Genomic DNA, 230,686 nt, shown 5'->3' on the forward strand with positions numbered 1-230,686 from the left:
TGCTAGCTAACCGTGCAGACATTTATAACCTTGGCGACATGCTGTCTGATCAGAAGCAAGCCTTTGAGTTGAGTTTCATTGAAAACTCACTCACGTCGAACTCTGTGCTTGCACCGCTGGCAACCCGTGACCTGAACGACTTATATCGCTTCGTGCGAATGGCAGACGGTGAAAGTATTGCACTCAGTGAGATGAGCCACGCGTATTCTGCGACGGAATCGAACGAAATTATCTCAACTCTTCAGAAGTTAATGGCCGCTCAGCAAACCGTGCTGAAGGTTAACCAACAGTACATCAAGTCTGCTGCTACGGCTGATCAGTACCGCGTTGAGCCGCCATTCAAGCTGCAAGGATCTTACCGGAACATGAACAAACTGGCGGAGAAGATTTCGTCGGTAATGACGGACGATGAGTTGTACACCATGTTGCAGGATCACTATCAAGGTGAAGCGCAGACGCTCGCAGCAGGAACGGAAGAAAACTTGCTTAAGTTGGCTGAACTGCGCGGTGATATGACGCCTGAACAGAAAGCACGTTGGCAAGAAATCACCGACGGTTATCAGCGTCAGCAAATGATGGGCGATTCAGAAGATCGTGCAGGCCAGGTTGTACAGCAACTCGCCATGTTGAACCAACACGTTGCGCGCTTTGGTAGCGACTCCCAAGGAGGGGAATAAGTGAACCGACAAAAATGGTCGGCGTGGCTTGAAGCCTCGCTGGAAGATTATCGCCTCGACGACAGCGAGCGCAGAACCTTACAAGCTGAGTTAGCAGAGTCTGTGCTCAGTGATGAAGACAGATCTTACTTACGCAATCTGAGCTTCAAGCTGGTTCAGAAAGAACTTGCTAATCAGGGAGATGCGGCAGCATTGGTACGTTGGTTAGAACGCGTTATCAAGGTGCTGGATAATGTAATTAATGCGAATTCAGCACAAACCGCGACAAGCTGGTTTTCACCGGGACGAACCTGTGCGTCAGGCATCATCGAACAGTTGAAGTTAGCGAGAAAGACCATTGATATCTGCGTATTCACCATTGCGGACAACGACTTAACGAAACATATCCTTGAGGCGCACAAGCGTGGGGTGGACGTACGCATAGTCACTGACAACGACAAAATGAACGACAAAGGCAGCGATGTGGAGTATCTCGCAGAGCAGGGCGTTGCCGTCAAAATTGATACGACTCAGTACCATATGCACCATAAGTTTGCGATATTTGATGGGTGCCGTTTGATCAACGGCAGTTTCAACTGGACGCGAAGTGCCTCAAAATACAATCAGGAAGATATAACACTTACGGATGATCGCAGATTTGTCGCCGCGTTCATTCGACAGTTTGAACAGCTGTGGCAGAAATTCCCCAGCCACACGCCGTCATAAAAGATAGGGAGATCCAATGACTGAATTGACCAATTCCCAAAATCAGCCAGTTGTAATCGAAGTAACACCAGAGGTAATTGAAATTGCCGACCGCTTCGACCCGTTTGATACGGTTGCCACCATCACATTTGGTAAAGATGCTTTAGAGAAAATCACAGCGTTTTCCGATGAAGTTCTGGATCAGGTTCGTGTTCGTGATAGCGGAGAGGCGGGTGACATCCTTCATGCCATGGTGTCTTCCATGGACAGTGCCGAGTTCGATAGCCTTGGGAAAGGCAGTTTCCTATCAAAGCTTCCGCTCATTGGTGAAATGTTTGATTCGTTTAAGAAGTTTTCCGCTAGCTTTGATTCAGTGAAAAGCCAATTAGAGCAACTCTCTGATCGTCTTGAAGCGCAGGAAGTTAAGTTGGCGCACGATATCACCCAACTTGATACCTTGTACGACCATAACCTTGATCTCCTGAAAGGGCTAGAGCAATACATTGCTGCTGGACGCTACAAGCTCAACGAGTTGAATGAAAAGGTATTGCCTGAACTGCTACAACAATCAGAGCAGAGCGGAGATGCGCTCGATGCACAGAAATACCGTGATGCATCACAAGCCGTTGCTCGTTTAGAAAAGCGTGTGCACAACTTGGAACTAACGCGCCTAGCAGCCATTCAAACTGCACCTCAAATCCGCCTTTCGCAGGAAGGCAATAAAATGCTGATGGAAGATATCCAAGATATCGTTCATAACACTTTCCCACTTTGGAAGCGCCAGTTCCTTATTGCTATTTCAAACTATGAGAAAGAGAAGGCGCTTAAAGTTACACGTGCCGTCAAGGACTACACCAACAAGCAATATGTTCAGAACGCGGAAAAGTTGAAAGTGTTGGAAGAGCAAATCGCAGAAAACTATCAACGCGGTATTCTGGATTTGGATTCACTCGAAACGGTGAACAAGCTGACAATCGAAACCCTGAACAATACTCTTTCGCGAGTGAAAGAGGGTAGAGCGCAGCGTGAGCAGGCTCAACAGGTGATTGAGAACGCCGAACTGGAATTGAAAAAAGCGCTGGAACAGACCTTAGAAAGCTAAACTCCGTTCATCAATTACAGTCCAACAGCTGACAGTTCTGCTCCCCAAGTGGTTTTGCCTCTTGGGGATTTTTTAGCATGCCCCTAAAAGCTCAGGCCATTATCTTGCAAGGTCACGACCTGATTCAGCTTTATAGCCTCTTGCGCTGCAAGCCCGATTACCACGGCTTTCAAGCCATCTTCCAATGACACTTCTACATCTTGCTCACCTAACACGGCACGTTGGAATTTCTGATGTTGATAGAAAGTGGAGCCGTTATGGTCACCAGCTTCGAGAAGCGTAGGATCTACAGGCACTTCCATTTGTTTTGGTCCCTTTGGATCGCGGGGGCTGGAAATGACTTGGGCGACGGGGGGTTCGCCAAGGGTGTCTGTCGGCCAGAAGCGGCCGGGGCCGGGAACCAGACATTCCACCTTGCCTTTGTCGCCGACAACACTGATCTCTTCTTGGTAGCGCGAGCCCTCAGCGAACATGCAAAGCTCCAAGCTGGCGCGGGTGCCGTTGTCGAATTCTACGGTGACATAAGCATTGTCGAGGATGTCCGGTGCTTCGCCGTTATAAGATTCGTCTTTATGGTTGACGGCTTGACTGCCGGAAGCAAAGACTCGAATAGGGTTAGCGTTGGCCATCAGTCTCATCAAATCAAAGAAGTGGCAACATTTCTCTACCAGTGTACCGCCGGTTTTGTGGTTGAAACGGTTCCAATCATCCACTTTATGCAGGAAAGGAAAGCGGTGCTCGCGAATTGAAAACAGATGGCGCTGGCCAATCTCGCCTTGTGCCAGCAAATCGAGTAATAAGGTGATAGGGGGCATGTAGCGATATTCCATCGCAACCCAAATCGGTGCCGGGTGGGATTTGGCGGCTTCAACCAAACGCGCCACATCATCAATCTGCGTACAAATGGGTTTCTCAATCAAGATCGGCAGTGAGCAGCGGCTCACGATGCCTAGCAATTGCTCGGCATGCTGGAAGTTAGGGGTCGCAATAACGAGGGCATCGATATCGTTTGCTTCAAGTAATTCATCCAGACCTTCAACCGTGCGGGCGGTTGGCACCAACGCTTGTGTTTTTTCGCGCATTCCTGCGTTAGGTTCGGCAAGCACGGTGATTTCTACATTCTCTAAAAGTTGAATGTTCCGAATGTGCTCTTGTCCCATCATGCCGCAGCCTAGGATGCCGTAGCGAATTACTTGATCTGTCATTCAGTCCGTCCCTTACGTTTGTTTGGTAGCCTGAGAGGCTATCGTTTTCGTTATGTCCATCGCGCTGCATAGCGCACGTTTACCGGGTCATACCAAGTGAAAGAAACCTCTTCGATACGATCCCGGTTTGACCAGCTCAAGCGCTCGATATAGCCACATGCAGAGCCAATCTCGGGTTTAAAGTCTTGGTGCTTCCAGTCCGGCACGTGATCGACTGTGATGCTGTCCTGCACCTTTGAAATCCAAAAGCCAAGTTTTTCGCGGTAATACACATACAGTGATTCCACGAGATCGTCTGGGGCGATATCGTCTTTGTGCTCTCCGCTGATCCAAATCTCTTCCATTGCAGCAGGTTGTTGGTCGAGTTTTCTCAAGCGGCGGAAACGCCATAGTTGCGCGTTTGATTCCAGCCCCAACAAAGAAGCTACATAAGTATTGGTGTGTTGCTCCACGCTCAGAAAGTCGGCGTTTGGCAAGCCGCCACCGGATTTCAGTTCTAGGCGGAAAAAGTGATACACCGCGGAATTATCCGGCGTGTTTTTCACGTAAGTGCCGGAGCCCTGAATCCTTTCCAGCAATCCATTCTGTTCAAGCTCGTTTAATGCTTTGCGCAGCGTACCGACAGCAACACCCAGCTTTTTTGCCAGTTCCGCTTCAGTAGGCAGCCTCTCTCCCGGCAACCAATAACCTGCCGAGATTTCTCTGCGCAACAACTCACTTATCTGGATGAACAAGGGTAATCGTGTTGATTCACTCATTTTCTAAAAATCTCAAAAGTAATAACCGTCGATATATTAGAAGGTTATTGAACTTATTTCTGTTTCCTCGCTCAGAGAGTGAATAAATTCATTCATCATTGATTTACTTTATTCGTAAATCTTATAGCATTTATTAACAATTCATTCACTAATCATTTTCATTTCGATAGGAATGAAAAGCAACAAGAACAATAACGTTGGTTGGCTTTTTACAATAAGAACAGGAGAGTTCAGATGAGTGTCGTGCCTATCACGAGTGAGGGGTTAGATGCCGCCGAGGTATCTTGGTTTGCGCCGCTATGTAGCGATGATTATCGCTATTTGGGTGTGCCTGATGGTGCGTTGCGAAGCAGTTGGGAAAATACACGCGACATCGTTTTGACTGCTGAGAAGCAGGGTTTTCGCAACATTCTTTGCCCGTCCTCGTACCAGGTGGGGCAAGACACCCTCACGTTTGCTTCAGCAATGGGCCCGCTTACCGAGCGTATCAATTTGCTGGCAGCGATTCGTTGTGGAGAAGTACATCCGGCGATGTTAGCCCGTGCGGTCGCGACGCTTGATCACATCATGAAAGGGCGTTTGACGTTGAATGTTATCTCCTCTGATTTCCCAGGTGAGAAAGCCGATAGTGCATACCGCTACCGCCGCTCAAAAGAAGTGGTCGATATTCTTCGCCAAGCCTGGACGCAAGATGAAATCCGCTACGACGGAGAAATCTACAAACTCGACACCTTATCTGCCGATCCTGTTCGTCCCTATCAGCAAAACGGTGGCCCACTTCTTTACTTCGGTGGCTATTCTCCGGATGCCCTTGAATTGTGTGGTTCAGACTGTGACGTATACCTGATGTGGCCAGAAACCGAAGACATGTTGGAATCACGCATGAAAGCGGTGAATGAAGTGGCACAACGTCATGGCCGCACTCTCGACTATGGTCTTCGTGTCCACATGATTGTTCGAGATACTGAGGCAGAAGCCCGTGAATATGCTGAGTCTCTGGTATCGAAACTCGACGACGATTTTGGCCAATCGATTCGTGAGCGCGCGTTGGATTCGAAAAGTCTTGGTGTTGCTTTCCAGTCTAAACAGCGTGAACAGGCAGACCAGTTTGGTTTTACTGAACCGAATCTTTGGACTGGTGTTGGCCGCGCCCGCTCTGGTTGCGGCGCAGCATTGGTAGGCAGTGTCGACCAGGTGCTGACCAAGATTGAACGCTACAAGAAAATGGGTATCCGCTCCTTTATCTTCTCTGGCTACCCGCACAAATCTGAATGTGAAATTGTCGGCCAGAAAATTCTGCCCGAGCTAAAAACCTGCTCAATGCCTGAAGAATACGGACGTGTTCCGGCGACCACCCCTTTGACTCCACTTGGCGCAGGAGAGCGCAAATAATGAAATACACAGAACTGCATCCATCACTGTCAGCATTCAGCCGCTTAGTTTATGGCGTTTGGCGTTTGTCCGATGATGAGAACACCTCTGAGGCGCATGTTCGTGCGAAAGTCGATGCGTGTCTGGAGCAAGGGATCACCACCTTTGATCATGCTGACATCTATGGTGACTACTCCTGTGAAGAGGTGTTTGGTCAGGTGCTCGAAGCGACCCCTTCACTTCGTGACCAGATTCAGTTGGTGTCGAAATGCGACATCATGCTGCTGTCAGAAAAATACCCGAACCGCCGTGTTAAATACTACGACACCTCAGAAGCGCATATCCGTCAGTCAGTTACCAACTCTTTGCAGAACCTGAAAACTGACCACCTTGACTTACTGCTGATACACCGCCCGGATCCGTTTATGGATCATAGTGAAACAGGGAATGCGCTGGATTCACTGATAGATGAAGGCTTGGTCAAAGCTGTTGGCGTGTCCAATTTCAAATCGTGGGATTGGGAATTGCTGCAATCTGGTATGCGTCATCCATTAGTGACTAACCAGATTGAAATGAGCCTGATGACCCGGGATTCCTTTACCGACGGCACAGTAGCATTCATGCAAAAAGGCGGCATAAAGCCTATGGCATGGTCGCCACTGGCCGGTGGCGAGCTGTTTGGTAACAGCGAGGCGGCTCAGCGCGTGAAACCTTTGTTGCATCGTGAGGCAGAGAAGTTCGATGTTGGTATTGATGCTGTCGCGATTGCTTGGCTACTCGCACACCCTGCGGGCATTTTGCCTGTGTTGGGGACCAACAATCTTGAACGTATCCGCGGCATAAGCGACGCTCTGAAAGTCTCGATAGATAGAGAAACCTGGTTTGAACTTTGGATGGCAGCAGCAGGGGAGGAAGTAGCATGAGCCGCGAACTGAGAAACGCACTTTCCTGCTTTGCCACTGGAGTCACAGTGATTACAGCGCGCCATCAAGGGCAGGATTATGGATTGACGTGCTCGTCTTTCAACTCTGTTTCTTTGGAACCAGCGATTGTGCTTTGGAGCATCAACCGCACATCGTCAACCAAACAACCGATTCTGGAGTCTGGTGGTTACACCGTGAGCGTGCTGGCGGTGGAACATTCCGAGCTTGCGATGAAGTTCTGTCGTGACAGCCATGAAGAGCGCTTTCGTGGTGTGGAGATCCAACGTGCACCGAGTGGCCGTGCCATCATTGAAGGTGCTGTAGCCTGGTTTGACTGCGACTTAAACGGCGTCGTCAGTGCAGGTGACCACGATATTCTGCTTGGCAAAGTGACCGACTTTCACTCGCAGCAGGGCGATGGATTGGTGTTTGAACGCAGCCGCTTCGGAAAGGTAGGAGAAGTCGCTTAATGGCAGTGGTGAAGTCAGTCATTTCGGTGCTGGAAACCGTCAATAACACATTGGATCGCATTGGCGCATCCGTAGCTTGGGTGCTGGTGGCCTTGATGGTGTCCGGCATTCTGCTGCAGGTGGTGTGTCGCTACGTGTTCAATGCTGCATTGCCTTGGCCGGAAGAAGTCGCCCGGGCATTGATGATTTGGATGATGGCACTGGTTGCGGGGCAGGCGTATCGAAAGGGCATGTTTGTCTCTATCGATATGATTTTCAATTATCTGTCGCCAAAGGTGGCGCAGGTGATTCGCCTTCTGCTGCTGGTGATTGCCTTTGCTGTACTGATCCAACTGTTCGTCATCGCACTGGAATTCTTTGACCGCGGCTTTCGAACCCGTGCAGCATCTTTTCCGCTGAAGCGGGCTTGGATCTATCTCGCGATGCCGGTGTGTTTCGGCACCATGTTGCTCGCGAATTTAGAAATGTTCCTGAAAGCGCTTACTCACAAAGAAGAGGATGCCATCGCTGCGCAAGCTGGAGAAAGCTGAGTAGTCAGGCGTTGGTAATCATAAGGATGTGGCTGTAAATGTTGATCTTCTTTCTACCTCTGTTTTTGGTTTTTCTTCTCGTCGGCATGCCGGTGTTTTTCGCGCTGCTCGCCGCTCCGGGCTTCATGCTCTATGCCGAAGGCATGGACAGGGATATTCCCTTACTATTTCGCAATATCTACAACGGAATTGATTCTTTCCCGCTGATGGCCATTCCCTTCTTCATGCTCGCGGGTGAGGTGATGAACCGAAGTGGGATCACCCTGAGTCTGGTGAATTTCTCGCAATCACTTATTGGTCATGTTCGCGGTGGTCTGGCTCACGTCAACGTGATGTCGAGCATGCTGTTTGCGGGGCTTTCCGGTTCTGCCGTGGCGGATACCTCTGCCATCGGCTCGATGATGATCCCAGCGATGGAGAAGAACGGGTATTCACGTAAGTTCGCGGCCGCCATTACCGCGGCTTCCTCGGTGATTGGTCCAATTATTCCGCCTTCCGGCATCATGATTATTTACGCCTACACCATGGAAATTTCCGTGGCAGCACTGTTTGCGGCGGGAGTGGTTCCCGGTGTGATGATTGGTGGTGGCTTGATGCTGTTGATCGCGCTGCTGGCAAAAAGCCAGAACCTGCCGATTGCCAGTGAAAAAGCAACATGGCGCGAACGCGGAACAGCCACCAGAAAGGCCTTCTGGCCGCTGCTAACCCCCGTGATCATTCTGGGCGGTATATTGGGTGGCATCTTTACACCGACGGAAGCTTCTGCCGTTGCGGTGCTGTATACCTTGGTCGTCGGCATGTTTGTGCTTCGTACTGTGAAGCTGAAAGATATCCCGGACATTTTTACCGCAAGTGCCAAGTCGTCTGCTGTGATTCTGCTTTTGGTTGGCGCGGCACTCGCGTTCAAAACCGTGGTATCGCTCTCTCATGCAGCAGAATCCATGGCGCATTGGACGTTAAGTATCAGTGAGAATCCGCTGATCTTACTGTTCCTTATCAACATCCTGCTTTTTATTGTTGGCATGTTCCTCGATGCAGGGCCGGCCATCATTATTCTGGGGCCAATTCTGGCGCCGGTTTTTGTCAGTCTGGGCATAGACCCAGTGCATTTCGCCATCATCATGAGTGTGAACCTCACGGTGGGCTTGGCGACGCCTCCAATGGGACTGGTGCTGTTTGTGGCATCAAGCGTATCCGGCGAAAAAGTCGAAACGTTGTCCCGCGCGATTCTGCCGTTCCTGGCAGTGGAAGTGGTAGTGATCTTCCTGATTACGTTTTTCCCGTCTCTTTCTATGACCATTCCGCAATGGCTGGGTCTGGCATGAGTCGATTTAATACCCAAACAACCTGGAGATGCTCGCATTTAGAGGTCATCAAAGCGTTTAATTCAAGGCAAATTTCGCGAGGAGTAGTGATTCTACTTCCGTGGAATTTAACGAAGAAGTGGGCGCATTGAAGGCCTCCCTTCGGGCGAGTTGACTGACACTGTGCTCTTTGTTGTTCCTTTTTGATGGGGGTGACTGCACCTACAAAGGAACGCCGCGATCACAATGCCAGTCAATCTCGCTGAATCCAGCATCTTCAGGCTGTTTGGGTATATACAAGCAACCGAGAACGTAAGTTCTCACCTTATGTGGAACAGCCTTCGGGCTGGCAATCACGGAAGTGAAAAGGTGAAGTATGAAAATAACGGTAAATAAAATGCGTACAGCATTGAAGGGAAGTGCACTGGCGTTGTTGGCTGGATTAATGACCACCACAGCATTGTCAGTGCCTGCCATGGCGGCGGACTTCAACCTTCGCGCAGTGGCTAACTCCAACGAAAATGACGAAGACTATGATGGTCTGATCGTCTTTAAAGACTTCGTTGAATCTCACTCGAACGGCAAAATCAAAGTCGATCTCTATATCGGTACCCAGCTTTGCGGTAACGGTACCGAGTGTATTCAAGCGGTAGAAGATGGTTCAGTCGATATCTACATTTCTACCTCTGGCGGTGCGGCGAACATGTTCCCGTACATTCAGGTTCTCGACCTTCCGTATGTTCTGCCGGATGACCGCACCGCAGAAGCTGTTCTACAGGGCGATTTCGTACGTGAACTGCGTAAATCCATTCTTGCGGATACTGACGACAAACTGCGTTTGATGGCTATCGGTAATACTGGCGGCTGGCGTAACTTTGCCAACACCAAGCGCACGGTGAAACAGCCAAGTGATTTGGAAGGCCTGAAAATCCGCACCGTGGTTGCTGACTTGCCACAGGTATTGGTGAAAGCGCTGGGTGCAAGCCCTACGCCAATCCCATGGCCTGAGCTCTATACTTCATTCCAGACGGGGGTGGTTGAAGGCTCGAAAAATGGTATCACCGATATCATGGGCATGAAGTTCCCAGAAGCAGGCTTGAAATACGTGACTTTGGACGGTCATGCCTACATGTCAGCGCTTTGGTATATGAACAACGAAGCCTTCCTTGATATGCCACCAGAGCTACGTAAAGTGATTGTCGATGGCTTCCGTGCACTACAACAGGCAACGTTTGCTTCTCCGAAGCGTAAATCGATTGCTGCTTACGATGCCTTCAAGAAAGCCGGCGGTAAGCTTTACGTGCCAACTCCTGAAGAAAAAGCCAAGTTCCAGGAATCCGCAGCGCCGGTTTATATCTGGTTCCAAGAGAACGTGAAAGACGGTAAGAAGTGGTTTGATTTGCTCAAATCAGAATCCGAAAAAGCGCAACAACAGATTGCCGCAGCGGATAAAGCAGACCTCTCTTAAAGGTTTGGATGGGAATAAAAATCAGCCTCTCGGGGCTGATTTCTCTTTTTACGCAGTTTGGCTATTTCAACAAAGGATCAATCGTTGCCTGCCAGTCATCCAAGCTAGAGTTGTGATCGACCGGAACCAAACCCGCATTGTTAATAAACACTGTGGGTGTTGCCCAGACTGATCGTGTTGCCGCATAACGAATCGGTGTTCTGCCTTGCACGTAAACATCGCTGCTGTCCATTCGCTCAATGAAAGCTTCACGGTCAACGTTGCCATGCTCCACGGCGTAATCAGCAACCAAATTTCTCAGATCTTCGTGGGTCTTATGGAGAAACTGGCCGTTGTAAAACGTATCCTGCCGCTCATATAAGAAGGTGGCGAAGCGATAAAACTTCTCGGCATCACCCTCTGCCAAAGCAAATAACCCCAAACTCATGTCCCACGCCTGACGGTGGTTGCTTAGCGTAATGAGGTGAGTTTTCAGGCTCACGGACTGACCTTTGTAATGCGCCATTACCGCCATCAGGTTTGGCCAGATAGCGCGTGAATGTGGGCATTGAATGTCGACGAAAACATCAATGGTGACGGATGCGGCTGGGTCACCAAGTAGAAAGCCGCTCGGGCGGTGGGGAATGGGTATGCTCATAACGTCCTTGTCCTTAGCTAGTTGTTATTGTGTTGAGCCAAGTGTAGCTAACGTATTCGGGTCGTCTCTAGACCCTAACTGAGTCACTCGTGCGACTTTGAATCAGTACGTTATGCAATAAAAGTTTGTCTGAAACGGGTGATACCTTTAGGCGTAAATTCGATAACTCTTGAGTCCGGTAATTGCTGCGCCCAACCCTGGCTAAGTAAGTATTCCAATATCCACTTTCCAAGGCTCCCCGCTATGTGTGTTCGCCTTTCACTCCAATCCAGACAGGCTTTGCAAACAGGACGCTTTTGTCTTTCAAACTCCTCGATGTCAGCACCCAAGCTAATAAAAAAGGCTTTCCCTTTTTCCGTTAGCTTCGCTTCAATTAACGCATCTTCAATCAAACCTTGCGCCACCAGAGAATCATAGAGTTGAACGGCAACTTCACCGGCCAGGTGGTCATAACATATACGCGAATGACGAAGTGATATATCGCTAGGGCCAGTGTGAATAGGGTTGATAGAAGCGGTTACGTTCATCAGTTGTTCGAGCAGTTCTGCGATTTCATAACCAGCAAGTTGGAAGTATCGATGGCGACCTTGTTTTCGCACTACCAGCAAACCACCCTCGACCAACTTTGCTAAGTGGCTACTGGCGGTTTGCGCGGAAATATCGGCTTCCAACGCCAGTTCAGTTGCGGTCAACGCTTTACCGCCAAGCAGTGCAATGAGCATTTTAGATCGGGCGCTATCGGCAACAAGCGCGGCGGTTTGAGTGATGTCCGGTTCCATTTCAAAAACTCGATGATTTGACTGCGATAAGGTTAGCAGTCGTTACTATGGAATACTTCGACTGCGGTCGAAGCATAGGGTGATTTCAACGCTTAAGCTGTTATCCAACGCTCAACATGGATAAGGACGTGGCGCCATGATCACCTGTTTTATTGAATACCGTATCGACCCGTTCAAACATAGTCAGTTTGAAAAATATGCCAAGAACTGGGGAAAGATCATTCCTGAGTGTGGAGGCGATTTACTGGGCTATTTCATGCCCCATGAAGGCACTAACGATGTAGCCTATGGCCTGATTTCGTTTCCAGATTTAGCATCGTATGAAACCTACCGCGAGCGGCTTAGAACGGATGAGCCGGGGAAGCGGAATTTTCTGTTCGCCAACAAAGAGCAGTTTATTGCAGCTGAAAAACGCTCATTCCTAAGAGTGGTGGATGCAACCTACAAGCAAGGAGCGAGGGTAGCAAAATGATCGCCGTTATCTTTGAAGTGGAACCCCATACGGAGCACAAAAGCACGTATCTTGATATAGCTGCCGTACTCCGTGAGGAACTGATGGAGGTGGAAGGGTTTATCTCAGTAGAGCGCTTTCAGAGTTTGACTAATGAGGAGCGTATGTTGTCGCTGTCTTTCTGGGAAAGTGAAGAGGCGATCGCTCATTGGCGGAATAACCTTCGTCATCAACTGGCGCAGCAAAAAGGAAAAGAAAGCTTGTTTAAAAACTATCGTATTCGCGTTGCAAACGTGGTGAGAGATTACGGGTTGGATGCCCAGCAAGGAGAAGAACGATGAGAGTGGTTGCGATTTTTACTGATACCCCAGAAATGCTCGAACACCGTAAACAGCACAGTCAGGCACACTTTGATTTTTTGCGTGCTAACCAATCAGAGATTCTAGTTGGGGGCGGGCTAAGAGATGAAGACGGGGGCGCGTATGTGGGTGGTCTCTGGGTTATGGAAGTGGAAAATATGACTCGCGCAAAGGCGATTATCGAACAAGACCCTTATTACGTACCTGAGTTTCGTAGCTACCAATTAAAAGTTTGGGGTAAAGCGTTTGATGAAGACGTAATTATATGAAATGTAGAAACTATTCTATTTAAAGGTCAAAAGTCTGATTTGAGATAACTGTCTAAATACACAGTATTTCAGTGTGGTAAGGTTCGTGCAGATTTTCGATTCAAAGCCCAAGGAAGACCATGAGAGACGTTGTTTTAAAGAACCTGCGCGAACGTTTTCAATCATTGAATGAGATTGTTGATACCTTAAATCCAGAGCTGTTTACCACCCATTTGAATGTACCGAAGAATAAGTCTGTTGGTGAACATATGTGGTGTATTGTCGGTGCACGGGAGAGCTATACGAAATCGTTGCTGAAAGGCGAGTGGGCAGGCTTTGAATGTTCACTGGCATCGACCGAACGTCGTGGCGATGTGATCGACAAACTGAAATCTTCCGAAGTCGCGTTCGACGAAGTGGTAAATACCATTAGCAACTGGACGCCAGAGCGTGACGAGTTATTGGTTTATTTGCTTGAACACGAAGCAACCCATGAAGCGCAATTGATTCGCCATATCTTCGCTCTTGAGCAAACGTTGCCTGAATCGGTGAAGTGGGCTTAAACAATCCGCGAATGCAAGAGAAAGGGAGAGCCGAAGCTCTCCCTTTCTCTTATCTTTCCCCTATTATGGATGACTCAGCTAGACTGAATCGTCTTCTGTGGCGGTCTCCACTTTAATCTTGAAATAGTGTTTACGGTCAGTGGTTTCTGAAAAACTGATGGCATCGTCATCGGTATTCAGTAGCGGAATTTCCACGTAAAACTTCTTCGCGCCTGCTGCATTTTTCCACAAACGGATTCTGGCAGGCATGATTAATAGGGACGTTGGCAGTTTCGGTGCTGGCGTTCCTGCTGTCTTGTTGATTTCGTCGACCAGATAGTTCGCCGAAACTGACAACAGGTTCATGTCGATATCATCAAAATCTTCGCTCAGAAACGGTATGTCGGTAGAGATAGTGAAGACTTTCCCGGGTTCGATAGAAACGCCTTTGAAGTTCTGCACATGAGTGCCGAAGTACAAGGTATCGAGCTTATGTTGGCCTGCAATACCAATTGAATCAGCGGAAAGGGAAACATCTTTCCCTGCGCCGGGGAGTTTCTTGTCTTTGGCGGAAAACACTACCTTCCAGCCATGAGGAAGGTGGTTCTTCGGTGGTGAAATTTCATAGATCCAAGGTCTGAACAGCACGGTTCTGGTCGCGGAGAACAGCCCCTGTAATTCCACTGCGCCGCCTTTCTCCGCTTGCAGGTCACCAGCCGCCCGCTCATGTTCGTCATAAGGGGTGATATGTAGGTGAGCGATAGAGGGTGGACGAACATTGACTAAAGAACCCAAATCATCCGGTCTTGGATGTGTGTAATGGTTACCACTAAGACCACTGTAGACATTGCTGTCTGGGTAGCTTGACCTTGGCGTTTCCCAAAATAAACGCGCTTTACAATAAGTCACCCGGCGTGAGTCAGTCGGTGTACTGGTGATCACCAGTTCATTCTGTCTAGCGTCAGCAGTGAACACGATAAGGCTGGTCCAACGCAGAGGGTTACGATCTGCACGGTCACCATACTGGGTCGTATTGAAGGGATCGTAATTGTTGCTGTCGAAATGGTGTTCGGCGCTGCCGGTTTGCATCGAGTTGGAAGAAGCGCCCATATATAGCGCGCCGCCTTTGTTACCGTAGCAGTCAAAGTTACCGAGATCGTTCGAAGAGGCAATGTAGGTCCATTTGCGGTGAACCTCCAGTTGACCATCCGGGGTTGGCCAGCGGTTTTCATCAGTCGGGTTTCTGCTGCCAAGCGTAGGGTCTGACATATAGATGCCCCAACCGTCATTGTTGACCGCGGCACAGCCGATGAAACTGTTGTGCATGTAGTCTTCATAACCGCCGGGGAAATACCAGCCGTCGAGCCCGTTTTCACGCGCCATCAGGTTGACATGGGTGTTGTATGCGCCATCAATGCCAACAAATCCATTCCAAGGCATAGCATCAACGACGATGTTCATAAACTCGTTGTAAGAAGCGCGGGCAGTGGTGGAATAGTTGCCGGGTAGATACGGAGTCATCTGAGAAAGCAGTGTGTAGTGGGGTTCCAAATTGTAGAATGAGACTTCAACGGTTTTGGTGTTAGAGGGCAGCCCACCCGGCACCACCACGGTGGTGGTTGTATCCAGACGTTTGATTGGCTTGTGATACACCCGCGTTTCGCCTTCTTCGCGCGGTTTGCTGGTGGTTTGTTTGTCAGAGGCTTTGATCCCAACATATTTGCCATCGAGCTTTTTACCGATGTTCGCAATGCGGACAATCTCTTTGCCGTTCACATCATAAGCGCGTACCCATCGAACGAGGGGAACATCAATGGTGTCGTCCAGCAGTACTTCCTTTGAATCCGTGTAGGTGCCGCGTGCAGGAACAATGATTTCGGTATCTCCTTCGCCGTTATTCAGCGTGAAATCGGTGATTCCTTCCCATACCAGAGGCAATCCAAAGCGTTTTTGTGGCATGCGGTTAGGTTGACCCGCCCAATATTTGGGGGAATTGGGTTGAGAGCTGGCAGCGACACTCGGTTGGGGGGGCGTATGTCCAATCATAATGCCATTGCCGCCATCGCCGGGGTCTTTCAGGCAGCCACTTACGGCAAAGTCAAAGATACGGCTGGAGCCGCACTGGGTGTAGATCCCATCGTTATTTGACCCGCCAATAGGACACAGCGCCGTGGGGTGGGTAGTGACATCCCGTAATGCACCGGATAGCGCTTTTCGCCTGACATAACTGCCTTGCCCGCGAAAGGTGCCGGAGCCTGTGGGGATTAGGAGGTTACCGACGATGGGGAAGTAGCCTTTTCCCATTACCACATGAAAATCGTAGCGTTCATCCGATGGCGGCACAGGATCGCCGTTCAGATCACGAAGTCTTAACGCTTGCTCAAGCTTGACCTGATTTCGTTGTGCCATGGCGATAACGCCTTCGCGGTCTCTTTGCCAACGGGCTTTGGCAGCTTGGGGAGTGAGACCGACGGATTCTAGGTCAATCGTCAGTTCGCCTGTTTCAAGAAGGCTGATGAGCCAGTTATAGAGGAACTGCAACAGGCGGTTGAAGGCATCTGCGGTGATACGGAATGGGGAGGTGACGAAGCTCCATGTCCGTGGATAGCGTTGGCGTAAATTACACATTTTTCTGCACTCATTTCCGTGAATTTCTTCACTGACTCTACGCGAATCGTCAATGAATTAATGTCCAAGTATCAGGACATATACGGTGTGTGATGACTTACTTTCTTTTATCGGGCTGGGTTGGTTAGGTTGGTGCATTTCAATCGCTGCCAGTGGGTTCTGTAGTGACAATATTTGCGGTTTTGAGTCCTGATTTAGGTATTTTCTTCAAGCAACTTTGTTGGCTTTCAGCGGCCTGATTTATTGTTGAAGCTCTGGTGGCTAGCCTTTTGTGCAAAAAAAAGCGCCGTCAATGACGGCGCAAAACGCTTGTGCGTTAATGGATTAGTTGAGATCAAAACGGTCGTTATTCATCACTTTTGTCCATGCTTGAACAAAGTCATCAATAAACTTTTGCTGAGCATCATTCGAGGCATAAACCTCGGCAATTGAGCGCAGCTCCGCGTTAGATCCGAAGATGAGGTCGACTGGCGTAGCGGTCCATTTTTGGTCTCCACTCGCTCGGTCGTAACCGACATAAATACCTTCTTGCTTCTCTGAAGGTGCCCATGCGTTAGACATATCCAGCAGGTTTACAAAGAATGCATTGTTTAACGTGCCCGGCTTGTCGGTAAATACGCCGTTAGTTGAACCATCACTGTTTGCGTTCATGGCGCGCATACCACCGATGAGTGCCGTCATTTCTGGTACTGTCAGGGTGAGAAGATCAGCACGCTCTACCAGCATTTCTGCAGGAGAACGATAGTTGCTTGAGGCGTCGTAGTAGTTACGGAAACCGTCAGCCGTCGGCTCAAGAACAGCAAACGATTCAACGTCTGTCATGGCTTGAGTGGCATCAGTGCGGCCAGGGTTAAATGGCACAGTAATATCCACACCTCCCGCTTTGGCTGCTTTTTCAATCGCTGCATCACCACCAAGCACAATCACGTCAGCCAGAGAAACCTGAGTATCGCCAGCGTCTTTGTTGAAAGCCCTTTGAACCTTGGTGAGTTCCTTCAGTACTTTTTTAAGTTCCTTCGGATTGTTCACAGCCCAGTCAACTTGAGGTTGCAAAGCAACACGTGCGCCGTTAGCACCACCTCGCATGTCGGTTCCGCGGTAGCTGGCGGCTGATGCCCATGCGGTTCTTACCAGCTCAGGTACTGACAGATCTGTTTCCAGAATGGCAGCTTTGATTTTCTGCGCCTGCATGTCGTTGATCAGAGGGTGGTCAACCTCTGGTACCGGGTCCTGCCATACCAGAATTTCCTCGGGAATTTCAGCGCCGATATAGCGGGCGCGAGGGCCAAGGTCGCGGTGGTTCAGTTTAAACCAGGCTTTCGCGAAGGCCAGTTCGAAATCCTCCGGATTTTGACGGAAACGCTCGGCAATCGCACGGAATTGAGGGTCTTCTTTAAGTGCCAAGTCAGTGGTGAACATGATTGGCGCATGCCGTTTGGTTGGATCGTGTGCATCAGGCACCAGAAGTTTTGCACTTTCGCTGTCAGGAACCCATTGCTTCGCGCCTGCAGGACTTTCTGTTAGCACCCAGTTGAAGGTAAACAGATTATCAAGGAAGTTGGTGGTCCATTGTGTTGGGGTAACAGTCCATGCGCCTTCCAGCCCGCTGGTAATAGTGTCTTTGCCGTTACCATCTCCACACTTGTTTTTCCAACCAAAGCCTTGGTCTTCGACAGGCGCGGCAGCGGGTGCATCGCCCAGACACTCTTCCGGTTTGTGCGCGCCGTGCGCTTTACCGAAGGTGTGGCCACCTGCGATCAGAGCAACGATTTCTTCATCGTTCATCGCCATACGACCAAATGAGTGACGAATGTCTTTGGCAGCAGCAAGTGGATCCGGGTTACCGCCTGGGCCTTCAGGGTTAACGTAAATCAGACCCATTTGAACGGCTGCCAGACCTTCTTTCAGCTTGCCGTTTTCATCACGACGCTCATCAGCGAGCATTTCTTCTTCCGGACCCCAGTAAACCAGATCCGGTTCCCAATCGTCTTCACGTCCACCGGCGAATCCAAAGGTTTTGAACCCCATAGACTCGAGTGCTACGTTACCTGTCAGTGCCATAAGGTCAGCCCACGAAAGCGCTGCGCCATATTTTTGTTTCACAGGCCAGAGCAGGCGGCGAGCTTTGTCGAGGTTACCGTTGTCCGGCCAACTGTTAAGCGGATCAAAACGCTGTTGGCCTCCGCCAGCACCGCCGCGTCCATCATGCACACGATAAGTCCCTGCTGCGTGCCACGCCATTCGAATAAAGAATGGCCCGTAGTGGCCATAGTCCGCTGGCCACCAAGGTTGGGAGGTGGTGAGCACATCGGAGATATCTTTCTTCACTTGATTGAGATCGAGTTGTTCAAATGCAGATGCGTAGTCAAAGCTTTCGCCGAAAGGATTGGATTCCTGACCATGGTCACGGAGTGGAGCAAGGTTGAGTTGATCAGGCCACCAGAATTGATTTGATTTTGGTTCCCCCTGAGCCATAGCGGGCGCTGAAATTAGCGTTCCGGTTAGGGCGATGGAGAGTAGGGTACGTTTAAACATAATTGCCTCCTTTTGGTCGTGCCAACTGTTTTTTTCTTTTCGTGAGTTGTTTATTAAATTCGAAAGGTTAATTGTATTTTTCGTTTCCAATCTTCATCAGAAAATTCGAATCGATTGGATTTTTCGAATAAGATTAATTTTCTTTTTTCGATCGTTTTGAAACGTGTTTCCTAATTATAAGTTTTTACTATTTCTAATATTAAATTGAGTTTGTATTAATTTATAAGCATAGAGTGACCGCAGCGGTTTAGGCTGTGTATGCAAGGTGATGATTAGCTAACATGTTGTGTTAGAGATATTTGTTTTGCTCATCAATAGAGGGGGCTATCATTTCATCTAATGTATTGCCCAATAATTCGTCATGTTTAGATTATAGGAATGAAAACCACAGTCGATAAAAGGGAATATTTCGATGGCTATGATTGGTAAAAGCGAAAATGCAGTCACTTTGACTTTTGCATGAATCATTAAGTGACTAATATAAAATGAAATATTTCACTTGCGATGAAAGCTTGTTCGGTTAAATTTTTAATTTATCTAATGACAAATTAATTCTTTTCTAATCGATTGTTATAGTGCTTTATTTACTTATATGCATTTAATTGCTTTTGTTCTGAAATTAAGATTACTGAAATATTTTTAATTTTCAGTTGGCTTAGGGAATTCATTTGTTTTCATAACAAAGAGATGGGATAGCCGCATTTGAAAATCAGTCATCTGGATCACTTGGTTCTGACAGTGTCGTCACCAAAGGTCAATAGCCCCTTACTTTGATGCGAAAGGTGAACAAGTCCAATGTTTTAGGCGTGCGGAAAGATATGATAGTGAAAACAAAGTATTGTATTCACTATCCAGGCGCACCTATGCCGATGGTAGCGTCAAAGAAGCGGACATTGACTTTAAATACCGTTCAATAGAAACCATTGAACGATGTCTTACCGAGGCAGGCTTTATTGTCGACAAGCGATATGCTGACTGGCGAAGATCTGAATGGTCAGAGAACTCGAATTCGCTGATCTGTGTTGCTAAGAAGGTCAACAGACCCTAAGAGGAGGTAAATACCTATGTTTACGCGTCAAATCACTGATGACCTCTCTATAGCGTTAGTTCAGCCCTCTTTTGCTAAAAACTTCTACGAAATCGTATGCCGTGAGCGAGAGTATTTGTCGCAATGGTTGGCCTGGCCTCCTCACGCCAATGGAGAGGCATTCTTTGAAAGCTTCGCAGAACGCTCGCTTCATGACTACGCAGAAGGTAAATCTCTGACCTGCGCCATGGTCTATTGCGGTGAGGTTGTGGGCAATGTCAGTTTCAACTCTATTAACCATGAGCTAAAGAACGTCGAGATCGGTTATTGGCTGAGTGAAGCTTTTCAGGGAAAAGGCATTGCTTCTCGCTGTGTTCAGGCGTTAATAGATATCGCTTTCCAAGAGTTGGAAATGGAAAAAGTCCAAATCGCGGCGGCAACGGAGAATCTGCCAAGTCGAAAGTTGGCTGAACGCCTTGGCTTTGTGCTTGAAGGAATTATCACCCGAAATGAAAATCTTAACGGTCGCGTGGTAGACCATGCGATCTATGGACTTAGTATCAACAGGCCCTAGAAGAAAAGGAGACTAATCTTGGCGATCATCTACTTCATTCTTGCCGTTCTTGGGGCACTGTTTCCCTATGCCGCTTTTGGAGTTTGGCTGGTAGAGAATGGCCTAAATGTTTCTCAGCTTCTTACTGATGCGATGGCAAACCCCATCAGCATGATGGCGTGGCTGGATGTCATCATCGCGGGCGTGGCGCTTATCGTTTTCATCGTGGTTGATGGCAAGGATAACAATGTAAGGCTCCGTGGTTGGGCGATTGCAGGTACATTAACGATCGGCGTGGCATTTGGGCTGCCTTTCTATCTATTCCTCAAGGAAAGCGATCAAAAATGATTCATACCAATCACAGTAAGTAGCTGATCAGAAATAGCGCAGGAAGAATGCTCGAAAACAAGGCGGAAAATTTCGATAAGTAGTTATTCTACAGTCAAATTTTCCAACGCAGTTATCGAGCATTTTAACAAGCTAGGATGAGCAGATATTTACTACGATTGGTATCAAAACAGTCAGTAGCACTTGAAAATCCCTTGGCGAGACACAAGGTTGTCTATACCCGAACTCTCAGAATGCTCTTGCTTCGGGTTGTCTTGATAGAGACACCAACGCTTAGGGATGACCGCTGATATGGATTACCTGATTGCTGTAACACTTTTCGCTATTTCTGCCTCTGCCACACCTGGCCCAAACAATCTTCTCTTGATGTCTTCTGGCGCTAACTTCGGCGTGAAGAAAAGCTTGCCGCTGATGTGTGGGATCTGCTTTGGTTTCGCGCTGATGCTCTTTCTGGTAGGCGTTGGATTTGGGCAAATCTTCCAGCAGTTTCCTGAACTTCACTTCATTATCAAATGTATTGGTACAGCTTATCTTCTCTATCTGGCTTTTTTGATTGCCCGCTCTGGCGATATAGCGGAAAGCGGCACTGAAGCTAAACCTCTGACTTTCATGAAAGGCGCACTTTTCCAATGGGTGAACGCCAAAGCATGGGTGGTCGCAACAGGGGCAATTGCAGCGTTCACCACCTTAGGTGCTGGTTATTACAGCCAAAATTTGACTATTGCCGCGACATTCTTTGTGGTGTCATTTCCCAGTGTGGGAATTTGGTTACTGTTCGGGTCGGCATTGAAACGGGTTTTGTCATCTACAGCCCGTCGTAAAGCGTTCAACTACTTTATGGCGGCGTTACTGGTATTGTCTGTCGTCCCCGTGATTTTGGAAATTTTCAAAGCGATATGAAGGTAATAACGCACCGCTTGGCAACCATCGAAGACTATGAGTTTCTGCTTGAAGTGAAAAAGCAGGCGGAAGGGAAAGTGGTGGAAGCGGTATTTGGTTGGGACGACGATGTGCAACGGCGTATTCATCAAGAAGAATGGGAAGATGCGATACCACAAGTGATTGAGCTTGATGGTAAGCGCATCGGTAGCTTCTTACTTCAGAAGTACGATGACCATTATTACTTTCGCCGTTTTTTCGTCTGGCCTGAATGTCAAGGCAAAGGTATTGGCTCCTCTATCCTGCACGCATGTTTGGATAAAGCCGACAGCGAAGGCTTGCCCGTCAAACTCAGTTATCTGCAAGGAAATCGGGTTTCTTTGCTGTATCAACGTTTTGGCTTTAAGTACGTGAATGAAGATGAGCACTTTGTTTACATGGAAAGAAGGGCCAAATCATAAGGAATCATGGATGAAAAGCTTGGAAGAATGGTTTGAGGAGTACGGCGAAAGCCACCAAAACCCAACCAATCAGAAAATTCACAAAGTGGCGGTGCCGGGCATTTTCTTTTCTGTCGAGGGGCTGCTTTGGCTGAGCCCCTCTTTTTCCGTTTTTGGAGCGGCGATTGCCCCATACTTTATTGTGTTGGCGCTGGTATTGCTCTTCTACCTTATGCTTTCTTTCAAAGCCTTTGTGGTGATGGCGGTATTCTCCGCGTTTTGCACCATGGTGCTGGTGGAGTTGGACAGTGCTGGATTTGATATCTTCCTGATTTCTATTGTGATGTTTGTGGTGCTATGGATTTTGCAGTTCGTTGGGCACCATATCGAAGGTAAAAAGCCCTCTTTCTTTAAAGATGTGCAGTTTCTATTGATTGGACCTGCGTGGGTATTTCACTTCTTTTTACCACTGACGCCTTCCAGTGAAACATAAAAAAAGCCAACCGAAAGGTTGGCTTTTTTATTAGATTCATAGGCTTAGTTAGGCAGGAACATCGGCGTGTAACAGGTATCGGTTTCCGCCGTTACTCGCGTCATCGCATCAATGCGCATTGGTACCAAACCAGCGTGTGATTGGCCGCCAAAGTTTTGGTCATTCGTGGTCGGATCCAGAACCCAAAGATTGGTACTGTTCTGATGACCCGTCACGTTGTTGTTCATAGCCGCAACTAAGATTTCACCGTTCTGATCAAGCGTAGCCGCTGTGATTTCATCAACATAGTGGAAGAACTTCACGGTTGCTGAAGCATCTTCAGTGCTCACGTTAAAGACGCGCGTATTGGTAACAAACAGTAGCTCGCCGTCTTTAAAGATCAAATCACCCCAGTTCGCATAGCCACCAAGACGAATATTCAAATCCAAATTCCCGATCAAAGTTTGCTCGCCAGTCGAAGGGTCGATGGTGAACAGTCTACGGATATCGGAACCGTAAAGCGTTCCAGTCTCTGGGTCGAAGGTCATTCGCCAAACTTGATACGTGGTTGAACCAACAACGTGGTGAGTTTGCGAGTCGACATCAAAATAGGCTAATTGATACGGTTTATGGGTTTTGTGCAGGAATGGGAGATCAGGAATCTCCTGTTCAGTAAATTCACCGTCCTCAACACCATCGATGTAGTACTCATCCGGTGTTGGTGTGCTGGCGTAATAAATGCGGTTGTTTGCAGCATTGTAAGCCATCGCGGAAGCACTGAATAGCGCGCGAGAATTAATCTCAGCGAGATTAACGGCTTCCGAGTGGAATTGTTGTCGCGTAATGCTGCGAGCAAGACCTTCGTGAACGTTAACAAGCACACCTATATCGCCGCGGCCTGCGTTCATGGTGTAGAGGTTACCATCACACTCTGCTGATGCAGCTGACATGCTAAAAGTGCTGGCTGCTAGTACGAGTGATGATAGCAGTGTCTTTTTCATTTCCCGGCTCCTATGTCCTATAGATTTTTACACTTAGTTTTTTTATTCCTGGAACAGGCTGACATGTGACAACTGCGGTCAAAACTTCTGGATAGCAAGTTGTAAAAATGTCTAGGAACGCACCCTAACACCGACGAATATCATTTACTTTGATAAATAAATGAATAGCTTTCCCCTTCGCTGCACTGAAACGTGATTCTTATTTTAAGAACGTAATGTTGTGAAATTAAACACTAATTTATTTACAGCTAATGTTTAATCGCGATACATCATTCTCCAAAAAGAGGGGGTTACGCCGAGGGATTCCTTGAAATGATGGCGACGGATAATGGCGTTATTACAGCCGGATTCAAAGGCGACATTTTCGATGTCTAATGAGATAGATTTCAATAGGTACTGACAATTCGCCAGTCTTGCGGAAAGCAGCCAGTGCTCAAATGAACGGCCAGTGATGGTTTGAAATTTACCGTGAAGATTCGCATGCTCATCATGCTTTTGCACCTTATCGCATTGCATGCCATGTCTACACGCAGGACGCTGACCCCAAGTGACACACTGATTTAAATTAACGCGCCAGAAAAGAAAAACGGCTCCATATCAGGAGCCGTTTTCAATTAGATGAGCCAGGTTCTGATTAAGCGCCGATCACGCCGCCGTCTTTGCGGGTAATACGCATCACAGTTGAACGTGGCACAGAATCACCGCCGTCAGGGAAGTGAGAAGGTGCCAGATCTTCACCAGGGTGCTGGATGCCGACAAACATGGTTTTGTAGTCAGGCGAGAACGCTAGACCTGTGATTTCACACGCTATAGGACCCGTCAAGAAGCGACGGATTTCGCCAGTTTTGGTGTCTGCACACAGCATCTGGTTGTTACCCATGCCAGCGAAATTGCCTTCGTTTGAGTACTTACCGTCAGTCTGTATCCACAGACGACCAGCGCCATCAAAACCAATACCGTCTGGGCTGTTGAACATGTTGTCTTTGTTGATGTTTGGCGAACCTGCCATCAGGCCTTCCTGAACTTCAGGGTTACCTGCCATCACAAAAATGTCCCATTTGAAATCAGACGCTGTATGGTCACCGCCTTGTGGTTCCCAGCGAACGATGTGGCCATACGGGTTTTTCTCTCGAGGGTTAGCCACGTTCAGAGGTTGGTTCTCTCGAACACCACGGTATTTGTTGTTAGTTAGGGTGCAGAACACATGTTTATTGTCTGGATGAACCGCAACCCACTCAGGACGGTCCATGGTGGTCGCACCAACTTGTGTTGCTGCTTCACGGGCAAAGATCATGATTTCTGCCTGGCTCTTAAAACCATTTTCTGGTGTCAGGCCATTCTTACCAAAGGTCAGCTCAACCCATTCGCCTTTACCGTCCAGTTCGCCCTCTTTACCATCGAACTTCGCCACGTAAAGTGTGCCTTCTTCCAGCAGATCACGGTTTGAAGCGTGAGTACCTGGCTTGTATTTGTTCTTTGAAACGAACTTGTAGAGGTGTTCGCCACGCTCGTCATCGCCAAGATAAACCACAACGTGACCATCTTTATTGACAGTCAGTGCTGCGTTTTCGTGTTTGAAACGGCCCAGTGCAGAGCGTTTCTTTGGCTTAGAGTTTGGATCCATTGGGTCGATTTCGACTACCCAACCGAAACGGTGTGGTTCGTTTGGCGTTTTTGCCACGTCGAAACGCTCGTCGTGTTTCCACCAGTCGTAACCCCAGTCTTTATCCTTCACACCATAGCGCTTATAGGTTGGACCCAGATCCACTTCTTCAGATGCTGCGAAGTAACCGTTGAAGTTCTCTTCACAGGCAAGATAAGTGCCCCAAGGCGTTTGGCCGTTTGCACAGTTGTTGTAAGTACCCAGAATGGTCTCACCACCTTCAGGGTCCGCTGCGGTTTTCAATAAATCATTACCGCGCGCAGGGCCTGTCATTTCCATTGGAGTATATGCGGTTACCTTACGGTTCAAGCGACCGTCAACATTTGGCATCCACTTACCGTCTTTCTTCACCAGCTCGATGATAGAAACACCATGTGCTGCCTGAGATTTACGCACATCATCGGCAGAGATATTTTTGCCCTGATGAGTGTATAGGTATTCGTTGTTGGTGTATTCGTTGTTCGCAACCAGAACCGCACGATCGTCCGATAGTGGGAAGAAGGTCATGCCGTCGGTGTTATCACCATACTGCATTTCCTGTGCTTTGGAATCGTTAGACTGGCTGAACTTTGGAGAATTAGGGAACAGAGCATCACCCCATGAGATCATTGTTTCAGCGACATAGCCGTCTGGAACTACAACAGTATCAGCAGTAGAAGCAGGAATCGCTTCAAAACCCATCAGCTTGCTCTTGTCCATAGAACCGGCAACCGCTTTTGCAACCGGACTTGCCGCGAAGAAAGCCACAGAACCCGCTGCCCCCGCAGCACGCAAGAAATTACGACGATTCATCGCCGCATCGATAAAACGGTTGAATTCTGGCTCGTTGTCCAGTTGGCGTTGGTCAATATGTTTGCTCACAATGACTTCCTTTCCAGATGATTTTAATAATTAATCGTATGATTTTCCCAAACGCAGGTTTTCTGTGCGTTTGGCTATCTACCGGAACCGAATTCTGGGATTCGATTGTTAAAAGTTCGTGAACTCTCAATGAAATGTAAATGTCAGTATCGAGAACCATGCACTGATAGCTAAGATTTGGATATAATGATATGAGCCTGATTTCACTTAGTTTTAGTGTGAGTGTGAATTCTTGCGCAAATCACAGTCGGCGATAAAGCAGAATTGAGCCGACACAAGGTCCCCTTGTTAGAAGTTCGGCATCTTCGGGCTATTTGGATATAGCATGATGAACAGAAGAGGAAAAAACGATGCTGAGAACCTTCGGAGCCCTGGTGGCGGCAATGTTATCAACCTATGTGATGGCGATAGAAGTAGGGGGCGATCCTGTTTGTAGGAAAGCAAAAAGCTCATACCTGCCAATTTTGCCATGGTGAAACAGGCTTTACACCAAAGAAAGACTATCCATACATCAACGGACAGAATGCGTTTTATCTATACGATATGATGAAGTCATATCAGGCAGGGAAGCGCTCTGGGCGCAATGGGTAATATGATAAGACAGCAAATGTCGATTCTGAGCGATCAAGATATAAAAGATATTGCCGTTTTTTATGCCAGCCAGAAACAAGGAAAGTCAGAGTAAACCATTGCTAGAGGTGGGACTCACTGATAATGTTTCGCAAAATTGAAGACAGGAAAAAGACATGCCGATAATCTGGGTTGATGCCGACGCTTGCCCGGCCGTGATCAAAGAGGTGCTGTTTCGCGCCGCAGATCGCACGCAAACCGAATGTGTGCTGGTGGCCAATCAATCTTTGAGAACCCCTCCATCTCGCTTTATCCGCAGCCTTCAGGTCGAAAAAGGATTCGATGTGGCGGATAACGAAATCGTCAAACGTGTTGAGAAAGGCGATTTGGTCATCACGGCAGACATTCCTTTGGCATCTGAAGTTATTGAGAAATCGGCCGTTGCGTTGAATCCCCGTGGCGAGTTGTATACGCCGGAGAATATCCGCCAGCGACTGAACATGCGTGACTTTATGGATACACTGCGTTCAAGCGGAATTCAAACCGGAGGCCCTGCAACCATGAGCCAGCAGGAAAGACAGAAATTTGCCAATGAATTGGATAAGTTTTTGCAGCGTGCCAAGCGGTAACTTACCTAAATGACACAAAAAAAGGAGCGATAAATCGCTCCTTTTTTTCTTTTTACGTTTTGATTAGTTGTAGATGCGTGACCAACAACCATTTGAACAATCTACGTTTTTGTTCGCATGCAGCTGTGCACGGTGACCAGTGCGGATGTTGTAGTAGCGGCCGTTTGAACCTTTCAGGCGTGCCCAGGCGATATCACCATGATGGTAGTAGCGCTCGTGGTTTGAGTGTTGCTCATAGTACTTACCGCCACCATTGATAGTGATGCTTCTCAGGTGCGATCCAGTTTGGTAGAACTCAAGCGTTGTACCCGCTGGGATAGTACCGTTGATGTTAGCGTGTACACCACGAATCCACTGGTCTTTAGTGCCCCAGTTGCCACCACGGCTACCATGCCATGCAACACCACTGTTGTTAGCTGCGTTTGTCAGCAGAGTATGCACGTCTGGATCGTTGTCGATGATGGTGACGTCAGCAGAATCTGCATCGCTCTTATCGTCTTTTACCCAGGCTTGCAGCGTGAAGTACTCATTGCTTTCATGAGTAGAATCATTGATGGTCGGCACACCGATGCGCACTGAAGTTACACCTTCAGGCAGTGCAATTTCAGTCAGTGTCGAAGAAATAGTTGCTGAACCTGTTGAGCCGTCAGAGAACATCAGGGCGACTGTGTTGCGATAGTCGCTGTTCAGAACTGCCGTACCATTTTTCAGCGCGACGCGGAGTTTGGTATTTGCATCTCCGGTGGCTTTATCGAAGTTCACAGTGAAATAAGCGGTAGAGCCTTCGCTGACTGAAGAAGAAGCAAGCGTGATGCCTTGTACTTCCGGCTGTAGATCACTTGGAAAAATGGTTTTTGGATAACAGGTATGATCTTCTGAAGTTACCGTGCCCATGGCGCTTATGCGGCTTGGGAACAGACCCACTTTAACTTTTTCACCCGTAGAAGGCTTGATGCGGTAAAGAGTATTGCTGTTCACATTACCTGAAACGTTCTGGTTTTTCGCTGCAATCAGCATTTGTCCGTTTTGGTCGAGCGTTGCCGCTGCGACGAAATCAATAAAGTGGAACGCCTTCAGCGTTTGTGCACCTGTGGTGGTGTCGATAGCAAAAGTACGACCATTGGTCACGAACAGAAGTTCACCCTCATAAAACACGAATGACCCCCAACTGGAATAACCACCAAATCGCAGGCTACTGTCAAAAGTACCGATATCGGAGGTTTCACCAGTTGTCGGATTTACCTTAAAAATTCTGGTAGCGTCAGATGCATACAGCACACCGGTATCGGGGTGGAACGCCATGCGCATGATTTGTCGGTTTACTGTTGGACCTTCAACATGGTTACCTGTCGCTGGATCCATGTAAGCCAGTTGATAAGGCTTTATTCTCTTGGCGTGAATATCCAGTGCAGCATATTCCTCAGCCGTAAAGTCACTTGTTGGGATATCAACGTAAAACTCGGTTGGCTGTGGCGCGTTTGCGTAATAAAGCCGATCTGTCTGGCGATCGTATGACATTGCAGGGCCGCTAAACAGAGCGCGAGAATGGTAAGTTGTATGACTGCCAGCGTCATTCGCATAGGTACCAGTCATTTTTTCCAATTCCTGGACATCCAAAAGAACGCCAACGTGGTTACGCCCGGCATTCATTGAATATACGTTGCCTGCACAATTTGCTGCTGCTTGTGCTGATGTTAAAGCGCCGGCCAAAACAGCCAGTGAAATTAGAGTCTTTTTCATGGTGAAAGATACCTATCGTCCATTTCATTTTAATTGGCGTACCCAAACCACTTACGACGCACGTGTTACGGTGCTTAGTACTCGCATCAGATTGGATATGTTGATTGATTTGGGTTCTATCCTGGTCAAACAAGCACTTTCCGTCTGACCGTGAACAGAGCCTAAGCGTTTAACTGAGCCATTTCTTTCTCATAAATGAGATGTAATTTGTTTTGATGGTTTTTAAGGAGAACCCTATAAGTCGTGTGGCTTTTAAGTCGTGGAAATGTATGGTGACTTGTTGAGAAAACGTTGTAGGAATAGAAAGGCAAAGACTGATTAAAGTCTGATGTGTTTAACAGGTCGACACATCTTTTCTATGTCTTCTCACTGTTTGATAGGATAAGAGTGATTCAAAGTTCTCATAAAAAAAATTTCACGACGAGAGTGAGAATCACGAGTCGTTCTCTAATTAAGAAAAACTAATGCTTATCAAAATAGTCTTTGCGCCGTATATATTTGTCCATAAAGTGATAGGCGATAGGGCGGAGAAGCCAGCTGGTTAATACCCTGACAATGCGTATCAAAGAGGGCATATTGTGGTAAATCTTGTCATTGTGGAGCCACAATAATTCCCCGACATGCCAGAACATGAGCGGGAGTCCTGGCAAGAAAGTGACAATGTCGACGTCGCAGCAAATTCGGTAGGTCCGGTTTTTCAAACTGTATCGTTGTTTAAAACTCCAGAACCCTGTCGCGGGTTGTCCAAAGGTGACGATGCGTTTAATCGAACCTGGGTATTTTTGCTCTAGGATCTCACCAGCAATGATGGCCATGCTGCCGCCAGAAGAATGGCCAGTGAGTGATAGCCTTTTACCCTGAGCTACCAGACTAGCTGCGCAGGATTCCAGTTTTTCCATCACGCTGTGGCCTTCAAGACGGTTAATATCTTCAGAGTGTTTGAATTCGGCTTGTTGGCTGGGCGAGAGCCTTGAGTAGTCTTTGTGGAACACGAAGCGTGCTGAAATGCTGGGTTGGCGCAGCAGGAACTGGAAGCCCCAGTGGACATGCCCTGCATTCTCCGGAGCGTCGACTTTACTTGGCAACACAATCAGGTTGAGCAGCCAGTCCCAAATGCTTTGGGAGCCTTTAAATACAATGACAGCATCACCATCTTCACGCCACAAAACACGAATAATGGTCTTGCCCCAACGGTTGTGAATATCCCTGCGACCATCTTTTGAAAAGCCATAGTGGACGTGGTCAAAGTGCTTGGGATAAGCATCTCGACATAGGATAGCATAGCGCTCGTATTGATAGCGTTTAAGTCTTTTCACCCGTTAAATCAATATAAACAGTAAAACGGGTAAGTGTAGTCATGAAAAATGACGAATCAGCGACAGGAGAAAGACAGGTACAAAAAAAGCTGCATCATGCAGCTTTTCTTATCAATCGTAGTGTTGCAGAAAAGGAGAGATGTGGGTGTTGTAGGTGAGTGCTTTAATAGCGCTGTGGTTACTGATAAGCCATTCCGCCTTGCTTATGTTACCAACACCTATAATGGCCTGTACCAGCAGTTTAAAGTCGCGAAGCCAGCGGGCTTTCTGATCTTCACTCCAATCGTTGCGGTAAATCTCGTGATAGTGCTCAACCCACCAGTAAGCGCCACGAATAAAGGAGGCAACAATGTTGGTCGCGGGTTCGATTTGTTCATCTTTCCCATCGATGGCGTACTCATCGGCCAGTGGCTGTCCCTGTGAAAAAGCGGCGTAGTTTTTACAGTATTTGTACAACGCTAATTGCAGTGCAGACGCAGAGTCGCAATGCTCTAGAGACAGCGTGGTGACGGGTAAGTGCTTCTTATTATTTCTGAAGAGTTCTACAGAGCGCTTGCCCGGCAAGAGTTTTTCGATAACAAAAAACAAATCGATACTGATGAGTTTATTGCTCAAAGCGGTTTCCTTGTAACTGTCCAAGCCTCGAACTCTCAGCCCACCTCTGGTGGATGAGAATGAGGATGCTTGGTAATAATGAGCTGACATTCAACAAACTAGCGGCAGCATAACCCCTCAATGCCTAAAACGGAATTCCTTTACGCTGAATACGCCTCACACCTTGATTCTCATTGCCGAAAAACTGTGCGCGGTAATGCAAGTTTATGTAGACCAAAGGTCCAGTTTTATCGCCAATAAACGAGAGGCTCGCAAACTTTGTAACCTAACTGTTATGAACACCCCGTTCGGTACGAATACGTCAGTTTTGAATACCCACTTCGACTGATAATTAGCCACTTATGCCTGAGCCAACAGAGAGTTGAGTAGCTTTGGTATTGTGAACGTGCCTAACAAGGAGATGGTATGAAAAAGATCTTAGCAGGTGCAGCGCTTGGTGCCTGTTTGGCGACTCCAGCGCTTGCGGAAAATCACGTTGTAGGTGGCTACTTTGCAGATTGGCAATATGCCAACGCTGATAACCCTTACACAGTGAAAGACATTCCTGCCGACCAGTTAACTCATGTGATTTACGCATTCCTCAGCATGTGTGGTCCTCATACCGGTGCATCTGAGCTTGTTCAGCAGCAAGTCTCTAAAGCCTGTGAAGGCTTGGCTCCTTACTCTGCCATCGTGGTCGATCAGGAAGCCGCGATGGAGGTGGACTTTGGTGACGTTTCTGTCGATGTTCCTTACAAAGGGCATTTTGCACAGCTTGCTGAGCTCAAGAAAACACACCCTGATCTAAAAATCCTCCCTTCATTCGGTGGCTGGACCATGTCTGAGCCTTTCCATGCAATGGCAAAGGATGATGCAGCTATAAAACAATTCGCGGAATCTGCCGTTGCGCTGATTGCTGAGTATGACTTCTTTGATGGTATTGATCTCGATTGGGAATACCCAGGTGGTGGTGGTTTAACCACATCCCCGTGGAACCCTGAAACCAAGCTTTCTGACGACGTAAAAGCACTGGAGCGCGAAGCCTTTACCACATTGGTGACACTACTTCGTGACGAACTGGATGCATTGTCTGCTGAAACTGGCCGCGAATATGAACTTTCAACCGCGGTAGGTGTAAGCCAAAAAGCCGCGCAGATTGATTGGAAAGCCGCAGCGCCTAAGCTGACTAATATGTTTGCGATGACTTATGACTTTCTTGGTGGTTGGGGCACGCAAACTGGTCACCTTACAAATTTGCATGCAACGGATCGCAGCTGGTGGGGAATGGGTGCAGATGTTTTCATTAACCAGATGATCGATTTGGGCATTCCAAAAGAGAAACTGGTACTGGGTGCAGCATTCTATGGTCGCGGCTGGGAAGGCTCTCAATTTGATGGCAACCTGCCAACCTCTGACTTGGCGTCTGAAAAAGGTGCGAGCTTCGGTACCGGTGAGCCAGGTTATTTCATGTATTGGGATTTGAAGCAAAATTATACCCAATCTGAAGGTTATCAGTATGGCTATGATGAGGCTTCTCAAGCGCCATATCTGTGGAATCCAGAGAAGAAAGTCTTTATCTCGTTTGAAGATGCGCGTTCGGTGAAAGCGAAAGCGGAATGGGCGAAGCAACAAGGCTTGGCGGGTGTTTTTACTTGGGAGCTTTCCGGCGACCCTGACAATGAGCTGACCACTGTGATGCACGAAGTGCTTCACAGTAAAACGGCAAAGAAATAACAATCTCTAGATAAACAAACCCGGCCATGTGCCGGGTTTTCTTTTAGGTATATCACTGCGGAGGGCCAAGTATCTCTTCAGCTTCCTGCACCCTATGCTGGGTTTTCAGCTTGCTAATGAGTCCCTTTTGCATTGAGAGGAATAGATTGAACTGTATAACAACATCAGGGTGCTTGATACTGGACAGGTGTCGGGTGCCACTTAGATAAGGGAGATTTGTGTTCAATGACATCGAAGGTGAGCTCTGCTCTGATTCTCTCAACTTCACGTTGAGCGCTGCCACGTTGGTATAAATACCATCAATTCTTTTCGAAGCCAGTAAGCGGATTAGTGATTCCATCTCTTTTACTTCGAACAGACTTATCTCTTTACTTTTTACTTTGTCCATAAATGGCCAAGGCGTGAACCCTGAGATTAGGCCAAGTCGCTTCAAAGAATCTTCGGAGACTATCTGGGTATCGTCCAATGTTACGACGCCATCAACAAATGACACCACTGAATCACTGTAGAGGATGTTGTGCCCTTCTTTTCTCGAGGCGCTCCAGTTAGGATTATCTGGATATTTTAGATCCACCTCGCCACGCAGAAACGCGGAATACAGTCTTTTCAGAGGCAGGGCCTGATATTCAAAGCTGTAGTTATTCTCGTGGGCAAAAGCATCTAAAAGATCCCGGTTAAAACCCTGATAGCTTTGGTTTTGATAGCGAGAGTAGGGGGAGTAGTCTTCAAATGCCTGAACGCCGATGATGAAATGATTGTCGCCTGAAATTCGCGCATATGCTGAAGAGACCAGCAAGGTGAAGGCAGCGAGTAATACTGTCGTCAGTGTTTTGCGCATATCTGACTCTCAATGACTCTTATCTAATTATTGAGATAAGTATATATGCTGTGAAGAAAGTCGTTTGAAATCGATGACATAACGCGAGCTAGGAACATAAGAACGTCAAAAAGACAAAACCCCGCAGAGCGGGGTTTTGTCTTTTTCAGCAAGCAAAGATATCTTTGTTTTTGTTTGTATGGGCTGAATATAATCTGAGCGATCACTCTGTGTCCAACGCTTCTGCAAGCTTTGTTAAATGATGGGCAGTGCATCACTTTTACAATGAAATGAAATGAGTTGCATAAATTTCTTGGAGATTCTTTTCCAAAAATAATCTTATTTCTCAGCAGAAAATCAAATCCATGCTTGTAAATAATACTTTACAATCAACCCATTAATTATTGAAATTAAAGAATAATCATGTCAATTTTTTGGCGTCATTTTTAAGATTTCACCGTTGGACGAGTCTGTTAACAAATAGATATCACCACTTGGAGATTCCACCACATCCCTGATACGCCCGTAATTGCCATCGAGTAGTCTCTCTTCGCTTAGCACTTGACCGTTTTCCATATCCAGACGAACCAGTAGTCCAAATTTGAGAGAACCAAGAAGAATATCTCCATTCCACTGAGTGAACTTGGTGCCTGATACCATCTCCATCCCTGAAGGAGCGATCGAAGGGACCCAGTAATGGATGGGTTGCTCCATGCCCACTTTCTCAGTCCCAGTACCAATTTGACTGCCGGTGCCGTAATTAACGCCATACGTGATAGTTGGCCAACCGTAGTTCGCTCCCTTGTACACAGGGTTAAGCTCGTCGCCTCCTTGGGGGCCATGTTCATGCGTCCAAAGTGTTTTCCCATCGTTATCCAGTGTCATGCCCTGGATGTTGCGGTGGCCGTAAGAATAGATTTCTGGCAAGCTTTCGGCATTGCTTACAAATGGATTATCTGACGGCACCGAGCCATCTAGGTTTAATCGAACCAGCGTGCCGACGTGGGAATCATTTTGCTGGGCTTTATCGCGGTTACCGCGGTCACCTAATGCGATATAAAGATGTTCATCTGTTGCCAGAAGCCTGCCCCCATAGTGTCTGCCGCCGGCTAATTTAGGACTTTGTGAAAATAGCGGTGTGAAGTTTGAAAGCGTATTACCGTTGAGGATGGCAGAAGAAACTGCCGTACCGGATTTTCGAAACTCTCCGTTTTCCGCATAAGCAATATAAACCCGCTTGGAGGTTTCAAAATCAGGGGCAAGGGCAAGCCCCAGCAACCCACCTTGTCCGCGATAAACTAAGCTTTCAGGGACACCTTGAATGTCTGTGATGTTTCCTTCAGGGCTGACACGCTTAATGCCACCATTTCGCTCCGTGATCAACATATCGCTATTGGGTAGAAAGACCAAGGACCATGGGTGATTTAGCCCCTGAGCAAGCTTATCGATAGTGAAAGTGTGTCTTTCTGAAGTAATGGTGTCGGCGTTTACCACCAGAGGAAGGCAGGTTGAGAGCAGGGCAGTGGTGATAAGTGTTGTCGCTTTCATAAGGGGTTCCGTTCCATTGTTATCCAATTTATCCGTCACCCCTCAATCTTACCTCATGTTGAAAGGGTCACGAGAAATGCTGAGCAAAGCGGAATTTTAGTCGGCGCATGCCTCTACCCAGTCTGGAAAATTTATCCGCCAAAGATGCAGCAGTTTCCGCTGTTTGCTCTGCGTTGCTATCTGTATTGTTTTGACCACTACTTTCCACACGGTTCCGTCCATTTTGCTTGGCGCGGTAAAGAAGCTTGTCCACGTCACTGTATATGTCAGACAGTGACTGACTAGCGTCTACTGCTGTCACACCAAAGCTGGCAGTGACGTTAAACTCGTCACCTTGCTCCGTCGTGAAAGAGAGTTCACTGATACGTGTTCGTAAATCTTCTGCGATCAACTGAGCTTGTTCGAGTTGGCTGTTAGGGAGCAAAAGCATGAACTCTTCACCGCCAACACGTGAACACACATCATTCCGGCGCAGATCGTTCTTGAACAATTCCGCAATGCCAGTCAGCACCTTATCGCCAACTGGATGCCCATAGGTATCGTTCACTTTTTTGAAGTGATCGACATCAAGCAGCAAGCAGCTAACTGGGCTGCCGTCGCTCTCCATCTCAGTCTTCAACTTATCAAGTTGGGTGCTGAGATAGCGGCGATTGTAGAGGCCAGTCAAGCTGTCAGTATTCGCGATCTTGCCCCAACGGACGCGACGGCGGTTAATCCAAAGGGCAGCCATCGTTGCGATGACAGTGGCGACAACACCTGCCACAACCAGCACGTTAAGGTATTCCACTTTGTCTTCGTTGGTTTTCAGTTCAAGCGTTTGCAGCACATTGTTCCAGCTCAGGTGTTGGTTTTCTGCTTTGAGCTTTTCCAGATTGAACAGCATCTGTTGGCGTTCCAGATTGTCTACCTGCTCGTCTGCGCTGAAATTGTTAAATCGGTTTTGGTAATCCAACAGAGTCAGATATGCGTTCTTGTAATCTTCAAGTCCAAAGTGTGCTTTGGAAGCAACCAGGTACAACTCAATTTCTGTGCGGTAAAGGCGCGAAAGGTCAGCTTGTCCAGTAATGAGAGGCGTGACCAAATCAATGGCAGCTTGGTAATTCTCATTCAACAAGCTTTTGTTGGCTTTCAGGTAATTGTACTTACTGATGTAGTAGCGAATGGTTTCACGTTCACGCAAAGCATCAGTTTGTTTGAGATAGCGCGCCATGCTTTTTGTGTCACCGGATTGCAGCAGGAGATCAGCAATCTGAAGGTTAATGCGGAAACGGTGAGAACCATCACCTAGCACTTGAGCAATCTGTAACGCTTGTTTGTATTCGAGCAGGGCTTGCTTTTTATCGCCTTGCTTTTTAGCCAGCTCGGCCATGTCGAGTTTAACCAGCAGTTGGTTAAACGACATCTTACGTTCACGGAAGAACTGATAAGACTGGTCTAGTAATAGCGATGCTTTATCGAAACCATTCAACTGAACCAAAATACCACCCAGACTGGAAGCAATACGTTCAACTAAAAGGGCGTCTTGTGTGGTCTTTGCTGCTTCTAATGAGCTCATTAGAGCCGCCATAGAAACGTCGTAATCGTTCTGCGCTTTGTACGCCTCACCTTTCACAAGCAGGATTTCTGCGGTGACTGAAGGATCGTTGAGGGTTTTCGATTCCGCCAGCAGTTTATCCAACTGGTCAAGCACCAGTGCTTCTTCTCCCTTAAGAATTCGAGCTTGTCCCAATCGAAGTTGCATCAGGTACAGATCCGCTTTTAAAAGCGGGTCATTTTTCGCCAGTTCGATACCGGTGTTTGCTGCTGTGACAGCGCTTTCAGGATCGTTCAGTAAAAGATCAACGGTGGATTTCTGCAGATAGTACCGAACTAAAAGAGGTAAAGGCTGGTTCTGTTTCAGTTCTACTTTTTCCAATTCGCTGAGCAAGGCCCGGGCTTTAATTGGAACAGAATAAAGAATGGATTGGACGCCATTAAGAGTTTTCTCGAATGACTGCGTTTTTTCAACGGAAGCATGTGCTGCTCCGGCGAAAATGACGAGAAATAAAAAGAGGTTTTTAAGCGTTTTTTGCATTGATGAAGCTTCCATGATCGACTTAGCTAAACGTCAACTCGTTGTTGTTTTTTTGTTCCGACCCAAGACGCACTCATAGAAGGGAAAACAACATCTTGGGAACACTTTGCGGACATAGACTACCCAACGCACAGTAAGGACTTTGTATTAAATTTGAGCCGAATGTATGAAATTCCTTATCGGATCCCAGATAAGCTTAGGCAGTGATAAAAGGTTTTGCCTGGGAGTGAAGGAATTATGGAGGAGAGTAGCACTGCCACAGAGTGCGGCAGCGCTTTGATGCTATGACGCAAACCCCGCTACTGGCGGTTTAAACAGTGTTGGGTAAGTACCCTATTCGCCATAATGGTGGGTTAGAGCGCTGTTTCTATTTGCTGATTTGCTCGTAGATTTCATCCTTGAGCTGCATGCGGCGTACCTTCATGTTGCGGAAGTTCTCATCATCAGTGGGAATTTTTGCCATCTCCAAGCCACGTATTCTGTGGTCAAGATGATGATATTCGTCGACAAGACTGCAAAAGGCTTTGTCAGCCATTTTCATATCATGAATTTTTTCTTTGTATTCAGGGAACTCGAACATTAGCGCGTGATTTTCTCCTTGCATATAACCTCCTGTAGCCGGCGCCTTCGAAAATCTTGATCGCAGTGGATCATCGGGAAAGTCCTCAAGGGACTTGTCGGTAATGGTGTCGCAGAAAGTGTTAAAAGTGCCTTTCTCTACTCTTTAAGAATAGGAATTCGCCAAACCAGATTCTAGTGATAGGGCACAACTTGTAGGGGAGTCTTAACAACTTAACAGGAAGGGTAAAAATTCCTTCACAGAAACGATAAAGGCGCCGAAGGCGCCTTTTTGACTGGGATTGCAAAGTATTCAGCGCTTGTCTTTGATGGACTCTGCTTCTTTTTTCAACAGGACAATTTTTCCAAATCCCAGTTTGCTGAAGTAGCTGTCTCTGTGATTTTTCACTGCTTTACTATCAGCCACCATTTCCAGCTGAAGCTCCATTTTCAAGAATGCAGTCAGGTCGATACCTTCTGCTTCTGCAGCGGCTTCATGAGGTGAGCGATGCTTCTGGTAAGAAAAGGTGATCACTTTGGTTTCGCCTTTATAGACATATTGAAGTTGGCGTGACATATCAACAGACCCTAAAGAAATTGAGGGCGGAGTATTCCTTACAGACTGCCCCAAGTCAATCATGCTAAAGCCTGCACCTCTATGAGGTTGAGGTACAACGACTCAACTGTTAGCGTGAAATGTCAGCGCTGACAAACTCTTCTTCTTTATCTGTTTGTTCACATGGATGAAACGCGACACGCTCTCCCTTGCCCGTCAACAGGCCAATGTATTTTGGTGCACCATCATGGTTGAGTTTCACAATACCCACCGCGCTTTGGTTGACGAGTAATCCGGGACTACCATTATCCGGTCTGCGGCGTTCAATGCGCATTCGCTTTCTTCTTGTGAATACGTTAAGGGGTGACTCTGGCCAGAAGAGCTTTCTATCCAGCCATTCAAATATCGACAGAAACGGCTCTGGGAATTGGTTCCTGAAACCACTGCAGGTAATTTGCCAGATACGGGGACTGCTTTTTCGAAAACGCATGCGAATGTCATAGGCAAAAGAGTAGTGAACGTCACCAGATAGGATTACAAAGTTCTTTGGCGTTTTCGGGTGTTTAAAAATATTTAGCAGCGCGTTTGCTGAGCCTGGGTGCGCCATCCAGTTTTCAGAGTCGGTGGCGAGTGGGTGTCCCATAAAGGTCACAATGCGCTGGATAGTTTCAATGAACTTAACCCCGAACATGGGAGCAGGGGAGACTACGACTACCGAATCATTGTTGAAAACATCTTGCTGGAAATCCATCAGAGATTCCCAATCCATAAGACCTGATGGTTTGTTGTAACTTGATTCAGAACGCCAACGGCGTGTGCGAGTGTCAATTACTACCACCTTTGGTGTGGTAGGAATGGTGTAATGCCATTGCTCAAAGTGGTGTATGACCTGCGTCATCGCATACAGATTCACGGGATCTGGCGAATCAAGAAATGCCTGTAATGGCGTCCAGAAATCCTGTGTAAAAGCTTTTGGCTGGTTTCCCCACCCCTGACAGAGGAAGTAGCCAATCATAGCGTTGGTAATCATTCCCTGAGCGAAGGGCGAATTATTAACCGCTCGTTCCCAGCCGACAGTCAGGTTGTAATCGTCAGTGACATCATGATCGTCGAAAATCATGTAAGTCGGGATATGGGCAAACAATCTGCGCAGATGAACCAACCCATTTCGGAAGCGAGCCAACTCTGCCAGTTCAATATCCCATCGTTTTTGAAGCTCTGTCGAGAGAGTGGGAACTGATTGCTCCAGCTCTACGTGTTGCCACAACGCCGGAGACCATACCAGCGCATACATAGCAATAAACTCATTGAGACTAATCAGGTGATTTTCAGTGGTACGGGAGCTAAAAACCGGTTCTGGTTTGGCCTTACAAAGTCGCTTTATCAAACCGTGGTTAATATCGCTGAATGGAAGTAGTTCGGTACGACTATAATATGGCGTTTTGTCTGGAGACAGCTCGCTGCAAAATCGGATATCAGCACCCTCGAGCTCCTGATCTTTCATCCCGAGCAAGGTGATGGTTTGACGGATGGCAGACATCAAAGGCCCGCAAACATCATCTGCATAAATTTGATCGCCACTCATGATCAGCAAATCAGCTCGCTTTTCTATAGGTGTCTCTTCATAGCTTTTGTCGAGAGCGGCTAGGGCATCTTCACAGTGGTGGTGTGGATGTCGGCAAGAGCCATGTGCTATGTGCTCAGCCTTTGAAGGAATGACAAATGTCGGGCGGGATTCATCTTCATAGAGAAATGCATCCAGTGAAGACAACAGTGAGTGACCGTCGTGGATAATGTCGTACTGTAACGGTATATCGAGATCGAAGTGAGTATCTGCGTTAAATTGCGCCATAACAACAAAGCAATGATCACCAAGTTGAACCTGCTTTTGCCCAGCAAAGTTCGCCTGATAAAACGCTTCATTCTGATCGCATTGATACAGAAGGAAATCCGCTGTGAGAGGCCCAGAAGTGATTGCCCAAATACAGACTTCATCCTGGGTTGTTCGCCTTAATATCGGGCCGGCTAAAAAAACAGGTAACGCCACGAGGTAACTCAACTTTATTGTTTGTTACCCTCACTTTACGCGCTCTTGCTCATGATTTGTAGGAGCGTAACTGTAAAGTCTTGCAAATATACTCATTCAGTCGAGCTGGCGTCTTTCAGAGAGGATGTTTGCGCCATTGTCCTGCGCTTTAGCGAGCCACTGGGCTGCAACCTCACTTTCACCAATATCCAGTAATGCTGTTGAAAGGGCGAGTTGCGCCTGTATGTGGTTCTGTCGGGCGGCAAGACTCAGAAAGTAGATGCCTTTCTCTACGTCTTTATCAGTAATAAAACCATTAAACAGCATCTGTCCCAACGCATATTGTTCGACAGGGCTATTACACAGAGCGAGATCCAGCACCCATTTGAATTCGTCGTAATCAACGCCGGTTGCGAGTCGCTCGCTTTGGTAAATGCTGCTTTTTGTCAGAGCATCTTGCTGCGGTGACTCGTTACAGAAATCGAGGTAAAGTGTAGATAGCTCAAAGACAGCGCTGTCATTTACCCCACTTAAGAAGTAGGGGGAAGCATCACGGCAATTTTCAGTAGGGTATTGGCCATTCTGGAGGTGTTGCCAACCTAGGTAGAAATCGCTTTCCAAAAAAGCTTCAGAATAATTTTCAAGCGTTGGGCAACTCGTGTTGGCGAATTCCGTTTCGTCAGAGCAAGCTGCAACAGTGACCAGCAGCGCGGGAAGTAACCACTTCATACTTCATTCCTTTTACAGCAATGGAATGAGTGTAAAAGGAGTAGCATATGGCTCGCTTTCCTATCATTGAGAAAAGGGCGATGAATTTGACCGAACATCGTGCGGCAAAATAGAGAGTCGGGTATCAGTGTTTACAGATAATACTGGGGTTCGTGTTGTGCGCAGACTCGTCTTTCACGGGTTTCATGGCAAACGCATAACGAAGAGAAGCGTAAAAGATGGTGACATATGCCATCAGTTCTGTGCCTTCTTCCGCGATATTTTTTGCCGCACGGACATAACCTTCATCCAGCACTTCTCGCCAAAGTGAGCCCATGCCAAAAAGTCTCGAGAAAACTAGGAGCAATACCAGCCCTAAACATAGCAAAGCAAAGTGGCGATGTTTCACAAACGCTGCAAACTGTTCGGCGGATTCTGCTCTATTTGTCTGCGAATATAGGATGGCACTGGCAGCGACGATAGAAGCGGGATAAACCCAGAAGCCATGGAAAACCAACTGGTCAAAAAACATATCCAATTCGCGAATCAGCAAACACAAGAAAAAGCCCATCACCAAAACACCAAAGCGCCTGAACGATGTATTGTGTTTCGCTATATGTGCATAACAAAGAATGGTCAAACACAGAAGGAATTGTTCCATGTATTCGACCAGAGTGCCTTCCGAAGCGCCTGTTTTCAGCGTGTCGATATCTAACCTAATAACCAAAACCGGCAAGGAGACCAAGAAAGCGAGAAATAAAAAGTGTCCTAAGGCGTTAAAGATGGCGGCTGTATTCTTAATGCGATGTGGCATCAGTGTCCTCTCAAACTGTGTTAATACATTTCTCACCCTATAATGACGGGGTGTGCGTGATATTTGTCACAACAAATTGTCGGCCTGTGTTAAGAGTTCCATTTTTATGAGAGGTGGATTCGGATATGGGAGCGTACGTCATTGAATTCTCATGATTTGTCTTATTTGTGAAATTGGTAACGCAAATTTTATTCCTGTGCTAACGAAAAGCTTGCCCGCCTTCTGTCTCATTCTTATTGGTTCGGGTAACTGACTGAACCGTGTATCTTTAATGGATAGATATTGAGGTTGTTTGGGTGCAAAACATAGAGGTAAAGCAATGGGCAAAAAAACCGTCCGCTGGGGAATGATTGGTTGCGGCAACGTGACTGAGCGAAAAAGCGGTCCTGCTTTCTGGGAGGTTGATGGGTCATCATTGGAAGTGGTGATGGCTAGACGTGAAGAGCAGGCCAGAGATTATTCTGCGCGGCACAACATTTCGCGATATACCGCAGACGCTAATGCACTGATCAACGATGCTGATGTTGATGCCGTTTATGTTGCCACGCCGCCCGATAGCCACCTTGAATATGCATTAATGGCGGCGAAGGCGGGTAAGCCGTGTGTTGTTGAAAAGCCCATGGCACTGACCACGGATGAATGCGACCAGATGTTGTCAGCATTTGAGAAAGCGCAAGTGCCTATTTTCGTAGCGTATTACCGCCGCTCTTTGCCGAGATTTGACGTAGTAAGAAATTGGATTGATCAGGGCATGATTGGCGATGTTAGACACATCCATTGGACGTATCACCGTGCACCAAGTCAAGATGACATATCAGGCAAAGACAACTGGCGCGTAAACCCTGCTCTAGCTGGAGGAGGTTACTTTGTGGATCTAGCCAGCCATGGTTTGAACTTGTTCCAACAATGGTTTGGAGACATTGTGGTTGCCAAAGGCATCAAAACCAATCAACAAGGCTATTACGAAGCCGAAGATGCGGTAGCCGCAAGTCTGGCTTTTGAAAATGGTGTGCTGGGTTCAGGATATTGGAATTTTGGTGCAGCAAACCGCGAAGATCGTGTGGAGATTATTGGCAGTGAAGGGCGGATTGTTTGCTCAGTATTTGGTGAAGACGACTTTGAGCTTGATGGAAAAGAAAAAGCGACGGTAAATATCGAGAACCCTGATCCGGTGCAGTATTTCCATGTTGAGGACCTGGTTGCGCATTTGAATGGAGATAAAGAACATCCAAGCTCAGGAATCGCTGGCAGAAATACAACATGGGCGATGGAACAAATTCTCAACGGCTAGGGTATGTTGACCTTTGGGATGTGGTGAGGAATCTGCTGATTTGAAAGGCGAATAGCTCATGATTTAGTCACTTGAGACTAAATTCGACCTGAAACACAAATTAGTGCTTGCAAGGTTTGGGCGGTTTCCATAATATTCATCTCGTTCTCAGGAACACAGACTATTCCCCCTTAGTTCAGTCGGTAGAACGGCGGACTGTTAATCCGTATGTCGCTGGTTCAAGTCCAGCAGGGGGAGCCAAATTTAAAGCCTCGTCGGAAGACGGGGCTTTTTTCGTTTGCCTCTTTGGGAATGCGTGAAACTGTCGAAACAGTCGCTTCGCGATATGTCGCTGACCTAGGCGGCCCCGCCTGCGCGGCCCGGTTCAAGTCCAGCAGGGGAGCCAAACCTGCGCGGCCCGATTTAAAGCCTCATCGGAAGACGGGGCTTTTTTCGTTTACCTCCTTGATAAACAAAATCTTGTCGTTCTGGTAATTCCATAACCGCCAACTCTCAACAGCTCCGTTTCAAGAACCTACATTCGTTAAATTTCAGCAGATTATTTCAATAAATCCGTTCAAATTGGTGAGAACGTAATGTTATATTATAACATTGTTGCTCAAGGCTCTTGATGGATCATGTTGTTACCCTTCCGCAAATTGCTCCCTTTACTGTTAGCTGTACTTCTCGGCTGGCAGGGTTTTGCGGTTGCGCACCATAAGGGCGAACATCACCACGAGCACAAAGTCGAGCATGAATGCACGCTTTGTATTCTCGGTATGCCAGTCATTGAAGTCGATATTATTGACTCCCCCTTAAACAACATACTGACTTTCACAGAACCTACCCTTTGGCTTTCGTCTCTGTCGACAGCACATATTGCCCAAAATGCGCGTTCCCCGCCAAAGTTAAACTTTTCAATCATCTACATTTTAAAAACTAATTCTTGGAGAAATTATGCGTACTAAACATTTGTTTGCACTGAGTGCTATTGCTTTGGGTGTGACGTCGGCAGCGTCTGCAGAAAATCATGAATTCCGTCAGCATGACGCTCACCAACATGGTGTTGTTGAGTGGCATATCGCGCAAGATGGCGACGAGCTTCTTGCAGAAATCACTGCACCTGGTAGCGATGTAGTGGGCTTCGAGCACGCGCCAGAAAATGCAGAGCAGAAAGCTGCGATTGAAAAAGCGGTCGCTGCACTGGCTAAACCGGGCGCTTTGTTTGCAATCAATGCAGAAGCTGGCTGTGAACTGGAAGCCCAGCAGGTAAGTCATACGCTAGGTGAAGATGACCACGATGACCATGGTCATGGAGACCACGACGGCCACGACCACGATAAGCATGATGATCACCATGGTCATGACCACGATGATCACGCCGGCCACGACCATGACAAGCATGACGATCACCATGATGAACACAAAGGCCATGACCATCACAATGATCATGACCACCATGACGAGCACAAAGGGCACGATCATCACGAAGACCATGATCACGGACATGACCACAAGAAAGCGCAACATGGCGAGTTCTCAGCGCAATATACCTTCCACTGTAAAGAGCCAGCGAAGATTCAATCTATTAAAACGTATTGGTTCACGGCATTTGGTAACACTGAGAAAATCAGTGTTCAGGCTGTGACTGATAAAGGTGTAGCGGCCGCAGAACTGCTGCCATCGTCTACCACTTTCCGTTTCTAAATTTTCAGGCCCCTTCGGGGGCCTTTTGGTTGTAATTCTATGTTATTGATTAAAGACCTCCGTTTCAGGTGGCCAGGCCAAGAACAATGGCAGATTGATATTCCAGATTTTTCTCTCGAAGCTAAAGAGCGCGTTTTTCTTAAAGGCGCCAGTGGGTGTGGTAAGTCCACCTTACTGGGTCTGATTGCAGGTATTAATACTGCTGATCAAGGTTCGTTGCATATTCAGGGGAGGGATTTAACGGCTCTGAAAGGCGCTAAACGCGATGCTTTTCGTGCAGATCATCTTGGCTATATTTTCCAGCAATTCAATTTGCTTCCCTACCTCTCTGTGATTGATAACGTGACTCTGCCTTGTCGTTTTTCCAAAGCGCGTAAAGAAAGGGCTGGAGACAACTTGCAGCAAGAAGCGGAGCGATTACTCCGCGCGCTGGCGTTGCCAGAAAATTGCCTCGATAAACCGGTAACCGAGCTCAGTATTGGTCAACAACAACGTGTGGCTGCGGCGCGGGCATTGATTGGTAAGCCTGCATTGCTTTTAGCTGATGAACCGACTTCTGCTCTGGATGCGGATACGCGTAATGCCTTTATCTCTCTTTTAATGAATGAGTGCGAGAACGCAGGCTCTAGCCTGTTGTTTGTTTCTCACGACAGTTCACTCGAGTCGCATTTTGATCGTTCAATCTCCCTGCCGGAACTAAACCGCGCGGCAACACCAATGGAGGTGCTCTAAATGGCTATCCTTCGTTTGGCGCTGCAAAGCCTTCGTAACCGCAAAGCGACGGCGCTTCTGACCATTTTTACCGTGGCAGTTTCAGTGGCCTTATTGATTGGTGTTGAGCGCGTGAGAACACAAGCAAAAGAGAGTTTTGCCAACACCATTTCAGGTACCGACCTAATTGTTGGTGCGCGTTCTGGGCAAGTGAATCTGCTGCTTTATTCTGTATTCCGCATCGGCAACGCGACGAATAACATCGATTGGAAAAGCGTTGAAGATGTTAAAAATCATCCCTCTGTAGCCTGGTCTATCCCGATTTCTTTGGGTGACTCGCATCGAGGATTCCGCGTTGTTGGCACAACAGACGACTACTTCAAGTACTATCGTTACGGCCAAAAACAGCCTTTGTCCTTTAAAGAAGGTAAGCCGTTTGATGGATTGTTCGATACGGTCATTGGTTCAGAAGTGGCCAAGAAGCTTGGCTATCAACTGGGTGATGAAATCGTCATTGCTCACGGCCTGGCAGATAAAAGTTTTGCCCGACACGATAACCTTCCATTCAAGGTCACCGGTATCCTAGCGCCAACTGGTACACCGGTGGATCGCAGCGTGCATGTGTCGCTACCCGCTATCGAAGCCATACACATTGGTTGGGAAAGCGGCGCTCGAATGGGGCCGGGGGTAAAACCTGAAGATATCGATCCAGACTCGCTGCAGCCAGGGCAAATTACTGCGGTGTTGCTCGGTCTGAAAAGCCGCATTCAGACATTTGCTTTGCAACGAACCATTAATGAATATAAACAAGAACCGCTGACGGCAATTATGCCGGGCATCGCACTGCACGAACTGTGGGGTATGATGTCGGTAGCTGAACAAGCTTTGATGGTAGTATCCGGATTTGTGGTGGTTGCAGGCTTGATGGGGATGCTCTCAAGCCTTTTGACCAGCTTGAATGAGCGTCGTCGTGAAATGGCAATACTGCGGGGAATGGGCGCAAGACCCGCGCATATCTTCTTCCTGCTTATCAGCGAAGCTCTGTTTCTCACTCTGCTGGGAATCATTGCTGGGGTGACAGTGCTGCTAATTATGATTAATCTGGCTGCTCCTTTTGTGTTGAGCCAATATGGATTGCAACTTTCCGCGGCATTTTTGAGTCAACATGAATGGATGCTGCTTGGCATTGTTCTGGTGGCAGGTTTTCTGGTTGGTGTGTTGCCTGCGCTTCGAGCGTATCGCCAATCTTTGTCAGACGGCATGACGATACGGATATAGATAATGAGAAAATGGTTATTAGTTTTAACCGCTTGCCTGCCAATGATTGCGCAGGCTGATGAGGCGCTGAAACTGGATTGGTTAGATTTGATCCCTGAGTCCGAGCGTAATCAGTTCAACAATCGCGGTATGCCGATGATTGACCACTCCAATGAAGCGCCATTGCAAAACTTGGTCGGCAATGTGCGTCCTGAGCTCAACAATAGCCAAGTGAAAATTCCGGGTTTTGTTATTCCACTTGAAGGTGACGCCAATAAAGTGACCGAGTTTTTGTTGGTTCCTTTCTTTGGTGCTTGTATCCACGTGCCGCCACCGCCACCAAATCAAATCGTCTATGTGAAGTTTGAAGAAGGTGCACCGGTACAGGAACTTTGGGATGTGGTGTACGTGGTTGGCCAACTGAAAACACAGACAGTTAGCCACGATATTGCCCAAGCAGGTTACCTGCTCGAGGGTTCAGCGATTGAACCGTATGACGATGAATAACAACTGAGATAGCATGTTAATTAAGAAGCCCGCACAAATCGCGGGCTTTTTTGCGTTTAGTGGTTCTGGAATAAATCGCCCAGAGTGGTATCAATCCATATCATCACTTTGTCCCATCCTCTGGCTTTACGTTTTATGGCACTAAGAGTGAGCAAAGGCGGGCTTGATAATTCTGCGGTTGAAAGTTCTTTCACAGAGCCCTCCATCCACTCATGGGTGACGATGTGTTCAGGAACAAAGGCCCAGCCGAGATTTCGCGTGATCAGGTTTGAAATGTAGTAATAGCTGTCAACGTGCCAATAGCGGGGAGAAAGTGGTTCTTCTTGCGAATAGCCGAGTCGATCCCGAATCGCGAGTTGGCGATATTTTACCAAGTCATCCTCATGGGGATGCTCAATAAGCGCAAGTGGGTGGTCATGACCTGTGATCAGACACTGCTTCACGGTTTCAATGTCGTACCAATCTAAAGATTCCGAGAGCGGCTTTACGCGGAATATAAAACCAATATCAGCCCGACCTTCATTGACCCAAGTGGCAATGTCGTCTTGGGAACCATTAAGAATGGTGAGTTTGAGCTCGGGAAATGCTTCAGCAAGCCGTTCAAATAGGATTTCAAACGTCTGGATGGGCACAGCTTCATCCATAGCGACATTGAACGCAACTGGCTCACCACCGGTTACCGCCATAGCGCGCGAATTCATTCGGTGGCATTGTTGCAAAATTGCTTTGGCATCGATCAGCATTTCTTTTCCCGCTTCTGTCAGCACGGGTAGTTTGGCGCTGCGATCAAAAAGCTCAAATCCAAGATCAATTTCGAGATTAGCGATTGCTGTGCTGACGCGGGATTGCGCCTTCCCGAGCTTTCTCGCTGCCGCTGAAAATGAGCCGTTTTCTGCCGCTTCTACAAACGCTTTTAGTTGTTCCAATGTCCATTGCATGAGCAGTTCTCGTTTTGACCTATCCGTTTTTCGGATTAATTGTAACTTTAATCTATAGCTATACAACGGGAAAATACCCGCCGACTAATTCTTAACTTTTTAGATTCGCTTTTTATGCACGTCACAGAACTCAAACAAGGTGACTCGATCACCAAAACTTTCTGGCGATTCACCATTCCTGCCATAGCAGCGATGATCGTCAACGGTCTCTACCAATTGGTGGATGGCATTTTTGTTGGTCACTACATCGGTGCGGAAGGCCTTGAAGCCATTAACATTGCTTGGCCTGTGATTGCTGTGGTAGGTGGCCTTGGCTTAATGATTGGCATGGGTGCAGGCAGTCTGGTTTCCATTTACCGGGGAGAGGAAAACCTGGGTAAAGCCCGCAGTGCGATGGCAACCGGCTTAGCGTTAACCATTGTGCTGGGTGCTCTGGCATCTCTGTATTTGATCTTGTTCGGCAATACCTTGGTCAATTTGCAAGGCGCAACGGGTCTGGCTTACGGCTATGCCAACAACTATTTGGACGTGTTCAAGTATGGCGCAGTGGCAACCGTCGCTGCAGGGGCCTTGCCGTTCTTGATCCGAAATGATGATAGCCCTTTCGTTGCCACATCCATGATGGTGGTGGGGGCGTTGACCAATATCGTGTTGGACTACGTCTTCATTGGTCTGCTGGGCTGGGGGCTGAAAGGTGCGGCTGTCGCGACTGTGTTAGCACAATTAGTGAGTGTGGCGATGGGACTGATTTATCTCTGCTCATCACGCTCATTTCTGGCGATCTTTCGTCATCCACTCATGCTGAGCCTCTCTGATGCGGGGCAAAGTCTGGTGCTTGGCTGCTCGTCGTTAGTGATGTTCATGTATTACGGCGTGGTGGTGGGTTTCCATAACCGTCTGTTTGCTGAATACGGCACTCCGGTGAGTGTGGCAGCGTTTGCAGTCGTGGGGTATTTGATGACGCTTTACTATGTGGTTGCTGAAGGTATCGCAGAAGGTATGCAGCCGCAGGTGAGCTTCTATCACGGCGCGCAGTCTTACTCGAAGATAGTGAAGGTCGCGAAACTAGCCACTATGGCGTCACTGGCTGCAGGTTTTATTTGGCTGGCTGTACTGAACCTGTTCCCAGACTTTGTCATTGGCATGTTTAACAGCGGTAACGAGGCTTTGCTGAAGGAAGCAGCTTTGGGGATCAGGCTGCATCTATCGGCAATGTATCTGGATGGTTTGATCATTCTGGCGTCCATGTACTTTTTGTCTGTCGGCAAAGGTGGAAAGTCTTTGAGCATCTCTGTCGCCAACATGCTGGTGCAGTTCCCATTCCTCTATACTTTACCGAAGTTTTACGGCGTGGAAGGTGTTTGGTTGGCAATGCCTATCTCAAATGTGGTACTGGCTTCAGTGGTGATTCCAGTGATGTGGCATGACATTCTGAAGCAAAAAAGTCAGCAGCCGACATTGCGTCCTGCCATCGCTTGAGGCCAATAGACGGGCGAACAAAAAAGAAGGGGAGCATTTGCTCCCCTAAATGTTGCTTAAAACTCGTCCCATTCTATTCCGTCGTCATCGTCGGTTTTTGGTTTGGGCTTCGCTTTTGTTTTTTTAGGTAAGACGGCTTTCTTGCGCGTCTTGTTGAACTTGGGTGTTTTTACGGGCTCCTTGTTTTCTTCAATAGTGAAGAATTCCATCATGGTGCTCATGTCCTGAGCTTGTGAGAGCATGCTCTCACCAGCCGTTGCAGCCTGTTCAACCAAAGCCGCATTTTGCTGAGTCATGGTGTCCATGCGTGAAATGGCGACGTTAACCTGCTCGATCCCTGAACTCTGGTTTTGGGCGGCATCGCTGATTTCAGACATCTTACTTCCCACTTCTTCTACCATGCTGAGAATCTCTTGCAGGGTATCACCGGACTCGCTCACCAAGATTGCGCCATCTTCAACCTTCTTGTTGGTATCACGGATCAAGTCTTTAATCTCTTTTGCTGCGCCTGCGGAGCGTTGAGCCAAGCTTCTCACTTCACCTGCCACCACAGCAAAACCACGTCCTTGCTCTCCGGCACGCGCGGCTTCCACCGCAGCATTCAAAGCAAGAAGATTTGTCTGGAAGGCGATTTCATCGATGACGCCAATAATGTCGGAAATCTTGTTACTCGCACCGCTGATCTGATCCATCGCGGTGATGGTACGCATGATAACATGGCCACCTTCCCGGGCTTTGTCCACTGCTTCATCACTGAGCTTATTTGCAGACATGGCATTTTCAGCACTCTGTTTGACCGTATCTGTCATGGTGTCCATGCTGGCCGCAGTTTCCTGCAACGAGGTTGCTTGATCTTCCGTGCGTTGGCTGAGGTCCCGGTTGCCAGAAGCAATCTCGTTCGACGAGTTAGAGATCGTTGAGGCGGCATGTCGGATATTACCGATGACCTGTGTCAGTCGTTCAATCGTTGAGTTGGCGTCAATCTTGAGTTGCGCAAAACGGCCGTGGTAATCCTTGTCGATACGCTCTGTTAGGTCACCGCGCGCCATTGAGCCAAGAATACGTTGCATGTCGGCTAACGCCGCGTCTGTGTTAGTGGTTAAGCCGTTTAACCCTTTCACGAGATTTTTATGGAATCCATGTTTGCCGTCGAGCGACAGCTGAATGGAGAAGTCGCCGCGAGAGGCGGCATCAACCATTTGGTCAATTTCACGCTCAATCGCAACTTCTGCTGTTCTGTCTTTCCATTCGATAACGGTACCAATTCGTTCTCCGTTTTCATCAAGTATAGGGTTGGCAGAAATGGCCATTGTGCGGTCGCCAACCATGAGCTCTGCTTTATAAACATCTTCAAGGTGATCGAGAATACGACGTTGATGCGAAGGGTTTTTATGGAAGAAATCAATGTTATGACCCATCACATTCTCTGGGTTGAACTGTGGTATGACAGTGGCGAAATCTTCGCGGGCATCGGTGAGCATTTTCGTTGCGGCGCTATTGATGTAGATAATATTGTAATCGCGGTCAGCAATCATAGTGTTGGTGGAAACGTTATCTAGTGCTTGGCGTACGCGGGCATTCTCTTCGGCTTTTTCCTGAGCTTCGCATTCAAGTTTCGCTTTGGCACGCTCTGAATATTCAACGTTTTCCAGTGAAGTATTAGTCGCCTGCTTGATAACCAGAAGGTCACCCTTGAGGTCTGACTCAATGCGATTACTGAAGTCACCTTCAGCCAATCCTTCCATCACTTTCTTAATGTCTTCAACCGCATTTTGAGTACTGTCCATCAAGGTATTAAAGGCCACAGCCGACTGACCAATTTCGTCGCGGCTAGTGACATCGACGCGGGTAGAAAAATCTCCAGTGACAGCGACATTTTCGAGGCTGTGAGTGAGTTTTAGAATCGGCTGAGTGAGCGAGCGCGTCACTAACATGGCTATCGTGGTGATAACAGCAACGCCTGCCAGCAGAATAAAGCCAATGAGCCACTTCAGCGCGTCTACTTCGCTAAACGCCTCAGCGCGGTCAATTTCTGCAACCAGTGCCCAGGTGGTATCTCCAAACTTGATGGGGGAGTATGCTGTAAGTACTGGCACACCTCGGTAATCGAGAGCGACTTCGTAATTGGTTTCGCCCGCCAGCGTCTTTTCAGTGATGTCCGTTTTTACGCTGCCATTTGCCGGGTCAGCAAAGGAAGCGACAACAGAGTGGCTTTGATCCGCAAGGTAAGAATCTGAACGCATCAGGAAGTCAGGGCCAACGAGGAAAGTCTCGCCAGTTTCGCCCATCCCGGTACGTTGCAGCATAATTTGGTTGATCTCATCAATCGACAACTGAAGTACAGCGACTGCAAGCGTATTACCGCCTAAGTCGGTAATGGGGCTACCAATAAACGCCGCAGGTTGATTGTTTTTTACTTCGTAGCGTTCATAGTCCTGGACGGCCATTGCGTTGGTGCTTATAACCTGACGATATAAGGTCGCAAGCGGACTATCCCGGTATTCACCAGAGGCCAAATTTGCGCCAAGATCTTTGTCCCTTCGAGCGGAGAAGATCACATGGCCCGTATCCGCTTGAATGATGTACACATCTGAGTAGCCGTAAACATTGACAAAGTCGCTGAGGGTTTTGCCGCTGGCTTGCCAGATTTCCTCGTATTCGTAGGTGTCGGTCAGAAACTCTTCGTCCGCTTCAATTTCTTCATCGACAGCGTAGAAAGAGAGCTGCTTCTGGATTTGTTTGGTGTCTTCACTACCAGCAAGGATACGGATATCCTTCATCGCCCGGTCAAGGTAGGACTCGATTTGGGTTTTCTTGACTTCCCGCATACTGACAAGCTGAGCAAAGGCCTGTTTATGCAGCGCATCGCTGGATTTTACCAGCGCTAGATAGCCCACCACCAGAATAGGCAAAACGCCAATAAAGAGGAAGATAAGCAAGAGTTTGATCTTTAGCTTTCCGAACATCTGACACCCTTTTATTGTCGAACGGGAAGTTTCTATGAAGAAGCTTCCCTATTACTGCGAATATACAACTGGCGGATTACGCGTTAACGAACCGACCAGTGAGACGGCGAAACCTCAATTTCCCAAAGAGGCATGTTGGCCATCCGGTAAGGGGTGTATGTCACTTCCTTGTTCACCGCTAACACCTTGTTAGGTGTAGGTACAAACAGCATGTATCCGCTGTTATAAACATGATTCATGATTTTCTCTGTCACCTGATCAAAAGCAGGTGTGCCGACAGATTCCCTGAACATTTCTTCGATGTATCCGTCCAGCTTGCTGTCAGGAAAGATGGTGCTCCAGTAATTGTGCGTACGGTAGACGAGAAACGCAGACCAAGGGTGGTTGTAGTACCAATCGTCATCACCCCACACCAGTAAATCCCATTCTTTGGTGTTTTTTCTGGCATTGGTTGCGAGCAGTTGACCAAACACGTCCTTTTCACTGGATGTAATATCGAAATTCAGCTTCACACCGACTTTACGAAGATCGCGGTCTATTCCTTTCCAGATATACATAAAGCGATCTTGGGTATAGACATTGAGTTCCAAGCCACTGAGCTTAGCTTTAAGGTCATCACGAATCGCTTTCGGATCCTGCACTTCGGAATAAGCTTTCAGATTTCTGACGACTTTATCGACGCCGGGGTAGAGCGGGGCTGCCAGTGTTGGCTTGATTTGACCTTCGCCTTGGTAGTATTTGTTCAGTAGCCTGCGTTGGTCGATAGCTTTGTTCAGAGCGACGCGGACTTCTTCATCCATCAAGCGCTTGTTACCATTTCGAAGGTTCATGTGGATGGCAATGTTATCTGTTGATGGAGCGGTCACCAGCTTCGAATACCGCGAACTGATAATGCGGTCTTTCTCTGATACCGGGATGGGCATGATGTCTAACTGACCTTCTTTATCAGCTGCCATCTCTAAGGCCACTTTGCTGTCGAGCTCGGTAAAAACGGTCACGGTTTCAATTTTTGGGTATTCGGGATTCCAGTAATTTGGGTTAGCAACCAATACCGCTTTGGGTGTTTGGCGATCCCCTTCGATATAACCTTCTCTCAGAATGTAAGGCCCCAAGCCGTATGGTCCGGGCTCAGCCAGATTGGGGCAGGTTGGTTTGCCGTTCCAACCGTATTTTTCTAGGTAAGGCTGGGTGTAGAACTGGATCCAAATGGCGTCATTCAAGAACTGGCCATATTTCTCAGTCAGGTGGAAACGGACCGTGTAATCATCAACTTTCTCTGCACGGTCAAAAACGCTGTCGATTTTCGTAAACAGGAATGGTTCTTTTTTGAAATATTCCATGTTCATAATGACGGCATCCGCATTAAACGGGCTACCATCCTGAAATTTCACACCTTGGCGAAGATCGAACTCGTAGGTTTTATCATCGATTTTGCGGTGCGCTACCGCCATATCGTATTCCCAGCCTTTGTCGTTATTTGCTGGACGAAGCAAGGCGGCATTAATAGAGTGGGAAATATAGATATAAGGAAGGCTCGGAATAAAAACCTTGAGGTGAGAGTTAGGGACTGGCTTGGCCCAAACGGCCACTGGAGCGAAAAGAGCAAAAATTAAAACACCTTTTAACAACGTTTTGACTGTCTTCATTTCAACTACCTTGGTGTTCAAAAATTAACAAATGGGCCGAGTAGACCTGCAGCTAATAATTAATTTGATAATCAAAAGTGTAGTTAAGCTTTGACTTAGTTTAGAAGCGCATGTCTCAATAATTATCGTCATAATAAATAACCTTATGAAAATCATGAGTTAATGATGATTTTTAACTTTACACATAGGCATTGACTTTATTTGCTGAGACTTAGAGAGTAGAAGCATCAGAAATGACTAAATTAGTCAGGGTTTATTAGAACAAGGAGAAGGTTATGAAAGTGCTTGCTTTCGCAGCGTCAAACAGCAAAACGTCGATCAACAAACAACTCGTGACTTATGCAGTGAGCTTGCTGGCAGATGCTGAAACCGAAGTGTTGGATCTGAATGATTATGAAATGCCACTTTTCAGCGTGGATGTTGAACAAGAACTTGGAAGTCCTGAAAAAGCGCAACAATTCTTTGCCAAAATCGGTGAAGTGGATGCGGTAGTCGTGTCTTTCGCAGAACATAATGGCTCGTATTCTGCGGCTTACAAAAACCTGTTTGATTGGGCTTCACGCATTAATCAGAAAGTGTTCCAAGGCAAGAAGATGGTGCTGCTTTCAACTTCTCCAGGCCCAGGCGGCGCGAAGAATGTGTTGGCGTCTGCAACCTCCTCAATTCCTCATTTCAATGGCGATGTTAAAGCCACGCTTTCTGTGCCGTCGTTCTACGATAATTTCGATGCAGAAGCGGGCAAAATCAGCGATGAGTCTCTGGATGCCCAACTGGTAGAGGCAATGGCAGCACTGCGATAAAAACGCTCTTTAGTGGAAGGCCAGCAATTGTTAAGTTGCTGGCCTTTTTTTGTTTCTTTTCTGTTGTTTCCCATCTCTAAATCTTTGCCATGAGTTGATGTTTACTGGGCTCGTACAGGTTCCTGTAAGCAACCACTGGCATAATCAAAACGGCATGGCCGCTGTACGGCAAAAAGTGGCGAATTTATGGGCAGTTATTTCTCACTGCCCCCAATCTTTCCACGAAAAACAATCAAGTTCCATCGAGCTATGCCAGCCCGGTGCTTTTGCATCATACCCATTATTTTTGCTCGGCTTATTTAGGGTCTGTTGACCTTTGGTTGAGGGAAGGAGAAAAAAATGATTAAACGGAAGTTGTTACTTCCTGCGCTAATTGGCGCGACGCTTCTGGCCGGTTGTGGTGGTCAGGACGCGCAACAGAAGAATGCGTTCACGCCACTGGTTGCTGTTGAATCAGCGGAGTTCATTGATTACCAGCCTCAGAAAAGCTTTGTCGGTCGTACGGAAGCGTTGGAAGACGTCGGCATTGTTCCTCAGGTTTCCGGTTACCTGAAGTCCCGTTATTTTAACGAAGGCGAAATGGTGAATACCGGCCAACTTCTTTATCAAATCGACCCTTCCCTCTACGAAGCAAAAGTCGCGAGTGCAAAAGCCTCAGTAGCACAGGCTAAAGCAGGCGTAACCAATGCCAACCTCGACCACGATCGAGGAAAGGACCTTTTGCCCCGTGGCGGTATTAGCCAATCTGAATTCGACCGACTGACCGCTGTAAAACTGCAGGCAGAAGCGGCGCTGAAATCAGCAGAGGCACAGCTTCAAGCGGCGGAAACTGACCTTTCCCATACCACGATTCGTGCGCCGTTTACTGGCCGCATCAGTGAAAGCCGTGCAAGTATCGGTGATCTGGTATCACCTTCAACGGGCGTGCTGACCACTATCGTCAGCCTTGACCCAATGCAAGCTTCATTCTCGATGAGTGAAAAAGATCGCCTGCAATCCGGTGCTGACCGAATGTCAGGTCTTGGCAAAGGTCGCAGCGGTGATGTGGAAGTCTGGCTGAAACTCGGTAAAGGCTTCGACTATGAGCACTCTGGCCAACTTGATTACCTTGGCAACCGTATCGACACCCAAACCGGTACCATTGCGCTTCGTGCCAAATTCCCTAACCCTGAGCACCGCCTGCTGCCAGGTCAGTACGTGGAAGTGATTGTGAAAGACAAGAACACCACGCCGACACTGGTTATCCCACGTTTGTCAGTACAAACCGACCTTGAAGGCGATTTTGTAATGGTGCTCAAAGAAGGCAACATTGTTGAGCGTCGCAACATCGAGTTGGGCCCTCAAACCGATCAGGGTGTGATTATCCGCGAAGGTCTGAGTAATGGTGAGCAAGTGCTGACCAAAGGTCTGCAACGCGTGCGTAATGGCATGACTGTTCGCCTTGAAGGGCAAGGGGCGTAACCGAATATGTTGAGTCGCTTTTTTATCCAGCGTCCTAAGTTTGCGCTGGTGATATCTATTATTCTGACGCTCGCAGGTGCCATCGCATTGCTTAACCTGCCGGTGGCGGAATATCCGCGCATCAGCCCGCCTTCGGTGAGCGTGACAGCGGTATATTCCGGTGCGAGTGCAGAGGTGGTTGAACAGGCCATCGCCGACCCGATAGAGACCTCGGTCAACGGTGTGGAAAACATGATCTACATGTCTTCCAAGAGTGCGAACGATGGCTCCTATAACCTGAACGTGACGTTCGATATCGGCACTGACCCTGACATGGCGCAAGTGAACGTGCAAAACCGTGTGGCGCAGATTGAATCTAAGCTGCCGCCGGAAGTGCGTCAGGTCGGTGTGACGGTGAAAAAACGTTCTCCTGACCTTCTGATGGTTCTGAACTTTTACTCGCCGGAAGGAAAGTACGATGACCAGTTCCTGGTGAACTACATCAATCTGAACATCAAAGACCAGATCGCGCGTGTGAAAGGCATCAGTGAAGTGAGCGTCCTAGGTGGCGGCGAATACGCGATGCGTATTTGGATGAACCCAGAGAAGATGGCGAACCTCGGTATCACCACCTCTGATGTGCGTTCGGTACTTTCTGAGCAAAACGTACAGGTTGCTGCCGGTGACATCGGTGCACCACCGTTCAACAACGCACAGGAAATGACCTTCAAACTGGTGACCAAAGGACGTTTAGGCTCGGTGGAAGAGTTTGAAGAAGTGGTTGTCCGAGCGAACCCAGACGGTTCTATGGTGTACCTGAAAGACATCGCAGAAGTCTCGTTGGGCAAGAAGTTCTACACAGGTAATGGTCAGTTCCGCGACCAACCGGCTTCTATCGTTATCCTGAACCTGCAATCTGACGCCAACGCGCTGGAAAGTGGTGGTTTGGTGATGGATCGTCTGGCGCAGCTTTCGCATGACTTCCCGGAAGGTATGACCTACGAAACCAGTTATGACACCACACTGTTTGTCGCTGAGTCCATCAAGGGCGTAGTGAAAACGCTGGTGGAAGCGGTGCTTCTTGTCATCGCGGTTACTTACCTGTTCCTTGGTAGTTTCCGTTCAACGCTGATTCCAGTTGTTGCGATTCCGGTTTCCCTGATTGGTACCTTTGCGGTCATGTTGGCAGCGGGCTTTACCATCAACACCGTGACCCTGTTTGGTCTGATCCTCGCTATCGGTATCGTGGTGGACGACGCTATTCTGGTTATCGAAAACGTTGATACCAACATGGCGAAAGACCCATCCCTTACTCCGCGTCAGGCAACTCTGCTGGCGATGAAAGAGGTAACGGGTCCAATCATCACCTCGACACTGGTACTTCTGGCGGTGTTCCTGCCGGTTGCTATGCTGCCGGGAATCACGGGCATCATGTACCGACAGTTCGCACTGACCATCTGTATATCGGTACTGATATCGTCCATCAACGCACTGACATTGTCTCCGGCAATATGTTCGTTGGTATTGCGTCAAGGTGGCGACAACCACGCGCGCTGGTTCAAGGCATTCAACAATGGCCTTGAGAAAGTAACGAACAAATACGGTGTAGCCGCAGGCTTCCTGGTGCGTAAAACCGCGGTGCTGGGTGTGTTGTTTGTGGTGGCGGTCAGTGCCGCTGGCTACTTCGCAAAAACCACTTCAACCGGTTTCGTTCCTCAGGAAGACAAGGGCGTAATGCTGATTAACGTTCAGCTGCCAGATGCCGCTTCTCTGTCCCGTACCGAAGAAGTGACCCGTAAGCTGGGTGAAATCGTGACGTCTGAGCCGGGCGTAGATGGCGCGACCGTCGCGAACGGTTACGCGTTCCTGACCGGTGCGGCGGCATCTAACGGTGCGTCGATGTTCGTGAAGCTGAAAGACTGGGAAACCCGTCAGGCTTTGGATGGCGATCATTCTTCGTTCGACATCATTAACCGCATTAACGTGAAAGCGGCAATGCAGTTGCCAGAGGCGATCATCTTTGCGATGGGGCCGCCTGCAGTGCCGGGTATGGGTCCTGCTTCAGGCTTCGAATTCGTGCTGGAAGACACCCTAGGCCGTAGCCGTGGCGATCTGGCGATGGTAATGCAGCAGTTGATGGAAAAAGCGAATGAGCAGCCGGAAATTGCGCGTACCTTCAGCACCTTCCGTGCGAACGTACCGCACTTCTACATCGACATTGACCGCGAAAAAGCAAAACAGCTGGGCATTCCGCTTTCAGAAATCTTCACCACACTACAGGGCAACCTAGCTGGTATGTATGTGAACGATTTCAGTCTGTTCGGTAAGAACTACCGTGTGACGATTCAGGCGGACGGTGATTACCGAAACGATCTGGATTCCATGGGCCGCTTCCACGTGCGTTCAACGTCGGGCCAGATGATCCCACTCAGCACCCTGATTGATGTTGAGCAGGTGTTTGAGCCTGATGTGGCGTGGCGTTACAACATGTACCGTTCAGCAGTGATTCAGGGCTCGCCGGCACCGGGTTACTCATCCGGTGATGCGATTGCAGCGATGGAGCGTGTTGCTGCAGAAATGCTGCCACAAGGCTACCAGTACGAGTGGACAGGCATGGCTTACCAAGAGAAACAAGCAGGTAATCTGGCTATCTACGCGTTTGCACTGGCATTGATCTTTATCTACCTGTTCATGGTGGCACAGTATGAAAGCTGGAGCATTCCGCTGGCGATCATTCTGGTGGTTCCAGTGGCAACGCTTGGCTCCTTCCTGGCGTTGGCAATGACAGGCACACCACTCAACCTGTATGCACAGATTGGTCTGGTTCTGTTGATTGCACTGGCAGCGAAGAACGCGATCCTGATTGTGGAATTCGGTAAGAACGAGCGTGAACAGAATGAACTGCCGATTGAGCAGGCCGCTGTGAAGGGCGGTAAGCTGCGTTTCCGCGCGGTGAACATGACCTCCTGGTCATTCATTCTAGGTATTCTGCCGCTGATCTTTGCAAGCGGTGCGGGCCATATCAGCCAGAACTCACTGGGTATCTCGCTGACGGGCGGCCTGCTCTGTGTGCTGCTGGCCGGTACCTTCCTGATTCCTGGCTTCTTCTCACTGATCCAGAAAGGTCGAGAGAAACACCACGGCGGTTCAACCAAACTGGTGGAGCTGGAAGACTGATTCTCCCTACGAATAAGAAAGGCACCTTTGGGTGCCTTTTCCTTTTGTGTGAGTTCAGGTGCTCTGATTATGAACCAAGTTGCTAATATAAAAGATAGGAGTCTGGTAACCAAGAGTAAGCACTGCGATGGAAAAAGACGAAGAACAAGAAGAGCAGCACCGCAATTTCTTTAGGCTGAGATATAACGAGCCTGAGATGCCTTCTTTCTTGTGGGATGGAGAAACCTTTGCTGTGAGTGAGATTTCAGAGCAGGGGATTCGCATTGAGGTCAAAAAAGATACTCAGATTGTTGATGGAGAGGTGATTGCGGGCATCATTCAATTTGAGGATGGTGGAGAGATAGAGATTCAGGGGAAACCACTGAGAAGGGAGGAGGATGAATTGGTCATCAAACTCCATCATGGGGTCGAACTTAAAATCATGAACAAAGAACAGATTCGAATAAGAAAAAAATATAGCCGCGACTGAACCTGATCTGGGTTCAGCTCTCGAATTTCCTCCGCTTTATCATTTGAAACCATATGCCTTTCCTTCTTAAAAAAGGGAGAAAGGCAATGGAATGCTTGCCTTAAACTACGACAGTAAAGCGTTGTATAAATCAACTCGACATAAGTTTGTTCTTAAAGGGTTTGGTATGGCTGATATGGCAAGAAATGCAAAATGCGCCTTGGTGTCTTGTTCTCTGTTTTTGACCAGTTTTGCGCCTTCATCACTCGCGCTGGAATTGACTCAGGCACAAAAAGAAGAATTCGTGAACAGCACAGTGATGATGCTCGAAGCAGGCGGAATTCTGGGTTCTATTGCTAAATGCTCGGGTAAATCTGAGGGTGAACTAAAACAAGGGTACGAAGAAGTACTGTTCCAGTGCTACGACGAGATTAAGAGCTTTGACGACATCTCTGTCTGCCTGACGGAAAAAGTACCCAAGATGACGGGACTCACCGCGGAGCAACTGGATAAGTGCGTGCCGGACGATATGTGATTTGATCAAAAAGGGGGCATGACGCCCCCTTAACTTTTTCTAAGGCAAAGCTTTACTAGAAAGCCAATCTGCCCAAGGCCAACAGCCCCTAGTGTTGCGGCAAATCCGGTTTGGGTTTCACCTTCACCAGACTTTCGATAATGCTGACCGCCAAGCCCAGCCAAATCAGACCAAAGCTCACCGTTTTCACGCTATCAAACGTCTCCCCAAATACTGCGACAGCCAGAACAAACTGCAATGAAGGCTCAATGTACTGCATAAAGCCAATCATCGACATTTGTACATACTTCACCGCTTCTGAGAAGAAGAACAGCGGCAACAAAGTCACTGGCGCCGCGCCAAGGTAAAGCAGCAGAGTAGAGATATCACCGGATATAGCCACGCTGGTGCCTGAGCCCATCTTGTACGCCATATAGGTTGCCGCAATCGGCAGAAGCACAATGGTTTCCACCAACAGGCTTGAAATCGCATCGTACTTCACATGACGCTTGCACCAGCCATACAACGCAAAACCCACCGCCATCAGCAAAGCAGCAACAGGCAGTTCACCGTATTGCCTGATTTGATAGCTCAAGCCCAAGGTGCCGAAAACCACAGCGGCTTTCTGCCCCAAAGAGAGCTTTTCATTAAACGCCACCACACCCAGTGCAATCACCAGAAGCGGGTTAATGAAATAGCCAAGGCTCGCATCCAACACGCGATCGTTGGTCATCGCCCATGTAAAGGCACTCCAAGAGACACACATCATCACAGAGGCGATACCCGCAAAGAGAAACGAGCGCTTGTCGGCAATCAGCGCTGCCCAGTTTGGCGACTTGGTTTTGCGCAGTTGAAGTACCAGAAGCAAAAACGGCAACGACGCGAGAATACGAAGTGCCAACAGCTCATCCATGGCTGCGCTGGGTAAAAATTGGTAATAGAGCGGCATTGCGCCCCACAACAGGAAGGCAACAGCCGCCATCACGTTACCAAAACGTGTTGGACTCATAGATAAACACCTGGATGAAAAGTGGTCAGAGGATGCGCGATTGTATAGCGAGATCGGGATTTGTAAAGTGACTAAGGTGAAAGAATGATACGCTAGGCTGTGGATTTATCTGGACGTATAGAAATGGTGAATTTTTGGATGTTTTCGATGGTTGAAAGGTTAGGTTTCTATGGGGATTTTTCGAAATATTTTAACATTCAAAGTTTAGTGTTTTTCTCGGATATTTTGGCTATTTGAAGCGCTTAGTCGGTAGCTTCTAATTGCTTGATGGCCGTTGAGCTAGATTCCGTAGTCAATCCTGCTCTTGAACCCTTCCCCTTTTCAAGGGGAAGGTTAGGATAGGGGGCTACTGATATGAAGGGTGATGCGCAGTCATGGCAAAATCCAAAGTTGGAACTGATCAATATCCGATATTACTTTTCGAAGACCGTTACGTTATGGCTTTGCAACGACTCTTTTGTGTTTTAAGAGCCAGGTGCTAAAGAATATATCAAAAACAAGGATAAATGCTGATATCACAACTGCATATATATGTATTGGTCTAAGAGTAAGAATATCAAGGTTAATGATATATTTAGATGCTAAAAATCCCAGACATAAAGTCACTGCCATTAATATGGAAAGAGCTATATAGTCAGGGAAGGCCTTGAAATTAAAGTATATTCTCTCTTTACACCCAGAGCAGGATATCTTATTGGGGAGACCAGCTTTTAAAATGTCAATCATGGTGATTTTTTGATTGCAATTAAAGCAAATTCTATCACCACAATTGTCATCTTCACTTTTAGGTTGGTATAGATTATTTTGAAACTTTGATCTTAAATTATGTATGTTGGTATTCCAATCATTTGTTAACGGTGTAATAACGTCAGAGGCTTCGAAAAAATAGAGATCGTTCTTTTCGCAGTATGTCAAAGCAAGTAAAAGTGCTTCATAAGCATCATCACCCATCTCCTGCTTCATCGCAGGCTCTTGGCTGATGAGCCATTGTTTAGCCTTGCTCACATTTTTGATAACACCACTGGCGCTGTAATTGTCTATGAACATTTGACAATTTTCCGTGTCAAATTTTGCTAGTGGAGAGCCTTCTAAAGATGAAAAACATTCAAAAAATGATTCGGTTTGTTTTTTTAATCCATCTTCTTGGATGAGAGAGAAACAAGCATTTCTTGAATAAAAATATAGATTTAGATGTCCAGAGATACAAGCTATTACATAGGAGAAAGAAGAATTAAAGTTCTCTGATGTGATCTTATGACCTTCTGATATTTCACCGTTTTTATACCAAGGGATAATTGTGGATTTAAAAGTTTCCTTGATGATTTCTCTTTCTTCAAGGTCTGAGGTGAGTTCATTTACACGACTATTGATTAATGTTTCATCATTAAGTAAATCGAAAAAGTAGTAATTCAATTGATATTTAGAAATACTATGGAATGTAACATCATATGACATTGATACTCTCCTAAGAAATAAATATATTGGTGAATTTACTTTTTGAAGAATATTTATCAACGGAGAGTTTTTGTATTGACGAGTGAAGTCACGGAATCTTTATGATAATTAATATACCCATGATCATTGAAGGTGTTTGACATTCAGCAGTATGAGGTTTCAACTTGCTGATAATGCAGAAGCTATCGCTGTTGCAATACAATGGGGCCAAACCGTTTGTTGTTGATGAGACCACAGTTGTTATACACGACAGTTGGGCGAGTTCTATCGGCTACTTTGGGTTTGGGCTCGCTAAATAGCTGCTCCTAATAGTGCTACATCTTTGTTAGTCGTATGAAATACAAGGCCTTACGGCAATGTGGTTCAAAGCAAGTTGTAGCGTCATCTGTCAGCTAAAAGCGACGCTATCTCTGCAAAGTGACTATCAGAAGCAGAGATCTATAATTAGGAATAGTTATTTAGAACCCACATTCTGCCTCAAACGTTATTCGCTCATGTGTATACGGATGATCAAACGACAACTGCTCAGCATGCAGGTGGAGGCGTGTATCCGGTTCTCCATAAAGTACATCGCCGACCATAGGCATATATAGTCCCTTCGAATGGGCGCAATGGACGCGGAGTTGGTGGGTGCGGCCGGTTTTGGGGTGCATGTAGAGTTTGCTGCGGCCGTTTTTCACTTCAATCAACTGCCAATAAGTGGTCGCGGGTTTGCCGTGTTCAAAGCACACCAACTGGCGAGGCCTGTCGTCTGGGTCGCCGCGCATGGGTAAGTTGATTTCACCTTGTTCTTGCTCAATCACACCTTCCACCATGGCGATATAGCGCTTTTCCACGCCTCGGGTGATGAACTGTTTTTGCAGGCTTTTGTTCGCGCGACGGGTGAGGGCGAATACCAACAACCCAGACGTCGCCTGATCCAGTCGATGAAGCACAAAAGGCCCTTCTAAATCAGGGAACATTTCAATCACGCGGGTGTAGGCAGAATCTTTAATTGTTTTACCCGGTACTGAGAGCATGCCAGAAGGTTTGTTGACCACAACAATGGCTTCGTCCTGATAAACCACTTCCAGCGTTTTATCTTCTGCCCAGTTTTGTTCAAGTGGGTTTGGGTCAACCGTTAAGCCTTCGAGCATATGACCAAGAATGGGATGACACTTTCCGTGGCAAGACGGGTAGAACTTTTTGTGCTGACGCACTTCGGATTTTGGTGACACGCCCCACCAAAATTCTGTCATTGCCAACGGTGTGTAACCGTGCTTGTAGGCGAAGTGCAAGAGTTTCGGCGCAGCACATTCACCCGCGCCGGCTGGTGGTGTTGGGTTGGCAGTGGGCGCAAAGATCGATTTGAGGGACTTCTCTTCACCAAGCGCATTGAGGAAACGGTATTGCTCAAACAGCTTGTTCTGAAGGGCATTCGAGAGCGTTTTACGTTGCTGTTTCGCGTGCTCGATATCTGTGTTTAATGCACTGAGCTGTGATTCGATAGCATGGATCTTTTCGTCCCACGCTATTTTCAGGTATTTAAGCGTGTTCTTCTCTGCCACACTTTGCTTTGCCAGATCGTCCAAGGCAGCTTCCAAGGCTTCACCCGTTAAGGTTTCTTCCGCCAGTTTTCGTTCTTGTTTTCGGGTGGCGCGAGCTTCAATCATGCGCTGGCGTTGTTGCTGTTCTTCTGCCTCGTATTCGGTCTGCATTTGCGCAAGTTGAGTACCCAACTGGTCTAACAAAGGATTGGCAGAAAGTGTGGAGACTTGAGTGTTTAGAGCAGTGATCGCTTCCAGCTCTGTTCTGAAGAAACACTCCTCCGCCAGCATATCGAACACAGGTGGAACGAAGTGAGGCAGTATGTTCTGGTCAGCAATTTTTCCTGAGAAGGCACTGAAGTAGCCAAGTTCGCCCTGTGGTGATCGTACTAGTAGTACACCAAACATTTTACCTGTGCCTTCGGTAGACTCATCAAGTCTTGGAGCCAGAGCCTCGTCTAAACCGAAATCATGTTGCCAATTTGTCTGACTTGCGAGGTGTTGTTGCAGTTCATCTGCCGCCAGTACACAAAGCGGATGTGGCTGATAGTAAAAGGGAAAGGTAAATGCACCTGGCAGATCGAACTGTTCGGTATCGCCTTGAAAGCGGGTGAACAATTCTTCAGGGGCAAACAGCATTTCTCGGTGCATGGTTATCGTCTATCAGCATCTCAGTTTGGGGCGGTGATTCTACCTGTTTAGGTGAGAAAAACCACTTTACTGAATTTAAGCTATTCACGGGTGTGACAGTGTAACTAGAGGCGATGCATTGAATTGATACCGGAACACGCAAAGTCTGCGATCAAAGAAAAAATTGGGCGTACTGAACCACCTACGTCAGAGCAACTTGTCGGGCTTTATGTTGAATTGCGGTTATCTACTACTCCAGGCAATAGATCTTCCCTACCAATTAACGCATGAAAAAAGTATGGGTAATTGGTAACACCATGAGTAGAGATGAGTGACTTTTGGTTGCATTGTTAATTATGTCGTATTGAAAATTATGGTGGTTTTTTGATGGCCGAAATTATTAAAAAACCAATAATAACAATATGATAATAACGAAAAGTTGTTGAGGAATTGAAATGTAAAGCATTTGTTTGGTCAATATCTAAATAAATATCGATAGGAAAATTCTATTGAATCGATGGAAAAAAGGTATTTTTCTCTGGGTCAACCTGCGGGCTATGGTTTTTGTGAAACATAAGGTCTACTCACAAACCGTAGGAACATTTCTGGAAGGATACAATTATGAGCAAGAAATTGACTACCATCGCTGGCTGCCCTGTCGCCCATAACCAAAATGTGATGACTGCAGGTCCCAGAGGTCCCCAACTGTTGCAAGACGTTTGGTTTCTGGAAAAATTGGCGCACTTTGATCGCGAAGTGATTCCAGAGCGACGTATGCATGCAAAAGGCTCTGGCGCATATGGCACCTTTACGGTGACACATGACATCACCAAATATACCCGTGCAAAGATTTTTTCCGACATAGGAAAGAAAACGGATTTGTTTGCTCGCTTCACCACGGTCGCAGGTGAGCGTGGAGCGGCGGATGCTGAGCGCGATATTCGAGGGTTTGCCCTAAAGTTTTACACGGAGGAAGGTAACTGGGATCTAGTGGGTAACAACACACCGGTATTCTTCTTACGAGATCCTTTGAAATTTCCTGATCTCAACCACGCAGTGAAGCGAGACCCTCGCACAAATATGCGCAGCTCTGCAAATAACTGGGACTTCTGGACATCGCTGCCTGAAGCTTTTCACCAAGTAACGATTGTGATGAGTGACCGTGGTATTCCCGCTTCTTACCGCCATATGCACGGTTTTGGTAGTCATACGTTTAGCTTCATTAATACGGATAATGAGCGTTACTGGGTGAAGTTCCATTTTAAAACACAACAAGGGATCAAAAATCTTACTGATGAGGAAGCAGAGCAGTTAATAGGTAAAGATCGTGAGAGCCACCAGCGTGATCTCTACGAGGCAATCGAGCGTCAAGATTTTCCCAAATGGACAATGTACGTTCAAATCATGCCTGAGCTTGAGGCAGATGAGGTTAACTTTAACCCATTTGATCTTACGAAAACCTGGTCTCAAAAAGACTATCCATTGATCGAAGTTGGCGAGTTTGAGCTGAACCGAAACCCTGAGAATTTTCATGCAGAAGTTGAGCAGTCTGCTTTCAACCCTGCGGCTGTTGTTCCTGGAATTGGTTTTTCGCCGGATAAAATGCTGCAAGGACGTCTCTTTTCTTATGGCGATGCTCAGCGTTACCGTCTTGGGGTGAACCACCACCAAATCCCAGTTAATGCGCCGCGCTGCCCAGTTCATAGTTACCACCGTGATGGTGCAATGCGCGTTGATGGAAACTTTGGGTCAGCAATCGGTTATGAGCCAAATCATCAGCAGGAATGGGCTGAGCAGCCTGATTACTCAGAGCCGCCGCTTCGTATTAGCGGAGACGCACACCATTACGACCATCGAGTAGATGAAGATTACTTTAGCCAAGCAGGTGATCTGTTCCGTCTTATGACTACAGAGCAACGTCAAGTGCTCATTGACAATACCGTTAGAGCTTTAGATGGTGTACCTGACTTCATTATCGACCGTCATATTAAGCACGCTTATAAGGCTGATGAGGCTTATGGCAGGGGCCTTGAAGTTGCGTTGGGACGTAAATCGTAAATAAAAAAGAGGTACCTCTGGTACCTCCTAATTTTCTAATAAATGGTGTATCGGATGTATTGAAACGGGAAGTGGTTTCAGCCTTTGTTTAGCTTGGTAAGTTGCCTATCTGCTCGCCCATGTCCATCAGCCTGCTTAATATCCTTTCACCGTCAGCGCGTAGCCCATTGTGCTCATATTCATTGGTGATCCAAGCGCGGCTGTTTGGAATGCCTTTCAGGGTTTCGCGTGAGTAATCCATTTCGACATACATGTCATCTGCATAAACAGCGCAGGTGACAGGTACCGTGTTTTCAGCGAGTTTTTCGACATCGTAAAGTGCAGGCCAGTCTGATTTTTTCGCCAGTGCTTCTGCCGCCTGTTTGAGCGGTAACAAGTTTTGCATTTGGTCGAACATCCATGGATAAACCATTTCTCCGGTAAACAGGAAAGGTTTACCCGGTTCGTAATTAAACTCTGCGTATTCCGTATTGCGAACGCGGTGTGCAGACCAAACTGATGCTTCGCCCTGATTGTAAATCGGCTCATGCAAGAAAGCGTAAATCGGATTGGTCTGGTAGCCTTGTTCCGTCAGCATGGCCTGCAGGAAACTGACACTCAGCGCTTTGCCTTGCACGGTTTCAGTAAAGGCTTCTTCCAAGAGGTAGTACATCGGCAGATTGGCACCGCTTCGGCCTAAATTGATGCCAATTTGTTGGAACTGTTCAACGGTAAAGGTTTGGCCGTTTGGCAGCTTCACATCGCGAGTTCGCAAGAACTCAGCAATTTCTGCGCAACGTCTTTGTGCAGATGGAAACTGGTCAAAGAAGGCTTTATTTTTGTCTAACACACGTTGATACGTGGCTCGGTAAACATCATCAGCATGACGGGTAAGAGAAGGCACACCGCCTGTAATGTAAACGCGATGTAGACTTTGCGGATAAAAAGAAAGGTAAGTCAGCGAGCAGAAACCACCAAAGCTTTGACCCAGAATTGACCATTTCTCCGCCCCCAAGGCTTCACGAATGGCTTCAGCATCACGAACGATGTTGTCTGCGCGGAACTGGCTGATGTATTCCACTTGTTTCGCGTCGTCCATATGACTCAACGTCTGGTGAGTCAAGGGTGAACTCATGCCTGTGCCGCGCTGGTCCAGCAGTAACACACGGTGATCTTGCAGGGCACGTTTCAGCCAGCCACTTTTTGAATCAGGACGTGGAGACGGAAATCCTGGACCGCCCTGAAAGTAAACCAGCCAAGGCAGATTGGCGTCTGCTTTGGATAATTCCACCACCTCACGGGCAAACACGGTGATGCGAGTGCCATCTTTCTCGCTGTAGTTGAGCGGCAGGTCGAATTGGTGTTGACGAAAAAGCACGCCACTGTCGGTAAAGGATTCTTGCATAACCTGTTTTCCTTGTCGTGAAGGGGAGAAGCAGCTGTCAGGAGACAGTTGAGACAGCGCTGGTGGAGTTATCAGCACTCAATTCGGACGCCAGAATGAGTTTAGCTAAGGTATCGCGAGATTTGCTTTTACTTGCGTCACTAAATTTAATGCCGAGTTGAATACCCTCGCCATTGCTGGTGACGTTCATGACTGTTCCTTCAAATTCCATGGGGTGATCAAACAGCGCATTGATGACAAATCCAATGGTTTCACCTTCATCAATGAACTGGTTGCTGGACATGCGAATGGCACAACCGCTCAGCGAAAAGTCAGACAGCTTAGCCAAGGCTTTACGTCCATCAATAATGAGATGAACAATACGCGAAACAGCATATCTGGCGTCAGAACGCATGCGATGGATACTGACTTGAGGAGGCAGTGCTATCGCGATCATTTTCTCTGGGCGGTGCAATACGCTGAGAATATGGGATTTGAGCGCAAATATCTCGCCGTAACGTGATGAGGTTAACCCCCGGACAACCGCTTGCATGCCTGATGTGTCAGTCAGCAGCTTCGCGAGCTCAGGATCAGTAGGCGTTTCAAGTAGGATGTATCTTTTTTCGCGATATCCGATAAGGCGTGAAGCGCCACCAAACGCTTTGATCTTGTCTTTGTACCTAAGCTCGAAAGTCAAAGGCGTTCCAACAGGCAGCGTTGGCAGGAATTCTGAAGGTGTAAGAATATCAGTGGTGTTCATGTTTCAAATCGGGCAGTTGATGCGTGTCGCTTATTTGGATGTACCTAAGCCATCTTCTTCTTGATGTTGCGACACATATTGTACTGCCACGATGGTGAGGGGTAATGACTGTTTAGTCAATAGATTGAAGGGCGCCACAAAAATTCAATTTATTTGATGACAATCATTACGTTAGATTGATTTTTGGTTGCGTAATGAGAGTGCTTCTTGGTCACCTTTCATCGTCTGATGGTTTTGTGTCTGCAATTGCGCATACACCATTCTGGCAAGGCTCACATTTTGAACGGCCAGTGAAGAGGAAAGAGATTTTGTAGCGGTTTCTGGCAAAGAAAAGATAGGCTTTATCTGCAAACCAGCGAATAACTGGCAATCGGAGTAAACCAATCCAGCGCTTTTTCCCAACGAGAGACCAGGCTTTGTGAGTGACATCTAGCCCTAGCAGCAAAGTACCATCGCTCAATTTTCCATGCAGAATGTTGCTGGCTTCTGTTGGGTCGATATCGGGAAAGAGGGCTTTGAAATCCGGTGCGAGTATATCCTCAAACTTCAGATTTTCCGCGTGGTTAAGCGCCCGCAACTGGTTCATTTCAGCCACGCAAAGTGGGCAGCTACCGTCGTAAAAAAGGGTGAAGGTCATCGGAGTACTCTTATTTGTCTAATGTACTTTACAGTACGGCCTTGATTTCAAATCGGATCGCCATAATATCATCGTAAGAAGGGTAGAAAAAAAGAGCAAAAGAACAAAGGAGAAAAGGAATGGAGTTCTATCAAGCGTTTTTAACGTTAACTTTGGTGCACTTGTTAGGTGCTGCCTCACCAGGCCCAGATTTTGTGATGGTATCGCAGCAGTCTCTCGTCCACGGCCGTCGTGCCGGCCTCCTTGTTAGTCTTGGTATTGCTCTGGGTCTTGCTGTTCACATTATTTATTCCTCCATTGGCCTTGCGACCGTGATCAGTGAATCTTCAATGGTGCTGACGGTGATGAAATATCTGGCCGCAGCGTATTTGATTTATCTTGGCTGGAAAGGCATTCGTAGCAAAGCCGCAGTGGGTGATGACGACCAAAGCGTGAATGTGAAGCCACGCTCTGCATCCAAGCTGATTTCGATGGGATTTGTGTGTAACGCGTTGAACCCGAAAGCACCGCTTTATTTCCTTTCAGTGTTCACTCTGGTGCTGTCGCCAAAAATGCCAGTGATTGAATTATTCCTGTTGGGTGTATGGATGATGTTCATCCAACTGGTATGGTTTGGTTCAGTGGCGTTGGTGCTTTCCAAGCCGTCCGTGCAAGCAAAGTTCAAGCGCATCGGCCACTGGGTTGATCGTGTACTTGGCTCAGTGATGTTGGCATTTGGTCTAAAGTTGTTGTTTACCAGCACAAAGTAATCGTTACAAAGCAAAATGAAAAACGCCCTGCATTAAGCAGGGCGTTTACTTTTCTAACTGAGGAACTGCAATCAGTAAGGCGCTGTACCACGGATTGGGTAGTTGTTATCTGGGTTACGAATCCATGCCAGACCATTCACCAGCGTTTCTAAATCAGGGCGAACGAATGGGTTATTGGAAATATCGACGACTTGCACTGTGCCTTGCTCGTTAATGACAAACAGTCCTGGCTCTGCGAAGTTGTGGTCAGTTTCCTGTTCTGAACGCGGAAGAGAAACCCAAAGACCCAGCTCTTTCATTTGCGCTTCAGACAAGCCGTATGCAAGCGGGAAGGACACTTCTAAGCGCGTCATGTGCTCTTCAAGTTGAGCGCTGCTGTCGCCAGATGCAGCAACGATATCGATGCCAATATCCGCCAGTTTCTCTTTGTAATCTTCAAGATGGTTCAGGTAGCGCGTACACATCGGACAGTGACGACCACGGTAAATCACCACCATCTGCCAGGTTGCTCCCTCGCGCGGTTTGCCAAGTGTCTGCTCGCCGCCTTCAAGATCCTTCAACGTTATTGATGGGAATTCACTTCCCGCTGCCAGTTTGTTTGTGTATGCCATTTTCTAGCCTCCCAGTTGTGATTCCAAATGCGCTTTGAAGCGGATCTTGTCGTTTTCTGTGTTCGGATTTTTCATCACGTCAAAACATGCGAAAGTGTCCAACGCTTCCATGCCGAAGAAGCGGAAATTAAGGTGTATTGGCAGAAACATGTCATCAATCCCTTTGCCCCGCAGCAGCCATTGACTCTCATCATCAAACGCTTCTTTGGGGGCGTTGTAAGTGAGAGAAAGCATGTACTTTTTCCCTCTGAGGGTTCCGCCAGTGCCGTATTGATCGTCGGTATCGCGATGGCGGCCGTCGCCAGCGCAGAGTTCACCGCCCATACCCGCAGTGTAGACTTCGTCCATGTACTTTTTCATTTTCCATGACACGCCCATCCAATTGACCGGGGATTGGAGGATAACAACGTCAGCCCACTGGTGGTTTTCGATTTCTTCGTTCACCTCATAGTCTTCGCATGAAGACAATCTTACGCTGTAACCTTGTGCTGTTAGTGTCTTAGAAGCCACATCTACCATGGCTTTGTTCAAGTTACCTTCAGAGAACGGATAGTAGTGGTGACCGTTGATAACCAGAATGTTCATTACTACTTCTTTCCATATATTTTTGTGTTGGTTTTACATACTTTGCTAACCTAGGTTACCACTGTCAACCAGTATACTTTTAGTAACCATTTAGTGAGAAATTGCTAAATTGAGAAAATATCAGTGAGATTCAGAAGGTAAGATAGGGCTGTAATTTATGAGGTGCGGCTGATCTTTGGTGATGATTATTGCAATAACAACACTTAGCCAAAGGTCAACAGACCCTAACAACTAGACTAGACGCAGTGGGCCACACATTGATCCGCCTTTGCGACTTTTAATGTGTTAACTCAGTCAGTCACTAAGGAAAGCTATGGCAGACAATAAAAACAAGGTTCTGGTGCTGTTTGCGCATCCTTCGCAAAGGCGATCAGAAGTGAACGCTCCGCTCTATAAAGTGGCGCAATCCGTAGAAGGGGTAACCACAGTTGACCTCTATGGTGAATATCCCGATTACCACATCAACATTGATCTGGAACAAAAGCGTCTGCTTGAGCACGATGTGGTGATTTTCCAGTTTCCCCTCTATTGGTATTCAACACCATCCATTTTGAAAGAATGGCAAGATTTGGTGTTGGAATATGGCTTTGCCTATGGGTCGAAAGGTACGGCACTACGCGGAAAGCAGTTCTTGTGTGCCATCACTGCCGGTGGCATGGAAGAAGCCTATAAAGCGGACGGCTTTAACCACTTCAAAATCCGTCAATTACTCGCTCCCATGGAGCAAATGGCTTGTCTGACGGGTATGAATTATCTTGCCCCTTACGCACTGTTTGGTTCCAGAACCGCAGCGGAAGATGGCAAGGTTGGGCGACACACTTCAAGCTATGAACGGCTTCTAAAGGCACTTGTGAATGGGGCCGTTGACCTTGAAAAAGCAGCGATGAGCGAAAAAATCACCGCTACCAATATCGAACATGTGCTCAAGGAAGGTGAGTCATGACAGTGATTTTTCTTCAGGCTTTTATTTACCTGATTGCGGCTGTTGTTGCGGTACCAATTGCTAAAAAGTTGGGTTTGGGCTCTGTACTGGGTTATCTGATCGCCGGTGTGGTGATTGGCCCTGTGATTGGTCTGGTGGGTGATGAAACTACCACCATTCAGCACTTTGCAGAGTTCGGCGTCGTGATGATGTTGTTTTTGGTTGGCCTTGAGCTTGAGCCAAAAATGCTATGGTCAATGCGCAATAAGTTACTCGGACTGGGTGGCTTACAAGTCGGCCTGACAGCAGCCATCGTTATGGGTATTGCGTTGGTATTGAATCAGGTATGGAGCGTCGCGCTGGCGATTGGCCTGATATTCGCACTGTCGTCCACCGCCATTGTACTGCAAACCTTTAATGAAAAACGTCTGACCAAAACTGAAGGCGGGCGAAGCGCATTCTCAGTATTGCTGTTCCAAGATATTGCCGTTATCCCTATGTTGGCGTTTATCCCGCTTCTGGCTTTGCCCGAATTGGTAGAACAGGCGCAATCTGCCGCAGCGGCGGCGGATCACCACGAAGAAATGAGTCTGGTGGCAGGTCTTCCAGGTTGGGCGTTGGGCCTCGTAATCACGGGTGCGATTGCGGGTGTGGTTGTCGGCGGGCATTTCCTTAGTCGTCCACTGTTCCGCTTTGTGGCAAGCTCTGGTCTCCGCGAAATCTTCACCGCGACCGCATTGATGCTGGTGATTGGTATCGCTGCGCTGATGAGTTTGATTGGACTTTCTCCAGCGCTGGGGACTTTCCTTGCGGGTGTGGTTCTGGCGAACAGCGAATTCCGCCACGAGTTGGAATCTAACATTGAGCCGTTTAAAGGCCTGTTACTTGGTTTGTTCTTTATCACAGTCGGCGCGGGCATTAACTTCGGCATTCTGTTTGATGATTTTTTTGTCATCATCGGTTTGACTGCGGGTTTGATGCTATTGAAAGCAGCAATTCTGTTTATTCTGTCGCTGGTTTTCCGTATCAAAGGAACGGCGCGTTGGTTGTTTACGTTGAGTTTGGCGCAAGCGGGTGAGTTTGGTTTTGTGCTACTGAGTTTCTCGATGCAGAACAATGTTCTGCCAATAGACGTTGCCCAGTTGCTGTCTTTGGTGGTCGCGATTTCGATGTTCCTGACACCAGGTCTATTCATTCTTTATGACAAGGTGATTCTGCCGCGCTTTGAGAAAAGTGCGAACGATCGGGAAGCAGACGAAATAGACGAGCGGGGTAGTGTGATCATTGCGGGAGTGGGTCGCTTCGGTCAGATTGTGAACCGACTCCTCACAGCAAATGGCGTGAAAACCGTCGTACTCGATTACGAAGCGGCGCAAATTGAAAATCTTCGTCAAATCAATATTAAGAGCTACTTCGGTGATGCTACACGTCCTGAACATCTTCATACGGCCGGTATCGAAGAAGCAGCGATACTTGTGGTTTCGATGGATAATCAGGAAACCACAACCGAATTGGTTGAGTACGTAAAGAAAACGTACCCTAACGTCAAGGTACTTGCCCGTGCTTTTGACCGTGGTCATGCTTATATGCTGCGCCATGCGGGAGCCGATTACGTGATCAAAGAAACGTTTCTTTCCGCATTGGAGCTGGGTGCGGAAGCACTCCGTTCATTGGGCGAACACCCGTTCGTGGTTGAACAGCACAAGGCCACATTTAGACGCGTCGAGAACGAAAGTTCGCAGAAGCTGTTTGAAACGTGGAAAGGCGGTGATGACAGTAAGAGCTACGATACCCATTACCAGCATCTTTTTATTCAACTTGAAGAAGCCATTCGTGAAGCGATGAACGAAGACAGAATGGACCGTCACAGCATGACAGAGCGTGAGTGGACACCACCGCCAAAAGATTACCTCGACGACTTCAACGATGACGCTGAAGACAAATCCGAGGAAAAGCCAGCCTGATGCTACTGGTCCCGTTTCGCGATGAGAATGCGCCACAGCTTTGCGATTGGATAAGAAGTGGCCGGGATAACTTCCTATGGGGAGGCCCGGCTTTCGAATATCCTTTGCAGGTCGAGAAAGTTCGCGAACACATCGCAAAAAAGGAGGTCACTCCTTATCTGGTGATGCACGATGGCATTGCTGTTGGCTATATCGATATTTACCGGGTTTCGACGTCGGAATTCCGCTTATGTCGGGTGTTGATTGCTGAAACATCGGCACGTGGTCAGGGACTGGGGAAACAATTGGTTTCACTGGCGCTTGATGTGGTGAGCGAAGATCCAAAAATCCGCACTGCGTCGCTGGCCGTCTTCGCGCACAACGAGGCGGCGGTTCGCTGTTACACCTCATTAGGTTTTGAACTGCTTCCCGATGAAACAAAAGTACGTGAGTTTCAGGGAGAGCACTGGACACTCTACCGGATGACCAAGCAGATTGCTTGACAGCGTAGCGTGGTTAGAAAAGCCAGACATCCTGTATAGGATGTCTGGCTTTTTCTTTCTATTACAGCAGGCTATCTCTTTATCCTATCAGGGTAAATAATCGCCTAAATGGCGACTAAATTGTGATCTTGATTCACTAAATGTAACGATGGGCGAATTTTGATGAAGAAAAAGATTGTGCAATATCAATTTCTGAATACGATGCGCGCCATTCCACAGTCAACGGCAAACTGCCTGAAAAGGTAGGACGCAAAGCTTCCGGTCTAAGAGTGATTTGAACGTCACTTACGATAGCGGGGCCGCCATTTTCGACAGCCTGTATTCACGGCAGAAAATGTTCCGATGCGAAAGTTTGTCCGTGCTTGGTTAACCAAACAAAAATAGCCATTAGGAAGCACACAAATGCTCAAACTTAAAACCACTCTTCTGCCAGTCGTAGCAGCACTTTTTAGTGCTAGTGTTATGTCCCACGGTTACATCAGTGCCAAAGACGGTGGCATTGCCGCTGGCCGCGCTGCCCTTTGTAAATACAGCACCCCAACAGGGGAACAAAACTCTGCTTGCGGTCAGGTTCAATGGGAGCCTCAGAGTGTTGAAGGCCCAGAAGGCTTTCCCGAGTTCGGCCCTGAAGATGGCAAAATCGCCAGCGCTGGATTGATTCAATTTTCTCCGCTTGATGAACAAACGGCATCGCGCTGGGTAAAACAGCCAATCAAAGCGGGTATGAACGACTTCGAGTGGACCTTTACGGCTAACCATGTTACTCGCAACTGGAAATACTACATCACTAAAGCAGATTGGAATCCGAACCTGCCGCTGGCGCGCAGCACCTTCGATCTGAATCCTTTCTGTGTAGTGGAAGGCAACATGCAGAAACCACCGAAAACCATGCTGCACAGCTGTGATGTGCCAGAGCGTGAGGGCTATCATGTTGTTCTTGCAGTATGGGATGTGGGTGATACCGCTGCGGCGTTCTACAACGTTATTGACGTACAATTTGATGGTGACACGCCAGTACTCCCAGAATGGACGCAAGGCGGTCAAATCAACCCGGGCATCAATCTGGCGAAAGGTGATGCAGTATTTACCCGCGTGTTTGATTCAGAAGGCGAACGCCCTGAGCTGTCTACCCGTGTTGAAATCGATAGCGAAAAGGCTGGTGAAGCGAATACCTGGTCTTACAATCTGGCAACTAAAATCAACCAGACCAATGAAAACGTCCAAGCAGGTCAGCGCGATGCCAATGGTGCATTTAACCCGGTATTTGGCGCAAACCCAATCTATCTGAAATCAGCCAGCGGTTTGACCCGCGTAGAAGTGGGCTACGAGATTGAATCACCTGAGCCGGAATACACAGTAACCATTGATGGTGTGGCGCAGGAGTATGTGATTCGTGATGGCAAAGTGGCGCTGGATCTGGCTGTAACTGCTTCTGGCGATCTGACCGTTGAAATGACAGTTTATAACCATGCTCAGGAAGCACTGGCTTACGAAAAACTGTCTCTGGCTGATGGCACATCGACCGCTGTTGATATGGTGCTGGAAAACGCTAAAGACGGTCACCATATGCTGGTATCCCGTGCGAAGGATGCGGAAGGCAATCTGGTCGACCAACAAATGTTTGACTTCTTCCTGCTGGAGCAAGGCGAGCAATGTGGCACAGACCCAGAAGCCGTTAATCACCCAGCTTGGTCAAATGCGACGACATATACTGGTGGTGAGAAAGTCAGCTTCAATGGCTTGGTATGGGAAGCGAAATACTGGGTTCAGGGCGCTACACCGGATTCAAGTGATGCGTGGAAACTGATCAGCCAAATGCCAGTGGCATGGACATCAGGTAAAGCATATATAGCGGGTGAGCAAGTGATCTTTGAAGGTCGTCTGTACCAGGCGAACTGGTGGGTCAACAACAGCCCAGCCTCTGCGCCAGAAGCGTGGAGTGACAAAGGCGCTTTCAACTGCGAATAAGCGGCATAACAAAAAGAACATAGAAGCAAAAAGAAGCCCGATGTTGGTAAAAGCATCGGGCTTTTTTGTAACTGTCTGAAAATCAGAAGATTACTGGTGGATTTACCTCAATTTCTCTGGTTAACCACTATAAACGACTCAAATTGAAAAGGTGATTTCAGTCGACGCATGCTTTACGTCACATTCTCAATATTGATAAAAAATGCCTAAATAGTGCCCTTCTATTGATAAGAAAAATATTAGTTAGGCGTTTTATTTCGCTATTGAAGGGTGAGACGGGTGTTATGAAAGGAAGCAATCGGGCAGGAAGCCTGTTACTGACAATGCTTGGATGCATGTTCTCGGGCAGTGTGTTTTCCACCACCATGCCAGCGCCAGTTTGGCACAAAATTGAATTGGCAAATGGCGACCAAATTGAAGTGAAATTAAGAGGTAATGAAGCGTTTCATTGGCATGAGGATAGAGCCGGAAATGCCCTTATCTTAAAGGACGACAGTTGGTATTTCGCTGAAATCACTCTTGAGAACGGACATTCGCAGTTAAGTTCGACGGGTGTACGTAAAACCAGCGAAGAGCATGAATTGGAAGTATCTCAATATCGGCCTGAAGCCGTTTCTGTTCATCCTCTTGCTCGTGCAAACCTTTTTGCGAATAAAACAGCACAGTTTTCTCCCTCTCAAGTTGATGTTTCATCCGCGCCATCAATGCGCCGCGAAGCCTCTTTTGCTTCTAATGCTGTGAACCAACCTCTACTTGTGGTCACGGTCTCTTTTAAAGACGTGGTGATGAGAAATGATTTCCAGCCACTGATCTTCGGTAACGACGGAAAACAGAGTGTCACGGATTACTTCCTGAAAAACTCCATGAATAACTACCGCGTTGTGCCTGCCGTCGAATCTCAAGGGCAAGTCAATGATGGCGTGATTTCGGTTTCTTTGGAGCTGGACCACCCTGACTGTCATCGCGGTTCATACTGCAACTTGAAGCTAAACCAAGTTTTCAAAGATGCCTACAGTGTTGTAGACAACCATCTGGATTTCTCTGCGTACGACACGAACAGTGATGGCACTATATCTCCCACTGAGCTATCGGTCATGTTTGTGTTTGCTGGTAACGACATGTCGTATGGTTCACTCTCAGGTGACCCTGCCATTTGGCCTCACAAGTATTCTCACGACGCTATCTCAGTTGATGGTAAGCAAATCAGCAGTTACTGCCTCTTTGCTGACTTCCAAGGTGACCACCAATCCACCATGGGTGTGATCGCGCATGAGTTAGGTCACCTGATGCTGGATTTGCCGGATCTTTATTCTTATGAACATGATGGGTCTATCGGTAGCTGGGGATTAATGGGAGGTGGCTCTTGGGGAACAAAGCCGGGCGACAGATATCCCGGCGAGACGCCAGTCAATATGACGGCATGGAGCAAACACCAAGCTAACTTCCTCACTCCCCGTGAAATTACACCGAGTGACGACTATGTCGAAATAGGTAATCATGAGGCAGCGATTGTTCACCTTGATCCTTATCTGCGAGAGTATGGTTCAAAGCTGTATCTAGAGAATCGCACATACAGTGGCTATGACGAGGCATTGACGGCAGAAGGTCTACTGATGACCAGTGTGAACGTGAATAATGCGTTCAATTACAAAGGCCCAATGCAGGTACAGGTTCTTCAAGCCGATAACAGGAAAGATCTTGAGATTGGCAGACGTTCAGATTCGGGGGATGTCTTCCCCGGCCTGTATGGAATAACGGAAATTGCAGATAACACTGCGCCGTCTTTGCAATCCATTACTGGTCAGCCGAGCAATGTTCACATATCAGGTATCAATGCCAACGCATCCAAAGCAAGTTTCTTTGTTGAACAACCAGAGCCAGGCAACCGCTTTGGCTTGCTGACAACCTTTGAAAGGTCATATGTCGATCCAAATCAGCGACCAAATATGGCGGCATTTGCACTAGAACTTCCGAACGACGCGAGACTTGATGGTGTTCAGTTCCATGTATCGCCAACATCGATCTTTACTGAACATAGTTACAAAGTTTGGCGTCTTCCTTACAGTGCGCCAGTGTTTGGCAATCTTAGTATAGACACCTCCTATGCAGACCTCATTCACCAGGGACAAACAGAGGACGGGGGACGGATTCTGTTTGATACTCCATGGGTATTGAGTGCCGGAAAACATTTGCTGGTTGTCGAGGTCGAAAGCACAGCGATGTTTGAGGCAAACTATCTGTTTTCTCAGCCTGTCGTGGCAGAAAATCGTCGTGTCGAAAGGGTATGGCTGGGTGACGAGTCGCAAGCATCCACGACGGGTCTCACCATGCGAAACTATTACACGACGCCTTTCGCTGCGCTTTTCGACCCGGATGTGTCTGCAGGCGTTTTCGCATCAGACGATAGCTTAACCGTACAGCAAGACGGCTCTGTATCACTCAATCTACGTAAGAATGATTTTCATAAACTGGGCCAATCATACTCGCTGGAGATTGTAGAAGCGCCTCAACATGGAAAAATTGAAGGTGAACAATATGTTCCAAATACAGGGTTTGTAGGAATGGATAGCTTTTCATACCGTCTCGTTGAAGAAGGTAGCGGATTGCAGTCTAACGTTGCGAACGTCACGGTGGAAATTTCACCATCCAACCATGCACCTGCTGTTTCAATTGTTCCAGACTACAATGCGTTTAAACCAGGGTACGGAGTGACGCTTGTGGCCAACGCAACAGATGCTGATGGCGACTCGCTTTCCTATCAATGGGCGATAGATAGCAAAGTCTCGGTTAGGCAGAGTCTGGACTCTAAATCTATCTGGTTTGTTATTCCTGATTCAGTGGTAGCGGATGATATCTTGGAGTTTTCTGTTGAAGTCACCGATGCTCGTGGTGCAGCCACTGCGCAAGCATTAAGTATGACCGTTGAAAACAGTGAACCTGTCGCAAGGGATGATTTTGCTACCCAAGAATTGGGTACCACAGTGTATTACGATGTTAGGGCGAACGACGAAGACCATGATGGCGACCGTTTCCATATCTCTGCCGCCGATTTTAGTGGGTTCGTGGTGCTGTCTGATGATTTGGTCGAGATAGAAGACGGGCAGATCAAATTTACTGCGCCTAACGTGATGCCAGAATCCAAGGAGCTTTCGATCACTTATCAGATTACAGCCCCTTGGCAGGGACATGTGGATTCCGCAACGCTATACATTTCTCTCACTGGGGAATCAGAGCAGATACCCGACACGGCTCCTGAAAATGGAGACTCAGGGAGCAGTGGTGGTGGAGGCGGTGGTCCGTCGATCTGGTTATTGCTTCTGAGCGCGTTCTATTCAGCGCGTATCATGCAGGGGCGAAAGCTTGGAATTTAAAACGTTATGAATCGAAAAAGCCTGACGTTGTTTATACCGTCAGGCTTTTTTTGTCACCACTCAATATCAATGGGTGTTCCCACTTTCACCAGACTCAAAAACTCATCCATTTCCTCGTTGTCGATGGCAATACAGCCATCCGTCCAGTCCTTGCCCCGTTTGATGCTGGGGTGAGGACCGTTACCATTTTTCTGGCCGTGGATCATGATCTGTCCGCCAGGGCTAAAACCCAGCTTTGCGGCACGTTTGCTGTCAGTTTCGTTGGGGTAGTTAATGCGGATTGAACGGTAGAAGCTGGATTGCTCGTTAATCAGGTCGAGGGAATAGCGGCCTTCCGGAGTGCGCTTGTCTCCTTCGCGCAGTTTGTGGCCTTTCGGGTTTGCTCCGAGAGAAATGCTGTACCAACGGACAATTTTGTTCCCTTGAATCAGGTACATCTTACGAGCAGATTTGTCCACTTTCACCAAATCGATTTTATGCTCGGTTTCCATTCCGTTAGCTGAGAAAACTGCACTGCAAAGCAAAATCAGACTCAGCGTTCTGAACAACGATTTCATGGCATCCCTACAATTTAAGTGTTCCGTTTCATTATTGGTGACAACGCCAGAAAAGTCGCAATAAGAAGCCTGTAGGCCATCAAAAAACAGCATGGCATGTCGAAAATTAGTAAAACAAGGGATGTGAAACAGATGGTGTTTCATAAGTGATATTGAGCCCCATCAGCGGGATGGGGCTCTCAAACTGATGATTACGCTGGGGTCTTATTCGGCGAGGATGTCGATACAGCTATCCCAAGTTTTTTTCGCCACCGCATCGTGGGAAGAAGACCTCTCGTAAACCGCGTCAATTACCTCGTATGGCTTGGTCGCTTTGTGGCTTGCAAATACCATGTAGGCATCAAGCTTGGGCGCGCCAGCTTGTTTGAGATCATAAGCGCCACCGGCGACAAGAGATTTCTGCGCACAAAAGCTGGCGATATTCAATCTTTCCTGTGGAACGTTAGCCACTTTCACGGCGCATTGGTCGAACAGAGCCACTGAGTAATCCCACGCGCTGGTGAAATCTGCAGCGTAAACGTCTTCAACCAGGTTGAGCTTGATTTGCGCGGCAGTGCCGGTAGCAAAGCGATTAATCTGAGACTGCTTGGGTTGTTCTTGTAACTTCTGAGAGGCGGCAAGGTATGCCATGTCTGCAAGTTCAGCACAGTAAGACATTTGAACCGTTTCTTTATTGCTGTAAAGCTGGATGGGTTTAATGGGTTCTGGCTGGTTGGTACAAGCTGAGAGAGTTGAGGTAGTTAAAATCAGAGTTAGCAGAGAACGAGTCGGTGCCATCATACTTCCTTATTGACTGCGTCGATTCGGGACAACAAAACAAGGGGCCAGTATATATAGCTTTATTGGTCCTTTTTGTTTTCAAATTGAGATCTAAACACCGTAATCTCTGGATAAAGCGATATACCCAAACAACCTGAAGATGCTCGCATTCAGAGGTCATCAATGCGTTCAATTCGAGGCAAATTTCGCGAGGAATAGTGGTTCTATTTCCGTGGAATTTAACGAAGAAGTGGGCGCTTTGATGTCCTCCCTTCGGGCGAGTTGACTGACGCCGTGCTCTTTGTTGTTCCTTTTTGATGGAGACGACTACACCTGCAAAGGAACGCCGCGATCACAACGCCAGTCAATCTCGCTGAATCCTGCATCTTCAGGTTATTTGGGTATAATACTAATAGTTGCTTGGTTTTAGAGCGGTTCGTTCATTTTTCGTCCGGTGGCCGTATTTGAAGTGCTCATTGCCTTTGATGCTAGAGAAAAAAGGAGGATAAATAGGCAGACCAAAGTAGGGTTCTTGCATTAGTAGAAGAAAGTTTTCCAACTTTAGTGGTAGAAATGAATGATTGGAGCAATTGAAGTGATTTATTGGTTGTTATAACAAAAAACTCTGATTGGAGGAGAAATTTCGGCTCTCGTATACTCGGGTGGAAGGCGGGTAAAAACCTGCCCACAAACACAATAATAACGCCGTGTAGAGGGCAAACATGATCGATTTCTGGCCATTGATTGGCATTGTAATAATTACGGTGGGGTTGGCACTAAAGCTAAACACCTTGCTTGTTATTTTAGTTGCTGGGGTAGCAACGGGCCTCGTCGCTGACATCGCCTTGATGGATATTCTTTCCACACTCGGCCAGTCCTTCACTCAAAACCGCTATATGTCCCTTTTCATCATTATTCTTCCAATGATCGGCATTCTTGAACGTTATGGTCTTCGCCAGCGAGCCGAACAGCTGATCGGTTCCATGAAAAAAGCGTCTGTCAGCAAAATTCTGATGACTTATCTGCTACTGCGGAAAGTGACAAATGGCATGGGCTTGAGCATCGGTGGTCACCCATCCATGATCCGTCCTCTCATTGCGCCTATGGCGGAAGCGGCAGCAGAGAAAGTTTCACCGAAGCTGCAAGAAGAGAAGCGTCAGGCCATTCGCGCACTCGCCGCTGCCAGTGAAAACTTTGGCAACTTCTTCAGCCAACTGCTGTTTATCGGTACGGGCGGTATCCTGCTGATTAAAGGCGTGATGGCTGACAACAAGTTGGATGTACAGTTAGAAACCATGGCGTTGTGGGCGCTGCCAACGGCTGTTGCTTCTTACATCGTGTTCGTGGTTTTCAGCAAAGTTATGGAAGCCCGTTTGCTGAAAAACTTAGAAAAAGCCGCTGCAACGGCGACTGACGTTAAAAGCGAAGGGTAATTGCCATGCTTGAATATATCTACCAAACCACAGGTTTGCTGTTGCTGGCTTTCTCACTTCAAACCTTTTCGGACAAAGACAATCCCAAACGCGTCGGTACTGGCCTTTTCTGGTTAATTTACGGTGTGACCTTTATCTTCGGTGCGATGATACCGAACTGGGTGACAGGCTTGATGGTACTGGCGTTGACCGCGCTGGCTGCTGGCGAATTTATGGGTGTGGGCAATTACAAAACCACCAACGAAGAAGAGCGTCAGAAAACCGCGTCTGTGCTGAAAAACAAACTCTTTATCCCAGCGGCGATTGTGCCAGTGGGAACCGTTGCTATCAGCCAATTTACCTCGCTGGGCGCGCTGGTGGGCCTGGGTATTGCTTCGATTGCGTCAATCATTGTGGCGCTAGTCATGACGAAGAGTCAGCCGATACACAGTCTGAACGAAGGTCGTCGCCTAATTGACTCTATTGGCTGGGCCGCGATTTTGTCGCAGTTTCTCGCTGCATTGGGTTATCTGTTTAACCAAGCGGGTGTGGGTGATACCGTCGCACAAATCGTAAAAATGATGATCCCGGAAAACATGTTGCTGGTAAATGTGATTGCCTACTGTGCTGGTATGATGATTTTCACTGTGGTGATGGGTAACGCCTTTGCAGCTTTTGCGGTGATCACCACTGGTATCGGTATTCCACTATTGGTGTTGGAAAACGGCGGCAACGCCGCAATTATTGGTGTGCTGGGCATGCTTTCAGGTTATTGCGGTACCCTGATGACACCAATGGCGGCAAACTTCAATATCGTGCCAGCCGCGTTGCTTGAACTGAAAAATAAGCACCACGTTATTCTGATGCAGGTGATCCCAGGGCTGATCATCTTGGCATTCAACATATTTGTTATGTAAAGCTTTGCATTCTGAGGAAAGCGATGAAAAAAGTTCTGATTACGGGTTTTGAGCCGTTTGGCGGCGCATCGATCAACCCTGCGCTGGAAGCGGTGAAAAAACTAGATGGTGTTGAGCTTGAAGGTGGCATGATTGTGACCTGCGAAGTGCCAGTAACGCGGTATGATGCATTGAAAGCGATCAGTGAAGCCATTGAGGCGTATCAACCAAGTTACGTAATAACGGTCGGTCAGGCTGCGGGTCGCAATGCGATCACACCTGAGCGTGTAGCAATTAACATGGACGACTTCCGCATTCCAGATAATGGCGGAAACCAGCCGATTGATGAGCCTATCGACGAAGAGGGGCCAGCAGCTTATTTCTCGACTTTGCCAATCAAAGCGATCACCCGCAAGCTTCAGGAAAACGGTATTCCCTGCCAGGTCTCGAATACTGCAGGTACTTTTGTCTGTAACCACGTGTTTTATGGTATTCAGCACTTTTTGCGTGACACAGATATCGGCCACGGCTTTATTCATATCCCACTGCTACCAGAGCAAGCAGCAGCAACCGATCAGCCGTCCATGTCTCTGGATATTATCGTCGAAGGACTTCGTTTGGCAGCTCAAGCGACTCTCGAGAACACGAAAGACATTTCTGAGGGAGCTGGGCAGATTTGCTAAGCCTGAGCGACTGATAGCCCAATAAGAAAAGAGCCGATAATGTCGGCTCTTTTTTTGTTATATGACCGACACTTTTTTATTTTCTGGTACCCCAGCACTGTCTTCTAACACTGCTCCTTGAAAAGCAAATATTCACATGGCGTCTCAAATAGGTTTTATTCAATTAATTGAATAATGGGCGTATGGATAATTAGTGTTCAATTATCGTTGAAGCGTATTTCTTGCGTTTCTTAGTCCCTCATTCAAAGGTGGGGTTTATTTCATCCTAACTCTTAATTATTAGGTTATTAGCATCGATATAGGATGAGCGTGCACTGTAATTTACCCAAGTTGCAGTGGTGTTATTTAGCCTCGTGCAAAAATGAGTAAGGAGTACCCATTAATGAATAAGCATGCGCTTAAATTTGCGCCAATGACTTTGGCGATGATGTGTGCAAACGCAACTGCCGCTGTGACGCTCTATGACGATGACACTAACTCTGTTACCACTGATCTTCTGGTCAACGTCTTCTACACCAATTCAAGCTCTGACCGTTTGTCGGACTTTAACGATCCAAACAGCAATAAAATGAATCGCGACCAGTCCCGAGTCCGCATCGGCTTCTTGCCAAACTATATTGGCTTTAATTTTAAAACCGAAGTGAATGATCTCAAGATTGGTGCCCGCTCGTCATTTTGGGTCACGCTCAATGACACCGATAATCAGCGTGGTGCGGAAGGTTTAGGAACCCGCTCTGGTATTGATGTACGCCAGTTCTACGCCACTATCGATTCTGATTGGGGACAGGTATTGCTGGGTAAGGACTTCGGTCTGTTCTCCCGCAGCAACATCCTTACCGATGAGTTGCTACTAGGTCACGGCCAAAGCAGTGATTACTACGGCCTTATTGATGGCGGAAACGTTTCTTTCGGTAACATTGGTTCGGGTTACACCTATCCACTCCCGAAAGCTCAAATTACTTATCGCACACCTGATCTGTCTGGTTTCCAAATCGCGGTGGGTGTGATGGATCCGAGCAAGAAGAGCGCAAACGGCTCGGAAGACAGCCCTCGATTTGAAAGTGAAATCACTTACACCGGAGACTTTGATACTGTTGATTTCAAAGCTTACATCAATGGCGTGACTCAAAGTTCGCAAGACAGTAATGGTACTGTTGATTCGGATGGTCTGGGTGGCGGTGTCCGAGTTGGTTTTGGTGGTTTAGCGTTGAATGCTTCTGGTTTCAGCACTACCGGGCTAGGTGATGTCGCTGGCTTGGATACTATCGTGAGTACAGAAAAGACCAAGTCAGATGGCTATTTGCTGCAAGGCTCTTACACCTTTGATAGTGAGCGATTTGTGCTGTCCTACGGCAACACTGAAGTCGATACTGATGGCACCAAAACGCTGGAGTACGCAAACAAAGCGGTTGCTTGGTTCCATACTGTGAATAGCAATCTGACCCTGGTGGCAGAATATAACCGTACCGAAGTGAACGAAGGTAACACCGAGAAAAACAACACCTACGCGTTAGGCGCCGTAGTCACTTTCTAACGGTTGTGAAGAGTACCCTTAAACCACGCCTGGTTTATTAAGCACGATATGTTAGCGCTGAGAGGTCGCTTTCTGTAGTGTGCTAATGGCGTTAAGTTTGGCTTAGAGCTTGACGCCACTTTTTCATTCTAAAAAAAACACCCCAAGAAAAACTATTGCAACTCCCGTTGGTTGGCGTGGGAAAGAGCAAGAACGACTGCCTTGGGGTGTATAGAAGAAACCGCTTTCACAAAGAGTATTCAATACTGTAAAAAACGGATCTGAAATTCGTTTAAAAGAGGGTGAAAATATGAGAGATGAGACGTTGTATCATAAGTGGTTTACTCATGAAAAGTGGGGGAAATGCATGGTAAGTAGCATTATCTAGATGACTAGCCCACTTTGCATACTAATACTGAATATACCCATACAATAAGGACCGCTGTAACAGCAGCCCTTAAAGATAGTTTTAAACGGAATTACTCGCCGGTTTTCAAACGCAGGAAGTAGTTTTCGTACTTCTCGGTCAGGTGACCAACGGCGTCTTGCCATTCACCACGGTCAATGTCTTCTTGCGGTGGGAACAAGGTTGGGTTGTCTTTGTAGGCGGCGTTAGACTTCTCAACCGCAGTCAGGTAACCGGTATCAGCACTGATTTTTGCTGCAATCTCAGGACGGAGAAGGAAGTCGATCATCTTGTGAGCCGCTTCCGTGTTCTTCGCGTTCTTTGGAATTGCCAGACTATCTACCCAGAAGATACCGCCTTCTTTCGGCCATACCAGCTCAATCGGAAGACCTTCACGTTGTGCAGCTGCTGCAGAGCCATTCCACAGCATGCCCAGACCTACTTCACCGGACAGGTAAGGGTTTGCCGGGTTGTCTGAGTTGAATACCAATACGTTTGGCATCAGCTTCTTCAGTTCTTCGTAGGCTTCGTCAATCTGTTTTGGATCGGTAGAGTTACCCGAGTAACCCAGCTTACGCAGTGCGATGTGGAACACTTCTCGGGTGTCATCCATCAGCATGATTTGGCCTTCGAGCTCTGGGTTCCACAGATCTCCCCAGCTGTCGAAATCTTCCGGGTTGTACATGTCTGTGTTTACTGCCAGACCTGTCATCGCAATCACGTGAGGAATGGAGTAGTCGTTGCTTGGATCGAACGGCTTGTCGAGGTAGTTCTTATCCAGCTCGGTGAAGTTGTTCAGCTTTGAATGGTCGATTTTCTGGAGCATACCTTCATCGCGCATTTTTGCTACGAAGTAGGTTGATGGCACCACAAGATCATACCCGTCTGGGTGGGTTTTCATTTTCGCATACAGGGTTTCGTTCGACTCGTACGTTGAGTAGATAACCTTGATGCCAGTTTCGCGGGTAAATTGTTCCAACAGCTCTGTTGAGATGTAAGGACCCCAGTTGGCGAAAATCAGTTGATCATCAGCAGCTTGTGCCGGTGTGGTGAAGATAGCGGCTGCACATGCAGCGCTGGCCAGAATTGAAGACCATTTTTTCATTGTCGGTTTCCACCTCCAAAGGCCCCCTCGATAGGGCGCATTAATACTCCAGGGAGACATCGTCATCCCCGCGTTAACATCTGATTTTACTCAGAGAATCTCGTCGGTTGGGCGGTCAGAAAGACATCCGAGCCCGAAAAAATCGGCGCGATATTACAGCCGAAACCCAGTGCTGGCAACTGATTCAGGCGACCGAAAACCACTATTCGCTTACAGGGAAAGGAACAAGACAATTTCTGTCATGCTGACGTGCAGAAAAGAATCAAAAAAGACAGCACTCCCAATGATGGGAAAGGAGCGGATTTCATTGGGCCTTTTTGGCATTTGCGAGTCATGTTGGGAAGTTACATTTTACGGGTGTCACCTGTCGGTAAGCGATTGTGGCAAGTGATACCTTATGCTGTCCAAAAAGGTCAGGCTTCAGGATAGAAAAGATGGGGATAAAACTCCGAAAAGCAGTGTTATCTGATGCGGAGAACATAGCAAAAATTCATGTCGACTCTTGGGAAGTCGCATTCGAGGGGTTAATGCCAGAGAACTATATCAAAGGCTATACGCTCTCAGCCCGGATTAAAGAGTGGGAGGAAACTATACAAACAAATGCTGAATTTGTTGTTGTTGCGGAGAGCGCCTCCACGGTGGTTGGGTTTATGTCCTATCGAGTCCACCCAGATGCCCCTGAGATCATTGAGTTGAGTAAGTTGTACCTTTGCCCAACCCACTATGGATAGGGCACGGGGAGCCTATTTATGCGCAATTTGGAAAATACAGCTCGAGATAGCGGCGTGGGAACGATCCATTTATACGTGTTGAATAACAACGTAACAGCCATTCAGTTTTACATGAAACATGGTTTTGAAAATGCAGATGGTTTTGTTTCGGAAGAGTTTGAAGGCACCACAATTATTGATGTGCTGATGACGAAGAGGGTGTCATGAAGAAATCAATCGTCCCAGAAGAATTTAAGCATTACTTCGATGATTGGCATTTTTCACCAGTGATCGATGCCGATGGCACTGTGTATCTTTCCGGTGTGACTGCTGCAAGAAAAGGCAAGCGAATCAGTACAGACCCAGAAGAGCAGTTTCACGATGCGTTTTACAAACTGGGTGTATACCTGAATGCGGCAGGGCTCAGCTATTCAGATATCGTTGAAATGACCACATTTCACATCGAACTAAAAAAGCACATCGATGTTTTCTCTAGGGTTAAGGATGAGTACATCAAAGCGCCATATCCTGCTTGGTCTGCCATTGGTGTATCGGAATTTATCCCTGACAATGCGTTGGTAGAGATGAGAATTGTTGCCAAGCGCTAGTATCTCGAGGCAAGTTTTACTTCATAAAAGCTCACAGCTTATCTATTTCAAAATCATGAAAAATAATAGCATTTAGCTAATTTTCACAACGGCTGACATTTTTTTCACACTGCGTTGTTTAAAGTGATTTCATTAATCAGTAAGGATGGCTCATCCCATTCTGCGAGAGGTTTTATGAAATCCAAATACTCAACTTATTTGAAAGTGGCAGCTGTTTTATTGGGAGGAGCATTCCTGACAACAGGCTGTTTGCAGGCACCTGATGAGCCTTTGTATCAAACATCAGAGAAATTGCCTGAGTATGAGCAAACGTCGTTCGACGAATATATTAAAGACACCAAGCTTTGGCTGGAACAAAACCGGGTCTTTTTGACGGACGACAAGCAGACAGAAATTGATGCAAATTTGCCGTTTGAGCTTGCTCCGAAGGACCAAGTCACGCCGACTAAGGGCGTACTTTTTGTGCACGGGCTAGGCGATTCTCCATTCTATTTCAGAGATATTGCCAAGGTTCTCTCTGAGCAGGGCTTTTTGGTTAGAACTGTTTTACTTCCTGGTCATGGCTCGCGTCCCGGCGACCTGATATTGCCAACCTTTGATGATTGGAAGCGGGTGGTTCAGCATCATGCTGAGCTGTTGGCAAATGACGTGGATGAAGTCTGGTTGGGCGGTTTCTCTACGGGTGCAAACCTCGTAACGGCTTATGCTGCTCAACATGATGATATTGATGGTCTGTTGTTGTTCTCTCCGGCCATGGCGCCAAAAGATTCCTTGCATGTGATTGCTCCAGTGGCTAACTACTTCCTGGATTGGCTGGATGTTGATCCGCATGAAGACAACTACACCCGTTACGCCACCTTGGCCACAAACGGTGCAGTTTTATTTTCTGAGTCGGTCAGTGAAGTGAATGATCATCTGTCAGAAACGCCATATCGCAAGCCTGTACTGATGGTCATCAGCGAGAGCGACAGTGTGTTGGATTCTGCTGAAACCATCGACCTGTTTAAGTCGAGCTTTCTTCACCCTCAAAGCCGCTTTGTATGGTACGGGGACGGGAAAATCACAGGAGACACACGCATTATCTCTTTGGCTTCATCCATTCCAGAGCAACGTATCAGTACGTTTTCTCACATGAGTGTGTTGTTCTCTCCATCCAATGACTACTACGGCAAAAACGGTAGCCAATTGGTTTGTGACAACGGCCAGAGTGAGGAAGCAGAAAAAGCGTGTCCTAGTAGTGACGAACTTTGGTATGCCAGTTATGACTATTTGGAAGAAGGTAAAATCCATGCCCGTTTGACGTGGAATCCTTATTTTTCAGAGTTAGCGGAAACCGTTGGAACCGTGACAAAGTAAGTGCGTCTCGTTGCCAATGGCGTGTGTGGCATGGAATAATCCAGCGCATTATTCAAACCACAATAACTGTGAATTTATGACTGACAAAATTGATATCATCAGCACCCTCGAAGATCTGGAAACCTTCCTTATCGCCATTGAAAGCGGTGGTTTGGGACTGACGGGTGTAGCGGGTGTTGCGCTGGCAACCAACAATGCTACCGGTCAGCCTTTTCTTGCTGTGCTGGATGATAAACATCAACTGATACTAGCGCGTGACGTAACGCCAGAGGTGTTTGAGACTGGCAAAGATTTGGTTCGTTACGGGCCGAAAAAGCACTAATTCCTAGTTTGGAAATTTTTCTTTCATTAACAACAAACGCCCTCAATAGAGGGCGTTTGTTGTCCGGAATCTAACTGCTGTTCCGGTATTTCAGCAAGTGAAGGTAGTGCTTTGAGTTATTGGTATTCTATTCTGCCAACCCACCTTGGGTGAGTTGGGTAGGGTCGAGCAAGCGCGTTAACGCTTCTCTGTCTAAATCTGTCTCTTCTTCCGCAACATCAATGATGGCTCGACCTTCTTTGTATGCCTTTTTGGCGATCTCTGCCGCTTTTAGGTATCCAATCACGGGATTGAGCGCTGTCACCAAAATGGGGTTTTTCGCCAGCGCAACATCCAGATTTTCTTTCCTGACCGTGAACGTGAAAATGGCCTTGTCTGCCAGTGCACGCGAACTATTACTGAGCAGTTCAATGCTCTCCAACACATTGTGAGCAATGACTGGAAGCATCACGTTAAGCTGGAAATTGCCAGATTGGCCTGCCACGGTGACGGTGGCGTCGTTGCCAATCACCTGCGCTGCTGCCATGGCTGCGGCTTCAGGAATCACAGGGTTCACTTTGCCAGGCATGATGGAAGATCCTGGTTGTAAGCCTTGAAGCTCAATTTCTCCCAATCCTGCCAACGGGCCGGAGTTCATCCAACGTAGATCATTGGCAATCTTCATGATGGCAACAGCAGCCGTCTTGAGTTGGCCAGACAAAGCTACCATGGCGTCTTGACTGCTGAGATTGAAGAAGAAGTTTTCGCTGGCTTCAAATTGCGCGCCTGTCGCTTGCGAAAGGTTGTGGGCGAATGCGGAAGCAAATCGTGGATCTGCATTAATACCTGTACCAACCGCAGTACCACCTTGAGCGAGTGCTTTAACGGCTCCCAGGCTGCGTTCAATACCTTGTTTGGCATGCTCAACCTGGAACTGCCAGCCGCCGAGTTCTTGATCAAAAGTCACTGGCATTGCATCCATCAAATGGGTGCGCCCTGTTTTGACCACGGCACCGATATCTTCACGCTTGATATGCAGTGTATGGGAGAGGTGCGCCAAAGATGGCAGGAGGTGCTTTTCAATCGTCAAAGCAGCGCTGACTTGAATCGCAGTAGGGATGACGTCATTGCTACTTTGGCCCATATTTACATGGTCATTTGGGCTAACGACATCGCCAAGCTTGGCACTGGCGAGCGTCGCAATCACTTCATTGGCATTCATGTTAGAACTGGTGCCAGAACCGGTTTGGAACACATCGACAGGAAACTGGTCGAGGTGTTCACCATCAATGATCTCTTGGGCAGCATTAGAGATAGACTCAGCAATATCTCCTTGTAGCAAGCCTAGCTGTGCATTAGTGATAGCAGCGGTCTGCTTAATGTATGCCAAGGCCTGAATAAAAGTCGCTGGCATGGTGTGTCTACTGAACTGGAAGTTGTCGACGGCGCGCTGAGTTTGGGCTTGGTAGAGGGCATCCGCAGGAACGCGAATTTCTCCCATGCTGTCTTTCTCTGTTCTGAATTCTTGGGTAGTCATACAGGGTCCTTTTGCCTTTAATCCAGTGGTGCCTGAAGGCGTTGTAATTCGAGTTGTAGTGAGAGGAATCTCTGTTCCCCGCCATGGCGGCGTTTATAAAACCTTTTGAGTGCAATCAGAGGCTCATGAATCATGTTCAGGCACACGTGGCGGAATTGCTGTGATCGATCGGGGTCTCGGATGGCTTCAATCAGTGCGAAGTAAACCTGACGCAGATAAAGCTCAGCGAGCAGCGGGCTTTCATTCTCGGCGCCTAACTCATGGTAGGAAGCGAGCGTGACACCCGACTGAATGAAGTGGTAAACCACATCGGGTTCATAGCCCCAGACAATGTCTGAATGATTAAACCTTTCCAACGACTGAAAATACTCTGTGTATAAAAACGTTCTGTCGATCATCTACCAGCCCCGATTTATTTCTAGATAATGATAATTATTATCATTTAATGTTTTTGATAACAACCCCTTGGTTTTTGTCGTTATTGAAGATTTCGGTTCAATCGAAACAAAAAAGGAGCGCTTTAGCGCCCCTCGATATGGATAGTGAAATGAGTTAGATAGTCTGGGATAACCAGCCGTTGAACTCATTTTGTGGTAGCGCACCGTTGATTTGCTGAGCCATCTTGCCATCCTTGAACAACATAATGGTCGGTATGCTGCGGATTCGATATTTCGCTGCCAACGCTTGCTGCTCTTCAGTGTTTACTTTGACGAAGATAGCGTCCTCTTGCTTACCTTTTGCTGTGGCTTCAAATACTGGCGCGAATCCCTGACATGGGCCACACCAAGGTGCCCAGAAATCAATAACCACAGGCTTACCAGAAGCGAGCAGGGCGTCCATGTTGTCATCAGTACCTTCAATCGGTTTTCCTGTAAGCAGCGAAGACTTACAAATGCCGCAGCTTGGATTCTCATCAACGCGCTCAGCCGGAATGCGATTCAGCTTATTACAATGTGGACAACGCACGGTTAATGTACTCATTTTGAAAACCTTTCCTTTGATTTGCTTGGGTGTAGATTATTCGTATCCCGGCTTTGAGGCCATTTCATTTCATCTATCGTTGAGATTGGTTTCTCCTATCATCAGAAATTCGCGCTTTGCACAGTTCATAAAATTCATAAGCCTGTGGCGAAAAGTAACGATCTTTCAACCGTAAGATACCAATTTGCCTTTCCACATAGGGTGTTGTTAGGGGAAGCCAACAGAGATCCCTCTCATCATCTGGGAAAGCGAGCTTAGGCAGGGTAGTGATGCCTATCCCAAGCTTTAAAACGGAAAATAGGGAAGTGATGTTTTCGACGCTGTAGCGTGCATTGGCAGCAAGTACATTGGCGTGCGTGGGCTCAAGTAAGGTACAAGTGCCATTTTTTACAAAAGGAAGCGCCACCAAATCTTGCCATTCGATGTCTCTTGCCTGCTGTGTTAGAGGGTGGTCTTTCAAACACACCACACCCAAGGGATCGGCCAGTAGCGGTGTGAACTCAATGCGTTCATCCTGAATATGAAGACAGTTCCCCAGCGCTAAATCTACCTCTCCTGCGAGTAACCTTGCTTCTACACCGGCTGCATTGTCATCGACTAAAGCGACATCCACATTGGGATGGTTTTCTGTGTAACTTGCTAAAACGGTGGGGATTAACTTGGCGGCGACCGAAGGGACGCTGGCAATCCGTACCTGACCTAACTGGCCTGCGGCAGCGGCGCATAGGTCAGAGTTCAACTCTTCGTATAGCTTTAGAAATTGGTTGATTTTAGGAAGACAGAATTCGCCAAAAGGGGTCAGCTTTGCTTTGTGTCCATTATCAAACAGGGATTGCCCCAGTATCTTTTCCAGTTCTTTGACTGAGGTAGACAGTGCCGCCTGCGAGCGATTAGCTTTTGAAGCCGCCGCGCGAAAACCACGCAGCTCCGCGACTAAGGAAAAGTGTTTCAACTGCTGCAGCTTAATATCCATCCGCCCTAAATCCCTCTCTGATAAACGATAAATAAAACTGAACAATTGAAAAAAATTAACCGTTCGTTTTATCAAAAATTGTAAGGCAGACTTTAATCAATTGTTAACAGATTGACAAAGAGAGTCTTAATTCAATGTTGCCCCAAGAGAATCGCCACGTAGAGAAATCCGTGATTAAAACTGACCTGTTTGCCTCGAAAGCCCCTCTTGAGTGGGCGGTTGGCCATAACGGTACGCTCTACACCGCTCAAATCCCCATTGATAAACAAGGTCAGCTGGTGAATGGCGGCATTGAAGCGCAGACCCGTCAAACCATGGATAACCTGATGCACACACTTGAAAGCGCAGGTGTGACTAGTTCGGCGGTGCTGCAAGTGCTGATTTATGTGACGGACCGTAGCTACCTTCAAACTGTTAACAAGGTCTACGCCGAATATTTTAATGCGCCATACCCGAACCGAGCGGCGATGGTAGTGGCGGATTTAGCAAGGGAAGGCATGTTAGTGGAGCTGGTGGTGTATGCCGCGCTTCCTCAATAACAAATGAATTTGAAATAAAAAATAGAGATCAAGGAGTCAACGATGAGCCTGAACAGAGAAAACGCACTCTACATTGGTGGGGAGTGGTGTCAGGGAAACCGTACGGTTGCCAACATCAACCCATCTAACATTTCCGAGTCTTTGGGGGACTTTGCGCAAGCCAGCCAAGCTCAGGTTCATCAGGCGATTGCCAGTGCACGTGAAGCGCAGCCAGTTTGGGCGAAAACGCCGCTGGAACAAAAACAGAAAGTGCTGCAAACCATTGGTGATGAGCTGATTGCACGTTGTGATGAGTTGGGCCGTTTGCTTTCCAGCGAAGAGGGCAAACCGTTCGCAGAAGGTCGTGGTGAGGTTTACCGAGCGGGGCAATTCTTCCAATACTATGCGGCGGAAGTGCTGCGTCAAATGGGTGAAATGGCCGAATCTGTGCGCCCCGGCGTTCAGGTCGAAGTCACTCGTGAAGCAGTTGGCGTGGTTGCAATCATTTCGCCATGGAACTTCCCGACGGCCACTGCCTCTTGGAAAATTGCGCCAGCACTGGCATTTGGCAACAGCGTAATTTGGAAGCCTGCCAACCTGACACCCGCAAGTGCCGTGGCATTGGCAGATATCATTCACCGTTCTGGGCTGCCGGCAGGAGCATTTAACCTGGTGCTGGGCTCTGGTTCTGAAGTGGGCGACACCCTGATCCACAGCAGCGAAATCGATGCTGTCAGCTTCACAGGCTCTGTGGATGTGGGCCGAAAAGTGGCAGCAGCGACGGCGCCTAACTTTGTTCGCTGCCAGCTTGAGATGGGCAGTAAGAATGCCCTTGTTATTGCCGAAGACGCTGACATCAACATCGCTGTAGAAGCAACCATAGCCGGCTCATTCTCTGGGACAGGTCAGAAGTGCACCGCGTCCTCCCGCCTTATCGTCCTTGATAGCGTTCATGATGCTTACGTTGAAGCACTTTCTGCGCGTATGCAGCAACTGAAAGTTGGACATGCGTTGGAAGACGGTGTGTTTATGGGGCCAGTCGTCGATGAACGCCAACTTTCTTCAAACCTGAAGTGGGTAGAGAGAGCCCATGAACTGGGTGCGGAGCTGGTCACTGGTGGTGAGCGTTTAACCCTTGAAAACGACGGTTACTACATGGCGCCGACCTTGTTCATCAATACCCAGAATGATTGGGACATCAATCAGGAAGAGCTATTCGCTCCTATGGCCTGCGTTCAGCGCGTCGGCTCTCTGGATGAAGCCATCGCCAAAGTGAATGAAACCCGTTTTGGCCTGACTGCGGGGATTGTGACATCCAGCCTTCGCACCAGCGCCCTCTTTAAGCAACAAGCCCAAACCGGTTGTGTGATGGTAAATCTGCCAACGGCAGGCACTGACTATCACGTACCGTTTGGCGGCCGCAAGGAATCCAGCTTTGGTCCGCGCGAGCAGGGCCAGTATGCACGTGATTTCTACACCATCGTGAAAACGGCTTACCAGCGCGCGTACTAATTGATCAGGGTAGGGACAGCTTATGTATCAGGACGAAATCATCATCGATGGACTGCAGTACTGCCTCTGGGACAGAGCGTACTTTGAATCGCTCAAACAAAGCGGAGTGACTGCGGTTCATGTGACCTTGGTGTACCACGAGACTGCGCGTGAAACACTGACCCGTTTTGCCGAGTGGAACTTACACTTCGAGCGAAACAGCGATTTGATCATGCCTGTTATGTCTATGGATGACGTTTTCAAGGCGAAACGTGAAGGCAAAGTGGGGATCTTCTTTGGCGCCCAGAATTGCTCGCCGATCGACGATGAAATCGGCCTGATTGAGGTGATGCGTAAGCTTGGCCTTTTGATTATGCAGTTGACCTATAACAACCAGAGCTTGCTGGCGACGGGGTGTTACGAGCAGGAAGACAGCGGTGTGACTCGCTTTGGCAAGCAAGCTATCGCAGAGATGAACCGTGTTGGCATGATCGTCGATATGTCTCATAGCTCTGAACGTTCAACGCTAGAAGCGATTGAGCTGTCCTCCCGCCCTATCTGTATAAGCCATGCAAACCCACAGCGTGCTCATCCTGCACTTCGCAATAAGTCGGATGAAGTGATCCGCGCCTTATGCGAAAGAGGTGGTTTGCTTGGCTTCAGTCTTTACCCTTTCCACCTTCCTGGCGGCAGCGATTGCAGCCTGGAAGACTTTTGCCGAATGGTCGCAGATACTGCTGAGATGGTGGGTGTAGAACACCTCGCTATTGGCAGTGACCTTTGTCAAAACCAGCCACAGAGCGTTCTCGAATGGATGCGAAATGGCAGATGGTCAAAAAGCCTCGATTATGGAGAAGGCTCGGCTTCAAACGCTGGCTGGCCCGCGGCTTTGCCGTGGTTCCCGGAGACCAGCGGGTTAAAAAATATTTATCAGGGATTGCGCGAAATTGGATTCAGTGAACAGGAAGTGGCAGGGATACTCGGCCGCAATTGGCTCACTTTTTTGGAAGATGGCTTAAAGCCGGAATAAATCTAAAAACATTTCGCGAGGCGGGATAACCCGCTCACAAGGAGCAAGGTTCTTGGACGCTGGTTCAGGAGCTAACGACAACGTGGAGACAGATGATGTCTGAATTACTCAATGCAGAGAAGACAAGCACTGTAAATAAGGAACAAAGTGTCTGGGTGAAACTGGGTCTTGATAATCCGGTTTTTTGGATGAGCGGCGGTTTTCTCACGCTGTTTGTGGTGACAGCGCTTGTTGATAACAAGCTTCTGTCTTCGCTGGTTAATACTGGCTTCAGTTGGAGTGTGTCCTTCTTTGGCCCTTACTGGCAGTTGCTATTGTTGGCAACGTTTTTAATTGGCCTTGCACTGGCGTTCAGCCCAGGTACCGGCAAAGTGCGCTTAGGTGCGATGGACAAGCCCGAAATGGAAGGCTTCAAATGGCTGGCAATCATTCTTTGTACCCTTTTGGCCGGCGGCGGTGTCTTCTGGGCGGCAGCAGAGCCGATTGCTCACTTCGTTAATCCTCCTCCGCTATATGGCGTGCCAGAAGGCAATATACAGCGTCAGGCATTTAATGCATTGGCACAGTCCTTCATGCACTGGGGTTTCCTTGCCTGGGCCATCCTCGGCACCCTAACCACCATTGTGCTCATGCACCTGCACTATGACAAAGGGCTGCCACTGAAGCCACGTACTCTGCTTTACCCGGTATTTGGTGAGCGTGCCATGACAGGTATGTTTGGTGCCCTGATTGATGCTTGCTGCATCATTGCGGTTGCAGCGGGAACCATTGGACCAATTGGTTTCCTTGGCCTGCAAATCAGCTATGCACTGAACGCATTGTTCGCATTACCTGATGGTTTCACGACCCAATTCATCATCATCCTCTGTGCAATCGCTATCTACACCATTTCAGCATTGAGTGGCGTCAACCGAGGTATCCAGATCCTGAGCCGTTACAACGTGATTCTGGCTGTGGGCCTTATGGCTTATATCCTTTTGGTTGGCCCAACTGATTTTATTATCAATGGTTACCTGCAAGGCGTAGGCACCATGGTCGACAACTTCATTCCTATGGCTACCTTCCGTGGCGATATGGGTTGGCTGAGCTGGTGGACAGTATTCTTCTGGGGTTGGTTCCTTGGCTACGGTCCAATGATGGCCATCTTTATTGCGCGTATCTCACGCGGCAGAACGATTCGCCAACTGGTCACCACGATCAGCATCATTGCACCGCTTATCACCTGCTTCTGGTTCACCATTGTGGGGGGCTCGGGTCTGGCTTTTGAAATGGCAGAACCTGGCTCAGTTAGTCAGGCATTTGAAGGCTTTAACCTGCCAGCATCATTGCTTGCAATCACTCAGCAACTGCCTTTCCCCATGCTGATTTCCATTCTGTTCCTCATCCTCACCACGGTGTTCATTGTTACTACGGGTGACTCCATGACTTACACCATCAGTGTGGTGATCAGCGGTGACCTCAACCCCAATGGTCTGATGCGCACCTTCTGGGGTGTCATGATGGGGGCTACCGCCATCATTCTTATCTCTCTAGGCTCTGGCGGTGTGTCTGCACTTCAATCCTTCATTGTTATCACTGCGGTGCCGGTATCACTCATCCTGCTGCCATCACTGTGGAATGGTCCGAAAATCGCTCTGCAAATGGCGAAAGACCAAGGACTGGATTAATCGTCGTGAATTGATAGTTACGAGGCAAATATGGGACAGCATGAATAACGCTGTCCCCGAATAATCAACAATGCAAAGCGTTTGTAGGTGTGGCGTCATGAATGCAAAAACTGCTATGGAAAGTGTAACTATGCTGCGTGATCCGGCTGTAGTGATGGATCCCTATCGATTGGGTGCGATGCATCAAACCCGTCTTAGTTTCGTGCGTAGTTTGTTGAGAAAAATGGAGTCTGAGCAGTGGAAGATTGAATGCGTTCAGTGGGACATTGCTGCGGAAGGATTTGGAACTGCAGTCTATGAGCTGTTGACACCAAATGGGGTTTATCAACTGGTTGTTTTTTCAACGGCAATTGCTGATGAAGAGCGCAATGACCGTGTTATAGCGGAAAAGTGGGACGTGACCATGGCGCTGGTCAAGGGACGGGTTGATCAGAGTGAACTGGAGCGTTTGCGTCAGAATGTTCCGCTGCAGGAAGCAGGGAGAAATACCACTCAGGTACTTGTGTTATCCCGGGCTAACAAGAGCGTGCGCGTGTTTGAACATCTGATTGATGCGTTGTCGCTTGGGCAACAACCTGACGCTCAGGAAATCGCAAATGTGGGGTACATCCTCCGCACCACTGCTGTTTATGGCAATGGTAAATTTGGGATTGCGGACTTTGAAACGCTGAATGAAAACCCAGATTTCCGTCTCTCATTCAGTGCGCAGATGTGTGCGGTTTATATACTCCGCGAGTTTAGCCTGGACTGGGTTCATTTTCTGGCGAAGCAAAAAGGCGGCGTTCATGCGACTACCTTGTCGCCTGAGTTACAGCGCTATATTGGGGTTGGTAATGCCACCGGTTTGGGTATGGCACCTTACCTTATTCGTCACCCAAGAGTGGTAGACAATTGGTTGACTCACCGAGAAATGGCGTTGGCGGCTGTATCGCAGCAACCTATCTGCGAAGAGAGCGCAGTAAGAGTGTTGCTTTTATTGCGTAAAGCGAGAAAGCACCTGCAAGAAGTCGTCACCATTGACGAGCACCAGAAAGGTTTAAACGCTCAGAGTGTGGATGAACTTCCATCCCTGGAGCACGACATTGTGATGCTTTCCAACACAAGCGCGAGCTGGGCTGACGTCATTTCTGTGGCAGAAAAATACTCTTTCGAAACACAGGAAATTTTGGTCACTTGTTTGCTCGAAACATTCCCTGACGTTGTTGATCCCTTTTGTAATGAAATGAATGCCGATGAGTCTTTATCACTGACACCAGGCATTAAAGTGTCGACCATGATTTCTTTATTGGAAACGCGTTATAAGTGGGCTTTAGACATCGATTTTTCTAAGCCAGATAATCAATATTGGTTCTGGTACCGTTCACAGGATAAAGAAGAACCTCGTATGGCGGTGCGAGGTGAGGAGCCAGGAGAAGAGAGAGAACTGGGGCTCGACGTCGGCAGGCAGGCTTCAAGGTTATACCATGCGCTGAAAAAAGCGGATGCAACAACGTCTCTGGCAGAATTTTTACTGGAAAACTCAGGTTTCAGAATGATTGCCCGCCGTATTTGGACGCTTGGCAATTGTCTTATGGGTGATATTCAAATCAATGCGTTGGCGAAAAATGTGTTACCGATGCATCTGCTTCGATGCAAGCTTTCGATGTTCGGCGCCACCAAGTTCGATCCCCGCTCTGATCGGTGGGTGAGAGTGACGCTTTTCCAGGGCGCACCGACGTTTTCGGAACTGGGTAATGACCCGAATACTGACTCTTGGCTGTTTCCTGTTTTAACCTCATCTTCAGAGCAAGGGGATGGGCTATGATCCAGGTCTCTCACAATGAGTTGGTGGGGCTATGTACCAAGGCTTTCGATGCGTTGAAACACCCCCATGGTGAGTCAGATACTATCGCAGAGACTGTCGTTGATCTGGAAATGGCCGGGTTGAATGGTGTTTCGATGTTTGTAGATGCTTTACCTACCTTAGATGAAGAGCGAGAGGCGCATGCTCCGCAGTGCGACATCAGCGATGGAAGTATCTTAGTTAACCTTCATGGTGGCAGTTTGTTTTGCCACTTGCCCGCTTTGATTGATGTGGCAGTTGAAAGGTTGATTGGCTTCCCGCAGGTGTCTATGTCAGTCAAAGATTGCCGCAACCGCTGGCTGGCATTTGGTGAGCTTCTCAAACTCGCAGGTAAAGGGCTATCAGTGCGTGTTCGCTGGCACAGGAATGACTCGCCGGATGATATCGAGTGCATTCTGAATGCGGGCTCCCGGTATCCTGATATTTACCTTCAAAAGGAGCTGGGTCTCGAGGAAAACAGCATGCAGATAGAGTTAAGTCTGGCCCCTTTTTCTGCCTCCAACAATGCATCGGTACCAACGATTTCTGGTCATGAGCAAAATGAAGCGGCAAACTCCGCATGGGAGCAGGGAATTAGTGTTCGCCTGAGTAATTGGGAGGCGTTAAAACACTACGCATCAAGACTGTTGGTTGAAGACAGTGAACGCTCAATGCGAGGTGCGGGGGAATAAAATTACCCCGATGAAAACATCGGGGTAATTTTAATTAACGCAGAATCCAGGCGTCTTGCCAGTTAGTACCGACACCTGGCTCATAGGCGCTTGGGGTTGCGCCGCACCAAAGATTATAAGGCCAAGGCTTACACTCGTACGTTGACCCGCCATTACTAACAAACTCACCAGCCGAGTATGACGTGCCTGCCACATAGCTGTCTGAGCCAATTGGTGGCTCTGGTGTTACTGGTGGTTCAGGTTCAACCGGTGGTTGTACTGGTGGTTCAACAGGATTGACGGGACCACAGTCAGCAATGCCAACTTCTTCCCATACGCCCCATTGGCCGCTATTGGACGGATGCTCACCTTGTGTCCACCACTTAGCTCTCCAGATCTTACCGTCCCATATGATAGTGTCACCCGGCAGATAAACGGTGCTCTTCTGCCAGTCGTCCGGACATAATCCGATTGAGTCCTTCACATTGGCGGAAACATTGGCTCGATATTCCGTGGTGGTTTTATCTATTTCAAATGTCATTGTGGCTTTTGCTGTGCCGGCTTGTGACGCACCAAATTCTATAGCTACGAGACAGAAGTCTTCACCATTGAGCGTAGTGCTAGAACATCGATCATCAGTGATCACGGGAGCGTTGGCAACACCTGCGCCCGAAACATCTAAGCGTTCAAAAGTGAAAGGCGCAAATCCGGTATTGCGAACGATGAAGGTATGCTGCTTTGTTTCGCCTACAACAAAGTCTTCCAGTACTTCATTTTCTTGAAAGCTCAAGCTTACTTTGTCGTCGATACCGTAAATGGTGTCGTTGATGAACTGGCGGAGTGCTGCCACGTCACTGTAAACGCCGTATTTATTTGGACGGGCACAACCTATCCCCCAACTGACAATACCTAGCTGTGTAGTGACACCACCTCGGTTGACAACAATCGGACCGCCGCTGTCACCTTGACATGAGTCAATGCCACCTTGCGGCACCCCTGCACAGAAGGAGACATCGCCCACTGAGGTATAGTTGCCACCAGATTGACGACAGACTGCATCAGAAACCAAAGGCACGTCTACTTCCTGCAAAACAGAAGGAGAGCTTCCCCCCTCTGAGGTTCGGCCTAATCCAGCTACCGTCAAAAAATCACCATCAGAGACATATTGGTAAAGTGATCCATCGGCAATCTCTACTGGTGTCAGGCCAGCTGGAACATCGGTGAGCTTAAGTAGAGCGATGTCATTCGAAAGGTTGCGGGTATTAAAATTCGGGTGAACATAGATTTGCGACACATTCACGCGAACACCATCGGTTCCGTTGTAGCGATAACCACCGATCTTAACGTCAATATCGTTTGGTGCATCATTGTTGACACAATGCGCAGCAGTGAGCACAAATCCTTTACCGATATAACTGGCACCACAGAAAGAGCGGTTACTGTATGAGTTCACAATCTGTGTGTAGAACTTCCAATCAGCAGGGTTAGCATCTACGCCACCCACGATGCGTGGAGATACTTCAGCAGGGTCCTGATTGATTGTCTCAGCAGCTAATAGGCAAGGTGACATCAGTGTCATGGCAAGCGCCATTGTTATTTTGTTTTTCAATTGTTGCTCCTTGGTTTTCAAAGCGAGCGTCATGCTCCCCTAAAAGGAAGCAACGGCCTTTATTTGCTAACAAGTTGCAAAGTAAGAGTCTTTTTTGTTTGCGAGTGACTCTCAATTTTCACGATCGATTGTTATTGCAAATTTCGTGGTAAGGAGAGGAGGCATCAAATGACAATCAAATTATCAATTGCGAAAGTGGAAGGCTTTTCAGGAGAAATGGGACAGAAATGCGAATAAAAAAGCCCCGGTAGGGGCTTATCGGAAACGCCTATCGAATTATTTGGAATCTACGCGATTCATGAATTTGTGCTCCGCTGTATTAACGCGGATTTTGTCGCCAGGCGCCACGTATTCTGGTACTTGAACAACCAGACCTGTAGCCAGGGTTGCTGGCTTGGTACGTGCACTTGCGGACGCACCTTTGATAGACGGTGAAGTCTCGGTGATGACCAGATCCACAGCAGATGGTAATTCCAGAGCCACAGGTTTACCGCTCACAGCCAGTACCTGAATGCCTTTGGTTTCTTCAGTGATGAACAGCAGTTCTTCTTCGATATCATCCTTGTTGAAGTGGTAAGGCGTGTAGTCTTCGGAATCCATGAACACGTACTCGCTGCCATCAATATAAGAGAAGTCAGCGGGGTGACGGCTGAAATCCGCCAAGGTAATCATGTCGTCTGCTTTAAAGCTTTCGTCAACTTTCGCGCCGGTTGCTACATCGTATAAACGCATACGGAAAAGGCTGTTGCCCGCACGGCCGCTCGGAGTCAGCTTAGCAATGTCTTTAACTGCCAGTACTTTACCGTTGCGTTCAATAACGGCGTTCTTTTTAATTTCACTTGCCTTAGGCATGGTCACTGTTCCAGTAGAATAACTGATGCGAAAATATCACGAATCCTAATTTTGGCAAGTGACAGCATGTATCATCAGTGAAGAATGAGATGCTAGGGGCTGTTGACCTTTGGTGATGATTTTTTGCAGCCGTTTGTGGGGATTTTATGCAAGGCAGAGGCTTCGATGTGTAGCTGGCCTACATGAGAAGCCGATAACGCAGCAGAAATTCCCCACAAAGGCTGCCCGAAGGGTTCAGCTCTAAGCGTTTTATGCTTTGTTGAGGTGTATTTGCTTAGAATGACTAGGCGGCACACACCTCGCCGCGCCTAAAACGCTTATAGCTAGAACAAAATTTAACCACCAAAGGTCAACAGCCCCTATTTAATGGTTCAAGACGGAATAGCAGAACAATGATTAAACAGCTCGGTACTAAAGTGGTTTACCAAAACAAATGGATGACTGTGCGTGAAGACAAAATCCTTCGCCCTAGCGGCGCAGAGGGTATCTATGGTGTGGTAGATAAACCTGATTGCGCCGTGATCATGGCGATTGATAATGGACAGATTCACCTAGTCCAGCAGTTTCGCTATACCGTCCAACAGCGTTGTTGGGAGTTACCGCAAGGCGCGTGGGAATCCCGTCCGGATGCTGATCATCTTGAATTGGCAAAAGGTGAGCTTCGTGAAGAAACGGGAATGGATGCCAAAGAGATGGTTTATGTCGGCGCACATTACATTGCCTATGGGTTTCTAAATCAAACCTGCCACATTTATCTTGCCAGCGGTCTGACTGATGTGGGCAAGTTGTTGGATGCGGAGGAAGAAGACCTGATTTCGCGTCCTTTCCCTGTTCATGAGTTTGAGCGCATGATAGTAGATGGAGAGATAAAGGATAACGTTACGGTTGCTGCTTATGGGTTGGCAAAACTGAAAAAACTAGTTTGAATGATGATTTTATAGAAAAATGTTTTTTTATAATAAATGATTGAAAAATAAAGACCGAAAAATTCATATGACGACGGATAAATGACGCGACTATTGATTTTTGCGTCATTTATCTGACTTGCAAAGAGATATGCCTCTTAGAGCGCTAAAAACCCTACTTTCTGCTTTCCAAATTGCTATTTTATCCCACCTGTCGCACGTATAATGCCAGTAAAAGTACACTGTAATTCAACGAGCGTTCCCACCGCTTTTTGAATCCAAAAAATCACGGATGATTTGTCACCCAACGGATGCAGTTTTATGGCGTTGAGCCGGTAACGATTTTCTGGAATATGCGAAATGCTTAAAGCCCGCCGAGCCGCGATGGCTGCCTGTTTAAGCCTACCTCTTTCATTGCCTTCTTTGGCCGATGTCGATCTTGACGCGCTGTTAGATATGCCGCTCGAGTCTTTGTCGGACACTAAGGTGGTATCTGCAACACGCACTTCACTGAGTCTTGCCGATATTCCGGCGGCGGTTCATGTGATCACTTCAAAAGAGATCAAGCGCTCTGGTGCAAGGTCAGTGGCTGATGTGCTGGTGTTAGCACCGGGTTTACACGTGGCGAAATTCTCAAATTACGACTGGGGTATTGCAGCCCGCACGACCAACGAAGCGTTGAGCAATACCATGTTGGTTATGGTTGATGGACGCAGCGTTTTCAATGGCATGTTCTCAGGAGTTGATTGGGACTTAATCCCGGTAAGCTTGGATAATATCGATCGTATTGAAGTGGTACTTGGCCCTGTTGGCACTATTTGGGGAGGAAACGCCGCAAATGCCGTAGTTAACATCATCACTCTGGATGCAGAAGATGCGCCAAGAAAGCGGGTTTCTGCTTCTGTCGGTAATTACCATTATCAGGAATATCAGGTTCGTCACGGTGGTGAGGTTGCTGATAATTTGTTCCTGAGCGGTTATGCCGAGTTTGTTCAGCATATGCCATGGACGACAGACCAAGAACTTGTCAAAGAGCAGCAGCATTTCCGCGTTTACACAGAACGCTTCGGTATGCGTGGCGACTACCAGAATCTTGACCGTACCATTTCCTTTCAGGTGGGTGGCATTCGCTCGCGCGAGGATTACCAGTGGCTGAATTATCAACCTCACTTCCTGTTTCCAGGTCAGGATGTCGACGACTATGTTGCGTTTGATACTGAAATGCTCGCGGAAGAGTACTTCGCAGGTATCAAATACCTTCAGGATTTGAGTGAAGATACGCACTGGGAACAGCAGTTTTGGCTGACGTACAGCAGTAGCAATGGCAATGATCGTAATGCGTATTTCACCCGGTTCGATTCGGAAACCACTTACACAGATAACAACGTGTTTGGTGGTCACTTTATGGTGGGTTTCAACTATCGTCTGGTTGACGAGTATTTCCGCCCTTATTCTCAGCATGAACAATATACATATCCCTATGTTCGAGTGACGGATGAAGCGGGCTTCACTAACCAAAGTGTTGCCTTGTATCTCAACTACACCTATCCACTAACAGATACCACTCAACTGATGTTGGGTAATCGCTGGCAATACTTCAATCTGGTCGAAGATACCTTTGCTCAGCCACAGGTACGTTTGATGCAGGAGCTAGGCGATAACCAGCGTATTTGGGCTGGGTGGGGTCGCTCTGTTATTACGCCTGCACGGCAGGGGAAAACGACCGATTTTCATCAGAATGCTTATGCGAGCAACGTGACTTTCTGCGAAGCAGGGAATCCAGGTAATTGCTTGCCTTATACCTTTGACTATATGCAGATTATTGAGCGTCAGGGTAGTGAAGATATGCCTGTGCCTAAAGTGGAAACTTTTGAGCTGGGTTACCGTTTTTGGGCGGATAAAACGGTGCAGTTTGATGCCAATCTGTTCCTGAGTGAAGAGACCGACATTCCTGCTTGGTTACTGGAAAGTGCTGATCGTAATTACATCTGGGAAAACTCCTCTCCTGGCACCGTCGGAACAATCGTCGATGTATACAAGTATAAGCAGATAGCTCCTTTGAGCTCACGAACCCACGGGGGTGAGTTGAGTATGAAATGGCAGCCATCGAGCGATTTGCAAATTAACGCCAGCTACTCGTACCGTAAGATTAAAGCTGAGTGCCATGGTGATGTTTGTAGTAGCAGTGAAGGGCCACTTCGCAGCTACGAAAACGAGCCAGTGCATCTAGCCAATGCTCAAATCATGTGGGATATCACGCCGGATTTTTGGGTCAGCAATGTCCTGAATTACGTGGCGGCTTCCAAGCCGGATGAGCTGGTAGGCAGTCAGGAAGATTATGGATGGCCAGAAGTGCTCACATGGGACTTTATAGCAGGCTGGAAACCTGCCAAAAACTTCCCTGAATTCATCTTCTCGGTGGAAAACCTATTCAACGATCAAGTGAATGAATTCCCTGCTAGTTACGGTGGCTTCGACAACGGCACTCAATACTGGCTCGAGATAGATTGGCAGCTTCCATGATGAAACGGTCAATCCACCACTTCTATTACAGTTATAAAGCCAGGGCAATCGCGCTCTGGCTTTCGGCTTTGATTGTCTTTGCAATCAGCACATGCGTTCGTGCACATGATATCCGAGATGATGATTTAAAAGCTGTTTACTTATTCCGTTTTGCCATGCTGGTCGACTGGAAGACTTCGCATGGTATGTCGTCTCAATATCATTTCTGCGTAGATGCGGACAATGGTGTCAGTAAGAAGCTCGAGGAAATCGCGCTAAGCAAGCCTCAAGCTGTGTTTCACCAAATCCGCAATGAACAAATACCGACTCCGGGCTGCCATATCGTTTACACCACCACAAATGAAGCGGATCAAGTCTCTGCACTGAAAGCGTCATTCCCTAATGCGCTTCTGGTAGGGGAAGGTCGTCGGTTCACAAGGGCGGGAGGCATGATGGCGTTTGTCCGCATGAACAACCGCATTAAACCTCTTATCAGTAGAAACAATTTGGCGGGAGCTCCATTTTCCCTTCGTTCTCAATTGCTTTCCATTGCAGTGATAGAAGGGGAGGACAAGGCATGATCCTTCGTTGGCTGAATAACCTCCCTCTCAGAGTCAAACTGGTATTACCAACTTGGTTCTTGATGACCTCTGGCGTTGTCTTGCTTGGCTTTGCCATTGAGAAAATCGCAGAAGACAAGATGGAACAAAGCTTGATTGGCCGCACTGAGATTCTGACCAATGCAGCTACGGTTAACCTGACTGCAGCGCTGGCGTTTGAAGACCAACGCACTGCATTCGAACAATTAGAAGCCCTCCGTGTGGACCCAGATTTGATTGGTGCGCGAGTGCGGAAATCGAATCGTACTGAATTTGCATCAGTGATGGATTTGCCATCCGACTGCCGCCCAACAGATGCGTCGATTGTTTGCAGCGATACCAACTTCGAGCGTGTGAAGAAGCCGATTGTTCTTGGGCAAGAGATACTGGGATTCATCGAGGTGTATGTCTCGCGAGAAGCCATTGAGGAAGAGCGACATTTCCTGGTTGGATACTTAACGGCAGGAACTAGCCTGCTCTCTTTATTGGCACTCGTGTTTGCACAAATGCTACACCGCTTGGTCTCTCACCCACTGGCGTCACTGCATCAGTCCATGTCTTCGATGCTGCGTTTGGGTGTGTTTGGCCGCGCTATTCCGGTCAAACACAAGGATGAGCTGGGACAACTGACAGCCTGTTTTAACAATCTGATTTCAAACCTGTCCGAGCGCGATTACCAGCTCAAGCAGACTCTGAATCAATTGGAGAACAAGAGCCAATATATCGGTGAAGTGCTCGATACGATGGAAGATGGCGTCATGGTTATAGCGCCCGGTGATGTAGTGACCTATTTCAATCCGGCTGCTGAATATCTTCTGCGTCGTGTGAACTGTTCACCACGTAATCTGACCAAATTGTTGAGAACCTTTGAGCCTGTGTCCCGGGTTCATGCTCTTTCTCACGCTATCGATAAACATCAGCCAATGAGGGGAATTGAACTGACTCATACCGCAACAGGTAAAGTGTTTCAGGTCAGTACTCAGCCGATGGCAGCAGCACAACATTCTCTGGTGCAGTTTGATGATGTGACGGATCAACGAGAGGCCGAGCAACGCCGGAAACTCGCTGAACTGATCTTTGATAAAAGTCAGGATGCGACACTTGTGATGTCTCGCGATTTAACGATTAAAACGCAAAATGCGGCGTGTATCCACACCTTCGGTGTCCATCATTCATGGCACACAATGTCGACAGATGCCTCCTACAGATTAAGCTATGCTGAGCTCAAAACCTTGCTCGCGACTGGAAACATGGAGTGGCATCGTATGCTGTCTGGTCATGGCGGTATTGATATACCTTGTCAGGTCGTCGCCCGGACGCTGACCAACCATCGGGGGCGTGTTGAAGGTTTCGTGATTACCATTGTTGATTTGTCGGCGGAAATGGAAATTAAGCGCCTCAACTACATAGCAAACCATGACGCGCTAACGGGATTGGCAAACCGCGCTCATGCTTTGGATAAGTTGACGCAAGACCATGATAAAGAGCGCGATATGCACGTGATGTTTATCGATTTGGATGGCTTTAAGTCGGTGAACGATCAGTTCGGTCATCAGGTCGGCGATGAACTGCTGAAGGTAGTCGCTGAGCGTCTGAAATCATCGGTTTCACGTCGTGATTTTGTTTCCCGTTTATCTGGAGATGAGTTCTTGATTGCGCTTTATGGCAGTGCGCCAGTCAACACGGTTGCCAATCGACTTCTGGAAAAACTCAGCGATGAAATCGTGATAAATAACTGCAAACCAAGAGTAAGTGCGAGTATAGGTGTTCGTTACTGGTCTGCGCAGGACCCGTCATCTCTGACACAAGTTATCGAGCAAGCTGATAAGGCCATGTATGACGCGAAAGCAAACGGTAAGAATAGATATTCTTTATCTGAGAACTTTGCTGTGCGGATGGAAGAAGTTTGAAAACTCAGTCAAAACTCAAACTGAGGGCCATGCTGGCTTTTGTTAGTGTCGATCATACGGTGAAAAGCAGCGTGAGAAAGGATAGATGACTCTGGAAGGAGCGATGACATTCAGCATCGCTATATTCGTCTTTGCAATTACTCCCGGCCCAGGCATTTTCGCGATATTGGCTCGAGCTATGGTGACTGGCTGGCGAGATTGTGTGGCGATTTCTGCTGGCATGGTAGCAAGTGATTTGATTTACCTGACGCTAGCGTGTTTTGGTCTGGCAACAATTGCAGAAAATTATGCAGGGTTGTTTACCGTGATTCGCTATGTAGGGGCTGCTTATCTGATCTATTTGGGCTACAAGATGTTCAAAGCTTTGCCGCAGGTTGCGCAGCTATCTGAAGAAACCGTTAAGAAATCCACCGGTGTAGCAGCTGATTTTGCCCAAGGCTTCTTGATTTCAGCTTCAAATCCTAAGGTTATTCTTTTTTATATTGCGTTCTTGCCAACTTTTATGGATGTGACGCTTCTGAGCATGGGTGACGTGGTATTGGCGAATGTGCTGGCAGGTTTTGCCTTGATGAGTGGTGTCATGATGATCGCTGTGGGCGCAGATCGCGCAGCAAAGCTACTCAAAACGGAAAAAGCGGTTAAGCGAATGAATCGCAGTGCCGGTTCTCTTATGATTGGTGCTGGAGCGTATTTGGTTATCAGTCGTTAGGCTTAAGAATTTGGATGCAAAAAGCAGCCTTAAGGCTGCTTTTTTGTCTCTAGCAATCTCATCAGGCGATTTTGGCTTGCGCTGCCGTGAACTGATGGGAAATGGAAGAAATCATCGACGGCGTGATCATTGGATGTGAATGGGTCGCGGCCACAATCACGATATCAATAGCAGGAAGTGGCGGTAAATTCGCACCCGACAGCACTTTCAGATCTGATGGTATGCTCCCAGAAGCCATGGCGGAAAGCGCCTGTTGGCTTCTCACCAAACCTACCAGTGTTGATGCGCTGGTGGTGAACGCGACCAAATCGACATCAATACCAAACTTGCCGAGTCCATCGAGTGCGGTGGTATGGAACTTACAGCTTTTATCAAATAAGGCTAGTGGCAAGGGGCGGCGTTCCACCAACGTTGGGTCATCACCACATACCCAGACACCTTTATCATGCTTTAGCAGCCAGCCTTCGTCAGAATCGGGGGCTCGGGTGACGATGGCCAAGTCCAAATCACCGCTGTCGAGCCGTTGACGCAAACGCACACTGGAAGCGCAAAGCACATCAAAGGTCACCTTGCCGAGTTGCTGTCTGAAAGCCTCAAGCAGCTCAGGCAGCAGTGATTCTGCATAGTCGTCAGGACATCCAATACGGATAGGTCGGGCGTTGTCTTCACGTTTGAAAGCGTCCAATGCTTCGTCGTGTGAGGCAACCAGTCTCCGGGCGTGGCTGACCAAACGTTGACCAGCAAGGCTGACGGTAAGCGGCCGTTTGTCTCTATCAAACAGCGGATTACCCAGCTCCTCTTCCAGTTTTTTTATCTGCATGCTGATGGCAGATTGTGTGCGGTGAATCTGTGCAGCGGCGCGGGTAAAACTGCCTGTGTCCACGATAGCTAAAAAGCTTCGCAGTGAATCGATATCCATTCCCGATCTGTCCTTGCATCATCGAATCGAATACTAGGTATCAAAACTATGCGTTAGAAACCTGTCCTGCTTGTGAGCATACTCGTTCACATCAACAAAAAGCAAAAGGAAAGGAGAGCCTGATGAAACTGATAATCGCCAACAAGAATTATTCGACATGGTCACTGCGTGGTTGGCTGGTTCTCCGAGGCTTTGATTTTGATTTTGAAGAAGTTGTTCTCGATTTGTTCACGGATGCTTTCTATACAGAAGTGGGAAAACACCCAGGCGCGGGAAAGGTCCCTGTGCTGGTGGATGGTGATGTTGCCGTTTGGGACTCTCTGGCTATCTGTGAGTACGTTAACGAACAATATCTCAACGGAAAAGGTTGGCCTGAAGACGTCGCCCGACGTGCCAAGGCGCGTGCACTCTCTGCTGAAATGCACTCTGGATTCACCGCACTTCGCGAAGAGATGCCGATGAATATTCGAGGACGCCGCAACGTCTCAGCGTCGGAAGCGTGCTTGAAAGACATCGCGCGTATAGATGCCATTTGGACTGAGCAAATGGCACAGTTTGGTGACAAAGGTGGCTGGCTGTTTGGTGACTTCTCGATTGCTGATGTGATGTATGCACCTGTCGCGTTGCGCTTTTTGACTTATGGTGTTTCTGTGTCCGCTAAAGCACAGCGCTACATGGAAAAAGTGTTGGATGATGCCACTATGAATCAGTGGATTGAGGAATCCAAGTTGAATACGGTTGTAGTTCCGCAGGGGGAAGCTGGCGAAGAGATCACGGTTTAGGAGGAAGGAATGCTTGTATACGGAGATATGAAGTCCGGAAATTGCCTGAAAGTGAAACTGATACTTTCGTTTCTGGATATCGAGCACGATTGGCAACATGTTGACATCTTGAAAGGCGAGACGAAAACGGCGGAATTTCTGGTGGTGAATCCTAATGGGAAAATACCTGCCGTCGTTTTGGATGATGGCCGCGTGTTGTCTGAATCAAATGCCATTCTGGGCTATTTTGCAGAAGGTACATCTTATCTGCCGACAGACAACTTCTTAAAAGCCAAAGTCTACGAATGGCTTTTCTTTGAACAATACTCGCATGAGCCATTTATTGCGGTTGCCCGTTTCATTCAGAAATATCAGGGAATGCCTGAAGAGCGGCTTGACGAATACCATTCCCTGCAGGCTGGTGGACACAAAGCATTGAAATTGATGGATCAGCAGCTTGGAAAATCAGCTTTCCTCGTTGGTGATACAATGACTATCGCAGACATCTCGCTATACGCCTACACGCACGTGGCGCACGAGGGTGGGTTCAGCTTGGAAAACTATCCAAACATTCTGCGTTGGATAAATGCTATCGCCGACAGTGAGCGTTACGTCGGAATGCCCGATTGAAGCTCTGACAAATCCAACATTGAAACCGCCGTATAAGCGGCGGTTTCTCATTCAATACACAATATCCATTACTGCGCAGGTTGAATGCTGATCTCTACTTCACCAAAGCCAAGCGCACGCATTTCATCAGTATCCAAATTGGTTTCCAGCTCAATATCACCCTGACGAAGCGTTTCCGTCACACTGCGTTTAGAGCGACGCGACTCAGAGATAGGTTGTGCCTGCCCAATATCGATGGTGCCTGCATACTGGGATTCTGCATAGAAGTCACCGGAAACAACAGCTTCGAACGGACGAAGGCTTTGGCTGGTGACGCTCTGCATGTTCTGTAAACCATTTTCCTGAATGGCCCAGCTCCAATCCCACCATTGTGATGCGCCCGGGATATGACGAATATTCCACTGGTGCCGAATATCGGCAGAAGGCTCACTGGCTCGTCCCATGGTGAAAGTATGTTTGTGGGTAGGGCGGTTGGTTGGGTGGGTATGCCATGCGTTACCACTCCAGCGAAGGAAGCCGTCGAATTCGACATCATAACTCACGTCTGCGCTGAACCGGTAAGGGTAGGAGATACTTGAACGGTACAGTTCCACGCGAATAGGAATTTCAGAATTGGCAGGTACCATAGGGCGAGCCTGAAGTGTAACCGCTTCAGAAGTTGCACCACCATTGGTGTTCGCCCAGCTTTGGTTAGCTTCCAGTTTGATCGTCAATTCTGTTTCGCCGACCAAAGGCCACTGGAACGTGTTTTTGGTTTGCACGGATTGTGAAAAACCATAAGTGTTGGTTTTCGACCAGTTGGTGGATTCATCCACTTTGAGGTCAATGACCACCTGCTGTGCGATGTCGCTGCGGTTTCTAGCCGTTACATACACGGTTTTCACCAACTGCTTGCTGGACTCAGTTACATCACCGTGCCAGAAATCATCACTGTTCAGTGTGTAATTAAAGTTGCTGACTTTGATAGCCGTTTTCTCGTCGCACCGGTACCCGTCACAGGAACCACGGTTGTTGCCTTGAATTACCCATTTGTCACCTTCCTGTCGGACCGACATGTCTCTGCCAACATAAGGGCTACTGTTTCCGCTGACCCAAGCGTATCCGAGGTGGTGGGCTAGACTGCTTAGCGGGTGGATAAACTTGCTTTCATCCGAAACCAGATTGTATTGAATATCGATTTCTTCTCCTTCAGGCAAAGTATGTTTCGCCACGTCAGGAATCCCTGTATTTCCCGTGTTGGTTGGATGGCACCAAGTACTGTAGTTGGGTAAATCCTGTTTTATTCGTCCTTCATGTCCAGTTCCCATGATGACCCAGTCATCTTTCAAACCGGTAATTTGCCACTGACCCATTTTCGACAGCAGATAGTCGCGATGTAATGTGGCTTCACTTCGTGTGATAGGACGATAACCAGAGCGACATACATCTTCTCCCTGGTAGTCGACAACAAGCTGATCAGGAAAAATCTTCGCAAAACTGGGTGTAGAAAACGCTGAAAACAGAGACAGGGTGATCAGCGACAGGGTGACTCTAGGCATGGCTTTTTCTCCATTGTTTTTAGATGTTGTGTTCCTGCGTTATTGGTAACGCAGAGTCAGCATGGCACCGCTCTCGAGAGGTGCTAACTGAAAAACAATGAAAATTAATCACCAATAAAATCATCGTATTACGACTATATTTTCAAACTTACTCTTGCTTTATAAGCGGGTAATTAACTGGGTATGCTCGGAGACTTCATCCTTGATGAGTAAGAATTCTGGATCTTCATAGATGACATCCAGTTTTGCCAGACAGCTTCCCTCTTCGAAAAACAAGTAAGGAGTCGCATGCAAAAAATTGGTGGTCTTGTTTAGGTTATCGACATAGACCAATTCGACTTCACACTGAAGAAGGAAACTGGAATCGAGTGTTGATGCTAAGTGTCCTGTCAGCTTCACCAGACTGGTTTGTTCAGTACTACCATCTTCTATGCTGGAAACATGAATGATGGAACGACCATCAACAGCAGTCTGGCCTTTGGCAATGGTAGTACTGCGATCGGGATGAACTTGCACGAGGAAGTGCTGGTAATGACCCGACATTAATTGTTGTTGCCAAGGCAAGGCCAGTACGCCGATAAACACACTGGTACTAAGAACGAGAAAAGCAATGGTGACTTTCATTTTCGTTGCTCCACAAACTGAGTGATTTGAGCGGCGACGACGGGAAACTGCCCCGAGCGATAAGTGAGGTTGATGGCATCTTGTGCTTGGCGATGGAACCATGAAAGCTCATTTTCACCACCTCCGAGCCCGACAAAAACGACACAATCACACTGGTTTGAAGCGAGTAATCGCCTGAGAGGCAAAGAGAGTTTTACAGACGGTGATTTAATCAGCACCAATTCACCAACATGCTGTTTGGTTAATGCTAAGTGGGGGGCTGGCCAGGGAGTGAAATCCAGTTTGACGGAGAGAATGGCAAGTGTGGTAAATGCCAAGGCGATAGAGAGTACGTTGAGTGCTGCTTTAATATAGCTAGGGCGGATGGGGAGCTGATGATTTTGATGATTGCTCTCCGAAGCTACTTGTTGCTGCTCGGGCAAGGAATCGAGATCCTTCTTTGGATTGGGTAATGCTTCTGAATGGCTGTGCTCGAGGGTACTTTCCAATGGAATCTCAATGCATTGTACTCTGCCCGGTAACGCGCGATATCCCACTCTTGGAGCCGTAACGATTGGGCTCTCTTTGACACCAAGTTTTAAAAAAGCGTGCCTTAAAGTGCTGATGGATTTGGCCAGTGAGGTATCACCCACACAGACGTTTCCCCAGGCGTGGGTAATAATTGTTTGCTTCTCGAGCACATCCGGAGCGCGCTCTAGCAGTAACTCGAGAATCAGTCCTTCCCGGTGGCCAATACCCACACTTCGTGTATCAGTAAATATCCGGTTTTCTACTGGATCAAATTTTATCATTTGCATTCCTGCTTGCATTGTAAATTTGACAGATGCATAAGAAATAGAATCTCCATAAAGGATATCTATATGGGATTTTAGTTGATTTTTAAAGCGAAATTTACAACGTTGAAAATATATTTGTTGTTTGGTGTTTATATTTAAATTTCATTGTTAACTAATATATTAATAAAGTGGTTATGACATGATTCCTCTAAGTGTTTGAAAAATATCCAGGTGAATCATAAATCTATTATATTATATTTATCAGTATGTTGGGTGTAATAGGTTGCATGGTTCGAATGTGGTTTTAACTGAATGCCATTACTTGCTTAAATTCGAGAAAAGGTGTGAAAATAAACTTCTGACACTGTTTTTCTGGATTCTCTTTCTACTGTATTGTCATGGTTTTGTTATTTTTATGTCATTCCTAAAATTTACTTTTCCACCATAAAAAGGGCTCTTTTATCTGCATGTCATTCTAGTCATTAATATTTCTATTTTTAAGAGGGATATTTCGATGGCCTTGATGGACAAAACCGATGTGTAAGGAGCAAGTTGAGGCTTTTGGTAACGACGGACCTGATAACTGGAAGATTTCGGCGGATAGACAACCAAATCGGCCTTTTCTTTGATATAGCCCATCAAAATGTTCTGCTGCTTAGGTTTAAGGTGTTGCCTCATCCCGCAGAAAAGAAGTCGCACTCCGATGACAAAGATTAATCAAGAAAGACTGGTTGAGCATTTTATTGAGCTGGTGAAAATTGACAGCGAGTCTGGCAACGAAAAAGCCATGGCAGAAACGCTGGCAGAACAGCTGGGTCAAATGGGTTTTGAAGTCAGCAAGCTTCCTGTGCCTGAGCATATTACTAACGGTTTCAATATCTATGGCAAACTGGCGGGCTCACTGGAAGGCAGCACTATATTCAGCAGCCACATGGATACCGTTACACCGGGTAATGGCATTGAGCCGGTTATTGAAGACGGCATTATCCGCTCCAAAGGCAACACTATTCTGGGTGGCGATGACAAATCTGGTATTGCTGCTGTTATGGAAGCGGTTCGTACCATTCAGGAAAATGGGGAAGCGCATAAGACCATCGAAGTTGCGTTTACCGTTTATGAAGAGCTGGGCTTGGAAGGTGCTAAGCACTTTGACATGAGTAAGATAGAATCCCAGCAAGCGATCGTGCTGGATTCAGGCGGTCCGATTGGCACCATTATTACGACTGCGCCTGGTCAGCAAAGCCTGAAAATCACCGTCATAGGAAAACCGGCGCACGCTGGCCTTGCGCCTGAAACGGGCATCAATGCACTCATTGTTGCTTCTGACGCGATCAGCCAAATGAATTTGAGCCGTATCGACGAAGAAACTACGGCTAACATTGGTGTTGTTCGCGGCGGTCAAGCGACAAACATTGTCATGCCTGAACTGTATATAGAAGCAGAAGCACGCTCGCTGAATGACGACAAGCTGGCGAAGCAGGTTGAACACATGGTTTCAACCTTCGAAGCCGCGGCGGAAAAACATGGTGCCGGTATTGAGATCGAATCTACCCGCTCTTACAACGCTTACCAGGTTGCAGACAGCGATCCGCATGTTGTGGCGATCAAAGCAGCTTTCGAAGCCAATGGTATCGAGCCGATGACTAAACCAACAGGCGGTGGCTCTGATGCGAATATCTTTAACGAGAAAGGCCTGAAAACCGTTAACCTTTCTACGGGTATGGCGAAAGTGCACACGACAGAAGAGTTTATCGCCATTGCAGACTTGGTTGCTATCAGTGAATTTGTGCGCACCTACGTGACGCGTTAATCGAATGATAAATAAAAACCGCCTTCCGGCGGTTTTTCTTACTTGGTTTTATTGTCCAAACCAAGGGAGATAAACTTGCTGATGGGCGATGTCTAATGCAACGTAGACCAACAGAATCGACATGCTGATATTGAACAACCGGAAATAAACGGGGGTCGCGATGCGCTTACCAAGCAAACTGCCGATGAGCGAATAGGAGGCGGGAGCGCCAAAAGCCAGTATGGTCAAGATCCCAATCCAGAAAAGGCTCTCTATCCCGTGGATGTCAGCAGCAGGAAATTGAATCGTCACAATGGGGAGCGTCGCAATGATGCCCTTGGGGTTAAGCAATTGCAGCACTAATCCATCGCGGAACGTCATCATATTTTCATTACGTGAACTCTCATCGATATCCACTTTCGCCTTTGCCAACTTCCACGCGATGTAAAGAATATAGCCGCAACCAATAACACTGATATAGGGAAGGGACGTCTTGGAAACCAGCGTACCGCCAATCAGTGACATTGCAATGAAGAGGATAAGCATTGCGGTGGCGACACCAGCGAAGAAGCCGAAATCCTCTCGCGTGCGATTTTGGAGTCCGCCATTCAGGCCAAGAAGATTTACAGGACCCGGAGAATACATAATGCCAAAGGCATATGCCCAAAGTTCGAACATAGGAAGTCCTTTTTAGAAATCAGAGAGGGAAGTTAGTCAGAGATTTGAAGCTGGTATTGTTTGGGTGTCATACCATAGACGCGCTTGAACCTTCGATTGAAGTGGCTACTGTCGGCAAAACCGAATTCCTGAGCAACATCGCTTGCAGGCTGGCCGCTTTCCAGCGCTTTGCGAGAACCATTGATACGACAATTGATGACGTATTGGTGAGGTGTAATACCAAATTGCGCCCGAAACTGACGGATAAAATGGAACTTCGACATGTTGGCAGCATCAGCAAGATCATCAATAGCGATATCTTTAGCGAGGTTGTCCTGCACAAAATCTTTGGCGCGTATTAGCAAGGTATCTCTGCGGTTTGTTGGCGTGGCCTCATCTAACATGCCAGCTAATGACACCAGAGTATGTGAGAGGTTAAAGAGTGCAGATTCCTGCTCAATACGATGGCAGGAGGGATCTTTAATTAGGCTGGAAAGGATCAACGCCTGATTGCGGAGTTTAACATCGTTGAGTAAGCAGCCTTTGATTCGCAGCGACGATGGTACTTTCACGCCCAGCGCTTTGACTTGAGCGGCAATACTATCTGGGTGGACATAGAGCATCAAATACTCGAGGTTTTGGTCTCCTCCCGAACTCCCATCATGAACATCTTCCGGATTGAATAGGATAACCCCGCCTTCAGGACTTTTATGGAAAGCGCTTTGACAGAAAAAATCCTGCCTGCCTTTAAGCGTCACACCAATAGAAAACTCTTCGTGGGCGTGTTTGTCGTAAGTGAAGTCGCTCATATTTGCGTCAAGCACAGCGACACCTTCAAGGTGCTCACTGTTTACAAACTGGAAGCGATTGTCTGTGTCCACGTCCGTTCCCTCATTGATCTCTTTAACATCTTTGCAAAATATAGAAGGGAGAGGAAACGAAAACTTGAACAAAATTGCGCGATTTTTCTATTTATCGCGCTATTCGGTGGGTATTACCATTTGGCGAATATGCTGTCGAAGCTCCTTCGCGTTCGACTCTGTCAGTAAGAGATTGGCGAGAGAGACCATCGCGATGGCAAAATAGGCGCCTGACGATAGAAATGATCCCCAGCTAAAGGAAGCAAAGGTCATAAACGAAAAAAGGCCGATCAAACAAAGTTGAGCCAGTTGGTTGTAATTGATGGCAAGGATCCCCGTGGCGGGATCGTTTTCAATATTGACGGGCAAAGTACTCCATCCCCATTTCACACGTACCTTGCCATCTTTTAATACTGCGTTAAATCCATTTTCCCTGAGGTGTTGGCTGAGTTTGTCTAAATCCATTAAATGCCGCCGATGCTATCTGTATGCCCAAATGTGGAGCCACAACAATCGCATTGATGATAGGAACTGCCAAGCATCAGATCCACAGAGTTCGAAAGAACGATCGTTGCGCGTTGAAATAAAGTGGCATCCGGTTCAGCTTTTCGTGGCTCAAGTTGCACCAGTGTGTGGGCAGTCATTTTCCCGCAATCACTGCAGTAAAGTTTGTTCTCTTGTTCTGCCATATGTACCTTCCTTAGTTGTTTTCACTTTGAAGCCCTGTGAAAACACCGTTCACACTGAATATCAGCCTACTTCAGGCTGATTGGTGAAATGAAGGCGGGTAAGTAAAAATGTGAATCTATTCGAAGTATTGAGCCCTAAATGTCTTCTTTTTCGCCAACCTGTCAGATTTTTTAGAGGTAAGGAACGTCTTTGGCTTGGATCCTATTAAATTTGGTTAATAGGCGATCAACTTCTTGCTGATGTTATGTAGTTAAAACTCAAAAATCGTGAGTATCAAAAAAACAAATAACATTCTTTGATGAGAATAAAGAGGAATATCTAAAGAAAATAATGAAATAAATGTTGATATAAGTCTCATTAATAAAATAAATCTAAATTAGATCGCGTTTTTTGTTGCGTGATCCTCAAATTGATAAAAAATATCAAGGTACGGCGAGGAAACAACAAAAAATGAATTCAGCCATTTAGTAATCATCACTGTCTCCAAAAAGAAAAGGGATCATTTCTTGGCGGTGATTTGGATCCTTTTGTCACTTAGTCCATGAAAAGGATCTTAATGTGAATTGAAGTGTATCGTTCAGCGATCAGTGATTAGATCCTTCTGGAAATAATCAATACCCTGAACGAATGACAAATGAAAACGCAGTTGTGCACTGGAAGCGAATTTGTTGGAGATGTGAAATGTTTGGGCAAGGCGATCTGCGAAATAAGCTCGTAAATTACGGTCGTAAACTCTTTTTGCAAGGACATGATGTTGGCGAAAGCGGAAACCTCTCAGCCCAGATGAAAGATGGGACTGTCGTCATTACCACCAATGGATTGAGGATGGGAAAGCTGGAGCGAGAACACTTCTCTTTGGTCTCTCTAAAAGGGGAGCTAATATCCGGTGATTTACCGGAATGGGAATTCCAGCATCATTTAGATATTTATAATGCCAACCCAAAACACAAAGCTATATTCACAATCACACCAAAGCATATCTCTAAATTGATCTCTGAAGAAAACATTAACGTTGAGAATGTATTACCAGCGCTTTCTCCAATCGTGGCAATGAGAACAACGACACTTCCAAAAATCCCATTATTTAGATCTTCTGGATCCCGATTTCTTGTCGAAAAAGCTAAAAATCATCATGCGGTCTTAATTGATACTATCGGCTTGGTGGTAATGGGAGAAGATCTCGAAGACGCATTGTGTAATGTTGAAGAGCTGGAAGAAACAGCAGCGCTAAGGATGCAGGCGTCTAATGATAACTTTCGATATTTGAGTAACGAAGAGATCGCGGAAATTAACGCGGTATTCGCACACTAATATCTCTCAATATCCAAAAGGATCCAAATCAAGAAGCTGGTATCAATGCCAGCTTTTTTTTGTATTTAATAGTGGATCGCGCGAGGAAGATCTTTTGCCTGAGCAACCTAGTCTTCAACTTTGCTTTCACCTGGTAATTGACGAACTAAGTTTTTCTCTTCATTCACCTTAGCCATCTTGGCTGCTAGGTTTGCCGCATTACGTTGTGCTAACTCAGGGACTGCATCGACACCGGCGAATTCCAGAAGATCGGCATATTGCGTACTGATCCCCTTCACTCGGGCCAGATCAGCCAGGTTAATCCACTTCAGCACGAGTTTGCTGCTGATCTCACTCTCATCCGCTATGGATTTACGGCCTGAAGGCTGAGCACCCTTTTCCAGAAGCTGCTCAATGGTTGAAATACCAATCGCTTCGAGTTTTTCAGCGTAGGTTTCACCAATACCTTCGATATCAACAAGCTTAGTCATTTGCTCTTTCTCCTTAATCAATGAGCGAGAGACCTGCATTTCCCGAGTGAAAAGAGAGGAATTGCGGAATAGGAAATACAGGCTAATACCCAAACTCGCTGAACTCTGCATCTTCAGGTTGCTTGGGTATATCTATCGACTCAGACCGCAACAGGAAAAAGTGTTCTGATTTTGAGAGGCTGTTTGAGATGACGAAGTTGCAGGTAGATACCTATCAATGAGCTTAATCATGTTCAGGCGAATTAAAGAAACTAACTGTTAACTAGTTCGCATTGCAGTCTACTTAACATGAAAAATGACATTTCTGTGCTGAAATCAATACATTACCAATTAATTAAGTGTGTATTTCATGACTGTACTTGCGAACGAAAACCCTGATGTCATTCCTGCTGGCACACTAGAGCAATTTAGTTTCGATGCTCCTTCACTAAAAGGTAATGTGGCGGGAGAGAATGCCAGCAGGGAGATCATTGTTTATCTCCCAGTTGGCTATTACGCCGACTTAAATAAAACCTTTCCCGTGATCTATGTGTTACATGGCTACGAAGGGGAGCCGAATTCCTGGTTTGATGAGGGCTTGAATGATGAAGCTGGACTGGATGACATTCTGGATGAAGTGATTAATGAAGGAGATTTGGAGCCTTCTATTGTCGTAGCTGTTGATGGACGAAGTTCACTCAATGGCTCTTGGTACATCAACTCGCCAATTTCAGGAAACTTTCTGGATTACTTAACGATAGATGTTGTTAGGGAAATTGATATCCGTTATCGCACCCTACCAGGAAAAATGGCGATCCTTGGTCATTCAATGGGTGGTTTTGGCGCTATGTTGGCTGCAATGGAAAATCCTACTTTATACCGCACCTGTGTGGGTTTGAGCCCCGCCGGTATGATGATGAAAAGGCATGACTATCAGCAGCATGCGGCGTTCTTCCAAAGTGAGTTGGAAAAGCTTATTAATGGTGGTGAACCTGAATGGTTTATTTATGCTTACCTGACCATCATTCGTGCAATTGCCCCAGACATCAACAACCCGCTTCTTTATATTTCTAAAGATATTGACGATATTGTGACGGAATTGGAGGACTTCCAGCTTTCCGATATTGCAATGAGACAAGTTGACCGGATCCGCGACTTACCCATCTATACCGAGATTGGTGATAACGAAGGTGAATCCGTCGGTGAACCGATATTAGATAACTTCAACACCATGATAACGACGTTTGAGGCGCTGGAGCTCAACGTTACATCCCACGTTTTTATTGGCGGACACACAGATAAAGTGGTTGAGCAGGTATATCGGGGATTGCGATATATTGGCGGTATATTTCAGGAGAGTAAAATATAACATTCGTTTAATCTATCATCTAATTTTAGAAAGGCGCGATTTTTCAGAGTGCGCTTTTTCTTATGCCTATCGTTTTATACACATACTTTCATAAATTAATTGTGAAAATTCGCAAACTTAAAAATTATGACAAGTCAAGACTCATTCATAATCAGCCATATATTCAGGCAGCAAAAAGTAGCTAACCACTTTTCATAGAAGGCTCTTTAGTTTGCTTTGGGTATTACAAGCGAGCTACCAATCAATTTCGCTTGCGCTCAAAAGTAAACGCCGATTTCGGCGTTTTCTTTAACAAGAAGAGGCTTGGCTATGGAAAATCAATCAACTATTACAAAAAAACTCCCTTCTTTTATCGAAACACGTCTCAATTCGTTTTTGCGAGATATGACGGAGCCGTATGAAAACTCGCGGCCGCTACCTGTCAGTAGCCGGCCAGGAGAAGGCTCGGTCGTCATGCAAAGTAACGATTACCTATCACTGAGTCTGAATGATTCAATTCAATCGGCGCATTTGAATGCCATTGCGGCTTCCAAAGAAAATGTCGTGATGTCAGCAGTATTTCTTCAGGATGAAGACCATAAACCTGATTTCGAAAATCGTCTTGCTGATTTTGTCGGTATGGACGGCTGTGTGTTATCTCAATCTGGCTGGGCGGCAAACATAGGTCTGTTGCAAACGATTTGTGAACCTGAAACACGGGTTTATATAGATTTCTTTGCGCATATGTCGTTGTGGGAAGGTGCACGTATTGCAGGCGCGCAGATCATCCCTTTTATGCATAACAGTGTGAATAATCTGAAACGCCAAATTAAAAAGCATGGAGCTGGCATTATCTTGGTGGATTCTGTCTACAGCACCATTGGCACTGTTGCTCCTCTTCCCGCCATCTACGAAGTGGCTGAAGAGTTCGATTGTGCTTTGGTCGTCGACGAGTCTCACTCACTGGGGACGCATGGCCCAAATGGTTCAGGTCTGATCAATGAGATGGGCGTTCGGGACAGGGTAGATTTTGTCTCTACCAGTCTCGCCAAAGCATTTGCTTACCGCGCAGGCGCAGTTTTAGGGCCGGAGAAACTGATCACTGCAATGCCGTTTGTTTCTTTCCCGGCCATATTCAGCTCGACAGTATTGCCACAAGAGATTGCGCGCCTGGATGCGACGCTTGATGTAATACGAAGTTCTGATGAAAAGCGAAGGCGATTATTTGAAATATCAGATTCACTCCGTTCAGGTTTGCGAAATATTGGCTTCAAGATCCGTAGTGATTCGCAAATCATTTCCCTGGAATGTGGCGATGAACAAAACACTGAGCGTGTTCGTGATTTTCTGGAGGCCAATGGGGTATTTGGTGCTGTGTTCTGTGCACCAGCAACACCAAAAAACAAAGCCATCATCCGTTTTTCCCTGAGCGCTAACATGAGTGACTTGGAGATTGATAAAGTGCTGACGGTGTGTCAGGCGGCCTACGATCGGCCTGATCTGAATTTCTACTAACGGACATACTCAAAAAATTAGCAAGAGCCCCAGGCGGGGCTTTGTTATTGCAACCAATTGGTGATTTTGTCCCGTAACTTACGCTGGTCTGAAGGTTTGACAATGAAGTCGGACATACCAGAATTGAGGATCTTATCCAGTGTAGGTTTTGAGTTGTCTCCAGTATGTGCGATGATCGGGATGTTAGAATATTGCTGTTCGGAATCGCGAATTCTGCGGGAGGTTTCCAGCCCATCCATGACAGGCATTTCAATATCCATCAGGATCAAATCTATGCATTGCGCTTCATCATTGAGCGTTTCCAATGCGCTATTTCCGTTTGGACATTGAACGACTTTGAAGCCCTGTTTTTCCAATAGTATCGAGGTGAATTGCCGTAATGTTTCACTGTCATCAACAACCATGATGGTTTGTTGCATTTCGGTCTCATTGCTCGCGACTGGGTGGGCTGTGGTGATTTCCTCTGTGTCAAAGAACAGCTGTTCAATCACAGCGGATGTGTTGATGCGCCATACTAGCGTTTCTATCCAGGTTGGTTGGTATACCGAGTGGGATTGATGATGGTTGGCAGGACCATGGTGTAGATAAACCACCTGTGCTTTAGTAAAAGACAACAGGGGCTCAATATGGCTGAGCACATCACCGTTGGCCTTTACGCTCTCCAGGTCAACGACAATGACATCATACTCGAATTCAAAATCGCGCTTTTGAAGGGTTTGCAGCACATCGAGGGTTTGAAGCTTAAACCCGAGATCTTTGCTGATTTTGACGGCGCGAGCAATCAGGTCGGCTTCATCGGTGACAACCAGCATGGATTTAAGCTTGATGAGCTTGTGCTTGATGTCGTCAACGAGGGGGGACTCAATGTTGGGGAAGGTGAGGGTAAAGGCGGTCCATTCGCCCAGCTTAGACTCACAACTAATTTCTCCCCCAAACGAGCGCATCACTTTACGACAGAAGGGGAGCCCCAAGCCGTAATTTCCTGTTCTTCCGGTGGTATAAAAGTCCTCAAAAATGGCCTCGAGAATTTCTCTTGGAATACCCTGACCGTTATCCCGTACGATAATCCGGTTTTCGTACTGGTCGCTTTCTAAAAGAACATCAATCGTGAAGTTTTCGCTACTTCGGTGATGGAATGCGTTTTTAAACAGGTTGTAGACTACATATTTCAGCAGCGTATCGCTGCCAAGAAACTCAAAATCATTGGTGCTACGAAGCGCAATCGCTGTTTTGTCAGAAACGTTTTTGTAGCCAAAGCTCGCTATCGCGTTGCTTAAGACGGCTTGGGCATTGTGTTTTTTAAATGTTGAACGGGAAACGCGGCTTTCATCAATCGAAGTCAGTAACAGGTCGATGGTTTCATTGCCTGCGCGAATCATGTTCATGGCATCGTTGCTGACTTCCCGAAGCAACTGCACGTCTTCTTCCTGAAGCTGGTAAACCTTGCTGCGGCTGCTAGAAGGGTCTGGGATGGTGGAGCGAATTAAATCTATGGTAGAGCACAGCCCACTCAGTGGATTACGCATTTCATGAGCGATGCCCGCGCCGAAGACTTTTGCGATAGAAACCTTGGTTTCATGTTCTTGCTGGTTTCGGAAAAAGAAAATATTGCCAAATAGATAGATGAAAAGGAATACAGGCATATACGTCCAATCCATCGTGAATTCAAGGTGATACCCCTGTGATGCCCAAGCACAAAGCACTGCCATACTAAGCCCTAATATGGTCTGCGCAAACATCACCCAAGTGATATGAACCAAGAGGATGTGGAGGAAAATCGCGGCCATAAATGACAGTAACCAAACTGTTGACCAGTTGTTCATCAGCAGCATGTAAAAGAAGAAAAACGGAAGGACGATGGTAATGGCCAGTTGATAAAACCAATGCATGTATTCTTTAAGTGGCGACTTTAGACGTTTTCTTGCCAGAACAACAATGAAAAACAGGCAACAGAAAAGCCGCAATGAGAGGTTTTCATATGTTTGGGGGAGAAAGTAGGTCCAGATGAAATAATATAGAGGAAAGCCGATTAGCCCCATCCAGCCCACCAATGTCAGGTTAGGCTCAGCGTACTGGTATACCTTGCGAAATGCCGCTTCCATACTTTTGATAATTGCTGTCCTAGTCCAAACGTTTCGGTACCAGCCTTATTATTTTCTGTGCGGTGAATTTTCCTTTCATATTTTAAATAAATATTGAATAGGAAGTTGGTTAATTCACCTGCTGGTTTCGAATTTTTATCCTCGGTTCTTGAAATATATTAGTCGCTTTCCAAGTCCCTGAGTTATCTTAATTTGTTATTATGCCATCAGTTTCATTTTAATTGATTCTTCTCTAATATAATTAGATGTAGAGGTAGTCCCTGAAAAAACTTTATACAATGGTTTGTAATAAAGATGTCTTATTAATTGTACAAGTTTCGTTTTTTTTGACAGGCAAGGATTTAACGTCAAATTTAGAAAATATTTGAGCGCAGGAGTTAGACATTCTGTGGAATGTAATTGCGCACAGCCAACCTGAAAATGAGCATCATCAGTGTGTTTGAAAATAGCAAAAGCTACTTGCTCAGAAGTGGCTTTAGAGGGTAATGCGCGGAAGAATTTAGATAGAAAACTGGCTGGTATGATTTTCCAGTGCTTTGGCTTGTTTCGTCAGTTCAGTGCTTGCCTCTGTGATTTGGTGCATCGCAGAGGCCGTATTCTGGGACATAGAATTGATGTCGACGGAACCGTTGAAAAGAAAAAGCGAGCCATTTGGCTCGCTTTACTGTCTAGGTGATCATTTAGCGATCAGTCTTCAATGTAGCTTTCAATGCTCGGGCAAGAACAAATCAGGTTACGGTCACCGTAAACATTGTCGACACGGTTAGCTGTTGGCCAGTACTTCGAACCTTTCGATTGTGCGCTTGGGAAGCAAGCCAACTCACGGCTGTATGGGCGTTCCCAATCGGCAGCCATCAGGTCATTCTGCGTGTGTGGTGCGTTAACCAGTGGATTGTTCTCCAGTGGCCATTCACCATCCTGAACTTTAGCGATCTCTTCGCGAATCGCGATCATGGCGTCACAGAAGCGGTCCAGTTCGGCTTTGTCTTCACTTTCTGTTGGCTCAATCATCAATGTGCCAGCAACCGGGAAGGACATGGTTGGCGCATGGAAACCGAAGTCCATCAAACGCTTCGCAATATCTTCCTCCGAGATGCCAGAAGCATCTTTGATAGGACGAATGTCGATAATACATTCGTGCGCGATGCGGCCGTGAGTACCGCGGTACAGAACCGGGTAGTAAGGACGCAGACGCTCCATCACATAGTTTGCACTCAGGATGGCAACCTTAGTCGCTTCCGTCAGGCCTTGCTCGCCCATCATGGCAACGTATGCCCATGAAATTGGCAGGATTGATGCGCTACCGATCTGCGCAGCAGAAACTGCGTATTTAGTACCTTCAACCACATGACCTGGCAGGAAGGGTGCTAGGTGTGATTTCACACCGATAGGACCCATACCTGGACCACCACCACCGTGTGGGATACAGAAAGTCTTGTGCAGGTTCAAGTGAGAAACGTCAGAACCGATGAAACCTGGGCTGGTGAGACCAACCTGAGCATTCATGTTTGCACCATCGAGGTAAACCTGACCGCCCGCTTCATGAACCAGTTCGCACACTTCCTGAACCGCTTCTTCGTAAACACCGTGTGTAGAAGGGTAGGTGATCATGATGCAAGAAAGCTCGTTGCGGTGTTTCTCGATTTTCGCTTTCAGATCGTCAACATCGATGTTGCCGTTGTCATCACAACCTACAACCACGACTTTCATGGAAACCATGGCAGCAGATGCTGGGTTGGTGCCGTGCGCAGAGCTTGGGATCAGACAAACATTACGGTGAGCTTCACCACGGCTTTCGTGGTAACGCTGAATCGCAATCAGACCTGCATACTCACCCTGTGCGCCTGAGTTAGGCTGCAGCGACATGGCATCGTAGCCAGTGATTTCACACAGCATCTTGTTCAGTGATTCCGCCAACTCGCCATAACCCAGTGCTTGGTCAGCAGGAACAAATGGGTGCAGGGCACCGAATTCAGGCCAAGTGACCGGGATCATCTCTGCGGCGGCATTCAGTTTCATGGTACAGCTACCGAGGGGGATCATGCCGTGAGTCAGAGAGAAGTCTTTGTTTTCCAGCTTCTTCATGTAACGCATCAACTGGGTTTCACTCTGGTGAGTGTTGAACACAGGGTGCGTCAGGTAATCGCTGGTGCGTCGGCATGATTCCGGAATTGCCGCATACTCGTCCGCTTCTACAGAAGAGGCATATTGCGCCACGTCTGTTTCGTCCGTCAGTGCAGCTACCAGTGCGGTGACTTCTTCCAGTGTGGTGGTTTCATCGAAACTCACGCCCAACTGTCCATCCAGCTTGCGAAGGTTGAAACCAGCATCCTGCGCTTTTTGGAAAAGCGCGTCGGTTTGATCACCGGTGTTCAGCGTGATGGTGTCAAAGAAATCATGGAATGCCAGCGCGATGCCTGCGTGGTTAAACGCTGCTGCTGCCAATGCCGTCAGGTGATGTACGCGACGACCGATTTTCTTCAGACCTTCTGGGCCGTGGTATACCGCATAGAAGGCAGCCATATTTGCCAGCAGTGCCTGTGCAGTACAGATGTTCGAGGTCGCTTTCTCGCGGCGAATATGCTGCTCACGGGTCTGCATCGCCATGCGAAGTGCTTGGTTACCTTTCGAGTCGATAGACACACCAATCACACGGCCAGGCATAGTACGCTTCAGTTTGTCACGTGTTGCCATGAATGCAGCGTGTGGACCACCGAAGCCCATAGGCACGCCAAAGCGTTGTGCAGAACCAATAACGACATCTGCACCCATTTCACCCGGTGCTTTCAGCAAGGTGAGGGACAGCAGATCAGCAGCTACCGTTACCAGCGTTTTGTTGGCTTGTGCTGCGGCAATAAGGTCTGTCAGATCGCGAACCTGACCGGTTGTGCCAGGGTATTGGAGCAGTGCGCCGAACACATCGTGCTGCGGCAGGTTATCCGCTGCATCCACCACTACGTCAAAGCCCATAAAGCCTGCACGTGTGTTGATCACGTCCAGTGTTTGCGGGTGAACGTCGTCTGCCACAAAGAAAGTGTTGCTCTTACTCTTACCACCGCGCTTACATAGCGTCATGGCTTCGGCGGCAGCCGTTGCTTCGTCAAGCAGGGAAGCGTTAGCCAGCTCCATGCCAGTCAGGTCCATTACCATTTGCTGGAAGTTCAGCAGCGATTCAAGGCGACCCTGTGAAATCTCTGGCTGGTATGGCGTGTACGCCGTGTACCAACCTGGGTTTTCCAACACGTTACGGAGAATTGGATTTGGTGTGTAGGTGCCGTAGTAACCCTGACCGATAAAGCTGCGCTTGATGACGTTTTTGCTCGCAATAGCCTTTAGCTTGCTTAGCATAGCCACTTCACTCAGTGGCGCATCAAGATCCAAAGGTTGTGGCAGGCGAATGGCTGCTGGCACAGTTTCTTCAATGAGATGCTCAAGGCTGGTGGCATTCACTGTGTTCAGCATCGCTTGCTGGTCGGATTCGCGCGGGCCGTTATGACGGGTGACAAACTCGTTGTCAGCCTGCAGTTGATCAAGTAAGCGTGATTCTGTCATGACCTTCGTCCTGAATTAGTCTTCGATAGTTGCCTGATAAGCTTCAGCGTTCATCAGATGATCAAGGTTGCTGTCGTCAGCCAGCTTGATTTTCGCAATCCATCCGCCTTCAAATGGTGCTTCGTTAACCAGTTCTGGGCTGTCTTCCAGATCTTCGTTAACTTCAACCACTTCACCGTTTACCGGGCCGTAAATGTCTGATGCTGCTTTTACAGATTCTACGAGTGAAAAGCCTTCGCCGACTTCAACTTCGGTGCCAATTTCTGGCAGGTCAACGAATACCACGTCACCCAACAGTTGTTGTGCGTGATCAGAGATACCTACTGTCACAGTACCGTCGCCATTATCTTTTACCCACTCGTGGCTCTCAGCAAATTTCAGGGTTGCATCCATTTTTACTTCTCCGTGTGAAACGAGTTAAATCGTCGCTGCTGCTTGCAGCATAAAAATTTTACAGGCCGGGGGCTGCTCCGAACCCGTCTAGTATTCCTGTCTGGCAAGTACGCTATTAACAGGCAACAACGTTGATGGCGATTGCGTTGGTTGCCAGTCCGCCTTGGGACGTTTCCTTGTACTTGCTCATCATGTCGAGTCCTGTTTCGTGCATGGTTTTAATCACGCTATCGAGCGAAACGTGGTGCTCTCCATCGCCATTAAGTGCGAGTCTGGTGGCATTAATTGCCTTCACTGCACCCATGGTATTTCTTTCTATGCAGGGAACCTGAACGAGACCGTTAATGGGGTCGCATGTCAGTCCCAGGTTGTGTTCCATTCCGATTTCTGCCGCATTTTCTATTTGTGCTGAGGTCGCGCCCATGGCGGCGGCTAATCCGCCTGCTGCCATTGAACAGGCAACACCTATCTCACCCTGACAACCCACCTCTGCAGCGGAAATAGATGCATTGGTTTTATAGAGAGAACCAATCGCTGCTGCGGCTGCAAGAAAGGTTCTTATGCCTTCCACATTGTTGGGTGACACAAATTTGTTGTAGTAAGCCAGCACAGCAGGAATCACGCCTGCTGCTCCGTTTGTCGGCGCTGTTACTACGCGGCCACCCGCTGCATTTTCTTCGTTGACGGCCATGGCGAACATATTGACCCAATCATTGGTGTCCAGGGGCAGGCCGTCCAAGTCTTTCTTGATAATGCACTCGTGTAGCTTTTTTGCCCGGCGCTTCAGAGCGAGCCCTCCGGGCAGTACGCCATCTTGCTCGATGCCACGCTCAATACAGGCGTTCATCACGTGCCATATAGCATCAATCTGTTCATTGACCGTTTTCATGGATGCCTTTTTGTCCTGCGCTTTGGCACGGGCAAGCTCGTTGGCAAACATGATGTCGGCGATGCTCTTTTCTTGCTTTTCACAATGTTCGAGCAGTTCCACCGCGCTATTAAATGGAAACGGTGGCGTAAAATCTGATGCAAGGGCATCAGTTTCACCTTTTTCTACAACGAAACCGCCTCCAACTGAGAAGTAGGTGCAACAAAGCAATACTTCTTCGTTGTCTCCCTTCGCTGTCAGTGTCATTCCGTTTGGATGCTCTGGCAGTACCTTGTCGAAGTGGAAGACCAGATCAGTGTCCCAGTCAAAAGGAACAAAGCGGTGTCCATCTAATGGCAGTTCTTTGCTGCCTTTCACCATGTTGGTCATGGTTGGGATATCGTCTGGATTAACGCTATCAGGCCATTCGCCCATCAAGCCCATCACACATGCCACATCCGTGGCGTGACCTTTCCCAGTCAGTGCCAGAGAGCCATATAGCTCGACTGTCACGGTTTCCACATTGTGGAGTATTTCTTTATCGCGCAATTCTGCAGCAAATCTTGCGCTGGCGACCATGGGCCCCACTGTGTGGGAGCTGGATGGCCCAACGCCAATTTTAAACAGGTCAAACATGCTATGACTCATTGCACGTCTCCTTGCCTTTTGTAGGTTACGCACCACCGTTCTGGCTTGGGTGCCGGTTGATGACTATCCCGTCATCGCTTGCCCAGTTGTCACGTTGAAGTGCTTATTACTTTGGGTATAGCAAGCGTGGCGTTTTATTGTTATTTGAACTTCAACATTTGCGTAACATACAAAACGTGTTTGCGCCCTGCAAAACAAAATTTCCTATAGGAAACTCTTGATGTGATCCCGCGAACAGTTCTGACAATTTGCTCAATATCAGACTTTCTTAAAATACTCACCTTGCGCAAACGTTTGCTTTTTTACTCTTTTACACGCAAGATTGCAAACTCTAAATCCCTATTCAATCACTAATTGACTGTTTATCAATGATTTATATTTAATTGGGTTTCAGGGTGCATTTTTGTGAAAAAGTCAGCACTTGGACGGGTGGAAAGAAATCCATCTATCATACGTCTTGCCAAGTGGTGAAGATTTGCTCAAGTTTCCAATAGGAAACTTTTTGTTAAAAGTGTTAACTTGTTCGTGTTGGTCGCAGCATTGTCTGTGTCAGAATGGCGAGTTATAGGGCCTGTTGACCTTTGGTGATGATTTTTGCAGCAGTTTGTGGGGATTTTATGCAAGGCAGAGGCTTCGATGTGTAGCTGGCCTACATGAGAAGCTGATAACGCAGCAGAAATGCCCCACAAACGCTGCCTGAAGGGTTCTGCTCTAAGCGTTTTATGCTTTGTTGAGGTGTATTTGCTTAGAGTGACTAGGCGGCACACACCTCGCCGCGCCTAAAACGCTTATAGCGAGAACAAAATTTAATCACCAAAGGTCAACAGGCCCTCGGGAATGAACCCAGTAATTGCAAGGTGAGAATCGAACTATGTCAGAGTCAGATGCACAGGACGTGTATCCGTCAGTAACCGTTGAACGAGCCAGTGTGCAGGCTGATACGCCTATTTCGCCGCTGCGTTTGGGTGAACGGCTGAAAGAGATCCGAACCAAAAGCGGTTTGACGCTGGAGGAAGCCAGTAAGCTAACCGGGCTTGCGCGCTCCACGCTTTCAAAAATTGAAAATGAACAGATTTCCCCGACGTTTCAGGCGATGCAAAAGCTGGCAGTTGGATTGAAGATCGACATTCCACAGTTATTCGCACCGCCAAAATCACGCCAGGCGACAGGCCGTCGTGACATTACCCGTGCGGGAGAGGGGAAGTCGAGACCGACGGGCACTTATGAACATGAACTGTTGGCGACCCAGCTCACCAACAAAAAGATGTTCCCTTTCAAGTCCCGAGTGCGTGCCCGTTCGTTTGAAGAATATGACGAATGGATTCGTCACGATGGTGAAGAATTTCTTTTAGTGCTGGAAGGCAGCATTGCCTTCTACTCTGAGTTCTACGAAGCGATTGAACTGAATGAGGGCGACAGCGTGTACTATGACGCTGCGATGGGGCATATGCTCACCTCTCTCAGTGAAGAAGATGCCCAGATCCTTTGGGTTACGGCATCTTAAGATTGGATTTTATCCCCGCAGATACCGCGGATGATTAATTAGCAAGTCGGCAAGCGCCGTGATCATGGAGTGAAACATGTCTCAGGATCTACTTAAAACCCCACTGCACGCCCTTCACATCGAAATGGGCGCGAAAATGGTTCCATTCGCTGGTTATGATATGCCAGTGCAATACGCGCTGGGTGTGCGTAAAGAACATATTCATTGCCGTGAACACGCGGGCCTGTTTGATGTTTCTCATATGGGCCAATTGCGCCTGCACGGTGAGAACGCAGCGAAAGCACTGGAAGCTCTGGTACCGGTAGACATTATCGATTTGCCAGAAGGCAAACAGCGCTATGCATTGTTTACGAATGAGCAGGGCGGCCTGATGGATGACCTGATGGTCACTAACTTTGGCGACCATCTGTTTGTGGTTGTTAATGCCGCATGTAAAGAGCAAGACATTGCACACCTGCGTGCAAACATTCCGGCAGATGTTGAGCTTGAGGTTATCGAAGATCGCGCTCTGCTGGCACTGCAAGGCCCTGAAGCCGCTGCTGTGCTGGCGACGCTGAACCCAGCGGTTGCTGACATGGTGTTCATGGATGCCGCGAAAATGGATCTGGCAGGCATTGAATGTCTGGTCAGCCGTTCTGGCTATACCGGTGAAGACGGCTACGAAATCTCTGTTCCTGCAGATAAAGCCGAGGAGTTTGCACGTCGACTGCTGCTGAAAGAAGAGGTCGAGTGGATTGGTCTGGGCGCTCGCGACTCATTGCGCCTTGAGTGTGGCCTTTGTCTGTATGGGCACGACATTGATACCACCACAACGCCAGTAGAGGGCAGTCTACTCTGGGCAATCAGCAAACCACGCCGTGCAGATGGCGAGCGTGCAGGCGGTTTCCCAGGCGCTGACATCATCCTTGATCAAATCGCAACAAAAGACGTTTCCCGCAAGCGTGTTGGCCTGCTGGGTTCAAGCAAGGCGCCAGTGCGTGAAGGTGCGGTATTGTTTGATGCAGACGACAATGAGATTGGTATCGTGACCAGTGGCACATTTGGTCCAACCAAAGGCCAGCCTGTTGCCATGGGTTATGTTTCTACTGCGAATGCGGCTATCGGAACAGAAGTCTTTGCGGAAGTACGCGGTAAGAAGTTGCCGATGACCGTCGAAAAAATGCCGTTTGTGCCTCAGCGTTATTACCGCGGCTAATTGGCTGAAGAATAGTAAGAAAATGTTCGCATTCTGAGAAAGCGGCAAACCGCATTGGTGATGGTAAAAACTCAGTAATGTGAGCAGTTTAAGAAAGGTCGGTGCTTGTCATCGGCCTTTTTCTTTTATTTGTCAGTAGGCTGGAGAACAGACCGAAATTTATGTCGGATTATTTAACGTTTTGTCTCAAAACTGGCATCACTTATGCTCTCTGTTTAAGTGAGCTTTCTATCAGTAAGGGCGTAAATTTCTGGATGTGGAAAGCAAGCGTCTGTGAATTCGTGCAGAAAGCGTCAATAAAGCAGGCGATTCACGGGATTATGGATTAATGTCTTATATGTACGACATGAGGTCGATAGGAGAAAGAGTTGTATGCTTGCGGAACAACGGGATGATATTGATAACCCTCTGATCTGGCCGATTTTGAGTGTACTTGAAGCGTCAAACCAAAGTTGGAAAGTGCACTATTTGATGGCTGAGTTACAGAAAAATACCATCATGGACCATCTTGATGATGACCCTCAACTGGACTTGTTCAAGCGTAATTTTCTTATCATGAACGCGCTCTACCAATTGCAGGAAATGCTGCTGCCTCAGCAATGGCTACAAGTAGAGTCGATGGACATCCGCCTCATGTGGCGAGGCGCGGGAACGGGTTTTGTTCAACATGAAGTGAACACCGACGACCCACTTCGCGGCTACTACATGGATTGGAATAACTATGATGCGCAGACGGAAGACGTTCGCGAACTATTGAGTTCTTTCTGGAAACGCTATCAGCAGCATGTGGGCCACTGCAGTGAAACGACCGTTGAGCGTCGAAATGCACTTGCAGCTTTAGGGTTGGCTGAAAATGCTTCAGATTCAGAAATCCGACGCCAATGGCGCAAGATGGCCCTAAAATGGCACCCAGACAGACCCGAAGGCGATGCAGCCACCTTCCGTACCATGTGTGAAGCTTGGCAGAGCCTGCGCTTATGATACAAAGCGGATATGTATAGAACCCAGCTTATACCTAGCTGGGTTTTTTGTTTAATGCGTGATGCTTTTTGGCCGCAGACAAGGTAAACACAACCAAAGTCAACAGTACAATCCCACCACCAATCAGTACATTGTTACTTGGAACCTCTCCCAATACGGCCCAAACAAACAGTGGCCCAAGAATCGCTTCAAGGAGCATGAACAAATTTGCGTGCGCAGCGGGAAGGTATTTGGGCCCGATTGAGATCAGAACAAATGAAATAGGTACTACGGCGGCGCAGAGCAGCAAAATGTATTTCCATTCCTGGGGAGTCAGTGAAAAAGGCTCTGCGCCAGCAAACAGTGAAATCGTTGAAGTACAAAGCCCACCCAGAACCAGATAGAGCGGCGCATTGGCACTTTTACTTTTCCTTAAAATCACAAAGTAAGTTGCCAGCATAAATGCTGTTATCAGCGCCATCAAATTGCCAAAAGAGGCCGTAGGCATCGCCTTTCCATAGAAAACGAAACCAACGCCAACCATTGCTGCCACGATGGCGATGAGGGTTCGGCTATCAACTCGCTCTTTGAGAAACAGAAAAGCAAACAGGGCAGATATCAGCGGACTGATGTTGATGATAATAAGGGTACTGGCGACTTGTGTATGGTCGACAGAAAGGACAAAGCAAACTGTCGAAATGGAGAATGCAAACGAGCCTATCAGCAACGCTTTGGAAGGCTTTTTGAGCGCTGAAAGTGTCTGGGAAGGTCGAGTCAGCATCATAAAAGTCGCGATGATGAGCGCAGACAGCAGTCCACGCCAGAACAATAGTGTCCAACCAGACGCTTCAATCAACCGAATGAGCAGCGCATCAACACTGAGGATCGTGATCCCCACCAACATGGCTGTCGTGCCTTTGAAAATCGGTGTCACGCTTGCTTCTCCTTGTTTTTATGCCCAATTCCCAACGGGCAAACCACCAAACTTACGAGCTAAGTAGGTGATATAAACGCTTTGTTTGATTTTTGTTCGATGACAGTAGCCCATTTATTTTTAGTTAAGTCAATAAGTGCAAACAGGTTTTGTCCTTTCTCACTTTATCAAGCTGCAAGTGGGGTCTACTCTTATGTGATAAGAGTGTCACCATAAAAAGAATTTGGAGACAAAATGAGATCTATACGCCACATCTTTTTTGCGTTGATGGGATTAATCCTGTTTCTCGGCGTAGCAATCATCCTTGCGCATTTGCGGTCTGATAAGTTAACAAACCAAATCAACACCATTTATGAGCAGCGTTATCAGCAATATCGACTGGCGATCGAATTAAAACAAAGTTCAGATCTCCTGACGCAGTTTGCACGAAACTATGCGGTGACCACGAGCAACCGGTGGCGTTACCTATATGAGCAAGTCAAAGCGGTACGTGATGGTCAACTGCCTTTGCCAAGCGGTTATAACTTCGACTACTGGGCGCAATTGTCCGCTCCCGATACGGAAGTGAGTGAGCCTGATATCCCTATCCGTCCAGGTTATCCCTCTTTATTGAGCCGTTTACGTGATGCTGGGATCAGTGAATCCCATATGTCTTTCTTGACTCAGGCTCTTTCCCGCTCACAAGACTTGATTAGCATCGAGCAAACCGCTATGGATTTGACCCAGGGACGTAAGCGTACAGCTCGCGGTATTGAAAGGATAATTCCAGACCCTGAGCTTGCGCAGCAGATGCTGTTTGGTCCGGACTACATTCATGCGAAAAGCAAAATCATGGGCCCTATTGGGGCGTTCTACGATGCGATTGATAAGAAGACAGCAGAAGAATTAAACGAACTCACGCAACAACGTGCAACCATGGATGGAATCACCATTACCATGGCTTTCATGCTGCTTATAGCTGTACTGACAACGACGACCCTGCTCTGGTATCGATTCCTTAAACCACTCGACAATATTCGCAGCACTATCGTTAACAAAGTGCGCAACAAAGAGTTTGAGTTCAAGCTGGATGTCAACAAGCAAGGCGAATTAAAGGATCTCGCCAATGCGCAAAACGAAGTATTACGCGAAATCGCAGAACGCTTCGAGTTCAGTCGTCAGGTTAAAGCGTTTTCTGATTTGATTCGTGGTTGTTCTGGGTTGGGTGAGCTTGGATTTCAGGTCGCGAACTTCTTCTCCCAGCGCTTGGAATTGCCGTATGTGGCGCTCTATGTCGTTCGTGGGGATAATATGAGCCTTGTTGGCGGTGTAGGTGTCGACGAGCAATCTGAAGAGATGCAAAAGGAAACGGTCTCTTTCCATCGCACCATTCTCGTTACCAAAGAAGTACTGAGAATACGCAACGACAAAGAGCAGTTCGCACTCACTTTGCCGGTTGGCAGACTTTCACTGAGCGAGATGTATTTCATTCCGCTGATTGTAAACAACGAAATGGTGGGCGTGCTTGAGTTGGGGTCAGTAAGGTTACTCTCTGACAAGGAAATCGATTGGCTCAATGAGGTTCAGGAAGACTTAGCGGTGGGCATTCAGCTTACGCTCAATGCTGAGCTTCAAATGGAAGCAGAGCAGCGTGTCTCTGAGCAACTGAAACTTAATCAGCAAATCATCAATGCGATTCCGAACCCAACCTATTTCCGTGATACCGAAGGCACATACATTGGCGTTAATGATGCGTTCACTGATTTTCTCGGCCTTTTCTATGTTGATGTCGTAGACAAATCGCCGCAGGAATTGTTTGAGAGTGATGTCGCCACAATGTTTATCGAAAAGGAGAAAGAGCTTCTCCATAATCCGGGCTCGACGGTTTATGACATCGAACTGGCCAACGCGAGCGGTGATGTGCGTATTCTCACTGTGTATGAAGCAACCTATTACGGTGGCGACGGGGAGCCTCTCGGCATTGTAGGCTTGTTCGTTGATGTGACGACGCAAAAACGCCTCGAATCTGACCTGATTGCAGCGAAAGATCAGGCCACAGAGGCGAGTAAGGCGAAAGGTGAGTTTCTTGCAAATATGAGCCATGAGATCCGTACACCCATGAACGCGATTCTCGGTATGTCTCACCTCGCTTTGCTAACCGACTTAAACGACAAGCAGCGTAACTATGTAGGTAACATAGAGAAAGCGGGTAAATCACTGCTTGGCATCATCAATGACATTCTGGACTTCTCGAAAATTGAAGCCGGTAAGTTGACTGTCGAACACATTGAATTCCGCTTCAGTGAAGTGTTGGACAACATCAGCAATATCATATCGGTGAAAGCGAAAGAGAAAGATCTGGAGCTTATCTTCGATATTGACCCTGACCTTCCTGACGACCTTGTCGGTGATCCACTTCGTTTGGGTCAAATCATCATCAACCTGACTGGTAACTCAGTGAAGTTCACCGAAACGGGCGAAATTATCATTCGCGCCCGCAAAGTTAGCGATGCCAACGAGATTATAGAAGTTCAGTTCGATATTCAGGATACCGGTATCGGTATGAACGAAGAGCAGCTTGGCCGCCTGTTCCAGTCGTTCTCACAAGCTGATGGCTCGATTACCAGAAAATACGGCGGTACAGGCTTGGGTCTCACCATTTCCAAGAGCTTTGTTGAGCTCATGGGTGGTCGTATCTGGGTGGCAAGTGAACCGGGTAAAGGTTCTACTTTCTCGTTTACCATCCGATGTGGTCGCAGTGAGTCGAGCATTAAAGAACAAGTTGCGCGCACCACCATCCTGCACGACAAGCGCGTTTTGGTGGTCGACGACAACCAGGCTTCACGGGATATCATGTATGCGCTGTTGGATAACCTGGATCTGCGTGTGGCAGCCGTATCTAACGGCGAAGAAGCCGTTTATGAGGTTGAGTCTGCTGATAACAACAATGATGGCTTCGATGTGGTTGTCATGGATTGGAAAATGCCGGGCATCAACGGTGATGAGGCGACACTACAAATCCGCGATAAGTCACTGAATAAAATGCCGAAGGTGATTCTGGCCAGTGCTTATGGTGAGGACTCTGGGCTGATCAATGAAGAAGTGCAGAAAGTCTTTGATGCGTCTTTAGTGAAACCGATAAACCCCTCTTCGCTGTTTGATGCATTGATGGAAGCCTTCGGCAGGGAGGAAATGAAACTTGCCAATTGCCGTGAGGCTGAAAAAGACCAAAGTGAAGACGTCGACTTTACTGGCCTGAAAATCTTGTTGGTTGAAGACAACATGATTAACCAAGAAGTAGCGAAAGGTATACTGGAGCAATTCAATCCGACCATTGAAGTGGCAGATAACGGACAAGTTGCACTGGATATGGTGCAGGAAGATCAGTTCGATATCGTCCTTATGGATATGCAAATGCCCGTGATGGATGGGTTAACGGCAACACGTAAAATCCGCGAAATTGACTCTCTTTCCAGCTTGCCTATTGTTGCCATGACCGCAAATGCCATGGAACGAGACGTCAAACAATGTAAGGAAGCGGGGATGAATGACCACGTTTCCAAGCCCATTGACGTGGCAGAGTTGATCAGCGCGATTCAGCGTTGGACGTCTGCTTCGAAAGAAGCGGTGAAATCTTCCGTTGTATTGAATGGCAAGAAAGAAGACGAGCCTTCCATACCTGCTCTGGATGATATTGATCCCCTGGTGCTGGATGCACAAGAGGGCATAAACCGAATTGGTGGTAACGTTGATGCGTATTGGAAAGTCATTACTGCATTTACTGAAACCAAGCTCGCCGTCATAGATAAAATCCGCGAACAACTTGCCAATGAAGAGCGAGAAGATGTTGAGATGTTCGCTCACTCTTTAAAAGGCGCTGCGGCAAATGTCTCTGCGAAAGGGTTAGCAGTGTTGGCCGGAAATTTGGAAGATCAGGCTGGCTCTGACCTGAAGATGGAAGCGTCGCTGGTGGATAAAATCGAGCAATGCCTTCAGGAGATCCATACTTACATTCCAAGTGCAGAGCCTGAAAAAGAGAAAGCAGACGAGGTACAGGCGTTTGCAGGGTACACACCGAGAGAGTTCCGTATTGAGCTTGAACAGCTAAAAATCCTGCTGAATAATTTCGATACTCAGGCTGTCGATTTCATCACAGGTATCAAAGAGAATTCGAAGGGCATGGATGTGGATCTTTCTGGTGTGGAAGATGCGATTCGTAAGTTTGAATACGAGGCTGCGGCGAGCAAGTTAGAAGTTGTGATTGAATCGCTGGGTGTAGATGAGGTAGATGAAACACCTGAGTTATTCTGATTTGCCGGCCGAATTACAGCAAAAGAAAAGCCGCGTGTGGACGCGGCTTTTTTGAATGCGATTTACAGTGAGCGACTGCGCAGTTCGAAAATCAGCTTTTCAGCACTGCATTCGAACTTCAATTTTACTGTGAGTGGGTTCAATGAAAGCTTGGAATTTTCATCAAGGTCATGAATAACCTTTTCGTTTACCTGCTTCGCCAGATCCAGATAACGTTGAAATTCAGCAACAGCAGTCGCTTTATCTTCTGCGAAGACCTCTACTTCTGCAACTTCATCACCTTCACCGATAACAAAGCCCATTTCCGCTGTTACACCGCATGCATCGCATACTTGGTATTCTTCTTGGCTCATCGTTTTCTCTCTCAATAGCAGCCGCACTTTGGAAACATCCCGAGCCGTCTGTATGTTGGAATTTAAGAAATATTACTACATTTAAGCATGGTAAAAGTAGGGCTTTTAACAAAGAACTTTATTCAAGTAGGCTTAGCCTTTAGTTTGCTAGTTCAATTTCAAAAGACGAAAACAAAAAAGCGTGGGTCGAAACCCACGCTTTCTATTTTGTTCAAGGGCTTTAATCTTCCCACTGAACCAGTGTTCCTGATGGCCAAGTTGCACCAGTATCGTGATACTTTTTCTCGAGCAAATGTCGACGTATTTTGAGGGTTGGCGTTAGCAATCCGTTTTCGATGCTCCAAGGTTCTTTGATCATCAATACACCACGGATTTTTGCGTGTGATTCCAATTCACCATTGATGGTTTCAATCACATGCTTCACGCGACGTTCATAGCGCTCTCGGTCAAAGTCCGGGAATTGATGAGGTAACGCGAGCAGCACTGGGCCAGGCATACCAGAGCCCACAAGACACATCATTTCGATGTTGCTCAGCTCGAACAAGCGCTTTTCAATCGGTACAGGGGCGACAAATTTACCTTTTGCTGTTTTAAAGGTGTCATTCTTACGGCCCTGAATAGTAAGGAAGCCTTCATTATCTAAGAAGCCAATATCGCCAGTGTGCAGCCAGCCGTCCACGATAGTTTCCGCAGAGGCTTCCGGATTTTTGTAGTAACCGGTGAATAAGCCTTGGCTGCGAACCAGAATTTCTTCGTCTTCTGCAATTTTAATTTCTACACCAGGACCTGCGTTACCCACAGAGCCAATTTTGTCACTGCGGAATGGGTAATTCAGAGTGCTGTACGCGTAGGACTCCGTCATACCCCAGGCTTCGGTAATGTTCAGTCCCAGCCTTTCATACCAGCGAAGCAGCGCTGCTGAAACAGGTGCAGACCCACATCCCAAGACGCGTGCCTGATCCAAACCAAGGTTGGTTGCCACTTTCTTCTTAATCAGTCCAGAAATGATCGGTAGCTTTAGGAGTATGTTGAGTTTGCTGTCCGGTAGTTTCTCCTGAATGCGTTGTTGGAACAGTGTCCACAAACGAGGCACAGAAATGAACAAAGTGGGGCGATGCATCTTCACGTCTTCAATAAAAGTATCGAGAGACTCAGGGAAGGCGGTACAAATACCGGCATTCATTGCTGTCGCCATGATGTATACGCGTTCAGTGATGTGCGCCAGTGGCAGGTATGAGAACAAACGCTCACCTTCACGCATGCCAATGTGGTTAATCAACTGCTGCGCGGACCAAGCGTGCGCACCGTAAGTCAACATTGCGCCTTTTGGCAGGCCAGAGGTACCAGAGGTATAAACGATAGACATCAGCTCATCGTCTTGATGATCGGGCTTCACGTCTGCGCGGTCGTTTTGCGCCACCAAGTCTTTCCAGTCGTAACCACAATTGATGGTTGGATAAGGGAAGGCAATGGTTGGGATGTCTGAGCGCTCTACTAAAGAATCTTTCAGGGCTTGAGTGTCGTCGAGTTTACCAACGAACAGAGCCTTCGATTCACTGTGGTCAAGCACGTGAGAAATAGTTTCAGAACCCGCGGTGGGGAAAATCGGCACGCTGATATAGCTGCCAAGCATCATGGCAAGGTCAGCGGTGAACCACTCAGCACAGTTTTTAGAGATGAGAGCAACACGGTCTCCTGGCTCGAGACCCATACCGCGCAGTGCAGTGACAATACGTAACGCTTGGTCGACGACATCGGAGTAGGTGAAATCGTTAAACTTACGGTTAATAATCTGTCTCAGGAAAATTTCATTTGGGCGTTCTTCAGCCCAGCGCAGCATTTGTAGATATGGTTTTTGTTGAGCCATAAAGGACCCCGTATAACTGTAGGGAAAAGAGGTTATTTTTAATTGTATGTTACTAGCATGTTAAATTAGGTGTCTTGAGGGACGATGGTCAAGCGATTCATTCAAACGCTTGTTCAAATTTTGATGTATGTAACGCTGTACCACTCTGCTTCGTGGTTTTACTGACAAGAATAGCATTTTCGTTTCAGTATGTTACACCTTGATAACACTTGTTGGTCTACCTTATGCAATCCTCTTCACGCTTCTCATTTTTTTATATGTAAATGGCTCATAAACTATACGTATGTACTATCTTTAAGACTGTTAAGTTAAGGGTCGGTAGTCGGTAAACCCTCTTTGTACCTACATAATCAAGCTCTACGTACGTGAAATCCATACTAACAATAGCGTTAACAGCGGTAGTAGTGATGTCTTGATTGTTAAAGCTTACGGAAGCCAAAAAACAGGGATAAAACTATGCCAAAGAGAAGCAAAGAAGATACAGAAGTAACCATCAGGTTAATTCTGGATGCAGTGGTTGATCAGCTGGTTACCTTGGGGTACGACAAAATGTCTTACACCACGCTAAGCCAGCAAACGGGGATTTCAAGGACAGGAATCAGTCATCATTTCCCAAAGAAGACGGATTTCATCACGCGGCTAGATGATCGGCTTTTGGGCATTCTTATTGACAGGCTGGATCTTGAAGGGGACAAACGTTCTTTTATAGAAAGTTGGTTGACAGCACTTCGTTCAGACAATCGCTTCATTGCTGTTCTCCGTCTCTTTTTTCTGCACACTGTCTCGTCGGAAAACGCTGTTGAGTTTACCAGTCACGCGAGTAGAAAACTGCATGATGTTTGTTGTAACCGATATGGTGAAGAATTCGAAAAAGATTTGGAGTGGCTACTGGGAAAATCCCTACTCACCATGACCTAGCGAATATTTCATCTTATTGGGTAAAAGGCTCCTCTGAACAGGAGCCTTTTTCGTTCCACGAGAGCTCCCCTAAAGTGCTTATTTTCTGTGCGTTAGCGGCCCGTTTTTGATCTGAAACAGTAAACAGTCAAAAAAGCGCGCCTCATTCAAATTTAAGTTGAATTGTTCAAATTTAATTTAATAATGGGCTCTCGAGTTCGAATCTTACACCCATTTGCCAACGAGATTTTTCATGAGCAATTCACTAGTACTGGTCCTTAACGCGGGCAGTTCCTCTCTTAAATTCGCATTGATGAACGCACAAACCGGAGAAGCCATTTTGTCTGGTTTGGGCGAGTGCTTTGGCCTTGAAGATGCGCGCATTAGCTGGATACGCGAAGGACAAGACAAGCAAGAAGCCATGCTGGAACAGGGTGGTAACCATCACGAGAAAGCAGTAAGCCTGATTGTAGAGCTGGTGGAGAGCATGGATGTTGGTAGCCAATTGGTTGCAATTGGTCACCGTGTGGTTCATGGCGGTGAAAAGTTTGCTGCTGCGACACGTCTGGATGAAGATGTTCTGGCAGAAATCGAAGCGTTGAGCGATCTAGCTCCGCTGCACAACCCAGCAAACGTAATGGGTATCCGCGCAGCAATGAAAGCCTTCCCGGCGCTGCCACAGGTTGCTGTGTTTGACACCGCGTTCCACCAAACAATGCCTCAAAAAGCGTTTACTGGCGCAATATTAAACGAGCTATACACAAACTATGGTATCCGCCGTTACGGATTCCACGGCACCAGCCACTACTTTGTGACCCGAGAAGCAGCAAAACAGCTGGATAAAAACGTTGAAGAAGCGAACTTCATTTCTGTTCATCTAGGTAATGGTGCGTCGGTGTGCGCGGTTCGTAACGGTCAGTCTGTTGATACCTCCATGGGCTTCACGCCGCTGTCTGGCCTTATGATGGGTACTCGTTGTGGTGACTTAGATCCAGGCATCATCGAATTCTTACTGAAGAAAGGCTGGAGTCAGGAGCAAGTGTTTGAGGCATTAAACAAGAAATCTGGTTTCTTGGGTGTTTCGGGCCTGACTTCTGATGCCCGTGGCATTCTGGAAGCAATGGAAAGTGGTCACGAAGGTGCCAAGCTGGCGTTTGAAGTGTTTACCTACCGCGTTGCCAAGTACATCGGTTCTTACATGATTCCTTTGGACAGCATCGACGCGATCATTTTTACCGGAGGTATTGGAGAAAACTCGCTGCCAATCCGTCGTGAGATCCTCAAGAACCTGAAGCTTTTGGGCTTTGTTGAAGACAAACTAGGCAACGAAGCTGCACGTTTCGGCAACGGCGGTGTTATTGCTAAATCTGACATGCTTGGCGCGGTTGCGATGGTTATCCCAACCAACGAAGAATTTGTTATAGCTTCACAAGCTGCTGGGTTTGCTAACTAATCCATAATAGCTGAAAAGAGTACGAAAAGCCGCTGATGAAAGTCAGCGGCTTTTTTATGTTCAAGGCTCCTCTGCGTTTCGGTTTGCAATCTAAAGTGACACTCCCGAAACATGAGGACGCTGGCGTTTGTTTTCCGCTTTCATACTATGTGCTTAGTTAATAGACGATGCATGACCCCATCAAAGAGAGGTTGTCGTCTATTGATATCAATTTGAAGGATATAGGTAAGCAATTGATGTTTGGCATAGAAAAGAATGGTGAGAAATGAAATACACGTACATGAAACATAGGTTTCTTAAACCGGTACCTTGCCAGAAAAAATGATCAAGCTCTATCGAAGTAAGATTGTTGGGTAGTTAAACATGGCAATTTCAGAATCTTGAATAGGTTTCACTTACAGCGATAAGGGAATGAGATGGTGATAGATAATCTTTATATCTACCTCGGCACAGTCAGTGTGGTAGGGGTTGCTGTTATCTGGTGGGCGACATCGGCCTTATTGAAGTCAAAGTCCAACAGGGAAAAACGACTAAGACGCCTGAAGAACTTCAACAGTGTTCAGACATCCTTACCTAAAGCAGAAGGTCAGATTGGGGAGATTGATGCGGCAGTTGAAAAAATCGAAAGCCGTTTTTCGATTATTCGCAAGATCACTTTTTTCTTCATCTTTATTGTTTTGGGCCTCGCACTGTCACTGCCATTTCTAAATTCAATGCCAGCAGCGATGGTTTCCCTCATGGTCGCTGTTGCCACTACTGTTCTCGGCTTTGCCGCAAAACCCGTGATTGAAAATATTATTGCGGGCGTCGTGCTTTCTCTTTCCAAAGCAATCCGTGTCGGAGATACGGTCGTGATTGAAGGTCAATATGGCACGGTGGAAGACATCAGCCTTAACCACACGATTATTAAGCTCTGGAACTGGAAACGACTGATTATTCCGAGCAGTAAAATGCTATCTCTGGAGCTGGAGAGTTTTACTTACAATGATACGTACATCTGGGTACATGTTGAGTTTTATACGTCTTACGAAAATGATTTAGAGCTTGTCCGGGAAATGGCGATTGAATCCGTAAAAAGTAGTAAGCATTTTATTTCCCAGGACCCACCAGACTTTTGGGTAATGGATCTCGATAAAGATTCTTATCAGTGTTGGGTTGCGGGTTGGACAAATTCTGCATCCAGAGCGTGGAGCCTTGGCAGTGATATACGCACAGGGATCGCAATGCGTTTTCAGGCTGCTGGGATTAAAACCCATAATTTTCAGGTTCGTATGGAACCACATCCAATGGGCTTTGAGCAAGAAAGCAGCTTGCACACACTAAGCAGTTCTGTGCAAGGTTAACAATGGGGTGGAGCTATGGTGTTGCTACTCCTTGCGCAGCCGATAATCCCTGGGTGAGCAACCGAATTGATCACGAAAGGTGCGTGAGAAATGTTGAAGGTTGTTCTGCCCCCACTTAAATGCGATTTCACTGATCCCCGCTTTTTGAAAGCGCTCATCCACCAGATCATTGGCGATTTTCTGCATTCGGCTCTCTCGGATAAAGCCACATACCGTTTCCCCATTTTTCGTAAACACTTCGCTAAGGCGACGCACTGACAACCCTAGGCTTTTCGCAATGCCTTCACGGTTAAGGCTGGCATCTTGCAGATTTGCGAGAATAAAAGACTTGGCGCGAATCAGCAGTTGCTGCTCAGGTTGGGACAATTCGACACGTGAACCTCGAAGCGGTGCTAGCGACGTGGCAATCAAATCTATCAATGTTTCTTGCAGCAGGAGTTTACAATCCGCGGTTTGGCTGTCGATAAGCGAAGAAATATTTAATGCCGTTTTCGCCACTAAACTGCCTAGTTGAGAAGTCCCGTTGATGGGAATTGCCGTGAGCATATTGGCGTCAGGGAGCCGACTTAATAGCGCCTTCTTTGGAAACTTGATGACTAACTGTTTGAAGTCTTCTTCGAGGTCAATGGAGTAAGTTTCTGTACTGCTATACAGAGTAAAATCGTAGCGGGATAACGGCGCCGCGCGGCCACATTGTTCGATAACAGAACGGTTATTAAGTTGAATACTTAACAGGAATTCGGCTTCTGATGTGCGCCCAATGTCTTCCGCACGCCTGATGACCTTGTGTTTCGACCCAGACACAAAGGAAAGGTCAATAACGTCATGTTTGGAGAGTTCAATTCTTCCTTTAAAGTCTTTTCGAGATAGAGCTTCACATCCTAAGTTGACATAAGCATCACACACCGACTCCCGCCAAAAAGCGAACTTTTCGCTAGGTTGGCAATGGCTTGTGTCATAGGTAAACCTTTTGACGGTACTACTCATCCGCGTGCTCTCTTTTTAAACCCTACCTTTATGTTGTAACACCAAATGCAAAATTGACACTGTCTTAAGTGTGAGTCGGTGTGGCCGCTGCCTTTTACGACAACTAAGGCCGCCTTCTTACGCAAGCAATCCTCCCGTTCGCCTCGTAGTGTTTTAGAAGCCCGCGGTAAGGCTCTGGTTTTCATCATTTGCCAGACATCACTTATGAGTGGGTGGCTAAAACCACATTACTATACGCGAAGAAGGAGAACGCGCGATGTCGGAAGTATTTAAAGTGGCTGCGGTACAAGCAGCCCCGTCTTTTTTAAATCTCGAAGAAGGGATACAGCGAGCAGAAGCGTTCATCGAAGACGCCGCTTCCAAAGGGTGTAAATTGGTGGTCTTTCCTGAAACCTGGCTTCCCGGTTACCCCAACCATATCTGGCTTGGTCCTGTTGCTTGGCAAATGCAGTTTGTGGGGCGTTATTTTGACAGCAGCATCGAAGCAGGCAGCGAGGAAGACAAAGCCATTGCAGAAGCAGCCCGCCGAAACAACATCCAGGTTTCGATCGGTGTGAGTGAGCGTGATGGAGGTAGCCTGTATATCTCGCAGTGGCACTATGGCGAAGATGGCGAACTTATCAGCCGTAGAAGAAAACTAAAACCCACTCATGTCGAACGCACTGTGTTTGGTGAAGGTGATGGCAGCGACCTAGTAGTAAAGGAAACGTCAATTGGCCGCGTCGGGCAGCTTTCCTGTTGGGAGCACCTTCAGCCTCTCTCCAAGTATGCGATGTACGCACAGAATGAACAGATCCATTGCGCGGCGTGGCCGAATTTCTCTCTATACCGTGGAATGGCCTATGCCCTTGGCGACGTAGTGAACAACGCAGCCAGCATGATATATGCCGTGGAAGGTGGCTGTTACGTTATTGCGCCATGCGCCACGGTGAGTAAAGCGCAGCAGGAAATGCTTTGTCAGGGTGATCCCGAGAAAGAAGCCATGTGCCAGGTCGGTGGTGGTTACACCAAAATCTATGCACCGGATGGACAGTCGATAGGTTCTGAAATTGGAGAAGCGGAAGAGGGGCTGGTGGTGGCTGATATCGACCTCAGCATGATCCCTTATGCCAAAGCTGTGGCTGACCCTGCGGGCCACTATGCGAAGAAAGATGCTACACGTTTACTGATAGATCGTGAAAAACGATGTGCAGTTGTGGAAGTAAAAGACCTTGATGCGTCAAAAATGGCGACGTCAGAGCAGGCGACAATGGAGCAGGAGGAAGAGGTTGAAGTCACGAACGAGCACTCTTCATTACTGCACCGACTTAAACCTTGGTAAGGCGAGACAACCGATGTCACCAATTTGAAGCCATAAGCACAAGGAGTACTTACCATGGCGAATAACACAACCAACAGAAAACTGGCCCTGAGAATGCCACCGGATTGGGAGCCACCTGTACCAGCATGGAGTTCGGTATTTGCCGAAAATCCGCAACAAATTAGTATGTGTATTATCGGGTGTCAGCATAATTCTGACGCTTACATCAGCGAATTTGTGGGCGCACTAAACAGCCTCGCTAAAAACGCGGATGTCTGTGATTTCGCAACCTGTGAAGATAAAGACGGGTTCAGCCAGACCATCGCGATTGTCTATTGGCTCGACGCACAAGCCTGCGCAGATTGGTTGAATAGCGATGCCTTTGCCTTGTTCTGGGAACTCTACTCTGACGAAAAATGGAACTTCGGGATTTTCAGAGAGGTGTTCAATGTACCTTTTGAACGTCTTGAGACCCTGTTCTCTGGCCCGGTGCACAACCATGGCTTTAGTCAGATACGCAAGGACATCGAAGGCCCTATTGACCGTCATGGCTATTGGGGAGGCATGCGTGACCGTATTCCGCTTTCCGCAGAGAATGCATTTGAAGCCGACCAAACGCTTGAAATGATTGAGCAGCAAGGAAATCGTGTTGTAGTTCGGGCACATGAGAACCTTTGTATTATCCGTTCAGGTCAGGATTGGAGTCACACAACAGGATCGCAAAGGGAAGAGTACCTAGGTCAAATTGAACCTGTGCTGAAAGCAGGTATGAATTTCCTTCGGGATCAGGGTGATGAGGTGAATTGCTACAGCTGCCGCTACATGACGCAGTTTGTCCCCTTTAAAGGTAAGCAGGAGTGCACATTCGGTCTTGCCTTCTTCCGTACTATGTCAGATTTAGAGGCGTGGTCTGAAAGCCATCCTACTCATGTGGCGATATTTAATACCTTTTTGGAAATTGCCCCCAAATACGGCCCTGACCTCCAGCTGCAACTTTGGCACGAAGTGTCTGTATTACCAGCGGGTTCCCAGTATGGGGAATATATTAATTGCTCAAAAAGAATTGGTTTATTAGCAGGCGTTAAAATATAGCGAAGTATAACTTGGGCAATTCTCCTTAATTTTGAGGATTGTCCAATTCGGCTCCAGTGTCCACTCTGTTTAAATAATAAAAACACTAATTTTTTGAATCTCCGTTTTTTACGGGGAACAGTGTCGGCTATTTATTTGTTAAGTTGGCGAGTAGACGAATTTAAACATTAAGGAAACTTACAACCGCTTGATGTGATAATTAAACCTTCAAAGGAAAGCAGTATGAGATTAAAAAGGAATATATTGGGACTTTCAGTCTCTATGGCATTAATGTTACCGACGGTAGGAATGGCGAACGCTGAACCTGCTGGCGGCTCGCTGTTTCGTGCAGTGACAAATAACGCACTGGATGAGCATGAAATCACAGTCGCGGGTTGGGCAGAAGTGACGGCACTTCATGCCTCGGACACAATTGGCGATGGCAATATCAGCAATGGTGCCTTTCTGAATCAGAATGACGGCCTTGGTCTTGATCAAATTGGCTTGATGCTTTGCAAGGGCATGGGTTGTCTGCCGACTGGTGCTTTCGCGCCGGCACAAAATGTACTAAGCCGCGTCGGGCCTTTTCCTGGGCCCATGGGTGAAGCACGTGTCGATTTTAATGTAACGGCAATGTACGGTCAGGATATTCAGTTTTTCCGCGTTGCAGGTATCGACGACTACACCTTTGATGACGATGACGAAAACAAGTTCGCCATCCCGCAGTTTTATATTGATGCTTATCTCCCGGTGTTTGATGGTATGACGTTGATGGTAGGTAGCTTCTTCACTTTTATCGGCAATGAAGTCGGTGCTCCTTTTACCCCACCTAACTGGTTTGCCACGCTCACTTATGCTGCACAACATGGTCCCTCTAAACATGTTGGTGCACTTGCCAGTATCAAAGTACCGACTGATGAAGATTTTGGGCTTTTGAGCTTTGATGCCGGTCTGGTGGCGGGCTGGAATAACTGGGATGAAAAACGCCCAACCTTTATCGGTGCCGCGCGCTGGCGCAGCCCGGATTTAGCAAGCTGGTTAGACTTCGAGTTTATCTACGGTGATGGAGAAGGTGACGCATTTGGCGCTGCCAAAGGTGGTTCACCTTATATTGCTGTTAGCTCGACAGGCGAAAAGCTCGACCGTTTTCACTCTTCCACCACGTTGACCCAAAAGGTCAATCCAGACCTCCAGTTGGCTGCTGAATTTGTTTATGGTTTTCAGGAGGGCGGAGATGTGGCTGCGGCTCCCGTGTTTATCACCAAAGACAGTGATTGGATGGGTTTGAACTTAGGCGCAAGGTACAAACTGGACGATAACCTCTTCTTTGCAGCCCGTGCCGAATGGTTTGATGATGAGAATGCTGCAAATGTGCTTTGGAGTTCAGTCGGTGCAACAGGTGGCGATGTTTACTCTGTTACCACCAACCTTGATTGGAATGTGAATCAGCACTTCAAGATCCGCCCTGAACTTCGCTATGACACCTATAAAGGCAATGGCGCAGGGCTGTTTGCCGGTGGTACGTCAGATGATCAATTTGTCGCACTACTCAATGCGGTTGCTTATTTCTAAATATTCTTTTTAAGAATATAGGAAAGCTTTACTGATTAATCCTTAGCACTTTGTACTTAGCATTTAGTACGAAACATAAGCAATACTATAGGTATTTTGACCTTAACGTTAGTTAAGGTCTTTTTTTAGGCATAAAAAAGCCCGCAAATTAATGCGGGAGAAATGGAGTTATTAGTACATAAGATGAATTTAAATAGTTTCTAATTTCTCGGAAGGTTGCCACCATGCTTTATTTGTTTTACGGTAAAGATAATTGATGCCTTCAATCGTGTTACTTATTCCTGCTGCTTTAGCGTAATACATTGGACCACCTCGAAAACGGGGGAATCCGTAGCCATTTAGCCAAATGGTATCTATATCTTCACTGTTTCTGGCAATTCCTTTTTCTAATAAATTTGCTCCTTCGTTGACCAATGCAAGCACCAGTCTGTTCTGAATTTCCTCATCACTGATTCTTCTGGCTTCAATGCCTAAACGTTCTGCTTCAATAGCAATCAGTGCCATTGTCGTTGGGTCATTGGTTTTTTTACCATTTTCATAACGGTAAAAGCCCACACCCGTTTTTCGGCCGAGTCGTCCATGTTCAACCATGGTGTCGGCTGCGAGAAAGTAGGCGGGATCATCATAAATCGGTGGGTACTCGCGGCGCGCTTTGTAGGCGATATCGATACCGGACATATCGTTCACTGCCAATGGTCCCATCGCCATGCCCCAGGATTCCATCGCCGAATCTATTTGCGCTGGGCTTGCGCCTTCCAGCAATAACATATTGGCTTCCCGGCCATAAGCGGCATACATTCGGTTGCCAACAAATCCAAAGCCAACCCCAACACAAACCGGTACTTTTCCCAGTCGCTTGGCAGTCTTCATGACTGCACTGACAGCTTGTTCGGATGTCGATCGGGTTTTGACCACCTCAACCAGTTTCATCACGTTAGCGGGGCTGAAAAAGTGCATGCCGATGACTTGCTCGGGGCGGGTGGTAGAGGTGGATATCTCGTCAATGTCCAGATAGGAGGTATTGGTCGCGAAGATGGTCGACGGCTTACAAACGGCATCCAAAGAAGAGAAAATGATCTTCTTCACTGACATTTTTTCAAATGCTGCTTCGACCACCAAATCAATATTGGCAAGGTTGCCATAATCACTGGTGCCAGAAATCAGCGAGAGAGCATGTTCTTTTTGCTCTTCTGACACTCGGCCTTGATCATACATTTTCTGATATTGGTGACGAATGCGCTCTAAACCCAAGACGCACAGATCTTCATTGGTCTCCACTAAAGTGACGCTGTAACCACTATTTGCAAAAGCGATGGCAATACCGGCTCCCATGGTGCCTGCACCAATGACGGCGACCGATTGAATATCGTCGTCAAACGTCGATTTGGCATAGCCGGAAGCTGCCTGTTTTTCAGCAAAAAAGGCATAGCGCATCGCATTGGATTGTTCGGAATCCCGGCAGGCCAGAAACAGGGTTCTTTCCAGTGCCAAGGCTTCGTCAAAGGGGAGCTTAGTCGCGGCTTCAATGGCATCAATGGCTCTTTGAGGAGCGAGCTGACCTTTGGCCTTTTTGGCGAGCTTTTTACGCCAGCTTTCGAAGGTATTCTCTTCGAAAGAATCCGGAATACCCCGCTTGTCCGGTGCAACAAAGACATCGTTAGCTGTGCTTTGAGAGAAAAGAATCGACGCTTGGTTAACCAGAGAGGCGTGTTCGGGTAGCGTTGAAGATGCTTGTCCTAACCTGCCGTCATCGACCTTCATATCGATAAGATCCGTCAAGGAATCTGTCGATACCATTTTACCGGATGTGATCATGGAAAGGGCCTTCTCTACACCTACATAACGGGGTAAAAGCTGAGTGCCGCTGGCACCCGGTATGAGGCCGAGGTTCACTTCGGGCAAGCCAACCTTTGTACCTATCATGGCAACCCGGTAGTGGCAGGACAGCGCCAATTCGAAACCGCCGCCAAGCACGGTGCCATGAAGTGCTGCCGTCACGGGTTTCACACTGTTTCGAATCGCCTGCAACACATCAGGAAGGTGAGGTGTTTTGGGCATTTGGCCGAACTCTCTGATATCAGCGCCGGCAATAAAGGTGTTGCCGTCACAGCCAATAACAATGGTGGAAATATCTGGATTGGCATTTGCCTGTTCCAGTCCGGTCAAAATGCCAGACCTTACTGAATGGGAGAGCGCATTTACCGGTGGGTTGTTTACCCGGATTACCCCAACCCCATCCTCAATGAGAAGACTCACGGTGTCTGAAAGAAACATAATATGTCCTTGCGTGGTAGTTCATTCCTTTGTGCAGCGTTTGTGGCCACTTTCTTCTGCTTTACAGGTTCTCACGCAGGCCGGCTGCATATCGAAGCCCTGCTTTGTATAAAGCCACCACAAGCTGCTGCGAAAACTCGAAACAGCGGTCAAAAGACCCGACTATTACTGATCGAAATCATCGCTGGTCGAAATCAACGGTGACGTCATCGGAAAGCGGATGAGCCTGACAGGTCAGGATGTAGCCCCTATCGATCTCGTGTTGTTCAAGGCCGTGGCTGATGTCCATCTCGACTTCTCCTTTGACCAGCTTGGCTTTACAGGTGGAGCAGACACCGCCCTTGCAGGAATAGGGGAGTGACATGCCATTGTCGATGCCTGCATCGAGAATGTTTTCACCCACAGTCGCCAGCTTGAAGGTGATAGAGCGCCCATCAGCGGTGACGGTCACTTTGCTCATTTTTTCCTCGCCATAGTTGGCGACACGCTGTTTAGCTTTTTCCAGCGCAACTTGCGCATCTTCAGACGATGAAGAGAAAAGCTCGTAGTGAATTTGGTCATCAGAAAGCCCCTCAATACGGAACCCTCTGGAGACTTCCGCCATCATGGATTCAGGGCCACAGATAAAGGCATGGTCGGTGCTGTTGATATCAATCAGGCGATGTTTTTGCAGTGCGGCACCTTTCTTCACGTCAATGTGGCCGGATAACAGGTCTGAGCCCTGATCTTCCTGGCTCATGATGTTTATCCAACTGAATCGGGTCATGTAGCGGTTTTTCAGATAACCCAGGGTGTCAGCGAACATCATGGTGTTGCTCTGACGATTGCCGTAAATCAAGGTGATACGGCTATTGGGCTCCTGAGAAAGTACGGTTTTGATGATCGACAAAATCGGCGTGATCCCGCTGCCGACGGCGATACACATGTAATGATGCTGGTTAGATGCATTCAGCTCTGTGTAAAAGCTGCCTTGCGGTGGCATGACATCAACTGTAAGACCTGCCTCAAACGTGTCATTGGCGAAGTTGGAAAACTTACCGCCATCCACGCGTTTGATCGCGACTTGTAACAGGCCTTCATCGGCACCGGAACAAATCGAGTAAGCACGTCGTACTTCTTCCCCATCTATGTTGGCGCGTAATGTGAGAAACTGCCCTTGAACAAAGTGGAAGGTCTCAGTCAGCGTGTCAGGAATATCGAAAGTGACGCACAAAGCAGAGTCAGTCTGGGGCTGCGTATGTTTTATTTTTAATGAATAGAAATTGGTTTCACTCATGGTCAATTCCCTTTACTACAAGCATTTAAAGAAATCGAAAGGCTCATGACAGCTCTCGCAACGGAATAGCGCTTTACAGGCTGTTGAGCCGAATTCGCTGATCCTTGTTGTGTTTGATGAACCGCAGTGAGGGCAGCGCACTCCTTGCTCGGGTGTCAGTCGAAGGCAGCCATCAGGTGAATCTGAGGGCGGTGCAATACCATATTCCCTCAGCTTTCGTTGGCCAGACTCTGACATGTCGTCGGTTGACCAAGGAGGGAAAAGCACGGTTTTGACTTCAACCCTGCCATAACCGGCTTCACACAGGAGAGTCAGGATATCTTCCTTAATCGTCTCCACCGCCGGACAGCCGGAATACGTGGGGGTGATGGTGACAAGGAGCTTACCGTCCTGTTCGCTGACATTACGTAGGATCCCGATATCCCAAATAGAAAGCACCGGGATTTCAGGGTCAGCAATTTCGTCTAGCAACTGCCAAACGTCTGGTAGCGTAGACTCTGCCCGCATCCTCATCCGCTCAAACCGGGCATGTGGTGTTACTGGGATGGTTTCCATACCTCACCACTCACAACCGGGATAAGCACGGTGTACGCTTTGCATAATGCCTAACAAGTGACCGAGATGTTCCGTGTGATAACCTTTTCGGCCTCCACGCACTGCCCATTCATCAGCGGGAACCTCAAGCGTGGCTTCTTCCAAAACGCGGCTTAACTGGGCGTCAAAACTGGCTTTAAGCGCAGAAGTATCTACGGCTATGCCAGCGGCAACCAATCGCTGTTCTGTGTCATCCGGCTCAAATATCTCTGGGATATAACCCCACAAATCGTTGAAGGCGGTCTGCATGCGCTGGTGGCTCTCTTCTGTGCCGTCCCCTAGCTTGATGGTCCAATCCTTACTGCGCATCAGGTGATAACGGGTTTCTTTAATCGACTTATGGGCAATCGCTGACAACACTGGGTCGTTGGACTCCAGCAACTGGGTCATAAACAATTGGCTGTAAATGTCGACAATAAGTTGCCTTGCGATGGTGAACGCAAAGTCACCACGTGGAAGCTCGTTGATGAGGTGATTGATGTAATCCCGCTCTCCCCGAAGAAAGGCAAAATCATCTTCGCTTTTCTCACCGTTGGTCAGTTCTGAGGCATAGCCATAAAACATGCGGGCACGGCCAATGTAGTCCAGTGCGACATTACCCAGTGCAATGTCTTCTTCCAGAAAAGGCCCATTGCTCGCCCACTCGGACAAACGGTGTCCGAGCGTTAATGCGTCATCGCCAAGGCTCAACACGTAGCGGAGCAAATCTTGTTGTTGTTCCATATTCATGCCTCCTTACATGTTGCCGACTTCTTTCGGAAGTGGGTAATAGGTGGCATGGCGGTACGGTTTGTCGTCCGACGGGTCGAAGAAAGCGTCGTTGTCATCTTCCTGTGAAGCAGAAATATCGGCCGAGCGAACCACCCAAATGCTCACGCCTTCACTTCTGCGTGTGTAACAGTCGCGTGCGTATTGCAGAGCGTGGGCGGCATCTTCCGCGTGGAGACTGCCTACGTGTTTATGGTCAAGGCCGCGCTTGCCACGAACAAAGACTTCAAACAGTTCGAGATTTTCCAGAGTCATTGCGCTTCTCCTTAAGCCACTGCATGTTGTTGGCGTTGCTTAACTTTCTCAGAGTGTGCATTCTGCGCGTCACGCACCCAGGCACCTTCTTCGTGAGCGTTCACATGGTGCTGAATACGCTGGCGGTTGCAGTGTCCGTTGCCATTAATCACGTTGTAGAACTCTTCCCAATCGATTTCGCCGCTGTCGTAATGGCCGCGTTCTTCGTTCCATTTAATGGCTTTGTCTGGGTGCTCCAACCCAAGAAACTCAATTTGCTGCACGGTCTGGTCAATGAATTTCTGACGAAGGCTATCATTGGTTTCGCGTTTGATTTTCCACTGCATAGAACGTGCTGAGTGGGCGGATTCCGCATCATGCGGGCCGAACATCATCAGTGATGGCCAGTAAAAACGATTGAGTGAATCTTGTGCCATCTGGCGCTGCGCTTCGCTGCCATTGGCGAGTGCCAGCATGATTTGATAGCCCTGACGCTGGTGGAAACTTTCTTCCTTACAGATGCGGATCATGGCGCGTGAGTAAGGGCCGTATGAGGTGCGTTGTAAGGAAACCTGATTACAGATAGCCGCGCCATCAACCAGCCAGCCAATAGCGCCAATGTCGCCCCAGGTCTGGGTGGGGTAATTGAAGATAGAGGCGTATTTCGCTTTTCCGGTTTGCAGTGCTTCGATCATTTCTGCGCGGCTGATTCCGAGCGTTTCTGCAGAGCTGTAGAGATACAAGCCGTGACCGGCTTCATCCTGTACCTTCGCGAGCAGCACGGCTTTTCGGCGCAGCGATGGCGCGCGGGTGATCCAGTTACCTTCCGGTTGCTCACCAATCACCTCTGAATGTGCGTGTTGGGAAATCTGGCGGATCAGGTTCTGGCGATAGGCCTCTGGCATCCAATCTTTTGGTTCGATCTTTTCTTCACGATCAATCTTCTGTTGAAAGGCTTCCAGCAGTGCTTTTTCCTGGGCTTCCTGTCTTAATTTTTTCATTGTCATTGCTCCGTTTTCAGGTGCAGAAAATCAAACACGTTCAATCACGAGGGCGATGCCCTGACCGACACCAATACACATGGTGCAAAGGGCATATCGGCCTTGCGTGCGTTCAAGTTGGTTCAGGGCGGTAAGCACAAGTCGTGCACCACTGGCACCCAAAGGATGACCCAACGCGATAGCACCGCCATTGGGGTTCACTTTCTGTGAATCATCCGGCAGGCCAAGGTCGCGGGTTACCGCTAACGCCTGTGCGGCAAAAGCCTCGTTGAGCTCGATGGTGTCCATGTCATCAAGGGTCAGACCCGCCAGTTTCAGCACTTTCTTGGTTGCTGGAGAGGGGCCAAAACCCATGATGCGAGGTGGTACGCCAGCGGTTGCCATAGCAAGAATGCGGGCACGGGGTTTGAGCCCATGTTTCTCAATGGCATTTTCTGATGCGAGCAGCAGGGCTACCGCACCATCGTTCACACCCGAGGCATTGCCAGCAGTGACGCTGCCAAATTCACGAAAAGGCGTGGGCAATCCCGCCAGTGCTTCAGCAGTGGTAGTGCGAAGATGTTCGTCTTTCTCGAAACAAAGCGGTTCTTGCTTACGGCGTGGAATCATAACTGGTGTGATTTCAGCATCGAAAACACCTGTTTGCTGTGCGTTGGCGGCACGTTGTTGGCTTCGAAGGGCAAAAGCATCTTGATCCTGACGACTGACTTTAAAATCTTCCGCGACGTTTTCTGCTGTTTCAGGCATAGAATCGACGCCGTATTGCTTCTTCATCTTGTCGTTGATAAAACGCCAGCCAATGGTGGTATCGAAGATTTCCGCCTGACGGGAAAAAGCGGTCTGCGCTTTGCCCATCACAAAGGGAGCGCGGGACATAGATTCCACGCCGCCGGCAATCGCCAGTGCAATCTCGCCACAGTCAATGGCGCGGGCTGCTGTGCCGACGGCGTCCATACCTGAACCGCAAAGGCGGTTGATGGTGGTTGCGGGGACAGAATCTGGCATGCCTGCCAGAAGGGCACTCATGCGGCCCACATTGCGGTTATCTTCACCGGCCTGATTGGCACAGCCATAGAAGACTTCTTCGATCTGGGACCAATCAATTTGCGGGTTACGCTCCATCAGAGCGCGAATAGGTACTGAGCCCAGGTCATCGGCTCTCACTGCGGAGAGCGTGCCGCCGTAGCGGCCAAATGCGGTGCGAATGCCATCGCAGATATAAGCATGCTTCATGAATCACTCCTTTGATCTGATGGGAGTACGGTTTGGTTCAGGCGTGCTGAGTTGCCCTTGAAAATGGCCACAAGCTCCTGGTTCTGGTTAGTAATATTGACGATGTAGATGCCGGCTCTTCTGCCTTGATGCATGACGTGCGCACGAGCAGTGAGTACATCGTTTTCTGTAGCGGGGCGCAGAAAATCGATAGAGCAGGCTGAGGCCACAGCAGATTGGTTTTCTGAATTGCAAGCAAACGCGAATGCTGAATCCGCCAGGCTGAAAATCTGGCCGCCATGGCAGGTTTGGTGACCGTTCAACATCTCTGGGGTGACACGCATGGTGACTTCACTCTGCCGACAGGCCATATGCATGATTTCCATGCCCATGTTGCGGGAGACGCTGTCATGACCGAACATGTGCTGCGCGCAGGCTTGCGCCAATTGGTCCGCATCCATGCTCATTCCCCCTTAAACTGCGGTGCACGCTTTTCAAGAAATGAAGCCACGCCTTCTGCGTAATCCTTTGAATAGCCGAGGTTACGCATGGTCTCTTTTTCCAGCTCAAGCTGGTGGTCGAGCGTGTTGGTAAACGATGCATTCAACAGGCGTTTGATATTGGCGAGAGCAAGGGTCGGCTGGCTGGCGAGTTTTTCTGCTACCGCATTGGCTTCTTCCATCAAGGCTTCATCGTCAACACAGCGCCAAATCATTCCCCAAGCCTCGGCTTGCTCTGCCGGAAGCTTTTCACCCAACAACGCCAAAGCTTTTGCTCTGGGCAGGCCAAGTGCGCGGGTAAGGTTCCAGGTGCCGCCGGAATCCGGGATCAGTCCGATTTTGGCGAAAGACTGAATAAAGCTGGCAGAGCGGGCAGCAAAGACAATGTCGCAAGCCATGGCGATATTGGCGCCAGCGCCAGCGGCGACACCGTTAACGGCGCAGATTACGGGAACATTGAGTGTGCTGATGGCGCGAATCAATGGGTTGTAATTGCGCTCGACAGATTCGCCCAAATCAACGCGGGCGCTGGCGTCATTCACGGCGCGATCATTCAGATCTTGTCCGGCACAAAAGCCCCGACCATTACCCGTGATGAGCAAACAGCGGATCTCACTGTTTTCACGCACTTCTCGGATGGCGGCTTTTACTTCTTCATGCATTTGCGCATTGAAGCTATTGAGCGAGTCCGGTCGGTTCAGCACCAAGGTCGCGACACCATTGTGGACGGTGAAAAGTATGGTGATGAAGTTTATTGGCTTCTTCATATTTAACCCTCCTGACGCTCGACCAGAGTCATGATGTCGTACACCGCGACGGTCTCGTCATTCTGGTTGCGTACCAATACGTCCCACACCACCACACCCGTTGCGCGTTCCTCATCCGGGCGGCGGGTTTTCTTGATCTTCTGCTTCACGGTAATGTCCGCCTGAATGGTGTCGCCAATCGCGACCGGAGCAATAAAGCGCAGATTCTCTAAGCCGTAGTTGGCAAGTACCGGACCTGGCGCGGGGTCGACAAACAAGCCTGCGGCTGCTGAAAGCACGAAGTAACCGTGAGCCACGCGCTGACCAAACAGTGAATCTTTCGCGGCAATCTCATCGAAGTGGGCGTAGAAATGATCGCCCGAGAGACAGCCAAAATTCACGATGTCAGCTTCAGTGACCGTGCGTCTGTGCGTGGTCAGACTTTCGCCAATTTGCAGTTCATCAAAGTACTTACGGAAAGGGTGTACTGGCGTTCGGATTTTCTCAGCGCCTGCGGTGTACTCGCGGGTAATCGCGGTCAGCATGGTGGGTGAACCCTGCAACGCGGTTCGCTGCATATAGTGTTTGATGGCACGGACGCCACCCAACTCTTCACCGCCACCAGCGCGTCCGGGGCCACCATGAACAAGCGGCGCGAGCGGCGAACCATGTCCGGTTGAGGATTTGGCATTGTCACGGTTCAGGATCAGCATACGGCCATGGTAGGCGGCTGCTTTCAGCACAAGCTCTGATGCTTCTGATGCATTGTTAGTCACGACTGAACCCACCAGACTGCCTTTACCCAGTGAAGCAATGGCAACTGCTTGGGACACGTCGTCATAGGGCAATAGCGTACAAACCGGACCAAATGCTTCAACGCTGTGTACGGAGCCCTCTTCGGTTGGTGCTTTGGAGAGCAGCACGGTCGGCGGATAAAAAGCGTCTTGAGAACAATGGTCACCGACAAGTTCCATTGCCGCGTCGTTCCCGCCCAACAGCACATCGCTTTGCTCGCAAAGCTTGTTGACCTGAGTCGCCACATCATCCCGCTGGCCTTTACCAATCAGAGGACCCATTTTGACGCCTTCAATAGAAGGGTCGCCCATCGACACGCGGGCAAGGCGCGCTTTAAGCGCTTCACTCACTGCGTTGACTTTGGCGCGTGGCACCAGAGCACGACGGATGGCCGTACATTTTTGGCCCGCTTTGACCGTCATTTCCCTTGCGACTTCTTTGATGAAAAGATCGAACTCCGGATCGTCTTCACTCACCGTTTCACCAAGAATGCTGCAGTTCAGCGAGTCTGCTTCCATGTTGAATGGAATGCTGTGGGCAACGATATTCGGGTGCACTTTAAGCATCTGGCCGGTAGAAGCTGAGCCTGTGAAAGTCACGCTGTCCTGTTCGCCCAGTTGATCCAAAAGATCGCCCACACTTCCGCAAATAAGTTGTAGAGAGCCGTCAGGAAGGAGACCGCTTTCGACCATATCCTCGACCATCGCTTGCGTGAGGTAAGCCGATTGGGTGGCGGGTTTAACAATCACAGGCACGCCCGCGATCAAGCTCGGCGCAATTTTTTCCAGCATGCCCCAGCAAGGGAAGTTAAAGGCATTGATGTGCACTGAAACGCCGGGCTTTGGTGTGAGAATGTGTCGGCCGACGAAAGAGCCGTCTGCAGAAAGTGGTTGTGCTTTGTCTTCAACAATAAAAGGTTCATTGCCCAGTTCGCGGCGGGAAATACTTGAGTAGCTCAGCATGGTACCGAGACCACCTTCAATATCTACCCAGCTATCTACTTTGGTCGCGCCCGTCCATTGAGAAATATCGTAAAAACGCTTTTTGTTTTCCAGCAGCTTCAAACCGAGAGCCTTTAACATTTCTGCGCGTTCATGAATGGTCATCGCGCGCAGGGCTGGACCGCCTACTTCACGGCCAAATCGCACTACTTTCGCAAAATCAATGCCGTCAGAGCTGACAGAACAAATCGGTTCTCCCGTGATGGCATTGGCAACAGAAACCCCTTCTGCAGCTCCTTCATGCCATGCGCCGTAAACAAAACTTTTTGCCTTCATGTCACGTGTCCTTCTACGTGGTCGCATTCGCGTTCGACCCAAATCAATCCCTGCGAAAGCGGTCAATTGTTGTCGAGGTTTAATAAAAATGTTTATGAATGGTTAAATTTTATGATACACAATAAATGTAAATGATCAATAATGTGTAACATGAATAAATAATCGAATTGGCGACTACGCTTTAAGAGGCGAACCTTGAAAAGCGATGGAGCTGGAAGTAAAGCCTTGAAAGGAGAGAGCAAGATGAGCAGTAAGGTAGGGATGCACGCGATTGAAAATGCCAGCATTGATGAGTTACGCGGACTTCAGCTATCACGTCTTAAAAACACGTTGAACCACGTCTATGAAAACTCGCCGGTTTATCGCGAGAAATTCAAGGCCCATGGTGTCCATCCAGACGATTTAAAAACACTGTCTGACCTCAGTAAGTTCCCTATGACCACAAAAGCTGACCTTCGCGATAACTACCCATTCGGCATGTTCTGTACGCCAATGGAGCAGGTGGTTCGCGTTCACGCTTCGAGTGGTACGACGGGCAAACCGACGGTGGTGGGATACACACAAAACGACGTAAATATGTGGGCGGACGTGGTAGCCCGTTCTATATACGCAGCGGGTGGCAGACCTAAAGACAAAGTGCATATTTCATACGGCTATGGACTTTTCACGGGTGGCCTCGGTGCCCACTATGGGGCGGAAAGGTTGGGTTGTACTGTGATTCCAATGAGTGGCGGCCAAACCCAGAAGCAAGTTCAGCTGATTCGGGATTTTGACCCAGACATCATTATGGTGACGCCTTCGTACATGCTTAACATCGCCGATGAAATGGCGAGGCAGGGTATGGACCCAGAAAAACTTGCCCTGCGGGTAGGTATTTTTGGTGCAGAGCCCTGGACAGAAGCCATGCGTGAAGAGATGCAACGTCGCTTGTCGATGGATGCGGTAGACATTTATGGTTTATCTGAAGTGATTGGCCCAGGTGTCGCGCAGGAATGCGTGGAATCGAAAGATGGCCCAACCATTTGGGAAGACCATTTCTATCCGGAAATTATCGATCCGTTAACCGGGGAAGTATTGCCAGATGGCGAAGAAGGGGAGTTGGTATTTACCAGTCTCACCAAAGAAGCGATGCCCATTATCCGCTACCGTACCCGTGATTTGACCCGCCTTCTGCCCGGCACATCGCGCACCATGCGCCGAATGGGGAAAATCACCGGTCGCAGCGACGACATGCTGATTATAAGGGGTGTGAATGTTTTCCCTACCCAGATAGAAGAACAAATTTGTAATACCCGTGGCCTGGCGCCCCATTACCTGATTGAGCTGTTTAAGCAGGGCAATATGGACTGTGTGACAATCAGGGTGGAACAACAACCTGAAGTTCATGGTTCTCAGTTAAATGGTTTGGCGAATGAGCTGGCAGGCAAAGTGAAAACCTTTATTGGCATTTCATCCAAGGTGGAAGTCGTGCCAGCCGGCGTATTGCCGCGTTCAGAGGGCAAAGCCAAGCGAGTGATCGATAAGCGATAGAAGCGGTAACAGAGAATCGATGCAAGAACGCGACAGACCCTAATTAACAGATTCATATTTTTGCTGTTTTGTTGTGATTGTGTAACATGAAGCTAAGTGCCCTGAAGGTACAAAATAACAAAGCGCTATGTTTATGGATAAAAACGTATGAACCAAAAATTAGGGAAGCTGCTTTCTGACATTCTCGCCGCTGATTCGGTCAGCGGCACCTCGCTCATCATGACGGTCTTTGGTGACATCCTTGCCCGTCGCGGTGGCTCAATCAGTCTTTCCAGCCTGATTGAGCTGTTAAGTGTCTTCAATGTCTCTGACCGGTTTGTCAGAACTTCGGTGTTTCGTCTGGTCAAAGATGGCTGGCTGACGGCAGAGCGCAGTGGTCGTTACAGCTTCTATCACGTGACCGAAGAAGCGATGGACCGATTCACGGCAGCGGAAGAGCGGATATACAGTGCACATGATGCTGAATGGAACCGCCAGTGGCAGATGATCGCCTTGCCCTCACTGAGTGGCAGTGAGTTGATGGAGGCAAGAAAGCAACTGGAGTCGGCAGGTTACGCAATTCTTTCGACCTCCGTCATGCTGTATCCGCGTGCAGACAAAGATGCGACACGGCAGCTGTTGAGCAAACATGAGCTGAACGATAAAGCGCTGGTGTTCGAAGCCTCCTCTTGTGACCTTTCGGAAGGTAACGAAGCCAACTTGAAATCGCTGGTGGCAAAGCTTTGGCAACTGGAAGAAGTGGAAGATAGGTTTCAAACCTTACTCAGCCAGTTCAGGCCGGTTCTGTCGTTGCTGGAAAATGGTGAACAACTGGAGCCTGCACAAGCCTTTCAGGTACGCACACTGCTGATCCACATCTATCGTCGTGCGCTGTTGAAATACCCGCCATTACCCGAAGAGTTATTGCCGGGAAACTGGCCAGGTAAGGCGGCGAGGACACTGACACACAATATCTACAATCTGGTGGCGTATCCGGCCGAGCAACACGTCGATGCTGTTGCCCGCGCGGCGGATGGGCCTCTTCCAAAAGCAGATAAACAGTTCTGTGAACGCTTCGGAGGCATCACGCTGAACTGACACTAAACAGACTAAGGAGTAGTCATGCCCTGTTATGCATTGGACGGTATTTCGCCTGTGGTAGAAGAGGGTGCTTATGTTCACCCGGAAGCGGTTTTAATCGGTGATGTCATTGTAGAACGGGGCAGTTATATTGCGCCTTTTGCCAGCTTGCGGGGCGATTTTGGTCGGATACACATCAAAGCCAACGCCAATGTGCAAGACAACTGCGTGATTCACGCCTTCCCTGGTATCGATGTCGTGGTTCATGAGCGAGGTCATATCGGACACAGCGCCATCTTACATGGCTGCATTATCGAAGAAGGTGCATTAATTGGCATGAATACCGTGGTAATGGACGGCGCGGTGGTTGGTGTCCATAGCATCGTCGCCGCTCACTCCCTTGTGGCCTCCCAACAACATATCCCCTCAAAAATGCTCGCCCTTGGCAGCCCTGCCAAAGTCATTCGTGAACTTCGAGAGGAAGAAGTGACCTGGAAGAGTCTAGGCACGGATGGCTATATAGAACTCACCGAACGTTGCCTTGCGACTATGCAGCAAGTTGAGCCGTTGAAAACAATTGAAGCAGACCGAAAACGTATGGTGATTGATGAAAGCATCAAGCCGAAGTTTGCTGACTGAACATAGATAGAAAGAGAACTCTTCTCAGAATCTTGTCAGCTCGCAATTATCAAAAGTAACACTGTTTATAACCATAGTTTTGTATCGTGTGGTGCATAATACCGACGTACACCCACTTTGGGGTGTTTTACAGTGTTATTATTAATGTGATTAGAATAACGTTTAAAAACAAAGAGAAAGTTACGTGTAAAATACAATGGCTTGTTATTGGTGGACAAAATGGGGTATGTAAATACACCACTTTGGTGTCCAATATACTGTTAACTGCCTATGAAGATTGACGAACAATTTGAGCTTATTCACTTTCATGATGCATCAATAGATAGTGTTTCTCGTGATGATGGAGATCTAGTACTTAATATCAGCGGCGCATTCTTGAGTAGTAACCACCCGCAATCGAATGGTAAAGACTGGTCAATCGAAAAGGCGGAATTACGTTTTGAGTATGTATCAGAAGAAGTCGCAAAATTCTGGGATGATACTAAGGCTCCAAAACCTCATCCAGAACCGGAGTTTCCATTGGATGAAATAATGGAAGTAAAATACGAAAATGGCTACTACATGTTTTCTGGCTTCAAAAATACTGTTCCGTGGAGTGAGTGGTATATTAAATCAGCTTACTTCATTTTTAATATTAGCGCTGCCAATGAATACAGCAGTTAACAAGACAAAGCAACCGACCGCAGTAAGCATCGGCTTTGAAATGCAGGCCGTTGCTTACTGCGGCGGCTGTTTTTGGCGTTAACTTCACGAGGAAATCATGAGCTACGATTTAAATTTCTGGTCCGAGCCGAAGGGTTTTGAATCTGATCCACTAGAGATTTATCGAGCCCTGTCAGATGGCTCTCCTTTTGACGGCCTTTACCAGATAAATGTTGCCGGTTTCTACAAACGAATCATTGAGGCGTTTCCCGGAACAAAGGAAAGTAACGGATTTCTTGATTGGGAAGGTGAGGAAAACTCTTTTCAAGTCTCTTCAAGCTCCCAGCACGTAAGAGTCGACTGCTATGGTGAGCCAGGAGAGTGGATGAATGTGTTTATCGATATAGGCAAAGAGTTCAGTTGCCCACTATATGATCCGCAAACTGATATGCGCTTCACTGGCTAAAAGTTAACAAGGCCAGCCAGAGGGACCCAGGGACCCAAAAACCGCCGCTGCACTCTGGTTTTCGGCCCCTACTGGCGGCGTTAGGCATCAGTTATGATCGAGCATTTGAAAGAAGTCCAAGAAATACTCAAGGAAAATGATGGCTCACTACCAGATATCGAGATCAATGAGATAAAAGGTGAGGAAGTAGTTCGCGCGTATGAGATTGTAAGAGATGCGAGTGAAAACCTTACTTCAGAGGAGTGTTACTATTGGTCACTTCGACATAACAAAGACATAAATATCAAGTACGGAGACAATCCTGCTAGTTTGGTCATATCGGAAGAAGCTGAGCCTTTTCATGTTTGTTTCGACGGAACAGTGAGTCCAACAGGCAAGAAGATTCCAGTTCTTGGAGTGTTCGTATTTCACGAGAGCTTTAATATCGATATTCGAATGGGGCCAGAATGGACATTAGAAGCAATTGAGGGTTTATTTGAGCTTATTAAAAAAATCACCAAAAACTGTTCAAATTACGAGCTTAAACATTCTGGAAATATCTTTGATGAAGATGGTATTTTCGAGAGAGTTTGGGAAATATACAAAGATGCCTAACAAGAGGCTGCAACTGAGCTCCGGCCATTATCACCTTTTTTGCGCTTCGCAGAAAAAAAGGCGCCAATAGCCTCCGGCAGCTGAGCCCTGCGTAATGCATTTATAGAAAGGGAAAGCTATGGTTGATAGAAAATGGGACATTAAAGTCGGCGGTAAAACAAAAGATGAACTGCTGTTGCTGCTATCAGAGAGCAAAACTAGCTTCAATGCTTATGCAGTTCTTCTGTTTATGTCAGAAAAGTTCCTGACTCATCAAAAAACAAAAAATGTAACAGTAGTCGCGTTAAGTGTTGAAGAACTTGGGTTTGAAGCGGGAGCGATTTATTCTGATATTGTTGGTGCGGCAACCTCTAGAGGCTTAGAACTTTGCTCCTTGGAGTTAGCGGCGAATTTTCGATTACAATATGTAGAACAAACAAATAGAAGCCAAATCACAGTGGCTTCGCGTGAAATTTTTGATGACAAAGTCTATCCAAACGGTTTTTATCTGAGAGCTAATGACAAAGAACTATGGCTTAGAGGTTATCGTGCTAGTGATGACTGGGTTTGGGCAGCAGATAGCGTTTTTGCTTTCGTAGAACCAACTGAATAACAAAGGCTTAAAGGGGACTAAAAACACTGGATCATTTTTAGTCTTTTCAAATTTTAGGGCTTAAGGTAGTTTTTTGCGTGAATCGTATGTTTTTAGCCCCTTGAGCCGACGTTATGTTCCAAGGAGGCTTAGGTGAAAATCGGACTACAGAGTAAAACCCAAGTTAAGAATGGAGTTATCCAATCATACTGGTTTGAAAACGAGAGCATTGGCTTACCTAAAACTCTTTTTCACAGAGTAACCCTTCCCCTCACAGAGTTTGATTCTGGTTTAGATTATGATGAGCAGCCTACTAAAACTGAATTTATTTTAGATTGGTATAAGTTGGACTTAAGCTCACCTTCGAGGTTAGATGGAATGAATTTGAGTCACTCAATTTATACAGATGCCGAAGGTTCTGTTTATATTGGTTGTGCTCATAACTGGTGTGATGTTAAGGAACTAATTATCACGAAAAATGAAGACGGAAGTTTCAAGGTGTCTGGAACTATTTTCGTTGAGCTTGAAAATGAAGGTGTCGGTGAAAACGAAAGTTTTACTTTCCAAACGTGTTGCGAGTACATTGAAACATAACAAACGCTTCAACCAAGGGACGCAAAACAGCCGGCGAGCGTTCCTTCATCGCTAATTTTAGCTTGCTTCTTTGCGCCGGTTAAACGAGGCGTTAAGCCACTATGAATATCGAACTCTATCAAGAATTCAGAGAATACGAAGAAAAGGGATTGAAGAAACAAGCTTCAAAATCTCTTCGTGCCTTCATTACATCTTTTGATAGTGACGAAGAGATAAATGAATGGGTGTGGGAATACCTGCCTAGAATGGAGACAAACAGGCACTCGAGAATTCGGCATGAGATATTTCATGAACTAGTGTACCCAATATTAAAGAATGGCTATGAAAATAACGATTTTTCCAGCACTCTTTGGCTAGGAAAACTCGCACAAAATATATATCAAGCTCAGCAGCTTCACGAAGAGTTAGATTGGGTTACCGAGCTCGGCTTATACAAAAAAAGCCATGAACTAGACCCATCTAATGATGAGGCTAGGTTACTTCTACTCAAGGCCATAGTGGCTTGGTTAGAGTATTCTGAGCATGAATGGCCTAGTGGAATCTTGTACGGCAATGATGGCGCTAACATCGAGCAATGTAATGAAATAAGCACTGAGGTTCAGCGAGTTCTACAGCTAGATAAAGAGAAAAAATACAGTGAATTTATCAAAAAATATATTAAAAATCTTAGCGAGTATCGAGCTAGGCTTAACAAGCAAAGGCAAGAGGCATAGTAAACTGCGCCCATACTTTGGTCGTTATAACATTTTTTCAGTTTATTGACCATTTTCTCGATATGGTAAAGCGTCGGTGATAATGAATAGAAGGTATAGTAAAAAATGGAAAATCTTTGATTCAAGAGAGTATAAGAGTCGATGCATTCTATATATTCCAGCTTCTCCAGCACTATTTTTAAGCTAATTTTTTGATACTCACATTCCCAACATGTATCCCAAAAGAAGGCGGTGATAATTTTCATTCTTAAGAATGTCAATAAGTACTACGGCTATTTGTTTTGTTCTTGTGTTGGTAGGTGCTTGGCTATATAAGATGTAATATTTTTACTGTGTTAACTCACTGTTATAACACATACGACCCTTTCTCCGCTCAATAGGCAATAGCATTCTTTTGGCCGCGTCAGCAGCTCATCCTGTCAAACAAAACCGTCTCTTTCGTTGTGTCATCTTCCCTTTAAGTCGCAACCTAACCCTCTCACAAATCGCGACTTGGTATGATTATCAGTTTTGAGTCGAAACAATAATTGTAAAATACGTATTATGTATTTTTATGCTGTTACCAAGGAAGGCAATCATGATTTTGTATTTACTTAAGCGAGACTTTAACGACGGTGGTAAGAAGTACTTTTGCCCCTACTGCATGAAGGTTGAAGGGCTGATGGCCATGTTTCCAGAGATTCGACACAACATAGAAGTCAGGTATGTCGATTTTCAGAAGCCACGCGGTGATCTTCCCGAGCATCTGGGGGAGGGTAATCAAGTGTGTCCAAATCTGGTCTTAAATGAAGGCGACCAGTTTGGGTCAGAGAAGTTCTCGGTGTCCGCACATACGGGTGTGCGTCATATTGATAAGACGGATGACATCATCCAGTACTTTATTGAACGCTTTGAACTGCCTGAAAAGCACTAATGGTTCAACAACAAGAGCCGCCTTATTATCCGGCGGCTCTTCGGTTTCTTACTACGCCCAGCCATCATTCCAGATTTTGGTCATATGCGTGACTTGCCTTCATCAGATAATTGCATCACATACCCTTAATGGCTTGCACACTTTTTCCCTTTGGCGGCTTTACTTATGCGTTATCAGTCAATTTAAAGTAACTCAAAACGTTCAATGAAAAACTGGATAATGTCCTCAGTCTTATCAATATATTTTACGCCTGTGGGGGCTAACGTTGAGAATTTTTCTGAACCAAACTGGTCACCTTCATTGAGCACCAAATTTGGACATACTTGATTTTTTTCCCCCAGAAACTCCAGAAGTTGACAACGAGGTTTCTGAAAATCGACATACCTGACTTCTATGTTGTGTCGAATTTCAGGAAACATCGCCATCAATCCTTCAAGGCGCAGGCAGAAAGGGCAGAGAGACTTGTTGTCACTGCTGTTTAAGCTGCGCCTGAGCAGATACAAAATCATGATTGACTTCCTTGATAGCGGCTCGAAAACAAATATTCTGTATATTTGACTTTGAGTCTGAACCGAAGGTTCTATTTAGTGGTTATAAGCGGATAGTGAGTGACTTACATTTCCATCATTTGCCAGTTAGATGATTAAGCATTCATATGCATATTTCTGGTTGATGTCCGCCACTCCTATTCATCATTTGCTAATAGATATATACCCGCCCAGGTTTTTTTATATATGGGCTGTTATCCGTCGTCCCTCCTTTCCAACTAGGGGCTCCTACCGCTAGGGAGTTACCATCTTCTGACAGGGATACTGACCAACCGAACCAGTCATCTTTTAGAGGCTCTGTACCTTTGATATAGCCATTTTTCTCTTGTTCCCACTCACCATCTTCAAAGCTCAATATATAAACTGCGCCGGAGTTTCTTTCGTCGTTATTGTCATCAGCATCATTTCCGTTAAAGCCAATTTCACCAGAATCCTGCCCTGGTGCTCCCACGGCAAGAGTTTTGCCATCACTGGATAGAGACACGGACCAACCGAATGCATCATGGCCTACGCTTGAATTTCTTACATCATCAGGAATATTGCCGAAACTTTTATTGATGGTATCGGGCTCGCTAAGGTTTCCATCCTTGTAGCGATACACATACACAGTGCCTGTGCTTAATAAGGTAGTGTCATCACTAATTTTGGTGTCTGTTTTAGGGGCTCCCACCGCGAGGGTGTTACCATCGTCAGACAAGGATATCGACGAACCAAAATTGTCGCCATTGTTAGGGTTAGGTGCTTTTATGTAGTATTCCTGTTTCCAACTCACCTCTGTGTCTGAGGTGCTGAACAGATATACTGCGCCAGAATTTAAGGCGTCTTTGTGATCATGACGTGCAGCCACGACCAGTGTGTGACCATCTGCAGATAGCGCTACCCTGAGGCCAAACCTATTATACTTCTCGACATACTCTCCCTTAATGAGGGTCCCATTATCCCAGGCAGCATCAGTATAACGATAAACAAACGCTACCCCTCCGGTATGCACAGAGGCATTCGCATCTGGGTGCCCCACAGCCAAGGTGTTGCCATCTGCCGACAGAGAGACTGACAAGCCAAAACCTTTTCCCAAGTTTGCTTCTAGCGCCTTTATTTTGGCGCCTTTCAGCTTCCAGAGACCCTCACTTTCGTTATAGTGGTAAACATAAACAGCACCAGAGTTATCTGCGTGTGGCGCTCCAACAGCCAGAGTGTTAGCATCCTCCGATAGCGACACAGAATAGCCAAATCGGCCGTCTATGCTAGGTTGATCGGGCTCTAGTTTTTCTTCTTTGGCCCAACTCCCTTCTTTAAGGCGGTAAATAAAGACAGCCCCGGCGTCTGTGATCTTGTCATCACCACTGTAATTGGTAGTTGGTGATCCTACAGCTAGAGTGAGACCATCTTTAGACAGGGATACAGATCTGCCATATCTATCATGATGCTTCTCGTTGTCTAAATCTTTAATAGACGTAACAAGGTCTTTCAGTTGTATTGGAGTGAGCTCCTGTTCATTAGATGGTGTGACTCCATTATCATTAGTGGCAAGTACAAAGTATTTTGATTTACGCGCTTTGAGAGGACCTGAAAGTAATGGAGTTTTAAGCATCGTTTCTGTGGTTTTCCCTATGGGGTCACAATTATTCTGGAGACTGTTATCAAAACGGCATACGGTGTAACCGCTTGCCCCTTCTGAGCTGTTCCAGGAAAAAACAACCGGGGTATCAGCATCTCCTGCTCCAAATGTTCTGTTTTCGCCGCTAACGACCAATTTTGAGAGGCTCAGTGAACCTGGTGGTGTCGCCTGTGTTTTTGGTGGTGTTGGTGTTGGTGTTTTAGCGCTAAACGCCCCTTCTGAATTACAACCGCTGAGTGTCAGTGCGCCGAGGAGTGCGCCCAGAAAGACCACGCGACGCTGAAGCTTTGCATGTGATACACAAGTTTCCAATACTGATTTAAGCATTTTAATGTTCATGATTAGCTCCCTTAAAATTCGCCCAGCGAGTAGACGACACTCAGCACGACACCATGACTGTCATATTGACCTGTCTTGTCATCACCAATCCCTTCGATAAACTGATAGCCACCGCTAAGGCTTAGGCTAGGTGTTAGGTCATACAACACACCGACTTCGGTTAGAAAGGAAATGCCTTTGGCCTTTAGCATGGCTTGATTAGGTGCTGTTTTGTCCATATCCCAGTAAGCTGCGCCCAGTCGTCCATATCCAGCCAAGCCCGTCTGCCAGTGATACTCATATCGGAGTGCTGCAGAAATTAGCTGAGTGTTGACATGCACACTCGTGGCTTTTGCATCGAGTTTGCCGTGCTTCTGGTAGTCCAGGTCTAAGCCCCAGGACGGGGTAAGCATGACCCCAGCTGAAACACCGGCAATGGTGCTTGTGGGCTTACTGGCGTGATAGCTATCATCTTCAGCCCATTGATATCCGGCTTTGATGCCCAGATTTAATTCTTCAACAGCATTCGCGTGAGCACTGAAAGCCATTGCTATACAGATAACCGCCAGCGAGCTGACGAATTTCTTTATTCTCGCTCTTTTTGCCGCCATGTTATTTATGCCTCATTTTTATTTAAGTAATAACAGCCCCCTATGGGTGTATTCCCATAGAGTGGTAGTTTGTGGTTGCACATTTAGTGTCCGCAAGTAACAGTATTACGATTGTTATACTTAATATTTGATATCTAAATCGACCAGCAAGAAATATCCTATTGCTAACTATTAATTAATAGGAGGGCTCTCTGATCTTGGATTTATTTACTATTTTAATTTAATTGTCGGATACTAAATGATCAACCTGTAAAAAACGAAAATAAATAGGTGTCTCGAAAGTGAGGCGTCCATGTAATTGAACGATGTTCGAATTTTATTTACATACTTTTTTGTCTATTTATGGGTGCAGTAATTCTTTTTATTAACTGTTTGGATTTTATTTCTTTAAAGCAGTTAAGTGATTTTTAATGCCTCTAACTGTCTGTATAATAGAGTTTATATTTCCTTTCTGTGTTGATTTTTCATTAGGGCGCGTTAGTTCGTCTTTAGTTAAGTGTAACTTTTTATACACTTATGGTTAAAATGTAATTTTTCAGTTTTACTGCGATTTTCTTATCTAATTCAAGAGAATATGGCACTATTTATACATATTTGAATTCTGAATTAAAAAATATTATGAAGAGGATGATTTAACTTCGTATTTTTATTTTTTAATGATGTAATGCAAAACTAATATCATCTAATGAATTTTTAATATAGAAGAACTGGAATCTTCTAATGTGCGAATTTTTTGAGTTTGGGACCCAGGGTTTAATAAGTCTTGAGTACGATTAATTTTGGATAGTGCCTCTACTTGAAGGTAAAGTTAACGCCACTATGCTGATACGATAGCGGTACAGTGTGTCTTGGTTTTATTAAACTTAATTTTTCTCTGTAACCAAAGGTCAACAGACTCTGGGGCCTTTACGGCTCGGATGCAGTGAGAATATCGAATCTTCGTATCGTTTTGCTGTTTTGTCAGCGTTTAACGGTCGAGAAAACTGGTTCGGAAAGCGCTCGTTGGAGAGTCTTAAAACAACAGCTGCTGATTTCACATGATTTGGTTTGGAAGCCAAAGAACGGTTTGAGGAAACCAAGTGATCATGGCAATGCCGGCAAGTAGTATCAGCCAATAGGGGATAGTGGCTATCGCAATTTCTCCAACACTGACTTTTGAGCAAGCAATTGAAGATAGCACAAATAAATTGGGTCCAACGGGAGGAGTGATCATACCTATTTCTATCAAAATGGTTATCAGCACACCAATCCAGATAGGATCGTAACCACAGCTAATGAGTAAAGGAGCGACAAACGGTGATGTCAGTAACAGTATAGAGATACCGTCAAAAAGGCAGCCTACTGCAAGATAGAAGACGATTATGGCTATCAACACATAAGTTGCATCTGGTGATATTGAGGTAATTGTATCTACAGTCATTCTGGGCAAGCCAAGAATACCAACTGCTTGTTTAAGGATGATAGCTCCCATCACCACAAAGACAATAGCGCCAAACTTGATCATTGTTGCCTGCAAAACTGAAATAAGGCGACAGACAGTCAGTTCGCCAACGGTGAAACCAAGTACAAGCAAGAATATAGCGCCGAAGGAAGCTGACTCTGTAGGTGTCGCTAATCCAAAGTATAAGGGTCCCAATATTGAGGTCATTAAAATCAAAAGAGGCCATATGTTGAGCAAGGAGCGCATGATTTCTGCACTGCTATACTGAGCTTCTTGTTTGGGAGTAATGCCTTCTTTCGTCAAGGATAGGATGGCAATATATGCCATGAAAGCTAGTCCAAATAAAATGCCTGGGAAGATTCCACCAAGGAACAATTTGGCGATAGAAACGTCCATCAATGCGCCGTATAAAATCAAGGCTATGCTGGGGGGGATCAATAAGCCAAGCGTTCCAGCTCCGGCTAAAGATCCTAAAACTGCATAGCGATTGTACCGACGAGAAATAAGTTCTGGATAGGCGGAAGAACCCACGGCTGCTGCTGTTGCTGTGGAGGTACCGCTGACTGCACCAAATAACATGCATACAGCGACATTGGTATGCAGAAGTTTGCCGGGAATACGCTGAAACAGAGGGCTTAAGGCGCGATAACTTTCAGATGCCATACCGCTCTCGAAAAAAAGATCGCCCACTAAGATAAACATTAAAATGGACGCTAGTGTGTATTTGGTTAAATCTGTCCAGAGCACTTCAGCAGCCATCACTCCGGCGCCTTCACCAACCAGGAAATGTAATAGGATTAACCCGGTTCCACCAAGCATGAGCCCCAGAGTAGCTCCAGCAATGGCCAAACTGATTATGGTGGTGCAGAGAGCTCCCCATATCATGGTTTAGTTTCCTTGGAGGGTAATATAGAAGGCAGATCTTGGTGTTTGTTCACCATTAAATAGCATTCAACGATAGCCATGCTGCCCAAGCTGAATGGCATGACAAACATCCAAGGATAAAGCGCCATTTTGGTCATTTCGCTTCGAGCTCCTAAAGAATGGGTGAATACAGCATTTTCTAGCCCATAGATGACTAGTACACCAAGCATGATAATGAGGCAAAGCGCTGCGAGGTTTTTTAAAGCAGCTCTCAGCGGGATAGGTAAGACGTTATCGAATAGAGATATTTGGATATGTCGCGCTTCCCAAGTTGTCGCGGGTAAGCATAAAAAACAACTTGAGTAAAACAGAAACCCAACGAGTTCTTCTGTCGGTGACCAGGGAGCATAAAAGAAGTACCGTATCAGTGATGCCGTAAAGACAAGTAACACCATCAGTGCAGCAGCGCAAACAGCGAGCCATAATTGAACTTTTACAATCCAGTAAATGGCGAAGCCGGGCCATTTCAATGTTATTTTTTCATTACCTTTTAACATGACTGAGTGCTAATACACTCTTGCGGCTGGGCCATTAAGCTTTCATAAGCTTTCAGAGAAACCTCACCTCCTTCCTTCGCCATACGAAGCCATACCTCATTCGCTGCAGTTACAAACTTCTGTACATCCTGTTTAGAAAAAGCAGGAAGTTGTTTGATGCCTCCCTTAGCACGAGCTTCACGATTGGCAGTCTTAGCTGCGACATCATTCAGTGCTTTCTTAAGCGTCTCGGCGCTGATCCATTGTCCGGCTTCACGAACTGCAGCCTGTTGTTCATGACTAAGGCGATTAAAAATATTTTTATTGACACCCAGGGCTACAGGTAATGAAGCAAATGGCACTAAAAAGGCTTCGTAAGGGGCAACCTCATGCAGTGATGCAAAAATTCCAATTTCTCCAAGATACAAGGCGCAGTCTACTACACCAGTTTGGAGTGCCATGTACATTTCTGAATTTGGGATAATTTGCGCTGCAATACCTAGGTTATTGAATGTTTCAACCTGTGCCGAAGTCCAAACTCTTAGCTTTTTTCTTTTTAGACCTGCAATCGTATTGATGGGGCTTTTACAAAATACAGATACGTCATATAGTGGTGGTTGAGCATAACCAACATACTCGATCCCCCAATTATCGAACACTGTCCTGTATGAATCTTCAATAACAGAAATTGCGGGTTCATGCGATTTAAAGTCTAAAAGTGCTCCTTCTATATATAAGGCACCAAATGCGGGGACATCACGTGATAAATAAGGAGGATACACAGCACCAGCACCCACATAACCACGCTTTAGTTGCCTGAGTAACTCAGTATTATCAAACCCTAATTCACCCATGTAGTGCATATTAAAATTGACAGATCCAGCAGTTAATTGACTGACTTTTTTAGCAAAGCTTCGCATGTCTGCAGATTCACTTCTTCCTTCTTTTATTGGAGAGTAAAAGGCAATTTCTTCAGCCTTAACTTGGAATAATGAGCTAATGTTAATTAATGTAAGGGTGAAGATAAGAACGCTCTTTTTCATTACAATACCCAAGTAACTCATTGTGGAAAAAACCATTTTAATTCAAGTGTCTTCATAATTATAGACACATTTTTTATCGTTGTTATGCAAAAGTGAATGAATGGAATCTAGAAAACTATATCGTGAAATCAGTGCTTTTTTAGCGCTTGCTCAGCATGAGAGCTTTACTAAGGCTGCAGAGTATTTGGGGGTTAGCCAACCAACCCTGAGTAGGCATGTGGCTAGATTAGAAAATAAAATAGGTGCGGAGCTTGTTTTAAGAGATACCCGAAATGTTGAACTGACAGAGTTAGGGAGAATTTTTGCGTCCGATTTAGCCAAGGGGGCGGATCGTATTCAATTGGCGTACCAGAATGCGCAGAAAATGATAGAAGGTAAGAAAGGTACTTTAGCGATTGCTTACAATACAATTCCAATGAATACCTATGTTTTACCTATTCTATTGAGAGATTTTCGGGCGTACTACCCAGATATAGAAACATCATTATATTGTATACCTTCCCATGAACAGCATACTGCGTTAGCTTCGGGTAATATAGATATAGCCTTTTGCAGCTCGCCTTTTTTGGAAAGTGGATATGACCATAAAATAGTTTCAAAACATAAGCTTATGGCAGTCATCTCGTCATCGGATTTATTAGCACAGAAAAATGAACTGAGACCAGATGATCTCTTGGGAAAAACGTTAATACTTGGAGAGTCCAAAGCGTGGGAACCGTTCAACATCCAGATATTAGAATTTCTAAACTCATACTCTATTGAAGAAAATCCTATAATCAGAGCTTACGATTTCGATAGCCTTGCTGCATTAGTGATGTCCGGGAACGGCATCGGATTTTTTGTGGAAATTGCCAAAGAAATGCGTAGGCCTAGTTTGAAAGTTTTACCTATTGAAGGCTTCGACAAAGAGATATCCCTTTACATAAACTGGAAAACCAACTCTCCCAACCCCGCCCTGAGGTTATTTATAGAGCATGTTCTGAAAACAACGAACTCTCATGTCACTGAGGAGGGGGTTATTGATGAAATCTCGGGCTTATAATCATAATTACCGAACATTATAGTGTATGACATATAATAAAAACGCGCCCTGAGGCGCGTTTCTATTTGATGGTAATTATCATTTACCTTAAGTGAGTATAGGATATCACATCAATATCAACTTGGTACCATTATTCATATTGACAGCCTGCTGGAGAGGTATATTTATATTCGGTATAACCACCCGATGAATTACATGCTGCTGTTATGAAGTTTAAGCTGCATTGATTATTTCCATCTGGATGTAATGATATGTTTGCTCGAATACTGTAGTATGCAAGTTTTCCCGCGTCACTTGAACGATAACAGCCAAATTGTGGCTGGGGAGCACTTTCCCAGTCATCATAATAGTATGCACGCGGATATGATTCATCAGTATAATGCGCGTGCTTTTTAAAAGTTCCGTTACTCGTTATCAAAAGTGCTTTCGCATAAGGTGCTTTACAGTCAAGTCTAAGCGTTGTTGATTGCGGATCATTGGCTGTTACGTAAACAACTCCATTAGGTCCACAGGTATATTCATCGTCATCAAGGATTGTCGCTGTACCAATCAACTTGCTTGAAGTGTCATTGTTTATCCAGACTTCAAGCGAGAAGGTTTTCGCCGATTCCTTATTGTAGTCGCTAGTTGTGGGCACGAGCACTTGAAATCTATCCACTCCTTCTGGAATTGTCACGGCCGTACTATTGGATAAACTTATACCAGAGCTACCTCCTTCATACCTCACGGCGACACTATCTCTATAATCTGTTCCTCTGAGTGCTGAACCGTTTTTTAATGCAAGAGTGACCTCTGTGTCTTCTGGAAGTACTTTATCAAACGTTACGGTAAAGGTTGCAAAGCTGCCTTCATAAACGTTATTCCCAGAAACACCAGTGAGCTCAGCTTTTTCGTCACTTTTGAACATAGTTCTGTCATAACATTCAGAATATTCAGTAGTGACCGTACCCATTGCGCTAATGCGTGTGGGGAAAAGACCAACACGTTTGGTTTCCCCGGTGGAAGGTTTAAGACGGAAAAGGTGGTTGCTGTTCACGTTACCAGATACGTTTTGGTTTTTGGCGGTAATCAACACTTGGCCATTTTGGTCTATTGCTGCTCCTGTAACAAAATCCACATAGTGGAACGCTTTCAGCGTTTGAGCACCAGTTTCGGTGTTAATAACAAATGTTCTGCCATTAGTAATGAACAACAGCTCTCCTTCGTGGAAAATAAAATCTCCCCAACTACTAAAACCTCCAGCCCTTAAACCGATATCAAAGGTCCCAATATCAGTAATCTCACCAGTTTCAGGGTTTACCTTAAAAATACTGCTGTTATCTGAGGCGAAAAGCTCTCCGGTAGCAGGATTGAAAGCCATTCGAGTAATCTGTTTTTTTGTTGTTGGGCCGTTGATATGTTCACCACTCTCTGGGTCGTAGTAAGCCAGTTGGTAACTTTCAACGGTTTTGGCGTGTAAGTCTAAGTTGTTCATTTGTTGATCAGTTAAAAGGCCTTCTGGCACTTCAACGTGATATGACTTGGGTTGAGGGGCGTTCGCATAGTAGAGACGATTAGTTATTGGGTTGAACGACATTGTTGGCGAACTAAACTTCGCGAGAGAATTAAATGTAGCTCGTGAAGATGCATCAGAATACGTGCTGTTGTCCATCACCTGTTTTTCTTTGATATCGATCAGCATTCCGACGTTTCCACGTCCCGCATTCATAGAATATACGTTACCTAAACATGTATCAGATGCTAGCGATGAAAATGGGTAGGCGCTGACGAGTGTTAGCGCAATACCATACTTCCTGAATGTCATAGTTAAGCTCCTTTACAAAACTGCCTAAATGATAATAAAGGTCCATAAGATTATTCTTATATTGATGTTTTTATGATTCCTACAATAAGGATGCTTCTACTATTAGCAGCTAATTTGTTTTTTATAAATATAAATTTATTGATTTTAAGATCTTTGGCTTTTTATCATTAAAAAAGCATTAGAATTAATCTTATTGCTGCTCATTCTTATTTGGTATTAATATAAATAAATTTACCTTGCTATTCATTATTGCATAAAATAATTTAAACCTGTTATTCAAATATAAATAAATTTCTATATAGGATGGTTTTTATTTTTAATGAACTTGATTTATGTTGGTTAATAATTTAAATATCTGTTGATGCTTGCTTAGCTATTGGTAATGCTTAAGTCTAATCATAATGAATTTAAATTTAATGTAAACCTAAAGAACTATGCATATTAAGACTAGATATTGAGGCAAGCCTCACATGGAGTTTATGTGGTTCTTATAGGTTTCTCATTCAAAAGAAAAAGGATTTTTATATGAGTATGTTTAGGATAAAAATATATACATTATTGTCTTTATTTCTTGGTATTAACTGTTCGGTTTTTGCTCAGCCTGATGTCCCAACAAATCTGTGGGATTATCCAATCATTGATTCAGTACCAGGGGAAAGAGGGAAGTTTAATAGACCGCACATACCGCCGCTGCTCTTAAGCAATGATGGTAGGCTAGGAGTACGGATAAATCATAAACCCAATAACATGATGACAATGCTATTGCTTGCCCCAGAAAAAATCTCCAATCCATTTTTGGCAAGTAGACCCGGTACTCCAATCATGGCGACATCTAAAAGGGAGCTTAGCCCGGAAAGACTTGGGACAACGAGTACCTTACCAAGTGGGGCATTTTTTATCTGTGAAGATCCCGCGGCTCCCAATCCATTTGTATGTGGAAAAGACAAAGATAAAGATTGTTATGACATTAGCTTGATTGGCCGGGAGGACAATAAAGAAAAAAAAGAATTTAGAATGGTTTCAAATAAGTTAAGAGTTGTTGTAAGTAATCCTAAAACTCCAAGAGCTGCTATTGAAAATATACGATTCTTAGAGGAAAAACCTGTCGTTGGACCACCGATGACTTCATTTTATAATGAACCGAATGTTACTTCAGATGGAATGCTTTTGGTCGCAAAGTTCGGTCGGTGGGTTCACAAAGAATCAGGGGTTAGACAATATAATAGCCCTGTTGGATATGCTTATAATAAAAAGGGAGCCTGTGATGTAACAGGCTGGACAGAAGCACATCCTGCTACACATGCTTACTTCGATCCGGATGTTAATCAGCGATATGGGTTTGCTAAATATCAAATGAGGGATACGGAAGGTAATTTAATCCCTAATGGTGCTGTCCTAGATATAGATCAATATCCATGGGTTGACCCTAAGGGTGATAATATATTTATGGCTCTTGGGGTAGATATGCTCCTTTATTATGATGAAGATAATATTGTTCGCTCTCGTTATCCTGCAAAGTGCTTATCTAATGACAAAAGGCTATGTAATGTAAACGTAAATAGTAGGCCACAGGAAAGCGGTTTTGACCCAGACGACGACCGATTTCTCGATATTGAAAGGTCCACTAATGTGAACCGGAATATCAGCTTCTTTGGGTCATGGACACGAGGCAAGATTGTCACCATGGATAATCTCATTAACTATATGGATTATGGGATGAACTGGCGACATTTACTGGTGAAACTGTATAGACCTGATACATCGACTAAGAATAGTGATAATCCCATCAATCTGACTGGCGAAGTTAAAATGGCGCACAATAAAACCTTTGAAGCATACACGCCACTGGGGTCTGTTTATGAAGGCGCGCAACTTGGTTCAGTCACCAATACTTTCAACTACTTGGAAAACTTAACGCCTAAGACGCCAAGAGATATCGTCTGGTTTTTTAGTAAAGGTAATGGTGGTACTGCTGAGTTAGCTTTTGATGATTTCATCGATCCCAACGTATTTATATACTCACCTATGAACCAGTCTTTTGCCCACAACAATGATCCAAATGGAAAACGTAACGTCTGGCATGATGGTTTTGAGCGCGAAAGAGACAAAATGCACGGAAAAGGATTTGCTAAGAAAGAAGGAACTCTTAATCGCTTTCAGAACCCTTTGAGGATGCAAAATGCCGCAACGCGTGACGCGAGGGCTGCGGCTTTAAACGGGGAAGACGTAAACCAATTGAAGTTCTGGGACCTGCCTCCCTATGGTGAAGTTGTGGGTCGATTCGCACGTGTAGAACCCTATGCGTTGGGTGGTATAGAAGGGAAAGGTTTTTGGATGGATGGGAACAGCCGAGTTATTTATCCAATTCCAGAACAGAATAATCGTGACTTGCAAGAACAGAAAAATTGGTACTATGGCATTTTCATTGACCCAAGAAATTTAAAGGATCAATTGAATCGTACACTCATTTCGTTCCCTGATGGTTCAAAGCTTTCTCTGGTCGGTAGAGACAATATTGATCGTGTCACTATCACGGACCGCAGCGGTCAGAGTGCAGAAAACTGGGTATTACCAAGAACTATATCTCCTGAAGAGTGGGTGCACCTCGGATTTGCTGTTGAGCATTTTGATGGCGGTACGAAAGTCACGCCTTATTTCAATGGTTTTGCTGACAGAGCATTGACTATACAAGGTGAAACTTTGTTGGCTTTGGATGGGGGTAACCTTACGTTGGGTAAACTTACGTTGGGTAAACGAGGCAAAGGTGATGGCTTTATAGGCTGGATTGACGACTTTAAAGTAATTTCCAGAGCTTTGACCCAAGAAGAGTATTGCAATCACGCTCGTGGCACCCTGGTCCGAATCAGAGAAAATGTGCCTTGGAATAGAATTGCAAGTATGTATCCAAGGTCATCACATAAGGCAATTGCTGAACAAGTAGGTGATGATGGATCCGTTAGATATGCCTGTTATGTTAATTACAATGTAGAGCGCGGAGCAAACATGGCCCAAATCCCGAGAGGAACCGAGTCACTGCGTGAGGAAATATTGGATATTCATAGGTTGGCATTCAATGAGGCGCGCCCGGATTCAAGTGAAAATGCGTTCTGTAAATCTTGCCATGTTGAAAGTGATGGGCCGCTGTCGCTTCAAGCGCTGAAATATTTAGGTTTGCCTGCGCAGGAAGACGATCGACGTCAGCCAATGCAACCCAACCCATTAATTTATGGGATTATACCCCCCAATTTGTTCGGTCCTGGTTTACCTGTCCGTAGGATTAATGATGACGTTAGACAGAAAAAACCTAGAGGACACTTCGTTGATGAATGGGTTCTCGACAACAGCCAGTAATGGGACATCTGGAAAAGAACCCAAGATTAAATAAAGCTAATAGAAGCCGCCCTGATGGGGCGGTTTCTTTTATCTCGCTTATACCAAACAACCTGAAGATGCAGGATTCGGCGAATATCTTCAGGTCGTTTGGGTATCTGTCCAGCCTAGCTCTTTCAACGCCCAGCCATCATTCCATATTTTGGTCATATGCGTGACTTTGCCTTCATCAGATAATTGCATCACATACACATAGTGGCTTGCACACTTTTTCCCTGTGGCCGCTACAGGCCCACCTTCTCCACTGTGGATACCGAAAAAGGTGCCAAAGAAAATCGCGGTGTTTTTCTCATGGTCAAAAGCAGAGGTGGTGAGTTCATAATGGCTGCCTGCCATAGGACCGTTGGTGATACCCTGCATCCAATGGGTGTAGTCTTCCAGTGTTTGAATGTCAGTGAGGGCGAAAGCTTGGGAATCAAACCCTGCGTTGGGCTCAGCGAAGCCTTTGCAGGCCTCCCAACCTTTGCCTGATTCACAAGCATGAAAGAACTCGGTTGCGTTTTTAAAAGCAGACATGATTTCTCCTTCAGTTAAATACCACCTGAATATCGGTGTATTCGGCTAATCCTTCTTCTCCAAATTCGACACCCAGACCTGAGCTTTTGACTCCGCCAAACGGTGCGTTGGGCTGGATCATGCCGTGGCGGTTTATCCAGACTGAGCCGCATTCGAGGCGTTTCGCGACATCTGCTGCGGCTTGCGTGTCTGACGACCATACGGAGCCGCCTAAGCCTGAACTGCTGTCATTCGCGGCTTGAATCGCATCTTCAATATCGGTGTAACGGATAATGGGGAGAGCGGGCCCAAATTGCTCCTCATCGACCAGTGAATCGCCATTTTTTAACCCAGAGATAATGGTGGGTGGGAAAAACTGACCGTTTGCGGCTGTACCGCCGAGGTGCACTTTGCCTTTGATTGCCGCTTCCGAGACGAGGCGGCTGACTTTTTCAAACTGAAATGGGGTGCACAGTGGACCAAGAATGGAACCTTCATCCATGCCATCGCCATACGGAACCTGTTTGGCGAATTCCACCAATGCGTCGCATACGTCATCATGGATGCTGTCATGCACGTAAAGGCGCTTAAGCGCGGCGCAGGTTTGCCCATTGTTGATGAAGGCTCCCCAGAAAAGCCCTTCAGCGATGGCGTTTGGATCGGCATCAGGGAGGACGATACCCGCATCGTTTCCGCCCAGTTCGAGGGTGAGCCTTTTCATGGAATCCGCTGCGCTTCGCATGATTGACTTGCCTGTTGCGGTTGAACCGGTGAACACCACCTTACGGACATCAGGGTGTGATGATAGCAATTGTCCCACGCTGTTTTCGTTAGTGTCTTCACCCGCAACGGTATTCACGACGCCGGGTGGCAATACCTGATTCATCAACTCAACGAGCTTTAAAGTGGAAAGTGGGGTGTAGGGGGAGGGTTTGATGACGACGGTATTGCCAGTAACAAGCGCTGGCATGATGTGCCAAATAGCGATGAGTACCGGGAAATTCCAAGGTGTGATGGAGGCGACGACACCCAAAGGCTTACGGTGCAACTCAAGTCGGCCTTCTTCGTTATCTTGTAGTACTTTGACACCTAGATTCAGGCTGGCAGTGTATTCGGCCCATGCGCAAGCGCCACCGATTTCCCAACGGGAGCCCAAGCCATTCAGCGGCTTGCCTTGTTCTTGGGTGATCAGTGTGGCTAAGGCCTCACTGTTATTTTTGATTAGGGTGACGATTTGCTGGCAAAGTGCGACTCGCTCTTCATGTGGAGTTGATGACCACGTTGGGAAGGCGGTTTTTGCGGCGGCGACTGCTGCGTCGACATCTTGTTGATTTGATTGTGGTGCCAGTCCAACAATTTCCTGCGTGGAAGGGTTTAACACCTCAAAGTAGGTATCAGCACTTATGCCTTGCCCATTCACTGTCATTAAATATGGCTTTGTTGGGTTCTCTGTTTCCGTACTCATGTTTCCAATCCTCGTTGATGAGTATGATTACCCCACCTTAGGATGAGTTAACTTGAGTGACTTGGAACAAACCGCCAAACTCATTGGCTATCGGCGACAGTTCACCATCGCGCCCGGTGCCATATCAAAACGCTTGTGGAACTCCTTGTAGAAATAGGAGAGATCGCTGAAGCCGCAGTGGTAGGCCACATTGGTCACTGAGCTATGATCGTCACTTTGAGACATGCCCATTAACAGCGCTTTTGCGTTATCAAGTCGGGTATTGATGAGTTTTCGGGTAGGTGACTCCCCAAGGGATTGAAACTGGCGTTGAAGGGTCCGACTGGATATCCCTAGCTTATCGGCGAGTTGGCAGGCGTCGAAGGTCGGGTCGTTGAAGTTGCGGTCGATCAGAGAGAGTGCCCGTCCAAGTACTCCCTGCTTTTCACGCTCGCTTTGGCTTTTCTGTTTTTCCTTCCCGTCGATGTAAATTCCTAAAAGGTCAAAAGTGGAATCCATCAAGCGGGCGCAGGAGTCTGGCATGCCTTCCTCCATTGATTTTGCTACCACAGCAATAAGCGCGGTCCGTAATGGATCGTCATGCTCCACTATCACGCCACCAGTAATGGCTTTCCCGTATCGGTGGAGCATCTCTTCCCGTGGAAGGTGAATAGAGATTTGTCTAGAGGGATGACCATTCAATATAAAGCGGCTTGGTTGGGTAGAATCGACGACATATATGTCGCCGGGCAACAAGGTGTGCTGCTTGTGATTTTGCTCGACGACGCAGCGACCTTCATCCTGTACCAGCATATAAAGATGATCACCGGGATCTTGTTTAATCATGCGTTCTGACCGTGTTACCTGACCCACATTCATGCAAACATTAATGGCTTCGTAGCGGGACAGCATGAAGGGCTCGAGCGCGCCTTGGAGAGAGGGGGTGTTGGTTTGTTTTGGCTCAAGTGCGTACTGCCCGCATGATGCAGTGATCATGGTTTGTAACTCGTCGAGGTGCACGAGACTTGGCTTGGTTTGGCTCAATCTAAGATGGGATAACACGACAGCCCTCCTTGGTTGCGCGGTTATTCAGATTTTTCTGGTTCGAAATTTGGGTCTATTGAAAAAATTCGAGTCATAAAGGCTAAAGTGAAAATAGTCTTCATGCTATTTGCCTTCGTTATTCATCACAAAAAGTTTACATCCTGTTGGCTGTCTAGCTGTTTCAGTACTGTGCTTCTCAATCACTCTTCTGTCCTTTATTCGTCTGCCACTAACATCTTTTTCCTATAACCTTATGTTTTTAAATGTATTGTATTTGAGGCTGTTTCAAGAGCGAGAATTAACGCATTTATCTTAATGTTAGTTTGTTGTTATGACATGTTACGTTATATGTTAAATATTGTCATTATGTGTATCGTAACGGATTGTGAGGTTGTAATGAAACGAGTGTTTTGGCGAGTAGCAGTAGGTTTGCTTTTCCTGCCTATGAGTGTGATGGCAGAGGTTGAACTTAAGATTGCCACATGGCTTTCCCCAGCAGCGGCGATGAATAAAACCGTGTTGCCAACATGGGGTAAATGGATTGAAGAAGCGACTGAAGGGCGCGTTAAGATTGCTCTGGTCTATGACCTTGGAAGTCCCAACAGTCTGATTGACTTGGTGGAAGATGGCGCGGTAGATGGTGCCTGGACTTACCACGGTTATTTCCCTGGTCAGTTTAAACTGACGAGCCTCGCGGAATTACCTAACCATAATGCCGGATCAGAAGCGGTATCTGTCGCCCATTGGCGGATTCATGAAGATTACCTTGCTGAGGCAGGGGAGCATGATGGCGTTGAATTAGTGGGCGTTTTTACTCATGGCCCAGGCCAGATCCATATGCGTGAACCTTTGGAGAGCCTTGAGGATATCAAAGGCAAAAAAATCCGTGTGGGTGGCGGCATTCAGTCTGCAATCGGTGAGCGCCTTGGTGTTACTGGTGTAGCAGCGCCTGCTAACAAAATTTATGAAATGCTGACGCAAGGTGTTGTAGATGGTGTGTTTAACCCGATGTCGACTAAAACGACGCTGAAACTCCATGAAGTTGCACCTTATACACTGAAGCTGCCTCATGGCATGTATTTGGGCAGTTTCGGTATTTTTCTTAGCGAGGATACGCTTGATGAGCTGTCTAAAAAAGACAGAGACGCCATTATGGCGGTATCTGGCGAGAAACTATCCGCAATGGCGGCGAAAGCATGGGCTGATGCTGACGACTACGCAGAAGGTGTCGCCCGCGAAAAAGGGAACCAGATTGTTGATGCATCCGACCAGGATTTGGCGTATTTCGCTGCGGTCACCCGCGACTTAGATCAGGCTTGGGTTGAGTCAGTCAAAGATCGTGATGTGGATGCCAAAGCCGCTTTGAAAGCATTCCGCGAAGAGGCTCAGGCCTATGGGGTCGGTAATGGTCAGTAATAAAACAGGCATTGGCCAGCATTACTGGTCATTGTTCCAACAAGGATGTTGCTACCTGTTTCCCTTGATGCGTTGGACAAGTGCTTTGGCACTGATAGGCATGATGTTATTAACCGTCCTTGATGTGTTGGGCAGATACCTTCTCGGTACTCCTATTTTGGGTGGCAGCGAATTGACCGGTTTCATGCTGTTGGTATTGGTCATGCTGATGTTGCCATTACTTGTTTTTAAAGATGATCAAATCCGGGTGGATTTACTCACGGATGCGATAAGTCCGTCGTTTGCCAAATGGGTTGAGAGGGTTTACTCCCTTGGCCTCAGTATTGGCTGCATCTATCTGGCGATGAGCGTCCATAAGTTGGGAGCACGTGCTGACAGAAAGCAATTGGTGACAGAGTACTTAGAAATTCCGGCCTCTTGGGCGATGTATGCGATTGCTTTCTGCTTGCTACTGAGTGCTTTTGCCTTTTTGTTCAGAGGGATCTGCTCAACGGCGACCTTAGATAGCCATGTTGAGTCCTTGGAGGGTGAGCGTCATGATTAGTGCCCTGATTGGACTCACGATTGTTTTGCTGTTGTGTGTACTGCGAATGCCTTTGGCTTACGCCATGACACTGGTAGGCGTCGTAGGATATGCCTCTTTACTGGATTTCAATTTCACTGCTGCCTTGACGATCAGTGCCCGCCGAATTGTCGATACCTTACAAGACCCAGCGTTGAGCGTGATCCCCTTGTTTATTTTGATGGGTAACTTAATCAGCCGATCAGGGATGTCTGTTGAATTATTTCGGGCTTCTAATGCGCTGGTGGGACACCACCGCGGTGGTATGGCTATGGCGACCATCACGGCGTGCGGCGGTTTTTCCGCGATTTGTGGATCCAGTCTGGCGACGGCAGCAACGATGGGTCAGGTGGCTATCCCTTCTATGCGTCGGTTCGGTTATGCCGACAGCCTGGCGTCAGCCTGTATTGCTGCTGGGGGGACGCTTGGCATCCTTATTCCTCCCAGCGTGGCATTGATTATCTACGGTATTTTGACAGAACAAAGTATCCGTGAGTTGTTTGCGGCAGGTTTTGTACCGGGGGTGATGGGGATTCTGTTGTATCTGGCTGCGGTGAAGTATGTAGTGTGGCGCTCGCCAGAAGCTGGACCCCGTGGGCACGAAATGACGTCTCAGCAGAAACGGGAGGCCTACAAAGGTATTGCCGGTATTGCTTCTTTGTTCACCATCATTATGGGGGGGACATATCTGGGGATTTTCACGCCCACCGAAGCCGCAGGTATCGGGAGTTTTGGCGCCTTGGTGATCGTTTATCTGCGTGATCTGCTCACTAGAAAGCTGCTGAAAGAAGTTCTTTTTGAAACGGCGGTGATGAGCGCAAAGATATTCTTTGTCGTGCTGGGCGCGTTGATTTTCTCCAACTTTATCAACCGTGCGGGTCTTCCTGAGGGATTGGTGCATTTCCTGACCAATCAGGATCTTCAGCCCATGCTAGTGTTTTTAATGATCATCGTGATTTACCTGATGCTTGGCACTGTGCTCGAAAGTATGTCGATGATGCTGTTGACCGTTCCTGTGTTTTACCCTGTGGTTCAAAGTATGGGCTTTGACCTGATTTGGTTCGGCATTGTGGTCGTGGTGGTCACGGAAATCAGCTTAATTACGCCGCCGGTTGGCATGAATGTTTTTGTGCTGAGCGGTATGTTCAAGGACCTTGATAATCGCACGGTATTTCGCGGTGTGATGCCATTTTGGGTTGCAGATATGGTGAGGCTTTTCGCCATTATTTTCATCCCCGCTTTGGCGCTGGGTTTACCTAATTTTCTTTATGGATAAATTTGTGTAACAGGGGGACGTTGTGAACCTGTCTATGCGAGAAACTCATGCAGTATTCCAGATTGCAGAGTGTTTGAATGCGGGCATGGAATGCTCGGAAATGCGCCAGCAAGTGGGTAAATGCTTGCTGGATCTTCTTGATGCTGATTACTTTGCTTCCTATGTATGGGACGGGCCGCGGTGCGGCTTTTCTCATCGCGTGGCGATAAATATGTCTGACGACAATCTCTCTCACTATGAAAGCTATTTTCAGTATCACGATCCTATTACGCCCAAGCTGCAACAACGTAAACAGGCGACGGCAGTGAGTCAAATCATGCCGCACAGTGCGCTGAAGCAGACGGAGTTCTTCAACGACTTCCTGTCTATTGATGGACTGACTTATGGATTGAACTTCCATGCCCATGATGGTCGCCAGAATATCGGAGATATCAGGATCTGGAGAAGTCGCAGACGCAATGACTTCACCAAAAGAGATGTGGAAATTGTCAACGCAATGGGCGCGGCTTTCACCAATGCCATGAAGCACGCAAGACCTGGTGCTTTTTCGAAAGAAGATGTCAGACCCGATGTTATCCCGGACATCAATGCATCTTCGGGGATGGATGAAGACTTTCTGGTGGAAGAGTATCACCTGACCGCGCGTGAAGTGGACGTGTGTTTAGCGGTGATACAAGGGCTGTCTGATAAGGAAATAGCCCGACGATATAATGTCTCATTCACGACGGTAAGGACTCACATGAAGCATCTTTTTGAAAAGCTCAATGTGAGGGGGAGAACGCAGCTGATTCATAAAGTTCTGACCCACTGATGAGAGATGGATATACCCAAACAACCTGACCTTTTTCCTCAGGTTATTTGGGTATAAGGCGTATCTGAAATAAGCCGGCAGGGTGAGTTATTGGTTTGCAGCCACGATGGCTTGTTCCAGAATTTCTTGTTCGCCGATATGGTTGGCGAGAAGCAACACCAACTTGGCGTTTACCGTCATGACCTCTTCCGGAGGAAGAGAGTTATAAATGTTGGCGAGTGCTGCATAGAATGCATCTCCATCGGTGAAATTCGGCTCGATATTCAATTTCATTGTGCTTCATCCAGTTGGTGACCAAGTGCGCGCTGCATGGCTTCTGTTATGTCGTTAATTGCCGGCTGTCGCCAGCGTGCGGTGATCACCTGATCAGGGCGAAAGAGATAAGCCGTACCTTCAGATAAGTCATATCTCTGGTGGAGCAATCCCTGTGTGTCTGTCAGTTGAGTGATTCCTCGGAGGTTTGCAGATTGCTGATCGTGGCTGATGAGTAGTACCTCTAAATCGGTAATCTTTGCCAGTTCAGCCAGAAGCTTATCCTGTTCTTTACTACCTTTTGCCACCATAATCACGAAATGATTGCCCACCCAATCGAGAAGCCAGGAAGCAACTTCATTTTTGTTTACAGGTGCATCTAGGATTGGACTACCCGGAATCAACACATTATTGAACGTGTCCCTGTCAGGCGTATTTAAGGTTGAATTGCGGTATGTGCAGGGTGTCGATAATCTGCCGCTGTTAATCAGTGGACGCGCAAAAGGGTAGTTTTTTGCCAGTTCCAGTGTCGCATTCCTCAGCACCTTGCTCATGGTACTTTTGGGGGTGATGAAGTCGGTCGCGCGGGTCGAATTCAGGATGTTTTCTTCTGCCGCGAACTGTCGCTCATCATTATAGGTACGAAGCAACAATGGAGAGGCCGTTTGGTTCAGTACCCGGCATAGCTTCCAAGCTAAATTTTCAACAGATTGGACTGCACCGTTTGCGCCGCGTGCACCAAAAGGGCTGACTTGATGTGCTGCATCACCGACAAAAATCACCCGTTTATGGATGAAGTCATCCATCTTCCGACACTGGAAGGTATACACACTAGCCCACTCCAGGTCGAAGTGTTTGTCTGGCCCCAACATGGCTTCGATACGGGGACGAATGTTCTCTTCCCTTTTTTCCCATTCGGGGTCTGCATCCCACCCGAGCTGCAGGTCGATGCGCCAAACGTTGTCGGCCTGACGATGTAATAATGCGGACTGCTCAGGGTGGAAGGGTGGTTCAAACCAAAACCAGCGCTCAGTAGGAAAATCGGCTTTCATGACCACATCAGCGATCAGGAATCTGTCCTGAAAAACCTGTCCTTTACTTTCCAAACCCAGCTTGGTGCGAATAGGGCTGTTTGCGCCGTCCGCAACAATAAGATAATCACAGGAAATCTGATAAGTGCCGTCGGGTGTATCGACGGTTAGAAGGTTGATGTCTGTTTGCGCATCAACAACCTGAACGTTGTTTTTCCAGCGAAGATCGACCTCCGATAGCGTCTCAATCACATCGACCAGATATTCCTCAAAGTAATATTGTTGAAGGTTGATAAAGGCTGGGAGCTTATGGTGTTTTTCAGGTAGTAGGTCGAACTCATAGACCTTTTCGTCACCAAAAAAAACCTTGCCCTTTTTCCATGTGATGCCTTTTGAAACCATCCGCTCTGCGCAGCCATACCGATTCATGATTTCGAGTGTTCGTTTGGCGAAGCAAATGGCCCGCGACCCTACGCTGACAGTGTTGTTGTCATCGAGTATGACGGACTCGACGCCTTGCTTTGCAAGATCAATAGCCATGGATAAGCCCGCTGGCCCGCCACCGATAATCACGACCTTGTGATGGGTCACTGTGCCTGATTGTTGGTCTTTACTCCTCGAATAGGAATAAACCGGATTGGTATAAGTTGATAACATAAAAATCCATCTAAAAATATTCTCATGTAAGAATAAATTTAGAGGTGATTAAACGACAGAATCAAGAAAATGTTGTTTCAATTTTGGGAGGATCTAGCTCTTTGTTAATAAGCTTGCTTTGTCTTAAACTATTAATGCATTGTAAATTAAAGATTTAACCTTGTGTTTTTATCTCTCTCATTGATGAGTGAAGATTTTAGTGTCTTATATTTGATATGATGATGGATATTTGCAAATCTCACGTGAGAGTATTTGCTATCTTGGTTTTAGGAAGTCAATCATGCTAAAGGAACCAATATGGCAACGAAACCATTCGCATCATCCGCCGATTTAGGTGAAAAACAGGAAACACTTGAGGTATTAGCCGAAGGCGTTTACGCGTTAACGGCAGAGGGTGATCCCAATGTAGGCGCGATAGAAGCAGAAGACTTCATTATCGCCTTTGAAGCGAGAGCCACCCCCAAAGCTGCTCAGGACTGGCTGACGATGCTGAGAGAGCATACGGACAAGCCCGTGAAATACTTGGTTTTGTCTCATTACCATGCGGTGAGGGTATTAGGTGCATCAGCTTTTAACGCGGAAACCATCATTGCGCATGAGAGCACGAAAATGCTTATTGAAGAGCGTGGCCAGCAGGATTGGGAAAGTGAATTCGGGCGTATGCCGCGTTTGTTCAGAGAACCTGAGGGCATTCCGGGTTTAACGCACCCGGACGTTGTATTTGACAGCCGCATTGAAATCCCACTTGGAGGTGATCGCGGAAGCTTGGTACTTGAACATTGTGGCCGAGGGCATACTGCAGGAGACATTGTTGCTTGGTTACCCAAGCATAAAATACTGTTTGCAGGGGACTTGGTTGAGGCCCAGGCAGCGCTCTATACTGGCGATGCCTTCCACTTTGACTGGTCATCTCAAACTCTGGATAAAGTGAAGTCATATCAAGCTGATATATTAGTCGGAGGGCGTGGCGCGGTGGCACGGGGTAACGATGCTGTCAATGCTGCGATTGAGCAAACCCGCGGCTTCTTAACGTGTATGTTGGATACCGTCGGAGCAGTGCATAAGCGCGGTGGAACACTGAAAGAAGCATTCGAGGAAACCCACACATTGCTCGCTCCTAAGTTTGGCGCATGGCCGATATTTGAGCATTGCTTACCGTTTGATGTAAAACGATTATGGGACGAATTTGAAGGTAAGGACTGGCCCGAGATCTGGACCGCAGAGAAAGATAGGGAAGTCTGGGACGCTTTACAGGATTAGGAATGACACAGAAAAAACATCGCACATTAATGCTCAACCAGTTTCTTCCTTATCGGATGGTAAATTTGGCTGACGGTATCAGTAACGCCTGCTCGAAAATTTATCGGGAAGAGTTTGATGTTTCTATTCCCGAATGGCGGATTCTTGCTCGGTTGGCTGAGCACGAAAAACTGAACGCCAAAGACATCGGTGATCTCACTTTTATGGATAAATCCCGGGTCTCTCGCGCGGTCAAACTGCTTGAAGAAAAAGGCCTTTTGCTGAAGGTGAAAGACAGCACAGACAACCGTGCGTCATTCCTTTCGCTCAGTGAGTCAGGCCGTAATCTCTATGCGAAAATCGCTCCCAAAGCGCTGGATTGGGAAGCCGAGCTTATTGATGTACTTGATACCGTTGAGTACCGCGACTTCCTTCGCGTGATGGAAAAGTTGGACGCCCGCCTGGAGCAAATGAAAGGTTAGGGTCAGCAGACCCTAGATCCTGCTTATCCTGACTTGTTAACTCTCCACCTTCTGCCGCTTCCTACATAATCCGTTGGTTTGGATATAAGCTTTTAAAGCGAATCGAATGGCCATGGAGTAACGGCTGATGAAGGGTAAAAGCGTTTCAACGACTGAAGATATATTGCAGTTTGTCGCACTGCTCTATCAGGCATCCAGCCATATGCAGCCTGGTGATTTCAAGCAATGGACCATTACCCAGCTTCGCCAGCTTATTCATTTTGACAGCGCATGGTGGGGACGCGCTCTTTTTCCTGAACTCTCTGATACGCCTGAAGTACACGGCAATTCACTGTTTCAATTACCAGAAGATTACTTTGAGCAATGGCAGAAAATTGCTGACTGCGACACCATTGCAGAAAGTCTCTACAACGATGCCACCAGGCCTTTTATGTCAGAGGTTCAGCTCGAAACAATGAGCGGGGCATTGTGTAATTTTCTTTGGCAGCATGATATTCACCAAGTGCTCTCGTTCATGAAAGTCGATCCTGAACTCTTGCTGGATGCCAAAGGGAACATGGGAGAGAGTTTGCTGGTGGATTTTCTCTCGCTGTACCGAAATAGGGAAGGTGAAGCGTTTGAACCGCAAGACGGGAATTGCCTTCGCCTTGTCATGCCCCACATTGTACTTAGCCTCAATCACTGCCTTGAATTCTCGGTGTTGACCAACCAAAGTGCGCAGGCAAACAGCGTATTGGAAGCAGCGATGTTTGACAGTGGGTTTATGCTGAATACACCGTCGATTGGCTTTATTGAGCTGCTCAAACGAGACTACCCGGACTGGGATGGATGCGTTCTACCGGATGAGATTCAACAAAGTGTGCTTGGGAACATCTCTTCATGGAAAGGAAGACATTTCACCCTGACATTTGAATCTATAGACAGTTACTGGTTTTTGCGGGCTTACCCTTCATCTTTGCTATCTGAATTGACCGAAAGGGAAGCACAGGTTGCCGAGCTGTTTGCAAAAGGGAAAACCTACATGGAAATTGCCCAGGAGATTAACCGCGCACCAACGACGGTGCGCAATCACCTGCAGTCTATCTACCTAAAACTTGGCATCAGAAACAAAGTTGAGTTAGTGGAAAAATACCGTTCCCTTATTTGATACATCATTAGGGAAATCCTCTGAAAAAATGTAAAACAATGCATTTGCATCATTCAAGGTTCTGCTTCTAGCTCCTAGCTTGTTGGTTAATCACCTGGCTGAAATGACTGATCAGGTTATCCAAGGAGGAGCAAGATGAGAAAGACTGGATTGGTGACACACGAACTCTACTTCTGGCATAACACCGGAGAAGCCGCTGCTTTTCTGCCACCTGGGCTCACTATTCAACCCGATAAGCATGCGGAGAATGCGGAAACCAAGCGACGCTTGCTTAATCTTCTGAATGTGGCAGGCCTTGCTGATTCTCTAACCACGATTCCCCCGCGACTAGCTAATAATAACGACTTGCTTAGTTTTCACACTCAAGCCTACATCGATAGCATTCGCGAAATGAGTGATGCCAATGGCGGTGATGCTGGCGAGCTTACTCCCTTTGGCCCAGGTAGTTACGAAATAGCCCTGATGAGCTTAGGAGGTTGTTTAGAGGCTATGGATCGGATGATGGAAGGGCACGTCGACAATGCGTATTGCTTGGTTCGTCCGCCGGGTCATCATGCTGAATCTGAAATGGGGCGCGGGTTTTGTATTTTTGGCAATGGCGTTATCACGGCGAATTACGCCCGGGATGTCCACGGTATTGGGCGTATAGCCATCGTTGATTGGGATGTTCACCATGGTAACAGCCAGCAAGGCGCTTTCTATCAAGACTCAGGTGTGCTCACTATCTCCATTCATCAAGATAACTTTTACCCACCGATGTCTGGTGCATTGGAAGAACGCGGTGAGGGTGAGGGTGAAGGCTACAACATCAACGTTCCTTTACCTCCGGGCTCTGGTGATGGGGCTTATCGCAAGGCCTTTGAAGATGTTGTACTTCCTGCACTGGAGGCTTATCAACCTGACTTGATCATTGTGTCATCCGGTTTTGATGGCAGTGCGATTGACCCGCTTGGCCGCAATATGGCGACGAGCGAAACCTACAGATACATGACCGAGTCTTTGGTGGCTGCCGCGGAGAAGCTCTGTCACGGTCACTTACTATGTATTCATGAAGGCGGCTACTCCACAGCCTATGTGCCGTACTGTGGTTTGGCAGTCATGGAGGCGTTAAGCGGCTTGAAAACGGAGCTTGAAGACCCCTTCTTACCGATTGTTGGCGGAATGGGTGGGCAGGAATGCCAACCCCATCAGGCAGCATTAATCGCTTGGGTCGCTGAGTCTGCGCCACTACTAAAACGGTAGGCCCCCAACAGCGGATTGCCTGCAATCCGCTGTTCTATTGTCGTTGACCTCCAACGGGTCTGACGCCCAGTACCAAGAAGAGAAACCCTTCAACCTTTAAGGTGAAAACACGCTGAAAGTGAAAAGGATGAAAGGAGATAAGAGATGATGATAAGAAGGATTGTATTTCTACCTCTTGCTTTGGTGGCATTGCTATCGATGCCATTGAGTGCCCACCCGCTGGATGGCCTGATGGCCGAAGAATATAAATCGATACAAAGTATTCTGAGTGGTTCTGAGCTGGCTGACGAGAATACGCTGTTTCCTCTCATTGATTTAAAAGAGCCGCCAAAAGAGAAAGTTCTGGCGTGGAAAAAAGGCCAACCGTTGGATAGACGCGCAACGGTGGTGATGACTGGACCTGAAGGTTTTTATGAAGCGGTAGTGAACATTACTCAGAAGGAAGTAGAGTCTAATCAACTTATCAAGGGCAGCGGTCAACCCATGATCCTGTTTGAAGAGTTTATTGGTGCATTGACCGGCGCGACTTCTCATCCAGACATGGAAAAAGGGTTAGCCAAACGTGGTTTAAAACCAGACGATGTCTTTTGTCTTCCTCTAACCGCAGGTAATTTCTTCACAGAAGCCTTTGAAAACTCGCGCCTGATGAAGGTGCCATGTTATGTCCTTCCTAGCGGTTCAAATTACTACGCTAAGCCTATTGAGGGCTTATTTGCCACCTATGACATTGGCAAAAAAGAAGTCGTAGAAATCAGTGATACTGGCGCAGTACCGCTTCCCACCGACGACTGGGGTTACACCGAGGAAGAAGTGGCGAAAAGAGTTTCACTAAGACCCAAGACAAATCCGGCTGTTGTTACTCAGAAAGGCAAACCGAACTACACCCTCGATGGTAGTCACCTTGAATGGGACATCTGGCGTTTGAATTTCCGTACCGAGAAACGTGCGGGTTTGGTCGTCTCGAACATTGATGTTAACGATCAGGGCATCTGGCGGCCCATTATTTATCAGGCGCATTTGTCAGAAGTGTTTGTACCCTATATGGACCCGACAGAAGGCTGGTACTGGCGTACCTATATGGATAGCGGTGAGTACGGGTTTGGGCTGTTTATGACACCACTTGAGGCCGGCATTGATTGCCCGGTTTATGCGACGTTCTTACCCGCAATGATTGCGGATGACCAAGGTAATCCACTCGAAATTCCTAACGCGATTTGTATTTTTGAGCGCAATATTGGCGATCCTGCATGGCGTCATTACGAAGTCTTTGAGCAAGGTCCAGATAAGTTTGTCCCTGCCGAAGGGCGTCCTGAAACGGAATTGGTGATTCGCACTGCATCTGAAGTGGGTAACTACGACTACCTGATTGACTACCGTCTGAAACAAGATGGCCAACTGTATGTCAAAGTCGGCGCATCCGGTCTTGATGCGGTAAAAGGGGTAGCCTCGGTGAGCACTGACAGCGAAACCTATGAGGAGGATACCCGCTACGGTACCCTGATTGCCCCAAATTTAGTCGCGGCGAATCATGATCATTACTTCAATTTCCGCATTGATTTCGATATCGACCAACCGATGAACCATGCAGCAACCATGGACATTGTTCCTGCTTCAGTTGACCCTTCTGTGCCGCGACGCTCAATGTGGGAAGTGAAACACACCATGCTCGACTCTGAGCTGGATGCGAGATACAAAACCTCAACCGCTAAGCCAAGATACTTGCATATCAGCAATGCAAAACGCGACGGGTATCTGGGGCATAAACCAGGCTACATGCTACACCATGGCTCGGTGGCTTATGGGCCATTCGATTTTGAAAATGATCCGCCGATGAGGCGAAATGCTTACATCCAATATGCCGTTTGGAACACGGTTTATGATCCGGACCAGCGCTACGCCGGAGGCAAATATGCTGTGCAAAGTGATGGCTCGGACACGTTGGCAGAGTGGGTGAAAGAAGACCGCTCCCTGATGAATGCAGATATCGTGACTTGGTTTACGGCTGGCTTTCATCACATCCCAAGAATGGAGGATTGGCCTGTGATGTCCACTGAGTGGAAAACGGTACACATCATGCCACACAATTTCTTTGCCCATAATCCAGCGCTGACAATCCGCAATACAGAAATACCTTCTGAGAAGTAATTGAGTTCACGTCTTTGCCGCCATCCTCATTGTTGAGGATGGCGGTTTTTTCTTGCTCGTCTCATGCTGAGAGGGAAAAGAAGCATAATTCTCAGGAGCAAGAGATGACGGATAAGAGAGATGTACCGTTTACGTTAGAAAAGCTGCAGGCAGCATTTAAATCGGGTGAGTTAACCTGCGAATCCTACATCGACGCGGTTATCGAGCGCGCGGAAAGTCTGAAACACCTTAACGCTTTTATTACGGTTGACTGGGAGATGCTTCGAAAGGCAGCGAGGGACGTTGACCAGAGTGGAAAAGCAGGTGAAGGGCTCAATGGCATCCCTCTTTGCTTCAAGGATAACATTCAGACTGGTGTTCTTGCTGCGTCTGCTGCGACTAAAGCATTAGCGGGAAATATCAGCAGTGCTTCCGTCGTGGCTGAGCGGCTGTTGAACAGTGGTGCCTTAGTGGGTGGCATGGGAAACATGCACGAGCTGGCCTTTGGTATTACGACTAACAATGGATATAGCGGCGCGTCGAAAAACCCGTGGAATACCGAGCGGATCCCTGGTGGATCCAGCGGTGGTGTCGCTGTGGCGATTGCAGCTGGCATTATGCCAGCAGGTATTGGAACGGACACAGGAGGCTCCGTAAGGTTACCTTCTGCACTCTGTGGGATCGTTGGCTTTAGACCCTCTATGATGCGCTATCCATCAGAAGGGCTGGTACCTGTCAGCCATACCCGGGATACGGCGGGTCCAATGGCGAACACTGTCAAGGATTGCCGAATCTTGGATGCCATCATGGCGGGTAAAAACGATTCCGCCATTGATGAAGTAGCGAGTCTTTCTTCTATCAAGCTGGGTGTTCCCCGAGGCTATTTCTTTGACAATCTAGACCCTGAAGTCGGCAGATTATCTGAAGATGCCTTAAAGAAACTTTCTGATGCGGGCGTGACCTTGGTGGAGGCGGATATTCCCAATGTTGGTGAACTTGATGAAGCCTGCAGTTTCCCGATTGCGCTTTATGAATTTATGCAGGACTTACCTGCCTATCTTACCGCTCATGCGCCACATATCAGTATTAAAGACGTCGCTGATCATGCTTTAAGCCCTGATGTGAGTGGATTAATGGCCTCCCTGATGTCTGATGGCGCAATGCCAGAATCCGTGTATCGAGAAGCTGTTAATGTGGTTCGTCCTAAACTCCAACAAACCTACGCAGACTATTTCTCGAAGCAAGGCGTGGATGCTGTCATCTTCCCAACCACTGTGCTGCCTGCCGCGCCTATTGGTGATGATGAAACCGTTGAGCTTAATGGCGAACGCCTACCTACCTTTCCAACTTTTATTCATAACACTGATCCAGGCAGCAATGCAGGTATTCCAGGAATAAGCCTGCCCATTGGCCTAACCCATGACGGCTTGCCTGTTGGTATCGAAATTGATGGACCTTTCAACAGCGATGACCGGTTGCTATCGATCGCGGAAGCGCTGGAGTCAGTCTTCAACTTTATGCAACGCCCCTGATCCACTCTTCATAGATGTAAGGAACACAACAATGAAAAGACGCGAATTTTTAACTTCGTCGATGAGTGCTGCGCTGCTGGCAGCGATTGCACCGACTTTTGTCTCAACCCGGGCTCTCGCTGCGGAGACAGTTAAACTCGGTGTGATGATTCCCCAATCAGGCCCCGCTGGTCTGTTTGGCCCCTCTTGTAAAAACTGCACAGAAATGGCGGTTGAAGAAATCAATAAGTCGGGTGGCATTTTAGGCAAGCAGGTTGAAGTGTTTTATGCCGATGCTGGTGGTTCTCCTTCCGATGCGCTGAAAAATGCGGTGCGCCTGTACAAAGGCGAAAAAGTGGATGCGTTTATTGGCATGCATGACAGTGCTGTGCGAGGTGCACTCACCAACTTGTTCAAAGGCGAGGTGCCTTACATCTATACGCCAATCTATGAAGGTGGTGAATGCACAGAGGGAACTTATGTACTCGGTGAGACTCCTGCGCAGCAATTGGCGCCGGTCATTCCTTGGTTGGCAAAAAACAATAAGGTCAGTAAATGGTATTTGATTGGTAATGATTACAACTGGCCACGTGATTCGAATGCTGCGGCTAAAGAATACATTAAAGCAGCAGGTGGTGAGGTAGTCGGTGAAGAATATCTGCCATTTTCAGCCGATAACTTCGACTCCAGCTTGGCAAAAATCAAAGCCAGTGGCGCTGATGCAGTACTGATCACTTTGGTTGGTGGTGCATCTGTGAGCTTTAACCGCGCATTTGCAAACTTCGGTTTGGACAAGCAAGCCCTGCGATTGGGCACCCTAATAGAAGAAAATACCCTAGCAGGTATTGGGGCAGAAAATGCTGCAAGACTTTACTCTTCATCAGGTTATTTTCAGAACATTAACTCGCCAAAAGCCGCCGCATTTGCTGAGCGCTACTACGAAAAGTTTGGCAGTGATGCACCTGCACTCAATGCATTAGGTGAGTCCTGCTATGACGGTGTCTATCTCTTCAAAGCCTTGGCAAACGAAGCAAAAGGCGTAGCGGCTAAAAAAATTGCCAGCGCTTCTGAGGGCGCGTCATTTTCTTCTCCTCGCGGGAACATGACGTTGACGAAGGGACATGTTGATAAAGATATCTATCTTGCGGAAGCCGTAGACGGCAGATTCCGCGTTGTTGAAACCTTTGAAAACGTGCCTAGCGGCAGTACCTGCAGTTAAAGGAGAGAGTGACGCACATGGATGTGTTGACCTTGTATATTTTGAACGTCATCTACAGCCTCTCAGTGTTGGCGTTAGTTGCAACAGGCCTTGCCGCTGTGTTCGGACTACTAGGTGTGATGAACATGGCGCATGGTGAGTTTGTCATGCTTGGCGCTTATAGCGCGCTGCTCGCAAGTCAATGGTCACTGCCTTGGCCTGCGGGCCTTTTTTTGGCTGTCATTGTGAGTGCTTTAGTCGGTGCACTAATGGAAAAGGGCCTCATCAGGCACCTTTATCAGCGACCGTTTGATACCTTGTTGGCAACTTGGGGTGTTGCCATGCTCATCCGAAAAGCAATTGAAGCTCTTTTTGGTAGGGAGTACCAAAACGTACCTCAATACTTGCCGGGCACCGTCGATGTTGTTGGTGTTGATTACCCAGTTTATCGATTGCTCTTGGTGGTGTTGATTGCCGCCTTGATGACAGGCATCTACCTGTGGTTCAGAAAAAGCCCTGCCAGCCTCAAAATTCGTGCGATGGTTGACAACCCTGCACTGGCGCAGGCTGTCGGAATAAACACTGAACGCGTTGCCTTTTACACGTTTGTTTTCGGTGTCAGTACGGCAGGGCTCGCCGGTGCATTGATTGCACCTCTGGTGAGGGTCGACCCCTACATGGGGCTGGATTACTTGCTCTCCTCATTTTTCGCCCTTGTGATTGGCGGCCTCGGCAGCGTGGAAGGCCTGATTCTGGGAAGCGGCATGATTGGCGGCTTAGATCAGTCCCTCTCCAACCTGTTCGACAAGGTCGTTGGCTATACAGGTGTGCTTCTGCTGTCGATTTTCTTTTTATGGTGGAAACCCAATGGCATCATTTCGCAACGTTAATTTTTACGCGCTCGCGTTTATCTTCGCACTGCCTCTGTTTATCGATAGCTTTACTGCATATGAGGTTGGTCTCTATTTAATCTTCGGACTCGCAGCACTGAGCGTTGCGTCTTGTTGGGGGCAGGCAGGTTTCTTACCGCTTGGCCAAGCAGCTTTCTTTGGATTGGGCGCGTATCTTTATGGTTATGTGAATGTTGAGCAGGCATCGGTGTTCAGTGTCGTAGAAGGACTGTTTTTGGCACTTCTGATACCGGCGCTATTAGCTTTAGCGTTGGGGAAACTGGTGTTCTCACGTACTTCGAGTTCTGGCCCCTATTTTTCGTTGATCACACTAGCGATTGCCATGTTGGCAACGCAACTGGCGTTGGTTTTTGATGGCCTCACTGGCGGGTTTAACGGACTTAACGGCATTAATGATATTCCCGGGACAGACCGTTACGAAAACCTGTATTGGGTGATTGCGGGCGCAGTGGCAGTTGTGCTGTTGTCCCTTCAGTATTTAGAAAACACGCCATTCGGACTTTTGCTTAATGCCATCCGTGATAATGAACAGCGTGTTGACCTCCTGGGTTACAAAAGTGACCAACTGAAAAGTATTGTCTTTGCGATAAGTGCTGCGGTTTCTGGGTTGGCGGGTGCGTTGTACAGTGTCCATCAGGGTATCGTTACGCCACAGGCACTGGGCTTTTTCCTCTCGGCGGAGTTTGTTATCTGGGCTGCAGTGGGAGGACGTTTTACGCTAGTTGGTCCTATTGCTGGTGCTTTGGTGATGGGAATGGTGTCCAGTGAGTTGAAAGCGTCCTTCCCTTACTGGGAAGTGATAGTCGCATCTATTTTCATTGTTGTGGTGCTCTTTTTACCAAAGGGTTTACTAGGTTGGTTGCCCGCGACGAAAAAGCGTATTGAGGAAGACAAGTCAGATGATGAACCTAATGCCTGCTCGCCTGAACGGCGCGTGACGCTCGCCATCAATGATGTCTCCGTATCGATAGGAGCAGTTAATATTCTATCGTCCTTGGATATGAGGTTGGGTGAAAAGGGTATTCAGTGCCTAATCGGCCCAAACGGCGCAGGAAAAACATCGGCATTCAACACTATGACTGGCGTGCTGCCGCTTTCTTCCGGAACGCTTGTATGGAATGGAGAACGCTTTAGTCCACGTAAGCCTTATGACGCTGCACGTCAGGGTATAGGTCGGAAATTACAAATTCCTTGTGTGTTCCCATCGCTAAGCGTTGAAGAGAATATTCATTTGGCGATGTGGGCAAGCCGTTCGAATAAGAAATCATTATTCCGAATCGCCAAATATGGAAAACGTTCTGCATCTTTAAACGCGCTTTACGAGGCGATGCCATTTCTTGAAGAGGGTGAAGTCTTGGCCGGATCGCTATCGGTAGGGCAACGTCAAATGCTGGACTTTACGATGACCTGTCTTGCTGAACCTGACTTGCTATTGCTCGATGAACCCTGTGCGGGACTCTCACCTGTCGAGACAAAAAACCTCATCGACATCATCAAAAATTACATCGCCAGAGAGAGAAAACCCTGCGTGATTATCGAGCATGACATGCAAGTGGTGGAGAAATTGGCTGACGAAGTGCTGGTGATGAATCAAGGTTCTATGTTGTGTTTTGGCAGCTTTGACTATGTTCGCGAGAACGAAGACGTACGAGCGATATACACAGGAGGAACCAAGTAATGTCAGAAGAAATTCTGAGTGTGAAAGGTCTTTCTGGCGGATATGGTGATATCACGATCGTCAGGGATGTGAACTTTTCAATTGGGAAAGGAGAGGTTGTGTGCCTTGCTGGTCGTAATGGCGTAGGGAAAACGACTCTGATGAAGCTGTTATCTGGCTCTTTGCCCCCTGTTACTGGCCAAATATCTCTGAATGAAAACGATGTTTCGAGCTTGAGTGCCTTTGAGCGACAGCAAAAGCAAATTAGTCACGGATTGCAAGAACAGTCGGTATTTGGTGGATTGACTGTTCGGGATAACCTTTCTTTGACAGGAAAATGGGGTAAAAGCCCACTCGTAGAGCGCCTTCTTGAGGCCTTTCCAATCATAGAAAAGCGCTATGACGTACAGGCTGGAAAATTGTCGGGTGGCGAGAGGAAGTTGGTCTCTTTTTGCCGAGCTGTTGTCGAAGATGGATTGATGACATTACTTGATGAGCCAACAGAGGGGGTACAGCCCGAAAATATCGAGCGAATGGGAGAGGTTATTCTCGAACAAGCCAAACAAGGAAGAAGCTTCATTGTGGCAGAGCAGAATCTCTCACTGATTGAGCAAATCGCTGATGCCTGTTGGGTAATGGACCATGGGGAGTTGAAGTCTCTTTTCCCTGCTTCTCCAAATTTAAGGGAGCGTATTGTCGGTGAGCTTCTCATTTAATGGTGCCATCAATACTAAAGTTGGCCTTCTTTGTTCTTCAATAAGTGAAACATTAAAAAATACTAGAAACTTACGAGTAGGCACCTAGCCAAAGTTGGTTATTTCACCAAAAGCCGCTGATGAGAGTCAGCGGCTTTTTTGTCAGTTCAAAAAATAGCGAGGTCTCTAGTTTTGGAGAAATCTAACGGCGAGATGCCTAACCAAGAGTCTTCTTTATGGACGTTCTGCTAACCCTAATCATACGAATAAGAAAATATTCAGGACTCAATGTCTCAATTATTAGAGCTGCATTGGCAGATTTTGCCACCAATTAATAAAATCAAGATAGTTTGATATTTCATTTCTCGCGTTCCTAAAAAGAACAAACAACAAACGGAGGGGCAGAATGAAGGAAACACAATCAACGCTTATTCGTGGGTTCCATATCCTTGAAAAAATTGTGAAAGCCGAAAAGCCACTTTCCAGTGTCTATCTTGCTGAAGAGTTAGAGCTACCAAAACAAACCGTTCATCGCATCGCGCAACAACTGGAAGAGGATGGATTGTTGCAGCGAGAACCTGATGGAAAGCGCTTCACTGCCGGCACTCGTTTGTTAGATTTGGCCAGAGCCACTCTTAAAAATTCTTCTATCAATGCACATCGCTATACCATTCTGAAAGAACTCTCTGATGAGATTGGTGAGACCTGTAATCTGACGATTCTCGATGGCTATGAAATTCTCTATCTGGAACGTGTTGAGACTAACTGGCCATATCGCATTCATTTGCCTGTCGGTGCGCATTACCCTCTGCATTGCACAGCTTCGGGTAAGCTGTTCCTTGCAGACATGAAAGCAGCGACGCGCAAACGACTGTTAAAAAGCATGAACCTGAGTCGAGAGACTTCGCAAACCATCACGGATCTCACTCAGTTGGAAGCGCATTTGGCGAAGATAGCCGAAGATGGCGTGGGTGTGGACTCTGGTGAGTTTCTTGATGATATGGTGGCAATAGCAGTTCCCGTGATAAACAACGATAACCGCGTCGCTTTTACTGTCGCCGTTCATGCACCTTCTGCGCGTAAAACAACAGAAGAGTTAAGACAGTATTTGCCACTGCTTCGGCGTGCTGCACAGCGGTTAGCCGTTGCAGAATTTGGCATCGTCGAAGATTGAGTACAACTCGCTAATTTAGAGTCTGGTGAGCGAAAAGGGTAAACTGAAACCAAATAGCCAGCAGACTCTCCCCATTCTTGATGGCGAACACTTTCTTCGGCGCAGTCTGAACAGCCCGTTACTGCGCGAAACCATGGTCTTCCAGAATCATGTCAGAGGCCTTTTCTGCAATCATGATAGTGGGTGCATTTGTGTTACCTGATGCTATTTCCGGCATGATTGAAGCATCTACAACACGTAAGTTTTTAACGCCATAAACCTGCAATCTTGGGTTTACCACTGCCATCTCATCAACCCCCATTTTGCAGGTACTAGTTGGGTGATAAATGGTTTGGCTGAATTCTCTGGCTGCTGCCAACAACTCTTCATCGGATTGGAATTTTTCACCCGGCACATATTCGCTTAGCACATGCTCTGAAAGCGGGGGGGTACTCGCTATCTTTCTAGCGACTTTAATGGCATTGATAATCACAGTCTGGTCGCGCTCATCAGACAGATAGCGGGGCTGAATGGCTGGATGTTTTAAGGGATCTTTCGACGTGATTTTTACACTCCCGCGGCTATAAGGTCGAAGTTGACACACTGACGCAGTAAACGCTGAAAAGGGGTGTACGCCATCTCCGGGTTTGTCGGCGCTAAGCGGTTGCATGTGAAACTGAATGTCTGGACGCGATAAGCTTGGGTCGGACTGTGTGAAAATGGTGACTTGGCTTGCTGCCAGAGTGAGTGGACCAGTTCGATTAAAGAGATATTGGAGCGCCACCATTACTCGTTTCGTCAGACTATTCAATTCGTCATTGAGTGTGCGCTCACTGGTTTTAAAGACCAATCTCACCTGAAGATGGTCTTGCAGATTTTCACCCACACCAGGCAAGTCTTGAACAATCGCAATGCCCAGAGCGTTAAGCAGAGAAGCTGGACCGATTCCTGAAAGTTGAAGTAACTGTGGCGAGCCAATGGCACCAGCGCTCAGAATGACTTCCCGACTCGCCATAATTTGCTTTTTAGCACCCTCTTTGAGTACTTCAACGCTGGTGGCAGTTTTGTTCTCAAAGAGCACTTTTGATACATGGTGATTGGTGAGAATATCCAGGTTTTCCCTATGCTTAGCGGGGCGCAAGAAGGATTTTGCAGTACTCCAGCGGAAGCCTTTATATGCGGTTTGCTGGAAGTAACCGACACCTTCTTGGACTTCGCCATTGCAGTCAGGGTTATAAGGTATACCCAGCGCGGTCGCGGCGTTGATGAAGTGATCGGCAATCGGGCGGCGTAAGCGCAAATCGCTGACTTTCTGTGGGCCATTTACACCGTGATACTCGTCGGAACCGCGTTCCTGATCTTCTGACTTTTTGAAGTAGGGAAGCACCTCCTGATACGACCACCCCTGGTTTCCGAGCGCTGCCCAATGATCATAATCTTCCGCTTGTCCGCGAACATACAACAGCCCATTCAGAGCACTGGAGCCTCCTAACACTTTTCCTCTTGGCCACTGCAATTGGCGAGAATTGATACCCGGATCTGGTTCTGTGAGATAGCACCAATCTGTTTTTGGGTTGTGCATGGTCTTGAAATACCCCACCGGTATATGCAACCAGGGATTGTTATCCTTCCCCCCAGCTTCTATCAAAAGGACCCGGACCGATGGGTTTTTAGACAGACGATTGGCAAGAACACACCCGGCAGATCCAGCTCCAACAACAATAAAATCGTAATGATTTGAAGATAACCCCATCTTTTCCCTTCTCCCTGTTCACGAGTAACTGTCATGTATTCAAGGCGAGATGCTCCCGATCCAGCGCGAAATCGAAAATTCTCAAACATTAAAATATGAGACTAGTTATCTCGATTTTTATAGTCAAGGCTTGAATTTTGATTTTTCCATGCCATAAATGGAATGTTCCGGTTCATTTTTTAACCATTCTTTAACATGGAGTGGTTGAAGCGTTACCAAAAACACGGAGCAAAAATTTTCCACTGAACGTTGGATTGCTTGAATTTCAGAGCGTGATGATTGAACGCAGAAGGCTCTGTTTGAGAACGCAAATGTGGGCATGCCAGCGTAAACGTTTGAGCGACAGCCAACACAAAGGAGTGCGAGCATGAGCAAAAATCGGGAAAAACTCACGCGGCGAGATTTTATGAAGGTGTCAGCCCATTTTGGGATGACCTCCACCCTTATCGCAGCAGGTACTTTGGGAGCAGGTGCCACGGTATCTTCACTGGCACGAGCAGCCGAAAATACCCAAAAGGAACGCTATTCTGCGCCACCTAAATTTCAACTTAAATTTGGTGCATCCGGGTTTAATGAGAAGAACCTCGATATTCAAAAGTCGGCGCAGCTTTTCTTTGCAAGAGATCTGGAGGAGCGGACAAACGGCGCAATTCGCGTTGAGTTCATTGGCAGTAATCAGATATGCGGGCAAACCAATTGTGTGAAGAAAACACAGCAGGGCATCATCGATATGTATTCTGCTTCAACCCAGAACTCAGCGGGTGGTGCGCCGTATCTCAATGTGTTGGATTACGCCTACATGTTCCCTTCCCGCGCATCTCAGTTTCATTTTTTCTACAGCAAGAAAAGCGAGCCCCTGTTTAGAGAGCCGTTGCGTCAGCGTCATAAAATGCAATTCCTGTTTACCCATTGCGAGCTGCGAGGTATCCAGCTTGGCTTGAAATGGAAAGACAAGCCTCTCGTCACGTCGATCGACCAGTTAGCGGGCACGAAAAACCGTGTAACGGGAACGCAATTGGGGCGTATCGCCATGCAGTTGATGAACCTCAACCCAGTACCGATTGCTTGGGAAGAAACCCTGGATGGTCTGAAACAAGGGCTTATCGATGGGGCAGAAACTTGGATGGGAGCGGTGGCTTATGCGGGTATGGCACCGGTGGTGTCGCAGTGTGTTGACCTGAAATTCTTCTCAGGGACTGAGCACACGGCCATGAGTCTACCGGTGTTTGATAAGTTGGGATCCGATCTTCAGGATGATGTGATGGAGTCTGCGTATGTCGCTCAGATTTTCACACAAGGCATGAATGAGGCGGCACTGACTGACGTCATAGGTGCAACGAACCCGCCACGGGCGGGCACCATCTTCGCTGAAAACAATACCCGAGTTGCCACTTTGTCTGATGCTGAACTTCGTAAAGCAGAAGAAATGTGTTCGCCAGAGTTCAACCCAGAACCCTGGGAACAGTGGCGTGACCGTTTGAATAAGTGGTCCGGCGGACACGATACCTACCAAGAAATCTACGATATTGCGCGAGAAATTCCGCGCGACACTTCCGCTGTTAATGTGCCGCCACAACGCTGGTGGATGAGCTAAATAGGGTCGCACAGTGTCTGCTTACTGATGTGAAAACACATCCGCAAAGAGGCCTGTGCGTGTCTTTACTTCAAACTCTGTGAGGTCAGCATGAAACCGCTACAAACCTTGCTCAAATGGTTAGATGAAAACACGGAAAAGGTCATCATCTTGATCACCTACTCAAGTATGGCTGGGATAATTTTTGTAGAGGTTGTTCGACGGTTTCTGTTCAACCAACAAGTGCCCTGGAGCACGACAGTACCTGTACTGCTTTTCTTGTGGGTGACGTGGTTTGGTGCTTCATACAACATCAAAAAACGTACGCATCTAGCGTTAACCGAAATTCGTTCGCGACTCTCCTACAAACACCAATTTTACTGCTTGGTTCTGGATGCAGTGCTCTGGATTGCTTTCGCCATCATTGTGATTTACCACGCAACGAATCAAACCTACATCGCTTACGACAATTTCGCCATTGTAGGTGGAACGGATGACGTCATGGAATGGTGGTTTTACCTAGCAACGCCGCTTGCTTGGGGACTTATCGTCATTCGTGTGCTGCAGAATCTCGCTCAGGACATTAAGCAATATCAGCGTAAAGAGCCCTTCGTGCTCCAAGCGTCACTACTGGATTAGGAGCAGGATATGGAAGACGGCACTCTCATTACGCTGATTTCTCTCGGTGTCACACTGCTATTTATCATCGGCGTTCCGATTTTTCTTGTGATTGGCTTTTGGGTTGTAGGATGTAGCCTCGTTATCGATTTTACCCTTGCCAATATTGGTGTGACCTTATTTGAAGGTTTGAACTTCTTTGGCTTACTGGCGTTGCCACTTTTCATCATGACAGGAGACTTAATCAATGCTGCCGGTATCGCCAAGCGCATGTCAGATTTTGCCTATTCCATTTTAGGATGGGTGAGAGGGGGGCTGGGAATGGCCACCATTGGTGCGTGTGGAATGTTCGCGGCTATTTCCGGTTCCAATGCCGGGACGACAGCGACCATCGGTTCCATCATGCAGCCAGAAATGGCGAAGAATAATTATGATGAACGTTTTGCTGCTGCCACCGCTGCGGCGGGCGGCACAGTGGGCATCATTATTCCGCCAAGTATCATCTTCATTGTTTATGGCTTCCTGCTCGATCTTTCGATCAGCGATTTGTTCGTTGGTGGAATGTTACCTGGCTTATTGATGGTTATTGCAATGCAGTTGGCGTGCTACATCGTCTGTAAGAAGAATGGATGGGGTAACCTAATCAAGTTTGAGCCCAAGCGTATCTTTCAAACCGGTTTAAAAGCCTACCTCGGCTTAATTGCCATCGGAATAGTGATATACGGCATCTATTCCGGAGCCTTTTCTCCGACTGAAGCAGCCGGTGTCACGGTGGGTTTCTGTTTGATAGCGGGTGTGCTGATCACGCGACAAATCAAACTGCGCGAGTTGCCGAACATCTTACTGCGTTCAGGGCAAATCACGGGCATGCTGGCACCACTGATCGCGATATCCGTTGTGATGCAACAGTTGCTTTCCCTATTGGGTGCTGGTGAAGTGGTGCGTGGATGGATGTCTGCCATTGGTGACCCAACGTTTGTTTTGATTGCCTGCATGATGTTGGTGTTGTTGGCCGGAACGGTGTTAGAAAGCCTGCCCAATACCATCATTCTTGCCCCTATTCTGGCGCCAATTGCTTACAGCGTGGGGGTGGATCCGATTCATTTCGCCGTGATCTTCTTGGTTGGTGATGCCATTGGGTTTATCACGCCACCTTATGGGTTGAACTTGTATGTTGCCAGCGGGATCACGGGAATACCGTATTTCACCATTGTGAAATACGTAATGCCTTACCTGTTTGCACTGATGGTGGCATGGATGATCATCGCTTTCTGGCCGCCGCTTTCGACCTATCTTGTGCAGTTTTCAGCTGTGGGTTAGGGAGCCCGACCTTAAAATCTATTGCTGTGCTGACAAATAAAAACGGCGCTGTTATGTACCCAAACGACCTGAAGATGCTCGCATTCAGAGGTCGTTTGGGTATATAGCGCCGTTTTTACTTTTTACTGTTAATGGGGGCATTCATTCTCAATACGCTATCTTGACGGAACCCTGATAAATGAAGCTACCTCCTGGATCTTAGGGAAAACCTCTTTGATTAAGCGATTTTCATCCCATTCGCTCGTTTTAAATATGGCGACAATACAGGCTATTATTTCCTTGTCGTAATTCAGAATGGGTACAGAAATATTTATCTTTCCATGGCTTATCTCTTGATTGGTTATGCAATATCCATTTTGCTTAAACTTCTGCACTTCATTCTTAATGTCTTCTTCATTTGTCATCGTCAGCGGCGTGAATGGTCTTTTGATTTCCTTCTCCAAGATAGAGTCGACCTTATTATCATCAAAAGTGGAAAGGAAAATTCTGCCTGAACTTGTACAGTAAATGGGGACAGTAAAGCCCGGATAATCGTTGGGATAGGCTTCGGTGATGCTTTGTAACGGAATGAGATAAACCACTTTTTCTTGATGGTAGACACTGACGCCAACGCGCGCATCCAGGTTCTGACGCAGATTGACAATGTGTGGGTTGATGGCGCTCACCAGATTGTTCTGACTAAGGTAACTACTTGCTGGAAGGAGCATTTTTAAGGAGAGCTCGTATCGCTTTGAGGTTGGATTTTTCGTCAGGTATCCCAGCTCCTCAAGGGTATAAACATATCGTTGGACTGCGCTTTTCCCCATCCCCGTGACCTGAACAAGTTCGGTCAAACTCATGCTTTGCGTGGTCACATCAAAAGCTTCAATGATTTCAAAGGCTTTCTTAACTGAGCCAACAAATAAGCGATTCTCCATCCTCTAAATCCTCGGAAATAAGACATTAGAACGCAAGATCTGGTTTGCGATCGTAACCTGATCGTTATAGGGTTGTTAACGAAGTAACACAATACACAACAAAGTATTGCAATGCAATATTTATATGGAGGTAAATATCATGAAGTATCTATTCGCTACGCTTTTTGCTGTGCTTTCTATTGTCGCTAGCTTTACTCAAGCTGCTGAATGGCCGAAGAAAACAATCAAATTAACCGTTGGTTATGGAGCCGGTGGAACAACGGATACGGTGTCGCGCGTGTTATCCACTGAACTTGAGAAAAGTCTTGGTAAGAAAGTTACCGTCATCAATAAGCCGGGAGGTGGCGGATCTGTCGCGGCTGCGTTGTCGAAAGCGCAACGCCCTGACGGATATTCAATTTTCACACTGACGACAGGCGCGGCAGTACTATCTCCCCATATGCAAAACCTACCTTACGATCCTTTAAACGACTTTTCTTTCATCTCTCAAATTGCCCAATGGAACCTTGGAATAGTGGCCCCCAAGGATGCGCCGTACTCATCTATTCAAGAGCTTGTTGAATATGTGAAGCAACATCCGGGCGAAGTGAGTTACGCAATTGCTGGTGCCGGTACTCCACAACACCTTGCTATGGAGCGTCTCGCGCAACAAGAGTCGCTGAAATGGAAGGCGATCCCGTTTAAAGGCGGTGCTGCAAGTGTTACGGCACTCTTGGGTGGGCATGTTGATTTAATGGCTGGAGCGACGGAGTGGTTGCCTCAAGTCCGTTCTGGTGAATTTAAACTCCTTTCAATCATCACAGACAAGCGAATGGCTGAGTTCCCAAATGTGCCAACCTTGATTGATGCAGGTTACGACATCTCCGCGCCTTCTATTTTGGGTATTGCAGGTCCAAAAGGGATTCCCGATGAAGTGGTAGAGAAGCTTGCCAGCGCAATACAAGTTGCGACAGAAAGTGGGGATTTCAAGGAGATTATCGAAAAACTGGCTATGCAGGTGAACTATCTTGACGCGAAGAAATTCGAGAAGAACGTGACAGAGACGTTCCACAAGCAAGGCGAAATCATTCAGCTCTCTGGGCTAGGGAAATAGCCCAGTATTGAGAGCAGGAAGAGTAGAGCAGGAATTCAGGAAAGAATGATGAATCAAAATTCAAAGGACAGATTGTCAGCTGTGGTGCTTGCCATTATTGCTGTGTTTATAGGTGCCACATTAATACCAGGGCAGGTTGAAGATACTCAATCTATCGCGTTGTCACCGAGGTTCTTCCCATACTTTGGTTGTGCGTTGGTCGGTATTGGCGCAGTTTTTCTGTTTATAAGCAGCTTTGATAAAGCCGCTGGTGAGCACGAAACTGCAGCTCCAAAGCAGAGTGTTGGGACTTGGTTTCGACCTCTTCTTACTGTCCTTGTGATAGTTCTGTTTATCAGTGTGTTTGAAACATACGGCTTCATTCTTTCTGTATCAGCAATGATGTTTCTGCTCTTTCTCATCAATGGAGTACGACGACCAGTGACGCTAATCATTATACCGGCTCTGGTCACCCTCGCGCTCTATGCACTGTTTGTCATTGGACTGGGAATGTCCGTTTAAATCAAGGAGGGTGGTATGGAAGGCGAGATCCTTCAATCTGTTGTTTCAGTTTTTTCTGTACTTAATCTTGTCGCTATTTTTGTTGGTGTTGCATTTGGCATCTTTATGGGTGCAATCCCGGGGTTAACTGGCACCATGGGTATTGCATTGATTATTCCATTGACCTATGGATTTAGCCCTCTAACTGCGTTTTGTGTTTTGCTAGGGGCTTATAAGGGGTGTCTTTTCGGGGGGAGTATCCCTGCCATTCTTTTAAATACGCCAGGCTCTCCAGCAGCAGCGGCGACTGTTCAGGATGGCTACCCTTTGGCTCAAAAAGGACGAGGAAGTGAGGCAATGGGAATGGCGCTATGGGCGTCCGTTATTGCCGATGTTATTGCCACTGTCATATTGGTTTTGGGCGCTGTTTCCCTTGCCAAGCTGGCAACTAATTTTGGACCACCGGAGTTCGCAACCCTAGTACTTTTTGCGCTTCTTGTTGTTGCTGGTGTGTCGGGTAATTCACTTTCCAAAGGTCTAATTACTGCTTCACTCGGCTTTCTTTTTGGGACCGTCGGGCTAGACCCGATGGTGGCCACCCCAAGATTCACTTTTGATAACGTCAATTTGATGAATGGTATTTCGCTGATGGCGATGCTGATCGGTTTATTCGCCGTTTCTGAGCTCCTGATCCAGGCAGAAAATTTGGTTGAGAAACAGACAGCGAAACAAGCCAACAGCAAAGCCAGTTCATCTATTTCATGGTTTCAAATCAGGGGGAGCTTAAAGACCATCTGCAGAGGCTCATTCATTGGTGTTGTGCTGGGGGCGATACCCGGATTGGGAGCAACGCCCGCGGCGTTTCTGTCATATTCCGAGGCAAAAAGGAAATCGGCGACACCCGAGAAATTTGGCCAAGGAGAGTTAGAGGGAGTCGCTGCCGCAGAGTCAGCGAACAATGCTACCTGCGGTGGTGCTTTGATTCCTCTGCTCGCATTAGGTGTGCCAGGAGATGTGACAACCGCTGTTCTGATGGGAGCCTTCCTGATACATGGCTTGGCGCCTGGTCCTGCGCTTTTTAGTGAAGATATTTCGTTGATTTATTCACTGTTCGTCGTGCTTTTTATCGCATCACTGTTTCTACCTCTTGTTGGTAAGGTCGCGATAAAGCTGTTTTTTCAGATTACAAGAATACCCCAAAGTGTCTTGTTACCCACTATCGCTGTGTTTTGTGTTGTTGGCGTTTATGGGTTCAACAACAGCACGGTCGATCTTTGGATTATGTTGGGGTTCGGCTTGCTGGGTTACGTCATGCGAAAGCTCGATTTTCCTCTTGCCCCAATGATGATTGGCTTTGTTCTTGAGCCAGTGGGTGAACAAGCAGTGCGTCAGGCGCTCACCCTGTCTGAAGGGAATTGGCTCATCTTCGTCTCTACACCACTTTCTGTGTTGTTTTTAGCTTTATCAGTCATATCCGCGGTAGTGATTTTCCGTCGTAATACGAATAAAAATGGAGTTTAACAGTGAGTCTGTCTCAATCATCCTCGTGGAATATTAAGAAGAAAGTTGTTCGCACGCACCGAGGTGTGGTGACGTCACAAAGCCGTATTGCGTCAGAAATTGGTGCAGAGGTTCTAAGAAAAGGCGGAAACGCAGTGGATGCGGCAATAGCAACATCGTTCGCCCTAGGCGTCGCGGAGCCCTGGATGAGCGGTATCGGTGGTGGCGGCTTTATGGTGATTCGTTTAGCTAAAACTGACGAAGTTAAGGTGATCAACTTCGGTATGAAGTCCCCTAAGAATCTTAACGTCGAAGATTATCCGCTGGTTGAAGGTTCAGCGACAGATTTGTTTCCTTGGACTCGCGTCCATGAAGACAGGAATGTGACGGGGGCGCTCGCGGTTGCCATTCCTGGCCAAGTGGCTGGAATGGGGTTGGCTGCTGAGCATTTTTCATCTCTTCCCTGGAAAGCACTCATTGAGCCTTCCATAGACCTTGCTAAGAGAGGGCTGGTCGTTGACTGGTATGCACAGTTAGTTATTTCTTCCGTCGCCAAAGATCTGGTGCCGTTTAAAGCGTCTGCGGAGACGTTTTTGGATTCTGGTCTTTTCCCTAAATCTTCAGCGTGGACGTCTCATTCATCAAACGTCTGCGATCAGTCACGTCTGGCTAAAACGCTGGAAACCATAGCAGAAGAAGGCCATCAAAGTTTTTACCGCGGGGAGTTAGCAAGAACTATTGTCAATGAACTCGCTGCAGCAGGGGGCCGGCATAGTTTGGAAGACTTTGAAAGTTACACAGCCACTCTGCAGACTGCGGACAAATACAGTTATCGCGGCCATACCATATTTGGTACGCCATCAATGACTGCCGGTCCAACCTTAAAACGCACTTTTTCACTGATGGAGAATTGGCAGCCAGAGGGCAATTCTCCTGACTCAAAAGCCTACCGGGTCTACGACACTGCAATTAGGTTAGCCAACGAAGAGCGCTACCGCTTTATGGGAGATGAACGTAAGGAAGTAGCACCTAGTTGCACGACACATTTTAACGTTGTTGATTCTGAGGGAAATTGCGTATCGGTGACGCAGACACTGCTTTCCATTTTTGGCTCCAAGTTGATGTTGGGAGACAGTGGCATTCTTATGAACAATGGGATCATGTGGTTTGATCCGGAGCCTAATAAGCCAAACTCGCTTGCTGCTGATAAAAGATGCTTAGCGAATATGTGTCCCACCATTCTCAAACGCAACGATGGTCACTACTTTGCGTTAGGCGCATCGGGTGGACGTAAGATAATGCCTGCAGTTGCGCAACTTTCCTCGTTTATCTTGGATTACAAGATGGATATAGAGAAAGCGATGTGTATGCCAAGGATAGATACCAGCCTCAGTGAGCTCACGATTGTGGATGACACAATGGATGAAAACCTCATTGAAGATTTAAGGGGAACAATACAACAGGTCAAATTAGCCCCGAGGACGATATATCCGTTCAACTTCGCTTGCCCAAGCATCATTTCGAGTCAGGTTGTAGGTGGCCAACTTGAGAATGCTGGTATCACAGAGGTGATGTCAGCCTGGTCAGATGCGATCAAAGAATGAAAGGCGTGATGGGTGGCAGGGGATGAGTGAATTCTTACTAAAGCTAAACGACGGAGATTTGGTTGCACTTGTTGTTCTCTTTTTGTCTCTATTTCTTTATGAGCCTATAAGTAAGGCGATATTTGGGAAGAATATTTCCAGCCAAATGATGTTGTGGCGAAAAGCGTGGGCAACCCAGATGCTCTGGCGCCATGAGAGAATTACGGATGTCAGCTTGGTGCGAGGATTGATTCACAATGTGTCTTTCTTCGCCACAACGACCGTTTTTGTTATTAGCGGCTTAGTTGCGCTGTTAGGTGCAAGCCACTCAATCACTGAAAAGTTGAACTCTTTTTCTTACTTGAATGGTACGACAGAGGAGGCAGTGGTTTTAAAAATAACGAGTTTGTTGATTATCATGGTGATTGCGTTTTTTGAATTTGCGTGGTCTATGGGTTTACACGCGAACTCTTTGCTTATGCTGGGGTCTGCGCCAGAGCCAAGTGAAAAGGATTCAAAAGCGACGAGCCTCGTTGTCAACAAACTCTCCGAAATGAGCGTGCTGGCCTCTTACCACTTTCAATATGGTGTGCGAGCTTATTACTTTGGAATATCCTCACTGGCTTGGATTATCCATCCTTATGTTTTCTATGCTGTTTTCCTGATTGTTATTCTTATTATTTTGAGAAGAGAGTTCTTTTCAAGAGCTTTCGATATCACGTCAATGGAAGACATCGAATGGCCAACCTCAGACTCCTCAACGGGGAGTCGTTAGGATCGGCAAGTAGTTGGAATATTCGTATTTTTGGTGTGTACCGGTAGCATCAAGAATCTTCACCCCAGCTTTCTTCTTCTATCTTCGCAAATGCGAGAGATGCCCTTTGCAGTGCAGGGAGGAAATGTAAGGCTTGGTCGGCTTTGAGTCGCATGATAGGTGCCTGAATGGCGACAGCGAGATTGGATTTTCCGCGCTTGGATGGCACAAGAACCGCGACACACAACAATCCGGGTAGGAACTCTTCGTTGTCGATGGCGTAACCGCAGGCACGGACGTTTTCCAGTTCTTCCTCCAACGAAGCCAGGTCAGTGATCGTTTTCTCAGTGAAGGCGGTCATCTCAGAGTTACCAAGCAGCCTGCGGCGCTGGGAAGGGGTCATATTTGCCAGAAACAGTTTACCTGTTGCTGAGCAGTGAACGGGGACTCGGGAACCAGGGTGTAAATGGAAACGCAATGGAGCTTCAGTTTCAACGCGGTCTACGTAAATGACCTCACCGCCGGACAGGGATGTCAGGTTACAGCTTTCACCCACTTCGTCCCTTAATTGGCTCAACAGGTTGTGTCGTGCGCTGTGCGTGGTGGAGTTGAGCAAGACATTCTCTGCCATATGACGCAGTCTTGCGCCTTTACCATAGTGTCTGTCGTCACCGTCGCGCTGGATGATACCTGCACTTTCCAGCTGTTGAAGCATTCTATGCAGTGAAGGCTTGGGGATGTTGGTTTCTTCGGTGAGATCTTGTAGCGAGAAAAATTCGTCTTTTTTAGCGATAAGTTCCAGCAATGAAAATAGACGTAATGTTGGCGTGTCGCCGTCCACAACAGCCAGATCAGATTTGTTCTTCGTTTTCATGGTTCTCCCTTATTCCATACCCGCCATATATATCAAAATTCTGGAAAATGACAACAAACCATCTTGAAAAATGAAATCCTCTGCCATTTATCCCGCTTCTGCGTTCATGACTAAATCACGGTTTTCATGTCCTCCTTTTGCCATAAGATCTTCGTACTGATTCTGCAATCAGTGTGATGATATCGTTGAACGTCGCACTATCAGGTTGGAAGTCGATATCTAAGGTTAAATTGAGCGGGTAAAAGCGGCTAAGGTCTACACCCACACCCAGAGCAGTGATGATATCCCCCTGTTTTTCTCGGCTTGCTATGACTTGCTGGAGGTGGTTATCCAAATAGAAGTCATCATTGGTCAGGTTAGTGGCGGTATCCATCGGACTGCCATCAGATATCACCAGCAATAGATGTCTCGAGGTGTCTATCTGACGCGCCCTTGCGCACGCCCACTCAATCGCTTCGCCATCAATACCTTCACGGAAAATATCTCCCTTCATCAATGCCGCCAGGTTTTTAGAGCCTTGACGCCAACGTGTTCCAGCATCTTTGAAAATTAAATGGCACACTTCATTCATTCTGCCGGGCATGGCTTGCTTGCCTGTCATTAGCCATTTTTTGTAAGGCCGTCCGCCATTCCAAGCACAGGTTGTGTATCCCAGAACTTCAGTAGGCACGCCTCCAATACCTAGTGCCCTGACAAGCCCATCAACGAGATGGGTAATGTTTTCCATGTGCTGTCTCATGGAGCCGGAGCAGTCAATCAGTATGGTGACAGCGCTATCAGGACGTTCAACGAAGTCTTCTTTGATAAATACGCGCCTTTCCATAGGCGATGAGACAACCTGTGGAAGGCGGCTTCCATCGATGTAACCTTCCTCCTCCTCAAATTGCCAACCGTCACGTGTTATTTGGTTCAAACAAAGCAGTAGGCGTCTGGATATTTCCCGAAGGTTCAGCCCCAGATGAAGAAAGCGTTTATCAAGATGTGAGCGAAATTCTGCGAGCTGCGCTTTTCTCACCAAGCTGGATGCGTCTACCTCGACATCGAATTCCCGGTTGAAAACCCGATATTGAAGACGGTGCATTTCAAATGACTTGCTGTTTCCCCCTGTGACTGAAGAGTAGGTATTGTCGGCTTCACTATCCGTGCTGAGTAACAGGGGAAAAGCACTGAGGATCTGCTCACTCCTTTCATTGTCATCCTCATTGTTCTCACACTCACTCACCATGTTGGACACTTTCTCAGCCAGTGATAGAGCGTGTCGGCCGTAAAAAGTTTGATGGTCTTTATTGCGACGAAGACCTGCCAGTTCAGAACCCAAACTGGGTGCGATACCGGCGCGGGTCGCCTCTATTAAATCTTCAATTTCTGGGTCGATGGGCGTTGAAAACAGGCGTGAACGGACAATCTGTATCACAGTGAAAATTAAGATACCGAGCTTTGATTCCATCAGATTCGCGTGCAATGCGAGCCTGCTCCAAGCGTCAAACCGATGGCGAATATTTTGTTGTGTGCCTGGCTGGTGGTGGTTGGAGAGAAGGGCTTCTGTGCGAAATTGTTCCAGGAGGTCAAACAGCATGCCCGCGACAGGGTCTGCCGGCATGGTTGAGCGGTGAACATCAGCATTGCTGAACAACAGACGCGCTGAAATTGCATCAGCCCGTCCGCGCTGTGCTTGAGCATCATGGGAAAGATCATGAGTCTGTAAGTGAGCGGCCGAGACCGGAACATACACTGCTCCATTGTAAAAACGCTCACCACGAAGTTTGAGTTCCGGATTTCCCGTTTCCGACCGGATGGTTGCCAGAGTCAGTTCCCGTCTGCGCTGCTGGGTTCGGGTAAAAGGTGCGTGCTCGGGGGGGTGAGCGCGACTCATCTTTCAGCACCCGTTAAAGTGGAGTCTTCCTTTATGACTTCCTCATTAAAACAACGTTGATAAAGCTCGTTGATGATTGGCCATTCGGCTTCATCACATTTATTGAGGAAAGTGAGGCGGAAGGCAGTTTTAGGGTCACTGAATATTTCACAATTCTCCGCCCACGTGATAACGGTTCGTGGCGACATTAAGGTTGATATGTCACCGGTTGAAAACGCTTTGCGTGTCAGGTTGGCAATCTCAACCATTTGTGCCACCAGCTTTCGTCCGCGTTCAGTGTTTTTTGAAGGGACACGTGCAAGAACAATCTTGGCTTCAGTTTTTGGCTTAAGGTAGTTCAGAGTGACAACCAGATTCCATCGGTCTATCTGGGCTTGGTTTAATACCTGAGTGCCATGATACTGACCCTGCAAATTGCCTAAACCGACTGTGTTGGCTGTGGCAAACAGGCGGAATGAAGGGTGAGGCTCTATCACCCGGTTTTTGTCAGTCAGGACAAGCTTTCCGTCTTTCTCAAGTAAGCGCTGGATAACAAACATGACATCAGGTCTGCCGGCGTCATATTCGTCTAGGATCAGCGCGATCGGTCGGGCCGCAGACCAGGGCAGAATACCGTCCTGGAATTCGGTGACCTGCTTTTCGTCTCGGATCACCAAGGTATCTTTTCCTACCAAGTCCAATCGACTGATATGCCCATCAAGGTTAATCCTCATGCAAGGCCAGTTAAGCCGGGCTGCAACTTGCTCAATGTGGGTGGATTTACCCGTGCCATGTAGCCCTTGAATCAGTGTTCTCCGGTTGTGAGTGAAGCCCGCGAGAATCGCACTGGTCACTTCTGGATTGAAGACATAGTCAGGGTCGATTTTGGGCACTAACTCGCTGGTGCTGGAAAAAGCGGGTACAAGTAGGCGGGTATCGATACCGAATACTTCTTTGGCTGACACCTGGATGTCGGGTCCTTGCATCATTGTCCTCTCCATTTTTCCTCCGTTATTAAACCTTGAGCGAGCCTCTATTGAATTGTTTTTACCAACGAGGCGATTTCTCGTTGGTGAGAATTTCGATACCAATAATTCCGTTATTCAAATTTTTTATTGACCAATCCCGAAACATGGCATTAACTAAATTTCAAATTCCGTATAACGAAACATTTAATTCCATAATATGAAATTTAGCAAGGAGAACATTATGAGTGAATCATCGATGCGCACTGTTGTTGAAGGTCCAACCAAGATGACGCCATCAGAAGCATTCGTGGAAACATTGGTCGCAAACAACGTCACAACGATGTTTGGCATCATGGGTTCTGCATTCATGGATGCGATGGATATCTTCGCGCCTGCGGGTATTCAAATGATCCCGGTGGTTCATGAGCAAGGTGCAGCGCACATGGCAGATGGTTACTCACGTGTATCAGGGAATCATGGGGTGGTGATTGGACAGAATGGCCCGGGAATCAGTAACTGTGTGACTGCGATAGCGGCGGCTTACTGGGCACATAGTCCAGTGGTGATGATTACACCGGAAACAGGAACCATGACAATGGGCTTGGGCGGATTCCAAGAGTGTAATCAGCTGCCAATGTTTCAGGAGTTCACCAAATACCAAGGACATGTCACTCACCCAGCAAGAATGGCGGAGTATACGGGTCGCTGCTTTGACAGAGCCATGAGCGAGATGGGCCCAACGCAACTGAATATTCCGCGCGACTATTTCTATGGCGAAATCACTTGTGAAATTCCAAAACCTGCCCGTTTAGACCGTGGTCCTGGCGGTGAGAAAAGCTTGAATGAGGCCGCTGATATTCTCGCAGAAGCCAAGTTTCCAGTGATCATTTCCGGTGGCGGTGTGGTGATGGCTGATGCTGTGGAAGAGTGTAAAGCGCTGGCTGAGCGTTTAGGTGCGCCAGTGGTAAACAGCTATCTGCACAATGACTCTTTCCCTGCTTCACACCCACAATGGTGCGGTCCACTGGGCTACCAAGGCTCAAAAGCGGCGATGAAATTGATCGCGCAAGCAGACGTTGTTATTGCGTTGGGTTCCCGTCTGGGGCCATTTGGCACCTTGCCACAACACGGTCTCGATTATTGGCCGCAGAACGCCAAAATCATCCAGATTGACGCTGACAACAAAATGCTGGGATTGGTGAAGAAAATTTCAGTCGGTATCTGTGGTGATGCGAAAGCGGCAGCGGTGGCACTGACTGAACGGCTAAGCAGCCGAGAACTGGCATGCGACAGCAATAAAGAAGAGCGTCTTGGCATCATGAAACAGGAAAAAGATGCCTGGGAAAAAGAGCTGGATGAGTGGACGCATGAAAAAGACGCTTTCAGCCTCGATATGATTGAGCACAACGCGAATGAAACGCCATTTTCCGGTGGCGAATACCTCCATCCGCGCCAAGTCCTGCGCGAGCTTGAAAAAGCCATGCCTGAGGATGTCATGGTCTCTACCGACATTGGCAACATCAACTCCATTGCTAACAGTTACCTAAGATTCGAAAAGCCCCGCAGCTTCTTCGCAGCAATGAGCTTCGGTAACTGTGGTTACGCTTTCCCAACCATTATTGGCGCAAAAATGGCGGCACCAGACAGACCCGCTATTTCTTACGCTGGTGACGGTGCGTGGGGAATGAGCCTGGTTGAAACCATGACCTGTGTACGACACAACATCCCAGTCACCGCAGTGGTATTCCATAACCGTCAATGGGGCGCAGAGAAGAAGAATCAGGTTGATTTTTACAACCGTCGATTTGTGGCGGGCGAACTGGATAACCAAAGCTTCGCAGAAATTGCACGTGCGATGGGTGCGGAAGGTGTCACTGTGGATCGTTTGGAAGATGTTGGCCCAGCACTCAAAGCAGCCATCGACAAACAAATGAACGAAGGGAAAACCACGGTGATTGAAATCATGTGTACTCAGGAGCTGGGAGACCCATTCCGCCGTGATGCGCTTTCTACACCTGTTCGCTTCCTCGAAAAGTATCAGGATTACGTTTAACCGCGTGTCGCGAAGTCGACAGCACCGAGAAAGGAAATTCTTTAAATAAAGAGTGAGTGTCTGGCTGAGTGCGCTCGGCCAGACCTCTCTTAAAAATTAACCCGAGACAGATTTCAAAAATAACAAGGTTCAGCTTAAAGCGCTGACCGCGGATGAAAAGGAGTTTTAACGTGAACAACCCTATGACTCAGGCAAAACCGGATTCCATCACCACCGATTTTTTGGACGCGTTTTCGAAAGCGTGGAATGACCACGATGTTGAAGCACTGATGACATTTATGACGGATGACTGCGTTTTTCTTACCGCAGCCGGTAATGAACTTCAAGGCACCACTATTTCAGGGTTTGATGCCGTCCGCGACGCATTTGAGCAAGTGTGGAAAACCTTTCCTGATGTGTGTTGGAAAGATGCAGAGCACACGATTTTATCCGGGGGCAAAGCCATCACTGAGTCTACTTTCTGTGCAACAAAACCTGATGGCAGCCGGATAGAAGCGCGCATGGTGGATGTGTTTACGCTCCGTGACGGCAAGATTGCAGTGAAAAATGCCTTCCGCAAAGACAGACCTGCCTTAGTGGTTTGATTGTTTTAGCTATTGATATCGGAGCAAGCAATGGAATCAGCCACTCAAGAGATATCTGGTGTCGAAAAGGAGCTCTCCCGCTCCCCGACGCCAGCAGTTGATGCTTATGACCCCGCCTACGATCCCCTAGTGGATGCGACGCCAGGAAAGGGTAGGGATTATTCTCCTTCATATTGGATTGGTACGGCGGGTACGCCACCGGAAGACGATGGCCCGCTGCCCGGTGATACTGATGCCGACGTGGTGATCGTTGGTTCGGGGTTTACCGGACTGACTGCTGCTATTTTTCTGGCAGAAAACTATGGCATTAAAGCGACTGTTCTAGAGGCGAACCGCACCAGTTGGGGGTGCAGCACCAGAAATGGCGGTCAGGCTCAATGTGCTTCCGGCCGGCTAAAGCGCTCACAGTGGATAGAGCGATGGGGGTTAGATACGGCGCTTCGCATGCATCAAGAGTGTGTAGATGGCATGGAAACGTTCAAATCGCTGATCAAAGACATCGATTGTGATCCCCAGCCGGGCGGACATCTCTATATTGCGCACCGTGCGAAGGTGATGCCCGGGCTAGTCAAAGAGGCGCAGCTGCTTCGTAAAACGTTTAATTATGATGCTCAAATTTTTGATGCCCAGACCGTCAAAGAACAATACGTCAACGATGTGGAAGCAGCAGGGGCACTGCATGAACCTGAAGGTATTGGCATTCACGCAGGTAAGCTGGCCTTTGGTTATTTGAAGAAGGCACGCGCTTTAGGGGTGAAAGTGCACCCTGCAAGCCCAGTGACCGGGTGGGAAACACGAAAGGGTATCCACTACCTTCAAACACCGCATGGTACGGTAAAAGCGCAAAGCGTAGGTATCGCAACGGGGGGCTATACCTCTCAATCGCTGCATCCTCAGCTGAAAAACCGCCTGTTGCCCATATTGTCTAATTCCATGGTAACCCGGCCTTTAACACCCTCAGAAATTGAGGCATGCAATTTCAGAACAACTCGGATTCTCACAGACACCCGTGTTCTTCGGCATTACTACCGGTTACTTCCTGATAACCGGCTACAAATTGGCTCGCGTAGCGCCATTACGGGGTTCGATGCGCCAAAACAGAAGTATGAGGACAAGCTATACGCGGACATGGTTCGAAAATTCCCTGCTTTGCAAGGCATTAGTATCGATTACTCATGGTGGGGTTGGGTGGATGTGAGCCATGACATGATGCCAAGAATTTTTCAGCCAAACGAATCCGAGACCCTCTATTACGCATTGGGTTATGGCGGCAATGGCGTGATGTACTCCGCGCAGGCTGGCAAACGGTTAGCGCAGTGGATTGCGGAGGATACCAAAGACCTCAATCTCCCTATTTTCCAGTCAAAGTTGCCTTATCCAAATGTGAGAGAGCTTGTTGAATCCGAATACTTTGCACCGTTTCGACGGCTAGGGCAGCGATTCCTATACCGTTGGTATCACTTAAAAGACGAAGTGCTTTAGTGATGTAGGCACATGTATTCGAATCAGAAATTGATAGACGCTCGCTGCAGCGCACCTGCTTGATGGAGCCAAGCATGACGCCAAACCAGCTGTAAACGGAGAATTCAGTTGGTTTGGGACAATAACACCGAAATCTAAAGCAACGTTTTGCCGCCTGCATTGGGTGGCTAGCACCCGAGGAAAGTCAGAACCAATACATTAATTAAAGAGGTTAAGATCATGAAATTAATTCGTAGTAACGTCCTCGCTATTGTCACCGCTTTCAGCATAGCGCTGACCACTCCGCAGTTATACGCTCAAACATTCAAAATGGCGCTGGGTGATGCTGCTGGTGGTACACAATGGGAACTGGGTAAAACGTTTGCTGAAAAACTCAGTGATAAAACGGGTGGTAAAGCTAAGGTTGACCTCTTTCCCAATGGCCAGTTAGGTACCGAGCAAGACACAGTTAACAATGCAGCTATTGGCTTGCTTGATTTCTCTGTGTTGGCCATCAACAACGTGACGCCTTTTTCTCCCACTGTTGGCCTGTTGACTATGCCGTATGTGATTCAGTCAGCTGAAGAGGCGAGACTACTGACGCAAGGCGATATTGGTAAAGAGCTTGTAGAGAACACCATACGTGATGCAGGCGTCAGAATTGTTGGTTGGGCGTATTCAGGTTTCCGCGTTCTCACCAACTCTAAACGCCCTGTCAAAACGCCTGAAGATCTAAAAGGTCTGGTGATCCGCGTTCCCCGAAATGAAATCATGATTGCTTCCTATCAGGCGCTGGGTATTAACCCTACACCCATGGCGTGGTCAGAGACCTTTACCGGCCTCCAGCAAGGTGTGGTTGATGGTCAGGACAACCCTTATATCACTATTTCTGCCATGAAATTCAATGAAGTACAGAAGTACGTGACCAATATCCGTTACATCTTCTCGATGGAGCCCCTCATCATCAGTGAGTCGGTCTTCCAGGACCAATCACCCGAAATGCAAAAGGCGATTTTAGAGGCGGGTCAGGAAGCGACGGTACATAGCTTTGAGTTTCTTAAAGATACCGAAGATCGCATCAAGAAAGAGCTGGTAGCAAAAGGCATGGAAATCGCCGAACCGGCTGATAACGAGAAGGAATGGATTGAGAGTGTAACAACTGTTGTTTGGCCGAAGTTCTACAGCAGTATCGGTGGTAAAGAAAAACTGGATAACGCACTGAAACAGCTCGGTCGATAATCGAAATACCCGTCGGACACGGAACGTGTCCGACGGGTTAGCTATTGAACTCACCCTTGAAGCCTGAACGTTGAGAGTAAGAGCATGTCGATAATGTTAACAGTGCGTCGTCACCTAAACAGGATTGAAGAATACATCTGCTGCTTGTTTCTGGCGGTATTTGTCACGCTTTTGTTTACGCAGATCTTGGTTAGACAGTTTTTCCAATACTCCATTCCTTGGGGTGATGAAGTCGCGACCTATTTATTCGTTTGGTTTACCTATTTAGGTGCTGTTGTCGCAGCAAAAATGTCTGCTCATAACCGAGTCTCTTTCCACTTTAACTACTTTCCACCCGTCGTAAAAACCGTCTGCGAGACGATCGCCGATCTGCTCTGGATTGCTTTCAATCTGTATTTTGTTTACCTGAGTTATGACTTTGTTTTCAACAAGATGAACTTGTTTTGGAAGTCTCAAACCACCGGTATCCCAATGAAGTACATCTACATGATTTTGCCCATCGCGTTTTTGCTGATGTCGATACGGATTCTATGGAATGTCATCGATCGCTTAAAAGGTATTGAACACGATGACCCAGAGGCAGAAGAGATCCGCAAGCTCAGCGAAAAAAAGATGGATATTCCCAAGCTGCCATAGGCCCGGCGGTGAAAAGATAGCGAGAAGGGATTCAACCTTATGGAAGCCTATTTAACACTCATTTTATTTGGTGGTTTTTTAGTTCTGTTGGTGCTTGGGGCACCTATCACCGTTTCTTTGGCTGGCGCATCGATGGCGGCCTACCTGATTTTGGATAAAAACCCTATTGCACTGGTGCAAATCGCATTCACGTCTGTAGGGAACTTTCCACTGATGGCTCTGCCATCTTTTGTTTTGGCCGGAGCCTTGATGGAAGCCTCTGGTATATCACGCCGATTGGTCGATATTGCAGAAAACATGGCAGGCCCGGTAACAGGCGGACTTGGTGCTGCAACGGTTTTTGCCTGTCTTTTCTTCGGTGCGATATCCGGTTCAGGGCCAGCGACCACGGCAGCAGTGGGCATGCTGATGATTCCTGCAATGGTGAAACGCGAATATGAAGCGAGCTACGCGTCAGCGGTGACAGCCGCAAGCGGCGGTTTAGGGATAATCATTCCTCCGTCCATACCTATTGTCATCTTCGGTATCTCTGCGATGGGGTTGATGGCACCGCCAGAAGCGATATCCCTGCATGGTGAGTTTGATACTGTCTCCATCCCCAAATTGTTTATTGCAGGTGTTGTTCCCGGACTGATAATGGCGACAACCCTGATATTGACCAACTACTACATCTCTAAACGTCGTGGCTACAAAGGCTTGATGGAGTCCTGGTCTCTTCCTGATATCAACCACTCGTTGCGTCGGGGTGTTTGGTCGATTCTTGCGCCCTTTCTGATACTGGGCGGGATCTATAGTGGCATTTTTACGCCAACCGAGTCGGCGGTGGTGGCGATTTTCTACTCGTTGTTTGTGGGGTTCTTTTTACATAAAGAACTGAAATTTAAGAATGTGCTTAAGTCTTTAACCACCACAACATGGATAACCGGCCGGGTTTTGCTGATTCTCTTCGCCGCCACGGTTTTCGGGCGTCTTCTTATCGAGCAGCGAATTCCGGTTCATGTGGCTGATGCGCTATTGAGTGTCACGGACAACATGTACTTGGTTTGGGCGTTGACCATCATGCTACTGCTGTTTATCGGCATGTTTATGGAAACCCTGGCGGCGATCATGATCATTGTGCCTGTGCTTCTGCCCATCATGTACATGCTGGGTGCAGACCCTACGCATGTTGGGATCGTGGTGATTTGTACCTTATCCATTGGCTTTGCAACGCCGCCATTGGGAGAGAACATTTTTGTCGCGTCCGGTATCGGCGGTTCGAGCGTCGAGCAAATTACTTCAAGAATTCATCCCTTCGTTTTTGCCTCTGTGCTTGGCGTGTTTGTTATTGCCTTCTTCCCACAACTCACCCTATGGCTTCCTTCGCTGGTGGGCTCATAAAGAGGAGTAGACAAACGAAAGCTTTGTTTAGAGATATTCGGATGAAATCCCATAGGGATATTGGGTTTTGAAAAGTGACGTTAAGAGAGCAGTAAGTGATGAAAGCGCTAAACAACATTATTGAGAAAGCGAAAAAGTTGGACTCAAAAATTGTGCTGTGTGAAGGCGATGATAAACGGATTCTCATCGCTGCCGCTCAGGCTCAACAAGGCGGAATTGCAAAGGTCGTTCTGGTTGGAGAAAGAGAGAAGCTACAAATGGCCGCTGATGAAGCTGACGTTCGACTGGATGATTTTGAAGTGATAGAACCTCAATCCAGCCCACTCACAGCCTCTCTGTCGGAGTTGTATCTATCGCTTCGGAAAAAGAAAGGCATCACGCCTAAGCAGGCATTGCAAGAAACGCTTAAGCCACTCAATTTTGCCAACCTTATGGTGGCCAAAGGACTCGCAGACGGCTCAGTCGCTGGGGCTGTGCACACAACGAAAGATGTGGTTCGCAGCGCAATACAAATCATTGGATTGGATGGCACCAGCACGATTGTGTCCAGCTTCTTTCTGATGATGCTGTGCCAGCCCTTCCACACCTTGAAAGGAGGACTGATTTTTTCAGATTGTGGGCTGGTGATTGATCCCTCCGACGAAGAACTGGCGAGCATTGCTATTGCAGCAGCGAAGAATGCAGAAACCTTACTCATGGAAGAACCGAAAGTCGCGATGTTGTCTTTTTCAACCAGCGGCAGTGCACAGCACGAATCGGTCAGCAAGGTCGTCAGGGCATCTCAACGGATAAAGCAGCAGTTGCCGGACATTGCTATCGATGAAGATATCCAATTGGATGCGGCGATTGTCGCGGATATCGCGAAGAAGAAACTGCCTAATTCCAACGTAAAAGGGAAATCGAATGTCCTCATTTTCCCTAACCTGGAGGCGGGCAACATTTGCTACAAGCTGGCAGAGCGTGTTGGAGGAGCGGTTGCGATTGGTCCTTTGTTGCAAGGCTTGGCAAAACCAGCGAATGACTTATCGAGGGGTTGCAGCGTGGATGACATTGTTAACGTTATCGCGGTGACGGTCGTACAAAAAGAGATAAACAGCTCAGTTGGCTACTCCAATGCGAGGAAATTATGAATCATATTAACTATATAGACTCACTGTCTGCCTTTACGGTAGCGGTTGAAAATATCACCGAAACTAACAAAACCATGCTGTTTCGAGGTCAGCCAAATATCCGCTGCAAATTGCTCCCTCAGGCGGCTCGGGGTCATACCAAAACCGTAGAAACGGAAGCCAAGATGCTCGCGCATATCGCGGAGTATGGCCGGGACTATATCGATGTTGATAACCCTTCGACATGCCACTTACTGATGAAAGCGCACAACGCAGGCTTGGAAACCCGTTTGTTGGACTGGACGATTAACCCTTACGAGGCGCTATGGTACGCCTGTCATAGTTCAGGATCTCAGCCTCTTGTTTATGTACTGAACACGGAAAGTATTCCACAACTGGGTATGGACGATGATCCTTTTGCGATTACACAAACACACATCATGCCAGTTTACGGAAAAGCCGCAGACAAAAACAAACGGCTAACTGTGCATGCCTCCACCCTTATTCAGGGCCGCCCTCAATTCACTGCATTGGAGGAGGAAGAAGGAATGCATGCCGCGTTGACTGAGCTTCCGATCATGCCAGATCTAAAAGTTAAGATTATTCAAGAGCTTAATGAGTTTGGGGTCAATGAACACTCTATATACAACAACTTGTTCGGTCTGTGTCGCCATGTGAACTTAATGTACGACAACAACCCATACGGTTGGATGCCTATGGATAACCGTTTCGCTGGCGCTGAGATGCAGGGCGAGGCAGCTGAGAATTTGCAGCAATTTAAGAAAAAATACGTGTCTGATTTTGATTTTGATTGATCGCTATTGTCTCCATTACCCACGAAGGGGTTCCCTCTAATCACTGGCGAAGATCAGCAGTTAGAGTGAAGCAACTTTCATTGATTGTAGGAATTTTCAATCTAAACGGTCGACACCGAACTGGTCTTTGCCCTCAGTCCAACCTAACATGCTGTAAAACAGAAAATGCGCTTTGAAACTCGAAAGGTGAGGGATGTGAGAAAGACAGACAAGAAGATCGATAATTCACTAAGAAAGGCTCTAACCCAAGTGTGTGACATTGCCCAGTCAGAAAGCGATGGCTTCGAGTGGCTGACCCACTTTGTAAATTACGACAGATTCCCGAACTCTCTAAACGTCGTTTGTGTCTTTGACACCCAGGCAAATTTGGCGTTAGC

Annotated in this window: 202 protein-coding genes, 1 tRNA gene and 1 riboswitch (2 of these 204 only partly in view); of the genes, 119 read left to right on the plus strand and 84 right to left on the minus strand. The window is 47.3% G+C overall.

Going from position 1 to position 230,686, the window contains the following annotated elements:
• The 3 genes in view from K6Q96_RS18430 to K6Q96_RS18440 are tightly spaced (at most 16 nt apart) and all read left to right on the plus strand, a layout consistent with a single transcriptional unit that may run on beyond the window.
• Positions 1–677 carry the 3' portion of a DNA repair ATPase gene (locus K6Q96_RS18430; protein WP_251881693.1) on the plus strand. The gene continues 4,189 nt to the left of window position 1, outside the view, so the window shows 677 of its 4,866 coding nt (coding positions 4,190–4,866); its start codon lies beyond the left edge, outside the window; it ends in the stop codon at positions 675–677.
• Entirely contained in the window at positions 678–1,382 is a 705-nt protein-coding gene (locus K6Q96_RS18435) for a phospholipase D-like domain-containing protein (RefSeq protein ID WP_251881694.1), read from the plus strand. It abuts the gene before it with no gap.
• Positions 1,383–1,398: 16 nt separating this feature from the next.
• Entirely contained in the window at positions 1,399–2,463 is a 1,065-nt protein-coding gene (locus K6Q96_RS18440) for a toxic anion resistance protein (RefSeq protein ID WP_251881695.1), read from the plus strand.
• 83 nt (positions 2,464–2,546) lie between these two features.
• Here the strand turns inward: K6Q96_RS18440 and K6Q96_RS18445 are convergent, their stop codons facing one another.
• Together K6Q96_RS18445 and K6Q96_RS18450 are read right to left on the minus strand one after the other, a co-directional pair.
• The gene (locus K6Q96_RS18445; protein WP_251881696.1) at positions 2,547–3,668 is read right to left on the minus strand and encodes a Gfo/Idh/MocA family protein; all 1,122 of its coding nucleotides are present in this window, start codon (positions 3,666–3,668) and stop codon (positions 2,547–2,549) included.
• A 50-nt stretch (positions 3,669–3,718) separates the two neighbouring features.
• The gene (locus K6Q96_RS18450) at positions 3,719–4,426 is read right to left on the minus strand and encodes a GntR family transcriptional regulator (protein WP_251881697.1); all 708 of its coding nucleotides are present in this window, start codon (positions 4,424–4,426) and stop codon (positions 3,719–3,721) included.
• A 234-nt stretch (positions 4,427–4,660) separates the two neighbouring features.
• Between K6Q96_RS18450 and K6Q96_RS18455 the strand changes: the two genes are divergently transcribed.
• The 6 genes from K6Q96_RS18455 to K6Q96_RS18480 all read left to right on the plus strand — a co-directional run bounded on the left by K6Q96_RS18455 (position 4,661) and on the right by K6Q96_RS18480 (position 10,492).
• Positions 4,661–5,818: an LLM class flavin-dependent oxidoreductase gene (locus K6Q96_RS18455; RefSeq protein WP_251881698.1), complete on the plus strand. Its 1,158-nt coding sequence runs from the start codon at positions 4,661–4,663 to the stop codon at positions 5,816–5,818.
• Entirely contained in the window at positions 5,818–6,720 is a 903-nt protein-coding gene (locus K6Q96_RS18460) for an aldo/keto reductase (RefSeq protein ID WP_251881700.1), read from the plus strand. Before K6Q96_RS18455 ends, K6Q96_RS18460 begins: the two co-directional genes overlap by 1 nt.
• Positions 6,717–7,190 (plus strand): flavin reductase family protein, encoded by a 474-nt coding sequence (locus tag K6Q96_RS18465; RefSeq protein WP_251881702.1) that lies wholly within the window; start codon positions 6,717–6,719, stop codon positions 7,188–7,190. Before K6Q96_RS18460 ends, K6Q96_RS18465 begins: the two co-directional genes overlap by 4 nt.
• Entirely contained in the window at positions 7,190–7,720 is a 531-nt protein-coding gene (locus K6Q96_RS18470; protein WP_251881704.1) for a TRAP transporter small permease, read from the plus strand. Before K6Q96_RS18465 ends, K6Q96_RS18470 begins: the two co-directional genes overlap by 1 nt.
• Before the next feature lie 38 nt (positions 7,721–7,758).
• Positions 7,759–9,045, plus strand: a complete 1,287-nt coding sequence (locus K6Q96_RS18475; RefSeq protein ID WP_002540010.1) for a TRAP transporter large permease — start codon at positions 7,759–7,761, stop codon at positions 9,043–9,045.
• Between the two features lie 355 nt (positions 9,046–9,400).
• Complete coding sequence (locus tag K6Q96_RS18480) at positions 9,401–10,492, plus strand: TRAP transporter substrate-binding protein (RefSeq protein ID WP_251881706.1); 1,092 nt, start codon at positions 9,401–9,403, stop codon at positions 10,490–10,492.
• Positions 10,493–10,553: 61 nt separating this feature from the next.
• On the opposite strand, the gene K6Q96_RS18485 is transcribed toward K6Q96_RS18480, so the two are convergent.
• Positions 10,554–11,129 carry a DsbA family protein gene (locus K6Q96_RS18485; protein WP_251881708.1) on the minus strand — a complete coding sequence of 192 codons (576 nt, stop codon included), beginning with the start codon at positions 11,127–11,129 and terminating at the stop codon, positions 10,554–10,556.
• Between the two features lie 110 nt (positions 11,130–11,239).
• Positions 11,240–11,908 carry an ArsR/SmtB family transcription factor gene (locus K6Q96_RS18490; protein WP_251881710.1) on the minus strand — a complete coding sequence of 223 codons (669 nt, stop codon included), beginning with the start codon at positions 11,906–11,908 and terminating at the stop codon, positions 11,240–11,242.
• 136 nt (positions 11,909–12,044) lie between these two features.
• Between K6Q96_RS18490 and K6Q96_RS18495 the strand changes: the two genes are divergently transcribed.
• From K6Q96_RS18495 to K6Q96_RS18510, 4 genes are all read left to right on the plus strand, one after another.
• Positions 12,045–12,380, plus strand: a complete 336-nt coding sequence (locus K6Q96_RS18495; RefSeq protein WP_251881712.1) for an NIPSNAP family protein — start codon at positions 12,045–12,047, stop codon at positions 12,378–12,380.
• Positions 12,377–12,700, plus strand: a complete 324-nt coding sequence (locus K6Q96_RS18500; RefSeq protein ID WP_046305940.1) for an antibiotic biosynthesis monooxygenase family protein — start codon at positions 12,377–12,379, stop codon at positions 12,698–12,700. Before K6Q96_RS18495 ends, K6Q96_RS18500 begins: the two co-directional genes overlap by 4 nt.
• Positions 12,697–12,987, plus strand: a complete 291-nt coding sequence (locus K6Q96_RS18505) for a YciI family protein (protein WP_251881714.1) — start codon at positions 12,697–12,699, stop codon at positions 12,985–12,987. The genes K6Q96_RS18500 and K6Q96_RS18505 overlap by 4 nt, the downstream gene beginning before the upstream one ends.
• A gap of 119 nt (positions 12,988–13,106) precedes the next feature.
• The gene (locus K6Q96_RS18510; RefSeq protein WP_251881716.1) at positions 13,107–13,529 is read left to right on the plus strand and encodes a hypothetical protein; all 423 of its coding nucleotides are present in this window, start codon (positions 13,107–13,109) and stop codon (positions 13,527–13,529) included.
• Between the two features lie 78 nt (positions 13,530–13,607).
• Here the strand turns inward: K6Q96_RS18510 and K6Q96_RS18515 are convergent, their stop codons facing one another.
• The gene (locus tag K6Q96_RS18515) at positions 13,608–16,136 is read right to left on the minus strand and encodes a hypothetical protein (RefSeq protein WP_251881718.1); all 2,529 of its coding nucleotides are present in this window, start codon (positions 16,134–16,136) and stop codon (positions 13,608–13,610) included.
• Between the two features lie 324 nt (positions 16,137–16,460).
• A complete protein-coding gene (gene katG / locus K6Q96_RS18520) occupies positions 16,461–18,671 on the minus strand; it encodes a catalase/peroxidase HPI (RefSeq protein ID WP_251881720.1) in 2,211 nt (736 codons plus the stop codon).
• Between the two features lie 1,064 nt (positions 18,672–19,735).
• Between katG and K6Q96_RS18525 the strand changes: the two genes are divergently transcribed.
• The 5 genes from K6Q96_RS18525 to K6Q96_RS18545 all read left to right on the plus strand — a co-directional run bounded on the left by K6Q96_RS18525 (position 19,736) and on the right by K6Q96_RS18545 (position 22,411).
• Entirely contained in the window at positions 19,736–20,272 is a 537-nt protein-coding gene (locus K6Q96_RS18525) for a GNAT family N-acetyltransferase (RefSeq protein ID WP_251881722.1), read from the plus strand.
• 18 nt (positions 20,273–20,290) lie between these two features.
• On the plus strand, positions 20,291–20,599 hold the full coding sequence (locus tag K6Q96_RS18530; protein WP_251881724.1) for a DUF2834 domain-containing protein: 309 nt from the start codon (positions 20,291–20,293) through the stop codon (positions 20,597–20,599).
• Positions 20,600–20,890: 291 nt separating this feature from the next.
• Complete coding sequence (locus tag K6Q96_RS18535; protein WP_251881726.1) at positions 20,891–21,499, plus strand: LysE family translocator; 609 nt, start codon at positions 20,891–20,893, stop codon at positions 21,497–21,499.
• The gene (locus K6Q96_RS18540) at positions 21,496–21,939 is read left to right on the plus strand and encodes a GNAT family N-acetyltransferase (RefSeq protein WP_251881728.1); all 444 of its coding nucleotides are present in this window, start codon (positions 21,496–21,498) and stop codon (positions 21,937–21,939) included. The genes K6Q96_RS18535 and K6Q96_RS18540 overlap by 4 nt, the downstream gene beginning before the upstream one ends.
• 10 nt (positions 21,940–21,949) lie before the next feature.
• Positions 21,950–22,411 carry an Mpo1 family 2-hydroxy fatty acid dioxygenase gene (locus tag K6Q96_RS18545; protein WP_251881730.1) on the plus strand — a complete coding sequence of 154 codons (462 nt, stop codon included), beginning with the start codon at positions 21,950–21,952 and terminating at the stop codon, positions 22,409–22,411.
• 44 nt (positions 22,412–22,455) lie between these two features.
• Here K6Q96_RS18545 and K6Q96_RS18550 read toward each other — a convergent pair whose 3' ends face one another.
• From K6Q96_RS18550 to K6Q96_RS18560, 3 genes are all read right to left on the minus strand, one after another.
• Complete coding sequence (locus tag K6Q96_RS18550; protein WP_251881732.1) at positions 22,456–23,391, minus strand: hypothetical protein; 936 nt, start codon at positions 23,389–23,391, stop codon at positions 22,456–22,458.
• A gap of 255 nt (positions 23,392–23,646) precedes the next feature.
• Entirely contained in the window at positions 23,647–23,892 is a 246-nt protein-coding gene (locus tag K6Q96_RS18555; protein WP_251881734.1) for a helix-turn-helix domain-containing protein, read from the minus strand.
• A 133-nt stretch (positions 23,893–24,025) separates the two neighbouring features.
• Positions 24,026–25,846 carry a PhoX family protein gene (locus K6Q96_RS18560; protein WP_251882404.1) on the minus strand — a complete coding sequence of 607 codons (1,821 nt, stop codon included), beginning with the start codon at positions 25,844–25,846 and terminating at the stop codon, positions 24,026–24,028.
• An 815-nt stretch (positions 25,847–26,661) separates the two neighbouring features.
• Between K6Q96_RS18560 and K6Q96_RS18565 the strand changes: the two genes are divergently transcribed.
• Positions 26,662–27,114 (plus strand): YaiI/YqxD family protein, encoded by a 453-nt coding sequence (locus tag K6Q96_RS18565; protein WP_251881736.1) that lies wholly within the window; start codon positions 26,662–26,664, stop codon positions 27,112–27,114.
• A 63-nt stretch (positions 27,115–27,177) separates the two neighbouring features.
• Here the strand turns inward: K6Q96_RS18565 and K6Q96_RS18570 are convergent, their stop codons facing one another.
• The 3 genes from K6Q96_RS18570 to K6Q96_RS18580 all read right to left on the minus strand — a co-directional run bounded on the left by K6Q96_RS18570 (position 27,178) and on the right by K6Q96_RS18580 (position 30,785).
• Positions 27,178–28,854: a YncE family protein gene (locus K6Q96_RS18570; RefSeq protein ID WP_251881738.1), complete on the minus strand. Its 1,677-nt coding sequence runs from the start codon at positions 28,852–28,854 to the stop codon at positions 27,178–27,180.
• Between the two features lie 461 nt (positions 28,855–29,315).
• Complete coding sequence (locus tag K6Q96_RS18575) at positions 29,316–30,170, minus strand: lipase family protein (protein WP_251881740.1); 855 nt, start codon at positions 30,168–30,170, stop codon at positions 29,316–29,318.
• A 111-nt stretch (positions 30,171–30,281) separates the two neighbouring features.
• The gene (locus K6Q96_RS18580) at positions 30,282–30,785 is read right to left on the minus strand and encodes a hypothetical protein (protein ID WP_251881741.1); all 504 of its coding nucleotides are present in this window, start codon (positions 30,783–30,785) and stop codon (positions 30,282–30,284) included.
• A gap of 405 nt (positions 30,786–31,190) precedes the next feature.
• On the opposite strand from K6Q96_RS18580, the gene K6Q96_RS18585 reads away from it, so the two are divergent.
• A complete protein-coding gene (locus tag K6Q96_RS18585; RefSeq protein ID WP_251881743.1) occupies positions 31,191–32,498 on the plus strand; it encodes a glycoside hydrolase family 18 protein in 1,308 nt (435 codons plus the stop codon).
• Positions 32,499–32,550: 52 nt separating this feature from the next.
• Here the strand turns inward: K6Q96_RS18585 and K6Q96_RS18590 are convergent, their stop codons facing one another.
• From K6Q96_RS18590 to K6Q96_RS18625, 8 genes are all read right to left on the minus strand, one after another.
• Positions 32,551–33,336 (minus strand): substrate-binding periplasmic protein, encoded by a 786-nt coding sequence (locus K6Q96_RS18590; RefSeq protein WP_251881745.1) that lies wholly within the window; start codon positions 33,334–33,336, stop codon positions 32,551–32,553.
• A 405-nt stretch (positions 33,337–33,741) separates the two neighbouring features.
• The gene (locus K6Q96_RS18595; protein WP_251881747.1) at positions 33,742–34,863 is read right to left on the minus strand and encodes a PQQ-dependent sugar dehydrogenase; all 1,122 of its coding nucleotides are present in this window, start codon (positions 34,861–34,863) and stop codon (positions 33,742–33,744) included.
• 67 nt (positions 34,864–34,930) lie between these two features.
• Positions 34,931–36,937 (minus strand): GGDEF domain-containing protein, encoded by a 2,007-nt coding sequence (locus tag K6Q96_RS18600; RefSeq protein WP_251881749.1) that lies wholly within the window; start codon positions 36,935–36,937, stop codon positions 34,931–34,933.
• Between the two features lie 367 nt (positions 36,938–37,304).
• A complete protein-coding gene (locus K6Q96_RS18605; protein ID WP_062663628.1) occupies positions 37,305–37,541 on the minus strand; it encodes an HP1242/YdcH family protein in 237 nt (78 codons plus the stop codon).
• Positions 37,542–37,808: 267 nt separating this feature from the next.
• On the minus strand, positions 37,809–38,072 hold the full coding sequence (locus K6Q96_RS18610) for a DUF2960 family protein (RefSeq protein WP_251881751.1): 264 nt from the start codon (positions 38,070–38,072) through the stop codon (positions 37,809–37,811).
• A 109-nt stretch (positions 38,073–38,181) separates the two neighbouring features.
• Positions 38,182–40,098: a metallophosphoesterase family protein gene (locus tag K6Q96_RS18615; RefSeq protein ID WP_251881754.1), complete on the minus strand. Its 1,917-nt coding sequence runs from the start codon at positions 40,096–40,098 to the stop codon at positions 38,182–38,184.
• A 96-nt stretch (positions 40,099–40,194) separates the two neighbouring features.
• Positions 40,195–40,806: an SEL1-like repeat protein gene (locus K6Q96_RS18620; protein ID WP_251881756.1), complete on the minus strand. Its 612-nt coding sequence runs from the start codon at positions 40,804–40,806 to the stop codon at positions 40,195–40,197.
• A gap of 124 nt (positions 40,807–40,930) precedes the next feature.
• The gene (locus tag K6Q96_RS18625) at positions 40,931–41,599 is read right to left on the minus strand and encodes a hypothetical protein (protein WP_251881758.1); all 669 of its coding nucleotides are present in this window, start codon (positions 41,597–41,599) and stop codon (positions 40,931–40,933) included.
• 319 nt (positions 41,600–41,918) lie between these two features.
• Between K6Q96_RS18625 and K6Q96_RS18630 the strand changes: the two genes are divergently transcribed.
• The 6 genes from K6Q96_RS18630 to K6Q96_RS18655 all read left to right on the plus strand — a co-directional run bounded on the left by K6Q96_RS18630 (position 41,919) and on the right by K6Q96_RS18655 (position 47,051).
• The gene (locus K6Q96_RS18630) at positions 41,919–42,890 is read left to right on the plus strand and encodes a Gfo/Idh/MocA family protein (protein WP_251881760.1); all 972 of its coding nucleotides are present in this window, start codon (positions 41,919–41,921) and stop codon (positions 42,888–42,890) included.
• A 164-nt stretch (positions 42,891–43,054) separates the two neighbouring features.
• Positions 43,055–43,130: transfer RNA gene (locus K6Q96_RS18635), tRNA-Asn, on the plus strand.
• Positions 43,131–43,826: 696 nt separating this feature from the next.
• Positions 43,827–44,576, plus strand: a complete 750-nt coding sequence (gene zrgA, locus K6Q96_RS18640) for a zinc uptake protein ZrgA (RefSeq protein WP_251881762.1) — start codon at positions 43,827–43,829, stop codon at positions 44,574–44,576.
• A gap of 39 nt (positions 44,577–44,615) precedes the next feature.
• Positions 44,616–45,308: an ABC transporter ATP-binding protein gene (locus tag K6Q96_RS18645; protein ID WP_251881764.1), complete on the plus strand. Its 693-nt coding sequence runs from the start codon at positions 44,616–44,618 to the stop codon at positions 45,306–45,308.
• Positions 45,309–46,565 carry an ABC transporter permease gene (locus K6Q96_RS18650; RefSeq protein ID WP_251881766.1) on the plus strand — a complete coding sequence of 419 codons (1,257 nt, stop codon included), beginning with the start codon at positions 45,309–45,311 and terminating at the stop codon, positions 46,563–46,565.
• A gap of 3 nt (positions 46,566–46,568) precedes the next feature.
• Positions 46,569–47,051 carry a DUF3299 domain-containing protein gene (locus K6Q96_RS18655; RefSeq protein ID WP_251881768.1) on the plus strand — a complete coding sequence of 161 codons (483 nt, stop codon included), beginning with the start codon at positions 46,569–46,571 and terminating at the stop codon, positions 47,049–47,051.
• A gap of 56 nt (positions 47,052–47,107) precedes the next feature.
• Here K6Q96_RS18655 and K6Q96_RS18660 read toward each other — a convergent pair whose 3' ends face one another.
• Positions 47,108–47,989 carry a LysR family transcriptional regulator gene (locus K6Q96_RS18660; protein WP_251881770.1) on the minus strand — a complete coding sequence of 294 codons (882 nt, stop codon included), beginning with the start codon at positions 47,987–47,989 and terminating at the stop codon, positions 47,108–47,110.
• Between the two features lie 114 nt (positions 47,990–48,103).
• On the opposite strand from K6Q96_RS18660, the gene K6Q96_RS18665 reads away from it, so the two are divergent.
• A complete protein-coding gene (locus K6Q96_RS18665) occupies positions 48,104–49,468 on the plus strand; it encodes an MATE family efflux transporter (RefSeq protein ID WP_251881772.1) in 1,365 nt (454 codons plus the stop codon).
• Positions 49,469–49,524: 56 nt separating this feature from the next.
• Here the strand turns inward: K6Q96_RS18665 and K6Q96_RS18670 are convergent, their stop codons facing one another.
• Both K6Q96_RS18670 and K6Q96_RS18675 read right to left on the minus strand, forming a co-directional pair.
• Complete coding sequence (locus tag K6Q96_RS18670; RefSeq protein WP_251881774.1) at positions 49,525–52,434, minus strand: methyl-accepting chemotaxis protein; 2,910 nt, start codon at positions 52,432–52,434, stop codon at positions 49,525–49,527.
• A gap of 83 nt (positions 52,435–52,517) precedes the next feature.
• On the minus strand, positions 52,518–54,080 hold the full coding sequence (locus K6Q96_RS18675; protein ID WP_251881778.1) for an ABC transporter substrate-binding protein: 1,563 nt from the start codon (positions 54,078–54,080) through the stop codon (positions 52,518–52,520).
• Between the two features lie 275 nt (positions 54,081–54,355).
• On the opposite strand from K6Q96_RS18675, the gene K6Q96_RS18680 reads away from it, so the two are divergent.
• The 5 genes from K6Q96_RS18680 (at position 54,356) to K6Q96_RS18700 (ending at position 60,480) form a co-directional block, all read left to right on the plus strand.
• A complete protein-coding gene (locus K6Q96_RS18680) occupies positions 54,356–54,880 on the plus strand; it encodes an NADPH-dependent FMN reductase (RefSeq protein WP_251881780.1) in 525 nt (174 codons plus the stop codon).
• Between the two features lie 339 nt (positions 54,881–55,219).
• Positions 55,220–56,341 (plus strand): efflux RND transporter periplasmic adaptor subunit, encoded by a 1,122-nt coding sequence (locus tag K6Q96_RS18685; protein ID WP_289623576.1) that lies wholly within the window; start codon positions 55,220–55,222, stop codon positions 56,339–56,341.
• A gap of 6 nt (positions 56,342–56,347) precedes the next feature.
• Positions 56,348–59,497 carry an efflux RND transporter permease subunit gene (locus K6Q96_RS18690; RefSeq protein ID WP_251881783.1) on the plus strand — a complete coding sequence of 1,050 codons (3,150 nt, stop codon included), beginning with the start codon at positions 56,348–56,350 and terminating at the stop codon, positions 59,495–59,497.
• A gap of 127 nt (positions 59,498–59,624) precedes the next feature.
• On the plus strand, positions 59,625–59,966 hold the full coding sequence (locus K6Q96_RS18695; RefSeq protein ID WP_251881785.1) for a hypothetical protein: 342 nt from the start codon (positions 59,625–59,627) through the stop codon (positions 59,964–59,966).
• Positions 59,967–60,057: 91 nt separating this feature from the next.
• On the plus strand, positions 60,058–60,480 hold the full coding sequence (locus K6Q96_RS18700) for a hypothetical protein (RefSeq protein ID WP_251881787.1): 423 nt from the start codon (positions 60,058–60,060) through the stop codon (positions 60,478–60,480).
• Between the two features lie 88 nt (positions 60,481–60,568).
• Here the strand turns inward: K6Q96_RS18700 and rarD are convergent, their stop codons facing one another.
• The 3 genes from rarD to K6Q96_RS18715 all read right to left on the minus strand — a co-directional run bounded on the left by rarD (position 60,569) and on the right by K6Q96_RS18715 (position 65,085).
• Positions 60,569–61,468, minus strand: coding sequence for an EamA family transporter RarD (gene rarD, locus K6Q96_RS18705; protein ID WP_251881789.1), 900 nt, complete (start codon positions 61,466–61,468; stop codon positions 60,569–60,571).
• 435 nt (positions 61,469–61,903) lie between these two features.
• Complete coding sequence (locus tag K6Q96_RS18710) at positions 61,904–62,923, minus strand: hypothetical protein (RefSeq protein ID WP_251881791.1); 1,020 nt, start codon at positions 62,921–62,923, stop codon at positions 61,904–61,906.
• Between the two features lie 458 nt (positions 62,924–63,381).
• The gene (locus K6Q96_RS18715; RefSeq protein ID WP_434802195.1) at positions 63,382–65,085 is read right to left on the minus strand and encodes an RluA family pseudouridine synthase; all 1,704 of its coding nucleotides are present in this window, start codon (positions 65,083–65,085) and stop codon (positions 63,382–63,384) included.
• 615 nt (positions 65,086–65,700) lie between these two features.
• Between K6Q96_RS18715 and katE2 the strand changes: the two genes are divergently transcribed.
• The gene (gene katE2, locus K6Q96_RS18720; protein ID WP_251881801.1) at positions 65,701–67,137 is read left to right on the plus strand and encodes a catalase KatE2; all 1,437 of its coding nucleotides are present in this window, start codon (positions 65,701–65,703) and stop codon (positions 67,135–67,137) included.
• 88 nt (positions 67,138–67,225) lie between these two features.
• Here the strand turns inward: katE2 and K6Q96_RS18725 are convergent, their stop codons facing one another.
• The 3 genes from K6Q96_RS18725 to K6Q96_RS18735 form a co-directional block, all read right to left on the minus strand.
• Positions 67,226–68,521 carry an alpha/beta fold hydrolase gene (locus K6Q96_RS18725; protein WP_251881803.1) on the minus strand — a complete coding sequence of 432 codons (1,296 nt, stop codon included), beginning with the start codon at positions 68,519–68,521 and terminating at the stop codon, positions 67,226–67,228.
• 37 nt (positions 68,522–68,558) lie between these two features.
• Complete coding sequence (locus tag K6Q96_RS18730) at positions 68,559–69,260, minus strand: PilZ domain-containing protein (RefSeq protein ID WP_251881805.1); 702 nt, start codon at positions 69,258–69,260, stop codon at positions 68,559–68,561.
• Positions 69,261–69,471: 211 nt separating this feature from the next.
• Positions 69,472–69,897: a thiol-disulfide oxidoreductase DCC family protein gene (locus K6Q96_RS18735; RefSeq protein WP_251881807.1), complete on the minus strand. Its 426-nt coding sequence runs from the start codon at positions 69,895–69,897 to the stop codon at positions 69,472–69,474.
• A 119-nt stretch (positions 69,898–70,016) separates the two neighbouring features.
• Here K6Q96_RS18735 and K6Q96_RS18740 point away from each other — a divergent pair, with 119 nt between their 5' ends.
• A complete protein-coding gene (locus K6Q96_RS18740; protein ID WP_251881809.1) occupies positions 70,017–70,646 on the plus strand; it encodes a LysE family translocator in 630 nt (209 codons plus the stop codon).
• A gap of 71 nt (positions 70,647–70,717) precedes the next feature.
• Here the strand turns inward: K6Q96_RS18740 and K6Q96_RS18745 are convergent, their stop codons facing one another.
• Together K6Q96_RS18745 and K6Q96_RS18750 are read right to left on the minus strand one after the other, a co-directional pair.
• Positions 70,718–71,257 carry a peroxiredoxin family protein gene (locus K6Q96_RS18745; RefSeq protein ID WP_251881811.1) on the minus strand — a complete coding sequence of 180 codons (540 nt, stop codon included), beginning with the start codon at positions 71,255–71,257 and terminating at the stop codon, positions 70,718–70,720.
• A gap of 3 nt (positions 71,258–71,260) precedes the next feature.
• Entirely contained in the window at positions 71,261–71,842 is a 582-nt protein-coding gene (locus tag K6Q96_RS18750; RefSeq protein ID WP_251881813.1) for an NAD(P)H-dependent oxidoreductase, read from the minus strand.
• A gap of 313 nt (positions 71,843–72,155) precedes the next feature.
• Here K6Q96_RS18750 and K6Q96_RS18755 point away from each other — a divergent pair, with 313 nt between their 5' ends.
• From K6Q96_RS18755 to K6Q96_RS18775, 5 genes are all read left to right on the plus strand, one after another.
• Positions 72,156–72,785 carry an NAD(P)H-dependent oxidoreductase gene (locus K6Q96_RS18755; protein ID WP_251881815.1) on the plus strand — a complete coding sequence of 210 codons (630 nt, stop codon included), beginning with the start codon at positions 72,156–72,158 and terminating at the stop codon, positions 72,783–72,785.
• Positions 72,782–74,728: a monovalent cation:proton antiporter-2 (CPA2) family protein gene (locus tag K6Q96_RS18760; RefSeq protein ID WP_251881817.1), complete on the plus strand. Its 1,947-nt coding sequence runs from the start codon at positions 72,782–72,784 to the stop codon at positions 74,726–74,728. The genes K6Q96_RS18755 and K6Q96_RS18760 overlap by 4 nt, the downstream gene beginning before the upstream one ends.
• Entirely contained in the window at positions 74,728–75,210 is a 483-nt protein-coding gene (locus K6Q96_RS18765) for a GNAT family N-acetyltransferase (protein ID WP_251881819.1), read from the plus strand. Before K6Q96_RS18760 ends, K6Q96_RS18765 begins: the two co-directional genes overlap by 1 nt.
• Positions 75,211–75,424: 214 nt before the next feature.
• Positions 75,425–75,517: riboswitch (cyclic di-GMP riboswitch) on the plus strand.
• 95 nt (positions 75,518–75,612) lie between these two features.
• Positions 75,613–77,178 (plus strand): N-acetylglucosamine-binding protein GbpA, encoded by a 1,566-nt coding sequence (gene gbpA / locus K6Q96_RS18770; RefSeq protein WP_251881822.1) that lies wholly within the window; start codon positions 75,613–75,615, stop codon positions 77,176–77,178.
• A 284-nt stretch (positions 77,179–77,462) separates the two neighbouring features.
• Complete coding sequence (locus K6Q96_RS18775) at positions 77,463–80,549, plus strand: M6 family metalloprotease domain-containing protein (RefSeq protein WP_251881824.1); 3,087 nt, start codon at positions 77,463–77,465, stop codon at positions 80,547–80,549.
• 53 nt (positions 80,550–80,602) lie between these two features.
• Here K6Q96_RS18775 and K6Q96_RS18780 read toward each other — a convergent pair whose 3' ends face one another.
• Both K6Q96_RS18780 and K6Q96_RS18785 read right to left on the minus strand, forming a co-directional pair.
• On the minus strand, positions 80,603–81,106 hold the full coding sequence (locus K6Q96_RS18780) for a L,D-transpeptidase family protein (RefSeq protein ID WP_434802179.1): 504 nt from the start codon (positions 81,104–81,106) through the stop codon (positions 80,603–80,605).
• A gap of 204 nt (positions 81,107–81,310) precedes the next feature.
• Entirely contained in the window at positions 81,311–81,883 is a 573-nt protein-coding gene (locus K6Q96_RS18785) for a hypothetical protein (RefSeq protein ID WP_251881826.1), read from the minus strand.
• 704 nt (positions 81,884–82,587) lie between these two features.
• Between K6Q96_RS18785 and K6Q96_RS18790 the strand changes: the two genes are divergently transcribed.
• The 4 genes from K6Q96_RS18790 to K6Q96_RS18805 all read left to right on the plus strand — a co-directional run bounded on the left by K6Q96_RS18790 (position 82,588) and on the right by K6Q96_RS18805 (position 86,390).
• Positions 82,588–83,298 carry a DUF969 domain-containing protein gene (locus K6Q96_RS18790; protein ID WP_251881828.1) on the plus strand — a complete coding sequence of 237 codons (711 nt, stop codon included), beginning with the start codon at positions 82,588–82,590 and terminating at the stop codon, positions 83,296–83,298.
• A gap of 5 nt (positions 83,299–83,303) precedes the next feature.
• Positions 83,304–84,194: a DUF979 domain-containing protein gene (locus K6Q96_RS18795; RefSeq protein ID WP_251881830.1), complete on the plus strand. Its 891-nt coding sequence runs from the start codon at positions 83,304–83,306 to the stop codon at positions 84,192–84,194.
• A gap of 23 nt (positions 84,195–84,217) precedes the next feature.
• Positions 84,218–84,856 (plus strand): pyroglutamyl-peptidase I, encoded by a 639-nt coding sequence (pcp, locus tag K6Q96_RS18800; RefSeq protein WP_251881832.1) that lies wholly within the window; start codon positions 84,218–84,220, stop codon positions 84,854–84,856.
• A gap of 382 nt (positions 84,857–85,238) precedes the next feature.
• A complete protein-coding gene (locus tag K6Q96_RS18805) occupies positions 85,239–86,390 on the plus strand; it encodes a porin family protein (RefSeq protein WP_251881834.1) in 1,152 nt (383 codons plus the stop codon).
• Between the two features lie 458 nt (positions 86,391–86,848).
• Here K6Q96_RS18805 and K6Q96_RS18810 read toward each other — a convergent pair whose 3' ends face one another.
• Complete coding sequence (locus K6Q96_RS18810; RefSeq protein ID WP_251881836.1) at positions 86,849–87,880, minus strand: extracellular solute-binding protein; 1,032 nt, start codon at positions 87,878–87,880, stop codon at positions 86,849–86,851.
• 434 nt (positions 87,881–88,314) lie between these two features.
• Here K6Q96_RS18810 and K6Q96_RS18815 point away from each other — a divergent pair, with 434 nt between their 5' ends.
• From K6Q96_RS18815 to K6Q96_RS18835, 5 genes are all read left to right on the plus strand, one after another.
• Positions 88,315–88,611: a GNAT family N-acetyltransferase gene (locus K6Q96_RS18815; RefSeq protein ID WP_251881838.1), complete on the plus strand. Its 297-nt coding sequence runs from the start codon at positions 88,315–88,317 to the stop codon at positions 88,609–88,611.
• A gap of 18 nt (positions 88,612–88,629) precedes the next feature.
• Entirely contained in the window at positions 88,630–88,818 is a 189-nt protein-coding gene (locus tag K6Q96_RS18820; protein ID WP_251881840.1) for a GNAT family N-acetyltransferase, read from the plus strand.
• Positions 88,815–89,198 carry a RidA family protein gene (locus K6Q96_RS18825; RefSeq protein WP_251881842.1) on the plus strand — a complete coding sequence of 128 codons (384 nt, stop codon included), beginning with the start codon at positions 88,815–88,817 and terminating at the stop codon, positions 89,196–89,198. Before K6Q96_RS18820 ends, K6Q96_RS18825 begins: the two co-directional genes overlap by 4 nt.
• Positions 89,199–89,372: 174 nt before the next feature.
• A complete protein-coding gene (locus tag K6Q96_RS18830; protein ID WP_251881844.1) occupies positions 89,373–90,554 on the plus strand; it encodes an alpha/beta hydrolase in 1,182 nt (393 codons plus the stop codon).
• A 76-nt stretch (positions 90,555–90,630) separates the two neighbouring features.
• A complete protein-coding gene (locus K6Q96_RS18835) occupies positions 90,631–90,876 on the plus strand; it encodes a hypothetical protein (protein WP_251881846.1) in 246 nt (81 codons plus the stop codon).
• A gap of 127 nt (positions 90,877–91,003) precedes the next feature.
• On the opposite strand, the gene K6Q96_RS18840 is transcribed toward K6Q96_RS18835, so the two are convergent.
• From K6Q96_RS18840 to K6Q96_RS18855, 4 genes are all read right to left on the minus strand, one after another.
• On the minus strand, positions 91,004–92,392 hold the full coding sequence (locus tag K6Q96_RS18840; protein ID WP_251881848.1) for a class II fumarate hydratase: 1,389 nt from the start codon (positions 92,390–92,392) through the stop codon (positions 91,004–91,006).
• Positions 92,393–92,409: 17 nt separating this feature from the next.
• Positions 92,410–92,790, minus strand: coding sequence for a hypothetical protein (locus tag K6Q96_RS18845; protein WP_251881850.1), 381 nt, complete (start codon positions 92,788–92,790; stop codon positions 92,410–92,412).
• Positions 92,791–92,944: 154 nt separating this feature from the next.
• Positions 92,945–93,373, minus strand: a complete 429-nt coding sequence (trxC, locus tag K6Q96_RS18850) for a thioredoxin TrxC (protein WP_251881852.1) — start codon at positions 93,371–93,373, stop codon at positions 92,945–92,947.
• 73 nt (positions 93,374–93,446) lie between these two features.
• On the minus strand, positions 93,447–94,346 hold the full coding sequence (locus K6Q96_RS18855) for a LysR family transcriptional regulator (protein WP_251881854.1): 900 nt from the start codon (positions 94,344–94,346) through the stop codon (positions 93,447–93,449).
• Positions 94,347–94,480: 134 nt separating this feature from the next.
• On the opposite strand from K6Q96_RS18855, the gene K6Q96_RS18860 reads away from it, so the two are divergent.
• The 6 genes from K6Q96_RS18860 (at position 94,481) to K6Q96_RS18885 (ending at position 101,566) form a co-directional block, all read left to right on the plus strand.
• Complete coding sequence (locus tag K6Q96_RS18860) at positions 94,481–94,885, plus strand: RidA family protein (protein WP_251881856.1); 405 nt, start codon at positions 94,481–94,483, stop codon at positions 94,883–94,885.
• A gap of 42 nt (positions 94,886–94,927) precedes the next feature.
• Positions 94,928–96,376: an aldehyde dehydrogenase family protein gene (locus tag K6Q96_RS18865; protein WP_251881858.1), complete on the plus strand. Its 1,449-nt coding sequence runs from the start codon at positions 94,928–94,930 to the stop codon at positions 96,374–96,376.
• Positions 96,377–96,398: 22 nt separating this feature from the next.
• A complete protein-coding gene (locus tag K6Q96_RS18870; RefSeq protein ID WP_251881860.1) occupies positions 96,399–97,385 on the plus strand; it encodes a membrane dipeptidase in 987 nt (328 codons plus the stop codon).
• A 95-nt stretch (positions 97,386–97,480) separates the two neighbouring features.
• Positions 97,481–99,052 carry a BCCT family transporter gene (locus K6Q96_RS18875; protein WP_251882350.1) on the plus strand — a complete coding sequence of 524 codons (1,572 nt, stop codon included), beginning with the start codon at positions 97,481–97,483 and terminating at the stop codon, positions 99,050–99,052.
• A gap of 97 nt (positions 99,053–99,149) precedes the next feature.
• Positions 99,150–100,856 (plus strand): hypothetical protein, encoded by a 1,707-nt coding sequence (locus K6Q96_RS18880; RefSeq protein WP_251881862.1) that lies wholly within the window; start codon positions 99,150–99,152, stop codon positions 100,854–100,856.
• Positions 100,853–101,566, plus strand: coding sequence for a DUF3726 domain-containing protein (locus K6Q96_RS18885; protein WP_251881864.1), 714 nt, complete (start codon positions 100,853–100,855; stop codon positions 101,564–101,566). Before K6Q96_RS18880 ends, K6Q96_RS18885 begins: the two co-directional genes overlap by 4 nt.
• Before the next feature lie 34 nt (positions 101,567–101,600).
• Here K6Q96_RS18885 and K6Q96_RS18890 read toward each other — a convergent pair whose 3' ends face one another.
• On the minus strand, positions 101,601–103,187 hold the full coding sequence (locus K6Q96_RS18890) for a trypsin-like serine protease (protein ID WP_434802180.1): 1,587 nt from the start codon (positions 103,185–103,187) through the stop codon (positions 101,601–101,603).
• A 243-nt stretch (positions 103,188–103,430) separates the two neighbouring features.
• Positions 103,431–104,006 carry an elongation factor P-like protein EfpL gene (efpL, locus tag K6Q96_RS18895; RefSeq protein ID WP_251881866.1) on the minus strand — a complete coding sequence of 192 codons (576 nt, stop codon included), beginning with the start codon at positions 104,004–104,006 and terminating at the stop codon, positions 103,431–103,433.
• 392 nt (positions 104,007–104,398) lie between these two features.
• Between efpL and K6Q96_RS18900 the strand changes: the two genes are divergently transcribed.
• The 5 genes from K6Q96_RS18900 to K6Q96_RS18920 all read left to right on the plus strand — a co-directional run bounded on the left by K6Q96_RS18900 (position 104,399) and on the right by K6Q96_RS18920 (position 110,631).
• On the plus strand, positions 104,399–104,932 hold the full coding sequence (locus K6Q96_RS18900; protein ID WP_251881868.1) for an NUDIX domain-containing protein: 534 nt from the start codon (positions 104,399–104,401) through the stop codon (positions 104,930–104,932).
• 339 nt (positions 104,933–105,271) lie between these two features.
• Positions 105,272–107,434, plus strand: coding sequence for a TonB-dependent receptor plug domain-containing protein (locus K6Q96_RS18905; RefSeq protein ID WP_434802181.1), 2,163 nt, complete (start codon positions 105,272–105,274; stop codon positions 107,432–107,434).
• The gene (locus K6Q96_RS18910; RefSeq protein ID WP_251881870.1) at positions 107,431–107,994 is read left to right on the plus strand and encodes a YfiR family protein; all 564 of its coding nucleotides are present in this window, start codon (positions 107,431–107,433) and stop codon (positions 107,992–107,994) included. Before K6Q96_RS18905 ends, K6Q96_RS18910 begins: the two co-directional genes overlap by 4 nt.
• Positions 107,991–109,922 carry a diguanylate cyclase domain-containing protein gene (locus tag K6Q96_RS18915; RefSeq protein WP_251881879.1) on the plus strand — a complete coding sequence of 644 codons (1,932 nt, stop codon included), beginning with the start codon at positions 107,991–107,993 and terminating at the stop codon, positions 109,920–109,922. The genes K6Q96_RS18910 and K6Q96_RS18915 overlap by 4 nt, the downstream gene beginning before the upstream one ends.
• A gap of 85 nt (positions 109,923–110,007) precedes the next feature.
• Complete coding sequence (locus tag K6Q96_RS18920; protein WP_251881881.1) at positions 110,008–110,631, plus strand: LysE family translocator; 624 nt, start codon at positions 110,008–110,010, stop codon at positions 110,629–110,631.
• A 61-nt stretch (positions 110,632–110,692) separates the two neighbouring features.
• Here K6Q96_RS18920 and K6Q96_RS18925 read toward each other — a convergent pair whose 3' ends face one another.
• Positions 110,693–111,550: a LysR family transcriptional regulator gene (locus tag K6Q96_RS18925; RefSeq protein WP_251881883.1), complete on the minus strand. Its 858-nt coding sequence runs from the start codon at positions 111,548–111,550 to the stop codon at positions 110,693–110,695.
• Between the two features lie 122 nt (positions 111,551–111,672).
• On the opposite strand from K6Q96_RS18925, the gene K6Q96_RS18930 reads away from it, so the two are divergent.
• Together K6Q96_RS18930 and K6Q96_RS18935 are read left to right on the plus strand one after the other, a co-directional pair.
• A complete protein-coding gene (locus K6Q96_RS18930) occupies positions 111,673–112,332 on the plus strand; it encodes a glutathione S-transferase family protein (RefSeq protein ID WP_251881885.1) in 660 nt (219 codons plus the stop codon).
• Positions 112,333–112,341: 9 nt separating this feature from the next.
• Positions 112,342–112,941, plus strand: coding sequence for a glutathione S-transferase family protein (locus K6Q96_RS18935; protein ID WP_251881887.1), 600 nt, complete (start codon positions 112,342–112,344; stop codon positions 112,939–112,941).
• A gap of 68 nt (positions 112,942–113,009) precedes the next feature.
• Here the strand turns inward: K6Q96_RS18935 and K6Q96_RS18940 are convergent, their stop codons facing one another.
• The 3 genes from K6Q96_RS18940 to K6Q96_RS18950 form a co-directional block, all read right to left on the minus strand.
• On the minus strand, positions 113,010–114,479 hold the full coding sequence (locus K6Q96_RS18940) for an aerolysin family beta-barrel pore-forming toxin (RefSeq protein ID WP_251881890.1): 1,470 nt from the start codon (positions 114,477–114,479) through the stop codon (positions 113,010–113,012).
• A gap of 159 nt (positions 114,480–114,638) precedes the next feature.
• Positions 114,639–115,103, minus strand: a complete 465-nt coding sequence (locus tag K6Q96_RS18945; RefSeq protein ID WP_251881892.1) for a hypothetical protein — start codon at positions 115,101–115,103, stop codon at positions 114,639–114,641.
• Complete coding sequence (locus K6Q96_RS18950) at positions 115,100–115,894, minus strand: winged helix-turn-helix domain-containing protein (protein WP_251881894.1); 795 nt, start codon at positions 115,892–115,894, stop codon at positions 115,100–115,102. Before K6Q96_RS18950 ends, K6Q96_RS18945 begins: the two co-directional genes overlap by 4 nt.
• A gap of 688 nt (positions 115,895–116,582) precedes the next feature.
• On the opposite strand from K6Q96_RS18950, the gene K6Q96_RS18955 reads away from it, so the two are divergent.
• Positions 116,583–117,689: a M20/M25/M40 family metallo-hydrolase gene (locus K6Q96_RS18955; protein WP_251881896.1), complete on the plus strand. Its 1,107-nt coding sequence runs from the start codon at positions 116,583–116,585 to the stop codon at positions 117,687–117,689.
• A 48-nt stretch (positions 117,690–117,737) separates the two neighbouring features.
• Here K6Q96_RS18955 and K6Q96_RS18960 read toward each other — a convergent pair whose 3' ends face one another.
• From K6Q96_RS18960 to K6Q96_RS18975, 4 genes are all read right to left on the minus strand, one after another.
• Positions 117,738–118,346, minus strand: a complete 609-nt coding sequence (locus tag K6Q96_RS18960; protein WP_251881898.1) for a LysE family translocator — start codon at positions 118,344–118,346, stop codon at positions 117,738–117,740.
• Positions 118,347–118,378: 32 nt separating this feature from the next.
• Entirely contained in the window at positions 118,379–119,206 is an 828-nt protein-coding gene (locus tag K6Q96_RS18965; RefSeq protein ID WP_251881900.1) for an AraC family transcriptional regulator, read from the minus strand.
• A 99-nt stretch (positions 119,207–119,305) separates the two neighbouring features.
• Positions 119,306–119,650 carry a hypothetical protein gene (locus K6Q96_RS18970; RefSeq protein ID WP_062663711.1) on the minus strand — a complete coding sequence of 115 codons (345 nt, stop codon included), beginning with the start codon at positions 119,648–119,650 and terminating at the stop codon, positions 119,306–119,308.
• Positions 119,650–119,874, minus strand: a complete 225-nt coding sequence (locus K6Q96_RS18975; RefSeq protein WP_251881902.1) for a hypothetical protein — start codon at positions 119,872–119,874, stop codon at positions 119,650–119,652. The genes K6Q96_RS18970 and K6Q96_RS18975 overlap by 1 nt, the downstream gene beginning before the upstream one ends.
• 682 nt (positions 119,875–120,556) lie before the next feature.
• Here K6Q96_RS18975 and K6Q96_RS18980 point away from each other — a divergent pair.
• Positions 120,557–121,186 carry a class II aldolase/adducin family protein gene (locus K6Q96_RS18980; protein WP_251881903.1) on the plus strand — a complete coding sequence of 210 codons (630 nt, stop codon included), beginning with the start codon at positions 120,557–120,559 and terminating at the stop codon, positions 121,184–121,186.
• A gap of 107 nt (positions 121,187–121,293) precedes the next feature.
• Here K6Q96_RS18980 and K6Q96_RS18985 read toward each other — a convergent pair whose 3' ends face one another.
• Positions 121,294–121,656 carry a DUF4332 domain-containing protein gene (locus K6Q96_RS18985; RefSeq protein WP_251881904.1) on the minus strand — a complete coding sequence of 121 codons (363 nt, stop codon included), beginning with the start codon at positions 121,654–121,656 and terminating at the stop codon, positions 121,294–121,296.
• 349 nt (positions 121,657–122,005) lie between these two features.
• Between K6Q96_RS18985 and K6Q96_RS18990 the strand changes: the two genes are divergently transcribed.
• Together K6Q96_RS18990 and cqsA are read left to right on the plus strand one after the other, a co-directional pair.
• On the plus strand, positions 122,006–123,004 hold the full coding sequence (locus tag K6Q96_RS18990; RefSeq protein ID WP_251881905.1) for an alpha/beta hydrolase: 999 nt from the start codon (positions 122,006–122,008) through the stop codon (positions 123,002–123,004).
• 309 nt (positions 123,005–123,313) lie between these two features.
• Entirely contained in the window at positions 123,314–124,498 is a 1,185-nt protein-coding gene (gene cqsA / locus K6Q96_RS18995; RefSeq protein ID WP_251881906.1) for an alpha-hydroxyketone-type quorum-sensing autoinducer synthase, read from the plus strand.
• A gap of 44 nt (positions 124,499–124,542) precedes the next feature.
• On the opposite strand, the gene K6Q96_RS19000 is transcribed toward cqsA, so the two are convergent.
• The 4 genes from K6Q96_RS19000 to K6Q96_RS19015 form a co-directional block, all read right to left on the minus strand.
• Positions 124,543–126,600, minus strand: a complete 2,058-nt coding sequence (locus tag K6Q96_RS19000; protein WP_251881907.1) for a response regulator — start codon at positions 126,598–126,600, stop codon at positions 124,543–124,545.
• Between the two features lie 687 nt (positions 126,601–127,287).
• On the minus strand, positions 127,288–130,152 hold the full coding sequence (gene gcvP / locus K6Q96_RS19005) for an aminomethyl-transferring glycine dehydrogenase (protein ID WP_251881909.1): 2,865 nt from the start codon (positions 130,150–130,152) through the stop codon (positions 127,288–127,290).
• Between the two features lie 15 nt (positions 130,153–130,167).
• Positions 130,168–130,545, minus strand: a complete 378-nt coding sequence (gene gcvH, locus K6Q96_RS19010) for a glycine cleavage system protein GcvH (RefSeq protein WP_062663726.1) — start codon at positions 130,543–130,545, stop codon at positions 130,168–130,170.
• 115 nt (positions 130,546–130,660) lie between these two features.
• Entirely contained in the window at positions 130,661–132,061 is a 1,401-nt protein-coding gene (locus K6Q96_RS19015; protein ID WP_251881911.1) for an L-serine ammonia-lyase, read from the minus strand.
• A gap of 871 nt (positions 132,062–132,932) precedes the next feature.
• Between K6Q96_RS19015 and K6Q96_RS19020 the strand changes: the two genes are divergently transcribed.
• From K6Q96_RS19020 to K6Q96_RS19030, 3 genes are all read left to right on the plus strand, one after another.
• The gene (locus K6Q96_RS19020) at positions 132,933–133,565 is read left to right on the plus strand and encodes a helix-turn-helix domain-containing protein (protein ID WP_251881913.1); all 633 of its coding nucleotides are present in this window, start codon (positions 132,933–132,935) and stop codon (positions 133,563–133,565) included.
• 76 nt (positions 133,566–133,641) lie between these two features.
• Positions 133,642–134,760, plus strand: a complete 1,119-nt coding sequence (gcvT, locus tag K6Q96_RS19025) for a glycine cleavage system aminomethyltransferase GcvT (protein ID WP_251881915.1) — start codon at positions 133,642–133,644, stop codon at positions 134,758–134,760.
• 372 nt (positions 134,761–135,132) lie between these two features.
• On the plus strand, positions 135,133–135,741 hold the full coding sequence (locus tag K6Q96_RS19030; protein WP_062663731.1) for a DNA-J related domain-containing protein: 609 nt from the start codon (positions 135,133–135,135) through the stop codon (positions 135,739–135,741).
• A 34-nt stretch (positions 135,742–135,775) separates the two neighbouring features.
• Here K6Q96_RS19030 and K6Q96_RS19035 read toward each other — a convergent pair whose 3' ends face one another.
• Positions 135,776–136,654, minus strand: coding sequence for a DMT family transporter (locus K6Q96_RS19035; protein ID WP_251881917.1), 879 nt, complete (start codon positions 136,652–136,654; stop codon positions 135,776–135,778).
• A gap of 234 nt (positions 136,655–136,888) precedes the next feature.
• Here K6Q96_RS19035 and K6Q96_RS19040 point away from each other — a divergent pair, with 234 nt between their 5' ends.
• A complete protein-coding gene (locus tag K6Q96_RS19040; protein ID WP_251881920.1) occupies positions 136,889–140,944 on the plus strand; it encodes a response regulator in 4,056 nt (1,351 codons plus the stop codon).
• Positions 140,945–141,006: 62 nt separating this feature from the next.
• On the opposite strand, the gene K6Q96_RS19045 is transcribed toward K6Q96_RS19040, so the two are convergent.
• A complete protein-coding gene (locus tag K6Q96_RS19045) occupies positions 141,007–141,297 on the minus strand; it encodes a DUF406 family protein (RefSeq protein WP_251881922.1) in 291 nt (96 codons plus the stop codon).
• A gap of 220 nt (positions 141,298–141,517) precedes the next feature.
• Complete coding sequence (locus K6Q96_RS19050; protein ID WP_251881924.1) at positions 141,518–143,164, minus strand: AMP-binding protein; 1,647 nt, start codon at positions 143,162–143,164, stop codon at positions 141,518–141,520.
• A 456-nt stretch (positions 143,165–143,620) separates the two neighbouring features.
• Here K6Q96_RS19050 and K6Q96_RS19055 point away from each other — a divergent pair, with 456 nt between their 5' ends.
• The 3 genes from K6Q96_RS19055 to K6Q96_RS19065 all read left to right on the plus strand — a co-directional run bounded on the left by K6Q96_RS19055 (position 143,621) and on the right by K6Q96_RS19065 (position 146,857).
• A complete protein-coding gene (locus K6Q96_RS19055; protein ID WP_251881926.1) occupies positions 143,621–144,082 on the plus strand; it encodes a TetR/AcrR family transcriptional regulator in 462 nt (153 codons plus the stop codon).
• 232 nt (positions 144,083–144,314) lie between these two features.
• Positions 144,315–145,514, plus strand: coding sequence for an acetate/propionate family kinase (locus K6Q96_RS19060; protein ID WP_251881928.1), 1,200 nt, complete (start codon positions 144,315–144,317; stop codon positions 145,512–145,514).
• A 416-nt stretch (positions 145,515–145,930) separates the two neighbouring features.
• A complete protein-coding gene (locus K6Q96_RS19065) occupies positions 145,931–146,857 on the plus strand; it encodes a mechanosensitive ion channel family protein (protein WP_251881930.1) in 927 nt (308 codons plus the stop codon).
• Positions 146,858–146,881: 24 nt separating this feature from the next.
• On the opposite strand, the gene K6Q96_RS19070 is transcribed toward K6Q96_RS19065, so the two are convergent.
• The gene (locus K6Q96_RS19070) at positions 146,882–147,844 is read right to left on the minus strand and encodes an AraC-like ligand-binding domain-containing protein (RefSeq protein WP_251881932.1); all 963 of its coding nucleotides are present in this window, start codon (positions 147,842–147,844) and stop codon (positions 146,882–146,884) included.
• A gap of 256 nt (positions 147,845–148,100) precedes the next feature.
• Between K6Q96_RS19070 and K6Q96_RS19075 the strand changes: the two genes are divergently transcribed.
• The 3 genes from K6Q96_RS19075 to K6Q96_RS19085 all read left to right on the plus strand — a co-directional run bounded on the left by K6Q96_RS19075 (position 148,101) and on the right by K6Q96_RS19085 (position 151,787).
• Complete coding sequence (locus K6Q96_RS19075) at positions 148,101–149,165, plus strand: carbon-nitrogen hydrolase family protein (protein ID WP_251881934.1); 1,065 nt, start codon at positions 148,101–148,103, stop codon at positions 149,163–149,165.
• Positions 149,166–149,219: 54 nt separating this feature from the next.
• Positions 149,220–150,236 (plus strand): phenylacetaldoxime dehydratase family protein, encoded by a 1,017-nt coding sequence (locus K6Q96_RS19080; RefSeq protein WP_251881936.1) that lies wholly within the window; start codon positions 149,220–149,222, stop codon positions 150,234–150,236.
• A 222-nt stretch (positions 150,237–150,458) separates the two neighbouring features.
• Positions 150,459–151,787, plus strand: a complete 1,329-nt coding sequence (locus K6Q96_RS19085; protein ID WP_251881937.1) for an outer membrane beta-barrel protein — start codon at positions 150,459–150,461, stop codon at positions 151,785–151,787.
• A gap of 189 nt (positions 151,788–151,976) precedes the next feature.
• On the opposite strand, the gene K6Q96_RS19090 is transcribed toward K6Q96_RS19085, so the two are convergent.
• From K6Q96_RS19090 to paaZ, 10 genes are all read right to left on the minus strand, one after another.
• On the minus strand, positions 151,977–154,061 hold the full coding sequence (locus tag K6Q96_RS19090) for a 3-hydroxyacyl-CoA dehydrogenase NAD-binding domain-containing protein (RefSeq protein ID WP_251881938.1): 2,085 nt from the start codon (positions 154,059–154,061) through the stop codon (positions 151,977–151,979).
• Positions 154,062–154,239: 178 nt separating this feature from the next.
• Positions 154,240–155,337, minus strand: coding sequence for a 1,2-phenylacetyl-CoA epoxidase subunit PaaE (paaE, locus tag K6Q96_RS19095; RefSeq protein WP_251881939.1), 1,098 nt, complete (start codon positions 155,335–155,337; stop codon positions 154,240–154,242).
• Between the two features lie 15 nt (positions 155,338–155,352).
• The gene (gene paaD / locus K6Q96_RS19100; RefSeq protein ID WP_251881941.1) at positions 155,353–155,892 is read right to left on the minus strand and encodes a 1,2-phenylacetyl-CoA epoxidase subunit PaaD; all 540 of its coding nucleotides are present in this window, start codon (positions 155,890–155,892) and stop codon (positions 155,353–155,355) included.
• A 3-nt stretch (positions 155,893–155,895) separates the two neighbouring features.
• The gene (gene paaC, locus K6Q96_RS19105) at positions 155,896–156,654 is read right to left on the minus strand and encodes a 1,2-phenylacetyl-CoA epoxidase subunit PaaC (protein WP_251881943.1); all 759 of its coding nucleotides are present in this window, start codon (positions 156,652–156,654) and stop codon (positions 155,896–155,898) included.
• A gap of 12 nt (positions 156,655–156,666) precedes the next feature.
• Complete coding sequence (gene paaB / locus K6Q96_RS19110) at positions 156,667–156,954, minus strand: 1,2-phenylacetyl-CoA epoxidase subunit PaaB (protein ID WP_251881945.1); 288 nt, start codon at positions 156,952–156,954, stop codon at positions 156,667–156,669.
• Between the two features lie 11 nt (positions 156,955–156,965).
• Positions 156,966–157,934, minus strand: coding sequence for a 1,2-phenylacetyl-CoA epoxidase subunit PaaA (gene paaA, locus K6Q96_RS19115; protein WP_251881947.1), 969 nt, complete (start codon positions 157,932–157,934; stop codon positions 156,966–156,968).
• Positions 157,935–157,964: 30 nt separating this feature from the next.
• Complete coding sequence (gene pcaF / locus K6Q96_RS19120; RefSeq protein WP_251881950.1) at positions 157,965–159,167, minus strand: 3-oxoadipyl-CoA thiolase; 1,203 nt, start codon at positions 159,165–159,167, stop codon at positions 157,965–157,967.
• The gene (paaI, locus tag K6Q96_RS19125) at positions 159,164–159,607 is read right to left on the minus strand and encodes a hydroxyphenylacetyl-CoA thioesterase PaaI (protein ID WP_251881952.1); all 444 of its coding nucleotides are present in this window, start codon (positions 159,605–159,607) and stop codon (positions 159,164–159,166) included. The genes pcaF and paaI overlap by 4 nt, the downstream gene beginning before the upstream one ends.
• A gap of 2 nt (positions 159,608–159,609) precedes the next feature.
• Positions 159,610–160,413 carry a 2-(1,2-epoxy-1,2-dihydrophenyl)acetyl-CoA isomerase PaaG gene (gene paaG, locus K6Q96_RS19130; RefSeq protein ID WP_251881954.1) on the minus strand — a complete coding sequence of 268 codons (804 nt, stop codon included), beginning with the start codon at positions 160,411–160,413 and terminating at the stop codon, positions 159,610–159,612.
• Positions 160,414–160,415: 2 nt separating this feature from the next.
• Positions 160,416–162,464, minus strand: a complete 2,049-nt coding sequence (paaZ, locus tag K6Q96_RS19135; RefSeq protein WP_251881956.1) for a phenylacetic acid degradation bifunctional protein PaaZ — start codon at positions 162,462–162,464, stop codon at positions 160,416–160,418.
• Between the two features lie 243 nt (positions 162,465–162,707).
• On the opposite strand from paaZ, the gene paaK reads away from it, so the two are divergent.
• The 10 genes from paaK (at position 162,708) to K6Q96_RS19185 (ending at position 170,185) form a co-directional block, all read left to right on the plus strand.
• The gene (gene paaK, locus K6Q96_RS19140; protein ID WP_062706784.1) at positions 162,708–163,994 is read left to right on the plus strand and encodes a phenylacetate--CoA ligase PaaK; all 1,287 of its coding nucleotides are present in this window, start codon (positions 162,708–162,710) and stop codon (positions 163,992–163,994) included.
• 147 nt (positions 163,995–164,141) lie between these two features.
• Positions 164,142–165,071: a phenylacetic acid degradation operon negative regulatory protein PaaX gene (gene paaX / locus K6Q96_RS19145; RefSeq protein WP_251881958.1), complete on the plus strand. Its 930-nt coding sequence runs from the start codon at positions 164,142–164,144 to the stop codon at positions 165,069–165,071.
• Between the two features lie 24 nt (positions 165,072–165,095).
• Positions 165,096–165,692 carry a phenylacetic acid degradation protein PaaY gene (locus tag K6Q96_RS19150; RefSeq protein WP_251881960.1) on the plus strand — a complete coding sequence of 199 codons (597 nt, stop codon included), beginning with the start codon at positions 165,096–165,098 and terminating at the stop codon, positions 165,690–165,692.
• A gap of 270 nt (positions 165,693–165,962) precedes the next feature.
• Positions 165,963–166,355: a hypothetical protein gene (locus tag K6Q96_RS19155; protein ID WP_251881961.1), complete on the plus strand. Its 393-nt coding sequence runs from the start codon at positions 165,963–165,965 to the stop codon at positions 166,353–166,355.
• A 97-nt stretch (positions 166,356–166,452) separates the two neighbouring features.
• Positions 166,453–166,800, plus strand: coding sequence for a hypothetical protein (locus K6Q96_RS19160; protein ID WP_251881962.1), 348 nt, complete (start codon positions 166,453–166,455; stop codon positions 166,798–166,800).
• 93 nt (positions 166,801–166,893) lie between these two features.
• Positions 166,894–167,394 (plus strand): hypothetical protein, encoded by a 501-nt coding sequence (locus K6Q96_RS19165; protein WP_251881963.1) that lies wholly within the window; start codon positions 166,894–166,896, stop codon positions 167,392–167,394.
• Positions 167,395–167,512: 118 nt separating this feature from the next.
• Positions 167,513–167,986: a hypothetical protein gene (locus tag K6Q96_RS19170; protein WP_251881965.1), complete on the plus strand. Its 474-nt coding sequence runs from the start codon at positions 167,513–167,515 to the stop codon at positions 167,984–167,986.
• 132 nt (positions 167,987–168,118) lie between these two features.
• The gene (locus tag K6Q96_RS19175; protein WP_251881967.1) at positions 168,119–168,559 is read left to right on the plus strand and encodes a hypothetical protein; all 441 of its coding nucleotides are present in this window, start codon (positions 168,119–168,121) and stop codon (positions 168,557–168,559) included.
• Between the two features lie 101 nt (positions 168,560–168,660).
• Positions 168,661–169,272 (plus strand): hypothetical protein, encoded by a 612-nt coding sequence (locus K6Q96_RS19180; protein WP_251881968.1) that lies wholly within the window; start codon positions 168,661–168,663, stop codon positions 169,270–169,272.
• Positions 169,273–169,849: 577 nt separating this feature from the next.
• Entirely contained in the window at positions 169,850–170,185 is a 336-nt protein-coding gene (locus tag K6Q96_RS19185; protein ID WP_251881970.1) for a DUF3088 family protein, read from the plus strand.
• A gap of 182 nt (positions 170,186–170,367) precedes the next feature.
• Here K6Q96_RS19185 and K6Q96_RS19190 read toward each other — a convergent pair whose 3' ends face one another.
• The 6 genes from K6Q96_RS19190 to dctP all read right to left on the minus strand — a co-directional run bounded on the left by K6Q96_RS19190 (position 170,368) and on the right by dctP (position 177,164).
• Positions 170,368–170,694 carry a DUF3088 family protein gene (locus K6Q96_RS19190; protein ID WP_251881972.1) on the minus strand — a complete coding sequence of 109 codons (327 nt, stop codon included), beginning with the start codon at positions 170,692–170,694 and terminating at the stop codon, positions 170,368–170,370.
• Positions 170,695–170,884: 190 nt separating this feature from the next.
• Positions 170,885–172,690, minus strand: coding sequence for a WD40 repeat domain-containing protein (locus K6Q96_RS19195; RefSeq protein ID WP_251881974.1), 1,806 nt, complete (start codon positions 172,688–172,690; stop codon positions 170,885–170,887).
• An 11-nt stretch (positions 172,691–172,701) separates the two neighbouring features.
• Complete coding sequence (locus K6Q96_RS19200) at positions 172,702–173,280, minus strand: porin family protein (RefSeq protein ID WP_251881976.1); 579 nt, start codon at positions 173,278–173,280, stop codon at positions 172,702–172,704.
• A gap of 1,033 nt (positions 173,281–174,313) precedes the next feature.
• Complete coding sequence (locus K6Q96_RS19205) at positions 174,314–175,606, minus strand: TRAP transporter large permease (protein ID WP_251881978.1); 1,293 nt, start codon at positions 175,604–175,606, stop codon at positions 174,314–174,316.
• Positions 175,603–176,142 (minus strand): TRAP transporter small permease, encoded by a 540-nt coding sequence (locus K6Q96_RS19210; RefSeq protein WP_251881981.1) that lies wholly within the window; start codon positions 176,140–176,142, stop codon positions 175,603–175,605. Before K6Q96_RS19210 ends, K6Q96_RS19205 begins: the two co-directional genes overlap by 4 nt.
• Entirely contained in the window at positions 176,136–177,164 is a 1,029-nt protein-coding gene (gene dctP, locus K6Q96_RS19215; RefSeq protein WP_251881983.1) for a TRAP transporter substrate-binding protein DctP, read from the minus strand. Before dctP ends, K6Q96_RS19210 begins: the two co-directional genes overlap by 7 nt.
• A gap of 100 nt (positions 177,165–177,264) precedes the next feature.
• Between dctP and K6Q96_RS19220 the strand changes: the two genes are divergently transcribed.
• On the plus strand, positions 177,265–178,206 hold the full coding sequence (locus K6Q96_RS19220) for a LysR family transcriptional regulator (RefSeq protein ID WP_251881985.1): 942 nt from the start codon (positions 177,265–177,267) through the stop codon (positions 178,204–178,206).
• Between the two features lie 130 nt (positions 178,207–178,336).
• Here K6Q96_RS19220 and K6Q96_RS19225 read toward each other — a convergent pair whose 3' ends face one another.
• Complete coding sequence (locus tag K6Q96_RS19225; protein WP_251881987.1) at positions 178,337–180,010, minus strand: YncE family protein; 1,674 nt, start codon at positions 180,008–180,010, stop codon at positions 178,337–178,339.
• A 525-nt stretch (positions 180,011–180,535) separates the two neighbouring features.
• On the opposite strand from K6Q96_RS19225, the gene K6Q96_RS19230 reads away from it, so the two are divergent.
• Complete coding sequence (locus K6Q96_RS19230) at positions 180,536–183,361, plus strand: LamG domain-containing protein (RefSeq protein WP_251881989.1); 2,826 nt, start codon at positions 180,536–180,538, stop codon at positions 183,359–183,361.
• 120 nt (positions 183,362–183,481) lie between these two features.
• On the opposite strand, the gene K6Q96_RS19235 is transcribed toward K6Q96_RS19230, so the two are convergent.
• From K6Q96_RS19235 to K6Q96_RS19245, 3 genes are all read right to left on the minus strand, one after another.
• Positions 183,482–183,916 carry a hypothetical protein gene (locus K6Q96_RS19235; protein WP_251881991.1) on the minus strand — a complete coding sequence of 145 codons (435 nt, stop codon included), beginning with the start codon at positions 183,914–183,916 and terminating at the stop codon, positions 183,482–183,484.
• 10 nt (positions 183,917–183,926) lie between these two features.
• Complete coding sequence (locus tag K6Q96_RS19240; RefSeq protein ID WP_251881993.1) at positions 183,927–185,360, minus strand: aldehyde dehydrogenase family protein; 1,434 nt, start codon at positions 185,358–185,360, stop codon at positions 183,927–183,929.
• 87 nt (positions 185,361–185,447) lie between these two features.
• Entirely contained in the window at positions 185,448–186,401 is a 954-nt protein-coding gene (locus tag K6Q96_RS19245) for a helix-turn-helix domain-containing protein (protein ID WP_251881995.1), read from the minus strand.
• A gap of 378 nt (positions 186,402–186,779) precedes the next feature.
• On the opposite strand from K6Q96_RS19245, the gene K6Q96_RS19250 reads away from it, so the two are divergent.
• Genes K6Q96_RS19250 through K6Q96_RS19265 form a run of 4 tightly spaced genes read left to right on the plus strand, consistent with a single transcriptional unit; the run spans position 186,780 to position 190,448 of the window.
• Complete coding sequence (locus K6Q96_RS19250) at positions 186,780–187,799, plus strand: TRAP transporter substrate-binding protein (RefSeq protein ID WP_251881997.1); 1,020 nt, start codon at positions 186,780–186,782, stop codon at positions 187,797–187,799.
• Positions 187,789–188,343: a TRAP transporter small permease gene (locus K6Q96_RS19255; protein WP_251881999.1), complete on the plus strand. Its 555-nt coding sequence runs from the start codon at positions 187,789–187,791 to the stop codon at positions 188,341–188,343. Before K6Q96_RS19250 ends, K6Q96_RS19255 begins: the two co-directional genes overlap by 11 nt.
• A complete protein-coding gene (locus K6Q96_RS19260) occupies positions 188,336–189,637 on the plus strand; it encodes a TRAP transporter large permease (RefSeq protein WP_251882001.1) in 1,302 nt (433 codons plus the stop codon). Before K6Q96_RS19255 ends, K6Q96_RS19260 begins: the two co-directional genes overlap by 8 nt.
• 22 nt (positions 189,638–189,659) lie before the next feature.
• A complete protein-coding gene (locus K6Q96_RS19265; RefSeq protein ID WP_251882003.1) occupies positions 189,660–190,448 on the plus strand; it encodes a response regulator transcription factor in 789 nt (262 codons plus the stop codon).
• 87 nt (positions 190,449–190,535) lie between these two features.
• Here the strand turns inward: K6Q96_RS19265 and K6Q96_RS19270 are convergent, their stop codons facing one another.
• A complete protein-coding gene (locus K6Q96_RS19270) occupies positions 190,536–190,721 on the minus strand; it encodes a DUF2783 domain-containing protein (RefSeq protein ID WP_046303168.1) in 186 nt (61 codons plus the stop codon).
• Positions 190,718–192,388 carry an FAD-dependent oxidoreductase gene (locus K6Q96_RS19275; protein WP_251882005.1) on the minus strand — a complete coding sequence of 557 codons (1,671 nt, stop codon included), beginning with the start codon at positions 192,386–192,388 and terminating at the stop codon, positions 190,718–190,720. Before K6Q96_RS19275 ends, K6Q96_RS19270 begins: the two co-directional genes overlap by 4 nt.
• 297 nt (positions 192,389–192,685) lie before the next feature.
• Between K6Q96_RS19275 and K6Q96_RS19280 the strand changes: the two genes are divergently transcribed.
• From K6Q96_RS19280 to K6Q96_RS19330, 11 genes are all read left to right on the plus strand, one after another.
• On the plus strand, positions 192,686–193,648 hold the full coding sequence (locus tag K6Q96_RS19280; RefSeq protein WP_251882007.1) for an MBL fold metallo-hydrolase: 963 nt from the start codon (positions 192,686–192,688) through the stop codon (positions 193,646–193,648).
• Positions 193,649–193,650: 2 nt separating this feature from the next.
• The gene (locus tag K6Q96_RS19285) at positions 193,651–194,109 is read left to right on the plus strand and encodes a MarR family winged helix-turn-helix transcriptional regulator (protein WP_251882009.1); all 459 of its coding nucleotides are present in this window, start codon (positions 193,651–193,653) and stop codon (positions 194,107–194,109) included.
• Between the two features lie 127 nt (positions 194,110–194,236).
• The gene (locus tag K6Q96_RS19290; RefSeq protein WP_251882011.1) at positions 194,237–195,256 is read left to right on the plus strand and encodes a response regulator transcription factor; all 1,020 of its coding nucleotides are present in this window, start codon (positions 194,237–194,239) and stop codon (positions 195,254–195,256) included.
• Positions 195,257–195,391: 135 nt separating this feature from the next.
• Positions 195,392–196,498: a class II histone deacetylase gene (locus K6Q96_RS19295; protein WP_251882013.1), complete on the plus strand. Its 1,107-nt coding sequence runs from the start codon at positions 195,392–195,394 to the stop codon at positions 196,496–196,498.
• 144 nt (positions 196,499–196,642) lie between these two features.
• Positions 196,643–198,643, plus strand: a complete 2,001-nt coding sequence (locus K6Q96_RS19300; protein ID WP_251882015.1) for a copper amine oxidase — start codon at positions 196,643–196,645, stop codon at positions 198,641–198,643.
• A gap of 104 nt (positions 198,644–198,747) precedes the next feature.
• The gene (iaaH, locus tag K6Q96_RS19305; RefSeq protein WP_251882017.1) at positions 198,748–200,154 is read left to right on the plus strand and encodes an indoleacetamide hydrolase; all 1,407 of its coding nucleotides are present in this window, start codon (positions 198,748–198,750) and stop codon (positions 200,152–200,154) included.
• A 31-nt stretch (positions 200,155–200,185) separates the two neighbouring features.
• Entirely contained in the window at positions 200,186–201,352 is a 1,167-nt protein-coding gene (locus tag K6Q96_RS19310) for a substrate-binding domain-containing protein (RefSeq protein WP_251882019.1), read from the plus strand.
• 17 nt (positions 201,353–201,369) lie between these two features.
• Positions 201,370–202,221 carry a branched-chain amino acid ABC transporter permease gene (locus K6Q96_RS19315; protein ID WP_251882020.1) on the plus strand — a complete coding sequence of 284 codons (852 nt, stop codon included), beginning with the start codon at positions 201,370–201,372 and terminating at the stop codon, positions 202,219–202,221.
• On the plus strand, positions 202,199–203,920 hold the full coding sequence (locus tag K6Q96_RS19320; protein ID WP_251882022.1) for a branched-chain amino acid ABC transporter ATP-binding protein/permease: 1,722 nt from the start codon (positions 202,199–202,201) through the stop codon (positions 203,918–203,920). The genes K6Q96_RS19315 and K6Q96_RS19320 overlap by 23 nt, the downstream gene beginning before the upstream one ends.
• Complete coding sequence (locus K6Q96_RS19325; protein ID WP_251882024.1) at positions 203,920–204,615, plus strand: ATP-binding cassette domain-containing protein; 696 nt, start codon at positions 203,920–203,922, stop codon at positions 204,613–204,615. The genes K6Q96_RS19320 and K6Q96_RS19325 overlap by 1 nt, the downstream gene beginning before the upstream one ends.
• A 385-nt stretch (positions 204,616–205,000) precedes the next feature.
• Positions 205,001–205,768 (plus strand): IclR family transcriptional regulator, encoded by a 768-nt coding sequence (locus K6Q96_RS19330; protein ID WP_251882026.1) that lies wholly within the window; start codon positions 205,001–205,003, stop codon positions 205,766–205,768.
• Between the two features lie 118 nt (positions 205,769–205,886).
• Here K6Q96_RS19330 and K6Q96_RS19335 read toward each other — a convergent pair whose 3' ends face one another.
• The gene (locus K6Q96_RS19335) at positions 205,887–207,500 is read right to left on the minus strand and encodes a GMC family oxidoreductase (protein WP_251882028.1); all 1,614 of its coding nucleotides are present in this window, start codon (positions 207,498–207,500) and stop codon (positions 205,887–205,889) included.
• A 430-nt stretch (positions 207,501–207,930) separates the two neighbouring features.
• Between K6Q96_RS19335 and K6Q96_RS19340 the strand changes: the two genes are divergently transcribed.
• The 3 genes from K6Q96_RS19340 to K6Q96_RS19350 all read left to right on the plus strand — a co-directional run bounded on the left by K6Q96_RS19340 (position 207,931) and on the right by K6Q96_RS19350 (position 211,011).
• Positions 207,931–209,094 (plus strand): TRAP transporter substrate-binding protein, encoded by a 1,164-nt coding sequence (locus K6Q96_RS19340; protein WP_348651398.1) that lies wholly within the window; start codon positions 207,931–207,933, stop codon positions 209,092–209,094.
• A 90-nt stretch (positions 209,095–209,184) separates the two neighbouring features.
• Complete coding sequence (locus K6Q96_RS19345) at positions 209,185–209,712, plus strand: TRAP transporter small permease (RefSeq protein ID WP_251882032.1); 528 nt, start codon at positions 209,185–209,187, stop codon at positions 209,710–209,712.
• A gap of 9 nt (positions 209,713–209,721) precedes the next feature.
• Entirely contained in the window at positions 209,722–211,011 is a 1,290-nt protein-coding gene (locus K6Q96_RS19350; RefSeq protein ID WP_002538689.1) for a TRAP transporter large permease, read from the plus strand.
• Positions 211,012–211,166: 155 nt separating this feature from the next.
• Here K6Q96_RS19350 and K6Q96_RS19355 read toward each other — a convergent pair whose 3' ends face one another.
• Positions 211,167–211,928 carry an IclR family transcriptional regulator gene (locus tag K6Q96_RS19355; protein ID WP_046303212.1) on the minus strand — a complete coding sequence of 254 codons (762 nt, stop codon included), beginning with the start codon at positions 211,926–211,928 and terminating at the stop codon, positions 211,167–211,169.
• A 139-nt stretch (positions 211,929–212,067) separates the two neighbouring features.
• Here K6Q96_RS19355 and K6Q96_RS19360 point away from each other — a divergent pair, with 139 nt between their 5' ends.
• From K6Q96_RS19360 to K6Q96_RS19380, 5 genes are read left to right on the plus strand one after another with little or no spacing between them, the layout of a single operon-like run.
• Positions 212,068–213,021, plus strand: coding sequence for a tripartite tricarboxylate transporter substrate binding protein (locus K6Q96_RS19360; RefSeq protein WP_002538691.1), 954 nt, complete (start codon positions 212,068–212,070; stop codon positions 213,019–213,021).
• Between the two features lie 45 nt (positions 213,022–213,066).
• Positions 213,067–213,522 (plus strand): tripartite tricarboxylate transporter TctB family protein, encoded by a 456-nt coding sequence (locus K6Q96_RS19365; RefSeq protein ID WP_251882034.1) that lies wholly within the window; start codon positions 213,067–213,069, stop codon positions 213,520–213,522.
• Between the two features lie 15 nt (positions 213,523–213,537).
• Positions 213,538–215,022, plus strand: a complete 1,485-nt coding sequence (locus K6Q96_RS19370; protein WP_251882036.1) for a tripartite tricarboxylate transporter permease — start codon at positions 213,538–213,540, stop codon at positions 215,020–215,022.
• A 2-nt stretch (positions 215,023–215,024) separates the two neighbouring features.
• Positions 215,025–216,605, plus strand: coding sequence for a gamma-glutamyltransferase family protein (locus tag K6Q96_RS19375; protein ID WP_251882038.1), 1,581 nt, complete (start codon positions 215,025–215,027; stop codon positions 216,603–216,605).
• A 22-nt stretch (positions 216,606–216,627) separates the two neighbouring features.
• Complete coding sequence (locus K6Q96_RS19380) at positions 216,628–217,359, plus strand: DUF599 domain-containing protein (protein ID WP_046303207.1); 732 nt, start codon at positions 216,628–216,630, stop codon at positions 217,357–217,359.
• A 49-nt stretch (positions 217,360–217,408) separates the two neighbouring features.
• Here the strand turns inward: K6Q96_RS19380 and K6Q96_RS19385 are convergent, their stop codons facing one another.
• The 3 genes from K6Q96_RS19385 to K6Q96_RS19395 all read right to left on the minus strand — a co-directional run bounded on the left by K6Q96_RS19385 (position 217,409) and on the right by K6Q96_RS19395 (position 221,065).
• Positions 217,409–218,212 carry an IclR family transcriptional regulator gene (locus K6Q96_RS19385; protein WP_002538697.1) on the minus strand — a complete coding sequence of 268 codons (804 nt, stop codon included), beginning with the start codon at positions 218,210–218,212 and terminating at the stop codon, positions 217,409–217,411.
• 124 nt (positions 218,213–218,336) lie between these two features.
• Entirely contained in the window at positions 218,337–220,085 is a 1,749-nt protein-coding gene (locus K6Q96_RS19390; protein ID WP_251882041.1) for a cobaltochelatase CobT-related protein, read from the minus strand.
• Positions 220,082–221,065 (minus strand): AAA family ATPase, encoded by a 984-nt coding sequence (locus tag K6Q96_RS19395; RefSeq protein ID WP_251882044.1) that lies wholly within the window; start codon positions 221,063–221,065, stop codon positions 220,082–220,084. Before K6Q96_RS19395 ends, K6Q96_RS19390 begins: the two co-directional genes overlap by 4 nt.
• A 208-nt stretch (positions 221,066–221,273) precedes the next feature.
• On the opposite strand from K6Q96_RS19395, the gene xsc reads away from it, so the two are divergent.
• The 9 genes from xsc to K6Q96_RS19440 form a co-directional block, all read left to right on the plus strand.
• A complete protein-coding gene (gene xsc, locus K6Q96_RS19400) occupies positions 221,274–223,085 on the plus strand; it encodes a sulfoacetaldehyde acetyltransferase (RefSeq protein WP_251882046.1) in 1,812 nt (603 codons plus the stop codon).
• A gap of 152 nt (positions 223,086–223,237) precedes the next feature.
• Positions 223,238–223,669 carry a nuclear transport factor 2 family protein gene (locus K6Q96_RS19405; protein WP_434802182.1) on the plus strand — a complete coding sequence of 144 codons (432 nt, stop codon included), beginning with the start codon at positions 223,238–223,240 and terminating at the stop codon, positions 223,667–223,669.
• A 30-nt stretch (positions 223,670–223,699) separates the two neighbouring features.
• Positions 223,700–225,151 (plus strand): FAD-dependent oxidoreductase, encoded by a 1,452-nt coding sequence (locus K6Q96_RS19410; RefSeq protein ID WP_251882048.1) that lies wholly within the window; start codon positions 223,700–223,702, stop codon positions 225,149–225,151.
• A gap of 219 nt (positions 225,152–225,370) precedes the next feature.
• Complete coding sequence (locus K6Q96_RS19415) at positions 225,371–226,369, plus strand: TRAP transporter substrate-binding protein (protein ID WP_251882050.1); 999 nt, start codon at positions 225,371–225,373, stop codon at positions 226,367–226,369.
• Positions 226,370–226,453: 84 nt separating this feature from the next.
• Entirely contained in the window at positions 226,454–227,005 is a 552-nt protein-coding gene (locus K6Q96_RS19420; protein WP_251882052.1) for a TRAP transporter small permease, read from the plus strand.
• 39 nt (positions 227,006–227,044) lie between these two features.
• The gene (locus tag K6Q96_RS19425; protein WP_251882054.1) at positions 227,045–228,385 is read left to right on the plus strand and encodes a TRAP transporter large permease; all 1,341 of its coding nucleotides are present in this window, start codon (positions 227,045–227,047) and stop codon (positions 228,383–228,385) included.
• Positions 228,386–228,483: 98 nt separating this feature from the next.
• On the plus strand, positions 228,484–229,515 hold the full coding sequence (gene pta / locus K6Q96_RS19430) for a phosphate acetyltransferase (protein WP_251882354.1): 1,032 nt from the start codon (positions 228,484–228,486) through the stop codon (positions 229,513–229,515).
• Positions 229,512–230,309 (plus strand): FRG domain-containing protein, encoded by a 798-nt coding sequence (locus K6Q96_RS19435; RefSeq protein WP_251882056.1) that lies wholly within the window; start codon positions 229,512–229,514, stop codon positions 230,307–230,309. The genes pta and K6Q96_RS19435 overlap by 4 nt, the downstream gene beginning before the upstream one ends.
• Before the next feature lie 195 nt (positions 230,310–230,504).
• Positions 230,505–230,686 carry the 5' portion of a hypothetical protein gene (locus K6Q96_RS19440; RefSeq protein WP_251882058.1) on the plus strand. Its footprint extends 166 nt past the window's final position, so only the first 182 of its 348 coding nucleotides appear in the window; the start codon lies at positions 230,505–230,507; its stop codon lies off the right edge, out of view.

It is taken from the genome of Grimontia kaedaensis (assembly GCF_023746615.1).
Classification (GTDB): Bacteria; Pseudomonadota; Gammaproteobacteria; order Enterobacterales; family Vibrionaceae; genus Enterovibrio; species Enterovibrio kaedaensis.

What these genes read in the sequence shown, in the direction of transcription:
- K6Q96_RS18440 (WP_251881695.1), top strand. Translation starts at nt 1,399, where the DNA reads ATGACTGAATTGACCAATTCCCAAAATCAGCCAGTTGTAATCGAAGTA.
- K6Q96_RS18445 (WP_251881696.1), bottom strand. Translation starts at nt 3,668, where the DNA reads ATGACAGATCAAGTAATTCGCTACGGCATCCTAGGCTGCGGCATGATG.
- K6Q96_RS18450 (WP_251881697.1), bottom strand. Translation starts at nt 4,426, where the DNA reads ATGAGTGAATCAACACGATTACCCTTGTTCATCCAGATAAGTGAGTTG.
- K6Q96_RS18455 (WP_251881698.1), top strand. Translation starts at nt 4,661, where the DNA reads ATGAGTGTCGTGCCTATCACGAGTGAGGGGTTAGATGCCGCCGAGGTA.
- K6Q96_RS18460 (WP_251881700.1), top strand. Translation starts at nt 5,818, where the DNA reads ATGAAATACACAGAACTGCATCCATCACTGTCAGCATTCAGCCGCTTA.
- K6Q96_RS18465 (WP_251881702.1), top strand. Translation starts at nt 6,717, where the DNA reads ATGAGCCGCGAACTGAGAAACGCACTTTCCTGCTTTGCCACTGGAGTC.
- K6Q96_RS18470 (WP_251881704.1), top strand. Translation starts at nt 7,190, where the DNA reads ATGGCAGTGGTGAAGTCAGTCATTTCGGTGCTGGAAACCGTCAATAAC.
- K6Q96_RS18475 (WP_002540010.1), top strand. Translation starts at nt 7,759, where the DNA reads ATGTTGATCTTCTTTCTACCTCTGTTTTTGGTTTTTCTTCTCGTCGGC.
- K6Q96_RS18480 (WP_251881706.1), top strand. Translation starts at nt 9,401, where the DNA reads ATGAAAATAACGGTAAATAAAATGCGTACAGCATTGAAGGGAAGTGCA.
- K6Q96_RS18485 (WP_251881708.1), bottom strand. Translation starts at nt 11,129, where the DNA reads ATGAGCATACCCATTCCCCACCGCCCGAGCGGCTTTCTACTTGGTGAC.
- K6Q96_RS18490 (WP_251881710.1), bottom strand. Translation starts at nt 11,908, where the DNA reads ATGGAACCGGACATCACTCAAACCGCCGCGCTTGTTGCCGATAGCGCC.
- K6Q96_RS18495 (WP_251881712.1), top strand. Translation starts at nt 12,045, where the DNA reads ATGATCACCTGTTTTATTGAATACCGTATCGACCCGTTCAAACATAGT.
- K6Q96_RS18500 (WP_046305940.1), top strand. Translation starts at nt 12,377, where the DNA reads ATGATCGCCGTTATCTTTGAAGTGGAACCCCATACGGAGCACAAAAGC.
- K6Q96_RS18505 (WP_251881714.1), top strand. Translation starts at nt 12,697, where the DNA reads ATGAGAGTGGTTGCGATTTTTACTGATACCCCAGAAATGCTCGAACAC.
- K6Q96_RS18510 (WP_251881716.1), top strand. Translation starts at nt 13,107, where the DNA reads ATGAGAGACGTTGTTTTAAAGAACCTGCGCGAACGTTTTCAATCATTG.
- K6Q96_RS18515 (WP_251881718.1), bottom strand. Translation starts at nt 16,136, where the DNA reads ATGTGTAATTTACGCCAACGCTATCCACGGACATGGAGCTTCGTCACC.
- katG (WP_251881720.1), bottom strand. Translation starts at nt 18,671, where the DNA reads ATGTTTAAACGTACCCTACTCTCCATCGCCCTAACCGGAACGCTAATT.
- K6Q96_RS18525 (WP_251881722.1), top strand. Translation starts at nt 19,736, where the DNA reads ATGTTTACGCGTCAAATCACTGATGACCTCTCTATAGCGTTAGTTCAG.
- K6Q96_RS18535 (WP_251881726.1), top strand. Translation starts at nt 20,891, where the DNA reads ATGGATTACCTGATTGCTGTAACACTTTTCGCTATTTCTGCCTCTGCC.
- K6Q96_RS18540 (WP_251881728.1), top strand. Translation starts at nt 21,496, where the DNA reads ATGAAGGTAATAACGCACCGCTTGGCAACCATCGAAGACTATGAGTTT.
- K6Q96_RS18545 (WP_251881730.1), top strand. Translation starts at nt 21,950, where the DNA reads ATGAAAAGCTTGGAAGAATGGTTTGAGGAGTACGGCGAAAGCCACCAA.
- K6Q96_RS18550 (WP_251881732.1), bottom strand. Translation starts at nt 23,391, where the DNA reads ATGAAAAAGACACTGCTATCATCACTCGTACTAGCAGCCAGCACTTTT.
- K6Q96_RS18560 (WP_251882404.1), bottom strand. Translation starts at nt 25,846, where the DNA reads ATGAATCGTCGTAATTTCTTGCGTGCTGCGGGGGCAGCGGGTTCTGTG.
- K6Q96_RS18565 (WP_251881736.1), top strand. Translation starts at nt 26,662, where the DNA reads ATGCCGATAATCTGGGTTGATGCCGACGCTTGCCCGGCCGTGATCAAA.
- K6Q96_RS18570 (WP_251881738.1), bottom strand. Translation starts at nt 28,854, where the DNA reads ATGAAAAAGACTCTAATTTCACTGGCTGTTTTGGCCGGCGCTTTAACA.
- K6Q96_RS18585 (WP_251881743.1), top strand. Translation starts at nt 31,191, where the DNA reads ATGAAAAAGATCTTAGCAGGTGCAGCGCTTGGTGCCTGTTTGGCGACT.
- K6Q96_RS18590 (WP_251881745.1), bottom strand. Translation starts at nt 33,336, where the DNA reads ATGCGCAAAACACTGACGACAGTATTACTCGCTGCCTTCACCTTGCTG.
- K6Q96_RS18595 (WP_251881747.1), bottom strand. Translation starts at nt 34,863, where the DNA reads ATGAAAGCGACAACACTTATCACCACTGCCCTGCTCTCAACCTGCCTT.
- K6Q96_RS18600 (WP_251881749.1), bottom strand. Translation starts at nt 36,937, where the DNA reads ATGCAAAAAACGCTTAAAAACCTCTTTTTATTTCTCGTCATTTTCGCC.
- K6Q96_RS18605 (WP_062663628.1), bottom strand. Translation starts at nt 37,541, where the DNA reads ATGCAAGGAGAAAATCACGCGCTAATGTTCGAGTTCCCTGAATACAAA.
- K6Q96_RS18610 (WP_251881751.1), bottom strand. Translation starts at nt 38,072, where the DNA reads ATGTCACGCCAACTTCAATATGTCTATAAAGGCGAAACCAAAGTGATC.
- K6Q96_RS18620 (WP_251881756.1), bottom strand. Translation starts at nt 40,806, where the DNA reads ATGAAGTGGTTACTTCCCGCGCTGCTGGTCACTGTTGCAGCTTGCTCT.
- K6Q96_RS18625 (WP_251881758.1), bottom strand. Translation starts at nt 41,599, where the DNA reads ATGCCACATCGCATTAAGAATACAGCCGCCATCTTTAACGCCTTAGGA.
- K6Q96_RS18630 (WP_251881760.1), top strand. Translation starts at nt 41,919, where the DNA reads ATGGGCAAAAAAACCGTCCGCTGGGGAATGATTGGTTGCGGCAACGTG.
- zrgA (WP_251881762.1), top strand. Translation starts at nt 43,827, where the DNA reads ATGCGTACTAAACATTTGTTTGCACTGAGTGCTATTGCTTTGGGTGTG.
- K6Q96_RS18645 (WP_251881764.1), top strand. Translation starts at nt 44,616, where the DNA reads ATGTTATTGATTAAAGACCTCCGTTTCAGGTGGCCAGGCCAAGAACAA.
- K6Q96_RS18650 (WP_251881766.1), top strand. Translation starts at nt 45,309, where the DNA reads ATGGCTATCCTTCGTTTGGCGCTGCAAAGCCTTCGTAACCGCAAAGCG.
- K6Q96_RS18655 (WP_251881768.1), top strand. Translation starts at nt 46,569, where the DNA reads ATGAGAAAATGGTTATTAGTTTTAACCGCTTGCCTGCCAATGATTGCG.
- K6Q96_RS18660 (WP_251881770.1), bottom strand. Translation starts at nt 47,989, where the DNA reads ATGCAATGGACATTGGAACAACTAAAAGCGTTTGTAGAAGCGGCAGAA.
- K6Q96_RS18665 (WP_251881772.1), top strand. Translation starts at nt 48,104, where the DNA reads ATGCACGTCACAGAACTCAAACAAGGTGACTCGATCACCAAAACTTTC.
- K6Q96_RS18670 (WP_251881774.1), bottom strand. Translation starts at nt 52,434, where the DNA reads ATGTTCGGAAAGCTAAAGATCAAACTCTTGCTTATCTTCCTCTTTATT.
- K6Q96_RS18675 (WP_251881778.1), bottom strand. Translation starts at nt 54,080, where the DNA reads ATGAAGACAGTCAAAACGTTGTTAAAAGGTGTTTTAATTTTTGCTCTT.
- K6Q96_RS18680 (WP_251881780.1), top strand. Translation starts at nt 54,356, where the DNA reads ATGAAAGTGCTTGCTTTCGCAGCGTCAAACAGCAAAACGTCGATCAAC.
- K6Q96_RS18685 (WP_289623576.1), top strand. Translation starts at nt 55,220, where the DNA reads ATGATTAAACGGAAGTTGTTACTTCCTGCGCTAATTGGCGCGACGCTT.
- K6Q96_RS18690 (WP_251881783.1), top strand. Translation starts at nt 56,348, where the DNA reads ATGTTGAGTCGCTTTTTTATCCAGCGTCCTAAGTTTGCGCTGGTGATA.
- K6Q96_RS18695 (WP_251881785.1), top strand. Translation starts at nt 59,625, where the DNA reads ATGGAAAAAGACGAAGAACAAGAAGAGCAGCACCGCAATTTCTTTAGG.
- K6Q96_RS18700 (WP_251881787.1), top strand. Translation starts at nt 60,058, where the DNA reads ATGCTTGCCTTAAACTACGACAGTAAAGCGTTGTATAAATCAACTCGA.
- rarD (WP_251881789.1), bottom strand. Translation starts at nt 61,468, where the DNA reads ATGAGTCCAACACGTTTTGGTAACGTGATGGCGGCTGTTGCCTTCCTG.
- K6Q96_RS18710 (WP_251881791.1), bottom strand. Translation starts at nt 62,923, where the DNA reads ATGTCATATGATGTTACATTCCATAGTATTTCTAAATATCAATTGAAT.
- katE2 (WP_251881801.1), top strand. Translation starts at nt 65,701, where the DNA reads ATGAGCAAGAAATTGACTACCATCGCTGGCTGCCCTGTCGCCCATAAC.
- K6Q96_RS18725 (WP_251881803.1), bottom strand. Translation starts at nt 68,521, where the DNA reads ATGCAAGAATCCTTTACCGACAGTGGCGTGCTTTTTCGTCAACACCAA.
- K6Q96_RS18730 (WP_251881805.1), bottom strand. Translation starts at nt 69,260, where the DNA reads ATGAACACCACTGATATTCTTACACCTTCAGAATTCCTGCCAACGCTG.
- K6Q96_RS18735 (WP_251881807.1), bottom strand. Translation starts at nt 69,897, where the DNA reads ATGACCTTCACCCTTTTTTACGACGGTAGCTGCCCACTTTGCGTGGCT.
- K6Q96_RS18740 (WP_251881809.1), top strand. Translation starts at nt 70,017, where the DNA reads ATGGAGTTCTATCAAGCGTTTTTAACGTTAACTTTGGTGCACTTGTTA.
- K6Q96_RS18745 (WP_251881811.1), bottom strand. Translation starts at nt 71,257, where the DNA reads ATGGCATACACAAACAAACTGGCAGCGGGAAGTGAATTCCCATCAATA.
- K6Q96_RS18750 (WP_251881813.1), bottom strand. Translation starts at nt 71,842, where the DNA reads ATGAACATTCTGGTTATCAACGGTCACCACTACTATCCGTTCTCTGAA.
- K6Q96_RS18755 (WP_251881815.1), top strand. Translation starts at nt 72,156, where the DNA reads ATGGCAGACAATAAAAACAAGGTTCTGGTGCTGTTTGCGCATCCTTCG.
- K6Q96_RS18760 (WP_251881817.1), top strand. Translation starts at nt 72,782, where the DNA reads ATGACAGTGATTTTTCTTCAGGCTTTTATTTACCTGATTGCGGCTGTT.
- K6Q96_RS18765 (WP_251881819.1), top strand. Translation starts at nt 74,728, where the DNA reads ATGCTACTGGTCCCGTTTCGCGATGAGAATGCGCCACAGCTTTGCGAT.
- gbpA (WP_251881822.1), top strand. Translation starts at nt 75,613, where the DNA reads ATGCTCAAACTTAAAACCACTCTTCTGCCAGTCGTAGCAGCACTTTTT.
- K6Q96_RS18775 (WP_251881824.1), top strand. Translation starts at nt 77,463, where the DNA reads ATGAAAGGAAGCAATCGGGCAGGAAGCCTGTTACTGACAATGCTTGGA.
- K6Q96_RS18780 (WP_434802179.1), bottom strand. Translation starts at nt 81,106, where the DNA reads ATGAAATCGTTGTTCAGAACGCTGAGTCTGATTTTGCTTTGCAGTGCA.
- K6Q96_RS18785 (WP_251881826.1), bottom strand. Translation starts at nt 81,883, where the DNA reads ATGGCACCGACTCGTTCTCTGCTAACTCTGATTTTAACTACCTCAACT.
- K6Q96_RS18790 (WP_251881828.1), top strand. Translation starts at nt 82,588, where the DNA reads ATGATCGATTTCTGGCCATTGATTGGCATTGTAATAATTACGGTGGGG.
- K6Q96_RS18795 (WP_251881830.1), top strand. Translation starts at nt 83,304, where the DNA reads ATGCTTGAATATATCTACCAAACCACAGGTTTGCTGTTGCTGGCTTTC.
- pcp (WP_251881832.1), top strand. Translation starts at nt 84,218, where the DNA reads ATGAAAAAAGTTCTGATTACGGGTTTTGAGCCGTTTGGCGGCGCATCG.
- K6Q96_RS18805 (WP_251881834.1), top strand. Translation starts at nt 85,239, where the DNA reads ATGAATAAGCATGCGCTTAAATTTGCGCCAATGACTTTGGCGATGATG.
- K6Q96_RS18810 (WP_251881836.1), bottom strand. Translation starts at nt 87,880, where the DNA reads ATGAAAAAATGGTCTTCAATTCTGGCCAGCGCTGCATGTGCAGCCGCT.
- K6Q96_RS18815 (WP_251881838.1), top strand. Translation starts at nt 88,315, where the DNA reads ATGGGGATAAAACTCCGAAAAGCAGTGTTATCTGATGCGGAGAACATA.
- K6Q96_RS18820 (WP_251881840.1), top strand. Translation starts at nt 88,630, where the DNA reads ATGCGCAATTTGGAAAATACAGCTCGAGATAGCGGCGTGGGAACGATC.
- K6Q96_RS18825 (WP_251881842.1), top strand. Translation starts at nt 88,815, where the DNA reads ATGAAGAAATCAATCGTCCCAGAAGAATTTAAGCATTACTTCGATGAT.
- K6Q96_RS18830 (WP_251881844.1), top strand. Translation starts at nt 89,373, where the DNA reads ATGAAATCCAAATACTCAACTTATTTGAAAGTGGCAGCTGTTTTATTG.
- K6Q96_RS18835 (WP_251881846.1), top strand. Translation starts at nt 90,631, where the DNA reads ATGACTGACAAAATTGATATCATCAGCACCCTCGAAGATCTGGAAACC.
- K6Q96_RS18840 (WP_251881848.1), bottom strand. Translation starts at nt 92,392, where the DNA reads ATGACTACCCAAGAATTCAGAACAGAGAAAGACAGCATGGGAGAAATT.
- K6Q96_RS18845 (WP_251881850.1), bottom strand. Translation starts at nt 92,790, where the DNA reads ATGATCGACAGAACGTTTTTATACACAGAGTATTTTCAGTCGTTGGAA.
- trxC (WP_251881852.1), bottom strand. Translation starts at nt 93,373, where the DNA reads ATGAGTACATTAACCGTGCGTTGTCCACATTGTAATAAGCTGAATCGC.
- K6Q96_RS18855 (WP_251881854.1), bottom strand. Translation starts at nt 94,346, where the DNA reads ATGGATATTAAGCTGCAGCAGTTGAAACACTTTTCCTTAGTCGCGGAG.
- K6Q96_RS18860 (WP_251881856.1), top strand. Translation starts at nt 94,481, where the DNA reads ATGTTGCCCCAAGAGAATCGCCACGTAGAGAAATCCGTGATTAAAACT.
- K6Q96_RS18865 (WP_251881858.1), top strand. Translation starts at nt 94,928, where the DNA reads ATGAGCCTGAACAGAGAAAACGCACTCTACATTGGTGGGGAGTGGTGT.
- K6Q96_RS18870 (WP_251881860.1), top strand. Translation starts at nt 96,399, where the DNA reads ATGTATCAGGACGAAATCATCATCGATGGACTGCAGTACTGCCTCTGG.
- K6Q96_RS18875 (WP_251882350.1), top strand. Translation starts at nt 97,481, where the DNA reads ATGTCTGAATTACTCAATGCAGAGAAGACAAGCACTGTAAATAAGGAA.
- K6Q96_RS18880 (WP_251881862.1), top strand. Translation starts at nt 99,150, where the DNA reads ATGAATGCAAAAACTGCTATGGAAAGTGTAACTATGCTGCGTGATCCG.
- K6Q96_RS18885 (WP_251881864.1), top strand. Translation starts at nt 100,853, where the DNA reads ATGATCCAGGTCTCTCACAATGAGTTGGTGGGGCTATGTACCAAGGCT.
- K6Q96_RS18890 (WP_434802180.1), bottom strand. Translation starts at nt 103,187, where the DNA reads ATGACGCTCGCTTTGAAAACCAAGGAGCAACAATTGAAAAACAAAATA.
- efpL (WP_251881866.1), bottom strand. Translation starts at nt 104,006, where the DNA reads ATGCCTAAGGCAAGTGAAATTAAAAAGAACGCCGTTATTGAACGCAAC.
- K6Q96_RS18900 (WP_251881868.1), top strand. Translation starts at nt 104,399, where the DNA reads ATGATTAAACAGCTCGGTACTAAAGTGGTTTACCAAAACAAATGGATG.
- K6Q96_RS18905 (WP_434802181.1), top strand. Translation starts at nt 105,272, where the DNA reads ATGCTTAAAGCCCGCCGAGCCGCGATGGCTGCCTGTTTAAGCCTACCT.
- K6Q96_RS18910 (WP_251881870.1), top strand. Translation starts at nt 107,431, where the DNA reads ATGATGAAACGGTCAATCCACCACTTCTATTACAGTTATAAAGCCAGG.
- K6Q96_RS18915 (WP_251881879.1), top strand. Translation starts at nt 107,991, where the DNA reads ATGATCCTTCGTTGGCTGAATAACCTCCCTCTCAGAGTCAAACTGGTA.
- K6Q96_RS18920 (WP_251881881.1), top strand. Translation starts at nt 110,008, where the DNA reads ATGACTCTGGAAGGAGCGATGACATTCAGCATCGCTATATTCGTCTTT.
- K6Q96_RS18925 (WP_251881883.1), bottom strand. Translation starts at nt 111,550, where the DNA reads ATGGATATCGATTCACTGCGAAGCTTTTTAGCTATCGTGGACACAGGC.
- K6Q96_RS18930 (WP_251881885.1), top strand. Translation starts at nt 111,673, where the DNA reads ATGAAACTGATAATCGCCAACAAGAATTATTCGACATGGTCACTGCGT.
- K6Q96_RS18935 (WP_251881887.1), top strand. Translation starts at nt 112,342, where the DNA reads ATGCTTGTATACGGAGATATGAAGTCCGGAAATTGCCTGAAAGTGAAA.
- K6Q96_RS18940 (WP_251881890.1), bottom strand. Translation starts at nt 114,479, where the DNA reads ATGCCTAGAGTCACCCTGTCGCTGATCACCCTGTCTCTGTTTTCAGCG.
- K6Q96_RS18945 (WP_251881892.1), bottom strand. Translation starts at nt 115,103, where the DNA reads ATGAAAGTCACCATTGCTTTTCTCGTTCTTAGTACCAGTGTGTTTATC.
- K6Q96_RS18950 (WP_251881894.1), bottom strand. Translation starts at nt 115,894, where the DNA reads ATGATAAAATTTGATCCAGTAGAAAACCGGATATTTACTGATACACGA.
- K6Q96_RS18955 (WP_251881896.1), top strand. Translation starts at nt 116,583, where the DNA reads ATGACAAAGATTAATCAAGAAAGACTGGTTGAGCATTTTATTGAGCTG.
- K6Q96_RS18960 (WP_251881898.1), bottom strand. Translation starts at nt 118,346, where the DNA reads ATGTTCGAACTTTGGGCATATGCCTTTGGCATTATGTATTCTCCGGGT.
- K6Q96_RS18970 (WP_062663711.1), bottom strand. Translation starts at nt 119,650, where the DNA reads ATGGATTTAGACAAACTCAGCCAACACCTCAGGGAAAATGGATTTAAC.
- K6Q96_RS18975 (WP_251881902.1), bottom strand. Translation starts at nt 119,874, where the DNA reads ATGGCAGAACAAGAGAACAAACTTTACTGCAGTGATTGCGGGAAAATG.
- K6Q96_RS18980 (WP_251881903.1), top strand. Translation starts at nt 120,557, where the DNA reads ATGTTTGGGCAAGGCGATCTGCGAAATAAGCTCGTAAATTACGGTCGT.
- K6Q96_RS18985 (WP_251881904.1), bottom strand. Translation starts at nt 121,656, where the DNA reads ATGACTAAGCTTGTTGATATCGAAGGTATTGGTGAAACCTACGCTGAA.
- K6Q96_RS18990 (WP_251881905.1), top strand. Translation starts at nt 122,006, where the DNA reads ATGACTGTACTTGCGAACGAAAACCCTGATGTCATTCCTGCTGGCACA.
- cqsA (WP_251881906.1), top strand. Translation starts at nt 123,314, where the DNA reads ATGGAAAATCAATCAACTATTACAAAAAAACTCCCTTCTTTTATCGAA.
- K6Q96_RS19000 (WP_251881907.1), bottom strand. Translation starts at nt 126,600, where the DNA reads ATGGAAGCGGCATTTCGCAAGGTATACCAGTACGCTGAGCCTAACCTG.
- gcvP (WP_251881909.1), bottom strand. Translation starts at nt 130,152, where the DNA reads ATGACAGAATCACGCTTACTTGATCAACTGCAGGCTGACAACGAGTTT.
- gcvH (WP_062663726.1), bottom strand. Translation starts at nt 130,545, where the DNA reads ATGGATGCAACCCTGAAATTTGCTGAGAGCCACGAGTGGGTAAAAGAT.
- K6Q96_RS19015 (WP_251881911.1), bottom strand. Translation starts at nt 132,061, where the DNA reads ATGAGTCATAGCATGTTTGACCTGTTTAAAATTGGCGTTGGGCCATCC.
- K6Q96_RS19020 (WP_251881913.1), top strand. Translation starts at nt 132,933, where the DNA reads ATGTCAGAGTCAGATGCACAGGACGTGTATCCGTCAGTAACCGTTGAA.
- gcvT (WP_251881915.1), top strand. Translation starts at nt 133,642, where the DNA reads ATGTCTCAGGATCTACTTAAAACCCCACTGCACGCCCTTCACATCGAA.
- K6Q96_RS19030 (WP_062663731.1), top strand. Translation starts at nt 135,133, where the DNA reads ATGCTTGCGGAACAACGGGATGATATTGATAACCCTCTGATCTGGCCG.
- K6Q96_RS19040 (WP_251881920.1), top strand. Translation starts at nt 136,889, where the DNA reads ATGAGATCTATACGCCACATCTTTTTTGCGTTGATGGGATTAATCCTG.
- K6Q96_RS19045 (WP_251881922.1), bottom strand. Translation starts at nt 141,297, where the DNA reads ATGAGCCAAGAAGAATACCAAGTATGCGATGCATGCGGTGTAACAGCG.
- K6Q96_RS19050 (WP_251881924.1), bottom strand. Translation starts at nt 143,164, where the DNA reads ATGGCTCAACAAAAACCATATCTACAAATGCTGCGCTGGGCTGAAGAA.
- K6Q96_RS19055 (WP_251881926.1), top strand. Translation starts at nt 143,621, where the DNA reads ATGCCAAAGAGAAGCAAAGAAGATACAGAAGTAACCATCAGGTTAATT.
- K6Q96_RS19060 (WP_251881928.1), top strand. Translation starts at nt 144,315, where the DNA reads ATGAGCAATTCACTAGTACTGGTCCTTAACGCGGGCAGTTCCTCTCTT.
- K6Q96_RS19065 (WP_251881930.1), top strand. Translation starts at nt 145,931, where the DNA reads ATGGTGATAGATAATCTTTATATCTACCTCGGCACAGTCAGTGTGGTA.
- K6Q96_RS19070 (WP_251881932.1), bottom strand. Translation starts at nt 147,844, where the DNA reads ATGAGTAGTACCGTCAAAAGGTTTACCTATGACACAAGCCATTGCCAA.
- K6Q96_RS19075 (WP_251881934.1), top strand. Translation starts at nt 148,101, where the DNA reads ATGTCGGAAGTATTTAAAGTGGCTGCGGTACAAGCAGCCCCGTCTTTT.
- K6Q96_RS19080 (WP_251881936.1), top strand. Translation starts at nt 149,220, where the DNA reads ATGGCGAATAACACAACCAACAGAAAACTGGCCCTGAGAATGCCACCG.
- K6Q96_RS19085 (WP_251881937.1), top strand. Translation starts at nt 150,459, where the DNA reads ATGAGATTAAAAAGGAATATATTGGGACTTTCAGTCTCTATGGCATTA.
- K6Q96_RS19090 (WP_251881938.1), bottom strand. Translation starts at nt 154,061, where the DNA reads ATGTTTCTTTCAGACACCGTGAGTCTTCTCATTGAGGATGGGGTTGGG.
- paaE (WP_251881939.1), bottom strand. Translation starts at nt 155,337, where the DNA reads ATGAGTGAAACCAATTTCTATTCATTAAAAATAAAACATACGCAGCCC.
- paaD (WP_251881941.1), bottom strand. Translation starts at nt 155,892, where the DNA reads ATGGAAACCATCCCAGTAACACCACATGCCCGGTTTGAGCGGATGAGG.
- paaC (WP_251881943.1), bottom strand. Translation starts at nt 156,654, where the DNA reads ATGGAACAACAACAAGATTTGCTCCGCTACGTGTTGAGCCTTGGCGAT.
- paaB (WP_251881945.1), bottom strand. Translation starts at nt 156,954, where the DNA reads ATGACTCTGGAAAATCTCGAACTGTTTGAAGTCTTTGTTCGTGGCAAG.
- paaA (WP_251881947.1), bottom strand. Translation starts at nt 157,934, where the DNA reads ATGAAAAAATTAAGACAGGAAGCCCAGGAAAAAGCACTGCTGGAAGCC.
- pcaF (WP_251881950.1), bottom strand. Translation starts at nt 159,167, where the DNA reads ATGAAGCATGCTTATATCTGCGATGGCATTCGCACCGCATTTGGCCGC.
- paaI (WP_251881952.1), bottom strand. Translation starts at nt 159,607, where the DNA reads ATGGATGCGGACCAATTGGCGCAAGCCTGCGCGCAGCACATGTTCGGT.
- paaG (WP_251881954.1), bottom strand. Translation starts at nt 160,413, where the DNA reads ATGAAGAAGCCAATAAACTTCATCACCATACTTTTCACCGTCCACAAT.
- paaZ (WP_251881956.1), bottom strand. Translation starts at nt 162,464, where the DNA reads ATGAAGGCAAAAAGTTTTGTTTACGGCGCATGGCATGAAGGAGCTGCA.
- paaK (WP_062706784.1), top strand. Translation starts at nt 162,708, where the DNA reads ATGAGCAGTAAGGTAGGGATGCACGCGATTGAAAATGCCAGCATTGAT.
- paaX (WP_251881958.1), top strand. Translation starts at nt 164,142, where the DNA reads ATGAACCAAAAATTAGGGAAGCTGCTTTCTGACATTCTCGCCGCTGAT.
- K6Q96_RS19150 (WP_251881960.1), top strand. Translation starts at nt 165,096, where the DNA reads ATGCCCTGTTATGCATTGGACGGTATTTCGCCTGTGGTAGAAGAGGGT.
- K6Q96_RS19155 (WP_251881961.1), top strand. Translation starts at nt 165,963, where the DNA reads ATGAAGATTGACGAACAATTTGAGCTTATTCACTTTCATGATGCATCA.
- K6Q96_RS19160 (WP_251881962.1), top strand. Translation starts at nt 166,453, where the DNA reads ATGAGCTACGATTTAAATTTCTGGTCCGAGCCGAAGGGTTTTGAATCT.
- K6Q96_RS19165 (WP_251881963.1), top strand. Translation starts at nt 166,894, where the DNA reads ATGATCGAGCATTTGAAAGAAGTCCAAGAAATACTCAAGGAAAATGAT.
- K6Q96_RS19170 (WP_251881965.1), top strand. Translation starts at nt 167,513, where the DNA reads ATGGTTGATAGAAAATGGGACATTAAAGTCGGCGGTAAAACAAAAGAT.
- K6Q96_RS19180 (WP_251881968.1), top strand. Translation starts at nt 168,661, where the DNA reads ATGAATATCGAACTCTATCAAGAATTCAGAGAATACGAAGAAAAGGGA.
- K6Q96_RS19185 (WP_251881970.1), top strand. Translation starts at nt 169,850, where the DNA reads ATGATTTTGTATTTACTTAAGCGAGACTTTAACGACGGTGGTAAGAAG.
- K6Q96_RS19190 (WP_251881972.1), bottom strand. Translation starts at nt 170,694, where the DNA reads ATGATTTTGTATCTGCTCAGGCGCAGCTTAAACAGCAGTGACAACAAG.
- K6Q96_RS19195 (WP_251881974.1), bottom strand. Translation starts at nt 172,690, where the DNA reads ATGAACATTAAAATGCTTAAATCAGTATTGGAAACTTGTGTATCACAT.
- K6Q96_RS19200 (WP_251881976.1), bottom strand. Translation starts at nt 173,280, where the DNA reads ATGGCGGCAAAAAGAGCGAGAATAAAGAAATTCGTCAGCTCGCTGGCG.
- K6Q96_RS19205 (WP_251881978.1), bottom strand. Translation starts at nt 175,606, where the DNA reads ATGATATGGGGAGCTCTCTGCACCACCATAATCAGTTTGGCCATTGCT.
- K6Q96_RS19210 (WP_251881981.1), bottom strand. Translation starts at nt 176,142, where the DNA reads ATGTTAAAAGGTAATGAAAAAATAACATTGAAATGGCCCGGCTTCGCC.
- dctP (WP_251881983.1), bottom strand. Translation starts at nt 177,164, where the DNA reads ATGAAAAAGAGCGTTCTTATCTTCACCCTTACATTAATTAACATTAGC.
- K6Q96_RS19220 (WP_251881985.1), top strand. Translation starts at nt 177,265, where the DNA reads ATGGAATCTAGAAAACTATATCGTGAAATCAGTGCTTTTTTAGCGCTT.
- K6Q96_RS19225 (WP_251881987.1), bottom strand. Translation starts at nt 180,010, where the DNA reads ATGACATTCAGGAAGTATGGTATTGCGCTAACACTCGTCAGCGCCTAC.
- K6Q96_RS19230 (WP_251881989.1), top strand. Translation starts at nt 180,536, where the DNA reads ATGAGTATGTTTAGGATAAAAATATATACATTATTGTCTTTATTTCTT.
- K6Q96_RS19235 (WP_251881991.1), bottom strand. Translation starts at nt 183,916, where the DNA reads ATGTCTGCTTTTAAAAACGCAACCGAGTTCTTTCATGCTTGTGAATCA.
- K6Q96_RS19240 (WP_251881993.1), bottom strand. Translation starts at nt 185,360, where the DNA reads ATGAGTACGGAAACAGAGAACCCAACAAAGCCATATTTAATGACAGTG.
- K6Q96_RS19250 (WP_251881997.1), top strand. Translation starts at nt 186,780, where the DNA reads ATGAAACGAGTGTTTTGGCGAGTAGCAGTAGGTTTGCTTTTCCTGCCT.
- K6Q96_RS19255 (WP_251881999.1), top strand. Translation starts at nt 187,789, where the DNA reads ATGGTCAGTAATAAAACAGGCATTGGCCAGCATTACTGGTCATTGTTC.
- K6Q96_RS19260 (WP_251882001.1), top strand. Translation starts at nt 188,336, where the DNA reads ATGATTAGTGCCCTGATTGGACTCACGATTGTTTTGCTGTTGTGTGTA.
- K6Q96_RS19270 (WP_046303168.1), bottom strand. Translation starts at nt 190,721, where the DNA reads ATGAAATTGAATATCGAGCCGAATTTCACCGATGGAGATGCATTCTAT.
- K6Q96_RS19275 (WP_251882005.1), bottom strand. Translation starts at nt 192,388, where the DNA reads ATGTTATCAACTTATACCAATCCGGTTTATTCCTATTCGAGGAGTAAA.
- K6Q96_RS19280 (WP_251882007.1), top strand. Translation starts at nt 192,686, where the DNA reads ATGGCAACGAAACCATTCGCATCATCCGCCGATTTAGGTGAAAAACAG.
- K6Q96_RS19285 (WP_251882009.1), top strand. Translation starts at nt 193,651, where the DNA reads ATGACACAGAAAAAACATCGCACATTAATGCTCAACCAGTTTCTTCCT.
- K6Q96_RS19290 (WP_251882011.1), top strand. Translation starts at nt 194,237, where the DNA reads ATGAAGGGTAAAAGCGTTTCAACGACTGAAGATATATTGCAGTTTGTC.
- K6Q96_RS19295 (WP_251882013.1), top strand. Translation starts at nt 195,392, where the DNA reads ATGAGAAAGACTGGATTGGTGACACACGAACTCTACTTCTGGCATAAC.
- K6Q96_RS19300 (WP_251882015.1), top strand. Translation starts at nt 196,643, where the DNA reads ATGATGATAAGAAGGATTGTATTTCTACCTCTTGCTTTGGTGGCATTG.
- iaaH (WP_251882017.1), top strand. Translation starts at nt 198,748, where the DNA reads ATGACGGATAAGAGAGATGTACCGTTTACGTTAGAAAAGCTGCAGGCA.
- K6Q96_RS19310 (WP_251882019.1), top strand. Translation starts at nt 200,186, where the DNA reads ATGAAAAGACGCGAATTTTTAACTTCGTCGATGAGTGCTGCGCTGCTG.
- K6Q96_RS19315 (WP_251882020.1), top strand. Translation starts at nt 201,370, where the DNA reads ATGGATGTGTTGACCTTGTATATTTTGAACGTCATCTACAGCCTCTCA.
- K6Q96_RS19320 (WP_251882022.1), top strand. Translation starts at nt 202,199, where the DNA reads ATGGCATCATTTCGCAACGTTAATTTTTACGCGCTCGCGTTTATCTTC.
- K6Q96_RS19325 (WP_251882024.1), top strand. Translation starts at nt 203,920, where the DNA reads ATGTCAGAAGAAATTCTGAGTGTGAAAGGTCTTTCTGGCGGATATGGT.
- K6Q96_RS19330 (WP_251882026.1), top strand. Translation starts at nt 205,001, where the DNA reads ATGAAGGAAACACAATCAACGCTTATTCGTGGGTTCCATATCCTTGAA.
- K6Q96_RS19335 (WP_251882028.1), bottom strand. Translation starts at nt 207,500, where the DNA reads ATGGGGTTATCTTCAAATCATTACGATTTTATTGTTGTTGGAGCTGGA.
- K6Q96_RS19340 (WP_348651398.1), top strand. Translation starts at nt 207,931, where the DNA reads ATGACCTCCACCCTTATCGCAGCAGGTACTTTGGGAGCAGGTGCCACG.
- K6Q96_RS19345 (WP_251882032.1), top strand. Translation starts at nt 209,185, where the DNA reads ATGAAACCGCTACAAACCTTGCTCAAATGGTTAGATGAAAACACGGAA.
- K6Q96_RS19350 (WP_002538689.1), top strand. Translation starts at nt 209,722, where the DNA reads ATGGAAGACGGCACTCTCATTACGCTGATTTCTCTCGGTGTCACACTG.
- K6Q96_RS19355 (WP_046303212.1), bottom strand. Translation starts at nt 211,928, where the DNA reads ATGGAGAATCGCTTATTTGTTGGCTCAGTTAAGAAAGCCTTTGAAATC.
- K6Q96_RS19360 (WP_002538691.1), top strand. Translation starts at nt 212,068, where the DNA reads ATGAAGTATCTATTCGCTACGCTTTTTGCTGTGCTTTCTATTGTCGCT.
- K6Q96_RS19365 (WP_251882034.1), top strand. Translation starts at nt 213,067, where the DNA reads ATGATGAATCAAAATTCAAAGGACAGATTGTCAGCTGTGGTGCTTGCC.
- K6Q96_RS19370 (WP_251882036.1), top strand. Translation starts at nt 213,538, where the DNA reads ATGGAAGGCGAGATCCTTCAATCTGTTGTTTCAGTTTTTTCTGTACTT.
- K6Q96_RS19380 (WP_046303207.1), top strand. Translation starts at nt 216,628, where the DNA reads ATGAGTGAATTCTTACTAAAGCTAAACGACGGAGATTTGGTTGCACTT.
- K6Q96_RS19385 (WP_002538697.1), bottom strand. Translation starts at nt 218,212, where the DNA reads ATGAAAACGAAGAACAAATCTGATCTGGCTGTTGTGGACGGCGACACG.
- K6Q96_RS19390 (WP_251882041.1), bottom strand. Translation starts at nt 220,085, where the DNA reads ATGAGTCGCGCTCACCCCCCCGAGCACGCACCTTTTACCCGAACCCAG.
- K6Q96_RS19395 (WP_251882044.1), bottom strand. Translation starts at nt 221,065, where the DNA reads ATGGAGAGGACAATGATGCAAGGACCCGACATCCAGGTGTCAGCCAAA.
- xsc (WP_251882046.1), top strand. Translation starts at nt 221,274, where the DNA reads ATGAGTGAATCATCGATGCGCACTGTTGTTGAAGGTCCAACCAAGATG.
- K6Q96_RS19405 (WP_434802182.1), top strand. Translation starts at nt 223,238, where the DNA reads ATGAAAAGGAGTTTTAACGTGAACAACCCTATGACTCAGGCAAAACCG.
- K6Q96_RS19410 (WP_251882048.1), top strand. Translation starts at nt 223,700, where the DNA reads ATGGAATCAGCCACTCAAGAGATATCTGGTGTCGAAAAGGAGCTCTCC.
- K6Q96_RS19415 (WP_251882050.1), top strand. Translation starts at nt 225,371, where the DNA reads ATGAAATTAATTCGTAGTAACGTCCTCGCTATTGTCACCGCTTTCAGC.
- K6Q96_RS19420 (WP_251882052.1), top strand. Translation starts at nt 226,454, where the DNA reads ATGTCGATAATGTTAACAGTGCGTCGTCACCTAAACAGGATTGAAGAA.
- K6Q96_RS19425 (WP_251882054.1), top strand. Translation starts at nt 227,045, where the DNA reads ATGGAAGCCTATTTAACACTCATTTTATTTGGTGGTTTTTTAGTTCTG.
- pta (WP_251882354.1), top strand. Translation starts at nt 228,484, where the DNA reads ATGAAAGCGCTAAACAACATTATTGAGAAAGCGAAAAAGTTGGACTCA.
- K6Q96_RS19435 (WP_251882056.1), top strand. Translation starts at nt 229,512, where the DNA reads ATGAATCATATTAACTATATAGACTCACTGTCTGCCTTTACGGTAGCG.